General features: G+C 63.2%; 204 protein-coding genes, 2 tRNA genes, 1 other RNA gene, 26 pseudogenes and 1 riboswitch (1 of these 234 only partly in view). Of the genes and pseudogenes, 132 read left to right on the top strand and 101 right to left on the bottom strand.

All coding sequences use genetic code 11. The features are described 5' to 3' along the window. Nucleotides 1-439, bottom strand: partial view of a PLP-dependent aminotransferase family protein gene (locus HAP54_RS06085; RefSeq protein ID WP_166299089.1) — the 5' end (the start) only. It extends 1,070 nt beyond the left edge of the window; the window shows 439 of its 1,509 coding nt (coding positions 1-439); the start codon lies at nt 437-439; its stop codon lies off the left edge, out of view. A gap of 97 nt (nt 440-536) precedes the next feature. On the opposite strand from HAP54_RS06085, the gene HAP54_RS06080 reads away from it, so the two are divergent. Together HAP54_RS06080 and HAP54_RS06075 are read left to right on the top strand one after the other, a co-directional pair. Beyond that, nucleotides 537-1,163 carry an FMN-binding negative transcriptional regulator gene (locus tag HAP54_RS06080; protein WP_166299088.1) on the top strand — a complete coding sequence of 209 codons (627 nt, stop codon included), beginning with the start codon at nt 537-539 and terminating at the stop codon, nt 1,161-1,163. A 14-nt stretch (nt 1,164-1,177) separates the two neighbouring features. Beyond that, nucleotides 1,178-1,795, top strand: coding sequence for a LysE family translocator (locus HAP54_RS06075; RefSeq protein ID WP_166299087.1), 618 nt, complete (start codon nt 1,178-1,180; stop codon nt 1,793-1,795). Between the two features lie 8 nt (nt 1,796-1,803). On the opposite strand, the gene HAP54_RS06070 is transcribed toward HAP54_RS06075, so the two are convergent. Both HAP54_RS06070 and HAP54_RS06065 read right to left on the bottom strand, forming a co-directional pair. Continuing rightward, nucleotides 1,804-2,124: a DoxX family protein gene (locus tag HAP54_RS06070; protein ID WP_166299086.1), complete on the bottom strand. Its 321-nt coding sequence runs from the start codon at nt 2,122-2,124 to the stop codon at nt 1,804-1,806. 1 nt (nt 2,125) lies between these two features. Next, complete coding sequence (locus tag HAP54_RS06065) at nt 2,126-2,506, bottom strand: DUF4267 domain-containing protein (protein WP_166299085.1); 381 nt, start codon at nt 2,504-2,506, stop codon at nt 2,126-2,128. Between the two features lie 127 nt (nt 2,507-2,633). Between HAP54_RS06065 and HAP54_RS06060 the strand changes: the two genes are divergently transcribed. The 6 genes from HAP54_RS06060 (at nt 2,634) to HAP54_RS06035 (ending at nt 9,499) form a co-directional block, all read left to right on the top strand. Then, on the top strand, nt 2,634-3,254 hold the full coding sequence (locus tag HAP54_RS06060) for a TetR/AcrR family transcriptional regulator (protein ID WP_166299084.1): 621 nt from the start codon (nt 2,634-2,636) through the stop codon (nt 3,252-3,254). A gap of 1,080 nt (nt 3,255-4,334) precedes the next feature. After that, nucleotides 4,335-5,129 carry a crotonase/enoyl-CoA hydratase family protein gene (locus HAP54_RS06055; RefSeq protein WP_166299083.1) on the top strand — a complete coding sequence of 265 codons (795 nt, stop codon included), beginning with the start codon at nt 4,335-4,337 and terminating at the stop codon, nt 5,127-5,129. Next, complete coding sequence (locus HAP54_RS06050) at nt 5,126-6,994, top strand: feruloyl-CoA synthase (protein ID WP_166299082.1); 1,869 nt, start codon at nt 5,126-5,128, stop codon at nt 6,992-6,994. Before HAP54_RS06055 ends, HAP54_RS06050 begins: the two co-directional genes overlap by 4 nt. 20 nt (nt 6,995-7,014) lie before the next feature. Continuing rightward, the gene (locus HAP54_RS06045) at nt 7,015-7,776 is read left to right on the top strand and encodes an SDR family NAD(P)-dependent oxidoreductase (RefSeq protein ID WP_166299081.1); all 762 of its coding nucleotides are present in this window, start codon (nt 7,015-7,017) and stop codon (nt 7,774-7,776) included. A 63-nt stretch (nt 7,777-7,839) separates the two neighbouring features. Continuing rightward, a complete protein-coding gene (locus tag HAP54_RS06040) occupies nt 7,840-8,259 on the top strand; it encodes an acyl-CoA thioesterase (protein ID WP_166299080.1) in 420 nt (139 codons plus the stop codon). An 88-nt stretch (nt 8,260-8,347) separates the two neighbouring features. After that, a complete protein-coding gene (locus HAP54_RS06035; RefSeq protein ID WP_166299079.1) occupies nt 8,348-9,499 on the top strand; it encodes an ABC transporter substrate-binding protein in 1,152 nt (383 codons plus the stop codon). Nucleotides 9,500-9,558: 59 nt separating this feature from the next. On the opposite strand, the gene HAP54_RS06030 is transcribed toward HAP54_RS06035, so the two are convergent. Genes HAP54_RS06030 through HAP54_RS06020 form a run of 3 tightly spaced genes read right to left on the bottom strand, consistent with a single transcriptional unit; the run spans nt 9,559 to nt 13,102 of the window. Continuing rightward, entirely contained in the window at nt 9,559-10,290 is a 732-nt protein-coding gene (locus HAP54_RS06030; RefSeq protein ID WP_166299078.1) for an ABC transporter ATP-binding protein, read from the bottom strand. Next, entirely contained in the window at nt 10,287-12,056 is a 1,770-nt protein-coding gene (locus HAP54_RS06025; protein WP_166299077.1) for an ABC transporter permease subunit, read from the bottom strand. The genes HAP54_RS06030 and HAP54_RS06025 overlap by 4 nt, the downstream gene beginning before the upstream one ends. Nucleotides 12,057-12,061: 5 nt before the next feature. Beyond that, on the bottom strand, nt 12,062-13,102 hold the full coding sequence (locus tag HAP54_RS06020; protein ID WP_166299076.1) for a branched-chain amino acid ABC transporter permease: 1,041 nt from the start codon (nt 13,100-13,102) through the stop codon (nt 12,062-12,064). 178 nt (nt 13,103-13,280) lie between these two features. On the opposite strand from HAP54_RS06020, the gene HAP54_RS06015 reads away from it, so the two are divergent. Then, entirely contained in the window at nt 13,281-13,799 is a 519-nt protein-coding gene (locus HAP54_RS06015; protein WP_029077908.1) for a MarR family winged helix-turn-helix transcriptional regulator, read from the top strand. A 91-nt stretch (nt 13,800-13,890) separates the two neighbouring features. Here HAP54_RS06015 and HAP54_RS06010 read toward each other — a convergent pair whose 3' ends face one another. After that, nucleotides 13,891-14,376, bottom strand: coding sequence for an adenosine-specific kinase (locus HAP54_RS06010; RefSeq protein WP_166299075.1), 486 nt, complete (start codon nt 14,374-14,376; stop codon nt 13,891-13,893). A gap of 336 nt (nt 14,377-14,712) precedes the next feature. On the opposite strand from HAP54_RS06010, the gene HAP54_RS06005 reads away from it, so the two are divergent. Next, on the top strand, nt 14,713-15,882 hold the full coding sequence (locus HAP54_RS06005; RefSeq protein ID WP_166299074.1) for a saccharopine dehydrogenase family protein: 1,170 nt from the start codon (nt 14,713-14,715) through the stop codon (nt 15,880-15,882). 202 nt (nt 15,883-16,084) lie between these two features. On the opposite strand, the gene HAP54_RS06000 is transcribed toward HAP54_RS06005, so the two are convergent. The 12 genes and pseudogenes from HAP54_RS06000 to HAP54_RS05945 all read right to left on the bottom strand — a co-directional run bounded on the left by HAP54_RS06000 (nt 16,085) and on the right by HAP54_RS05945 (nt 30,111). Beyond that, the gene (locus tag HAP54_RS06000; protein WP_166299073.1) at nt 16,085-17,368 is read right to left on the bottom strand and encodes a glycerate kinase type-2 family protein; all 1,284 of its coding nucleotides are present in this window, start codon (nt 17,366-17,368) and stop codon (nt 16,085-16,087) included. An 81-nt stretch (nt 17,369-17,449) separates the two neighbouring features. Next, nucleotides 17,450-18,613 carry an IS4 family transposase gene (locus tag HAP54_RS05995; RefSeq protein ID WP_166298459.1) on the bottom strand — a complete coding sequence of 388 codons (1,164 nt, stop codon included), beginning with the start codon at nt 18,611-18,613 and terminating at the stop codon, nt 17,450-17,452. Nucleotides 18,614-18,872: 259 nt separating this feature from the next. Further along, entirely contained in the window at nt 18,873-20,099 is a 1,227-nt protein-coding gene (locus HAP54_RS05990; protein WP_414646185.1) for an ABC transporter substrate-binding protein, read from the bottom strand. A 206-nt stretch (nt 20,100-20,305) separates the two neighbouring features. Then, nucleotides 20,306-21,532: an ABC transporter substrate-binding protein gene (locus HAP54_RS05985; protein ID WP_166299071.1), complete on the bottom strand. Its 1,227-nt coding sequence runs from the start codon at nt 21,530-21,532 to the stop codon at nt 20,306-20,308. Between the two features lie 161 nt (nt 21,533-21,693). After that, a complete protein-coding gene (locus tag HAP54_RS05980; protein WP_166299070.1) occupies nt 21,694-22,923 on the bottom strand; it encodes an ABC transporter substrate-binding protein in 1,230 nt (409 codons plus the stop codon). A gap of 226 nt (nt 22,924-23,149) precedes the next feature. Further along, nucleotides 23,150-24,376, bottom strand: a complete 1,227-nt coding sequence (locus HAP54_RS05975; RefSeq protein WP_166299069.1) for an ABC transporter substrate-binding protein — start codon at nt 24,374-24,376, stop codon at nt 23,150-23,152. A 117-nt stretch (nt 24,377-24,493) separates the two neighbouring features. Continuing rightward, nucleotides 24,494-25,722 (bottom strand): annotated as a pseudogene (locus tag HAP54_RS05970) (ABC transporter substrate-binding protein). Nucleotides 25,723-25,751: 29 nt separating this feature from the next. Then, complete coding sequence (locus HAP54_RS05965) at nt 25,752-26,774, bottom strand: branched-chain amino acid ABC transporter permease (RefSeq protein WP_166299068.1); 1,023 nt, start codon at nt 26,772-26,774, stop codon at nt 25,752-25,754. A 2-nt stretch (nt 26,775-26,776) separates the two neighbouring features. After that, on the bottom strand, nt 26,777-27,655 hold the full coding sequence (locus HAP54_RS05960) for a branched-chain amino acid ABC transporter permease (RefSeq protein WP_029077898.1): 879 nt from the start codon (nt 27,653-27,655) through the stop codon (nt 26,777-26,779). A gap of 12 nt (nt 27,656-27,667) precedes the next feature. Beyond that, entirely contained in the window at nt 27,668-28,381 is a 714-nt protein-coding gene (locus tag HAP54_RS05955; protein WP_029077897.1) for an ABC transporter ATP-binding protein, read from the bottom strand. Then, nucleotides 28,378-29,175 carry an ABC transporter ATP-binding protein gene (locus tag HAP54_RS05950; RefSeq protein WP_166299067.1) on the bottom strand — a complete coding sequence of 266 codons (798 nt, stop codon included), beginning with the start codon at nt 29,173-29,175 and terminating at the stop codon, nt 28,378-28,380. The genes HAP54_RS05955 and HAP54_RS05950 overlap by 4 nt, the downstream gene beginning before the upstream one ends. A gap of 69 nt (nt 29,176-29,244) precedes the next feature. Further along, on the bottom strand, nt 29,245-30,111 hold the full coding sequence (locus tag HAP54_RS05945; RefSeq protein WP_166299066.1) for an IclR family transcriptional regulator: 867 nt from the start codon (nt 30,109-30,111) through the stop codon (nt 29,245-29,247). 161 nt (nt 30,112-30,272) lie between these two features. Here HAP54_RS05945 and HAP54_RS05940 point away from each other — a divergent pair, with 161 nt between their 5' ends. From HAP54_RS05940 to HAP54_RS05920, 5 genes are all read left to right on the top strand, one after another. Next, entirely contained in the window at nt 30,273-32,369 is a 2,097-nt protein-coding gene (locus HAP54_RS05940) for a 3-hydroxyacyl-CoA dehydrogenase NAD-binding domain-containing protein (RefSeq protein ID WP_166299065.1), read from the top strand. Between the two features lie 176 nt (nt 32,370-32,545). Continuing rightward, entirely contained in the window at nt 32,546-34,231 is a 1,686-nt protein-coding gene (gene pimA, locus HAP54_RS05935; protein WP_166299064.1) for a dicarboxylate--CoA ligase PimA, read from the top strand. 217 nt (nt 34,232-34,448) lie between these two features. Beyond that, a complete protein-coding gene (gene pimC, locus HAP54_RS05930; RefSeq protein WP_166211358.1) occupies nt 34,449-35,639 on the top strand; it encodes a pimeloyl-CoA dehydrogenase large subunit in 1,191 nt (396 codons plus the stop codon). Between the two features lie 194 nt (nt 35,640-35,833). After that, the gene (gene pimD / locus HAP54_RS05925; RefSeq protein WP_166299063.1) at nt 35,834-36,979 is read left to right on the top strand and encodes a pimeloyl-CoA dehydrogenase small subunit; all 1,146 of its coding nucleotides are present in this window, start codon (nt 35,834-35,836) and stop codon (nt 36,977-36,979) included. 136 nt (nt 36,980-37,115) lie between these two features. Further along, nucleotides 37,116-37,889, top strand: a complete 774-nt coding sequence (locus HAP54_RS05920; RefSeq protein ID WP_166299062.1) for an SDR family NAD(P)-dependent oxidoreductase — start codon at nt 37,116-37,118, stop codon at nt 37,887-37,889. A gap of 181 nt (nt 37,890-38,070) precedes the next feature. Here the strand turns inward: HAP54_RS05920 and HAP54_RS05915 are convergent. Together HAP54_RS05915 and HAP54_RS05910 are read right to left on the bottom strand one after the other, a co-directional pair. Next, nucleotides 38,071-39,201, bottom strand: a pseudogene (locus HAP54_RS05915) (IS4 family transposase); the annotation flags it as partial. Between the two features lie 148 nt (nt 39,202-39,349). Next, on the bottom strand, nt 39,350-40,543 hold the full coding sequence (locus HAP54_RS05910; protein WP_166299061.1) for an O-succinylhomoserine sulfhydrylase: 1,194 nt from the start codon (nt 40,541-40,543) through the stop codon (nt 39,350-39,352). A gap of 74 nt (nt 40,544-40,617) precedes the next feature. Further along, a riboswitch (SAM riboswitch) is annotated at nt 40,618-40,697 on the bottom strand. A gap of 122 nt (nt 40,698-40,819) precedes the next feature. On the opposite strand from HAP54_RS05910, the gene HAP54_RS05905 reads away from it, so the two are divergent. The 3 genes from HAP54_RS05905 to HAP54_RS05895 all read left to right on the top strand — a co-directional run bounded on the left by HAP54_RS05905 (nt 40,820) and on the right by HAP54_RS05895 (nt 44,678). Beyond that, entirely contained in the window at nt 40,820-41,926 is a 1,107-nt protein-coding gene (locus HAP54_RS05905) for a 2'-deoxycytidine 5'-triphosphate deaminase (RefSeq protein ID WP_166299060.1), read from the top strand. 141 nt (nt 41,927-42,067) lie between these two features. Continuing rightward, entirely contained in the window at nt 42,068-43,117 is a 1,050-nt protein-coding gene (locus HAP54_RS05900) for a hypothetical protein (RefSeq protein ID WP_166299059.1), read from the top strand. Nucleotides 43,118-43,235: 118 nt separating this feature from the next. Next, entirely contained in the window at nt 43,236-44,678 is a 1,443-nt protein-coding gene (locus HAP54_RS05895; protein ID WP_166299058.1) for an MATE family efflux transporter, read from the top strand. Between the two features lie 14 nt (nt 44,679-44,692). Here HAP54_RS05895 and HAP54_RS05890 read toward each other — a convergent pair whose 3' ends face one another. From HAP54_RS05890 to HAP54_RS05875, 4 genes are all read right to left on the bottom strand, one after another. Continuing rightward, complete coding sequence (locus HAP54_RS05890) at nt 44,693-45,148, bottom strand: SRPBCC family protein (protein WP_224741368.1); 456 nt, start codon at nt 45,146-45,148, stop codon at nt 44,693-44,695. A 130-nt stretch (nt 45,149-45,278) separates the two neighbouring features. Further along, nucleotides 45,279-45,638, bottom strand: coding sequence for a VOC family protein (locus HAP54_RS05885; RefSeq protein WP_166299057.1), 360 nt, complete (start codon nt 45,636-45,638; stop codon nt 45,279-45,281). A 57-nt stretch (nt 45,639-45,695) separates the two neighbouring features. Continuing rightward, a complete protein-coding gene (locus HAP54_RS05880; protein WP_166299056.1) occupies nt 45,696-46,535 on the bottom strand; it encodes a helix-turn-helix transcriptional regulator in 840 nt (279 codons plus the stop codon). 9 nt (nt 46,536-46,544) lie between these two features. After that, complete coding sequence (locus HAP54_RS05875) at nt 46,545-47,111, bottom strand: methylated-DNA--[protein]-cysteine S-methyltransferase (RefSeq protein ID WP_166299055.1); 567 nt, start codon at nt 47,109-47,111, stop codon at nt 46,545-46,547. A gap of 158 nt (nt 47,112-47,269) precedes the next feature. Here HAP54_RS05875 and HAP54_RS05870 point away from each other — a divergent pair, with 158 nt between their 5' ends. The 3 genes from HAP54_RS05870 (at nt 47,270) to HAP54_RS05860 (ending at nt 49,264) form a co-directional block, all read left to right on the top strand. Beyond that, nucleotides 47,270-48,817, top strand: coding sequence for a 4-amino-4-deoxy-L-arabinose transferase (locus HAP54_RS05870; protein WP_166299054.1), 1,548 nt, complete (start codon nt 47,270-47,272; stop codon nt 48,815-48,817). Between the two features lie 98 nt (nt 48,818-48,915). Continuing rightward, nucleotides 48,916-48,989 (top strand) — tRNA-Gly (locus HAP54_RS05865). A 32-nt stretch (nt 48,990-49,021) separates the two neighbouring features. Then, nucleotides 49,022-49,264 carry a DUF3551 domain-containing protein gene (locus HAP54_RS05860; protein ID WP_166299053.1) on the top strand — a complete coding sequence of 81 codons (243 nt, stop codon included), beginning with the start codon at nt 49,022-49,024 and terminating at the stop codon, nt 49,262-49,264. Between the two features lie 533 nt (nt 49,265-49,797). On the opposite strand, the gene HAP54_RS05855 is transcribed toward HAP54_RS05860, so the two are convergent. Further along, nucleotides 49,798-50,817 (bottom strand): LLM class flavin-dependent oxidoreductase, encoded by a 1,020-nt coding sequence (locus tag HAP54_RS05855; protein ID WP_166299052.1) that lies wholly within the window; start codon nt 50,815-50,817, stop codon nt 49,798-49,800. A 245-nt stretch (nt 50,818-51,062) separates the two neighbouring features. Here HAP54_RS05855 and HAP54_RS05850 point away from each other — a divergent pair, with 245 nt between their 5' ends. Both HAP54_RS05850 and HAP54_RS05845 read left to right on the top strand, forming a co-directional pair. After that, on the top strand, nt 51,063-52,229 hold the full coding sequence (locus tag HAP54_RS05850) for an NADH:flavin oxidoreductase/NADH oxidase (protein ID WP_166299051.1): 1,167 nt from the start codon (nt 51,063-51,065) through the stop codon (nt 52,227-52,229). Between the two features lie 25 nt (nt 52,230-52,254). After that, nucleotides 52,255-53,184: a dihydrodipicolinate synthase family protein gene (locus HAP54_RS05845; RefSeq protein WP_166299050.1), complete on the top strand. Its 930-nt coding sequence runs from the start codon at nt 52,255-52,257 to the stop codon at nt 53,182-53,184. A gap of 6 nt (nt 53,185-53,190) precedes the next feature. Here the strand turns inward: HAP54_RS05845 and HAP54_RS05840 are convergent. The 7 genes and pseudogenes from HAP54_RS05840 to HAP54_RS05810 form a co-directional block, all read right to left on the bottom strand. After that, a pseudogene (locus tag HAP54_RS05840) lies at nt 53,191-54,360 on the bottom strand (cytochrome P450). A gap of 108 nt (nt 54,361-54,468) precedes the next feature. Further along, nucleotides 54,469-55,284, bottom strand: a complete 816-nt coding sequence (locus HAP54_RS05835) for a helix-turn-helix transcriptional regulator (protein ID WP_166299049.1) — start codon at nt 55,282-55,284, stop codon at nt 54,469-54,471. 125 nt (nt 55,285-55,409) lie between these two features. Further along, nucleotides 55,410-55,771, bottom strand: a pseudogene (locus HAP54_RS05830) (nuclear transport factor 2 family protein). Nucleotides 55,772-55,863: 92 nt separating this feature from the next. Further along, nucleotides 55,864-56,184, bottom strand: a complete 321-nt coding sequence (locus HAP54_RS05825; RefSeq protein ID WP_175619370.1) for a cupredoxin domain-containing protein — start codon at nt 56,182-56,184, stop codon at nt 55,864-55,866. Between the two features lie 11 nt (nt 56,185-56,195). Then, nucleotides 56,196-56,717 (bottom strand): DUF4142 domain-containing protein, encoded by a 522-nt coding sequence (locus tag HAP54_RS05820; protein ID WP_166299048.1) that lies wholly within the window; start codon nt 56,715-56,717, stop codon nt 56,196-56,198. Between the two features lie 94 nt (nt 56,718-56,811). Next, on the bottom strand, nt 56,812-57,501 hold the full coding sequence (locus HAP54_RS05815) for an RNA polymerase sigma factor (protein ID WP_166299047.1): 690 nt from the start codon (nt 57,499-57,501) through the stop codon (nt 56,812-56,814). 104 nt (nt 57,502-57,605) lie between these two features. After that, nucleotides 57,606-58,514, bottom strand: a complete 909-nt coding sequence (locus tag HAP54_RS05810) for a LysR family transcriptional regulator (protein WP_166299046.1) — start codon at nt 58,512-58,514, stop codon at nt 57,606-57,608. 106 nt (nt 58,515-58,620) lie between these two features. On the opposite strand from HAP54_RS05810, the gene HAP54_RS05805 reads away from it, so the two are divergent. After that, nucleotides 58,621-59,688 carry an aromatic ring-hydroxylating dioxygenase subunit alpha gene (locus HAP54_RS05805; RefSeq protein ID WP_166299045.1) on the top strand — a complete coding sequence of 356 codons (1,068 nt, stop codon included), beginning with the start codon at nt 58,621-58,623 and terminating at the stop codon, nt 59,686-59,688. A 188-nt stretch (nt 59,689-59,876) separates the two neighbouring features. Next, nucleotides 59,877-61,031: an alpha/beta fold hydrolase gene (locus HAP54_RS05800; RefSeq protein WP_166299044.1), complete on the top strand. Its 1,155-nt coding sequence runs from the start codon at nt 59,877-59,879 to the stop codon at nt 61,029-61,031. Nucleotides 61,032-61,124: 93 nt separating this feature from the next. Here HAP54_RS05800 and HAP54_RS05795 read toward each other — a convergent pair whose 3' ends face one another. From HAP54_RS05795 to HAP54_RS05785, 3 genes are all read right to left on the bottom strand, one after another. Continuing rightward, nucleotides 61,125-61,475: a RidA family protein gene (locus HAP54_RS05795; protein WP_028339041.1), complete on the bottom strand. Its 351-nt coding sequence runs from the start codon at nt 61,473-61,475 to the stop codon at nt 61,125-61,127. Nucleotides 61,476-61,711: 236 nt separating this feature from the next. Beyond that, nucleotides 61,712-62,329, bottom strand: coding sequence for an alpha/beta hydrolase family esterase (locus tag HAP54_RS05790; protein ID WP_248114267.1), 618 nt, complete (start codon nt 62,327-62,329; stop codon nt 61,712-61,714). A 204-nt stretch (nt 62,330-62,533) separates the two neighbouring features. Further along, nucleotides 62,534-63,991 (bottom strand): CDGSH iron-sulfur domain-containing protein, encoded by a 1,458-nt coding sequence (locus HAP54_RS05785; protein ID WP_166299043.1) that lies wholly within the window; start codon nt 63,989-63,991, stop codon nt 62,534-62,536. Between the two features lie 104 nt (nt 63,992-64,095). Here HAP54_RS05785 and HAP54_RS05780 point away from each other — a divergent pair, with 104 nt between their 5' ends. Beyond that, nucleotides 64,096-64,464: a winged helix-turn-helix transcriptional regulator gene (locus HAP54_RS05780; RefSeq protein WP_166299042.1), complete on the top strand. Its 369-nt coding sequence runs from the start codon at nt 64,096-64,098 to the stop codon at nt 64,462-64,464. A 243-nt stretch (nt 64,465-64,707) separates the two neighbouring features. On the opposite strand, the gene HAP54_RS05775 is transcribed toward HAP54_RS05780, so the two are convergent. Then, entirely contained in the window at nt 64,708-66,366 is a 1,659-nt protein-coding gene (locus HAP54_RS05775) for an FAD-binding dehydrogenase (protein ID WP_166299041.1), read from the bottom strand. Nucleotides 66,367-66,641: 275 nt separating this feature from the next. Between HAP54_RS05775 and HAP54_RS05770 the strand changes: the two genes are divergently transcribed. The 5 genes and pseudogenes from HAP54_RS05770 to HAP54_RS05750 all read left to right on the top strand — a co-directional run. Beyond that, entirely contained in the window at nt 66,642-67,109 is a 468-nt protein-coding gene (locus HAP54_RS05770; protein WP_166299040.1) for a hypothetical protein, read from the top strand. A gap of 197 nt (nt 67,110-67,306) precedes the next feature. Next, nucleotides 67,307-67,441 carry a hypothetical protein gene (locus HAP54_RS05765; RefSeq protein ID WP_283843079.1) on the top strand — a complete coding sequence of 45 codons (135 nt, stop codon included), beginning with the start codon at nt 67,307-67,309 and terminating at the stop codon, nt 67,439-67,441. Nucleotides 67,442-67,457: 16 nt separating this feature from the next. Further along, entirely contained in the window at nt 67,458-68,048 is a 591-nt protein-coding gene (locus HAP54_RS05760; protein WP_166299038.1) for an SCO family protein, read from the top strand. Nucleotides 68,049-68,139: 91 nt separating this feature from the next. Next, entirely contained in the window at nt 68,140-69,183 is a 1,044-nt protein-coding gene (locus tag HAP54_RS05755; RefSeq protein ID WP_166299037.1) for a transporter substrate-binding domain-containing protein, read from the top strand. 249 nt (nt 69,184-69,432) lie between these two features. Further along, nucleotides 69,433-70,551 (top strand): annotated as a pseudogene (locus HAP54_RS05750) (IS4 family transposase); the annotation flags it as partial. 45 nt (nt 70,552-70,596) lie between these two features. Here HAP54_RS05750 and HAP54_RS05745 read toward each other — a convergent pair. Next, nucleotides 70,597-71,931, bottom strand: coding sequence for an IS1182 family transposase (locus HAP54_RS05745; protein ID WP_166299036.1), 1,335 nt, complete (start codon nt 71,929-71,931; stop codon nt 70,597-70,599). Nucleotides 71,932-72,310: 379 nt separating this feature from the next. On the opposite strand from HAP54_RS05745, the gene HAP54_RS05740 reads away from it, so the two are divergent. Then, on the top strand, nt 72,311-74,008 hold the full coding sequence (locus tag HAP54_RS05740) for a hypothetical protein (protein WP_029084876.1): 1,698 nt from the start codon (nt 72,311-72,313) through the stop codon (nt 74,006-74,008). 48 nt (nt 74,009-74,056) lie between these two features. Here HAP54_RS05740 and HAP54_RS05735 read toward each other — a convergent pair whose 3' ends face one another. From HAP54_RS05735 to HAP54_RS05720, 4 genes are all read right to left on the bottom strand, one after another. After that, on the bottom strand, nt 74,057-74,467 hold the full coding sequence (locus HAP54_RS05735) for a DUF2304 domain-containing protein (protein ID WP_051346788.1): 411 nt from the start codon (nt 74,465-74,467) through the stop codon (nt 74,057-74,059). After that, the gene (locus tag HAP54_RS05730; protein WP_035978298.1) at nt 74,464-75,153 is read right to left on the bottom strand and encodes a glycosyltransferase family 2 protein; all 690 of its coding nucleotides are present in this window, start codon (nt 75,151-75,153) and stop codon (nt 74,464-74,466) included. Before HAP54_RS05730 ends, HAP54_RS05735 begins: the two co-directional genes overlap by 4 nt. Before the next feature lie 43 nt (nt 75,154-75,196). Next, nucleotides 75,197-76,063 carry a class I SAM-dependent methyltransferase gene (locus HAP54_RS05725; protein WP_224741966.1) on the bottom strand — a complete coding sequence of 289 codons (867 nt, stop codon included), beginning with the start codon at nt 76,061-76,063 and terminating at the stop codon, nt 75,197-75,199. Between the two features lie 228 nt (nt 76,064-76,291). Beyond that, nucleotides 76,292-76,426 carry a hypothetical protein gene (locus tag HAP54_RS05720; protein WP_256375217.1) on the bottom strand — a complete coding sequence of 45 codons (135 nt, stop codon included), beginning with the start codon at nt 76,424-76,426 and terminating at the stop codon, nt 76,292-76,294. A gap of 295 nt (nt 76,427-76,721) precedes the next feature. Here HAP54_RS05720 and HAP54_RS05715 point away from each other — a divergent pair, with 295 nt between their 5' ends. Next, entirely contained in the window at nt 76,722-79,505 is a 2,784-nt protein-coding gene (locus HAP54_RS05715; protein ID WP_166299034.1) for a UPF0182 family protein, read from the top strand. Between the two features lie 738 nt (nt 79,506-80,243). After that, nucleotides 80,244-80,504, top strand: a pseudogene (locus tag HAP54_RS05710) (transposase); the annotation flags it as partial. 2 nt (nt 80,505-80,506) lie between these two features. On the opposite strand, the gene HAP54_RS05705 reads toward HAP54_RS05710, so the two are convergent. Continuing rightward, nucleotides 80,507-81,889, bottom strand: a complete 1,383-nt coding sequence (locus HAP54_RS05705; RefSeq protein WP_166298319.1) for an IS110 family transposase — start codon at nt 81,887-81,889, stop codon at nt 80,507-80,509. 302 nt (nt 81,890-82,191) lie between these two features. Here HAP54_RS05705 and HAP54_RS05700 point away from each other — a divergent pair, with 302 nt between their 5' ends. From HAP54_RS05700 to tnpC, 6 genes are all read left to right on the top strand, one after another. After that, a complete protein-coding gene (locus HAP54_RS05700) occupies nt 82,192-83,535 on the top strand; it encodes an IS1380 family transposase (protein ID WP_166299033.1) in 1,344 nt (447 codons plus the stop codon). A 277-nt stretch (nt 83,536-83,812) separates the two neighbouring features. Further along, nucleotides 83,813-84,211 (top strand): IS66-like element accessory protein TnpA, encoded by a 399-nt coding sequence (gene tnpA / locus HAP54_RS05695; protein WP_166294114.1) that lies wholly within the window; start codon nt 83,813-83,815, stop codon nt 84,209-84,211. Beyond that, nucleotides 84,208-84,426, top strand: coding sequence for an IS66 family insertion sequence element accessory protein TnpB (gene tnpB / locus HAP54_RS05690; protein WP_166298587.1), 219 nt, complete (start codon nt 84,208-84,210; stop codon nt 84,424-84,426). The genes tnpA (HAP54_RS05695) and tnpB (HAP54_RS05690) overlap by 4 nt, the downstream gene beginning before the upstream one ends. Nucleotides 84,427-84,987: 561 nt before the next feature. Continuing rightward, the gene (ltrA, locus tag HAP54_RS05685) at nt 84,988-86,214 is read left to right on the top strand and encodes a group II intron reverse transcriptase/maturase (RefSeq protein ID WP_166306448.1); all 1,227 of its coding nucleotides are present in this window, start codon (nt 84,988-84,990) and stop codon (nt 86,212-86,214) included. 33 nt (nt 86,215-86,247) lie between these two features. Further along, nucleotides 86,248-86,442 (top strand): IS66 family insertion sequence element accessory protein TnpB, encoded by a 195-nt coding sequence (gene tnpB, locus HAP54_RS05680; RefSeq protein WP_166294302.1) that lies wholly within the window; start codon nt 86,248-86,250, stop codon nt 86,440-86,442. A gap of 45 nt (nt 86,443-86,487) precedes the next feature. Beyond that, nucleotides 86,488-88,152 (top strand): IS66 family transposase, encoded by a 1,665-nt coding sequence (gene tnpC / locus HAP54_RS05675; RefSeq protein WP_166294112.1) that lies wholly within the window; start codon nt 86,488-86,490, stop codon nt 88,150-88,152. 192 nt (nt 88,153-88,344) lie between these two features. Here the strand turns inward: tnpC and HAP54_RS05670 are convergent, their stop codons facing one another. After that, entirely contained in the window at nt 88,345-88,635 is a 291-nt protein-coding gene (locus HAP54_RS05670) for a hypothetical protein (protein ID WP_029085208.1), read from the bottom strand. 27 nt (nt 88,636-88,662) lie between these two features. Between HAP54_RS05670 and HAP54_RS05665 the strand changes: the two genes are divergently transcribed. Then, nucleotides 88,663-88,827, top strand: a complete 165-nt coding sequence (locus HAP54_RS05665) for a hypothetical protein (protein WP_166298499.1) — start codon at nt 88,663-88,665, stop codon at nt 88,825-88,827. Nucleotides 88,828-89,064: 237 nt separating this feature from the next. After that, a complete protein-coding gene (locus HAP54_RS05660) occupies nt 89,065-89,481 on the top strand; it encodes a hypothetical protein (protein ID WP_166298500.1) in 417 nt (138 codons plus the stop codon). A gap of 158 nt (nt 89,482-89,639) precedes the next feature. On the opposite strand, the gene HAP54_RS05655 is transcribed toward HAP54_RS05660, so the two are convergent. Both HAP54_RS05655 and HAP54_RS05650 read right to left on the bottom strand, forming a co-directional pair. After that, nucleotides 89,640-90,212, bottom strand: a complete 573-nt coding sequence (locus HAP54_RS05655) for a hypothetical protein (RefSeq protein WP_156929135.1) — start codon at nt 90,210-90,212, stop codon at nt 89,640-89,642. A gap of 341 nt (nt 90,213-90,553) precedes the next feature. After that, nucleotides 90,554-91,899 (bottom strand): annotated as a pseudogene (locus HAP54_RS05650) (IS1380-like element ISBdi2 family transposase). 172 nt (nt 91,900-92,071) lie between these two features. Between HAP54_RS05650 and HAP54_RS05645 the strand changes: the two are divergent. The 5 genes and pseudogenes from HAP54_RS05645 to HAP54_RS05625 form a co-directional block, all read left to right on the top strand. After that, nucleotides 92,072-92,946 (top strand): annotated as a pseudogene (locus tag HAP54_RS05645) (IS3 family transposase); the annotation flags it as partial. 553 nt (nt 92,947-93,499) lie between these two features. Beyond that, on the top strand, nt 93,500-93,832 hold the full coding sequence (locus tag HAP54_RS05640) for a hypothetical protein (protein WP_166299032.1): 333 nt from the start codon (nt 93,500-93,502) through the stop codon (nt 93,830-93,832). 110 nt (nt 93,833-93,942) lie between these two features. Further along, on the top strand, nt 93,943-94,086 hold the full coding sequence (locus HAP54_RS05635) for a hypothetical protein (protein WP_166299031.1): 144 nt from the start codon (nt 93,943-93,945) through the stop codon (nt 94,084-94,086). A gap of 188 nt (nt 94,087-94,274) precedes the next feature. Next, nucleotides 94,275-94,463 (top strand): hypothetical protein, encoded by a 189-nt coding sequence (locus HAP54_RS05630; protein ID WP_166299030.1) that lies wholly within the window; start codon nt 94,275-94,277, stop codon nt 94,461-94,463. 589 nt (nt 94,464-95,052) lie between these two features. Beyond that, on the top strand, nt 95,053-95,187 hold the full coding sequence (locus HAP54_RS05625; RefSeq protein WP_283843081.1) for a hypothetical protein: 135 nt from the start codon (nt 95,053-95,055) through the stop codon (nt 95,185-95,187). Nucleotides 95,188-95,787: 600 nt separating this feature from the next. Here the strand turns inward: HAP54_RS05625 and HAP54_RS05620 are convergent. Continuing rightward, a complete protein-coding gene (locus HAP54_RS05620) occupies nt 95,788-96,468 on the bottom strand; it encodes a Crp/Fnr family transcriptional regulator (RefSeq protein ID WP_166299029.1) in 681 nt (226 codons plus the stop codon). A gap of 75 nt (nt 96,469-96,543) precedes the next feature. On the opposite strand from HAP54_RS05620, the gene HAP54_RS05615 reads away from it, so the two are divergent. Beyond that, the gene (locus HAP54_RS05615) at nt 96,544-97,608 is read left to right on the top strand and encodes an IS630 family transposase (protein WP_166204319.1); all 1,065 of its coding nucleotides are present in this window, start codon (nt 96,544-96,546) and stop codon (nt 97,606-97,608) included. A gap of 1,354 nt (nt 97,609-98,962) precedes the next feature. Here HAP54_RS05615 and HAP54_RS05610 read toward each other — a convergent pair. The 3 genes from HAP54_RS05610 to HAP54_RS05600 form a co-directional block, all read right to left on the bottom strand. Next, on the bottom strand, nt 98,963-99,490 hold the full coding sequence (locus HAP54_RS05610; protein WP_165127171.1) for a PRC-barrel domain-containing protein: 528 nt from the start codon (nt 99,488-99,490) through the stop codon (nt 98,963-98,965). Nucleotides 99,491-100,168: 678 nt separating this feature from the next. After that, a protein-coding gene (locus HAP54_RS05605; protein ID WP_166204126.1) for an IS3-like element ISRj2 family transposase occupies nt 100,169-101,298 on the bottom strand; the annotation gives its coding sequence in 2 pieces (ribosomal slippage) (nt 100,169-101,046 and nt 101,046-101,298; 1,131 coding nt in all). A 330-nt stretch (nt 101,299-101,628) separates the two neighbouring features. Then, a protein-coding gene (locus tag HAP54_RS05600) for an IS3 family transposase (RefSeq protein ID WP_166295259.1) occupies nt 101,629-102,782 on the bottom strand; the annotation gives its coding sequence in 2 pieces (ribosomal slippage) (nt 101,629-102,533 and nt 102,533-102,782; 1,155 coding nt in all). A 224-nt stretch (nt 102,783-103,006) separates the two neighbouring features. Between HAP54_RS05600 and HAP54_RS05595 the strand changes: the two are divergent. The 9 genes and pseudogenes from HAP54_RS05595 to tnpB (HAP54_RS05555) form a co-directional block, all read left to right on the top strand. Then, nucleotides 103,007-103,255 (top strand): annotated as a pseudogene (locus tag HAP54_RS05595) (IS110 family transposase); the annotation flags it as partial. 476 nt (nt 103,256-103,731) lie between these two features. Then, nucleotides 103,732-105,063 (top strand): group II intron reverse transcriptase/maturase, encoded by a 1,332-nt coding sequence (gene ltrA, locus HAP54_RS05590; RefSeq protein WP_224496640.1) that lies wholly within the window; start codon nt 103,732-103,734, stop codon nt 105,061-105,063. A gap of 56 nt (nt 105,064-105,119) precedes the next feature. Further along, nucleotides 105,120-105,398 (top strand): annotated as a pseudogene (locus HAP54_RS05585) (IS110 family transposase); the annotation flags it as partial. Nucleotides 105,399-105,492: 94 nt separating this feature from the next. After that, nucleotides 105,493-106,622 (top strand): IS3-like element ISRj2 family transposase gene (locus tag HAP54_RS05580; RefSeq protein WP_166204126.1). Its coding sequence is split into 2 segments (ribosomal slippage): nt 105,493-105,745 and nt 105,745-106,622, totalling 1,131 coding nucleotides; the frame shifts between segments, so codons are not numbered across the junction. A gap of 189 nt (nt 106,623-106,811) precedes the next feature. Further along, nucleotides 106,812-107,327 (top strand): annotated as a pseudogene (locus HAP54_RS05575) (IS110 family transposase); the annotation flags it as partial. A 189-nt stretch (nt 107,328-107,516) separates the two neighbouring features. Next, the gene (gene tnpA / locus HAP54_RS05570) at nt 107,517-107,918 is read left to right on the top strand and encodes an IS66-like element accessory protein TnpA (RefSeq protein ID WP_166205105.1); all 402 of its coding nucleotides are present in this window, start codon (nt 107,517-107,519) and stop codon (nt 107,916-107,918) included. Further along, nucleotides 107,915-108,133, top strand: a complete 219-nt coding sequence (gene tnpB, locus HAP54_RS05565; protein WP_166299027.1) for an IS66 family insertion sequence element accessory protein TnpB — start codon at nt 107,915-107,917, stop codon at nt 108,131-108,133. Before tnpA (HAP54_RS05570) ends, tnpB (HAP54_RS05565) begins: the two co-directional genes overlap by 4 nt. 561 nt (nt 108,134-108,694) lie before the next feature. Then, nucleotides 108,695-109,921, top strand: coding sequence for a group II intron reverse transcriptase/maturase (gene ltrA / locus HAP54_RS05560; protein WP_166306448.1), 1,227 nt, complete (start codon nt 108,695-108,697; stop codon nt 109,919-109,921). A gap of 33 nt (nt 109,922-109,954) precedes the next feature. Further along, nucleotides 109,955-110,149: an IS66 family insertion sequence element accessory protein TnpB gene (gene tnpB / locus HAP54_RS05555; RefSeq protein ID WP_166293650.1), complete on the top strand. Its 195-nt coding sequence runs from the start codon at nt 109,955-109,957 to the stop codon at nt 110,147-110,149. Between the two features lie 141 nt (nt 110,150-110,290). On the opposite strand, the gene HAP54_RS05550 is transcribed toward tnpB (HAP54_RS05555), so the two are convergent. Further along, complete coding sequence (locus tag HAP54_RS05550; RefSeq protein ID WP_166299026.1) at nt 110,291-111,847, bottom strand: ISL3 family transposase; 1,557 nt, start codon at nt 111,845-111,847, stop codon at nt 110,291-110,293. 230 nt (nt 111,848-112,077) lie between these two features. Continuing rightward, complete coding sequence (locus HAP54_RS05545) at nt 112,078-112,596, bottom strand: hypothetical protein (RefSeq protein ID WP_166299025.1); 519 nt, start codon at nt 112,594-112,596, stop codon at nt 112,078-112,080. A 640-nt stretch (nt 112,597-113,236) separates the two neighbouring features. On the opposite strand from HAP54_RS05545, the gene HAP54_RS05540 reads away from it, so the two are divergent. The 3 genes and pseudogenes from HAP54_RS05540 (at nt 113,237) to istB (HAP54_RS05530) (ending at nt 116,379) form a co-directional block, all read left to right on the top strand. After that, nucleotides 113,237-113,641 (top strand): hypothetical protein, encoded by a 405-nt coding sequence (locus HAP54_RS05540; RefSeq protein ID WP_166299024.1) that lies wholly within the window; start codon nt 113,237-113,239, stop codon nt 113,639-113,641. A 375-nt stretch (nt 113,642-114,016) separates the two neighbouring features. Then, a pseudogene (gene istA / locus HAP54_RS05535) lies at nt 114,017-115,507 on the top strand (IS21 family transposase); the annotation flags it as partial. A gap of 8 nt (nt 115,508-115,515) precedes the next feature. Beyond that, nucleotides 115,516-116,379: an IS21-like element helper ATPase IstB gene (gene istB / locus HAP54_RS05530; protein WP_166294386.1), complete on the top strand. Its 864-nt coding sequence runs from the start codon at nt 115,516-115,518 to the stop codon at nt 116,377-116,379. Between the two features lie 420 nt (nt 116,380-116,799). On the opposite strand, the gene HAP54_RS05525 is transcribed toward istB (HAP54_RS05530), so the two are convergent. Continuing rightward, entirely contained in the window at nt 116,800-117,360 is a 561-nt protein-coding gene (locus HAP54_RS05525) for a DNA ligase (protein WP_224741967.1), read from the bottom strand. A gap of 503 nt (nt 117,361-117,863) precedes the next feature. On the opposite strand from HAP54_RS05525, the gene HAP54_RS05520 reads away from it, so the two are divergent. Continuing rightward, entirely contained in the window at nt 117,864-118,298 is a 435-nt protein-coding gene (locus tag HAP54_RS05520) for a hypothetical protein (protein ID WP_166299023.1), read from the top strand. Between the two features lie 183 nt (nt 118,299-118,481). On the opposite strand, the gene HAP54_RS05515 is transcribed toward HAP54_RS05520, so the two are convergent. Together HAP54_RS05515 and HAP54_RS05510 are read right to left on the bottom strand one after the other, a co-directional pair. Next, nucleotides 118,482-119,462 (bottom strand): helix-turn-helix transcriptional regulator, encoded by a 981-nt coding sequence (locus HAP54_RS05515; RefSeq protein ID WP_166299022.1) that lies wholly within the window; start codon nt 119,460-119,462, stop codon nt 118,482-118,484. A gap of 518 nt (nt 119,463-119,980) precedes the next feature. Continuing rightward, nucleotides 119,981-120,697, bottom strand: coding sequence for a Crp/Fnr family transcriptional regulator (locus tag HAP54_RS05510; RefSeq protein ID WP_166299021.1), 717 nt, complete (start codon nt 120,695-120,697; stop codon nt 119,981-119,983). A 129-nt stretch (nt 120,698-120,826) separates the two neighbouring features. On the opposite strand from HAP54_RS05510, the gene HAP54_RS05505 reads away from it, so the two are divergent. Then, on the top strand, nt 120,827-121,072 hold the full coding sequence (locus HAP54_RS05505; RefSeq protein WP_166299020.1) for a DUF6894 family protein: 246 nt from the start codon (nt 120,827-120,829) through the stop codon (nt 121,070-121,072). 311 nt (nt 121,073-121,383) lie between these two features. Beyond that, on the top strand, nt 121,384-121,548 hold the full coding sequence (locus tag HAP54_RS05500) for a hypothetical protein (RefSeq protein WP_166299019.1): 165 nt from the start codon (nt 121,384-121,386) through the stop codon (nt 121,546-121,548). A 578-nt stretch (nt 121,549-122,126) separates the two neighbouring features. Here HAP54_RS05500 and HAP54_RS05495 read toward each other — a convergent pair. The 4 genes from HAP54_RS05495 to HAP54_RS05480 all read right to left on the bottom strand — a co-directional run bounded on the left by HAP54_RS05495 (nt 122,127) and on the right by HAP54_RS05480 (nt 123,620). After that, complete coding sequence (locus HAP54_RS05495) at nt 122,127-122,474, bottom strand: hypothetical protein (RefSeq protein ID WP_166299018.1); 348 nt, start codon at nt 122,472-122,474, stop codon at nt 122,127-122,129. A gap of 22 nt (nt 122,475-122,496) precedes the next feature. Continuing rightward, on the bottom strand, nt 122,497-122,685 hold the full coding sequence (locus HAP54_RS05490; RefSeq protein WP_166299017.1) for a hypothetical protein: 189 nt from the start codon (nt 122,683-122,685) through the stop codon (nt 122,497-122,499). A 284-nt stretch (nt 122,686-122,969) separates the two neighbouring features. Beyond that, a complete protein-coding gene (locus HAP54_RS05485) occupies nt 122,970-123,107 on the bottom strand; it encodes a hypothetical protein (protein ID WP_339156829.1) in 138 nt (45 codons plus the stop codon). 165 nt (nt 123,108-123,272) lie between these two features. Next, nucleotides 123,273-123,620 (bottom strand): hypothetical protein, encoded by a 348-nt coding sequence (locus HAP54_RS05480; RefSeq protein WP_166299015.1) that lies wholly within the window; start codon nt 123,618-123,620, stop codon nt 123,273-123,275. 323 nt (nt 123,621-123,943) lie between these two features. Between HAP54_RS05480 and HAP54_RS05475 the strand changes: the two genes are divergently transcribed. From HAP54_RS05475 to HAP54_RS05465, 3 genes are all read left to right on the top strand, one after another. Further along, nucleotides 123,944-125,287, top strand: coding sequence for an IS1380-like element ISBdi2 family transposase (locus tag HAP54_RS05475; protein ID WP_166204320.1), 1,344 nt, complete (start codon nt 123,944-123,946; stop codon nt 125,285-125,287). 371 nt (nt 125,288-125,658) lie between these two features. Further along, entirely contained in the window at nt 125,659-125,922 is a 264-nt protein-coding gene (locus HAP54_RS05470) for a hypothetical protein (RefSeq protein WP_166299014.1), read from the top strand. Between the two features lie 390 nt (nt 125,923-126,312). Beyond that, nucleotides 126,313-126,579 (top strand): hypothetical protein, encoded by a 267-nt coding sequence (locus HAP54_RS05465; RefSeq protein ID WP_063619006.1) that lies wholly within the window; start codon nt 126,313-126,315, stop codon nt 126,577-126,579. 462 nt (nt 126,580-127,041) lie between these two features. Here HAP54_RS05465 and HAP54_RS05460 read toward each other — a convergent pair. Further along, nucleotides 127,042-128,163: pseudogene (locus HAP54_RS05460) on the bottom strand (IS3 family transposase). A 66-nt stretch (nt 128,164-128,229) separates the two neighbouring features. Here HAP54_RS05460 and HAP54_RS05455 point away from each other — a divergent pair. The 6 genes and pseudogenes from HAP54_RS05455 to HAP54_RS05435 all read left to right on the top strand — a co-directional run bounded on the left by HAP54_RS05455 (nt 128,230) and on the right by HAP54_RS05435 (nt 131,849). Then, entirely contained in the window at nt 128,230-129,294 is a 1,065-nt protein-coding gene (locus HAP54_RS05455) for an IS630 family transposase (protein ID WP_166204319.1), read from the top strand. A gap of 40 nt (nt 129,295-129,334) precedes the next feature. Beyond that, a pseudogene (locus tag HAP54_RS05450) lies at nt 129,335-129,506 on the top strand (IS6 family transposase); the annotation flags it as partial. 67 nt (nt 129,507-129,573) lie between these two features. Continuing rightward, nucleotides 129,574-129,966 carry an SDR family oxidoreductase gene (locus tag HAP54_RS05445; protein ID WP_029085075.1) on the top strand — a complete coding sequence of 131 codons (393 nt, stop codon included), beginning with the start codon at nt 129,574-129,576 and terminating at the stop codon, nt 129,964-129,966. 44 nt (nt 129,967-130,010) lie between these two features. Next, nucleotides 130,011-130,346, top strand: a complete 336-nt coding sequence (locus tag HAP54_RS05440; protein ID WP_166299013.1) for an SDR family oxidoreductase — start codon at nt 130,011-130,013, stop codon at nt 130,344-130,346. Further along, a complete protein-coding gene (locus HAP54_RS52425) occupies nt 130,303-130,695 on the top strand; it encodes an SDR family oxidoreductase (RefSeq protein ID WP_156929098.1) in 393 nt (130 codons plus the stop codon). The genes HAP54_RS05440 and HAP54_RS52425 overlap by 44 nt, the downstream gene beginning before the upstream one ends. Before the next feature lie 431 nt (nt 130,696-131,126). After that, nucleotides 131,127-131,849: a 4'-phosphopantetheinyl transferase family protein gene (locus tag HAP54_RS05435; RefSeq protein WP_035978412.1), complete on the top strand. Its 723-nt coding sequence runs from the start codon at nt 131,127-131,129 to the stop codon at nt 131,847-131,849. 331 nt (nt 131,850-132,180) lie between these two features. Here HAP54_RS05435 and HAP54_RS05430 read toward each other — a convergent pair. Continuing rightward, nucleotides 132,181-133,532, bottom strand: a protein-coding gene (locus tag HAP54_RS05430) for an IS3 family transposase (protein ID WP_166299012.1) whose coding sequence is annotated in 2 segments (ribosomal slippage) — nt 132,181-133,196 and nt 133,196-133,532 — 1,353 coding nt in all. Because the reading frame shifts where the segments join, the coding sequence is not laid out codon by codon here. A 105-nt stretch (nt 133,533-133,637) separates the two neighbouring features. On the opposite strand from HAP54_RS05430, the pseudogene HAP54_RS05425 reads away from it, so the two are divergent. From HAP54_RS05425 to HAP54_RS05415, 3 genes and pseudogenes are all read left to right on the top strand, one after another. Then, a pseudogene (locus HAP54_RS05425) lies at nt 133,638-133,988 on the top strand (glutathione-dependent formaldehyde dehydrogenase); the annotation flags it as partial. 4 nt (nt 133,989-133,992) lie between these two features. Next, nucleotides 133,993-134,724 (top strand): DUF72 domain-containing protein, encoded by a 732-nt coding sequence (locus HAP54_RS05420; RefSeq protein ID WP_166299011.1) that lies wholly within the window; start codon nt 133,993-133,995, stop codon nt 134,722-134,724. Between the two features lie 104 nt (nt 134,725-134,828). Then, nucleotides 134,829-135,337: pseudogene (locus HAP54_RS05415) on the top strand (NUDIX domain-containing protein). A gap of 17 nt (nt 135,338-135,354) precedes the next feature. Here the strand turns inward: HAP54_RS05415 and HAP54_RS05410 are convergent. The 3 genes and pseudogenes from HAP54_RS05410 to HAP54_RS05400 form a co-directional block, all read right to left on the bottom strand. Next, the gene (locus tag HAP54_RS05410) at nt 135,355-135,912 is read right to left on the bottom strand and encodes an MOSC domain-containing protein (protein ID WP_166299010.1); all 558 of its coding nucleotides are present in this window, start codon (nt 135,910-135,912) and stop codon (nt 135,355-135,357) included. After that, nucleotides 135,909-136,139 (bottom strand): annotated as a pseudogene (locus HAP54_RS05405) (DNA polymerase/3'-5' exonuclease PolX); the annotation flags it as partial. The gene HAP54_RS05410 and the pseudogene HAP54_RS05405, both read right to left, overlap by 4 nt. 3 nt (nt 136,140-136,142) lie before the next feature. Next, nucleotides 136,143-137,207: an IS630 family transposase gene (locus HAP54_RS05400; RefSeq protein ID WP_166204319.1), complete on the bottom strand. Its 1,065-nt coding sequence runs from the start codon at nt 137,205-137,207 to the stop codon at nt 136,143-136,145. A 167-nt stretch (nt 137,208-137,374) separates the two neighbouring features. Here HAP54_RS05400 and HAP54_RS05395 point away from each other — a divergent pair, with 167 nt between their 5' ends. Continuing rightward, entirely contained in the window at nt 137,375-138,718 is a 1,344-nt protein-coding gene (locus HAP54_RS05395) for an IS1380-like element ISBdi2 family transposase (RefSeq protein ID WP_166204320.1), read from the top strand. 105 nt (nt 138,719-138,823) lie between these two features. On the opposite strand, the gene HAP54_RS05390 is transcribed toward HAP54_RS05395, so the two are convergent. From HAP54_RS05390 to HAP54_RS05375, 4 genes are all read right to left on the bottom strand, one after another. Then, nucleotides 138,824-140,353: a helix-hairpin-helix domain-containing protein gene (locus HAP54_RS05390; RefSeq protein WP_166299009.1), complete on the bottom strand. Its 1,530-nt coding sequence runs from the start codon at nt 140,351-140,353 to the stop codon at nt 138,824-138,826. 7 nt (nt 140,354-140,360) lie between these two features. Beyond that, nucleotides 140,361-140,876 carry an inorganic diphosphatase gene (locus HAP54_RS05385; protein ID WP_166299008.1) on the bottom strand — a complete coding sequence of 172 codons (516 nt, stop codon included), beginning with the start codon at nt 140,874-140,876 and terminating at the stop codon, nt 140,361-140,363. 1 nt (nt 140,877) lies between these two features. Next, on the bottom strand, nt 140,878-142,020 hold the full coding sequence (locus HAP54_RS05380) for a YihY/virulence factor BrkB family protein (RefSeq protein WP_166307457.1): 1,143 nt from the start codon (nt 142,018-142,020) through the stop codon (nt 140,878-140,880). 544 nt (nt 142,021-142,564) lie between these two features. After that, nucleotides 142,565-143,857: a DUF763 domain-containing protein gene (locus HAP54_RS05375; protein ID WP_175619368.1), complete on the bottom strand. Its 1,293-nt coding sequence runs from the start codon at nt 143,855-143,857 to the stop codon at nt 142,565-142,567. Nucleotides 143,858-143,925: 68 nt separating this feature from the next. On the opposite strand from HAP54_RS05375, the gene HAP54_RS05370 reads away from it, so the two are divergent. From HAP54_RS05370 to HAP54_RS05355, 4 genes and pseudogenes are all read left to right on the top strand, one after another. After that, nucleotides 143,926-146,445 (top strand): excinuclease ABC subunit UvrA, encoded by a 2,520-nt coding sequence (locus HAP54_RS05370; RefSeq protein ID WP_166299007.1) that lies wholly within the window; start codon nt 143,926-143,928, stop codon nt 146,443-146,445. A 345-nt stretch (nt 146,446-146,790) separates the two neighbouring features. After that, nucleotides 146,791-148,281: pseudogene (istA, locus tag HAP54_RS05365) on the top strand (IS21 family transposase); the annotation flags it as partial. 8 nt (nt 148,282-148,289) lie between these two features. After that, the gene (istB, locus tag HAP54_RS05360; protein WP_166294386.1) at nt 148,290-149,153 is read left to right on the top strand and encodes an IS21-like element helper ATPase IstB; all 864 of its coding nucleotides are present in this window, start codon (nt 148,290-148,292) and stop codon (nt 149,151-149,153) included. Nucleotides 149,154-149,163: 10 nt separating this feature from the next. Continuing rightward, entirely contained in the window at nt 149,164-149,856 is a 693-nt protein-coding gene (locus HAP54_RS05355) for an HAD family hydrolase (protein WP_166299006.1), read from the top strand. Between the two features lie 105 nt (nt 149,857-149,961). Here the strand turns inward: HAP54_RS05355 and HAP54_RS05350 are convergent, their stop codons facing one another. Beyond that, a complete protein-coding gene (locus tag HAP54_RS05350) occupies nt 149,962-150,465 on the bottom strand; it encodes a ferritin-like domain-containing protein (RefSeq protein WP_166299005.1) in 504 nt (167 codons plus the stop codon). 255 nt (nt 150,466-150,720) lie between these two features. Here HAP54_RS05350 and HAP54_RS05345 point away from each other — a divergent pair, with 255 nt between their 5' ends. The 3 genes from HAP54_RS05345 (at nt 150,721) to HAP54_RS05335 (ending at nt 153,273) form a co-directional block, all read left to right on the top strand. After that, nucleotides 150,721-151,017 carry a hypothetical protein gene (locus HAP54_RS05345; protein WP_166299004.1) on the top strand — a complete coding sequence of 99 codons (297 nt, stop codon included), beginning with the start codon at nt 150,721-150,723 and terminating at the stop codon, nt 151,015-151,017. Between the two features lie 10 nt (nt 151,018-151,027). After that, the gene (locus tag HAP54_RS05340) at nt 151,028-151,885 is read left to right on the top strand and encodes a glucose 1-dehydrogenase (protein WP_166299003.1); all 858 of its coding nucleotides are present in this window, start codon (nt 151,028-151,030) and stop codon (nt 151,883-151,885) included. A gap of 563 nt (nt 151,886-152,448) precedes the next feature. Then, nucleotides 152,449-153,273: a ribonuclease HII gene (locus tag HAP54_RS05335; protein ID WP_166299002.1), complete on the top strand. Its 825-nt coding sequence runs from the start codon at nt 152,449-152,451 to the stop codon at nt 153,271-153,273. Here the strand turns inward: HAP54_RS05335 and ligD are convergent. Continuing rightward, on the bottom strand, nt 153,210-154,250 hold the full coding sequence (gene ligD / locus HAP54_RS05330) for a non-homologous end-joining DNA ligase (RefSeq protein ID WP_166299001.1): 1,041 nt from the start codon (nt 154,248-154,250) through the stop codon (nt 153,210-153,212). The two genes, HAP54_RS05335 and ligD, sit on opposite strands and share 64 nt — an antisense overlap. After that, entirely contained in the window at nt 154,247-154,690 is a 444-nt protein-coding gene (locus tag HAP54_RS05325) for a hypothetical protein (protein ID WP_224742079.1), read from the bottom strand. The genes ligD and HAP54_RS05325 overlap by 4 nt, the downstream gene beginning before the upstream one ends. A 387-nt stretch (nt 154,691-155,077) precedes the next feature. Here HAP54_RS05325 and HAP54_RS05320 point away from each other — a divergent pair, with 387 nt between their 5' ends. The 3 genes and pseudogenes from HAP54_RS05320 to HAP54_RS05310 all read left to right on the top strand — a co-directional run. Continuing rightward, the gene (locus HAP54_RS05320) at nt 155,078-155,692 is read left to right on the top strand and encodes an AI-2E family transporter (protein ID WP_339156828.1); all 615 of its coding nucleotides are present in this window, start codon (nt 155,078-155,080) and stop codon (nt 155,690-155,692) included. After that, nucleotides 155,668-156,111, top strand: a complete 444-nt coding sequence (locus tag HAP54_RS05315; RefSeq protein ID WP_312022745.1) for an AI-2E family transporter — start codon at nt 155,668-155,670, stop codon at nt 156,109-156,111. The genes HAP54_RS05320 and HAP54_RS05315 overlap by 25 nt, the downstream gene beginning before the upstream one ends. 13 nt (nt 156,112-156,124) lie before the next feature. Beyond that, a pseudogene (locus tag HAP54_RS05310) lies at nt 156,125-156,386 on the top strand (cell envelope biogenesis protein TolA); the annotation flags it as partial. A 413-nt stretch (nt 156,387-156,799) separates the two neighbouring features. Here HAP54_RS05310 and HAP54_RS05305 read toward each other — a convergent pair. After that, nucleotides 156,800-156,884: transfer RNA gene (locus tag HAP54_RS05305), tRNA-Leu, on the bottom strand. A gap of 197 nt (nt 156,885-157,081) precedes the next feature. Between HAP54_RS05305 and HAP54_RS05300 the strand changes: the two genes are divergently transcribed. Further along, complete coding sequence (locus HAP54_RS05300) at nt 157,082-157,618, top strand: disulfide bond formation protein B (RefSeq protein WP_166299000.1); 537 nt, start codon at nt 157,082-157,084, stop codon at nt 157,616-157,618. Nucleotides 157,619-157,655: 37 nt separating this feature from the next. On the opposite strand, the gene HAP54_RS05295 is transcribed toward HAP54_RS05300, so the two are convergent. Then, complete coding sequence (locus tag HAP54_RS05295) at nt 157,656-157,787, bottom strand: hypothetical protein (protein ID WP_256434592.1); 132 nt, start codon at nt 157,785-157,787, stop codon at nt 157,656-157,658. Between the two features lie 522 nt (nt 157,788-158,309). Here HAP54_RS05295 and HAP54_RS05290 point away from each other — a divergent pair. From HAP54_RS05290 to HAP54_RS05265, 6 genes are all read left to right on the top strand, one after another. Further along, complete coding sequence (locus tag HAP54_RS05290; RefSeq protein ID WP_166307451.1) at nt 158,310-158,579, top strand: hypothetical protein; 270 nt, start codon at nt 158,310-158,312, stop codon at nt 158,577-158,579. Further along, nucleotides 158,572-158,868, top strand: coding sequence for a hypothetical protein (locus HAP54_RS05285; RefSeq protein WP_029077633.1), 297 nt, complete (start codon nt 158,572-158,574; stop codon nt 158,866-158,868). Before HAP54_RS05290 ends, HAP54_RS05285 begins: the two co-directional genes overlap by 8 nt. Nucleotides 158,869-158,905: 37 nt before the next feature. Beyond that, nucleotides 158,906-159,190 (top strand): DUF1488 family protein, encoded by a 285-nt coding sequence (locus HAP54_RS05280; RefSeq protein WP_029077632.1) that lies wholly within the window; start codon nt 158,906-158,908, stop codon nt 159,188-159,190. A gap of 96 nt (nt 159,191-159,286) precedes the next feature. Further along, nucleotides 159,287-159,667 (top strand): hypothetical protein, encoded by a 381-nt coding sequence (locus HAP54_RS05275; protein WP_166298999.1) that lies wholly within the window; start codon nt 159,287-159,289, stop codon nt 159,665-159,667. Between the two features lie 341 nt (nt 159,668-160,008). Next, the gene (locus HAP54_RS05270; protein ID WP_224741371.1) at nt 160,009-160,398 is read left to right on the top strand and encodes an IS110 family transposase; all 390 of its coding nucleotides are present in this window, start codon (nt 160,009-160,011) and stop codon (nt 160,396-160,398) included. Then, on the top strand, nt 160,383-160,973 hold the full coding sequence (locus tag HAP54_RS05265; RefSeq protein WP_224741372.1) for a transposase: 591 nt from the start codon (nt 160,383-160,385) through the stop codon (nt 160,971-160,973). The genes HAP54_RS05270 and HAP54_RS05265 overlap by 16 nt, the downstream gene beginning before the upstream one ends. Before the next feature lie 398 nt (nt 160,974-161,371). On the opposite strand, the gene HAP54_RS05260 is transcribed toward HAP54_RS05265, so the two are convergent. Both HAP54_RS05260 and HAP54_RS05255 read right to left on the bottom strand, forming a co-directional pair. Further along, nucleotides 161,372-162,457, bottom strand: a complete 1,086-nt coding sequence (locus tag HAP54_RS05260) for an AbrB family transcriptional regulator (protein ID WP_414646184.1) — start codon at nt 162,455-162,457, stop codon at nt 161,372-161,374. Nucleotides 162,458-162,603: 146 nt separating this feature from the next. After that, nucleotides 162,604-162,879, bottom strand: coding sequence for a PsiF family protein (locus tag HAP54_RS05255; protein ID WP_029077629.1), 276 nt, complete (start codon nt 162,877-162,879; stop codon nt 162,604-162,606). Between the two features lie 181 nt (nt 162,880-163,060). Between HAP54_RS05255 and HAP54_RS05250 the strand changes: the two genes are divergently transcribed. Next, entirely contained in the window at nt 163,061-163,552 is a 492-nt protein-coding gene (locus HAP54_RS05250; protein WP_166210739.1) for a hypothetical protein, read from the top strand. A gap of 126 nt (nt 163,553-163,678) precedes the next feature. On the opposite strand, the gene HAP54_RS05245 is transcribed toward HAP54_RS05250, so the two are convergent. Then, the gene (locus tag HAP54_RS05245; protein WP_166298998.1) at nt 163,679-164,236 is read right to left on the bottom strand and encodes a TetR/AcrR family transcriptional regulator; all 558 of its coding nucleotides are present in this window, start codon (nt 164,234-164,236) and stop codon (nt 163,679-163,681) included. A 205-nt stretch (nt 164,237-164,441) separates the two neighbouring features. Between HAP54_RS05245 and HAP54_RS05240 the strand changes: the two are divergent. The 6 genes and pseudogenes from HAP54_RS05240 (at nt 164,442) to HAP54_RS05215 (ending at nt 168,258) form a co-directional block, all read left to right on the top strand. Beyond that, nucleotides 164,442-164,877, top strand: a pseudogene (locus tag HAP54_RS05240) (acyl-CoA thioesterase). A 5-nt stretch (nt 164,878-164,882) separates the two neighbouring features. Next, nucleotides 164,883-165,329 (top strand): PaaI family thioesterase, encoded by a 447-nt coding sequence (locus HAP54_RS05235; protein ID WP_166298997.1) that lies wholly within the window; start codon nt 164,883-164,885, stop codon nt 165,327-165,329. 233 nt (nt 165,330-165,562) lie between these two features. Then, nucleotides 165,563-165,949 (top strand): CidA/LrgA family protein, encoded by a 387-nt coding sequence (locus HAP54_RS05230; protein ID WP_166298996.1) that lies wholly within the window; start codon nt 165,563-165,565, stop codon nt 165,947-165,949. After that, complete coding sequence (locus HAP54_RS05225) at nt 165,946-166,668, top strand: LrgB family protein (protein WP_166298995.1); 723 nt, start codon at nt 165,946-165,948, stop codon at nt 166,666-166,668. Before HAP54_RS05230 ends, HAP54_RS05225 begins: the two co-directional genes overlap by 4 nt. 93 nt (nt 166,669-166,761) lie before the next feature. Next, on the top strand, nt 166,762-167,541 hold the full coding sequence (locus HAP54_RS05220) for a sulfite exporter TauE/SafE family protein (RefSeq protein ID WP_166307445.1): 780 nt from the start codon (nt 166,762-166,764) through the stop codon (nt 167,539-167,541). Nucleotides 167,542-167,577: 36 nt separating this feature from the next. Beyond that, a complete protein-coding gene (locus HAP54_RS05215) occupies nt 167,578-168,258 on the top strand; it encodes a DsbA family protein (RefSeq protein ID WP_166298994.1) in 681 nt (226 codons plus the stop codon). 92 nt (nt 168,259-168,350) lie between these two features. Here HAP54_RS05215 and HAP54_RS05210 read toward each other — a convergent pair whose 3' ends face one another. Continuing rightward, nucleotides 168,351-168,557 carry a hypothetical protein gene (locus HAP54_RS05210; RefSeq protein WP_166298993.1) on the bottom strand — a complete coding sequence of 69 codons (207 nt, stop codon included), beginning with the start codon at nt 168,555-168,557 and terminating at the stop codon, nt 168,351-168,353. 153 nt (nt 168,558-168,710) lie between these two features. Here HAP54_RS05210 and HAP54_RS05205 point away from each other — a divergent pair, with 153 nt between their 5' ends. Together HAP54_RS05205 and HAP54_RS05200 are read left to right on the top strand one after the other, a co-directional pair. Continuing rightward, nucleotides 168,711-169,025 carry a hypothetical protein gene (locus tag HAP54_RS05205; protein WP_166298992.1) on the top strand — a complete coding sequence of 105 codons (315 nt, stop codon included), beginning with the start codon at nt 168,711-168,713 and terminating at the stop codon, nt 169,023-169,025. After that, the gene (locus tag HAP54_RS05200; protein WP_166298991.1) at nt 169,012-169,665 is read left to right on the top strand and encodes a nucleotidyl transferase AbiEii/AbiGii toxin family protein; all 654 of its coding nucleotides are present in this window, start codon (nt 169,012-169,014) and stop codon (nt 169,663-169,665) included. Before HAP54_RS05205 ends, HAP54_RS05200 begins: the two co-directional genes overlap by 14 nt. 18 nt (nt 169,666-169,683) lie before the next feature. Here the strand turns inward: HAP54_RS05200 and HAP54_RS05195 are convergent, their stop codons facing one another. Beyond that, nucleotides 169,684-170,571 (bottom strand): LysR family transcriptional regulator, encoded by an 888-nt coding sequence (locus HAP54_RS05195; protein WP_166298990.1) that lies wholly within the window; start codon nt 170,569-170,571, stop codon nt 169,684-169,686. A gap of 121 nt (nt 170,572-170,692) precedes the next feature. On the opposite strand from HAP54_RS05195, the pseudogene HAP54_RS05190 reads away from it, so the two are divergent. Together HAP54_RS05190 and HAP54_RS05185 are read left to right on the top strand one after the other, a co-directional pair. After that, a pseudogene (locus tag HAP54_RS05190) lies at nt 170,693-171,432 on the top strand (SDR family oxidoreductase). A gap of 55 nt (nt 171,433-171,487) precedes the next feature. After that, nucleotides 171,488-172,387 (top strand): SDR family oxidoreductase, encoded by a 900-nt coding sequence (locus HAP54_RS05185; protein WP_166298989.1) that lies wholly within the window; start codon nt 171,488-171,490, stop codon nt 172,385-172,387. A gap of 184 nt (nt 172,388-172,571) precedes the next feature. On the opposite strand, the gene HAP54_RS05180 is transcribed toward HAP54_RS05185, so the two are convergent. Beyond that, nucleotides 172,572-173,654 (bottom strand): phospholipase, encoded by a 1,083-nt coding sequence (locus HAP54_RS05180; RefSeq protein ID WP_166298988.1) that lies wholly within the window; start codon nt 173,652-173,654, stop codon nt 172,572-172,574. Between the two features lie 172 nt (nt 173,655-173,826). On the opposite strand from HAP54_RS05180, the pseudogene HAP54_RS05175 reads away from it, so the two are divergent. Continuing rightward, nucleotides 173,827-174,989, top strand: a pseudogene (locus HAP54_RS05175) (IS4 family transposase). Between the two features lie 179 nt (nt 174,990-175,168). Here the strand turns inward: HAP54_RS05175 and HAP54_RS05170 are convergent. The 3 genes from HAP54_RS05170 to HAP54_RS05160 all read right to left on the bottom strand — a co-directional run bounded on the left by HAP54_RS05170 (nt 175,169) and on the right by HAP54_RS05160 (nt 178,985). Then, nucleotides 175,169-176,140, bottom strand: coding sequence for a S1C family serine protease (locus tag HAP54_RS05170; protein WP_166298987.1), 972 nt, complete (start codon nt 176,138-176,140; stop codon nt 175,169-175,171). Nucleotides 176,141-176,300: 160 nt separating this feature from the next. Continuing rightward, nucleotides 176,301-177,374 (bottom strand): DUF2252 family protein, encoded by a 1,074-nt coding sequence (locus tag HAP54_RS05165; protein ID WP_166298986.1) that lies wholly within the window; start codon nt 177,372-177,374, stop codon nt 176,301-176,303. Nucleotides 177,375-177,467: 93 nt separating this feature from the next. Further along, nucleotides 177,468-178,985 carry an AMP-binding protein gene (locus HAP54_RS05160; RefSeq protein WP_166298985.1) on the bottom strand — a complete coding sequence of 506 codons (1,518 nt, stop codon included), beginning with the start codon at nt 178,983-178,985 and terminating at the stop codon, nt 177,468-177,470. 307 nt (nt 178,986-179,292) lie between these two features. On the opposite strand from HAP54_RS05160, the gene HAP54_RS05155 reads away from it, so the two are divergent. Further along, complete coding sequence (locus HAP54_RS05155; RefSeq protein WP_166298984.1) at nt 179,293-179,613, top strand: PilZ domain-containing protein; 321 nt, start codon at nt 179,293-179,295, stop codon at nt 179,611-179,613. A gap of 42 nt (nt 179,614-179,655) precedes the next feature. Further along, the gene (locus HAP54_RS05150) at nt 179,656-180,720 is read left to right on the top strand and encodes an IS630 family transposase (RefSeq protein WP_166204319.1); all 1,065 of its coding nucleotides are present in this window, start codon (nt 179,656-179,658) and stop codon (nt 180,718-180,720) included. Nucleotides 180,721-180,818: 98 nt separating this feature from the next. Here the strand turns inward: HAP54_RS05150 and HAP54_RS05145 are convergent, their stop codons facing one another. Both HAP54_RS05145 and HAP54_RS05140 read right to left on the bottom strand, forming a co-directional pair. After that, entirely contained in the window at nt 180,819-181,085 is a 267-nt protein-coding gene (locus HAP54_RS05145) for a hypothetical protein (RefSeq protein WP_166298983.1), read from the bottom strand. 197 nt (nt 181,086-181,282) lie between these two features. Continuing rightward, entirely contained in the window at nt 181,283-182,176 is an 894-nt protein-coding gene (locus HAP54_RS05140; RefSeq protein ID WP_166298982.1) for a LysR family transcriptional regulator, read from the bottom strand. A 109-nt stretch (nt 182,177-182,285) separates the two neighbouring features. On the opposite strand from HAP54_RS05140, the gene HAP54_RS05135 reads away from it, so the two are divergent. Both HAP54_RS05135 and HAP54_RS05130 read left to right on the top strand, forming a co-directional pair. Beyond that, on the top strand, nt 182,286-183,278 hold the full coding sequence (locus HAP54_RS05135) for an aldo/keto reductase (protein ID WP_166298981.1): 993 nt from the start codon (nt 182,286-182,288) through the stop codon (nt 183,276-183,278). A gap of 940 nt (nt 183,279-184,218) precedes the next feature. Then, nucleotides 184,219-185,205, top strand: a pseudogene (locus HAP54_RS05130) (IS30 family transposase); the annotation flags it as partial. A gap of 51 nt (nt 185,206-185,256) precedes the next feature. On the opposite strand, the gene HAP54_RS05125 reads toward HAP54_RS05130, so the two are convergent. From HAP54_RS05125 to HAP54_RS05110, 4 genes are all read right to left on the bottom strand, one after another. Then, a complete protein-coding gene (locus HAP54_RS05125; protein ID WP_166298980.1) occupies nt 185,257-185,706 on the bottom strand; it encodes a GNAT family N-acetyltransferase in 450 nt (149 codons plus the stop codon). Between the two features lie 120 nt (nt 185,707-185,826). After that, nucleotides 185,827-186,855, bottom strand: coding sequence for a peptidoglycan -binding protein (locus HAP54_RS05120; RefSeq protein WP_166298979.1), 1,029 nt, complete (start codon nt 186,853-186,855; stop codon nt 185,827-185,829). 126 nt (nt 186,856-186,981) lie between these two features. Continuing rightward, nucleotides 186,982-187,353 (bottom strand): VOC family protein, encoded by a 372-nt coding sequence (locus HAP54_RS05115; protein WP_166298978.1) that lies wholly within the window; start codon nt 187,351-187,353, stop codon nt 186,982-186,984. 15 nt (nt 187,354-187,368) lie between these two features. After that, a complete protein-coding gene (locus tag HAP54_RS05110) occupies nt 187,369-188,361 on the bottom strand; it encodes a flagellar motor protein MotA (RefSeq protein WP_166298977.1) in 993 nt (330 codons plus the stop codon). A gap of 531 nt (nt 188,362-188,892) precedes the next feature. Here HAP54_RS05110 and HAP54_RS05105 point away from each other — a divergent pair. The 3 genes from HAP54_RS05105 to HAP54_RS05095 all read left to right on the top strand — a co-directional run bounded on the left by HAP54_RS05105 (nt 188,893) and on the right by HAP54_RS05095 (nt 194,529). Then, nucleotides 188,893-190,098, top strand: a complete 1,206-nt coding sequence (locus HAP54_RS05105) for an efflux RND transporter periplasmic adaptor subunit (protein WP_175619367.1) — start codon at nt 188,893-188,895, stop codon at nt 190,096-190,098. A gap of 6 nt (nt 190,099-190,104) precedes the next feature. Then, the gene (locus tag HAP54_RS05100; protein WP_166298976.1) at nt 190,105-193,263 is read left to right on the top strand and encodes a multidrug efflux RND transporter permease subunit; all 3,159 of its coding nucleotides are present in this window, start codon (nt 190,105-190,107) and stop codon (nt 193,261-193,263) included. Nucleotides 193,264-193,395: 132 nt separating this feature from the next. Then, the gene (locus HAP54_RS05095; RefSeq protein ID WP_166307439.1) at nt 193,396-194,529 is read left to right on the top strand and encodes an AAA family ATPase; all 1,134 of its coding nucleotides are present in this window, start codon (nt 193,396-193,398) and stop codon (nt 194,527-194,529) included. A gap of 14 nt (nt 194,530-194,543) precedes the next feature. On the opposite strand, the gene HAP54_RS05090 is transcribed toward HAP54_RS05095, so the two are convergent. From HAP54_RS05090 to tkt, 8 genes are all read right to left on the bottom strand, one after another. After that, a complete protein-coding gene (locus HAP54_RS05090) occupies nt 194,544-195,338 on the bottom strand; it encodes an inositol monophosphatase family protein (RefSeq protein WP_166298975.1) in 795 nt (264 codons plus the stop codon). 219 nt (nt 195,339-195,557) lie between these two features. Beyond that, on the bottom strand, nt 195,558-196,631 hold the full coding sequence (locus tag HAP54_RS05085; protein WP_175619366.1) for a tetratricopeptide repeat protein: 1,074 nt from the start codon (nt 196,629-196,631) through the stop codon (nt 195,558-195,560). 7 nt (nt 196,632-196,638) lie between these two features. Continuing rightward, nucleotides 196,639-197,316, bottom strand: coding sequence for a thiamine phosphate synthase (locus HAP54_RS05080; protein WP_166298974.1), 678 nt, complete (start codon nt 197,314-197,316; stop codon nt 196,639-196,641). Next, nucleotides 197,317-198,357: a class I fructose-bisphosphate aldolase gene (locus HAP54_RS05075; RefSeq protein WP_166298973.1), complete on the bottom strand. Its 1,041-nt coding sequence runs from the start codon at nt 198,355-198,357 to the stop codon at nt 197,317-197,319. Between the two features lie 203 nt (nt 198,358-198,560). After that, the gene (fba, locus tag HAP54_RS05070) at nt 198,561-199,628 is read right to left on the bottom strand and encodes a class II fructose-bisphosphate aldolase (RefSeq protein ID WP_026192208.1); all 1,068 of its coding nucleotides are present in this window, start codon (nt 199,626-199,628) and stop codon (nt 198,561-198,563) included. A 138-nt stretch (nt 199,629-199,766) separates the two neighbouring features. Next, nucleotides 199,767-200,963, bottom strand: a complete 1,197-nt coding sequence (locus tag HAP54_RS05065; protein WP_166298972.1) for a phosphoglycerate kinase — start codon at nt 200,961-200,963, stop codon at nt 199,767-199,769. 159 nt (nt 200,964-201,122) lie between these two features. Further along, on the bottom strand, nt 201,123-202,130 hold the full coding sequence (gene gap / locus HAP54_RS05060) for a type I glyceraldehyde-3-phosphate dehydrogenase (RefSeq protein WP_029077598.1): 1,008 nt from the start codon (nt 202,128-202,130) through the stop codon (nt 201,123-201,125). A gap of 164 nt (nt 202,131-202,294) precedes the next feature. Beyond that, complete coding sequence (gene tkt, locus HAP54_RS05055; protein WP_166298971.1) at nt 202,295-204,277, bottom strand: transketolase; 1,983 nt, start codon at nt 204,275-204,277, stop codon at nt 202,295-202,297. A 334-nt stretch (nt 204,278-204,611) separates the two neighbouring features. Here tkt and HAP54_RS05050 point away from each other — a divergent pair, with 334 nt between their 5' ends. The 5 genes from HAP54_RS05050 (at nt 204,612) to HAP54_RS05030 (ending at nt 207,247) form a co-directional block, all read left to right on the top strand. Next, on the top strand, nt 204,612-204,932 hold the full coding sequence (locus HAP54_RS05050) for a DUF4164 domain-containing protein (RefSeq protein WP_166298970.1): 321 nt from the start codon (nt 204,612-204,614) through the stop codon (nt 204,930-204,932). Continuing rightward, nucleotides 204,929-205,312, top strand: a complete 384-nt coding sequence (locus HAP54_RS05045; protein WP_029077595.1) for a cell division protein ZapA — start codon at nt 204,929-204,931, stop codon at nt 205,310-205,312. The genes HAP54_RS05050 and HAP54_RS05045 overlap by 4 nt, the downstream gene beginning before the upstream one ends. Before the next feature lie 114 nt (nt 205,313-205,426). After that, nucleotides 205,427-205,587, top strand: a non-coding RNA gene (ssrS, locus tag HAP54_RS05040) — 6S RNA. 251 nt (nt 205,588-205,838) lie between these two features. Next, complete coding sequence (locus HAP54_RS05035; RefSeq protein ID WP_166298969.1) at nt 205,839-206,417, top strand: 5-formyltetrahydrofolate cyclo-ligase; 579 nt, start codon at nt 205,839-205,841, stop codon at nt 206,415-206,417. 2 nt (nt 206,418-206,419) lie between these two features. Next, a complete protein-coding gene (locus HAP54_RS05030) occupies nt 206,420-207,247 on the top strand; it encodes a TIGR00282 family metallophosphoesterase (RefSeq protein WP_166298968.1) in 828 nt (275 codons plus the stop codon). Nucleotides 207,248-207,332: 85 nt separating this feature from the next. On the opposite strand, the gene HAP54_RS05025 is transcribed toward HAP54_RS05030, so the two are convergent. Together HAP54_RS05025 and HAP54_RS05020 are read right to left on the bottom strand one after the other, a co-directional pair. Further along, on the bottom strand, nt 207,333-208,757 hold the full coding sequence (locus tag HAP54_RS05025) for a methyl-accepting chemotaxis protein (RefSeq protein ID WP_166298967.1): 1,425 nt from the start codon (nt 208,755-208,757) through the stop codon (nt 207,333-207,335). Between the two features lie 201 nt (nt 208,758-208,958). Then, nucleotides 208,959-210,731, bottom strand: coding sequence for a methyl-accepting chemotaxis protein (locus HAP54_RS05020; RefSeq protein ID WP_166298966.1), 1,773 nt, complete (start codon nt 210,729-210,731; stop codon nt 208,959-208,961). Between the two features lie 224 nt (nt 210,732-210,955). Between HAP54_RS05020 and HAP54_RS05015 the strand changes: the two genes are divergently transcribed. From HAP54_RS05015 to HAP54_RS04975, 9 genes are all read left to right on the top strand, one after another. Beyond that, nucleotides 210,956-211,702, top strand: a complete 747-nt coding sequence (locus HAP54_RS05015; RefSeq protein WP_166298965.1) for a YebC/PmpR family DNA-binding transcriptional regulator — start codon at nt 210,956-210,958, stop codon at nt 211,700-211,702. A gap of 198 nt (nt 211,703-211,900) precedes the next feature. Beyond that, nucleotides 211,901-212,428 carry a crossover junction endodeoxyribonuclease RuvC gene (gene ruvC / locus HAP54_RS05010; RefSeq protein ID WP_166298964.1) on the top strand — a complete coding sequence of 176 codons (528 nt, stop codon included), beginning with the start codon at nt 211,901-211,903 and terminating at the stop codon, nt 212,426-212,428. 310 nt (nt 212,429-212,738) lie between these two features. Continuing rightward, a complete protein-coding gene (gene ruvA / locus HAP54_RS05005) occupies nt 212,739-213,356 on the top strand; it encodes a Holliday junction branch migration protein RuvA (protein ID WP_166298963.1) in 618 nt (205 codons plus the stop codon). 193 nt (nt 213,357-213,549) lie between these two features. Then, nucleotides 213,550-214,599 carry a Holliday junction branch migration DNA helicase RuvB gene (ruvB, locus tag HAP54_RS05000; RefSeq protein WP_166298962.1) on the top strand — a complete coding sequence of 350 codons (1,050 nt, stop codon included), beginning with the start codon at nt 213,550-213,552 and terminating at the stop codon, nt 214,597-214,599. A 189-nt stretch (nt 214,600-214,788) separates the two neighbouring features. Further along, a complete protein-coding gene (locus tag HAP54_RS04995) occupies nt 214,789-215,706 on the top strand; it encodes a metallophosphoesterase (RefSeq protein ID WP_166298961.1) in 918 nt (305 codons plus the stop codon). A gap of 223 nt (nt 215,707-215,929) precedes the next feature. After that, nucleotides 215,930-217,822: an adenylate/guanylate cyclase domain-containing protein gene (locus HAP54_RS04990; protein ID WP_166298960.1), complete on the top strand. Its 1,893-nt coding sequence runs from the start codon at nt 215,930-215,932 to the stop codon at nt 217,820-217,822. 215 nt (nt 217,823-218,037) lie between these two features. Further along, a complete protein-coding gene (locus HAP54_RS04985; protein ID WP_166298959.1) occupies nt 218,038-219,645 on the top strand; it encodes an ABC transporter substrate-binding protein in 1,608 nt (535 codons plus the stop codon). 178 nt (nt 219,646-219,823) lie between these two features. Further along, nucleotides 219,824-220,273, top strand: coding sequence for a tol-pal system-associated acyl-CoA thioesterase (ybgC, locus tag HAP54_RS04980; RefSeq protein WP_166298958.1), 450 nt, complete (start codon nt 219,824-219,826; stop codon nt 220,271-220,273). 83 nt (nt 220,274-220,356) lie between these two features. Then, the gene (locus HAP54_RS04975) at nt 220,357-220,824 is read left to right on the top strand and encodes a DUF1348 family protein (protein WP_166298957.1); all 468 of its coding nucleotides are present in this window, start codon (nt 220,357-220,359) and stop codon (nt 220,822-220,824) included. A gap of 352 nt (nt 220,825-221,176) precedes the next feature. Here the strand turns inward: HAP54_RS04975 and HAP54_RS04970 are convergent. Beyond that, nucleotides 221,177-221,425: pseudogene (locus tag HAP54_RS04970) on the bottom strand (IS110 family transposase); the annotation flags it as partial. A 115-nt stretch (nt 221,426-221,540) separates the two neighbouring features. Here HAP54_RS04970 and istA (HAP54_RS04965) point away from each other — a divergent pair. Continuing rightward, nucleotides 221,541-223,031 (top strand): annotated as a pseudogene (istA, locus tag HAP54_RS04965) (IS21 family transposase); the annotation flags it as partial. Between the two features lie 8 nt (nt 223,032-223,039). Next, nucleotides 223,040-223,903 (top strand): IS21-like element helper ATPase IstB, encoded by an 864-nt coding sequence (gene istB / locus HAP54_RS04960; protein ID WP_166294386.1) that lies wholly within the window; start codon nt 223,040-223,042, stop codon nt 223,901-223,903. 1 nt (nt 223,904) lies between these two features. Here the strand turns inward: istB (HAP54_RS04960) and HAP54_RS04955 are convergent. Both HAP54_RS04955 and HAP54_RS04950 read right to left on the bottom strand, forming a co-directional pair. After that, nucleotides 223,905-224,696: pseudogene (locus tag HAP54_RS04955) on the bottom strand (IS110 family transposase); the annotation flags it as partial. A 317-nt stretch (nt 224,697-225,013) separates the two neighbouring features. Continuing rightward, nucleotides 225,014-225,658, bottom strand: a complete 645-nt coding sequence (locus HAP54_RS04950) for a glutathione binding-like protein (RefSeq protein WP_166298956.1) — start codon at nt 225,656-225,658, stop codon at nt 225,014-225,016. A gap of 98 nt (nt 225,659-225,756) precedes the next feature. Here HAP54_RS04950 and HAP54_RS04945 point away from each other — a divergent pair, with 98 nt between their 5' ends. The 4 genes from HAP54_RS04945 to HAP54_RS04930 all read left to right on the top strand — a co-directional run bounded on the left by HAP54_RS04945 (nt 225,757) and on the right by HAP54_RS04930 (nt 228,134). After that, a complete protein-coding gene (locus HAP54_RS04945) occupies nt 225,757-226,416 on the top strand; it encodes a TetR/AcrR family transcriptional regulator (RefSeq protein WP_029077580.1) in 660 nt (219 codons plus the stop codon). Nucleotides 226,417-226,508: 92 nt separating this feature from the next. Beyond that, complete coding sequence (locus HAP54_RS04940) at nt 226,509-227,159, top strand: dihydrofolate reductase family protein (RefSeq protein WP_166298955.1); 651 nt, start codon at nt 226,509-226,511, stop codon at nt 227,157-227,159. Nucleotides 227,160-227,257: 98 nt separating this feature from the next. Further along, complete coding sequence (locus HAP54_RS04935) at nt 227,258-227,662, top strand: ArsR/SmtB family transcription factor (protein WP_166298954.1); 405 nt, start codon at nt 227,258-227,260, stop codon at nt 227,660-227,662. Continuing rightward, nucleotides 227,643-228,134 carry an SRPBCC domain-containing protein gene (locus HAP54_RS04930; protein ID WP_210297577.1) on the top strand — a complete coding sequence of 164 codons (492 nt, stop codon included), beginning with the start codon at nt 227,643-227,645 and terminating at the stop codon, nt 228,132-228,134. The genes HAP54_RS04935 and HAP54_RS04930 overlap by 20 nt, the downstream gene beginning before the upstream one ends. Nucleotides 228,135-228,288: the final 154 nt, after the last annotated feature.

The following is a 228,288-nucleotide window of genomic DNA, read 5'->3' as shown; positions in this document are numbered from 1 at the left end:
CGGGGGCGACGGCGCCGCCCGGGACTGCGATCGCAAACGGCGCCTCCGGCATCGGCGTGAAGGCAGCCGCAACCTTGGCAAGCCGGATCGCGCGTGGCGGCAAGTGGATCGGCGCGGTCTTGTTCGAACTGCGGTTGACCGGAGGGCGGACGGGCCGTGCCTGTTCGGCAAGCGTCGGCGCGACGCTTGTGCCGGCACCGACATGCGACACCAGATAGCCCTCGGCCTGCAATTGCTCGAAGGCTTCCATGACCGTGCCGCGGGCAACGCCGAGCGAAGCCGACAGCGCGCGGGTCGAGGGCAGAAATTCACCGGCCTTCAATTCGCCGTTGGCGATGGCGGCGCGCAGAGCCTGCGCGATCTGCCGACCAACCTGTCCGGCGGTGCGGTCGACCGCCCGGAGCGGAGGGATGCTGATCGTGGTACGCAGGCGGGGCATAGTGGACCACTCAGTATGATCGAAAGTGGCTCTTATCATAGGCCACTTCGGCGCTATTGTGCGAGCAACAATTGATGAGGTCTCCCAGAGGTCTGCCATGTACCTGCCGCCGCATTTCAAGATGGATGAGCTCGGCCCGATCCACGCCGCGATGCGGGCCTCAAAGCTCGCGACGCTGGTCACCGTAACCGCCGACGGGCTGATCGGAACGCCGCTGCCGCTGATCCTCGATGCAGACGAGGGCGACTACGGCACGCTGTACGGCCATGTCGCGCGGCCCAATCCGCAGTGGAAGCTGCCTGCGGTCGGCGAGGCGATGGCGATCTTCACCGGGCCCGACGCCTATGTGACGCCGTCCTGGTATGTGACCAAGGCCGAGCACGGCAGGGTGGTGCCGACCTGGAATTACCTCGCCGTGCACGCCTACGGCGCGGCCGAATTCTTCGAGGATGCGGACCGCCTGCTCGATGTCGTCACGCGGCTGACCCGGTTGCACGAGAGCACGCGCAAGGAGGCCTGGCAGGTCAGCGATGCGCCTGATGATTTCATCAAGGCGCAGCTGCGCGGTATCGTCGGCTTCCGGATGCCGATCACGCGGATCGACGCCAAGAAGAAGATGAGTCAGAACCGCAAGCTCGAGGATCGCGCCGGTGTCATCGCGGGTCTTGATGCCCGCGACAATCCTGCTGACCGCGAGGTCGCGGCGATGATCCCGGCGAACTGAAACGAAAGCTCGCGATGGAATTGTACCTCGCGTTTGCGATCACGACTGCGACCTTCGCCCTGATCCCGGGGCCGGCCATGCTGTACGCCGCGGCCCGCACCTTGGCGGGCGGCCGGCGCGCCGGGCTGCTGGCCTCGCTCGGCCTGCATCTCGGCGGCTATGTCCATGTCGTCGCCGCGGCGGCCGGCCTCGCGCTGCTGTTTCACGCGGTGCCGCCGCTGTTCGTGGCGATGAAGCTGGCCGGAGCGGCCTATCTGGTCTGGCTCGGCCTGTCGCTGTTCCGCGATCGCGACAATACCAAGCGTCCCGAGCTTGCGCCGCTCTCCGCCGAGCGCGCCTTCGCGCAAAGCATCATCGTCGAGGTTTTGAATCCGAAGACCGCGATCTTCTTCCTGGCATTCCTGCCGCAGTTCGTCGATGCGTCCGCAAGCCTGCCGGTCTGGGCTCAGCTGTTTCTGCTCGGCACCATCGTCAATCTGACGTTCTCGGCGGTCGACATCGTCTGCGTGTTTTTCGCCAGCGCCGTGATGTCGAAGCTGCAGCGCTCGCAGAGGTCGCAGCGGATCATGCAGCGGATCGGCGGCAGCATCCTGGTCGGGCTCGGCGCACGGCTCGCGTTCCAGGACCGCTAGGTCAGCCCTCAAGACAAGGTCGCGGCAAGAGCAATCAAGGCGACAAAGACACCAAGTGGCGCAAGGTGCGAAAGATCGCGGTGGCGTAGAACGGTCATAACTGCAGCAGCGATGATTACCGCCCCAAGCGCCAGGCCAATACTGCGACTGGCGGGAAGCGCAATCAGAACGGCGCTCATGATCTCCAGTCCACCAGTAAAAAGGCTCCACCAGCGCGGGTAGCCCCACCGCGCGAAATCACTTTGCGTCCCGGGCGTGCCGATCGCGTTGAAGAGGCCTGCGCCAAAGAATCCGGCGACGAGGAGCCAGATTGGAAGAGCATGCACCATCTCAGGCCGCACCAATCACCATGGGGATGGCTGCCAGGACCATAAACACCGCCGTGAGGCCGTGCATGCCGAAGGCGCTTTTGGTGGAGCCTTTCGCCGCGAGAATGAGCAGCATGTCGCCCACGGGGATGATTGCTTCAACAAGCAGGATGATGCCGACCCCGCGCGGGGCGCCCCACGCCATGAACGCCAGTACGGCCAATCCCGATGCAATGTCGCGCACCCCCTTGAGGCGAAGCCACCAAACGATGTTGGTGCCGTTTTCAGGAAGCGGCAGGCCGAAACTGCGCGTCGCGGTCGTTGGGTTCACGACATATAGGGTGCCGATCACGATAATCGCGACAGCCACGAGCGATGCCATTCCGAGCGCAAGCCAATGCATCACATTGTCCTATTCTAGCCAAAGAAGGTAACCTAGCGTTGCTAGCTTGATAATCTAGCATTGCTAGATTATCAAGCATCGGCGTGATCACGAATATGTGGGCCTTCCGGATCTGGGAGATTGAGGATTGGGTATTGCCGAGCGGAAAGGGAGGGGTCGGGCTGAGCGCGAGCATCGCATTGTCGCTGCAGCGCGCGTGATCGCAGAGCGCGAAGGATGGGATGCCGTCACAGTCCGCCGCCTGGCCGAAGAGATCGAATATAGCCAGCCAGTCCTCTATTCGCATTTCGAGAACAGGGATGCGATTGTTGCGGCAGTTGCAGTCGAGGGTTTTAAGGAGCTCACAGTCGCGCTTCGGGAAGCGGCAAGCGGATCGACCAGAGGACGAAATGCGCTCAAGGATGTCGCGATCGCCTATCTCGCCTTTGCGCTACGTCATCCTGCACTCTACGAGGCGATGTTCATCCTTCCGACGGATTTGCGGTTCGCCGAAGCTGGAACCAGACCGGAACTAAGGGCCGGTTTCGAAGCCCTTGCGGCAGTTGTGGCGCCGTTTTGCGTCGATGTAGCTGGCGTCACCGAGACGTTTTGGGCAGCCCTTCATGGGCTCGCTGCACTCGAACGTTCAGGCCGAATAAGGCCCAGCGCGCACGGCGAACGCATCGCACTTGTCGTTCGGGCGATCGTAGCTTCCGGAAATAGCTCGCCTGGCAGGTTTGGCGCATCGACCTCCACCGCCCGGAGCTGAGTTTCAGGTTTCTCCTATCGAGGATCTCGACCCGCGCACCTCTCGCATGCACTGCGCTCGCCGGAACATTTTGAGCGCGCGCTGGTGTCGGTCTCGCATGCGTCATGCGATCTGCTCGCAACGGCAAGCCTGATGCGGCGGGTGCGACAAAACAGCCCGACGGGCAACTCAGCAAAACGCGTCAAGCTCCCTTCGCAAAAATATTTCGCTTTATCAGAAATGCAACTCGGTGTATGGTTCGCCCGTCTCACCCGATCGAGGGGCGCTGCGCATCGTCACGGGTGTTGCGGTGAGATGCGGTGGACGCCGAGCGTGGCACTGACGAGAACACGCAAGGCGGACGGTGAAGTCGTGTGGTCCTGACGCCCTAGCGGCCGGTGTCCCCTCGCGAAACGCGAAGCGTTTTGCGAAGGCGGTGACAAGTAAGCCCAGTCTCGCCGGGGAGAGCGCGTATAAGCCGTAACCCATCGCGCAGGGAAAGCCGGGATGTTTCCGGTTACACCTGTGGTCCTACCTCCCGTGCTTTTTGTTGCACGGGACCCATGGGTGCGATCGGCACCCGGCTTTCCCTGCGCCCTCTTCGAGGAGAGGGCGGATAGAAATGCAAAGCTCGGGCAAATTATGTCGCGAGAATGCGGATGTATGATCCACAAGTGGCGCAAAAAACTCAGTGTCGTCCCGGCGAAGGCCGGGACCTATAACCACCGACGGTGATTGTTGCGCGACGCTGGGGCCACAGCTTTCCTCACCAACCCAATCCTGTGGTTATGGGTCCCGGCCTTCGCCGGGACGACGGTGGTGTGTGTAGAGGCGGTCCTGTGACAAACGCGATGCTGCGTCCCCACTCGCATCTGTCATCGCCCGGCTCGACCGGGCGATCCAGTACGCCGCGGCCTCTCGGCTCAAACACGGACGCCTCTGGAATACTGGATCACCCGCATGCGCGGGTGATGACGCCGTGAATGGAATTGGGCCTTGCGCGCAATGACGAACGTTCCGCCGGTCTCCCAACATGCCCATATTGACTCTCTCGCCAATAGTTATAAAACATAACTATTCTGAACAGGAAGCAATAACGCCATGGGAAACGCTGCCGACGCGGGTGACGCCTCGCTGCTCAAGATCGAGACGCGGGGCGCGGTGCTGACCGTCGGGCTCAACCGGCCCGCCAAGCGCAATGCGCTGAACGACGGCATCATCCTGGCGCTGCGGGACTGCTTTTCGGCGATTCCCGATGACGTCGGCGCGGTCGTCATCCATGGCGTCGGCGATCACTTTTCGTCTGGCCTCGATCTCTCCGAACTGACCGAGCGTGACGCCACCGAGGGCCTGGTGCATTCCCAGATGTGGCACCGCGTGTTCGACCGCATCCAGTATTGCCGCGTGCCTGTGATCGCGGCGCTGAAGGGGGCGGTGATCGGCGGCGGGCTGGAGCTCGCCTGCGCGGCGCATATCCGCGTCGCAGAGCCGTCGGCCTATTTCGCGCTGCCCGAGGGCCAGCGCGGCATCTTCGTCGGCGGCGGCGGATCGGTGCGGCTGCCGCGCCTGATCGGCGTGCCGCGAATGGCGGACATGATGCTGACCGGCCGGGTCTATTCCGCGACCGAGGGCGCAGCCTACGGCTTCTCGCAATATCTCACTGAGGCCGACGACGCGCTGCCGAAAGCGCTGGAGCTTGCCGAGCGCGTCGCTGCCAACGCGCCGCTGACCAACTTCGCCGTGTTGCAGGCGCTGCCGATGATCGCCGAGGCCAATCCGCAGACCGGCCTATTAATGGAATCGCTGATGGCGACAGTGGCGCAGAGCGACAAGGAAGCCAAAAAGCGCATCCGCGCCTTCCTGGACCGCAAGACCGCCAAGGTGAAGCCGACATGAGCGTCACGCCGTCCGTATCAGCCGCGAGCGCGCATCCGCTGCGCCCGATCTCGTTCGGCAACCCCGACGTCAGCGTCGAGCGCCGCGACGACGGCACGATCTATCTTCGCCCGAAGATCGGTCTTACCGATTATCCCGCTCGTCTCACCGATCGCCTGCATCACTGGGCGGCCGCCGAGCCGAACCGCGTGTTCATGGCCGAACGCGCCGGCAGTGGTTGGAGGCAGATCACTTACGCGCAATTGCTGGAGACGACCCGGCGCATCGCCTCCGCGCTGATCGCGCGCGGGTTGTCGGCCGAGCGGCCGGTCGTGATCCTGTCCGGCAATTCGATTGATCATGCGCTGATCGCGCTCGGCGCGCTCTATGCCGGCATTCCGTTCTGCCCGGTGTCGCCGGCCTATTCGCTGGTGTCGCGCGACTACGGCAAACTCAGCTTTGTGATCAAGCTTCTGACGCCGGGCCTTGTCTTTGTCGACGACGCCGGCAAATTTGCCGATGCGCTGCGCGTCAATGTCGCGCCGGATGTCGAGATCGCGGCCAGCCGCGGAACGGTGCCCGGCCGCGAGGTGACCCGGCTCGCCGATCTCATGGCGACGCCGGAAGATCCGCACCTCGACGCGACCCATGGGGGAATCGGGCCGGACACGATCGCGAAATTCCTGCTGACGTCGGGTTCGACCGGTAACCCCAAGGCCGTGATCAACACCCAGCGCATGATCTGCGCTAACCAGGTGATGCTGCGCGAGACGCTGGCGTTCCTGAAGGACGAGCCGCCTGTGATCGTCGACTGGCTGCCGTGGAATCACACCTTCGGCGGCAACCACAATGTCGGGCTGACGCTCTTCAATGGCGGCTCGATGTATCTCGACGAGGGCAAGCCGATGCCCGGCGGCATCGAGGAGACCGTGCGAAATCTGCGCGAGATCTCGCCGACGGTCTATTTCAACGTGCCGAAGGGCTATGAATCGCTGCTGCCCTATCTGCGCGACGACGCCGGCCTGCGGGCGAAATTCTTCGCCCGGCTGCATGCGATGTTCTTCTCGGGCGCCGCGCTGTCGCCGTTCATCTGGAACAGCCTCGATGCGCTCGCCGTGCAGGAGAAGGGCTATCGCGTTCCGATGCTGACAGGGCTCGGCGCCACGGAGACCTCGCCGTTCTTCATGTCGGTGCGTCCCGATACCAGCCGTTCCGGCCATGTCGGCCTTCCGGTGTTGGGCAATGACGCGAAGCTGGTGCCGAACAACGGCAAGCTCGAGGTGCGTGCCAAAGGTCCGAACGTGACGCCGGGCTACTGGCGTCAGCCCGAGCTCACCGCCAAGGCATTCGACGAGGAAGGCTTCTACAAGTTCGGCGATGCGCTGAAGCCCGCCAACGCGAGCGATCTCGCTGCCGGTTTTGATTTCGATGGCCGCATCGCCGAGGATTTCAAGCTGGCGAGCGGCACCTGGGTCAGCGTCGGTCCGTTGCGGGCGCGCTTTGTCGGCACCTGTGCGCCGCTGGTGCGCGACGTCGTGATCGCGGGGCTCAACCGCGACGAACTCGCGGCGATCGTGATCCTCGATCTCGACGGCTGCCGCCTGATCAATCCAGAGCTTGTCGCGGGCGACATCGCGGCCGCGGCCAATGATCCGCTGGTGCGGGCTGCCTTCCGCGAACGCTTCGCGCGCGTGCTTGCCGGCGCTACCGGCTCGTCGAACCGGATCGCGCGGGCGATCCTGCTGGATACGCCGCTGTCGATCGATCGCGGCGAGGTCACCGACAAGGGCTCGATCAACCAGCGCGCGGTGCTGGAGCATCGCACTGACACCATCGAAGCGCTCTATGCGCCGGTGCCGCAGGCATCGGTGATCACGTCAGTCTGAAATTTGAAGAGGAGAATGCCATGCAGTTGAAGGGTCAGGCCGCCATCGTCACCGGCGGCGCATCGGGATTGGGCGCGGCGACCGCGCGCCGGCTGGCGGCGCAAGGCGCCAAGGTCGCGGTCTGCGACCTCAACGCCAAGCTTGCCGAGAGCGTCGCCGCCGAGATCGGTGGCATTCCTGTTGTCTGCGACGTGGCCGATGCGGCGGCCGCCGAGGCTGCGGTCGCTGCCGCCGCCAAGGCGCACGGCCCGGCGCGCGTGCTGGTGAACTGCGCCGGCATCGGCGTGGCAAAACGCGTGATCGGCCGCGAGGGACCGATGGCGCTGGCTGACTTCGACAAGGTGATCAAGGTCAATTTGATCGGCTCGTTCAACATGCTGCGGCTTGCGACCGCTGACATGGCGAAGCTCGAGCCGCTCGCGACCGGCGAGCGCGGCGTCGTGATCTCGACGGCCTCGGTCGCGGCCTATGACGGCCAGATCGGGCAGGCGGCGTATTCGGCCTCCAAAGGCGGCATCGTCGCGATGACCTTGCCGATCGCGCGCGAGCTCGCGCAATTCGGCATCCGCGTGCTGACCATCGCGCCCGGCCTGTTCATGACGCCCTTGCTGGCCGGCCTGCCGCAGGAGGCGCAGGATTCGCTTGCCGCCGCGATCCCGTTCCCGCGCCGGCTCGGGCAGGCCGACGAGTTCGCCTCGCTGGCGCTGCACATGATCGACAACCCCTACCTGAACGGCGAAGTGGTGCGGCTCGATGCCGCGCTCCGGATGGCGCCGCGCTGACGCATGATCCGGAAGAGCGGGAAACACTCTTCCGGATCGATCACGCTCAATCGAGGATAAATCATGTTCGTCCATCGGCGCGACGTGCAGATCCAGTGGGGCGATTGCGACCCCGCCAACATCGTCTACTACCCGCGCTATTTCGCGATGTTCGACGACTCGACCTCGATCATGTTCGAGGCCGCCGGCTGCTCGAAGCAGGACCTGATCCACAAATACGGCCTGGTCGGCATTCCCATGCTCGACACGCGGGCGAAATTCCACATCCCGTCGACCCATGGCGACTGGATTACCATCGAGAGCCGGATCGACCGCATCAAGCGCTCGAGCTTCGAGGTGGTGCACCGCGTGTTCAAGGGCGAGGCCTTGGCGATCGAGGCATTCGAGACAAGGGTGCTGGTCGGCCGTCATCCGGACGATCCCGCCAAGCTGAAATCGGCGCCATTTCCGCAGGAGATCATCGACCGCTTCATGAAGGGCTGACTCGCTGTCCCTCATGACCTAAAGAAGGGGCTGAATTGGCCCGCAAAACCGGCTTAAACCCAAAAGACTTACTTGCAGGGAGGAATGCATGAGGAAGGCCACTCTCGCCGCCGCGGCGCTCGCAGCTGTAATCGCGCTGCCGGGCGCGCCCGCACAGGCGCAGACCAATGAAATCACCATCGGCATCACGATCTCGACCACCGGGCCCGCCGCGGCGCTCGGCATCCCCGAGCGCAACGCGCTCGATTTCGTGCCGAAGGAGATCGCCGGCGTGCCGCTGAAGCTGATCGTGCTCGACGACGCCGGCGATCCGACGGCTGCGACCACCAATACAAGGCGCTTCGTCACCGAGTCCAAGGCCGACATCATCATGGGCTCCTGCATCACGCCGACGACGATCGCGGTGTCGACGGTCGCCAACGAGGCCGGCATCCCGCATCTCGGGCTCGCGCCATTCCCGATCAATGAGGCCCGCGCAAAATGGTCGGTGGACCTGCCGCAGTCGATCCCGATCATGGGCAAGGTGCTCTACGAGCACATGAAGGCGCACAACATCAAGACCGTCGGCTATATCGGCTATTCGGACTCCTACGGCGATCTCTGGGTCAACGACTTCAAGGCGCAGGCCGTGCCGATGGGTTTGACCATGATCGATGAGGAGCGCTTCGCGCGCCCGGATACATCGGTCGCGGGCCAGGTGCTGAAGCTCGTCGCCGCCAATCCCGACGCCATCCTGGTCGGCGCGTCCGGCACCGCCGCGGCACTGCCGCAGACCGCGCTGCGCGAGCGCGGCTACAAGGGCCTGATCTACCAGACCCACGGCGCCGCCACGATGGACTTCATCCGCATCGCGGGCGCGTCGGCGGAAGGCGTCATCATGTCGGCCGGCCCGATCATGTCGCCGGAAACGCAAGCGGACAGCGCGCTGACCAAGAAGCCGGGCCTGACGCTGAACGCCGCCTATGAAGCCAAATACGGTGCCAACAGCCGCAGCCAGTTCGCCGGCCATTCCTACGATGCCTTCGAGGTGCTGAAGCGCATCATCCCGACGGCGCTGAAGACCGCCAAGCCCGGCACGCCGGAATTCCGCGAGGCGATCCGCCAGGCGTTCATCTCCGAGAAGGAGATCGTCGCGAGCCAGGGCGTCTACAACTGGACCGAAAAGGACCGCTACGGCCTCGACGACCGCTCGCGCATCCTGCTGACGGTCAAGGACGGCAAATACGTCCCGGCGATGTGAGCCGCTTGCGATCTGCTGAGGTAACAAGCCGGCCTTCGAAAGAAGGCCGGCTTCGCTGTCTAAACCGCGCTCTCGCCTTCGTGCTGGAAGCCGAGATAGCTCGCGGCGACGCCCTTGTTGGCGGCGATCTCCTTGGCCGGGCCTGAGAGCACGAATTCGCCGAGCTCCATCACATAGGCGCGGTCGGCGATCTGCAGTGCGGCCTGGGCATTCTGTTCGACCAGCAGCACCGAGACGCCGGCCGAGCGGAGCTCGCCGACGATGCGGAAGATGTCGGCGACGATGATCGGGGCAAGCCCGAGGCTCGGCTCGTCCAGCATCAAGAGCTTCGGCGCGCCCATCAGCGCGCGGCCCATCGCCAGCATCTGCTGTTCGCCGCCGGACAGCGTGCCGGCGAGCTGCTTGCGCCGCTCCTTGAGCCGCGGAAACAGCGTGTAGACCCGCTCCAGCGAAACGGCTGCGGTTGCCTTCGCGATCCGGAAGGCGCCGAGCTCGAGATTGTCCTCGACGTTCATGGTGCCGAACAACTCGCGATGCTCGGGCACCAGGCTCAGGCCCGTGGCGACGCGGTCCTCGATGTCCAATGGTGCCATGTCGACGCCGGCGAAGGTGGTGCGGCCCTTCAGGGGCAGCACGCCCATGATGGCGTTGAGCAGGGTGGTCTTGCCGGCGCCGTTGGCGCCGATGATGGTGACGATCTCGTTTTCGGCGACGTCGAGTGAGACGCCGCGCACGGCCTCGACCTTGCCGTAGGCGATGTGGACGTCGGTAACCGACAGCAGCGCACTCATGCGGCGGCTCCGAGATAGGCCTTGATGACGTCGGGATTGCGCTTGATCGCGGCCGGCGTGCCTTCGGCGATCTTGGTACCGAAATCCAGCACCACGATGCGGTCGGCGAGATCCATCACGAACCCCATGTCGTGCTCGACCAGCAGCACCGACATGCCGCCGTCGCGCAATTGGCGCAGCAGCGCGGCGAGCCGCTGCTTCTCCATATGGCGCAGGCCGGCGGCCGGTTCGTCGAGCAACAGCAGCATCGGATCGACGCACAGCGCACGCGCAATCTCGACGATGCGCTGCTGGCCGAGCGACAGCGAGCCCGCGAGTTGGTCGATCTGGTCGGACAGGCCGACGCGCGCGATCTGCCGCGCGGCCTCCGCCAGCAGTTTTGCCTCATCCGCGCGGTCGAGCCGCAGCATGCTGGAGATCGCACCGGAATTCCCACGTAGATGCGCGCCGATCGCGACGTTCTCGAGTACGGTCATGTCGGGCACCAGCTTGACGTGCTGGAAGGTTCTGGAAACGCCGAGCTTGACCACTTCCTGGGGCGGTGCGTTCTCCACTTCCTTGCCGAGCACGGAGATCTTGCCGCCGGTTGCGGTCAGGACGCCGGTGATCAGGTTGAAGGTCGTGCTCTTGCCGGCGCCGTTCGGGCCGATCAGCGCGACGATCTCGCGGGCGTTGACGTCGAACGAAACGTCGTTCACCGCGACCACGCCGCCGAACTGCTTGCGCGCCTTGTCGATGTGCAACAGCACCGAAGACGAACCGGGCGCGCGCTCGCGATGCTCCAGCTTCAGCGATGTGTCCGGCGTCTTGCGGGCCGGCTTGAACGGCAGCCGCGACATCAGCCAGGGCCAGACGCCTGATGGCGCGAGCTGCAGCAGCAGCACCAGCATGATGCCGAACACGATGGTCTCGAGCTGGCTCTGCCCGCCGAAGATGTAGGGCAGGTAGCTCTGCAGCACCTCCTTAAGGATCACGACGATGCCGGCGCCGAGCACGGCGCCCCAGACGTAACCGGCGCCGCCGACGACGGCGATGAACAGATACTCGATGCCGGCCTGCGCGCCGAACGGCGTCGGGTTGGCGGCGCGCTGGAAATGCGCATAGAGCCAGCCGGACAGGCCGGCCAGCACCGCTGCATAGATGAACACCAGGAGCTTGGCGCGCGGTGTCTGCACGCCGAACGCTTCGGCTGCGACATGGCCGCGCCGCAAGGCGCGGATCGCGCGCCCGGTGCGGGAGTCCAGGAGGTTCATGGTCAGCAGCGCAGCGATCAGCACCGCGACCCAGATCGCGTAGTAGATCGTATCCGGGCTCAGCATCTTGAACGAGCCGATCGAGAGTGGCGGAATGCCTGAGATCCCGTCATTGCGGCCGAGGAATTCGAGCTTGCTGAACAGATAGAACAGGCCGATGCCCCAGGCGATGGTGCCGAGCGGCAGATAATGGCCCGACAGCCGCACCGTGACGATGCCGAGCAGAACCGCCGCAATGCCGCTGACCACGAGCGAAGCCGGCAGCGCCAGCCAGGGCGAGACGCCATAGGCGGTGGTCAGCACCGCCGTGGTGTAGGCACCGAAACCGCAGAACGCGGCCTGCCCGAACGAGGTGAGGCCGCCGACGCCGGTGAGCAGCACCAGCCCCATCGCGACCAGCGCGGCGAGCCCGATATTGTCGAGCAGCACGATCCAGAACGGCGGAATGCCCGGGAGAAGCGGGATCACCGCCAGCACGAGCGCGAAGATGATGAGAGGGAGCCGCTGCGTCATCGCGCTCAATCCTTCTCTTCTTCGACCGCGGGCGCTGCAAGCGAGCGCAACACGAGCACGGGGAGGATCAGCGTGAACACGATGACTTCCTTGAAATTGCTGGCGTAGAACGATGAGAAGGCCTCGACGATGCCGACCACGATGGCGGCGACCGCGGTCAGGGGATAGCTGACCAGGCCCCCGATGATGGCGGCGATGAAGCCCTTCAGGCCGATCAGGAAGCCGGTGTCGTAATAGAGCGTGGTGATCGGCACGATCAGGATGCCGGAGATGGCGCCGATCACGGAGGCGAGCAGGAATGCGATCTGGCCCGACAGCGTGGTGCGGATGCCGACCAGGCGGGCGCCGAGGCGGTTGACCGCGGTGGCGCGCAGCGCCTTGCCGGTCTTGGTGTAGCCGAAGAACAGCCACAGCGCGACGATGAAGCCGACCGTCAAGGCGTAGACGGCGAGGCTCTGGCCGGTGAAGCGCAGCGGGCCCGCGGTCAGCGCGGCATTCGACAGCGCCGGGGCGCGCAGGCCTTCGGCGCCGAAGAACACCAGGCCCAGGCCCTGCAGCGCAAGGTGGCAGCCGACCGAGGCAATCAGGAGCACCAGCACCGAGGTGTGCGCAATCGGCTGGAAAGCGATGCGGTAGAGGAAGACACCGATCGCCGCCACGATCAGGAGCGCCAGTGCAATGTTGACGGCGACCGGCGTGTTGGGACCAACCAGGGCGTAAACGAGGCCGAGCAGCGCGAAGGGGAAGACGATGTTGAGCGCGACGGAGCGCATCACCAGCCGCGCATGCAGCGCCTTGCGGGCGAAGAACAGGTCGAGGGCGAAGGCGACGAGGCCCATCGCGACGGCTAGCCGCACCGTGCCGGGCACCTGGCCGGTCGCCAGCATGGCGTAGCTCAGCGCGCCGTAGGTCACGAATTCGCCCTGCGGGATCAGGATGACCCGCGTGACCGCGAACACCAGCACCAGGGCCAGCCCGAGCAGTGCGTAGATCGCGCCATTGGTGATGCCGTCCTGCAGCAGGAACAGCATGATCGTTGTGTTCAAGGCCGAGCGCTCCCCTTAGGCGTCGGACCGCCGCAACCGGTTGTGCCGGTCGGGTCGGCCGATATCGGCTGTTGATAGGTGCCGATATTTGATATAGTGCATAACGATTATTAGATATAATCTCAAGGTCCCCGAGCGTCCCGCGGGGTTTTTGTACCGGGATTGCGAGCCTGGAGCGATGACTGTTTCCAAGACCGCCGCCGATGCCGTCCGATCACCGCGTGCCCTGCGCAGGGAACCGGTCGATCCTGCCGGGGACGACAGCATGCTGCAACTGGGCGAACTGTCCGGACTGCTCGGCTATTCGCTGAAGCGTGCGCAGCTCAAGGTCTTCGAGGACTTCCTGCGCTGCGTCGCGCCGCTGCAGCTGACGCCGGCGCAGTTCTCGGTGCTGCTGCTGCTCGACAAGAATCCGGGCCGCAACCAGACCGAGATCGCCAACACGCTCGGCATCCTCAGGCCGAATTTCGTCGCCATGCTCGACGCGCTGGAGAGCCGCGACCTTTGCGCACGGATGCGCTCCACCAACGACCGCCGCTCCCACATCCTGGTCCTGACCGACAGGGGCCGTGCCGTGCTGGCGCGCGCCAAGAAGCTAGTCGCCAACAAGCACGAGGCGCGGCTGATCGAGGTGCTCGGCCCCGCCAACCACGCCGCGTTGCTGGAGATGCTGGCGAAGCTCGCGCAGGAGTTTTGAGGGAGCGTGACGGCCCATCCGCTCGCAATGACGCTGGGTTGATACATATCCGACATGCGGGCGCCGCCAAGCGACGAACCCATCGCGGTCTCTAAAGCTTGTAGCCGATGTTTCGCAGCAGATCCTTCCGCCACGCTATGTCGGCGTCGGTCTCGACACCGAGCGGCGAGGCGCCATCCACCACGCCGAGCACGCCGCGCCCGAGCTCCGTCTGCGCGACGATCACCTGTGTAGGATTGGCCGTCGCGCAATAGATGTGGCAGACCTCCGGCACCGCGCGCACCGCCGCCAGCACGTTAACGGGAAAGAACCCGTCGCCGAGGAAAATCAGGAAGGTGTGACCGGCGCCGATCGCCAATGCGTTGTCGCGTGCCAGGGCGAACGAGGCGTCGTCGTTACCGGAGCAGCGCACCAACCGCTTGCCGGAGGCCTCGCAGAAAGCCACCCCGAAGCGGATGCGCGGTACCGCGCCCACCAGCGCTTCGTGAAGGTCTTCCACGGTCTTGATGAAATGCGACTGGCCGAAGATGAAGTTGGTCTCATCCGGCTTGACGATGGGCACCACGGTGAGTTCCATGGCTTCGCTCCTGCACGGTGAGCTCCCCAATTCATGGTAGGCCGTCGGAGGGCGTTTGCAAGCGGCCACAGGCGGTCAAATGTGCCGGCTGTCTGCTTCCGGCTCACGCCGACCAGACCCAGCATCCGTACTCACGACGGCTCTCAAGGGAAGGCCGGAAATCGCCGGGAGGGTTGCGCGCCCAAGGGCGGGAACTGTGGTATCCTCCGTCAAGCGCGACATGGTGCGCCCGAATGTTGCATGGCCCCTCGCCAAAGTGGCCGCGAAGCGTACCGAGCGTTTGCTAACGGATCTGAAGGGATCGCTTCCGGGGGGGGCTCGAGGAGGATCAACGCCGTGAAGCGGGACTTCGACCTCATCGTCTATGGCGCGACGGGTTACACCGGCCGTCTCATCGCCGAATATCTGGCGACATCCTATCGCGGGGACGATGCTCCGTCCTGGGCAATTGCGGGACGCTCGACCGACAAACTCCAGAAGATCCGTGCCGACATCGGCGCACCGGACGATTTGCCGTTGGTGAAGGCGGATGCGGCCGAGCCGGCCAGCCTGCGTTCGATGTGCGAGCGCGCGGCCGTGGTCGTCACCACGGTCGGGCCTTATCAGCTTCACGGTCCCGAGCTAGTGGCGGCCTGCGCGGCCACCGGCACGGCCTATGTTGATCTTTGCGGCGAACCGGGCTGGATGCGGCGCATGATCGACGTCCATCACGAAGAGGCGAAACGGACCGGCGCGCGCATCGTCTTCTCCTGTGGCTTCGATTCCATCCCGTTCGACCTCGGTGTGCTCACGTTGCAGGAGAAAGCGCGCGAGAAATTCGGACGCCCGGCGCGGCGGGTCAAGGCCCGTCTGCGCAAGGTGAAGGGCGGCATGTCCGGTGGGACCGCGGCGAGCGCTCAGGCGACGCTGGCCGCCGCGGCGCGCGACCCGGCCCTGATCCGGTTGCTGACCGATCCGTTCGCGTTGACGCCGGGCTTCACCGGGCCGTCTCAGCCGTCGGGTCTCGTCCCCGAATATGACACGAGCATGCACGCGTGGCTCGTGCCGTTCCCGATGGCGCCGATCAACACCAAGAACGTGCACCGCACGAACTTCCTGTTGGGACATCCCTACGGCAGGGACTTCGTTTATGACGAGATGATGGTGGCGCCGGGACTTGGGGACATCGCGAGCGTGACGACGGAGGCGTTCGCCACGGTGGTGTCCTTGTTCGGGACCGGCGGTCTCAAACGCGGCGCAGGCCCGACCCGAGAAGCGCGCGAGAGGGGCTTCTACGACATCTTCTTTCTGGGCGAGGTGCCGGATGGCGGACGGGTCGAGGCCGTCGTCACCGGCGACCGCGATCCGGGCTATGGCTCGACCAGCAAGATGATCGCCGAGAGCGCACTCTGCCTCGTGCGCGACGTGCAGGGCGAGGGCGGCATCTGGACGCCAGGCGCGCTGATGGGGCCGGCCTTGCGCGAGCGTCTGAAGGCGCGTGCCGGCCTCACTTTCAGCGCGCGTTGAGGTCGCACGCAGAATTGGGGCGGCGTGCTGGGTTGCTTGCGCCATCGCCAAGGTTTCGGCGGACAAGTCGCGGAGCCCGTCATGCAATGACTGGATGGTTACGCGCCATTCCGGGGCGCGCGTCAGCGCAAACCCCGAATCCACAGGTGGTCGAGTGAGATTCCGGGGTCGATGCTACGCATCCCCCCGGAATGACGATGGATCAATCCACCAGGATCACGCGCACATCGTTGACGTTGGTCAGCGTCGGCCCGGTCAGCAGCAAGTCCCCGGTCTGCGCGAAGAAGCCCGTGGCGTCATTGTTCTCGAGATAGGCCCTCGGATCGAGGCCGGTCGATTTCATCTTCGCGAATGTCGCCTGATCGATCACGGCCCCGGCGGGGTCGGTGGCGCTGCCGGCGCCGCCATCGGCGCCGTCGGTATCGGCGGCGAGCGCCGAGATGTCGGGCACATCCTTGAGCAGATCGGCGAGCGCCAGCGCGTATTCCTGGTTGGGCCCGCCGCGGCCGTTGCCGCGCACGGTCACCGTGAGCTCGCCTCCGGAGATGATTGCGACCCGCCTGCCTTCGCTGCGTGCCTTCAGCGCGAGCCGCGCGTGCTCGGCCGCGACGTCGCGGGCCTCGCCTTCGAGATCGGCGCCAAGCGCGATGGTCTCATAGCCGGCGTCCTGCGCGACCTTCACCGCGGCATCGATCGAGGCCTTCGGCTTCGCCAGCAGTTCGAACGTCGCCCGCGCAAAGGCGGGATCGCCGGGCTTGCAGCTCTCGTTCCTGGGATCGTCAAGCGCGTGGCGGACCGCATCATCGACGGAGAGATTGTATCTGGCGACCAGCGCGCGCGCATCCGCCAGCGTGGTCGGATCCGGTACCGTCGGGCCCGAGGCGATCGCGGAGGGATCGTCATGCGGCACGTCCGAGATCGCCAGCGTGACGATCTCGGCGGCGTGCTGGCCGGCGCGCGCCAGCCGTCCGCCCTTGATCCGCGACAGATGCTTGCGGACGATGTTCATCTCGCCGATCGGCGCGCCGGAGCGCAGCAGCGCGCGGTTGACCTGCTGCTTCTGGGCGAAGCTCACGCCCTCGACCGGCGCGATCCAGTTCGCCGAACCGCCGCCGGTCAGCAGCACCAGCAGGAGATCGTCCGCCGTCGCCTCGGCGGCGAGCCGCAGCGTATCGTCGGCCGCCCGCAGGCCGGCCTCATCCGGCACCGGGTGGCCGGCCTCGATCACCTTGATCCGGCGGGTCGGCACGCCATGGCCATGGCGGGTGGTGGCGATGCCGACCAGCCGCGATGGCGCAAGGCCGAGCGTGTCGAGATAGTGCCGTTCCGCCGCCGCGGCCATGGCGCCGGCGCCCTTGCCGGCGGCGAGGCAGATCACGCGTCCCTTCGGCGCCGGCCGCAGCCGCGATGCCAGCACGACATCGGGATGCGCAGCCGCCACCGCGGCATCAAAGATCGAACGCAGGAAAGGACGACGGTCGGTCATGGCTTTGCTTTCTTGAAAGGGGAGGCGCCACGATGGGACTGCCTTCCCTCTCCCGCTTGTGGCAGGGCTGTCCGGGGAAATTCAACCATAGCAGAGTTCCATCTGGTTGAGGGGCGTTCTGCATTTGCGGCGGCTAGGGTTGATTGGCGGAGGCTTGTCGATGCTGGCGAAGGCTCGCCGGGTGAACAGGAACTGGCTGACGAGTTCGGCGAGCCTGAGCGGCAGCATTTTGATGCAGTTGGTCCGCGCGGCAATGCGCAACAGTAGGTAGGCAATCATCGCAGCAAGCACTTGCAGGCGGATTGCATTGTCGTTGGTGCCGAGGAACTTGCGGATGTCGAGGTGCTGCTTGATCCAGCGGAACAGCAGTTCGATCTGCCACCGGCTCTTGTAGAGGGCGGCGATCTCGACGGCCGTTCGGGTCGTATCGTTGGTGAGAAGCGTGATCACGCCGCCGTTCTCCCGCCTGACCTTGATGCGCCGCAGCGGTATCGGCAAACGCGAGTCGCCCTTACTGGTGAGCTTCACCTCGTCGTCGACGATGATCCTGAAGCCGTCCCCCTTGCTGTTGCGGATGGTGCGATGCCTGACCGCGCGTAGCCGGATGCTCGTCTTCGGCCGGGTCACGAAGAAAGCCTTGCTATCATTGATCTTCTGCCACCAGTCGAAACGGCAATATCCCTTGTCGAACACGTAGGTTGTGCCGGCCTGGATCGGAGTCTGGCGACCGATCTCGATATCGTTGACGTTGGCAGCCGTCACCTCGACGCACTTCGGGATATCGCCCTTGGGATCGTAGACCACGTGCAGCTTCATGCCGCGGATGCGGCCGTTCCACACCGCCCAGGTGCAAACTTTGCCAAGCGGGATCGGACTGGCGTCGATCAGGCGCACCATCTCCTTGCCTTCGCCCCGCAACTGCCGGCTTGCCATCGCCGACAATCGTGCAAAGGTTTGCGCAAAAATGCTGGACGGGCGGCGGGTATTGGCATCCGACAGCGTCGAGCGGGACAACCTGCCGGTGCCCAGATGATAGTGATGCTGAGGATTGGCGTTGAAGCCGGTCACCACGGCGCGCAGGCTGTTGTTCCCGCTCAACTGCGCATAGATCAGCGCTACCAGGTGATCCCAGCTCTTGAACGACTTGTCGTAGGCATCCCCGTCCAGACGATCCACAGCCGTCTGAAACTGCCGCCGATTGATCGGTTCAAGCAGCCTACTAAAAATGCTATCGCGAAATCGCATGCTCGGCCTTCTGTGTCTCGACAACCAGAAAAGACCGATTTGCCTCGGTTTTGCCGAGCATGCACCGCGACACAGTGAATCATTCCCCGGACAGCCCTGCGCTTGTGGGGGAGGGTTAGGGTGGGGGTGTCTCCGCGAGTCATGTGGTGGAGAAAGCCCCCACCCGGATCGCATCTTTGATGCGATCCGACCTCCCCCGCAAGCGGGAGAGGTGAAGGAAGGTGCGTTGCCTCCAATCGAAACAAGCTCCGTTCCGTCTCTAGTTTCCGACGACTTCGCCGCTGATGACGTCGCCGAACAATTGCCAGCGCTCGCCCTTGAACTGCATCAGTTGCAGTTGCTCGATCGGCTGGAAGTCGTCGGGACTTGTACTCAGCGTGACGCCGGGCAGCAGGCCGCCCTGCGCAAACTGCTTCAGGCTTGCCGCCTGCTTCATCACGTTGTCGCGGGTGAGGTCGTCGCCGCAGCGGCGCAGCACCTCGACCATCGTGCTCGCCATGTTGTAGCCCGTCATCGCCGAGGCATCGACGCGGTTGGTGTCGGGCATGTATTTGGCGAGCAGATCGTCGAACGCCTTCATGCCGGCGTCGTCCTTCCATTGCGGATCGCTGGCGTCCTTGGCGTAGGCCGCCGAGATCACGCCCTGCGCATTTTCGAGCCCGGCCGGACGCATCACCGTCGCGGTGGAGGCCGAGACGTTGGACACGATCGTCACCGGCTTCCAGTTCATCTCGCCGAGCTTCTTGATCGCCTGGGCGCCGAATTTCGGCGTGGTGAAGAAGATGATGACATCAGGGTTGGAGGATTTCAGCCGCACCACATGGGAATCGATGGTCGGTTCGGCGACCTCGTAGCTCTCCTTGGCGGCGATCCGCACCGGATCGCTGGCGAAGCCGTCCTCGAGGCCCTTGAGGTAGTCCTTGCCCATGTCGTCGTTCTGGTAGAGCACCGCGACCTTGGCGGCCGGCTTCTCCTTGAGCAGATATTTCGCGTAGATGCGCGACTCGCTCTGGTAGCTGGGCAGCCAGCCCATGGTCCAGGGGAAGCTCTTCGGATCGTTCCACTTGGTGGCGCCGGTGGCGACGAACAGCTGCGGCACCTTCTTGGCGTTGAGATACTTCTGGATCGCGGTGTTGGAGGCGGTGCCGAGCGTGCCGAACAGGAACAGCACCTCGTCGCTCTCGACCAGCTTGCGGGCCTGCTCCACGGCCTTCGGCGGCGAATAGGCGTCGTCATAGGAAACGAAGTTGATCTTGCGCCCGTTGATGCCGCCGTCGTCGTTGACCTTCTTGAACACGGCGGCCATCGCCTTGCCGACCACGCCATAGGCCGACGCCGGGCCGCTATAGGGCACGATGTTGCCGATCTTGATCTCGGTATCGCTCGCGCCGGTGTCGTATTTCTTCTGCGCCCATGCGGCATTGCCGGCCGCGGTGGCGACGGCGAGGCCGAGCAGGGCGGTTGCGACACGGTGTCGGATCGGCATCGGCATTTCCCGAAAGCTCCTTGTTGTTGCCGCCGCGCGAGGGGCGGTTTCTTGCGGGATTTCCTAGCGCATTGCCGGGCAAAGTGTAAGCGGCATCGCCCGCGCCCGCGCCCGCGCCCGGGTCGGCGGGCGGGTGCCCCGGCTAATGAAAAGCCCCCTGCGACGGTATCGCAGGGGGCCATTCTCAGCCGGCAATTTGCGGGAAATCAGCCGCCGACGTCTGCGCTGATGACGTCACCGAACAGTTCCCATTTCCCGCCCTTGAACTTCATCAGCTGCAGCTGGCTGATCGGGGCGAAATCATTCGCGGCGGTGTTGATCTTGATGCCGGGCAGCAGCACCTCGGTGCGGAAGTCCTGCAGGTTCGCCGCCTGCTTCATGATGTTCTCGCGGGTGAGGTTGTCGCCGCACTGCTTGAGCACCTGAACCAGGGTCTGGGCCACGCCGAAGCCGACCACGGTGCCGCCGTCGAGCTTGTCGCCCTCGGGGAAGTCCTTGGCCATGAAGGCGTAGAATTCCTTCATGCCGGGATCATTGTCCCACTGCTTGTCGGAGGCGTCCTTCAGATAGGCGGCGGAGATGATGTCCTGCGCGTTCTCGAAGCCGGCCGGCTTGATCACGCTGCCGACCGAGGCCGACACGTTGTTGAGGAAGTGGGTCGGCTTCCAGCCGATCTCGGCAATCTTCTTGATCGCCTGCGCCGCGAATTTCGGCGTCGCGATGTCGATGAAGACGTCGGCGTTGCTGGACTTCAGCTTGACGATGTTGCTGTCGATCGTGGGCTGGGAAGTCTCGAAGCTCTCTTCGGCGACGATCATGCTGGCGGCCTTCTGGCCAAGGCCGTCCTTGAGACCCTTCAGATAGTCTTTGCCGTAATCGTCATTCTGGAACAGCACCGCGATCTTGGCGTTCGGCATGTTCTTCAGAATGTATTTTGCGTAGATCTGGGTCTCGCTCTGGTAGTTGGGCTGCCAGCCCATGGTCCAGGGGAAGTCCTTCGGGTCATTCCACTTGGTGGCGCCGGTGGCGACGAACAGCTGCGGCACCTTCTTGGAGTTCATGTATTTCTGGATCGCCGAGTTGGACGGCGTGCCGAGCGAGTTGAAGATCAGCAGCACCTCGTCGCTCTCGACCAGCTTGCGGGCCTGCTCCACGGCTTTCGGCGGCGAATAGGCGTCATCGTAGGAGATGAAGTTGATCTTGCGGCCGTTGATGCCGCCGGCGTCGTTAATCTTCTTGAAATAGGCGGCCTCGGTGCGGCCGATGATGCCGTAGGCGGATGCGGGTCCGCTGTAGGGCATGATATTGCCGATCTTGATTTCGGTGTCGCTGGCGCCGGTGTCGTATTTTTTCTGGGCAAACGCGGCGCTGCCGGACGTGGCGACGAGCGCGAGCGCGGCCCCGAGGACCGCAAGTCTAGTGGTAGCGGACATTGATGTCTCTCTCCCTGTTGTCAGACGGATGTGTCGCGGCCCCCTTGTTTCGAGGGCTCTCTTATTTGGCTGTAGTGATTAGCATTTTAGGCGGTCGGTCTCAATGAAAAGCCCCTGCGACAACGCCGCAGGGGCTCTCGTCTTTAGTCGACAATTTCGGGTTAGCCGCCGACGTCGCCGCTCAAAATTTCACCAAATCGCTCCCAGGTCTCGCCCTTGAACCGCATCAGTTGCAGTTGCGAAAGCGGCGCGAAGTCGGTCGCCGAGGTGTTGACCTTGACGCCCGGCAACAGGCCGCCGAGCTCGAGGTCGCGGATGCCGGCGGCCTGCTTCATGATGTTCTCGCGCGTCAGATTGTCGCCGCACGCCCGCAGCACGTGCTCGAGGCCCTGCGCGACGGTGTACGCGTACATCACGGACGCGTCGGCGCGGTTTGCTTCAGGGTAGTACTTATCCAGGAACTGGTTCCAGGCGATCATGCCCTTGTCGGTCTTCCACTGCGGATCGGTCGGATCCTTCAGATATTGCGACGAGATGATGTCCTGGGCGTTCTCGAAGCCCGCCGGCTTGATCACGCTGCCGATCGACGAGGAGACGTTGTTGAGGAAATGCAGCGGCTTCCAGCCGAGCTCGTTGTTCTTCTTGATGGCCTGCGCCGCGAATTTCGGCGTCGTGATGTTGAAGAATACGTCGGCGCCGGTGGCCTTGAGCCTGACGATGTGGGAATCGATGGTTGGCTCGGTCACCTCGTAGCTGTCCTCAGCGACGATCATCGAGGCGGCCTTGGCGCCGAGCCCGTCCTTGAATCCCTTCAGATAGTCCTTGCCGTAATCGTCGTTCTGGTAGAGCACCGCGATCCTGGCGTCCGGCTTGTTCTTCAGGATGTACTTCGCATAGATGATGGACTCGCTCTGGTAGTTGGGCTGCCAGCCCATGGTCCAGGGGAATTCCTTCGGGTCGTTCCACTTGGTGGCCCCGGTGGCGACGAACAGTTGCGGCACCTTCTTCTGGTTCATGTATTTCTGGATCGCCGAGTTCGGCGGCGTGCCGAGCGAATTGAAGATGATCAGCACCTCATCGCTCTCGACGAGCTTGCGCGCCTGCTCGACGGTCTTCGGCGGCGTGTAGGCGTCGTCGTAGCTGATGAAGGTGACCTTGCGGCCGTTGATGCCGCCCTCGGCGTTGACCTTGCGGAAATAGGCCTCCTCGGTCTTGCCGATCACGCCATAGGCGGAGGCTGCTCCGCTGTAGGGCATGATGTTGCCGATCTTGATCTCGGTGTCGCTGGCGCCGGTGTCGTATTTCTTCTGCGCGATGGCGGGGCTCGTGGCCGCCGCGAGCAGTGCGAGGGCAGCCGAAATGGCCCCCAATCGCAAGTGGATAGCAGGCATTTTGATCTCCCTTGGATCACGATGAATGTGTCACGATTTTTGGAATGGGAGCACTTCGCGGCCCCTCGCGACATTGAATACCTTTCGCCTGGTGCCAGCAACAGGAAGCCCCCCGCGGCGGTGCCGCGGAGGGCGTCATTTAGTCGAACGCGTTGCGAGGAAAACCTGCGTTGCTGAAGCGCCTCGCGATACACGCGAAGCATTTGCGTTGAGGTCGTGCGTCGTCCTAGTTGCTCAGATTGCTCGAAATGATGTCACCGAACAGCTCCCACCTCTCGCCCTTGAACCGCATCAGGCGCAGCTGCTTGATCGGCGCGAAGTCGGTGGCCGAGGTGTTGATGCTGATGCCCGGCAGCAGCGTGTCGGGGACATAATCCTTCAGGCTCGCGGCCTGCTTCATGATATTGGCGCGGGTGAGATCGTCACCGCACATCTCCAGCACCTTCACCATGGTCTGCGCGGCGGCGTAACCAAAGGAGGTGGCGCCGTCGAGCTTGTTGGCGTCGGGATAATCCTTCTTGAGGAAGGCAAGGAATTTCTCCATGCCGGGATCCTTGTCCCATTGTGGGTCGGCGCCGTCCTTGAGGTAGGACGCCGACAGGATGCCCTGCGAATTCTCGAAGCCCGCCGGCTGCATCACGCCGCCGACCGAAGCCGAAACGTTGGCGACGAACTGCAGCGGCGTCCACGCGATCTCGGCCGCCTTCTTGATGGCCTGCGCCGCGAATTTCGGCGTCGTGACGCTGACGAAGGTGTCGGCGCCGGCGGCCTTCAGCTTGATGATGCGATTGTCGATTGTGGGCTCCGACGTCTCGTAGGCCTCTTCGGCGACGATCATCGTGGCCTTGTCGCCGAAAGCGTCTTTCAGTCCCTTGAGGTAGTCCTTGCCGAAATCGTCATTCTGGTAGAGCACGGCGACCTTGGCGTCGGGCTTGTGCTTCATGATGTATTTTGCGTAGACCCGCGCCTCGTCCTGGTAGGACGGTTGCCAGCCCATGGTCCATGGATAGTTCTTGGGGTCGTTCCACTTGGAGGCGCCGGAGGCGATGAACAGCTGCGGCACCTGCTTCTCGTTCATGTACTTTCGGATCGCGGCGTTGCTTGAGGTGCCGACCGAGCCGAACACCAGCAGCACCGCGTCGTCCTCGACCAGCTTGCGCGCCTGCTCGACGGTCTTGGCCGGCGAGTAGCCGTCGTCATAGGAGATGAACGTGATCTTGCGGCCGCGGATGCCGCCGGACGCGTTGATCATCTTGAAGTAGGCCGCCTCGGTCCTGCCGATCACGCCATAGGCCGAGGCGGGTCCCGAGTACGGCACGGTGTTGCCGATCCTGATCTCGGTGTCGCTGGCGCCGGTGTCGTAGGCCTTCTGCGCCAAGGCGACATTGCAGCTCGTCAGGATCAGAGCGAATGCGGACAATAGCGCCGTCAGGGACGGGCGTACGGCAATCATGGTTTCCCCACCTCGTATTCTTGTGCCGTGTATTCAATACCATCGGCGCCGGGCGTCAACAAAAAGCCCCCGCGACGTTGATCGCGGAGGCTGTTGTTTTATTCCCGCAGTGCAGCGTTACTCGGAGGGAACGTCGCCGGAAATGATCTCGCCGAACAGTTCCCATTTCTGGCCCTTGAAGCGCTGCATCTGCAGCTGGGCGATCGGGGCGAAGTCGGTGGCCGAGGTGTTGATCTTGACGCCGGGCAGCAGGGTGTCCGGCGTAAAATCCTTCAGGCTCGCCGCCTGCTTCATGACGTTGGCGCGGGTCAGATCGTCGCCGCACATTTCGAGCACCTTGGCGAGCGTCTGCGCGGCGCCATAGCCGTAGACGACGCCGTTGTCGGTCTTGTCGACGCCCGGCATGTACTTGTCGAGGAATGCTTCCACTTCTTCATGCCGGGATCGTTGGCCCATTGCGGGTCGGAGCCGTCCTTGGCATAGGCGGCCGAGAGCACGCCCTGGGCGTTCTCGAAGCCGGCGGGCTGCATCACGCTGCCGACCGAGATCGCCACGTTGGTGATGATCTGCAGCGGCTTCCAGCCGAGCTCGGCGGTCTTCTTGATGGTCTGGGCGCCGAATTTCGGCGTGGTGTAGATCAGGAGCACGTCGGGATTGGCGGCCTTGATCTTGACGATATGGCCGTCGATCGACGGCTCGGAGACCTCATAGCTCTCCTCCATGATGATGCTGGAGGCCGCTTTGGCGCCGAAACCGTCCTTGGTGCCCTTGAGGTAGTCTTTGCCGAAATCGTCGTTCTGATAGAGGATCGCGACCTTGGCGTCGGGCTTCTCCCTCAACAGCCATTTGGCATAGATCTGCGCTTCGCTCTGGTAGCTGGGTTGCCAGCCGATGGTCCACGGGAAGTTCTTCGGGTCGTTCCACTTGGTGGCGCCGGTGGCGACGAACAGCTGCGGGATCTTCTTGGAGTTGAGGTACTTCTGGATCGCGGTGTTCGACGGCGTGCCGAGCGGGTTGAACACGACGAGCACCTCGTCGCTCTCGACCAGCTTGCGCACCTGCTCGACCGCCTTCGGCGGCGAATAGGCGTCGTCATAGCTGACGAAGCTGACCTTGCGGCCGTTGATGCCACCCTGATCGTTGATCATCTTGAAGTAGGCTTCTTCGGTCTTGCCGATCACGCCATAGGCGGAGGCCGGTCCCGAATACGGCATGATGTTGCCGACCTTGATCTCGGTATCGCTTGCGCCGGTGTCATATTTCTTTTGGGCGAATGCGGCAGTGGACGTCGCAGCAACAGCGACGATCGCCGCGGAAATCGCGGCGATCCGAACGGTAGAAAGCATAATATCTCCTGGTTTGCTTCGATAGGCTGTTAGTTTTTCTTGAGCTTTGCGGCCAGCTGGTGGGCAACGATCGCAACCTGCCTGGCGCCGTGCGGCACGAGGAAGATGACGAGGAACAGCAGCACGCCGAACACAGCGCCGGAGAGGCCCTTGGAAATCCCCTCCGCGATGTTGGGCACGAAGATGATGAAGGCGCTTCCGACGATCGAGCCGGGCAGCCAGCCGACGCCGCCGACCACCATACCGAGGAACAGCGAGATCGCGAGCTGGATGGTGTAGCCGTCGGGTGCCACGAACTGCACCGCGATGGCGCCGAGACCGCCGGCAACGCCGGTGATGCCGGCCGAGACGCCGAACGCCAGCGTCTTGTAAAGCGCGACGTCGACGCCCATCGCGGAAGCCGCGATCTCGTTGTCACGGATCGCCATGAAGGCGCGGCCCGAGCGCGAGCGCAACAGGTTCACCGAAGCGATATAGATCGCGATCGTGACCACCAGCGTGAAGTAATACAGCCACATGTCCTGCCCCATCGGCAGGCCGAACGGCGCATCCGGCTTGGTGACCACGAGACCCTGCACGCCGCCAGTCCAGTGCTCGAAATAGCCCAGCTTCAGAAGCTGCGGCATCGCGGTGGCGAGCGCAAAGGTGGCGAGCGCCAGATAGACACCGGAAAGCCGCAGCGCCGGCTGGCCGAACAGGAAGCCGAAGCCGAAGCAGACGATGCCGGCGATCGGCAGCGTGAGGGCATAGTTCATGCCCACATGCTCCATCAGGATCGCCGAGGTATAGGCGCCGACGGCGTAGAACGCGCTCTGACCGAGCGAGAACTGGCCGGAGCCGCCGGTCAGGATGTTGAGCGCCATCACCGCAAGGCCGTAGATCAGAAGCATCGTCATCTGGAAGATGATGAAGTTCTTCACGAACACCGGGATCAGGATCAGCGCGGCGAGCACGACGAGCGACGTGCCATAGCCCAGCGTCATGGCGCGCTTGGGAACGGCCTCGACGGCCTGGCCTTCGGTGACGACTTCGACTTCTTCAGCGGCGCTCATGATCAAACTCGCTTCACGATGGCGCGACCGAACAGGCCTGCCGGTTTGACGACCAGGACGACAATGATCAGCGCAAGCGCGATCGGAAGTTTCAGCTCATTGCCGACGCCGGGGATGTAGGTGCCGACGAGGTTCTCGAAGATGCCGACCAGGAAGCCGCCCATCACGGCACCGAACGGGCTGGTCAGGCCGCCGAGCACGGCGGCGGCAAATCCGTAGATCAGCACGCCCAGCATCATGTTCGGCTCGAGGAACACCACCGGCGCGATCATCATGCCGGCGATTGAGCCGATCGCCGCGGCCATGCCCCAGCCCAGCGCGATCATCCACGAGGTGTTGATGCCGACCAGCCGCGCCGATTCCGGCACCGATGCGGCGGCACGCATCGCAAGACCCACCCGGGTGAAGCGGAAGAAGAAGAACAGCAGGAGCAGCATCAAGAGCGTAATGCCGATCATGCCGGCCTGGTGGGTCGAGATCAGCTGGCTGCCGAGGAACGGGGAAGAGCCGAACGGCGTCGGATACTGCTTGATGGTGAAGTCCCAGATAAGGCCGGCGACGCTGTTGATGATCGCATACAGCGCGATAAAACCGGCGACGTTGGTCAGGATCGGCGCCTTCGCCAGCGGCTTGAACAAGAGCCGCTCGATCGCAATGCCGGCGGCGAAGGAAAACGCGACGGTGAGCACGAAAGCGCCCCAATATGGCACGCCCCATTGCATCAGCTGCCAGGACACGAAGGTCGAGAACATCGCCATTTCGCCCTGGGCGAAATTCAGATGGTCGATGGCCTGGTAGATCATGACCACCGCGAGCGCCATGCAGGCATAGATCGCGCCGGTGGCGATGCCGGCCAGGACCTGGTTGGCAAAAAGCTCCATTGTGCCAGCTCCTCAGTAGCCGAGATAGGATTTGCGGACGTCTTCGTTGTTCGCGATGTCCTTGGCATTGCCCGACATCACGATCCGTCCAGTTTCGATCACATAGGCCTGGTCGGCGAGCTCGAGCGCGAGCTGCGCGTTCTGCTCGACCACCAGGATGGTCACCTTTTCCTCGCGATTGATCTTGCCGAGGATGCGGAACAGGTCGCGCACGATCAGCGGGGCGAGGCCGAATGACGGCTCGTCGAGCAGCATCAGCCGCGGCCGCAGCATCAGCGCGCGCGCCACCGCGAGCATCTGCTGCTCGCCGCCTGACAGCGTGCCGGCCTGCTGGGTGTAGCGCTGCTTCAGCACCGGGAAATGTTCGTACATCCGCTCGATGTCGGAGCCGATCGCCTGCTTGTCCGAGCGGCTGATGGCGCCGAGCTGCAGGTTTTCCTCCACCGTCATGTTGGTGAAGGTGCCGCGGCCCTGCGGCACATGGGCAATGCCGAGGCGGACCACGTTTTCAGTAGAACGGGTGCCGATCGGCTTGCCCTCGAACTCGATCGCGCCGGTCGATCGCACCATGTTGCAGATCGCGCGCAGCGTGGTGGTCTTGCCGGCGCCGTTGGCGCCGAGCAGCGTGGTCAACGAACCCTCGTTGAGCGAGAAACTGAGGCCGTGCAGGGCCTGGACCTGACCGTAATAGGCGCGCAGGTCCTTGACGTTGAGCATCGCTGTCATTGGTCCTTGCTCCCCAGATAGGCCTTGATGACATCAGGGTCGGCCTGGACCTGGGCCGGCGTGCCTTCGGCAAGCTTGCGGCCGAAATTGAGCGCGACGACGTGGTCGGCGATCGACATCACGAGACCCATGTGATGCTCGACCAGCAACACCGTAATTTTACGGTCGTCGCGGATTTTGCGGATCAGGTCGCCGAGCACGTAGACTTCCTCGTGATTGAGGCCGCCGGCCGGCTCGTCGAGCAGCAGGATCTTCGGATCCGCGGCCAAAGCGCGCGCCAGCTCGACCCGCTTCTGGGTGCCGAAGGGAAGCCCCGAGACCACGGTGTGGGCGACGTCCTCGAGATCGAGATAGCCGAGGATGTCGTGCACCTTCTTGTTCATGTCGTGCTCGCCGCGGCGGACCCAGGCGAGGCGCAGCGAGTCGCTGACGATGTCGCTCGAGGTGCGCGCATGCGCGCCGACGCGCACATTGTCGAGCACGGACAGGTTGGGGAACAGCGCGACGTTCTGGAAGGTGCGGCCGATGCCGATCTCGGCGATCCGGTGCGGCGGGCGCGACAAGATGCTCTTGCCTTCCATCAGGATGTCGCCGGACGACGGCTGGTAGAGCCGCGACAGGCAGTTGAACAGCGTCGTCTTGCCGGCGCCGTTCGGCCCGATCAGGCCGAGGATCTGTCCATGACGCATGTCGAACGACACGCCGTTCAACGCGATGATGCCGCCGAACACGACGCTGACGTCGCGAACCGCGAGCAGAGGATCATTCCCCTGCGCGAGCTGTGCCTGCGTCATCTCGTCTCGCCCGCCGTCTTCGAGCGGTGCGAGCGGCCCTGCGATGTGCTTCGCCGGACGTGATGGAGGCTATCTGATCCCCTCGGCCAAACGTGCAACTTTCCCTCCTACTCTGGTCTTTTTGCTTGTTTCTTTTTTGGATTGCGGCGCCATTCCACCGAGCGCCTGCTCGATGTTCCTTACCATCGCGACAAGGCGAGGTCCAATGTCGTTGAGCAATCGATCTTCCGTGAAGCGGAATGCCGGCGCGCCGCAATTGAAAGCATAGGGGCCGGTTCCGTCGTTCAATTTCAATGCAACGCCGGCCGCGGCGACATCATCCTGCCAGTCGCCGGTGGACAAGGTGAAACCGTGCTTCGCCACCGTCTCGCCGGAGCGCTCGATGCCGTCGCGGATCTTGGCCCAGCGGCTGCCATAGTGATCTCGCAGCTCGCGTAATAAAGCCGCACGCTCCTCGGGTGGCAATGCCCAAATATAGGCACGTCCCATCGCCGTGGTTGCGATCGGCACCCGCGAGCCGACGTCGAGTTGCACGCCGAGCGCCAGGCCGTTCCGGCTCTGGCCGAAATAGATCATGCTGTGACGGTCGCGGCCGCCGACGGCGACTGCGCCGCCGGTCGCGCGCATTACTTCTTCCCGATAAGGTTCGGACAAATGCCGAACGCCGAGATTGGCGAGCGCGGCGTAGCCGAGTGCCATCGCCGACGGCGCGAGCTGGTACTTCTCGAACTTCGGTACAGGTGTAAGGTATCCCAGCTTGGTCAGCGTGTAGGTCAGCCGGGAAATCGTCGGCTTCGGTAACTTGGTGCGGGCCGCAATCTCCTGATTGCCGAGCAGCCCGTCATTGGGTTGAAATGCACGCAGGACGTCCAGTCCGCGGGAAAGCGCGACGACGAAATTGCGATCGGTCGCTGTTTTCTTCCCGGCGCGCTTCATTCCCTGACCTTGTCATGCTCGTTGACAAGGCTCGTGCTTCAAAATAACCCTCCGTGTCAAGATGTGGAATTAAATTTCGCAGTGCGAAATTGGTCTAATCGTAGCGGCTCAACGCAAGTCGTGCAGCTACTCAACACAAGAAGCATCCAGGGAGAGTCCCGGTGAGTGAAGTCGTCAAGCTCGAACGTCATGACAACATTGCAGTCGTCACGGTTAACAGTCCGCCTGTGAACGCGCTGAGCGCGGCCGTGCGCGGCGGCATCTTCGATGGCATCAAGGCCGCGATCGACGATCCGCAGGTCCAGGGCATCGTGCTGACCTGCGCCGGCCGCACCTTCATCGCCGGCGCCGACATCACCGAATTCGGCAAGCCGCCGAAGCCGCCCGGGCTCGCCGAAGTGCTGAGCCTGATGGAAAGCTCGCCGAAGCCGATCGTTGCCGCGATCCATGGCACGGCGCTCGGCGGCGGTCTCGAGGTCGCGCTGGCCTGCCACTATCGCGTCGCCACCAAGGACGCCAAGCTCGGCCTGCCCGAGGTGAAGCTCGGCCTGCTGCCGGGCGCCGGCGGCACCCAGCGGCTGCCGCGCGCGGTCGGTCCCGAGCTCGCGGTCAAGATGATCGTCGGCGGCGATCCGATCAGCGCCGAGGTGGCGCTCAAGAACGGCCTGATCGAGGAGATCGTGGAAGGCCCGGCGTCCGGCGGTGAGGCATTTGCGCGCAAGCTGGTCGCCGAGAAGCGTCCGCTGCGCAAGCTGCGTGATGACGACAGCAAGCTCGCCGCGGCCAGGGCCGATCGTTCGATCTTCACCAATGCGGTCGCCGCGCTGACCAAGAAGGCGCGCGGCCTCGAGGCGCCGTTCGCTGCCGCCGACGCCGTCGGTGCCGCAATCGACCTGCCGTTCGATGAAGGCCTGAAGAAGGAGCGCGAGGGCTTCCTGAAGCTGATGGACGGCGACCAGTCCAAGGCGCAGCGTTATGCCTTCTTCGCCGAGCGTGAAGCCGCCAAGATTTCCGGTGTCCCCGAGGGCACCAAGGGCCGCAACGTGGCGCGCGTCGCCATCCTCGGCGCTGGCACCATGGGCGGCGGCATCGCGATGTCGTTCGCCAATGCCGGCATCCCGGTCACCCTGGTCGAGACCGGCGAGGAGCAGCTGAAGCGCGGCCTGGCCATCATGCAGAAGAACTATGAGGCGACCGCCGCGCGCGGTGGCATCCCGGCGGACGCGCCCGCCAAGCGCATGGCCCTGATCAACGGCGTCGTCGGTATCGAGAACGTCGGGGATGCTGACCTGGTTATCGAGGCGGTGTTCGAGACCATGGCGGTCAAGAAGGAAGTGTTCGGCAAGCTCGATCAGTACGCCAAGCCGGGCGCGGTGCTGGCCTCCAACACCTCCTATCTCAACATCGACGAGATCGCGCAGTCGACCAAGCGTCCGCAGGACGTGCTCGGCATGCACTTCTTCTCGCCGGCCAACGTCATGAAGCTGTGCGAGATCGTGCGCGCCGACAAGACCGCGCCGGACGCGCTGGTCACCGCCGTCTCGATCGCCCGCAAGATCGCCAAGGTGCCGGCCGTGGTCGGCGTCTGCGACGGCTTCGTCGGCAACCGCATGCTGGCGCAGCGCGGCAAGCAGTCCGAGAAGCTGCTGTTCGAAGGCGCGCTGCCGCAGCAGGTCGACGCCGTGGTAACGAAGTTCGGCATGCCGATGGGCCCGTTCGCGATGGGCGATCTCGCCGGTCTCGATATCGGCTGGCGCTCGCGCAAGGACCGCGGCATCAAGTCGGAGATCGCGGACGCGCTCTGCGAAGCCGGCCGTTTCGGCCAGAAGACCGGCAAGGGCTACTACAAGTACGAGCCGGGTTCGCGCGCGGCGCTGCCCGATCCGGAGGTCGAGAAGCTGATCGACGAGACGCTGTTGCGCCTCGGCCGCAAGAAGCGCGTCGTCAGCGACGACGAGATCCTCGAGCGCATGATGTACCCGATGATCAACGAAGGCGCGAAGATCCTTGCCGAAGGCATCGCGGCGCGGCCGTCCGACATCGACGTGGTCTGGCTCTATGGCTATGGCTGGCCGATCTATCGCGGCGGCCCGATGTTCTGGGCCGACACCGTCGGCCTGAAGCACATCGCCGATCGGCTGGCCTTCTACGCCAAGGAGACCAACGATCCATCGCTCGAGCCGGCGCCGCTGCTCAAGAAGCTCGCCGATGAGGGCAAGACCTTCGCCTCGCTCGCCGCGGCATCGAAGGCGGCGTGATCGTCTTCGACGACGCGAAGGCGGTGACAGGGTTCCCTCCCCCCTTGCGGGGGAGGGTTAGGGAGAGGGGGGGCGGCATCGGGACTGCCCGAGGGGTACCCCTTCCCCCAACCCCTCCCCGCAAGGGGGAGGGGAGCCCGTGCGCCGGTGCTCACCTTACGAAAGCGAAGACGTTCATGACCTATCCCGGCGAACAATATTATCCCAACGGCGTGCAGTGGAGCGACGAGATCGCGCGCGGCACGCTGCCGGACCTGCTCTCGAATGCGGCCGCGGAGTTCGGCGCGCGTCCGGTGCTGGAATTCCGGGAACGCCAGATCAGCTACGGCGAACTGGAAACCCTGGTCGAGACCGCCGCCGCCGCCTTCATGCGGGCCGGCTACGGCAAGGGCACGTCGGTCGCATTGTTTCTCGGCAACTCGCCGGATCATCCGATCAATTTCTTCGGCGCGCTGAAGGCCGGCGCCCGTGTCGTGCATCTGTCGCCGCTCGACGGCGAGATCGCGCTGTCGCACAAGCTGTCCGATTCAGGCGCGCGCGTGCTGGTCACCAGCAACCTCTCGGCGCTGCTGCCGACCGCGCTGAAATTCCTCGCCAAGGGTCTGCTCGACCGTCTGATCGTTTGCGAGGATGACAATTGGGGCAAGGTCGGTACGCCGCAGACTGCGTTGCCGGACAATGCCGCCATCGTGACGCACCGGCAATTCATCGACGGCGCGACCAAACCGGCGCAATGGCCTGCGGTCAACGTCGAGGACGTTGCGCTGCTGCAATATACCGGCGGCACCACGGGCCTGCCCAAGGGCGCCATGCTCAGCCACGGCAATCTCACCGCGGCGGTGTCAATCTACGACGTCTGGGGCAAGCCTGGGCGGCTCGAACGCAATGCGATCGAGCGCCTGATCTGCGTGCTGCCGCTGTTTCATATCTATGCGCTGACTGTCGTGCTGCTGTCGACGATCCGGCGCGGCCATCTGATCTCGCTGCACCAGCGCTTCGACGTCGAAGCCGTGATGCGCGACATCGAGGTCAAGCGCGCGACGGTGTTTCCCGGCGTGCCGACGATGTGGATCGCGATCGCCTCGCTTCCCGATCTCGACAAGCGCGATCTCTCCTCGCTGGTGGTCGCCGGCTCCGGCGGCGCGCCGCTGCCGGTCGAAGTCGCAAAAGTCTTCGAGCGCCGCGTCGGCATGAAGCTGAAGAGCGGCTGGGGCATGACCGAGACCTGCTCGCCCGGCACCGGCCATCCCAAGGAAGGGCCGGAGAAGCCGGGCTCGATCGGGCTGATGCTGCCCGGCATCGAGATGGACGTGGTGTCGCTGGAGGATTCCACCAGGGTGATGCCGGTCGGCGAGGTCGGCGAAATCCGCATCCGCGGCCCGAACGTCACCAAGGGCTACTGGAACCGGCCCGCGGAAACCGCCGAGGCCTTTGTCGGCGACCGCTTCCTCACCGGCGACATCGGCTACATGGACGCCGACGGCTATTTCTATCTGGTCGACCGCAAGAAGGACATGATCATCTCCGGCGGCTTCAACGTCTATCCGCAGATGATCGAGCAGGCGATCTACACCCATCCCGCCGTGCAGGAAGTGATCGTGATCGGCATCGTTGACGACTACCGCGGCGAGGCGGCAAAAGCCTTCATCAAGCTGCGCGATGGGCAGCCAGCGTTCTCCGTCGACGAGCTGCGCGCGTTCCTCACCGGCAAATTGGGCAAGCATGAACTGCCGGCTGCGGTCGAGTTTGTCGCCGAGCTGCCGCGTACCCCGGTTGGCAAGTTGTCGCGTCACGAATTGCGCCAGCAACAGCCGAAGACATCGCAACCTCAACAACAGACTGCATCAGGACCCCGCTCATGACGGACGCAGTCATCGCGCCTGTTCGAGGTGTTGTAGTTATTTCGTCGTCCCGGCCAAGCGAAGCGCGAGCCGGGACCCATATGCCGCGGCCCTCGCAAGAGGCACAAGCGGCGGCCAGCTTTGCCAGTTGCGATGGCCGGTGGTTATGGGTCCCTGCTTTCGCAGGGACGACAGCGAGAGAGTTAGAAGGGTAATTCAACTTTCAAAGGAGGATCCGATGGATCTCGCTTTCACCAAGGAAGAGATAGCGTTTCGCGAGGAGGTACGGGAGTTCTTCAAGAACAACGTGCCGCCGGAGACAAGGCGCAAACTGCAGGAAGGCCGCCATCTGTCGAAGGACGAGATGGTCACCTGGTGGCGCATCCTCAACAAGAAGGGCTGGGGCGTCACCCATTGGCCGAAGGAATATGGCGGCACCGGCTGGACCACCGTGCAGCACTACATCTTCAACGAGGAGCTGCAGTCCTATCCGGCGCCGCAGCCGCTCGCCTTCGGCGTCAGCATGGTCGGCCCGGTGATCTACACCTTCGGCAACGAGAAGCAAAAGAAGGAATACCTGCCGCGCATTGCCAGTGTCGATGACTGGTGGTGCCAGGGCTTTTCGGAGCCGGGCTCGGGTTCGGACCTCGCGTCGCTGAAGACCAAGGCCGAGCGCAAGGGCGACAAGTGGATCATCAACGGCCAGAAGACCTGGACCACGCTGGCCCAGCATGCCGACATGATCTTCTGCCTTTGCCGCACCGACAACAATGCGAAGAAGCAGATGGGCATCTCCTTCATCGTGTTCAGCATGAAGTCGAAGGGCGTCACCGTGCGCCCGATCCAGACCATCGACGGCGGCGTTGAGGTCAACGAAGTGTTCTTTGACGACGTCGAGGTGCCTTACGAGAACCTGATCGGCGAGGAGAACAAGGGCTGGGATTACGCAAAATTCCTGCTCGGCAATGAGCGCACCGGCATCGCCCGGGTCGGCGTATCGAAGGAGCGGCTGCGCCGCATCCGCGCGCTGGCCTCCAAGGTCGAGGCCGGCGGCCGCCCGGTGATCGAGGATCCGGCGTTCCGCGAAAAGCTCACCGCGTGCGAGATCGAGCTGAAGGCGCTCGAGCTCACCCAGCTCCGCGTCGTCGCCGATGAGGGCAAGCACGGCAAGGGCAAGCCCAATCCGGCGTCTTCGGTGCTCAAGATCAAGGGCTCGGAAATCCAGCAGACCACCACCGAGCTCCTGATGGAGATCATCGGTCCGTTCGCCGCGCCCTATGATGAGCACGGCGATGCCGGCTCGAACGAGAGCATGGATTGGACCGCGCAGATCGCGCCGAGCTACTTCAACAACCGCAAGGTTTCGATCTACGGCGGCTCCAACGAGATCCAGCGCAACATCATCAGCAAGGCGGTGCTGGGGCTGTAGTTTCCTCTCCCTCTCCCCGCGCTTGCGGGGAGAGGGTTGGGGTGAGGGGCTTCTCTCCGAGCGATGACTGTCGAGAGACCTGTACCCCTCACCCGAAATTCAAGCTGTGCTTGAATTTCGACCTCTCCCCGCAAGCGGGGCGAGGTGAAGAGGGCTCCGGTTTCGGTAACGGCTATTAGTTTAAGGGAACGAACATGGATTTTGATCTGTCCGAGGAGCAGCGGCTTCTCAAGGAAAGCGTCGACGGGCTCCTCAGCGATGCCTACGACTTCGATGCGCGCAAGAAGTACATGAAGGAGAAGGGCGGCTGGAGCAAAGCCCTCTGGGGCAAGCTCGCCGAGCAGGGCCTGCTCGGTCTGCCGTTCGCGGAGACCGACGGTGGCTTCGGCGCCGGCGCGGTCGAGACCATGATCGTGATGGAGGCGCTCGGCAAGGCGCTGGTGGTCGAGCCCTATCTCGCCACCGTCGTGGTCGGCGGCGGCTTCCTGCGCCATGGCGGCTCGGCCGAGCAGAAGGCCAAGTTCATCCCCGGCATCATCGACGGCAGCAAGACCTTCGGCTTCGCGCAGCTCGAGAAGAACTCGCGCTACGACCTCTTTGACGTCGTGGCGACGGCAAAGAAGAAGGGCGCCGGCTGGGTGATCGACGGCGAGAAGTTCGTCGTGCTCAACGGCGAGAACGCCGACACGCTGATCGTGACCGCCCGCACCAAGGGCGGCCGGCGCGACAAGACCGGCATCGGCGTGTTTCTGGTTCCGGCGGACGCCAACGGAGTCACCCGGAAGGGTTATCCCACCCAGGACGGCCTGCACGCGGCCGACATCACCTTCACCAATGTCGAGGTCGGTGCGGACGCTGTGATCGGCGATCCCGAGAACGGCCTGCCCCTGATCGAGCGCGTGGCGGACGAAACCCGCATTGCGCTGTGCGCGGAAGCCGTCGGTGCGATGGACGAGTCGCTGAAGGAGACCGTCGAGTACATCAAGACCCGCAAGCAGTTCGGCGTTGCGATCGGCTCGTTCCAGAGCCTGCAGCACCGCGCCGCCGACATGTTCGTGGCGCTGGAGCAGGCCCGCAGCATGTCGATGTTCGCGACCATGGCGGCGGACTTCGACGATGCCAAGGAGCGTTCGTCCGCGGTCGCGGCCGCCAAGGTGCAGGTCGGCAAATCCTTGAAGTTCGTCGGCCAGCAGTCGATCCAGCTCCATGGCGGCATCGGCATGACCATGGAGGCCAAGATCGGTCACTACTTCAAGCGGCTGACCATGATCGAGAACACGCTCGGTGACACCGACTACCACCTCCGTCGCGTCAGCGAGGGTGGCGGGCTGCTGGGTTGATCGCACGGCATCTACATCAAGATCGTCATGCCCGGCCTTGTGCCGGGCATCCACGTCTTGGCTGCAAACATAAGACGTGGATGGCCGGGACAAGCCCGGCCATGACGGAGCAAGAACAAACAGGGAGGCAACAACAATGAAAAACACCCCGTTCGATCTCAGCGGCCAGGTCGCGGTCGTCACCGGCTCGAGCCGCGGCATCGGCCGCTCTTCGGCGGAGCTGCTGGCAAAGCTCGGCGCCAAGGTCGTGATCTCCTCGCGCAAGGCGGATGCCTGCGAGGAAGTTGCCGACGGCATCAAGAAGGCGGGCGGCGATGCGCTCGTCATCCCCTGCAACATTTCACGCCGCAACGAGGTCGAGGCGCTGGTCTCGGGCACGATCAAGCACTACGGCAAGATCGACATCCTGGTCTGCAACGCCGCGGTGAACCCCTATTACGGCCCGCTGCTCGACATCACCGACGAGGCCTTCGACAAGATCATGGGCTCCAACGTCAAGAGCAACATCTGGCTGTCCGCGCTGGCGATCCCGCAGATGGCCGAACGCGGCAAGGGCTCGGTCGTGATCATCTCCTCGATCGGCGGCCTGCGCGGCTCGACCGTGATCGGCGCCTACGGCATCTCCAAGGCAGCGGATTTTGCGCTGTGCCGCAGCCTCGCCGGCGAATGGGGCCCGAAGGGCGTGCGGGTCAATTGCGTGGCGCCGGGCCTGGTGAAGACCGATTTCGCCCGCGCGCTGTGGGAGGACCCGGACAATCTGAAGCGCCGCACCGCATCGACGCCGCTCCGCCGCATCGGCGAGCCCGACGAGATCGCGGGCGCGGTGGCCTATCTTGCCTCCGACGCGTCGACCTTCATGACCGGCCAGACCATTGTGGTCGATGGCGGCGTGACGACGGCGGCGACGTAGCAGCAGACTGGCTTCACCTCTCCCGCTTGCGGGGGAGGTCGCATCGCATCGGAGATGCGATGCGGGTGGGGGCTCTCTCCACGGAATGAATCGTGGAGAGAGCCCCCACCCCGACCCTCCCCCGCAAGCGCAGGGCTGTCCGGGGAAATTCAACCATAGCAGAGTTCCATCTGGTTGAGGGCGTTCTGCATTTGCGGCGGCTAGGGTTGATTGGCGGAGGCTTGTCGATGCTGGCGAAGGCTCGCCGGGTGAACAGGAACTGGCTGACGAGTTCGGCGAGCCTGAGCGGCAGCATTTTGATGCAGTTGGTCCGCGCGGCAATGCGCAACAGTAGGTAGGCAATCATCGCAGCAAGCACTTGCAGGCGGATTGCATTGTCGTTGGTGCCGAGGAACTTGCGGATGTCGAGGTGCTGCTTGATCCAGCGGAACAGCAGTTCGATCTGCCACCGGCTCTTGTAGAGGGCGGCGATCTCGACGGCCGTTCGGGTCGTATCGTTGGTGAGAAGCGTGATCACGCCGCCGTTCTCCCGCCTGACCTTGATGCGCCGCAGCGGTATCGGCAAACGCGAGTCGCCCTTACTGGTGAGCTTCACCTCGTCGTCGACGATGATCCTGAAGCCGTCCCCCTTGCTGTTGCGGATGGTGCGATGCCTGACCGCGCGTAGCCGGATGCTCGTCTTCGGCCGGGTCACGAAGAAAGCCTTGCTATCATTGATCTTCTGCCACCAGTCGAAACGGCAATATCCCTTGTCGAACACGTAGGTTGTGCCGGCCTGGATCGGAGTCTGGCGACCGATCTCGATATCGTTGACGTTGGCAGCCGTCACCTCGACGCACTTCGGGATATCGCCCTTGGGATCGTAGACCACGTGCAGCTTCATGCCGCGGATGCGGCCGTTCCACACCGCCCAGGTGCAAACTTTGCCAAGCGGGATCGGACTGGCGTCGATCAGGCGCACCATCTCCTTGCCTTCGCCCCGCAACTGCCGGCTTGCCATCGCCGACAATCGTGCAAAGGTTTGCGCAAAAATGCTGGACGGGCGGCGGGTATTGGCATCCGACAGCGTCGAGCGGGACAACCTGCCGGTGCCCAGATGATAGTGATGCTGAGGATTGGCGTTGAAGCCGGTCACCACGGCGCGCAGGCTGTTGTTCCCGCTCAACTGCGCATAGATCAGCGCTACCAGGTGATCCCAGCTCTTGAACGACTTGTCGTAGGCATCCCCGTCCAGACGATCCACAGCCGTCTGAAACTGCCGCCGATTGATCGGTTCAAGCAGCCTACTAAAAATGCTATCGCGAAATCGCATGCTCGGCCTTCTGTGTCTCGACAACCAGAAAAGACCGATTTGCCTCGGTTTTGCCGAGCATGCACCGCGACACAGTGAATCATTCCCCGGACAGCCCTGCCGCAAGCGGGAGAGGGAGCGCAGCCCACCTGGGGCTTCTACCTTGCCCTCAAACCTGCTCCAGCGCCCGCACAAAATCCTCGATCAGATCGTCGGGATGCTCCAGGCCCGCCGAGAAGCGAATAAATCCTTCGCTGATGCCGAGCTCGGCGCGGGCTTCCGGCGCCAGGCGCTGATGCGTCGTGGTCGCGGGATGCGTGACGAGGCTCTTGGCGTCGCCGAGATTGTTGGAGATGCGCGAGATCTTCAGCGCATTGAGGCAGCGGAAAGCACCGGCCTTGCCGTCCTTCACCTCGAAGCCGACCAGCGTCGAACCGGCGCCCATCTGCTTCTTCACCGTCTCGGCCTGCGGATGATCGGCGCGGCCGGGATAAACCAGTCGCGTGACCTTCGGATGCTTGGCCAGCGCGTCGGCGATCTTCGCCGCGTTTTCGGTCTGGGCGCGGACCCGGACGGGAAGCGTCTCGAGACCCTTCAGCAGCACCCAGGCGTTGAACGGCGACAGCGACGGACCGGTCTGGCGCATGAAATTATGGATATGCTCGGCGATGAAGGCTTCCGACGACAGGATGATGCCGCCGAGGCAGCGGCCCTGGCCGTCGATATGCTTGGTCGCGGAATAGACCACGACGTCGGCGCCGAGCGACAGTGGGCTCTGCCAGATCGGCGTGGCAAACACATTGTCGACGATCAGCCGGGCGCCGCCGCTATGCGCGATCTCAGCGATTGCCGCGATATCGAGCACGTCGAGCGTCGGATTGGTCGGGCTCTCCAGGAAGAAGGTTTTCGTATTCGGCCGCAACGCGCGCTGCCACTGGTCGAGATCGAGGCCGTCAACCAGCGTCGTCTCGATGCCGTAGCGCGGCAGCAGGTCCTGCACGACATAGAGGCACGAGCCGAACAGCGCCTTCGACGCCACCACGTGGTCGCCGGCCTTCAGCGGCGCGAGGATCGCGGTGGTTACCGCGGCCATGCCGGTCGCGGTCGAGCGCGCGGCTTCGGCGCCCTCGAGCTCGATCATGCGGCGCTCGAACATCGCAATGGTCGGATTAGAATAGCGCGAATAGATGAAGCCGGGGTCCTGGCCCTTGAAGCGCGCCTCGCATTGCTCGGCGCTGTCGTAGACATAGCCCTGGGTGAGAAACAGCCCTTCCGACGTCTCCCCGAATTGCGAGCGCAGCGTGCCGCCATGGACGAGGCGGGTTTCGGGACGAAAGCGGGCGGTAGCGTTGGATTCAGACATGTGACCTCCGAGGTGGCCATTCCAAAGAAAATGGCCACAAAAAAACCGGCCTGGAGAAACCTCCACAAGCCGGGATCACACTGTCCCCGGCCTGTTTAGCGACTTATTTAACGTGGCTGCAAGCCGGCCGGCTCAAATCACCACGGGATAAGTGCAGCTGATATTCCCTCGCGCCCTTTCCGTCAAGACGGTCATCGGATAACCCGTAAAAGCCCATATTTTGGGGCTTGATGGCCGCTCAGAGGTTGATTTTGGGCCATCCCGAGGGACCGCGCCGTGTCGTTCACGCTGGAAGAAGAATCGAACGGAATTCTGCCCGACCGCATGATCGCGGAGATGGCGGAGGCCGGCCTCATTCTGCCCGCCTACGACTTTGTCGAGAGCCAGATCCAGCCGGCGAGCCTCGATCTCCGCCTCGGCGACATCGCCTTTCGGGTGCGGGCAAGCTTCCTGCCGGGGCCCGACGCCACCGTCGCCGAGCGGATCGACCAGCTGAAGCTGCACGAGATCGATCTCTCCGACGGGGCGGTGCTGGAGACCAATTGCGTCTACATCGTCCCGCTGCTGGAAAGCCTGGCGTTGCCGCCGGAGATCGTGGCCGCGGCCAACCCGAAGAGCTCGACTGGACGGCTCGACGTCTTCACCCGCGTGATCGCCGACGGCACCCGCCGCTTCGACATGATCGGCGCCGGCTATCACGGCCCGCTCTATGCCGAGATCAGCCCGAAGACGTTTCCCGTGCTGCTGCGCGAGGGCTCCCGCCTCAGCCAGGTCCGTTTCCGGATCGGCGAGGCGACCTTGACGGCCGACGAGCTCGACGCGCTGCACGCCGCTGAGCGGCTGGTCGACGCCGACAATGCCGATCTCACCCACGGCGTCGCGCTGTCGGTCGATCTCTCCGGCGAGAGCTCGGGTGGCTTTGTCGGCTATCGCGCCAAGCGCCACACCGGCGTCGTCGATGTCGATCGCCGCGGCGGCTATGCGGTCGACGACTTCTGGGAGCCGATCAAGGCGCGCTCCGACGGCAGCCTCATTCTCGATCCCGGCGAGTTCTACATCCTGGCTTCGAAAGAGGCCGTGCAGGTGCCGCCGGACTACGCCGCGGAGATGGTGCCGTTCGATCCGCTGGTCGGCGAATTCCGCGTCCACTATGCCGGCTTCTTCGATCCCGGTTTCGGCTATGCCGGCGCCGGCGGCAAGGGGGCGCGCGCCGTGCTCGAAGTGCGCTCACGCGAGGTGCCGTTCATTCTCGAGCATGGCCAGATCGTCGGCCGTCTCGTCTATGAACGCATGCTCGAGCGCCCCGATGCGCTCTACGGCCAGCGCATCGGCTCAAATTATCAGGCGCAGGGCCTGAAGCTCTCAAAGCATTTTCGCGTGTAATTCCGTAGCCCGGATGAAGCGCAGCGAAATCCGGGGCCGCTGTATCCGCGGATAGATCAACCCGGATTGCGCTTCGCTGCATCCGGGCTACGATTGCGCGCGCGAGGCTTGATCTCGCCAACAAGAACAGCGGGAGCGAACATGACCGGAGAGCGGGATGCGCGCGAAGCGCAGTGGCGAAAGTGGCGCAGCGTCGCTGATCTCTATCATGCCTTCTTCACCGGGCTGATCCTCACCGTGGTGACGCGGCGCGGCACGGCTGATGCTGCCGAATTCGTCTTCCGCGTGTTTCGCCGCCAGCAGCAGGAGCGCTTCCTGCCCGGCTTGAAGAAGCTCGGCCTCGATGGCCTGCCGCCCGCGGTCGCGGCCGCGCAATATCACTATCTCTCGAACTGGATCGGCGGCGTGCACGTCGAATACATGTACGAAAGCGATCGCAAGGCCTGGATTCGCTATCCGCCGCCGCGCTGGATCTGGAAGGGAACCGCGATCTGCGGCGTGCCCGGCGAGGTCTCGCGCGCGATGCTGCGCGGCTGGCACGCCAACAATGGCGCAGCCCTCGGCGATCTCCGGCTCGGCTTCGTCTGCACCAAGCAGAGCGTCGACGGCCAGGACGGGCTCGAAGGTTACTATTGCGAGTACGATCATCCGCTCGAGCTCGACCAGCGCCTCATCTTCGCGCGCCATCTCGAGGCGCCGTTGTTTGATCCGAACACTGCACCGGCGCTGCCGGTCGATAGTTGGCCAAAGCCGCGGCTGGAAAAGGCCTATCGCAACTACGCGATGGAATATGTGAAGACGGCCGCGCCCGTCATGGTGCAGGTGTTCGGCCCGGAGGATGCCAGCTATCTGCTGCACCTGACCGGCAGACTGATTGGCATGCAGTATTATGACGAGGTCGCGCAGGCGCTCGGCGCGGGCAGGGGCGGCGCCAGCGAGTTCGTCAGCTTCCTGCGTATTCTGTTCGAGTCGCAGGACGATCTGGCCGAGATCAGCGAGTCCGAGGGGCAGTTCGAAATCCACCAGCAGGGTTGGAAGCTGATGGCCGACGTGGCCGATTATCACCCGGCCTGCGCCAGCGTCCTGACAGGTCTGTTCGAGGGGCTGGCCGCCGGCTGCGGGCGGCATATTCCGGTGCATCTGAAGCCGAATGGCGCCGCCGGCGCGCCGCTGATCTGGTCTGTCGGCTAGCGTCAGGGTTCACCTGCAATCACGCAGGCCCCCCTTGCGTCCTGCGCACGTGGAATCCGCGTTCGCCATGGTAGGGAAACACCATGGCGCGGCTCCCAGATCGCGCGTGGGAGTGGAAATGTCCGACCTCGGCCTCGCCGAAATACCGGTCGACGAACATGAGCGGCCGCTGCCGCCGCCGGTGACCAGGCCGGCGCGTAACGCGCTGCTTGATGGGCCGATCCTGAAGACGTTGTTGTGGCTCGCCTGGCCGAACGTGATCGCGCTCTCCGCCGGCACCTGCGTCGTGATCGCTGAAACCTCCTATATCGGCCGGCTCGGCGTCGAGTCGCTTGCGGCGATGGCGCTGCTGTTTCCCTGCGTGATCCTGACCATGACGATGTCCGGCGGCGCGATGGGCGGCGGCGTCGCATCCGCGATCGCACGCGCGCTCGGCGCCGGCGAGGTCGAGCGCGCTTCCACGCTGGCCATGCATGCGCTGCTGATCGGCCTGGCCTTTGGCCTGACCTTCATGCTCGGCATGCTGATCTTCGGTCCGCGCCTGCTCGAACTGCTCGGCGGCCGCGGCAATGTGCTGGCGCAGGCGATCGCCTATTCGCAGATATTCTTCGGCGGCGCGATCCTGCCCTGGCTGATGAACACGATGGCCGGCATCCTGCGCGGCACCGGCAACATGAAGCTGCCGTCGACCATGATCCTGTCGTCGGCGGTGTGGCAGATCATTCTGGGCGGCACGCTCGGGCTCGGCCTCGGTCCGGTACCGCAATTCGGCATGCGCGGCGTCGCCGCGGGCTCGCTGATCGCCTATTCGATCAGCATCAGCGTGATGGGCTGGTATCTGTTTTCGGGCCGCGCCCGCGTGAGGCCGAAGCTCAAGGGGTTGCGCGTGCAATGGGCGATGTTCATCGACATCCTCAGGGTCGGCGCCGTCTCCTGCTTCTCGCCGCTGCAGTCGGTTTTGACGATCTCGATCTTCACTCACATGCTGGCGCAGTTCGGCACCGCGGTGCTCGCCGGCTACGGCATCGGCGCGCGGCTCGAATTCATGCTGACCTCGGTCGCGTTCGCGGTCGGCATCGCCTCGGTGCCGATGATCGGCATGGCCGTCGGCGCCGAGCGCGTCGCGCGTGCGCGGCGCATTGCCTGGACCGCGGGCGCGCTGTCGTTCCTGTCGGTCGGCGCGGTCGGCAGCTTCATCGCCGTCTTCCCCGACCTCTGGGTCAATCTCTTCACCAGCGATCCGCATGTGCGGGCGACCAGCCACCAATATCTCTCGACCGCGGCGCCGATGTACGCCTTCATCGGCCTCGCGATGTCGATGTATTTCTCCTCGCAGGGTGCCGCGAAGGTGCTCGGCCCGGTGCTGGCGCAGACCGCGCGGCTGATCTTCATCGGCACTGGCGGCTGGTGGCTGTCGACGCATGAGGCGAGTGCGCAAAACTTCTTCACACTCGCCGCCGCCTCGATGGGCGTGCTCGGCGTGCTCTCGTGCCTCAGCGTGATCCTGACGCGCTGGGGCAAGTCCACGCCGGTCGTCGAGGCGCAGCCGGCGCTGTCGTAGGAGCATTAGATCCGTCATCCTGAGGTGCGAGCGAAGCGAGCCTCGAAGGATCGACGGCCCCGATGTTTCGGCGTGCGCTCGCGGAGACAGCTGGGCCGTCGACCCTTCGAGACGAGGTCCATCTGCGCGTCCATATAGGGCGCGACCTCGTGCGGCAGTACGTCCGCGATCCACACCATCCGGCAGCGCCCGTCGCCCTCGGCAAACACCTGCGCCGAGGCGGAGTGCTGCTTCAGCCGTTCGCTCGTGATCGCATAGACCAGCCGCTGCCGTTTGTCGTCGCAATCGACCAGCGTTTCGTGCGCCACGGTGCCGTTGGCGAAGGTGACGGTGCGGACGTCGCCATTGAGTTGCGTGTCGGTCACGAAGCCCGGCGCGAGCCGCGTATGCAGCGCGCCGAAATCGCGCAGCGCGTCCCAGACGTGGTCGGCTGGCGCGTCGATCGGGATGTCCTTGTAGATGGAAGCCATGGTGTTGATCCTTTCAAGAGGGGACGTCATTGCGAGGAGTGAAGCGACGAAGCAATCTATGCTTCCTCACATGCGGCGCAGTGGATTGCTTCGCTCCGCTCGCAATGACGGCGGAGCTTGTGGCGCGCGCTTACGTGGACACCGCCTCGACATTGTTGCCGTCGGGGTCGAGCAGGAATGCCGCGTAATAGGTCGGGCTGTAATCCTTGCGATGGCCTGCCGCGCCATTGTCCTTGCCGCCGGCCTTCAGGCCTTCGGTGTGGAATGTCTTGATCGCGTCATGGCTCGGCGCACGGAATGCGATGTGCGCGCCGCCTTGGGCCGTGCCCTTGTGCAGATGCAGCCAGAGCGCGGGTTCGCCTTTTGGCCCGAAGCCCGCGCCGCTGTCGTCGCGCGAGCAGAGCACAAAGCCGAGCGGCGCCAGTACGGCGGTGTAGAAGTGAACACTGGCGTCGAGGTCGGCAACGCGCAATCCGATATGGTCGTACATGATAGAGTCTCCAGTCGTTGAGCGCGCCATGAGACGCGCGGACCGGATGAACCCTAGCTATTGCAGTGCAAGGCGTTCTTGGAAAATCTTGCGGTCGCCGCGGGAGGCCTGGCGGAATTTCAGCGGCGAGGCGCCGGCGGCGCGGTGGAAGCTGCGCACGAAATTGGAGAGATCGCCGAACCCGACATCATAGGCGATGTCGGTGATCGGGCTGTCGTCGTCCGCCAGCCGTCGTGCCGCATGGCGCAGCCGCGAGCGCACCAGATATTGATGCGGGGTGACGCCGAGCACGGCAGAAAACAGCCGCAGGAAATGGAACGTGCTGAGCCTGGCCTGCTCGGCGGCATCGTCGAGATCGATCTGATGGTGCGAATTGGCGTCGATCCACAGCACGGCCTCGACAGCGCGGCGGCGATCGCGCAAGCCGGCGGTGAGGGGCTTTGCCTTGCGGTCGGACACCAGCTCGACAAGCCGGCTGGCGAGGAGGTGACCGATCTCGTCGAGACCGACGTCGCTGTTGCCACCTGCCGCCGTTTGGGCGAGCTCTCCGATCACCATCAATTCGGGCAGCGGCGGCACCGAGCCGATCTGCCAGACCGCTGCGCGGTCGCCGATCGTCTCGACCAGCTCCGGGTCCAGGAAGAACGACAGGCATTCGTCGCCGACCACATGGTCGTGCGTGCAGGTGTATTCGTCGCCGGGATGGCCGACCAGGATCGAGCCCGCCACCAGCTCATGGAAGCGGTCGCGGCAATGGCAGCCGAAGCTGCCGCTGCGCACATAGGACACCGAATGGCAGGCGAACTGCTCGACGAACGGCTTGTCGCCCGGCTCCGCCGTGCAGCGAAACTCGTTCACCGTGATGCGATCGCGCTGCAACAGCGTGGTCCGGGTCATACCCCAGATTTAGGCTTGCGGACGCGGCCGTGCAACGGGCAGCAGGGTCTTGCTGGTGGTCGGTTGGGCGCCTTCGATCGAGAGCAGCCGCCGCTTGGAGATGCTGCCGCCGCTCGGCGAGATCCGGTCGGGATAGTTGCCTGCCTCGAGCACGCGGTGGCAGGGCACAATGATCATGAAGGGATTGCGGCCGAGCGACTGCGCCACCGAATAGACCGCGCCGGATGCGCGCAGGCCGCCCGCCACCTCGTCATAGGTCCGGGTCTCGCCGCGAGGAATGCTGCGGACCGTCTCGTAGACGCGCTCGTTGAAGGCCGGGATGCCGGCCATGTCGAGCGTAACGCCTGCGAGATCGCCATCGCCGCCGCGCAAGGTCGCTGCGATGCCCTCGATCGCGACCGCGATCTCTTCGGGAGGCCGCATCTCGCGTGCATCGGGATAGTGCTGGAACAGCCGCTTGCGGGTTTCGATTTCGCGGAGCTCGGGAAGCTGGACGCCGACCACGCCCAGCTCGCCCCATGCGATGCCGCACCGGCCGATTGCCGTGTCGAAAATGCTGTATCCACGCCCCGCCACGACGCCACCAACCCCCACCGACGCGATCTTAGCATCGCCGCCGTCCGGCGCAGCTGGAATCTTGACGTTTAGTTAAGCATGTCGCGGCCGGCTCTGTGTGACCCCGCCAAATCCCAGTCACCCATCTTAAAGGCTTTGCCCGCTATCTGGTCGCCAACATGCTGCTCCACGATACGATCGGCGGAACGATGACGAGCACGAGCGCCGATACCGCGCCCGACAGCAAAGGCATGGTCGGGAGAGCGACCGGGCGGTTTCACCCGCTGATCGCATTGCTGTTGCTGGCGCTGGTCGTGCGCCTTGCGGCCGCCGTCTGGCCCAACGTGATGTATCCCGACGAGATCTTTCAGTATCTCGAGCCGGCGTGGCGGATGCTCGGCCATGACGGCATTTTGACGTGGGAATGGCGTGAAGGCATTCGCGGCTGGTTGCTGCCGACATTGCTGGCCGGCCCGGTCGCGCTGGGTGACGCGATTGCGCCTGATGGCCCGGGCGCCTTTCTGGTGCCGCGTCTGGTCGCTGCATCTGCGTCGCTATCGATCGTGGTGAGCGCCTGGTTCTTTGGCGCACGGATCTCGCGAACCCATGCCGTCGTCGCGGGTTTCGCTGCCGCGATCTGGTTTGAATTGATCCTGCTTGCGCCACACACATTGGGCGAGCCGTTGGCGACGGCGCTGATCGTACCGGCGGCGCTGCTGGTGACCGATCGCCCGTCGCAGCTTCGTCTCGCGATCGGCGGCGCGTTGCTCGCCTTCGCCTTTGTCTGCCGCTTCCAGTATGCGCCGGCCATCGCCGTGCTTGCGCTCGGCGCCTGCTGGACACACTGGCGCAACCTGATTCCGCTGGTCGCCGGCGGGCTTGCCGCGCTGTTGCTCGCCGGCGCGATCGATCTTGCGCATGGTGCCGTGCCGTTCGCCTGGCTGATCGGCAATATCAAGGAAAACCTGCTGCACGATCGCGCGACCGAGTTCGGCGTGACGCCGCCTTCGGCCTATCTCATCAACTTCCTGATCGTGTGGTCGGTGGCGATCGTGTTGCCACTCGCCGCAATCTGGCGCGGCGCGCGGCACGCGCCGCTGCTGCTGGCCGTCGCGGTCGCAAACCTCGTCTTCCATAGCCTGATCGCACACAAGGAATACCGCTTCGTGTTCCTGTCGGTGGTGCTGTTCGTCATCGTCGCGGCGCTTGGGTCGGCCGATTGGGTGCAATGGCTGCGCACAAAAGGCGGATGGCGCCGCGGGGCGTTGCCGATCGTCATGGGCGGTTGGGCCTTGCTCTCGGTGGCGCTCGCCGGCGCCAGCGAAGGAATGCGCGACTATTGGACGCGCGGCGTCGGCGCCGCGCAGCTCGCCGCCGAACTCCGCAGCGATCCGCAGATGTGCGGTCTCGCGCTTTACAACGTTCGTTTCCAGCTGTTGCCGGGACGGGAACGATTGGTCGGCCCGGTGCCGCTCTATGCGCTTGCGCCCGCCGATCCGCTTGCCGAGTTGATCCTGCCGCCGCTGTTGCAGGCGACCAAGCCGGCCTTCAACCGCATCCTTGCGCGGCCCGAGGCCGCCGGCGATCTGCCGGTGGATTTTTCACGGCAAAGCTGTGCCCGAGTCGGCACCGCCGATGCCTGCATCTACGCACGCAGCGGCGCCTGCAATGCTGCTGCCGCCGCGTCCTTTGTCATCGATGACGTGCTCGTGAGGATGGGCCACTAGCGGCGGCGGGCTTGAATGCACGCTTGATCCTCCGCCTCCGCCCGGGCTATGGTCCGGCAGGTCGCGCCCGACAGGGGCGACCTCAAGCAATTGAGATCGCGGGCGTAGTTCAATGGTAGAACGGCAGCTTCCCAAGCTGCATACGAGGGTTCGATTCCCTTCGCCCGCTCCAATGTATTTCGCGGTGATAGCAGGAGACCTGATGTGAAGTTGCTTGGAGCGCTGCTGCTTGCGCTAAGCGCGCTTTGCATGACAAAGTCGGCGTCTGCACAAATGTATGACCCACGCTATCCGGTCTGCATGCATGCTTACGGTTCGTTGATCGGCGACCGAATGGACTGCATCTTCGCGTCGCTGGATCAGTGCCAGGCGGCCGCCATGGGGCTTCCGGCGACCTGTCTGATCAACCCTTATTACGCGCCAAGATCGGTGCGCCCTTACAGGTGAACGGTAACTTTTTCCGCGCGTATTCGCGAGCACCATTTGAGATCAATGCATGGAATGGTGGCACTACGCGCTCTTTGCGATCGTTCTGATCGGGTGCGCATTTGTGGTTCGCGGCCGTCGCGGCAAGAATTCGAAAGAGGACCAGGAACTGAACCGGCGGATTGACGAGCGCGTCGATCGCCTCGATCTCACTCGCCGCAATCGCGACAGGGATTCCTGACCGAGATTCGCAGAGCCAATCCGCAGGCAGGCTTCCCGCGATGATCCCGGGATAATACGGCGATCTGTTCACGCAACGTGCGCGTCTAACGAACTGTACTCAACCTGTTCTTCTCACAGCGCGCACTTATGTTTCCGTAGTTCTCCGCGTTTGAGAACGAAGTTCCGCCGGAACGATCTCGCCGGTTCCCGCATTGGCCATATAGAACCGGCCATCCTCCGGCGAGAACGGTCGGTTCAAGCCCGCGGCGGATCGTCCCCCTCTCAACCACCCCTGGAAGACGGCCGCCGCGGGTCCTGATCCCGCGGCAAGCTCAGCGCCAGCCCAAGGCGGGTGCGATCTGAGTCAAGATCGTCTCGATCACATGCGCGTTGTAGGCGACGCCGAGTTGATTGGGCTCGGTCAGAAGCAGGGTGTCGGCCTCGGCGATCGCCTCGTCCGTCTTGAGCTGCTCGAGCAGTCTGTCCGGCTCGGCAGCATAGCCGCGGCCGAAGATCGCGCGCGTCCGCTCGTCGATAAAGCCGATCTGGTCTTCCTCCTGCCCGTTCCCGAAATAGGCGCGATCGCGATCGTCGACCAGCGCGAAGATGCTGCGGCTCACCGAGACGCGCGGCTCGCGGGTGTGGCCGGCCTCCTTCCAGGCGGCGCGATAGGCCCGGATCTGGGCGGCCTGCTGGATGTGGAAGGCTTCGCCGGTCTCGTCGCTCTTCAGCGTCGAGCTCTGCAGGTTCATTCCGAGTTTCGCGGCCCAGACCGCGGTGGCGTTCGAGCCGGCGCCCCACCAGATGCGCTCGCGCAGGCCCTCCGAGAGCGGTTCGAGCCGCAGCAGGCCGGGAGGATTGGGAAACATCGGCCGCGGATTCGGCTGCGCAAATCCCTGTCCGCGCAGCATGTCGAGGAAGATCTCGGCGTGACGCCGGCCCATGTCGGCGTCGGTCTGGCCTTCGCCCGGCTGATAGCCGAAATAGCGCCAGCCATCGATCACCTGCTCGGGCGAGCCGCGGCTGATGCCGAGTTGCAGGCGTCCGCCGGCGATGAGATCGGCCGCGCCGGCGTCCTCGATCATGTAGAGCGGATTTTCGTAGCGCATATCGATCACGGCGGTGCCGATTTCGATCCGGCTGGTCTTCGCGCCGACCGCCGCCAGAAGCGGGAAGGGCGAGGCCAGCTGGCGGGCGAAGTGATGGACGCGAAAATACGCGCCGTCCGCGCCCAGCTCTTCGGCGGCGACCGCGAGGTCGATGGATTGCAACAGCACATCGGCGGCTGAGCGGGCCTGCGATTGCGGCGAGGGCGTCCAGTGCCCGAACGAGAGGAATCCGATTTTTTTCATATCGGCAATGTAGGCATGCCCGGCATAAATTGCGATCGGTGGCGTGATACGACGGTGATCGAAAGTATTTACCAACCGGGGAAAATTTCTGCAGCCGGGGCTTCGGGTTTGGATGATTGCCCATCGCGCGCGCGGCGCATGCATCCAGGTCCTGCCGCCTGCGCCGTTGTGCAGCTTGCGATGATGCGGCGCGCCGCCTAGCTTTCGGCGGCCGTTGTCCCGCCACCACGCTCCCGCAGGTCCCGATGTCGCAGCCGCTTCTGTTTCAGCCGATCACGCTTCGCGGCGTGACCTCCCGAAACCGCATCCTGATTTCGCCGATGTGCCAGTATTCGGCGACCGACGGTATCGCCAATGACTGGCACCTTGTGCATCTCGGTAAATTCGCCCAAGGCGGTGCCGGGCTGGTGATGGTCGAGGCCGCGGCGGTTACGGCCGAGGGCCGCATCACCCATGGCGATGTCGGCATCTGGAACGACGAGCAGATCGCGCCGCTCGAGCGGATCGCAGCCTTCCTGAAGGATAACGGCGCCGTGCCCTCGATCCAGCTCGCGCATGCCGGCCGCAAGGCAAGCATGCAGCGTCCGTGGTACGGCAATGCCGCACTCGACGCGGCCGACCGCGCCCGCGGCGATCTGCCATGGCGGACGGTGGCGCCGAGCGCGATCCCGATGGAAGACGGTTGGCTGATGCCGCACGCGCTCGACGTCGCCGAGCTCGCAGCGCTGCGCGAGCAATGGCGGCGCGCCACCTTGCGCGCGGTGGAGGCCGGCTTCGAATTCGTCGAGGTGCATTGCGCGCATGGCTATCTGCTGCACGAATTCCTCTCGCCACTGTCGAACCGCCGCAGCGACGCCTATGGCGGCGATCGTGCCGGGCGGATGCGCTATCCGCTCGAGATCATCGAGACCGTGCGCGCCGCCTGGCCCGCGGAGCGGCCGCTGTCGGTACGGATCTCCTCGGTCGACGGCATCGACGGCGGTCTCGCGCTCGAGGACCAGATCGCATTCGCCCGGCAAGCCAGGGCGCGCGGCGCCGATCTGATCGATTGCTCGTCGGGCGGTCTGCTCGGCTCGGCGACGGCGGCGCGGATTCCGCGCGGCTACGGCTTTCAGGTGCCCTATGCCGCCGAAATCCGCCGCGCCGCCGATGTTGCCACCATCGCAGTCGGCCTCATCCTGCATCCGCAGCAGGCCGAGGATGTTCTGGCGGGCGGCCATGCCGATCTGGTTGCGATCGGCCGCGAAGCGCTGTTCGATCCGAACTGGCCGCTGCATGCCGAGCTTGCGCTTGGCGGCAGAAGCGGCGAGATTTTCGCGTCCTGGCCGAAGCAATATGGCTGGTGGCTGGAGCGGCGCGAGCCGGGCCTGCGCAGGCTCGAAGGCCCGTCGCTGCCGTTCCGCAAGATCTGACATGAAGCCCTGAGAGGTCGTCATCATGACATCAATCGCAAAGCGTCCCTATCGTGGCGTCTTCCCCGTGGCGCCGACCATCTTTGATGCCAACGGCAATCTCGACCTCGACGGCCAGCGGCGTTGCATCGACTTCATGATCGACGCCGGCTCCCACGGCATCTGCATCCTCGCCAATTTCTCCGAACAGTTCGTGCTGACCGATGCCGAGCGCGAAACCGTGATGCATTCGGTGCTCAAGCATGTTGCGGGGCGGATTCCCGTCATCGTCACGACGACGCATTTCTCCTCGGCGGTCTGTGCGGCGCGCAGCCGCGAGGCGGAAGCCGCCGGTGCCGCCATGGTCATGGTGATGCCGCCCTATCACGGCGCGACCTTCCGCGTGCCGGAGCCGGGCATCTATGAGTTCTATCGGGTGGTATCGGATGCCATCAAGATCCCGATCATGATCCAGGACGCGCCGGTCGCAGGCACGCCGCTCTCGGTGGATTTTCTGACGCGAATGGCGAAGGAGCTTGCCAATATCAGGTACTTCAAGATCGAGGTGCCGATGGCGGCGAACAAACTGCGCGGCCTGATCGAGAAGGGCGGCGCCGAGATCGAGGGGCCGTGGGACGGCGAGGAGGCGATCACCCTGATGGCCGATCTCGACGCCGGCGCCACCGGCGCGATGACCGGCGGCGGCTATCCCGACGGCATCCGCCAGATCATGGATCCGTTCTTTGCAGGCCAGCGCGACGAAGCGGTGCGGGCCTATGCGCGCTGGCTGCCGCTGATCAACTACGAGAACCGCCAATGCGGGTTGCAGGCCTGCAAGGTCCTGATGCGCGAAGGCGGCGTCATCAAGTCCGACATGGTGCGCCATCCACTACAGCCGCTGCACCCGGCTACGCGAGCGGGGCTGATCGAGATCGCGCGCGCGCTCGATCCGGTCGTGCTGCGTTGGGGACGGTAACAGCGCTTATGCGTCCCACGCCACCGGCAGATCCAGCAGGCCGCGGAACGCCCAGCCGCCGATCCGCGGCGGCTTGTCCTCGATCAGGCGCAGGTTTTTCAACCGGTTGAAGATCGCGGGCAGCGCGACGTCGGCGACCATGGCGCGCGAGGCCCAGGCGCCGGCGCAGAAATGCGGGCCGGCGCCGAACGCGATGCTCTTGCTGGCGTCGCGCCGCACGTCGAACGCGTCGGGCTTGTCGAAATGCTTCTCGTCGCGGTTCGCCGAGCCGAACATCAGGAACACGCGCTCATTGGTCTCGAACGCGATGTCCCGGATCGTCCAGGGCTTTGCGATCCGCCGCGGCGACATGCCGATCGGAGAGATTCAGCGCGCATATTCCTCGAACACCTGCAACCACGGGATCGCGCCGCTCGTCGCCAGCGCAAGCTGGTCCGGATGCGTCAGCAGCGCCCACACCGTGCCGGCGATCGCGTCGCGCGGCTCGTTCTGGCCGCCCGAGATCGCGAGCTTGATATTGGCGCGCACGCTTTCCATCGGCATGTCGGTTTGCAGCATCACGCCGAGCAGGCTGAGGTCGGGCGTCTTGCGCAGCACCGGCACCATGTCGTCGATCGCGGCGTCGATGCCCGAGGTCGCCGCATGGCAGCGTGCCTCGATCGCGGGGTCGCCGACATAATTGGCGATGCCGTCGATCATGCCCTGCGACCACGCGTTCATGTCTTGGAAGCGCATGTTGGTGAGGCCGGTGATCGACTTCAGGCATTCGGCCGAGAACGGCAGCGCGAAAGCCTGCACGAAATCGACCAGCCCGTCCGGCTTCAATTCGTCGAGGATGCGCGTGGCATGTCCCTCGAATTGCGTGGTCCAGTGTGATCTGACGGTCTTCGGCGAGATCGCCGGGAAGATCGCCTTGCGCTCGTTCATGTGCGCATCGCCGTCCTTGCGCATCATGTTGTGGCCCATCAGTTTGTTCATCAGCCCCTCGGGCTGGTGCGACGAGAACACGTCGATCTGCTTCTCGGAGACGAAGATGTCGTCGCGGTTGCAGAGGAGCGTGCTGCCGAGCTGCGGCACGAAGGCGATCGGCGCTTCCTTGCGCATCCGCGCGAGCGTCGGATAGGGGTCCTGCCAGAAGGCTGGCACATCGATGTCGAAATGGGGTGCGGTGCTCACGACTTGATCTCAGGTTGGCCTCAGGTTTCGGACCGAGCATAGGCCGGAAAGCACCACCGGTCTGTCCCCACCGTTGGGGACAGGCGGAAGCCACCGCTCAAGGCCCCCTCAGTTCAGGCTGCGGGTCGAGGCCATCAGGCGCAGCGCGATCGCGAACAGCTCGTTCTGCGAGGAGATGCCGAGCTTGTCATAGGCGCGCTTGCGATAGGTGAGGGCGGAATGCAGACCGATGCCGAGCTCGGCCGCGATTGCTTCCGAGCTGAGGCCCGACAGGATGCGCAGGCAGACCTCCCGCTCGCGCCCGGTCAGCCGGGCGAGCGGTGCTGCCGTCGCAAACAGGGTCTGCAGCCGCGCGATCGGATCGGCATCCGGCGCCATGTCGGGCTGGAAGTGCCGCGCCACCGCTGCCGTCAACGCGGGCGCGACCGCGGCCAGCCGCGCGATCTGTTCGCGGCTGAAACGGCCTTGCGCTGTGATCTGGTAGAAGTTGACATAGAAGCAGGTGTCGCCAGTCCAGATCGCCGAGGCGAACTTGTCGACGATGTCGGAATCGTCGAAGAAGATCTTGCGGTAGCCGTCGCTGTACATCCGGCGGGCAAAGGTCGGCAGCACGATTGGCGTGGCCTGCGCCTGCCCCTCGAACACGGCATCGCGGTTCGGGTCGGCTTGATGGAAATGTTCGGAATAGGCGATCCCAAGCTCACGCCCGGTCGGGATGTTGCCGACGTCGAGCAGGCACGCGGCGGACCGCGGGCCTGGGAACGAGAACACCATGCAGTGGCCGACGCCGGCGACGCGACGCGGCGAACCGATGCGGCGCAGCGAACCGATCAGGGCCTGCGGAAAGCTGTCGCGGCCGATCGCCAGCCGCGCCGGCGTGATGTCGCTGACGACAGAAGTCTTGAAGGCGAAATCTGCCTTCATGGCGTCCTCCCTGTGTTTCGGGAAGATTAGCAGCGACATCACCGGCTTGGAAGCGGACCATAGCGTTTTCGAGCGAAGTGGGGCCCGGTTTGCGTGAAGAAAACGCGTCGTACAAGAAGCTCGGGTCAGGCGCCCGGCACCTGATCGAGGAAGCCCGTGATGCTCCTGATCCGGCCGTCCTTCAGCATGGCGAAATCGGTGCCCTTGATCGGGCTGTCGACGCCGTCGGGTCCGAGCCCCCAGGAGAAGCGGACATGGTCGCCGAAGCCGTTCGGTTCGCCGATCAGCTTGAAGGTGAAGTCCGGAAATTTCTGCTGCACGCCGGCGATCAATGCATCGACGCCCTCACGGCCATCGCCGCTCATCAGCGGATCGACATAGCGCGCATCGGCGGTCCAGTTCTGGCTCAGCATCTCGCGGCGACGGCTCGGCGTCCGCTCGTTCCAGAGCTCGATATATTGCGGGCGATGGTGGCGTGGTCGGTCATGGTGCTCTCCTTCGATGGGCCGGACTGTCGGCTGTCCGGACTATCGAAGGTTCGCAGGCATCGATCGATTACCTCGGAGGTCATCGCGCGTGCTACGGCGCGATCGTCAGCACCGCCTTCATGTTGGGATGGTAGCGGCAGTAATAGTCGACCGTGCCGGCCTTGGTCAGAACCGACTTGACCGTTTTCTTCGGCGCAATCGTCACGTCGAAGTCGCCGTTCTTCGCGGTGGCGGTGTGCGCCAATACGTCCTTGTTGACCCATTCGATGGTGTCGCCGACCTTGGCCGATACCTCGGCCGGCGAGATCACCAAATTCTCCATCACGATCTGGATGGTGGCCGCATGCGCCGGGACAGCCGTCGCGCCGAACACGAGCAAGGCGAGCGTTGCGAGATTGCGTCCTGGCAACATCATGCGTCTCCTTATTTCAGGCTGGCCGCGACATGTTCGGCATGCTGCTGGTGGCCCTGGAAGATCTTCAGGCCGGTCTGCAGCAGGCCCTTCAGCTCGGGATTGGTGGCCGAAGGGATCAGCTGCGTCTCCAGCGCCGTGTTGACGGTCTTGTGGTAGGTGACCTCGTTGTCGATATAGGCCTTGTCATAGGCGGCGCCTGTCAGCTTGCCGAGCTCGGCGAGCTTGTCGGCCGCCTGTTTCGACAGCGCCTTGCTGGTGTCGTTGTCCTCGGGCGTCACCTTCAGCTTCTTGACGAGGTCGAGCGCCTGCTTGTTCACCGCCTCATGGTCGCGCGCCATGTCCTGGGCGAACGCCTTGACTTCCTTGTTGGAAGCCTTCGACTCGGCCTGCTTGGCGGCATCGATGTCGATCACGCCGGCGGTATAGGCGATGTGCGCGATCTGCGGATCGGTCGGCTTTGCGCCCTGCGCCAACGCTGCTCCGCTGAGAACGCTGAGCGCGGCGACCGCGATGCTCAATCGAACGAACATGGTTTGACACTCCTGTTGAGCCGGGCGTAGCGCACGGCACGTTGTTGGTTGCACAGGAGTTGGATGGTGCGGACGCGCCGAGGTTCCCGAAAATCTATGCGGTGGCGCCGAGCCGTTTCAGGACCGCCTCGGTCAATCGCTCGCAGCGTCTGCCCGCAAAGGGAAAGGCCTCCATTACGACGGGGCCGATCTTCCGCTCGACATTGTCGCGAAGCATGGTCCGGGCACGGTGCAGGCGGGTCTTCACGGTTTCCGGCTTCAGGGCGAGGATTTCAGCGGTCTCCTCGACATTCATGCCCTCGATCACCCGGGTGATGAAGACGAGGCGGAACGCCTCGGGCAGCTCATCGATCGCGCGCTCGACAACATGCTGGATTTCGCGTTGGGCCATGGATTTTTCCGGATCGTCCGCTGATGACAAGGGGAACTGGATGATCTGAGCCTCAAGGGCGCCTCTCGGTAGCTCGGACCATTCCACGCTTGTGTGCCTGCTACGCAGGCGGCCGAGCGCCTCGTTGATCGCGATCCGCGACAGCCAGGTCGAAAGGCTCGAGTTGCCGCGGAACTGGTCCAGATGGGTGAAGGCGCGCACATAGGCCTCCTGAACCACATCCTCGGCCTCGTTGTCGTTGCGCAGGATGCCGCGCGCCAGCCGGAACAGCCGGCGATTATTCGCCTGCATGATGGCGCGAACCGCGGCCTCGTCGCGGGCGAGCGCGCGTTGCACGAGCTCGGCTTCGACTGAGCGGATCGGCGGTGGTTGCTTTACCTGGGCCTGGCGCATGGCTGGATTGCCTCACTGTTCACTGATCATCGACATTAGATGCCACGGGGCCGGCCAGGTTCCCGAGAAAATCGTGATTGGCCAAAACAGCTCACAATCAGCGGTCACGGCTTGATATATGCCTCCGGATCGCCGCGCGCATGCGCCTCCATCGCATCGAGGAAGCAGCGCACCTTGGCAGGGACAAATTGCCGCGCGGGCAACAGCGCGTGCACGTTCAGCGGCTCGCAGGCGTGATCCGGTAACAGCCGCCGCAACTCGCCGGCGGCGACCGCGGCGCGGGTGTAGCTCGCGGTCACCCGCAGCACGCCATGGCCGGCAAGCGCAGCCTGCAGGCGGACATGGGCATTCGAGCTGGTGAGACGGGCGCGATCCACCGCAAGATGCTCGACCGCACCACCGGGAGCGGTGATCGCCCATGGCGGATCGCTCGGGCCGGTCAACAGCGGCAGCTTTCTCAGCTCAATCAGCGTGCGCGGCTCGCCCAACTTCTCCAGCAGCGCCGGCGCGGCGAACAGGCCGCGCTCGAGGGTGAAGACGCGGCGGATCACGATGCCGGCCGACGGCAGCGGCGCCTCCAGCATCGCGAACACGATGTCGTAGTTTTCGGCGATCGGGTTGACGATGTCGTGCTCGACATCGATCCGGATCGCGAGCTCGGGATAGCGGCCCATCACAGCGCAGGCGACCGGCCCGGCGTGATGCGCGCCGAATTCGTAGGGCGCCTTGATGCGCAGGGTGCCTGCGACCGCGCTGCTCATCGCGAGCGCCTCGCTGTGGGTGTCGTGCAGCGCGGTGAACAGCGGGCGCACCTTGCGATAGATGGTCTCGCCGGAATCGGTCAGCCGCAGGTGCCGCGTGGTCCGCTCGATCAGCCGCAGCCCGAGATTGGCTTCGAGACGCTGCACCGCAGCACTGAGGCTCGATTTGGGATGTCCGAGCACGCGCGCGGCCGCGGTGAAGCCGCCATGCTCGACAACCTCGCAAAACAGCTCCCAATCGCGCCACTCCATGGCCGATTGTCCATCCAGCGGTACAGTGTGTCCAGCCAAATCGGATTATCCCGGCGATCGCAATCACCTAACCTCGTCGTAACCAAATTTGCATCGGGAGGGCGAGATGGCCGACGACAACGGAATTTTCCTGCGCAACGCCTGGTATGTGGCGGCGCTGAATCACGAGCTGATCGACGGCAAGAAGCTGGCGCGCACCATCCTGGAGCGGCCGATCGTGCTCTATCGCGGCTCCAGCGGAAAGGTGGTCGCGCTCGATGACCGTTGCTGCCATCGCGCCGCGCCGCTCTCGATGGGACGCGTCGAGGGCGACGACATCAGGTGCATGTATCACGGCATGAAGTTCGCGGCCGACGGCAAGTGCATCCAGATTCCCGGCCAGGACGCGATCCCCGCCAAGCTCGGCGTGCGCAGCTATCCCGTGGTCGAGCGCTACAACATGATCTTCATCTGGACCGGCGATCCCGAGAAGGCCGATCCGAAGCTGATCCTGGATTATCCGCCGCTCGAAGATCCCAAATGGCGCGGCCTGCCCGGCTACATGCACTACAAGGCCAATTGGCTCCTGATCGTCGATAATCTCAGCGACTTCGCCCACCTCGCCTTCGTCCACACCAACACGCTCGGCGGCTCCGAGGAATACGCCTACAAGACCAAGCCGGTCGCGATCGAGAAGCTGGACGACGGCTTCCGCGTCGAGCGTTGGCACATGGGCGCCGATGCGCCGCCCTACCACAAGAAGGTGATTTCCAACCGGGCCGACAAGGTCGATCGTCGCAATATCGGCCGCATGATCGTTCCGGGCATCTTCACGCTCGATACCACGTTTGCGCCGGCCGGGCAGGGCGTGGAGAAAGGCGTTCAGGTTCCGGGCACGCGGCAATACCGCAACGCCCAGTTCATGACGCCGGAGACCCGCTCGTCGACGCACTTCTTCTGGAATTACCTGCACGATTTCGACATCGGCAACCCGAACATCGCGCTCTCGTTGCGGCATTCCCTCGAGGAGGCCTTCAACGAGGACAAGGACTTCATCGAGGCGCAGCAGAAGGTGCTCGACGTCGATCCGGACTATCAGCTGCTTGCGATCGGCGCCGATGCGCCGCTGACCTATTTCCGCTGGCTGTTCGCGCGCAAGCTCGAGGCGGAGAGGGGCACAGCACGCGTCGCATAGTCGCTGAAGCGATGGCCATCACCGCCTGGTCACAAGCTGCGCCGGGATCGCGAGATCGTGACGTGCTGGCGTGGCTGCGCTCCAGCGGGTTTGGCGTAAGGTGCTCAACGTGAATTCGTCGGTTTTTGATTAGGGTCAAGGCTTCGACCCGCGCCGGCCAGACCATTTCGGTGGCGATCAATCGGTGAATGAGCTTGCCCGACAAGGCGGACCCATCGGAAAGAGGCGCGAGCGCCAGCTGGGTGCAGGACGCCTGGCTGTGGCCGTTTGAAGCCACGCGTTTGGCGCTGGACATCTACTCGCAGTGGTACCCCAATCTCGCGCCGGAGCCGGCGGATGCGCCAGGCGAAGCGGCACTGCCCTGGACGACGGCCCACTCGGTCGCGCTTCAGCTGCCGTCGATGCGCCTGCTCGACTTTTCAAGCGCGGTCGAAGGCCCGCCGCTGCTGGTCTGCGCGCCCTATGCGCTGCACCGCGCGCAGATCGCGGATATTGCCCCCGGCCACAGCCTGATGGAGGCGTTACAGCAGGCGGGTCTAGCGCGTCTCTATCTCACGGATTGGCGCTCGGCGGCACCGGAGATGCGATATTTCTCGATCGACACCTATCTGTCTGATCTCAATGTGGCCGTCGACACGATCGGGCCGCCGGTCGACCTTGCAGGTCTCTGTCAAGGCGGCTGGCTGTCGTTGCTTTATGCGGCGCGTTTCCCCGGCAAGGTGCGGCGGCTCGTGCTTGCAGGCAGCCCGGTCGACGTCTCGGTGTCGTCGGAGCTTTCCAGGATGGTCGCCTCGCTGCCGCAGCAAGGCTTCGAGGCGATGGTGCGTCAGGGAGATGGGATCGTCAGTGGCAAGTACATGCTGCAGCTCTGGAGCATTCCGTTCAGCCTGCTTGACGTGGAGGCGGCGCTGCAGCGACGTCTCGACGGCAAGTCGGAGGACGCACAGGCGCTGCTCGATCGTTTCACGCGCTGGAACAGCGAGACGCTTGATCTGCCGGGCACCTACTACCTGGAAGTGACTGACTGGATCTTTCGTCAGAACCGGATCGCGGCGGGAGACTTCGTCGCGCTTGGCACCAAGATCGATCTTGCCGCGGTGAAGCTGCCGACCTTCCTGCTCGCCGCGGAGAACGACATCGTTGTTCCGCCCGACCAGGCATTTGCGACAATGCGGCTGTTGGGCACGCCGCCCGCGTGGCTGCGAAGCGAGACTGAGCCGTGTGGTCATCTCGGCCTGTTCATGGGCTGCAGGGCTCTGGCCGGTCCATGGCGCCGGATTGCCCGCTGGCTGCAGTCCGATCTCGGCGAGGCCGCGGGCGAGCGAGCACGGATCAGCGCGTGAGTGCAAAAAACGAAAATGCCCCGAATTGCAATTTTGCAATCCGGGGCATCCGATATCCGTCGCGACGACGTGCGTCGCGGTTGATTGTCGCGCTTACTTCGCCGCGACAACCATGATCTCGACATTGTACTGCGGCGCCGCGAGCTTGGCCTCGACGGTGGCGCGGGCCGGGGTGTTACCCTCCGAGACCCAGCCGTCCCACACCGCGTTCATCTCCGGGAACGTCTTCATGTCGGTGATGTAGATGGTCGCGCTGAGGAGTTTTGACTTGTCGGTGCCGGCCTTGGCCAAATGGCCATCGATGATCGACAGGATGTCCTTGGTCTGGTCGGTGACGCTGCCGCCCGCGGCCTTGCCGGCGACGACGCCGGCGAGATAGACGGTGTTGCCGTGCACGACGGCCTGGCTCATGCGCGGGCCGGTTTCGAAACGTTGAATGCTCATTTGGGTCTCCACTTGAATGGCGGCACTGTCTACCGCGCCGCGGGGTTCGCCGCCACTGCGCATTTTGCAAACGTACATCTCACGGAAAGCGCGTAAAGAACGCCCAAATCGTATCGGCGCCGTCGATATCGCCGTTTTGCGGTCCGAGCAGCGCGGCCGCCAGTTTCGTAAAATGCGCGTCCGGGAAGTGGCCGGGCATGCGGTGGCCTCCGCCATTCACCCGGTAGAGCACGACGTCACGTCCCTGCGGACAGGCTGAGTCGATCCGTGTGACAGTTTGATTGGTCGGAAGGGTTGCGATCGGGCAGATCGGTGGTTGCGGCGTCCTTGTTCTCGCAGCCATTGGTCCGCCGCCAGAATTGCAGGGGGCGTTCGGTCGACCAGAATCCGTCGACCGCAAAATAGCTGGTGCCGCGTCCACCCTGATAGGGGATCAGCGGGTCGACGGTGCCGTTCATCAGGAGCACCGGCACTGGACGCACAGGCCGGCAGGCGCCGGCGGATTCGTCGGTCAGGTTCATGACCACGCTGGCCGCCGCCGCGAACAGGTCGGCGCGTTCGCAGGCCAAGGTCATGGCCATCGCGCCGCCATTGGAGATGCCGGTGACATAGATGCGCTTCGGATCGGCGGTCCCGTCGCCGACGAGCTTCGCGATCAATTGCGCAATGAAGGCGACGTCGTCGGTGCCTTCCGGCGGCGGATCGGCGGCGCGCCGCGCGTTCGGCCGGGAGTCGGCCCAGGCGTGGTTCAACCCATCGGGATACGCCACCGCGAAGCCGTCGCGCCTGGCGATCAATGGCCACGACGTCCGTGTGATCATGTCGGCGCTGCTCTGGGTCTTGCCGTGCAGCACGATGACGAGCGGCGCGGGCCTGGTTGCAGGTGGCTGCAGCGTGAATGTTCGCGTCGCGCGCCGGCACGATGCTCAAGGCGATCGCGCCGGCCAAAACCAGCATACCGATTGGATGCCGTCGCATCGCTGAGGTTTCCTGTCCTCGCGATGGCGATATCAGCATGACGACACAGCCGGTTCAACCGGTCCGGCCGAACACGGCTTTCACGATCCGGTCGGCGGCTTCAGCGCATCGGCCCAGCGTGCGAACAGCGCCACTTGTTCAGCCGGCCAGGCCCCGTCGCAGGGCATGGTGCCGGCTTCCAGACGGGCCAGGATCTGCCGGCGGTGCTTGATCACGTCCTCCTCCTTCCAGAGGTCGAAGGCGAACAGCATCGAGTTGCGATCCATCGGCCGGAACAGCGGCCGGATGTGTGCTTCGAACTGCACCGCCTCGCCCGGACTGGGCAGCGCTACGCTGGTCTCGGTTGCGGCTTGCGCGTCGCCTTCAATTGCGGACAGCCGCGCCGCGGGCGTTGCGTTGCAGACCCACCACCATCGCGGCACCGGCATGTTCGGCGGCGGTTTCGCACCGGCCCCCGAATTCTCCACCGCGATCCGTGAGCCCCATTCGATATAGGCGACGAACGCGGCGCGGAATTCCGGATCGGACGGCAGCCCGGCATCGTCGGCGCTCTGCACCATATAGGTGGCCCACAGCGCGCGTTGCTCCGGCCGGATCTCCTTGCCGATATGCTGCGACACCATCCGCCGATAACCGCCATAACGTTCGGTGTAGAAGCGCGGGCCGCCGAACACCTCGCTCAGCCACGCCGCCACCCGTTCGGGATGGTCCGGCGACATTTCGGCGAACAGCGGGCCGAGCAGCGGATCTTCCGGCACATAGCGGCCGTAGAAGATGCGGGTCATGTCGAGCAGCGCCGGATAGCCGCCGGCCCATTCGAACAGCGTCGGCTCGCGCAAGGGATCGGGGACCGGATCGCGAAATGCGACGTTCCAGTGCATGCCGCTGCAGAACGGCTTGTTCAGCGAAGAGCCGCAGCGGCACAGACTGACATGTTCCTGCGACGCGCCCGCGTTCCGTGCGACCGGCGTGCCATCCTCATCGACCAGATCGACATGGCCGGTGACGCGATAGGGGCCGTCCTTCGACACTTCTATCTGCGGCGGCCGGCTGACGTCGGACAGGTTGGCGTCGCGCGCGGGGCCAATGCCGATCCCGAGCGCGCCCGATGGGCACCTGCGTACGGCGTTGAGGAGATCGTCGAAGCGCGCGCCGCTCGGCGCGATGAACGGCTCCTCACCGAGATGAAACACGGAGCTGAGCCGGTCGGTGCACAAGCCGGAATGTGCGCAGGTCCCGCGATTGTCGAACACATACGCCTGCTGCCCCGCATAGACGTCAAGCTTGTCCGGCACCCGCCGCGCATCCCTGGAGTCGGTGAAGCCGCACGCAACGTGGCTGTCGTCGCAGAACGGCTTTGTCTGCGATTGTCCGCAGCGGCAGAGCCGCACCGGCGCCTCGGCTGCGATCGGCACACCGAGATGATCGACGATCGGAATGCCGGGCTCGGGTTCGTAGGGCCCGTTGCGTCTGACGATGATGCGCTTGTGCGCCGCTTGCTTGTCGTTTGCGTCTCGGGCGGAATTGTCTTCTGTCATGCCTTGCAATGATCCCTGAACTCGCCCAACCCGCGCAAAGCGTGCTTAGATGGATCGATGGCGGCTCTCAACGAACCAGATGGAAAGTGCCGCGGGAGAACGGGATGATCCGCAAGACCAAGCGCAAATATGGTTGCCCGGTCGAGTTCTCGATCGATCAGCTCAGCGGCAAATGGAAGACCGTGATCCTGAGCCGGCTGAAGGTTCGGCCGATGCGCTATGGCGAACTGCGCCACGACATCCCGCAACTCAGCGACAAGGTTTTGACCGAGCGCCTGCGCGATCTCTGCAATTCAGGCTTCGTCAGGCAGGAGCGCGGCGGCGGCTCCTCGCGCTACTGCCTGACCAAGCGCGGCGAGATGCTGAAGCCGATGCTGCAGGCGCTCTACGATTGGGGCGAGGCCAATGCCGACACGTTCGGCGTCCGCTTCCTCAGCGCGGAGGCGGATTGGAGGCGAGCGGGTGATAATTGAAATTAGGTTGGATCGGTCGGGCCGCGGCCTCGATGCACCTCTCCCGCTTGCGCCGTCGCAGCGGCTCGTTGCCAAAATATCGAAAACAACCCCATGCAAAGTAGCCGGCGGCGGCAGGCGTTCGACCAGGCAACTTGACACGTCGGGCAACTCAGCGATATTCTTCTAATATTCCGAAATCGTGCAGGCGCCCACCGCAAGCGGGAGAGGGCCTCCAGCCCTTTCGCGGTTGCTATTCGACCTCTAGCTCACCGCCTTCGCCGCCGCGCGTCCGGCATTGCGGCCCGAAAACAGGCAGCCGCCGAGGAACGTGCCTTCCAGCGAGCGATAGCCGTGCACGCCGCCGCCGCCGAAGCCGGCGGCTTCGCCGGCCGCGTAGAGACCGCGGATGATCTGGTGATCATTGCCGAACACGCGCGAATCCAGATCGGTCTCGAAGCCGCCGAGGGTCTTGCGGGTGAGGCTGTTGAGCTTCACCGCGATCAGCGGGCCGTGCTCGGGATCGAGGATCCGATGCGGCTTCGCGGTGCGGATCAGCCTGTCGCCGATATAGCGGCGCGCATTGTGCAGGTTCATCACCTGCGCATCCTTGACGTAGGGATTGGTGATCTCGCGGTCGCGCGCCTCGATCTGCGTCTTGATGGCATCGAGCTGCAACAGGTCGTTGCCGGCGAGCTTGTTCATGGCACCGACGAGATCGCCGAGATTGTCGCGCACGATGAAGTCGGCGCCGTGCTGCTTGAAGGCTTCGACCGGCGCCGGCGCGCCCTTGTTGGTGGCGCGCTTGATCGTCATGCGCCAGCTCTTGCCCGTGAGGTCGGGGTTCTGCTCGGAGCCCGACAGCGCGAATTCCTTCTTGATGATGCTCTGGGTCAGGATGAACCACGAATAATCGTAGCCCGTGCCCATGATGTAGTGCAGCTGCCCGAGCGTGTCGGAGCCCGGGAACAGCGGCGCCGGCAGCCGTTTGCCTGACGCGTCGAACCACATCGATGACGGTCCTGGCAGAATCCGGATGCCATGACGCGGCCAGATCGGGTTCCAGTTCTGGATGCCCTCGACATAGTGCCACATCCGGTCGCGGTTGATCAGACGGCCGCCGGCCGCCTCGGTGATCCCGATCATGCGGCCGTCGACATGTTCGGGCACGCCGGAGATCATGAATTTCGGCGGTTCGCCGAGCCGCTTCGGCCAGTTCTGCCGCACCAGATCATGATTGCCGCCGATGCCGCCGGAGGCGACGATCACCGCCTGGGCGCGAAGTGCGAAATCGCCGACGACATTGCGCGAGGAACTCTTGCCGCGCTCGACGCCTGTCGGTTCCAGGATCGCGCCGCGCACGCCGTCGACCGCGCCGTTGCTGACATCGAGCGCGTCGACCCGATGGCGGAATTTGAACACCAGCCGTCCGCTTTTCGCGGCCTCGCGTGCGCGACGCTCGAACGGCTCGACGATGCCGGGACCGGTGCCCCAGGTGACGTGAAAGCGCGGCACCGAATTGCCATGGCCCATCGCGTCGTAGCCGCCGCGTTCGGCCCAGCCGACCACCGGGAAGATGCGATGGCCCATCGCGCGCAGCCAGTCGCGTTTCTCGCCCGCCGCGAACGCCACATAAGCCTCAGCCCATTTGCGCGGCCAGTGATCCTCCTCACGATCGAAACCGGCGGTGCCCATCCAGTCCTGCAGTGCGAGGTCTGCGGAATCCTTGATGCCGAGCCGGCGCTGCTCCGGCGAATCGACCAGAAACAATCCGCCGAACGACCAGAAGGCCTGGCCGCCGATGCTCTGTTCCCCTTCCTGGTCGAGCACGATGACGCGCTTGCCTGCGTCGGCGATCTCGGTTGCGGCGACCAAGCCTGCCAGCCCGGCGCCAATCACGATCACATCCGCATCGTCAGCCATGTTTGATTCCCCCCGTCCCGCTGCGATTGAAGACCGCGTGATTGCGCGCGGTCAACGCCGAATGGACCTTGCCTGTGGCGGCCGGGCACCAAGTAGTTGCGGCAGGCTGTTCCAGTTTGGGACCTTTTCCACGCTCCACTGCAGCGCGCGCGCAACACCCAATTTGAATTTGTTTTGTCCGGCTTCGCTCGTCTGGACAAAAATCCGCAGCCGCAACACGCTCACGACATCTTGCATCACAAGACCAACAGATTCGGTTTCGACTGGGGCTGGCCATGAAGTTGATGACGGGGTTGCTCGCTGCGGTTCTCCTGCTGGCGGGAATGGGGGCGTCACAGGCAGTGGTCAGAATCGCCGACGATCGCGGCGGCAAGATCGGGATTTATGTCGACAAATATCAGGACCTGCGCACGTCGGGCGAGACCGTCATCATCGACGGGTTGTGCGCCTCGGCCTGCACCATCGTGCTCGGCAAGGTTCCTCATGACCGGATCTGTGTGACGTCACACGCCAGTCTCGGCTTCCATGCGGCCTGGGATTACGGTGACGACGGCCGCCCGGTCCCCAATCCCGAAGCCACCCATATGCTGTACCTGATGTACCCGCCGGCCGTCCGCAGATGGATCACGGACCGCGGCGGCCTGACCCGCCGGATGATCTTCCTGCGCGGCAAGCAGCTGCAGGCGCTGTACAAGCCGTGCTACCTCAACGCCCAGGCCTCGGCGTCGAAGCCCGAGCACTGAGCTCCGGCTGATCTCTGCATTTAATCCTCGTCTGCCATCGCCGGCGTGATCCGGCCGCTGCCGGGAGTAGCCTCGCTATCATTTGACGGCCTGCGGCCGCCGTTGCGCTTGCTGCCTGCCGGAACCCGGCTTATCTCAACCGTATGGTTCAGCCGATCTCCACCCGATCCGAGCTCGTGACGGCTCCGCAGGGCCGGGTGGCATCTGCGATCCTGTGGGGCGCCGCCGGCATCGGCGGGGTGGTCCTGCTTGCCGCCGCGGCGCTCTGGTTCCACTACGGGACCGCGGTGTTTTTCGAAACGATCACGGCCGGCATCTCCGCCTGCTTCTGACAAGGATGTCCCGCCCATGCCTCGGACCACTCGCCCGCTGGTGATCTTCGCCGCCTTCGCCGGCAGCCTCGCGGTCGGCCTGTTCCTTATGCTGTGGGCGGTCGGGGGCCTCCGCACTGTCGCCGCCCCGGCCGCGATCGGCGGCCCGTTCCAGCTCACCGACCAAGCCGGCCAGACCGTCACCGACAAGAACCTCCAGGGCAAGCCGACGCTGATCTTCTTCGGCTTCACCCATTGCCCGGACGTCTGCCCGACCTCGCTGTTCGAGATTTCCGAGGTCCTGAAGGCGATGGGCAAGGACGCCGATCGCGTGAATGCCTATTTCGTCTCGGTCGATCCGGAACGCGACACCGCCACCGCGATGAAGGATTATCTTTCGAGCTTCGATCCGCACCTCAAGGGCCTGACCGGCGACCCCGCCGCGATCGCCAAGGTGCTGTCGAGCTATCGTGTCTACGCCAAGAAGGTGCCGCTGAAGGATGGCGACTACACGATGGATCACACCGCGCTGATCTATCTGATGGATCGCGACGGCCGTTTCGTTTCGCCGTTCAATCTGAAACGGACGCCGGAAGAGGCCGCGGCCGATCTCAAACGGTATCTCTGATTGCCATTTCCGCTTCAGAATTAACCCAATCGGCGCTCGCATCACGCGCCGGATGGTCTATAAGCCGTTCAATTCCCTAAAATTGCCGGTTATGCCAGATTTGTCCGCCCAGCCCTTTGCCGTCCGCTCGCGCCAGCTTTGCCTGGCCGCGGGGGTGATGGCGGCTGGCTTGCTGGCGCTGGCAGGCCCGGCGATCGCGCAGACACCCCCCACCCAGGCACAGCAGGCGCCCGCGGCCAAGACGGCTCCCGCTCCAACTCCGGCTCCTTCTGCCAGACCGGCCCCTGCACCGACGGCGCCTGCGCCGCCCCCGGCCGCTGCCGTGCCACCGACTCCAACCCTGCCGCCCAAGGCCGCTGCCGAGGCTGCGCCGCAGGCGGTGCCGGGCTTCTGGGACCCGCGGCGCCGCCCGGATAGGCCGGACCTCTCGCGCCTCACCGTGATCCGCTTCCTGACCGAGACCGACTATCCGCCGTTCAACTTCACCGGGCCGGACGGCAATCCGGCCGGTTTCAACGTCGACCTGGCGCGTTCGCTCTGCGACGAGATCAAGGTCACCTGCACCATCCAGATGCGCCGCTTCGAGACCCTGATCGATGCGCTGGCCACCAACCGGGGCGATGCCATCATCGCGTCGATGGCGGTGACGCCGCAGCTGCGCGCCAAGGTCGATTTCACCGATCCCTATTACCGCGCGCCGGCACGCTTCGTGTCGCGCCGCGACAACGTGATGCCGGAAATCCGCCCGGAATTTCTCGAGGGCAAGAAGGTCGGCGTGATCGCCGGCACCTCGCACGAGGCCTACCTCAAGGCGATGTTCACCGACGCCGAGATCCATTCCTATCCGGATAACGATGCGCTGCGCGCGGCGCTGCGCCGCGGCGAGGTCGATTTCATCTTTGGCGATGCGATCTCGCTCGCGTTCTGGATCAACGGCACCGATTCCGGCGAATGCTGCGCGTTCTCCGGCGGCCCCTTCGTCGAAAGCCGCTTTTTCGGTGAGGGCGTCGGCATCGCCGTCCGCAAGGGCAACGATCTGCTCCGGCAGTCGCTGAATTGGGCGCTGTTCCGGATTTGGGAAAAAGGCCGCTTCACCGATCTGTGGCTGCGCTATTTCTCGATCAGCCCGTTTTGACACTGTGGTCTTCACCTCGCCCCGCTTGCGGGGAGAGGTCGGAATTCAAGCGCAGCTTGAATTCCGGGTGAGGGGGAGCCTCCGCGAATCCGTCTCTTGCCATTTGATGCGGATAGAGCCCCTCACCCCAACCCTCTCCCCGCAAGAGCGCAGGGCTGTCCGGGGAATGATTCACTGTGTCGCGGTGCATGCTCGGCAAAACCGAGGCAAATCGGTCTTTTCTGGTTGTCGAGACACAGAAGGCCGAGCATGCGATTTCGCGATAGCATTTTTAGTAGGCTGCTTGAACCGATCAATCGGCGGCAGTTTCAGACGGCTGTGGATCGTCTGGACGGGGATGCCTACGACAAGTCGTTCAAGAGCTGGGATCACCTGGTAGCGCTGATCTATGCGCAGTTGAGCGGGAACAACAGCCTGCGCGCCGTGGTGACCGGCTTCAACGCCAATCCTCAGCATCACTATCATCTGGGCACCGGCAGGTTGTCCCGCTCGACGCTGTCGGATGCCAATACCCGCCGCCCGTCCAGCATTTTTGCGCAAACCTTTGCACGATTGTCGGCGATGGCAAGCCGGCAGTTGCGGGGCGAAGGCAAGGAGATGGTGCGCCTGATCGACGCCAGTCCGATCCCGCTTGGCAAAGTTTGCACCTGGGCGGTGTGGAACGGCCGCATCCGCGGCATGAAGCTGCACGTGGTCTACGATCCCAAGGGCGATATCCCGAAGTGCGTCGAGGTGACGGCTGCCAACGTCAACGATATCGAGATCGGTCGCCAGACTCCGATCCAGGCCGGCACAACCTACGTGTTCGACAAGGGATATTGCCGTTTCGACTGGTGGCAGAAGATCAATGATAGCAAGGCTTTCTTCGTGACCCGGCCGAAGACGAGCATCCGGCTACGCGCGGTCAGGCATCGCACCATCCGCAACAGCAAGGGGGACGGCTTCAGGATCATCGTCGACGACGAGGTGAAGCTCACCAGTAAGGGCGACTCGCGTTTGCCGATACCGCTGCGGCGCATCAAGGTCAGGCGGGAGAACGGCGGCGTGATCACGCTTCTCACCAACGATACGACCCGAACGGCCGTCGAGATCGCCGCCCTCTACAAGAGCCGGTGGCAGATCGAACTGCTGTTCCGCTGGATCAAGCAGCACCTCGACATCCGCAAGTTCCTCGGCACCAACGACAATGCAATCCGCCTGCAAGTGCTTGCTGCGATGATTGCCTACCTACTGTTGCGCATTGCCGCGCGGACCAACTGCATCAAAATGCTGCCGCTCAGGCTCGCCGAACTCGTCAGCCAGTTCCTGTTCACCCGGCGAGCCTTCGCCAGCATCGACAAGCCTCCGCCAATCAACCCTAGGAGCCCGTCCAGATATGTTTTCGTGACGGGCATTTGTTGTAGAGTAGCAGGCTCAGGCTGCGTTTGCGAGGTTGAACAGCTTGAGGAGGTTATGGACGGTGCAGATCATTGTCCACTCGGCGTGCACTTTCTCGATGCCCCGCAACAGGAACTGGCGGAAGCCTCTTGCCTGTTTGATCTGCCCGAACACCGGCTCCACCACTTGCTTTCGCAATCGGTAGGGTGTTTCGAAGCCGCCATCGTCGATCTTCTTTCGCATGGCCTGTGTCAGCGGGCCGCCGACTTTTCCGTTCGCTACTGTCGGGTGCTTGGCGCGTCCGGGCGCGACATAGCCATCGATGCTGCGTGTGTCGAGCGCTTCGAGATTGGCTTCGCTGCAGTAGCCGGAATCCGCTGAGGCCTGCCGCGGCTTGCGGCCAAGATTGCTCTCGATGGCCTCGATCAGGGGCACCAACTGGCCCTGATCGCTGCCGTGCTGGGTCAGTTCTTGCGCGACAATGATCTGGGCATGTGCATCGACGGCCGCCTGGGCATTATAGGCCTGAACGAAGCCATCCTTCGACTTCATGATGCGGCTTTCCGGATCGGTGAAGTTGCGTTGCGCCTTGGGATTGGGTTCCTCCGATGGCAGCGCCGCCGGTTTGCCCGGCTTCTTGCGGCCTTCGGCCTGGCGCTGCTGTTCCTTTTCGGCCTCGATGCGGCGCTCTTCCTCCGCCGCCAGTTTGGCGTCCGCTTCCAGCGCCGCCATCGCTTGCTGGATCTTCGCCAGCCGTTTCTGCTTGTCGACGGTCCAGTCCGGCAGTTCGTCGCTGTTGCCGAAAGTCTCATCCTCCGAGGCATCCGCCGCCTCGGCGGCCGCCAGCATGCGAGCGACCTCGGCCTTCAATTCCGCCTCGCGCTTCTTCATGCGCTCATAACTCATCGCCTTGTGTTTCGACGCGTTCGCCTTGATCTTCGTACCATCCAGCGCGACATGACCGAGCTTGACCAGCCCGGCCGTCTCGCACAACTTCAGAACCTGCACGAATAGCGCGCCGAGCGCCTTCAAATGTCGCTTGCGAAAGTCGCTGATCGTCCGAAAATCCGGCGCATCCAGCGCCACGATCATCACAAAATCGTTCCGCTCCCGGCAGGCCTTGGCAATCCGACGCGACGAATACAGCCCACTCGCATAGCTATGCAGCAGCAGCGCCACCATCATCCGCGGATCAAACGGCGGCTGCCCAAGCCCGCTCACATAGCTGCCCATGATCTCCCTGAGATCGAGGCTCTCCCGCACCAGATCAACCATAAACCGCGAGACATGGCCTTTCGGCACGAAGTCCTGCACATTCGGCGGCAGAAGCAGCGTCTGATCGATGTTCCAAGGCCGAAAATACTTGCTCATCGCCCAATGTTGAATCAGACCCGACCAGATTTGAACAGCGACTATCCAGACAAGCTCCTAGGGAGCGCCAAGCTGCGACATTCCGCGATGTTCTGCGACATTCTACGATGCCGCCCCCGTCAGGTAGCGCTATGTCGCGCGCTAACTGATTGCTCACCGCGGAAACGCCCGCGAGCTGATTTGAACTTTCGGAACAAAGTTCCCTTCAGGCATGTTATCGAAGCCCGCGGACAACACTTGAGGTGCGCTGGGGGGGCGCTCGCGACTAGGCAGTTGAGCGAGGTGTCGCCCGATGTGATGCAGGCGGCGGGGTAGAACCGTTTACGGCTTGATCCGGCACTTGAACCCCTCGCGCAGCCGCTCGATCGCAGGATAATGCATGGCGCTTGAACGGGTGGATGACGACAGCTCTGGGTTTGCGAGGCCGAAACTCGGCCTCGCATTTGCTGCTCGCTATGCTGAGACGTCGGTCGTGCTCCTGGTGCTGGGCGTGGCCTTGGTCATCGGGCTTGCGACCGCCGCGGATTACGGGCTGTCCACCGACGAATTCAACACCGACGAGTACGGCCCCAAGGCGCTTGCCTGGTACACGAGCGCCTTTGCGGACCGGTCTCAGTTCGAGGCGGTCGAAGAGTATCTGTGGATGTATGGACCGTGGTTTCAGATGCTTGTTGCGGCCGTGCAGTCGCTTGAGCTCGCGAACCCGATCACGGTCCGGCACGCAATGACCTTCCTGTTGGGCCTCGCCGGGCTCGCCGCCGTCGTGCCGATGGCACGGCTCACGGTCGGATACTGGGCTGGATTGACGGCACTCACCCTGTGCCTGCTGACCGGCTACCTGTACGGCAACCTGTTCTTCGCCCCGATCGACGTGCCGTTCCTGTTCGCCATGAGCTGGTCGACGCTCGCGATCGTCCTGATGGTGCGGCAGGAGGTGCCGAGCTGGCCTCTGACTCTTGCGACAGGCCTTGCCACTGGCCTCGCCATCGCGACGCGCACCGGCGGGGTGATTACGCACGCCTACCTCGTCGGCGGCATGAGCCTGTGCGCGCTCGAGGCGCTGCTGCGCCATGGCCGCGCGGGCTATGGCCAATTGCGCCAGATCGCGTTGCATACGTTGCTTGTCATCCTCATCGCCTGGCTGACGGCGATTGCGCTCTGGCCCTGGTTGCAGATTGGAAATCCGCTCACGCAATTCCTCGAGGCCTATCGGCACTTTGGTACGCTCGACACCTCGTTCGAATTCCAGAACTGGAGCCGGCTCACATTCACCGATAACGTGCCCGCCTGGTACATCCCCGGACAGCTCCTGGCGCGCCTGCCGGAGGGCTTTTTGGCGTTGCTGTTGATCGGCATGGCGGTCTGGATCGGTGCAGCAGCGTGGTGGAGCCGCGCCGCCCTCGGCGCCCTGCGTCGGTCCGGCGTCGCGGGCCTGCGACCAGTCGCGGCCGAGCTCGCAGGATCGCGCGCGGTGCTCGTCGTCGGTGTGGCGGCGTTCGGGCCTATCGTGGTGCTCATCCTGCAGGGCTCGACGCTCTATGACGGTGTCCGCCATGTATTGTTCGTGATCCCAATGCTCGCCGTCGTGGCCGCGCGCGGGCTTGCGAGCCTCTTGCCCTTCTTCCGACGCCTCCCGATTGTGCCCGCGGCCCTCGGGGTCGCGCACACGGCCGCCATCGTGGCGACGCTCATCATCCTGCATCCGCTCGAGTATATCGCGATGAACAGTCTGGCAGGCGGCGTTGCCGGCGCTTACGGCCGCTTCGACCTCGATTATTGGAGCATGGCGGCTCCCGAGGCGCTGCGCCGCCTCGAGGATCGAATTGACGCCGAAGGCCGGTTCGCGGGCGATCCGCCGCGCGTGCTGATCTGCCTGGCCTGGCGCGAGCAACTGGCAGGCGTGATGTTCCGTCGCAACTGGATTGCCGAAACGCATCCGGAAGAGGCCGACTACCTGATCACCACCGAGCGCTGGCCCTGTGCCGACGGCACGACGGCCGTATTGGTTGATGAGGTCACGCGATTCGGTCGCCCGTTCGCCAAGATCTACGCGAATCGTCGCGGGCTCGGTGAGTGACGCCAAGTCAGCCGCGACTTGAAGTCAGGCGCGACTCGGCAATGGCATCTACTTCTTCGCCCGCGATTCAATCGGGGGCGCGCCAGCCTTTCGGCCCAACGTGACCGGGCGACGTTTTCGCGGGGGGACTGCCTCACGCCGGCTCTCCTTGGCGCGATCGATCGCCACGGCGCGCGCTAGCCGCGTGATCATGTCGAGCTGGAGCCGCAGCTTCAGATGCAAGTTGAGCATGATGAGCAGGCTGATCACGACCCAGATATAGACGATGAGGTCGGAGCCGCGCCCGATTCCCACGAGGGCCGCAAGTGCTGTGGCGTGCTCTTGCATCCAGACGAAGTAGAGGCCGGCGAGCGCCGCGCTGCTCGCGAGCAGGCCGATGATGGGCACCGTTCGATGCGCCGACCAGGCGTAGACCAGAACCAACGTCAGAAGGGCCGTCAGCAACAGCTGCGCGATCATCGGTAGAGCCTCCGCTCAAACAGATCGATTAGGATGGTCAGCGCATCGGTGATGCGTTGACCCTTGCCCAGTGAATAGGCGCTGTACTCGATATTCACCGGCACTTCGACAAAGCGCAGGCGGCTGAGCGCGATCTGGTGCAGGATCTCGGACGCGTGCGCCATTCGGTTCTGTCGCAAGGAGATCGCGCGGGCGCCGCGCGAGGTCATCGCCCGTAGGCCATTGTGGGTATCGGTGACCGGCAGTCCGGTGCTTGCGCGCGTGAACCAGAGCGCGGCGCTGAGCAGGATGCGGCGCGCCATCGGCAGATTTGCGGTCGCGCCGGTGAGAAAGCGGCTGCCGAGCGCGAAATCGATGCCGGGCTGCTCGATCGCCGCGAGCAGCGCCGCGATGGCCGCGGGGGAATGCTGGCCGTCGGCGTCGAACGTGACAAGCGCATCCGCACGCTGCTCGAGGGCGTAGTCGATGCCGGTCTGCAGCGCGGCGCCCTGTCCGAGGTTGATCGGATGCCGGACGACGACCGCGCCTGCGAGCAACGCGACGTCGCCGGTGCGGTCGACGGAGCCGTCATCGACCACGACGACGGCGTATCCGGCGCGGCAAATGCCGGACACGACGCTGCCGACCGCCGGCGCTTCATCGTACGCCGCGACAACGACCCAGGGATTGCGAATCCGGCCGGTCATGTCTGATCCATCCGCAACAAGAACAACCCGTGGGAGGCTCGTATCATGGCGACGCCTTGCTCAAGACCACGCGCATCGCGTCGAACAAGTTCACCGGAATGGCGAACCGGTTGCCGGTCGGGCCGGCCGCGATCTTGCGGCCGAGCATGCGACCGACCTGGAAGGCGATCAGCGAGAGCGGCACGAATTTCCAGGGGTGATCGGAACTCTCGACGCGAAGGCCGACCGAATGGGCCAGAGACGCGATGCTGTCGCGGTTGAAGAACCACAGGTGCTGCGGAGGCGTCATCAGGCGCCAGTGCGCGCCGGTCGACCGCGCCGCCAAGGAACCGAAGTCTCCGGTCGTCAGCACGATGATTCCGTCTGACCGGAGATGGTTCGCGAACAGCGCGAGGGCTTCCTGCGGGTCGGGCAGATGCTCGATGACGTCGAGGAGGACGATGACATCCAGGGTGCCAAGCGACTTGAGAGTCGCTTCGCTCAGCAGGCCGCAGACGACGTTCAAGCCGAGATCGCCAGCGTGGGCGGCAGCCGCCTCCACCGGCTCGATGCCGCTCACCTCAAATCCGGCGCGGCGGGCTTCATCGAGAAAGAAGCCGTAGGCGCAACCGATCTCGAGCAGGCGGCCCTCTGGCTTGCGGCGCTGGATGAATTCGACCGAGCGGGCGAACTCGTGCCGTAACACGGGCTCGGCGCCGTGATAGTCGGCGTAGCCGTCGGACTGACGGCCGGAAAAGTAGCCATCGTCGTAATAGGCGAGGGGATCGAAGCTCGATGCCTCGGTGCGTCCCAGTCCGCAGTCACGACATTGAAAGATGTCGCAACCGTTCTTGGTGTAAAGCAACCGATGCGGCGTCGCCCGGCTGCACGCGGGACACTCAAGCGTCGGCGCAGCTCGGTCGTTTCGCATCAGCACATGCGTCCCTCCAATGGCGCTTCTTCAGTGCGAAAAAACGCCTTCAACGCCGAACTGTTCCGCTCGGCGAACCGCCACGGGGTCGCAGGCTGCCTGGCTGGCCGCTGCGAAATAGATCGAGGATGGTCCACACTCTCGCTGGTGCAGCGCGGTGAAACGGCGGTCGTCCGAGGGGACGACGCCGAAGCTACCGGGCGCTAGCGTCGTCACGCTGGCGCAACGTCAGCTGAGGCTGATCTTGAGCTGCTTGGGCGCGTTGTCGCCCAGGATGCTGGCGGGCTGCTCGTCCGTGAGCTCCAGCGTCTTCATGACGTATTCGATAGGAGGGCACGGAGTGCTGCCGGCTTCCACCCGCACTTAATGCTTCTAAAATTATACAGCAATCTCAATTACATAAGAGTTTTCGGCTTTGTTCTGGCTTCCCGCGCCAAGTCCGCGCTGTTCCACGATATTGTACGATGCGACTCCGTTCGGGAGCCATCCTGCTCGACAACTGATTGATCGCGCCGGTCTGCATCAGCAGAGTTTGCCGCCCTGTGCTCGTTCGCTATCCCGGCGACGGAGCTTCAAGCACCCGCGTCGCCCGCCTTGGCGGGGCAATCCGACCACGAATCAAGCGGCGAGCGCCCCTCATTTCCGCTATGATCAAGCCATGACGATCGGGATTACCGGACCCGGCCGGAAGGCACCACGGCAAAGTGGCGTGGTCAGGCTGATCGTTGCGGCCGTCGTCATCACGATTGGCCTGATCCTGCTCTCGCTCGCGAGCAATTTCCTGGTCGATTGGCTGTGGTTTTCCTCGATTGGCTACTTGCAGGTTTTCTTGACGGCGATCGGCGCCAAGGCAACCGTGTTTTTTGCCGTCTTGACGGCGACCACCGTCGTCCTCTGGTTGAACGGAGTGTTGGCGGCGCGGTTTGCCATGCAGCAGCCGCTACAGATCGCAGTCGACCCGTGGAAGGTGGCGGGTATTACGCCGCCGCCCGATCCGTCCGCAATACTGTGCGATCGATTAACCCGGCCTCGCTTTATCGTTCTCGGCGCGGGTTTGCTCGGCGTGCTGGTTGCCGCAGGCGAAGCCGGCAATTGGGGCATGTTCCTGCAATTTCTCTACCAGGTGCCCTATGGCGAGGAGGATCCGCTCTACAACGGGGACATCGGCTTCTATCTCTTTTCGCTACCCGCCTATATCGCGATCAAGAACTGGATGCTGCTCGCAATCGTCCTGAGCGCGGTGTTTGCCGGAGCGATCTACTGGGCGCGCGGCGACATCGAGTACGACGTCCACAACCGATCAATCTCGCCGACGGTGATCGCGCATGGTTCGGCGCTGGTTGGCCTTCTGTTCGCGGTGAAGGCCTGGTCCTATGGGCTCGACCGCTATCTGCTGCTCTACGGCGACAATGGTGTCGTGGTCGGGGCGAGCTACACCGATGTCCATCTGGGGCTGCCGGCTCTGTGGCTGATGATCGGGCTTTCGATCATCGCGGCGTTCATCGCATGGGCCAATTTGTGGGCGTGCACCTACCGGCTTCTTGCCGCCGGGTTCATCCTCGTCGGCGCCGGCTCTGTCGTGCTGTCGAGCCTCGTCCCTTCGCTGTTCCGGCACTTCGTCGTCAAACCGACGGAGTTGGAGCTGGAGAAGCCCTACATCGAACGCAACATCGCGCTCACGAGGCAGGCCTACAATCTCGACCGGATCGCAGCCAAGCCGTTTGCCGCCGAACAGAGGCTGACCTTCAAGACCCTGGAAGCGAACAAGGCGACCATCGACAATATCCGGCTCTGGGACTGGCTGCCGCTGTCGAATACCTACGCGCAGCTGCAGGAGATCCGTACCTACTACAAATTCCACGATCTTGACGTCGATCGCTATTGGCTCGACGGCTCGTACCAGAGCGTGATGCTTTCGGCTCGCGAACTGCGGGCCTCCCTGCTGCCGGCGAACGCCCAGACCTGGGTCAACCGCCACGTGCTGTTTACGCACGGCAACGGCGCGGTGATGAGCCCAGTCACCCGCAAGAGCACAGAAGGACTGCCGTTCTTCTATTTGCGCGATATTCCGCCCGTTGCCGACGGCGGTCCCAAGATCGACGAACCGCGCATCTATTTCGGCGAAGAGAGCGACGACTACGTCATCGTCAAGGCCAGCATCCCGGAGTTCGATTACCCGAAGGGGAAAGACAACGCCTACGCGGCCTATGACGGCATTGGCGGTATGCCGATTGGAGCATTGGGATGGAGAACGCTGTTCGCCTACTACTTCAACGACGCGAACCTGGTCCTTTCAAGCTACATCACGGCCGACAGCCGGATCATGATCCGGCGCAATATTACAGAACGGGTGCGCACGATCGCTCCATTTCTCAGGCTCGATCATGATCCCTATCTGGTCATCAGCAACGGGCGGATGTTCTGGATGCAGGATGCCTACACCACGAGCTCCTATTTCCCCTCCGCGCAGCCCGTGCCGGAGCTCGATCTCAACTACATCAGGAATTCGGTGAAAATTGTTGTCGATGCCTATAACGGGACGGTCGATTTTTATCTGATCGACCCACGCGACCCCATTGCAGCGACCTACCAGCGTATCTTTCCGAGCCTGTTCAAGCCGTTCACGACCATGCCGGCGGATTTGCAGACGCACATTCGCTATCCGGAGGATCTGTTCCTGATTCAGGCGCGGCTGTATCAGACCTACCACATGGAGCAGGCCGAAATTTTCTACAACCGCGAGGACTTCTGGCAGTTTCCGCGACAGCCGGGCGGCGACGGCACCTCGGTGATGACCCCCTATTACATCATCATGCGGCTGCCCGGCGAGCCGCAGGCCGAGTTTTTCCTGATGCTTCCCATGGTGCCGAGCCGCCGCGACAACATGATCGCGTGGCTCGCCGCGCGCTGCGACGCGCCCGACTACGGCAAGCTGATCGTCTATGAATTCCCCAAGGAAAAGCTCGTCTACGGGCCGTTCCAGATCGAGGCGCGGATCAATCAGACTACCGAGATCTCGCAACAGCTCACGCTATGGAACCAGATGGGCTCGCGGGTGATCCGCGGCGCGAATTTGCTTGTGATCCCGATCGACAACTCGATCCTTTATGTATCGCCACTCTATTTGCGAGCGGAGCACGGACATCTGCCGGAGCTGAAGCGCGTGATCGCAGCCTACGGTGAGCATGTCGTGATGAAGGAGACGCTCGCTGATGCCCTGGCCGCGTTGTTCGCAGAGCCCGGTGCGGTGCCGGAGGATTCAAACGCAACGGAAACGGTGTCCCGTGCGGGCGGGGCGGCGAGCCCGGCGCAGCAGGCGCTCGATCGTTACAACCAGGCGGTAGAGCGATTGAAGGCCGGAGACTGGAAAGGGTTCGGCACGCAGTTCGATGCCCTGCGCGAGCCCCTGGAGGAAATGAACCGACGCTCCGCCGGCCACTAATGGCCCTGGGAAATTGTGAGCGCGGACGCGCGCCTCAACCGGGTATTGTTAAAAATTACATTGCAATTTCAATCACATAAGAGTTCGCAGTTTTGTTCTGGGTGGCGCGCCAGCAAACTCAGGCACTTAGTTGGCCATCAGCCGCGTTCGTTGAATAATGGTTGAATAAGACGCTGGTGAACAGCGGCGAACGCTTGGGGAATTTGCTGCCGACATTCGCAGACTAGCCCCGGCGCGATGCCTCACTGTGACTGGCGCATTCGCGAAAAATTTCGTCGTCGCCCTTGGTGTCCGGAAATACTCAAACCGCCGCTAGCGTGCGCTGCCGTACGCGAGCGCCCTCGGATGCTCGCATTGACGTTGCTCGTCGCACAATCGACCCTTGTCCTGTCGAGCTTTATGCGAACAGGAGGGCCACGTGAGATACTATCGACGAGAGAAAACTGGCGGACAACAGTCACACGTCAGTCTATCCGCTCCGAAAGCCGCAGAATTGAGCACGGTGGCCATTCGCCCAGCGGCTCACCTGCACGATTGACGATGCATGCGAAGTTACCGGCTTGGGACGCACGAAGCTTTACGAGTTGATAGGAGCTGGGCGTATCGTCACGACAACGATCGGACGTCGGCGACTAGTAGTGGTGCGCTCACAGAGCCGGCCCCGGAATTCTGCACAGGGCGATAAGTGGAGTTTCTGGCTGACAGCGGGCACGCTGTGCCTGCGAATCAGGAGCGACAATGAGCAGAAGAACACGCCGGAACCACACACCGGCCTTCAAGGCGAAGGTGGCGCTCGCCGCCGTGAAGGGCGATCGAACGCTGGCTCAGCTTGCCGAGCAGTTCGACGTCCACCCCAATCAGATCACGGCGTGGAAGGCTCAGCTTGAAAGCAAGGCCGCCGATGCGTTCGGTCCCGGCGGCGGCTCCGGAGCGGAGCAAGCAGCCATCGACGTGAAGTCGCTGCACGCCAAGATCGGCGAACTGACGCTGGAGAACGATTCCTAAGAAACGGCAGCATCTACTTTCGGCTCCAAGGGATGGAGAACAAAGCCGAATGCCTTGGCACGCCGATGCAAATTGTTGACCACTCGCGTCCGGTAACGCGTCTCGTAGGACGAGGCCCCGGGATCGACATAGTCCATTCCGTATCGCACAGCATTGTAGAACAGAACTGCGATCTTCCGGGCCGTGGCGGTCACGGCCTTGGCCTTGCCGATGCGCGCTGAGAGCCGTCTATAAAAGGCGCCGAGCGCAGTGTCTGTACGACCCACGGTCACGGCAGCAAGGCGCAGAAGTGCCGCCGCTCGGCCGCCGGATCGGCGCGTTCGGGACGAGAGCATTTTGCCGCCGGAGACCTTGTTGCTCGGCGCCAGTCCCAGCCAGGAGGTAAAATGCTTTGCACTTGGCCACGAGGAGAGGTCGTCGCCGCATTCAGCGATCAGCTTCAGCGAGAGGTAAGGACCGAGGCCGTCGATCGCGGTGAGGTCCTTTCCGAGCAACGCGAACAGCGCCTCGCGGACATCGAAAGCTGGAGCGTTCGCCTGATCGGTTCGATTCCGACGCCGCGAGACCCGCGGCGCTGATCCGTGGCCATGCCCCCGATGGAAGCTCAGTTCCTTCAACACGGCTTCAATTCGGGCGTCGCAGGCAGATGCCTTCTCGTGGTAGGCGTCGTAAAGCGCAAGTGCCTGCTCGAGCGCAAACAGATGCTCGGCGCGGTAGCTTCCGGTGAGCGCCTTCGCGATCGTCTCGGCGCTGGAGCGGCAACTATAATGGCGCAAGCACGCCAGCGCCTCAGGATCGCGCTCGCCGGCAAGGATCGCCCGTATGATACGCAGGCCGGTCACGCCGGTGATGTCGGTGACGACGTGGTGCAGCTGAAGATTCATCTCCGTCAAGGCCTTCTGCATATGCTGGATGTGTGAGGCCGCGTACTCCAGCAGACGCTCGCGCTGACGCACGTAGGCTCGCAGCTCGGCAATCTGCCCTTTGGGCCGAAAGCTGGCCCGCAGCAACCCGAATGAATGGAGCCGCTGCAGCCATTGCGCATCGCTGACATCGGTCTTGCGCCCCGGCACGTGCTTGGCATCGCGCGCGTTGACAAGAAACACGTTAAATCCCCGGGCATCGAGAAGCTCGAAGATCGGAATCCAGTAGACGCTGGTCGATTCCATGACGACAGTCTCGACGCCGCATTCAGTAAACCAGTCGACTAGCCGATGCAGATCAGCCGTGAAGGTACCGAAGCTGCGGACTGGCTCCGGTGCGCGATCTGCCCTCACGGCAGCCATGTGCATAGTCGCTCCGACGTCGATGGCAGCCGCGTCCGGGTGCACCATCTGCATCTTACCTCCGTTCCTCGACTTCGATCTTTTGGGGTTCATCTCTAATCCTCCTGCTGACGGCGGCGGAAGGGCTGGGCTGCGCTATACGTCAGATTCCTAAACGGGATCGCCGGATGGCGTCACCACTCTCAAGTGCGCGACAACCCATGGACCAGGTTTTTTAACGGGGTCACGTGCCACCAAAATCGTATCGGCCGCTCCCTCCCGGTCGGCAATCTAGCCCGTCTTATTCGTCAGAGTGCGCCTGAGAGGCTGGCGAGCGTGGTGTAAAGCGCTGATGCGGCGTAGGATTCGGTTGCAAAGCCAACCCCATCACCTCAACCGCGAACGCCAGGCCCGCCATGACCGATGATACGATTCTGCCCTTCTCGTTTCCAGCCGTTCACGCCAAGAAAGTCACAGCTGCCTTCGATGGCGGTCGGCTGACCTCGAACGGGGGCGTGATGCTTCTGGCGCTGGCCGAGCGGCGTCTCGGCTTGGCCGACAATTTGGCCCGGGTGTTCCCGGATCGGCGCGATCCGACGCGGGTCGTGCACAGCCTTGTCGATATGTTCCGCGCGCGCATGTTCGCGATCTGCTGCGGCTACGAGGACGCCGACGACCTCGATCATCTGCGGTCCGATCCCGCATTCAAGCTGGCCTGCGGACGGCTGCCGGACACGGGTCGCGATCTGTGTTCCCAACCGACGCTGTCGCGGCTGGAGAATGCTCCGCGCCTGCGCGACGTGATCCGACTGACCTACACTTTGGTCGACGCATGGATGGATAGCTACCCGCGCGAGCCGGCATCCGTCACGCTTGACATCGATGATACCTGCGATGTCGTCCACGGCCATCAGCAGCTCTCGCTGTTCAACGCTCATTATGACGAACGCTGCTTCCTGCCGATCCACGTCTACGACACGGAGAAGAGCCGGCCCGTGGCGGTCGTGTTGCGGCCCGGCAAGACGCCGGGCGGCGTCGAGGTGCGTGCCCATCTGCGCCGCCTGATACGGCATATCCGGACGCGGTGGCACAACACGCGAATTACGTTCCGTGGCGACGGGCACTATGCCCGGCCGGAGGCCATGGCGTGGTGCGAGACCAACGGCATCGACTACATCTTCGGTCTGTCCGGCACCAAGCCGCTCGCCAGAAAACTCGACGAGGCCGCCGACGACATCCGCACGCGACGCGCCATCGAGAACCTGCCGGTTCTGCGTGGCTATACCGAGACGCGCCACAAGGCCAAGTCCTGGGATCGCGAACGGCGTACCGTCGCCCGTATTGAGGCGACGATGCTCGGCCTCGACATCCGTTTCGTCGTCACCAGCCTCGATGTCGGCTCGGCCGAGTGGATCTACGACAGCCTGTATTGCGCGCGCGGCCAAGCCGAGAATCTGATCAAGCTGCATAAGACACAGCTCGCCTCCGATCGCACCAGCTGCCGTTCGGCGCTCGCCAATCAAGTCCGCCTCGTTCTCCACACCGCCGCTTATTGGCTGATGCTGACCGTGCGCGACGCGATTCCCAAAGCCCGGGAATTGGCCACAGCCGAGTTCGCGACGCTGCGTCTTCGTCTCTTGAAACTCGCTGCCCGTGTGCTCGAGACCACGAGCCGCATTCGCCTTGCGTTTGCCGCGGCATGTCCCGAAGCCGACCTGATCCGCGGCTTGCCAGGCGCGCTGCTGCCGCTCGGTCCTTGACCGGCGGGGCGTCCGCCCCCCGTTCGCCCAACCTACACCTCAAGCGCGTTGCAAAGTACGGGTCGGTCAGGCGGTGAAAAGCCGAAGGCAATCCCGCGCGCCTCGTCAGAGCAGATGTGCGGCCACATCAAGCGGACTAAAAAACGCACTCTCACGAATAGGACGGGTTAGAAAAACCGTGTGGCTATCCCGGTAGAGAGTATTCCTCCGCTAAGGGCCGCCTTGTTTGATGGGCGCGAGCGCTGCAGGTCCTAGGGGTAATCCTAGGAGAAGCGCTATGACGATTTCGAGGGCGGAGGTGATCACAACGGTCGAGCGGCGGCGCCGGTGGTCGCAGGATGAGAAGGAACGGCTCGTCGCAGCGTCGCTCGAGCCCGGCGCCAATGTTTCCGAGGTGGCTCGCGTGGCCGGGCTTCATGTGAGCCAGCTGTTCAGGTGGCGTAAGGAGCTTTGCAGGCACGGCGAAGCGAGCATAGCGCCGTTTGTTCCGGTCGAGATTGGGCCGTCTGCGCTACCGCGGGAGGTGGCCGAAGCGGCGTTGACGCCAACGGCGCGTCGACGCAAGAGCCAGGGCATCATCGAGATTGATCTTGGTAGCGGGCACCGCATCCGGGTCGATGGCGACGTTGATGGAGATGCGCTACGTCGCGTTCTCGATGCTTTGGTCCGCCGATGATCCCGGTTCCGACGGGCGCGCGAGTGTGGCTCGCGACAGGCTACACGGACATGCGCCGAGGCTTTCCGTCGTTGGCGCTCCAAGTGCAGGAGGTGCTGCACAAAGACCCGCTCAGCGGTCATTTGTTTGTCTTCCGCGGTCGCCGCAGCGATCTTGTGAAGCTGATCTGGCACGGTGTGCTGCAGAGCATGAAGGAGGTGAATAACCGAATTTAATGCGTACAGCTTTATGAGAGATGGAGGATGGCCCTCCTGCATCGGCGTTTCAGGCGCAGATGCAAAACCACGACACTGTGGCTTCGCTTAAAAGGCGCGGTCATGAGCAAGTGTTGCAAAAGTCCCGGGTGTACGGGGCAGGTAAGTATCCAGAAGGCGAGCGAAAGCGAATCTTCCGATGACGCGTCGAAAATTACTAAGGCGTCGCCAAAATCAGGGGCGCGTGCCATCCCTGAGATCAATCCGTGAGGCGCCTGGATTACTGCGCGGATGGCGACCGGCGTTTAGGGGACGCGATCTGGATACAGGCTCTTGTAGAGAACTGCAGGAACCAGTCGTTGTGATGCCAAGGGAGAAGTTCAAGCGGCGCACACCGCGAGACGAGAGTACCGAAGCACAACACTGGGGCGGATCGGCTCGTAGTAGTGATGAAGGTGCTGTAATGGGACTGGAGCGAAGGGGCCGAAACAAGTGGGTTGCTCCCATATGCAACTGTGATGAGCAGGAGGACATGTGAGTGTAACCGGACGTAAGCAGTACGATATCGACAAGCAGACAGTGATGAAGGCCTACCGATTGGTCAAAGCCAATGCGGGCTCGGCCGGCGTGGATAAGGTGTCGCTCGAAGCTTTTGAGAAGGACTTGAAGGGCAACCTTTACAAGGTCTGGAATCGAATGTCTTCTGGCAGCTACTTTCCACCTGCCGTTCGGGCTGTCTCCATTCCCAAGAAGAACGGCGGGCAACGCATTCTAGGTGTGCCGACAGTAGCAGATCGCGTGGCGCAAACGGTCGTCAAGCTGCAGATTGAACAAGCACTCGAGGAAATCTTCCTTCCCGATTCCTACGGCTACCGGCCCGGAAAATCCGCGCTGGACGCCGTCGGCGTCACCCGGCAACGGTGCTGGAGGATGGACTGGGTGCTGGAGTTCGACATCAAAGGCCTGTTCGACAATATCAGCCACAAGTTGCTTATGAAGGCCGTCAGGAAGCATGTGCAAGACGAATGGGCTCTGCTCTACATCGAACGCTGGCTAACAGCGCCGATGCAAGACAGAGACGGAGCGATCACCGCTCGCGACCGGGGCACACCCCAAGGCGGCGTGATCAGTCCCGTCCTTGCCAATTTGTTCTTGCATTATGCGTTCGATACATGGATGGCGCGGAACTTCCCGCAGTCGCCGTGGTGTCGATACGCGGACGACGGGCTCGTTCATTGCCGAACCAAGGCTGAAGCGGAAGCCATCAAGGCGGCGCTGCAAGCAAGGTTTAAGGAATGCGAACTCGAAATGCATCCCGACAAGACCAAGATCGTCTACTGCAAAGACAGCAATCGCCCGGGTAGCCATGCCAGTCAGTCATTTGACTTTCTGGGATTTACCTTTCGACCGCGCAGGGCAAGAAACCATCAGAAGAAAGAAAACTTCTGTACGTTCTCGCCAGCGGTCAGCAGGGCGGCGATGACGTCTATGCGTATGACGATCCGGCAGCTCCGCCTCAGGCTTCGCTCGCAGACGGAAGTCGACGCAATTGCCTTGGAACTGAACCCCGTCCTTCGTGGATGGAGGCAGTACTACGGCAGATATGGGCGGTCAGAAATGCACAACCTGTATCGATATGTCGACGAATCTCTTAACCGCTGGGCGCGACGCAAATACAAAGGGCTGAAGAATGGAAAAGTCAGAGCCTCCACCTGGCTCAGATTGATCCGCTGCCGCAGGCCGAAGCTGTTCGCTCATTGGGCGATGTTGAGTTCTGCCTCGTTACTTGTTGAGAGCCGTATGACGTGAGAGCGTCACGTACGGTTCGGAGAGCGGCTCCGGGTGCAACCCCCGGGGCCGACTCACCATGGCCAGGGCGCCTGCTTGTTCACCAAAAGACTCGAGAGAGGCAGGTTCATCTGGCCATCGGTTGGCGGTGAAACGGTAACGATCTCGCCGGCGCAGTTGAGTTATCTGTTGTCCGGAATCGATTGGCGCACCCCGCAAGAAACCCAGCGTCCGACGCGGGTCGGATAACCGTTTTGGGTTTGAATCTGCTGCTCGATCTGATTCAATGGCTTCATGAGCTCGAAGCCAGACGATCTTCCTGCGGATCTTGCGAGCGCCTACATGGCGCTGCTGGCCGAGCGCAAGGCGTTGCAAGTTGAGCGCGATATCGCAGTCGCGGATGCCGCCAGCGCGCGGGCGGAGCTGTCGGACAACGAAGCGTTGATCGCACATCTCGAACTGCGGATCGAGAAGCTCAAACGCGAACTGTACGGGCCGCGGTCCGAGCGCACGGCGCGGCTGATCGAGCAATTGGAATTGGAGCTCGAAGAACTCATCACCATGGCGAGTGAGGATGAGCTCGCCGCGCGTGCCGCGGCTGCAAAGGTACAGAACGTTCGGGCCTTCACGCGCAAGCGGCCGGTGCGCAAGCCTTGGCCGGACGACATCGAACGCGAGCGGGTCGTCATTGAGGCGCCAACGAGCTGCGCCTGCTGCGGCGGATCGCGCCTGGCGAAGCTGGGCGAGGATGTGACCGAGACGTTGGAGGAGATCCCGCGCCGGTTCAAGCTGATCGAGACGGTGCGGGAAAAGTTCACCTGCCGCGATTGTGAGAAGATCAGCCAGCCGCCCGCGCCGTTCCATGCCACACCGCGTGGCTTCATCGGTCCGCAACTGCTGGCGACAATCCTGTTCGACAAGTTCGGCATGCATATCCCGCTCAACCGTCAGAGCGTGCGCTTTAAGGCCGAGAGGATCGATCTGCCGCTGTCGACGCTGGCCGACCAGGTCGGCCACGGAACCTTCGCCGTTATGCCGCTGTTCCAGCTGATCGAGCACCATGTGCTCGCGGCCGAGCGCCTACATGGCGACGACACCACCATCCGCATCCTGGCGAAGGGCAAGTGCACGACTGGGCGGATCTGGACGTATGTGCGGGATGACCAGCCGTTCGCCGGGCCTGCGCCGCCGGCGGCGGTCTATTACGCCTCGAGCGACCGACGGGGCGAACATCCCCAGAAGCATCTGGCCGCCTTCGCCGGTATCTTGCAGGCGGATTGCTATAGCGGCTTCGAGCCGTTGTTCGATCCGAAAAGAAAAGCGATGCCGATCACGCCCGCATTTTGCCTGGCCCATGCGCGGCGGGGATTCTTCGAGCTGGCCGACATCGAGAAAACGGCCAGGGAAGGCCGCAAGGGCAAACCGGTCTCCCCGATCGCGCTGGAGGCGGTCAGGCGTCTTGACGCTCTGTTCGAGATCGAGCGCGCCATCAACGGCCGCAATGCCGACGAGCGGCGTGCCGTACGCCAGGAGAGGAGCAAGCCGCTTCTCGATGACTTGCACGACTGGCTGCTCCGCGAGCGAGAAGCCCTGTCGCGCTCCTCCGAGGTCCTGAAGCCCATGAACTACATGCTCAGGCGCTGGGACGACTTCTCCCGCTTCCTCGATGATGGCAGGATCTGCCTCAGCAATAATGCCGCTGAAAGAGCGTTGCGCGGCATCGCGTTGGGCAGGCGCAACTGGACCTTCGCCGGCAGCCTGCGCGGCGCCGACCGCGCTGCCATCATGCTGACGATGATCACGACCTGCCGCCTGAACAACGTCGATCCCAAAGCCTGGCTCGCCGACGTCCTCGCCCGGATCGCCGATCTTCCCACTTCGCGTCTGCGCGAACTGCTGCCCTGGGAATGGAAGCTCCTGCGGCAAGCCAACAACCCCACCGATCAGCAGGCCGCCTGACCTTCACCCAACGCTATCTTACAGATCGCCACGCCCACGCGCATGCGTCAATCAGGCGGCCTTCGTCGTATGCGTACGGTAGAGACCGGGATGCGGATCTCCGACCGAGCCCGACCGGCGATCGCTCTCGCAACGTCTCGAGCGCGAAATCGACGATGTCCTGCATCGCCAGATAGCGGAAAACGATGCGCATCAGCCATCGACCGAGACGATCTCATCATTCGGCCCGGTCACGATCTCCTCGACCTCTGTCGGAATCCAATCGTTGAGCGCGTGGTCCGCCTGCTCTTGCTCGATCCGGTCGAGCATCTTTTTGCGCGCCTTCATCAGCGCGCGCTCTTTTGCTTCCTGGAACGCCTTCCGCGCGTTGAGGCCGGCCAGGTCGCCCGTGATGACGAAACGGGCCTCCTCACTGGTCGAGATCCCATTGCGCGCGGCGTCGAGCTTGCGCTCATAATCAGCCCCGTCGAACACCTTGCCCATTAGCCGCGGACCTGCAGCTCGAATGCGATGATCTGCCCCCGGATTCGCCTGGTCGCGTCGTCGACGCCCATGATGTTGACCTCGGCGCCGGCGATCGCGGCCGACGCCGGCGCGCATTTCCTCCTGGTGACGATCGAGCGCGGCCTCGAATTCGGCCGGCGGCATCGCGGCCAGGCGCGGCGCCTTCGATGACAGTTTGCGGTCGATCGCGTTTATCTGCGCCACGCTCGGGGACCGCATCAGGGATCAGCGTTTTGAACGGTAGAGCTGCTAAGCCCGTTCCCTGGCATCAAATCGCGATCCGTCAGCGGCAGCATGGTCGACAAGGCAACCTTGCCGGCCGGCACCGGCGCCGAGGGATCATTCAACAGGATGACGTGCCGGTCGCCCTGGCGGATCTCCCCGACGATCTCCGCCGGCTGATAGCCCTTGACCTTCGCCAGGACAGCCGCCTCTTTCGCGACGGCCCGCGCGCAGCTTCTTTTCCTCGGCCGAGATCTGCTTGTCGAGCTCGGCGACCTCGGCCTCGAGCGCGTCGACCTTGGTCTCGAGCTCGCCGATCTGCGCGGTCTCGGCCTCGGTCGGATTGGCGTTGCCCTGCAGCGCGTTGAGCTGCTCGAGCGCGGTTTTGCCGTCCTTTGCCTTGTTGGCGCGGGCCTGGCGCAGCTGCTTGATGGTTTCGAGCTGGGTCGTCTCGCCGAGATCCGCAGCATTCCTGACGTCGACAATCTGCTCGAGTTCGGAGAGCTGCGATCGTGGCTCAACGCGACCGAGATGCAGCTGCTGCGCGACATTGTCAAAATCGAGAACATGCTGCCGTCACGGCGCCGATGGGCACTTACTTGATAATTTGCATCTCCCGCGCAGCCGCGGAATCAATCGGGCATGCCCTGGCGCCGAAACCCGCATATTTCCTCCGCTACTGGTCCGGCCCCGTCGATCGAAACGCCGGCTTCAAGACGGTGCTGGTCTTCTGCGTCGGCAGCAAGAACGGTTCCTCGCCGTTATGGATATTGCAACGGAAGCCCGGTCATGGACCGCGAGAATCCGTCGAGCATTTTGATCTCCTCCGGGTCTATGTTGCCATCCGCCTCCATCACTTTTGCGCATGCCGATAGCGTGGCGACCATGTGACCTGAATTGCCTCGTGCGAGATGTTCGACTGCGCGATCTATCGATTCTGTGGTCGGCCGAAGCCGGCGAATGTAGAGACGCAAACGATCCTCATCCTTTCCGTTCAACTCAAACTGCGAACGAGCACAGCACGTCCCCATAAAATCAAGTATAACTCCGACCTCATCTGGAATGAGTTCTCCGTCAGCCAAACCAACGGCGGTTAAGAGCAACCCGCCGCTTTCGCGGCACATGGCCCTCAATCGAGTCCACTTCATCTTAAATTCGTTGGCCGCTTCAATCTCCGCGTCAGATGGCGGCCAGATCACGCCAAACGTTTCGCTAAGGAATTTGCTGGTTGGCTCGATCACAACTCCATCAAAATCCGCGACAGCATCGATGCGATCAACTCGGAAGTAGCGCGTTGCTTTGCGAAGATGACACCTTGCGACCAGGACTGGCACTCCAAAATCCGTGTGACGGATACTCCAAACGCGAATCGCGCGAACGCTAAGGTTTCCGCCTACATCTCGATAGTGCAGTACGAAGGATTGCCCTTCTGCATGCTCGATTGTGCCGGGCACCTTCTGAGGCGTGACGTGAACTTCGTCACTATGGTCCGCGTAAGGAACCACTAGCCCGTCCTATTCGTGAGAGTGCGTTTTTTAGTCCGATTGATGTGGCCGCACATCTGCTCTGACGAGGCGCGCGGGATTGCCTTCGGCTTTTCACCGCCTGACCGACCCGTACTTTGCAACGCGCTTGAGGTGTAGGTTGGGCGAACGGGGGGCGGACGCCCCGCCGGTCAAGGACCGAGCGGCAGCAGCGCGCCTGGCAAGCCGCGGATCAGGTCGGCTTCGGGACAGGCCGCGGCAAACGCAAGGCGAATGCGGCTCGTGGTCTCGACGACACGGGCAGCGAGTTTCAAGAGACGAAGACGCAGCGTCGCGAACTCGGCTGTGGCCAATTCCCGGGCTTTGGGAATCGCGTCGCGCACGGTCAGCATCAGCCAATAAGCGGCGGTGTGGAGAACGAGGCGGACTTGATTGGCGAGCGCCGAACGGCAGCTGGTGCGATCGGAGGCGAGCTGTGTCTTATGCAGCTTGATCAGATTCTCGGCTTGGCCGCGCGCGCAATACAGGCTGTCGTAGATCCACTCGGCCGAGCCGACATCGAGGCTGGTGACGACGAAACGGATGTCGAGGCCGAGCATCGTCGCCTCAATACGGGCGACGGTACGCCGTTCGCGATCCCAGGACTTGGCCTTGTGGCGCGTCTCGGTATAGCCACGCAGAACCGGCAGGTTCTCGATGGCGCGTCGCGTGCGGATGTCGTCGGCGGCCTCGTCGAGTTTTCTGGCGAGCGGCTTGGTGCCGGACAGACCGAAGATGTAGTCGATGCCGTTGGTCTCGCACCACGCCATTGCCTCCGGCCGAGCATAGTGCGCCCGTCGCCACGGAACGTAATTCGCGTGTTGTGCCACCGCGTCCGGATATGCCGTATCAGGCGGCGCAGATGGGCACGCACCTCGACGCCGCCCGGCGTCTTGCCGGGCCGCAACACGACCGCCACGGGCCGGCTCTTCTCCGTGTCGTAGACGTGGATCGGCAGGAAGCAGCGTTCGTCATAATGAGCGTTGAACAGCGAGAGCTGCTGATGGCCGTGGACGACATCGCAGGTATCATCGATGTCAAGCGTGACGGATGCCGGCTCGCGCGGGTAGCTATCCATCCATGCGTCGACCAAAGTGTAGGTCAGTCGGATCACGTCGCGCAGGCGCGGAGCATTCTCCAGCCGCGACAGCGTCGGTTGGGAACACAGATCGCGACCCGTGTCCGGCAGCCGTCCGCAGGCCAGCTTGAATGCGGGATCGGACCGCAGATGATCGAGGTCGTCGGCGTCCTCGTAGCCGCAGCAGATCGCGAACATGCGCGCGCGGAACATATCGACAAGGCTGTGCACGACCCGCGTCGGATCGCGCCGATCCGGGAACACCCGGGCCAAATTGTCGGCCAAGCCGAGACGCCGCTCGGCCATCGCCAGAAGCATCACGCCCCCGTTCGAGGTCAGCCGACCGCCATCGAAGGCAGCTGTGACTTTCTTGGCGTGAACGGCTGGAAACGAGAAGGGCAGAATCGTATCATCGGTCATGGCGGGCCTGGCGTTCGCGGTTGAGGTGATGGGGTTGGCTTTGCAACCGAATCCTACGCCGCATCAGCGCTTTACACCACGCTCGCCAGCCTCTCAGGCGCACTCTGACGAATAAGACGGGCTAGCGCCGGTCCGTTTCTATCCCACAGGGGGAGCGCATCGCCGCGCATAGTTTTTTAGAAGGAGCGCTCACCAAGGCGGGATTGCTGAGCGCAAAGCGATGATCGACCGTGAGCACGAGCTGTCGATCACCAGGCAGGCGGAGGCTTTGAACATCAGCCGCGGCAGCGTGTACTACCTGCCGCGGCCGGTGCCGGACGCCGACCTTGCGATCATGCAGCGCCTCGACCGGCTGCATCTGGAGTTCCCTTTTGCCGGCTCTCGCATGTTGCGAGGGCTGCTGGCTGCCGATGGGTGCAAGATCGGCCGTCGGCATGTGAAGACGTTGATGCGGCGGATGGGGATAGAAGCGCTCTATCGCCGTCCACGCACGACAAAGCCCGAGCCGGGCCACAAGATCTACCCGTACCTGCTGCGCGGGATGGAGATCACGCGGCCGAACCAGGTGTGGGCGATGGACATCACCTACATCCCGATGGCGCGAGGCTTCGTCTATCTGGCGGTTGTGCTCGACTGGTTCAGCCGCCGCGTGCTGTCGTGGCGCGTATCGATCACCATGGAGGCGGCGTTCTGTGTCGCGACGCTTCAGGATGCCCTGGCTCGTCACGGCAAGCCGGACGTCTTCAATACGGATCAGGGCTCGCAGTTCACCGGACAGGCTTTTACCGGCGTGCTCGCCGACAACGGCATTGCGATCAGCATGGACGGCAAGGGAGCCTGGCGGGACAACGTGTTTGTCGAACGGCTATGGCGCAGCGTCAAATACGAGGAGGTGTATCTGCGGGCCTATGACAGCGTCAGCGAGGCCCTCGCGTCGATCGGCCGATACCTCGACTTCTACAACGGTCGGCGCCCGCATTCGAGCCTTGACGGCGTCACCCCCGATCAAGCCTACTTAACCCGCTGCCACTCCGCTTGGCAGCCTAACCATGGCAGAGGCTCCACTTATCGACGCGGAAAATCTGTTCAGACAACCGGAGCCAGCTCAGTGACGCGCTGATTGGTTTGCGCGTTGATCCAGCCACAAAAGATGCGACGGCAAGCAAACACTAATGCATGCAGGGAGTCGCGTTCTACCACCGCTAGCTCAAGTTCGCGATCAAACGGCGCGGTCGAAATGTCCTCCCGCACTGACGGATCACGCCTCGGATTGATCTCGCGGATTGCGGACTACCTGCAAGCCTCAACGGGACAACGCGATAAGCGACTTGAAAAACGACTATCACTGGTAGGGGCACCGGGTGCTTGCGAAAGATCAACTGCGTCGGATTACCTCATGGAGGCCAGCGGTCAAATTGCGCGACCTCGCTTGAGCGCAGCAGAACCGCTGTTCCTTTCGAAAGAATCCGCAATGTCCGGAACCAGACACAATAGCCCGCGTTTAGCTTACTTGATCTTGCGAGCCGATCTCAACGGCCTCTGTTCGGACCCGGGGAACTGATCAGAAAACTCAAAAACTGAATCTCCTTTGGAGGCTATCATGGATGGCACTCGAAACGAACGCGCATGCGCGCGTGCACAGCACCTCTTGGCACAAATCGCACCCTTGCTCGATGACGCTGAAGTCCAGCGCTTGCGTGAACTATCTATGGATTACATTCGCGAAGCCGAAAGAATTGAAGAAGGCGTCACAACTGTGGAGTCCAGCGAACAAATCACGACGCGCTTAGATGCGGTAGCCCGCGACTTTTTTGCTCGTGCTCTTCGCGAAATGAATCAACAAAAGGGTCGTCGTCCACCGCGAAGTAAGGTCGCTGTCAACGGACATCGCAAAGGCCGGGCGCGCGCCTGGCTAGTTGACGAGGCTTCATAACGAGGCGCGGGCCCGATGTTGGACTGTTTTGACTAGCCGACATTTGACTCGCTATTTGCTTTTCCGAGGTGCAGCATAAATCGAAGCTGGCTCCATCGAAGGAGTGAGCCATGTCGGATTTTATCTTCAAAAGCACTCTTGGCCATCGAGACCATGCGCGGAAGGTCGCCACGCTCCGCGAGTTACTGGCCGAAGAAGATGCCAATCAAGCTGAGTTCCACACCAAGAGGCTAAGACCGAACGTGGCGCAGTGAGGTCGTCGCAGCCCAGTTGAGCTGAAAAAGCTTTGCTTGCCGTCGGAAACCATCATCGTCAGGAGTTAAACATGGCCCTCCTAAGACGCGAGTTGTACCGTCAAGTTAGAGGCCCTGAGGTCACCCACGCGGATCGGTGCGCGCTGGTCTTCGATACGGACACCAAAAGCTTGTATGTCGAGCGCGAGGTGGCGGATTTCGACGCACGCGTCAGCGGTACGATTGACATGCAAACCGCCGCAATGGATATCGCGGACTATCTCAAGCAAGGTGGCCAAACAGCCGGGCACCGCGAATTGTGGCGGCTGCTGAGGACACTCTTCAAAGACACTGATGATACCGAAGAGATGATCGGTTACGTGCGCGCGCTCCGATAACCTCTCTGCTCGCTAGTCCAATCTGGCCACACGCAAAAGCCGCCAAGGTTTCCCTCAGCGGCTTGTGCCGTTGCGTTGCGTTTGCGTGGAGGTTTGCTGCGCCGAGCGGTGCTCGAACGTAGCCCAAGCCTGCCACCCACAGGACGCACAACCTTCATTGAATGAGCAGTGGATGCGTCATCGCATGAGGCAGTCGATGCTTGCCTGTATGTCGGGGCCGACGTATCCCGGATTTGGCTTCCCTTGTCACAACCTCCACGGACACCGCAGCCGACGACAACGAATACACAATCCGCTTCATCTCCCGATGGGGTATGATGTGGCACCGGCGACGGTGCTGATCAAGTGAGTGCCGCTGTCCTATAGATGAAATCCTTCACTAGTCGGGAGTTCCGTATCTAACATCTCTGGCTGACATCAGACTTACGACAGTCCTCTGAGGGAACGGGAAGAATGGGCCGACACCCAAGTTACGGGGCAACCAGGTAATCGGTTGCGCGAGCCAATGGCGGAACTAACTCAAATTGAATTGGGTTTTCGTTATTGGTGTCAGTTCGGAAGTCCGGTTATGTGTAACAAGTGCGCGGAGTTGGATGAGAAGATCGCGCACTACCGTTCGCTCAGGATGCGGATCACGGATCAACTGACCCTAGACGGCCTCGCGCTTTTGATTGAGCAGTACGAAGCCGAGAAGCGCAAGCTACATCCCGAACCGAAAGAGTAAGGCCGAGTGACGAACGCGAAGAGGTTTCATCTGCGGCGCTTTCTCGACCGCTCGACCAACAGCTGCCAGCTGGCAAGCGGTACAACGGTGCGCTTACGGTCCGCGCTCGCACGCCTCAAGGCCGCCGGTTCAATTCGGCGGTTTTTCTTTGGGTTTTGAAGGAAGCGGCGAGGGGCTGATCCGGCTTTTTAGATTGATGCCTTTCGGGCCGGCGCGCTTCCACTGGCCGCGCAAATCTAGCGGCCCACCGCCGTTCGAACTTTCTTTGAATATCCCGAGGAACGTAGCTCATAATCCACCTTCCGGTTCAGCCCTCGATGGAGCCTCAACGCGCAAGGTGCTCTAAAGGATCCTCATTTGCGTGACGCGGTCCTTTTTCTTTTCAGGCGAACAGGTCGTTTCCGGCCGGGAGAATCTTCACGTACGTCCCGCTCTCGAGATCTCCAGCCAGCCTTGCGCGATGGTGTGCTTGAGGGCGGCGCCATATTCAGCAGGTGTGCCCTTGTCCAGGTACGGGAAGGGCCGGTGCGATGTCCGGCGCGAAGAGTTTAGTCGCCGCTAACGACGCGACGGTTGGCGTTGAGGCGCAATTTTATCGTTTTACAATTCGCGCTTGATCTCGGGCTTGTCGTACAAGACCGCGTTCAGCAATGAGCTGTTGACCTCGATTCTTCCGTTGTAGCTGATGAAGCCGAGCTTGCGGAATCTGTTCATGAAGAAGCTGACGCGGGATCGCGTCGTTCCAATCATTTCGGCCAATGTCTCCTGGCTGATATTCGGACTGATCGGTTGAGGGTTGCCCTCCTTGCCGAAATTCGCCAGCAGGAGCAGCAGGCGCACCAATCGTTTTTCACTGGAGTTGAAGAGCTGATCGATCAGGTCCTCTTCAATCCGGCTGTTGCGGGTCAGCAGATAGGCTATGAACACCTCCGAAAACTTGGGTTCATCGTGCAATGCCGCGACCATGGCGGTCTTCGTTATCGCGGTCACCAGGCATTCCTCCATCGCTGTCGTCGTCGCGATACGCAGCGAATGGCCGTTCATGCAGCCTTCGCCAAAGAACTGGCCGGCCTCCAGAATGCCGACCGCGGCTTCCTTGCCTTGCTCTGATATGACAACAACCTTGACCCGGCCTTTCTGGATATAAAAAACCGTATCTGCCACGTCGCCCTGCGCAAAGACGATCTCATCCTTGCGAAACGCGAGGATGGTCTTCCCTTCGCCTAACTTGGCGAGAAACTCCTTAGGATCAAATATTGCGTGGTTGGTATTTTCTGGCATGTCCCGTTTCGTCCCGCGCGGTGGGACACCTAGTACCTACTGTTCTTAAAGCGTGAGTCGTGATTCAAGGTCGGGATGATACCCGAAGCAAGAGAAGTCCACCTTTCGAGGAAAGATCGCAAGGTGCTTGAGGCGTGTTGCCGCTCCCCGGTGACGTTGCAGCGCGATTTGAAGCGGGCGCGGATAGTTCTGTTGGCGGCGGATGGACGCAGCACTCGGTCGATCGCCAAGGAAGTTGGGGTCCAGCCGCGGATTGTCAGCCTTTGGCGGCATCGCTATGCCGACCAAGGCCTTGAAGGGCTGCAAGACAAGCCGCGACCGGGCAAGCAGCCAATCTATACGAAGGCCACCGACAAGCGGATTCTGAAGCTGCTGGACAAGCCGCCGCCGGACGGGTTCGCACGCTGGACCGGGCCCCTGCTGGCCGGGGCGCTGGGCGATGTTGACGTCCAATATGTCTGGCGGTTCCTGCGCAGCCACAAGATTGACCTCGCGGCTCGTAAGTCCTGGTGTGAGAGCAACGACCCGAACTTTACGGCCAAAGCCGCCGATGTTGTCGGCCTCTATGTCGCCCCGCCCGCGAAGGCCATTGTGCTGTGCGTGGACGAGAAGCCCTCGATCCAGGCTTTGGAGCGAGCGCAGGGTTATCTGAAGTTGCCCAATGGCCGCGCCTTGACCGGCCAGAGCCACGATTACAAGCGGCATGGCACCACAACATTGTTTGCGGCGCTCGAAGTCGCCACCGGAAAGATCATCGCGGCGCATTCAAAACGCCGACGCCGCGTCGAGTTTCTCGACTTCATGAACAGCGTCACCGCGGCTTTTCCGAACCGGAAGCTTCACGTCATCCTCGACAACCTCAACACCCACAAGAAGAACGAGCATTGGCTCAAGGCCCACCCCAACGTGCAATTTCATTTCACGCCGACAAGTGCGTCTTGGCTCAATCAGGTCGAGGTATGGTTTTCGATCTTGCAGGGGCAGTCGCTCAGCGGCACCTCCTTCACAAGCCTCACGCAGCTTCAGGAGCACATCGATGCCTACGTCAACGCATACAACGACAGAGCCGAGCCCTTCGTCTGGACCAAGAAAAAGGTCCGTCAACGCCGTTTCAAAGGCCGCCGTATCACTCAGCTCTGATTCTGGGTACTAGCTTACCATTCAGCCGCCGACGTTCGAAGTAAAAGTGCCGTACCATGGCAGCTTTTCGCAGCCAGGATGGGAGTACCCGGCTGCCGATAAGCTAATCGAGCGGTCAGCAGACCAAGCCCGAGCCGGACCCAACAGGTCGCAGACACCGCCTAGAGTGGCGGCTAGATCGCAACTGCAAAGCTTCCAGTCGTCTTGCATTCCGGGCACTCGAAGGTACGGACTTCATGACCGGGTTGAGCAGGCTCGATGCAAGCCAACCGCATAGGCTTGCCACACCTGGAGCACGGAAGAATTCCGATCTCCGCGCGGCTGTATAGTGGATTTGGCTGGATAGATGACATCATGCATCCCCCGTATTTGGCGGGAGCATTGCTGATCTCTCTGTCGCCGATAACTGCCTATTGCGGACGGCGATGGAGCTAGTCTTGCCCGACGCAACAATTCGGGCTGGTCAATATTGACCACTATTGAAAATTTCGTTCAGCAAGACGGCCCCAATGTAGGGACACTGAAGCCGTCTAAGCAGGACGCCGTGGGCAGGAAGGCGATCCAAGCAGCGTTAAGACTCCCGAACAACACTTGTTCCGGGTCATTATATTGTGGGTACCGAACCGCGGACTTCCGGTTCACCTCGAAGAGCCGACATTCCAGTGGTCATACCTACCTATGGGCCACAACTCGGACTCATGAAGTGCGGCAAACGACATCCATGAACTGCAGTGACTCAATCACCTCGTCGGCGCGGCTCACTCGACCAGCGCCCATCTCGCTCCGTTAATAAACGCCACGCCGCACGGCGCGACGCGTATGGCGGTACACGCGACGGTCGACACGACGCGCAGTCACGCGAGCACGCCGGTACGTGTAGGCCTGCGCTTGATCAACGCTTAACTCCAAGCCGCGCGGTGTCACCTGCGGCGAGACCGGAACCGTCGCCAACACCACTGCTGCAAACAGCAGTCCGACAATTGAGAAAGCTCTCATTGCATCTACTCTATGTTGTCACACACCAAGTCGACTCACTCATCTGCAAAAGCCCGACGGACCGCGTCGGGCTGATTGCTAATATGCGTCGTGACCGGCAATCGGCCATTAAGTGCAGGATAGATCGGCGCCGTCTGTATAAAATTGATCATCGCCAGAAAAAGTTTATTGGTTGCTGCGCTCGCCCAAAGGACTCCTTCATATTGGTCAGAATGTCGCACAGACAATCCGGTCAAAACCAATGGCTCCGATGGTGGCGAAAAGAGAGGGCGCCCCCTAGCAACGGACGCGTCATCGATCCGGCCACTCAAACAAAAAGCCGCCCCGGTGGGGGGCGGCTTCGGATCGCAGGCGAGAGTTAGTACTTAAACTCCGGCATGGCCTTCAATTCATCCTTAGTGGCGTTAAGCACTGCGTGATCAGGGTACCAACTCTTACTGGCGCTAGTGGTGGTGGTTGTCGTGGTCGTAGTTGCGGCACCGGTCGTGGTTCGCGTGGTGCTGTCTGGAGCGGAAGTCGCTGCAGGAGCATTCGCTGGGGCGGACGTTGTCGACGCAGTTGTCGAGGTCACCGGTTGGTCAACCCACTTCAGCTTATCGAAGGTGACTGCCACGTAGTGTTCGCCCAAGCCGAGAACGCCACCCACACCCAGAATGACATTGGCCACCTTGCCTGACCTATCCAAGATCACCTCGTTGATATCACCGATCTTCTCGTTTGCTTCATTGTACACATTCACGCCGGCGAGCTTAGACGCGCGCCATTCACCCACCTTGTGCGTGGTGGCAGTGGTAGTCGAATCCACCTGGTTCGTGGCTTGCGCCGACGCCGCGCCGGTCATCGACGCAGTAGCAAGGAATGCGATTGCAAGGCATTTCGAAATCATGATGTTCCTCCATTGGTTAGGGGAACAACAGGGCGCGGAAAGTTTGGTTCCAGTGATGGAACGGAAGTTATCCGTGCTGGTGAGGTCTCTGAACTGACGTTGTTCCGTGACACAATCGCGCTCGACCCAAGGCGGCGCGATTGCGGACACGGGACGATCCCGCCAACAGCAATACCGTTCAGTTAGGGACGGCAGCCCGCGCCGCATGACTCGGCAAAACGGCAGCGGAGCCGGCGAACGCAACCTAGAAAATTTGAAGTCTTCGGCTTTCAAGAAACTGATGGGGACCGCCTAGCAGTTCCCAAGCCCGCCTAAGACGAAGGCGCGCTCCGAACGCATGAGAGAGCCACGATGCTTGCGTGGAGCCCCTGCCGCTGAAGGGCTAGTTTTGAGCTTTGCCCAGCTTGCGTCGGTAGTAACCGTGTTTTTGCACGGTCAACTTGATCTCGTCGCTTACTGGCTTTCTTCTTCCGCCATCGGCCCGGGTTTTCGTGGATCGGGATCGGTTTCCCCCTCGGGACCACGAGCAGATAGAGCTGGCGCCGGTTGTTTGGACAGCGCCCCGCGGGATTTAAGTGGATTCCTGCCGGGTTATGCTGAACGCGGGGCCTTACGATTTTGTCGTTGCGTCGGGAGGGCGTAGCCCGACCAGAGCGACGACAAAATCGTCGGCGACGGTCATGCGGCCATCACCATAGCTTGCGTGCCGAAGTAAGCCTCGTCGGGCGTGCGCCCGTCAAGGCTCGAGTGAGGGCGTCCCTGATTGTAGAAGGCCAGATACTTGGCAATTGACGCTCGCGCCTCGGACACGCTGTCGTAGGCGCGGAGATAAACTTCTTCGTATTTGACCGTGCGCCAGAGCCGCTCGACAAACACGTTGTCGCGCCAGGCGCCCTTGCCGTCCATGCTGATGGCGATCTTCGCGTCCAGCAGCACATCGGTGAACTCGAGGCTGGTGAACTGGCTGCCCTGGTCCGTGTTGAAAATCTCGGGCCTGCCGTGCTTCGCCAACGCCTCCTGGACCGCTTCGACGCAGAAGGCCGCCTCCATTGTGATCGAGACGCGATGGGCCAGGACCCGTCGGCTGAACACATCGACGACCGCCGCGAGATAGACGAAGCCACGCCGCATCGGAATGTAGGTGATGTCCATTGCCCACGCCTGGTCGGGCCGCTCGATCTTCAATCCGCGCAACAGGTACGGGTAGATCTTGTGACCCGGTGCCGGCTTACTCGTGTTCGGGCGACGATAGACCGCCTCGATCCCCATGCGCTTCATCAGCGTCGCGATGTGGCGGCGACCGGCGTATACGCCCTCCCGCCGCAGCAACGATCGCTGCATACGCGCTCCCGCGAAGGGATAATCGAGATGCAGCTCATCGAGCCGACGCATCAAGGCAAGGTCCTCGGCCGAAACTGGCCGAGGTTCATAGTAGACCGTGCTGCGAGCCAGCTTCAGGACCTTCGCCTGGCGCACGATAGAAAGATCATGACCGCGGTCGATCATCGCTTTGCGCTCAGCAGGCCCGCCTTGGTGAGCGCGCCGGACAAAAAATCGTTTTCCAACGCCAGCTCGCCGATCTTGGCATGTAACGCCTTCAAATCGACCGGCGTCTCGGCCGACGCCTTGTCATGCCCAAACACGCCGGCGGCGCCTTCCAGGAGCTGGTTTTTCCAGATCGTGATCTGGTTCGGATGAACATCAAACAGTTGCGCCAGCTCCGCCAGCGTCTTGTCGCCTTTGACCGCAGCCAAAGCAACCTTCGCCTTGAATGCCGGAGAATGCATCCGGCGGCTCTTCTTCGTCATCTTCGCTCCTGATTCGCGGCAAGAATCCTCGCCGCTGTCAGGCAGAAAATCCACTCAAGCTACTGTCCGAATTTGCGGAGCCAGCTCTGATAGTCGCGTTTATAATTTAGATACACATCAAACATGCCGTCACTTCCAGCGCCCAGCTGAACTTTTACAGCCTCTTGGACTGGAATGGAGTTACTGAAGTGCAACAGATCTATGAGGATTGAGCACACGAATTGCTGGGGTGAGCTCATCGCCGCATAGCTAGTCGGTTCGGCGCGACCTTGGTACCACCGAGGTATTGGGCCGCGACCTTGAGCTGCTGCCGGTTTGATGGACACCCGCTTAAGCTAATCCCACCTTGCGCTCGAACTCAACCGGGCTGAGATAGCCGATGGTCGAGTGCCTGCGGGTCGTGTTGTAAAATCGTTCGATGTAGTCGAACACATCGGCGCGTGCCTCATCTCTGGTTTGATAAATCTTGTTGGCCGTACGCTCGGTCTTGAGCGAGGAGAAGAAGCTCTCCATCGCCGCGTTGTCCCAGACGTTGCCGGAGCGGCTCATGCTGCAAACGATGCCGTGGTCGGCCATCAGGCGCTGGAACTGCTCGCTGGTGTACTGGCTGCCCTGGTCGGAGTGATGCAACAGCGCATCCGGCTTGCCGCGCCGCCAGACGGCCATCAACAATGCGTCCGTCACGAGCTGTGCCGTCATGGAGGCACTCATCGACCAGCCCACCACGCGGCGTGAGAACAGGTCGATCACCGCTGCGACATAGAGCCAGCCTTCGGCCGTCCAGAGATAGGTGAAGTCGGCGATCCACTTCTGGTTCGGCCGCTCGGCGGCGAACTGCCGGTCAAGGAGGTTCGCCGGTACGGTCTCGAGCTGTCGATCGCCGCTGTCCTTCGGTAAGCGCCGACGTCGCGGCCGCGCCCGCAAGCCTTGCAGGCGCATCAGCCGCTCAATCCGGTGCAGGCCGCAATCCGCCCCGTCGGCGAGCAGGTCACGCCACACCCGGCGTGCGCCATAGGTGCGGTCGCTGGCGGCGAAGCTGGCCTTGACCTTGCCGCCGAGCTCCTCGTCGCTGCGGGATCTGGCGCTGGGAGAGCGGTTCAGCCAGGCATGGAAGCCCGACCGCGACACTCCCAGCGCATCGCATAGCCATGCCACCGGCCAGATCGTCCGGTGCTTCGCGACGAAGGCGAACTTCATGTCGCTTCCTTCGCGAAGTAGGCTGCGGCCTTTTTTAGGATATCCCGCTCGGCCTTCAGCTTGGCGACCTCACGGCGCAGCCGCTCGATCTCCTGCTGCTCCGGCTTCATCTGCCCGTGGCCGGGAAAGGCTTGCGCCGGGTCGGAGCCCAACTCCTTCACCCATTTGCGGAGAACATTCTCATGAACATCCAGGTCACGGCCAGCTTGCGCCACCGACACCCCACGTTCCCGCACCAGCTTGACCGCCTCGACCTTGAACTCGCGGCTGAACTTCCGTCTTTTCATCGCCACCTCCGGCTTCATGAAACACCTAATCTCGGTGTCCATCAAACCGGCAGCAGCTCACTCCGAAACGAAACGGGTCACAAGGCGCCATCCCTGCGGTCGGACCGCGTGTCCGCTTTACCTCTCGAAAGCGGACATCCGGATTTATGATGGGGTGGACGCCCCGCCCGACGGCATCGATGTGCCAAAGTGGAGGTGTTGAGCACCACTTAAGGGAGGCGTCCGTGTCAGAGGTTATCATAATCGGTCTGGATATCGCCAAGCATGTTTTCCACGCTCATGGAGCAGACGGGAAAGGGCGAGCTATATTCAGCAAACGGATCAGCCGAGGAAAGCTGCTGGATTTCTTCGCAGCCCACCCGAGTTGCACGGTAGCTCTGGAGGCATGTGGCGGAGCCCATCACTGGGCCCGTCAACTCGCCCAGCTTGGCCATGAAGTTCGGCTGATCCCTCCCGCCTACGTAAAGCCGTTTGGTGCGCCCCGACGGCGCGCATTACCAGTGGAGGAAGGATCCACCCAGAGAATTGTCGATTGATCTGGTAGCTGACGAGCGGTTTGGACGAGCAATCGGACGGATCGAAGCCTCGTGACAAAGGTCGCTTTTGGCGGCCGAGCAATCCAGCGGGCCGTAACGTGAGTGAAGCCTGAGCACGCCTCGAAAGTTACGATGTGAATGCCGACCCGATCGTATGGCGGGGAAGGCCGCGCTGACAGGGAAGCAATCGACGCATGCACCTGTCCGGTTCACCGGGGTAATGGGCACGGCACGCCGGAAAGGTAGTGCGGGTAATCGGGGGAGACCCGTCTTGGTCGAAGGTCGCGCCTTCAGCATCGAGTAGTCGATGGACCGGACGGGAGTCGGACAGGGTCGTAGTACTGATGAAACCGGGTAATTCCGGCGGAGGAAAGGACCCTGACTTCAGGTGCGCTTTTGAAGATGGCGAGGGAATGGGTCGATTGGCGATGAGCCTACAAACGCCCGATAAGATCAGGAGCCTTCAGAGAAAGCTTTATTGCAAGGCGAAGGCGGAGCCTGCCTTCCGTTTCTATGTGCTGTACGACAAGATCTGCCGCGAGGACATTCTGAGCCATGCCTACAAGCTGGCCCGCGCCAACGCGGGTGCGCCAGGAGTGGACGGAACAACTTTCGAGCAAATCGACGCGTCGGGACTCGAAGCATGGTTGGCCGGCCTGCGCGATGAACTCGTCACGAAGACTTACCGGCCCGATCCGGTGCGGCGGGTGATGATCCCGAAGCCCGGCGGCGGCGAACGTCCACTCGGTATCCCAACAATCCGGGACCGGGTCGTCCAAGCTGCCGCAAAGATCGTGCTGGAACCGATCTTCGAGGCGGATTTTGAGGACGGTGCTTATGGATATCGCCCGCGTCGTAACGCGGTCGATGCAGTCAAGGAAGTGCACCGGCTTGTGTGCCGGGGCTACACGGACGTTGTTGACGCCGATCTGTCGAAATACTTCGACACGATCCCGCATTCGGACCTCCTCAAATCGGTGGCCCGACGCATCGTTGACCGGAATGTGCTGCGGCTGATTAAGTTATGGCTGCGAGTACCGGTCGAGGAGCGGGATAGCGACGGGAAACGGTGCATGAGCGGCGGTAAGAGCAACAAGCGTGGCACGCCACAGGGCGGTGTCATCAGTCCGCTGCTCTCCGTCATCTACATGAACCGGTTCCTGAAGCATTGGCGTCTCAGCGGTCGGCGTGAAGCATTCCATGCCCAGGTTATCTCCTATGCCGACGACTTCGTCATTCTCAGCCGCGGCCACGCGGAGGAGGCATTGACGTGGACGAAAGCGGTGATGACCAAGCTTGGGTTGACGCTCAACGAGACTAAAACCTCGGTGAAGAATGCCCGATTGGAAAGCTTTGACTTCCTTGGGTACACGCTCGGACCCCGCCGCTTCCGCAATGGGGGACGGTGGTATCTTGGCGCGGCTCCGTCCAAGAAAAGCGTGCTGCGGATCAAGAGGAAGGTCAGCGTACTGCTGACGCCGGGCAACAAGGGCGCTTGGCCCGAAGTACAAGCACGACTGAACCGCCTTCTGCGCGGCTGGTCCGCTTACTTCAGCTATGGCTCTCTTGCTACGGCTCATCAGGCCGTTGATCGACACGTCTTCGACCGCGTGCTCGCCTTTCTGCGCAGACGACATAAGACGCCAGGACGTGGCGTCAGACGGTTCTCTGATCGGATCCATGGGAACCCTGGCGTACTTGTGCTGAACCGCGTGCGCAAAGTGTCGCCGACGTGCGCCTTGTGACAAAACCTGTCGGAAAGCCGGATGCGGGAAAACTGCACGTCCGGTTTGATGAGCGGGGAGAGGAAACGGAACGCGCACCAAGCGCATCACCGCGCCTCTCCTCGACTCTACTGAAGCGGCAAAAGAATGACGCGATCGATGCCGAGGCGATCTGCGAAGCAGCGCAGCGGCCGAGCATGCGGTTTGTGGCCGTGAAGAGCGAACAGCAACAGGCGGCGGGTCTGGTGTTTCGGACCCGTGACCTGTTAGTGCGGCAGCGAACGCAGCTCATCAACGCGATCCGGGGACACCTCACTGAATATGGTTGGGTCGCACCTAAGGGGCCGTCGCACGTGGCGATGAGAGCTGGCTCCGCAAATTCGGACAGTAGCTTGAGTGGATTTTCTGCCTGACAGCGGCGAGGATTCTTGCCGCGAATCAGGAGCGAAGATGACGAAGAAGAGCCGCCGGATGCATTCTCCGGCATTCAAGGCGAAGGTTGCTTTGGCTGCGGTCAAAGGCGACAAGACGCTGGCGGAGCTGGCGCAACTGTTTGATGTTCATCCGAACCAGATCACGATCTGGAAAAACCAGCTCCTGGAAGGCGCCGCCGGCGTGTTTGGGCATGACAAGGCGTCGGCCGAGACGCCGGTCGATTTGAAGGCGTTACATGCCAAGATCGGCGAGCTGGCGTTGGAAAACGATTTTTTGTCCGGCGCGCTCACCAAGGCGGGCCTGCTGAGCGCAAAGCGATGATCGACCGCGGTCATGATCTTTCTATCGTGCGCCAGGCGAAGGTCCTGAAGCTGGCTCGCAGCACGGTCTACTATGAACCTCGGCCAGTTTCGGCCGAGGACCTTGCCTTGATGCGTCGGCTCGATGAGCTGCATCTCGATTATCCCTTCGCGGGAGCGCGTATGCAGCGATCGTTGCTGCGGCGGGAGGGCGTATACGCCGGTCGCCGCCACATCGCGACGCTGATGAAGCGCATGGGGATCGAGGCGGTCTATCGTCGCCCGAACACGAGTAAGCCGGCACCGGGTCACAAGATCTACCCGTACCTGTTGCGCGGATTGAAGATCGAGCGGCCCGACCAGGCGTGGGCAATGGACATCACCTACATTCCGATGCGGCGTGGCTTCGTCTATCTCGCGGCGGTCGTCGATGTGTTCAGCCGACGGGTCCTGGCCCATCGCGTCTCGATCACAATGGAGGCGGCCTTCTGCGTCGAAGCGGTCCAGGAGGCGTTGGCGAAGCACGGCAGGCCCGAGATTTTCAACACGGACCAGGGCAGCCAGTTCACCAGCCTCGAGTTCACCGATGTGCTGCTGGACGCGAAGATCGCCATCAGCATGGACGGCAAGGGCGCCTGGCGCGACAACGTGTTTGTCGAGCGGCTCTGGCGCACGGTCAAATACGAAGAAGTTTATCTCCGCGCCTACGACAGCGTGTCCGAGGCGCGAGCGTCAATTGCCAAGTATCTGGCCTTCTACAATCAGGGACGCCCTCACTCGAGCCTTGACGGGCGCACGCCCGACGAGGCTTACTTCGGCACGCAAGCTATGGTGATGGCCGCATGACCGTCGCCGACGATTTTGTCGTCGCTCTGGTCGGGCTACGCCCTCCCGACGCAACGACAAAATCGTAAGGCCCCGCGTTCAGCATAACCCGGCAGGAATCCACTTAAATCCCGCGGGGCGCTGTCCAAACAACCGGCGCCAGCTCTATGCTTACCGACCTGATCGAGGAAGAAGAGATGGCCAGTTCGCCTTCCCAAAGCGGCCCACGCCATGTTCCGATTGATGTTGGACCTGCTGACCGATCTCAATGGCAAGGTCGCGGACCTCGACCAGGAAATCGCGCGACGTGCTCGCGAGGACGAAGTATCGCGCCGGCTAATGACCGTTCCCGGCATTGGCCCAATCTCCGCCACCGCGATCGCCGCTCTAGCACCGCCGGCCGAGACCTTTGCCAAAGGGCGTGACTTCGCCGCTTGGTTGGGTCTCACGCCTCTTCAAAGATCGACAGGCGGCAAGCAGAAGCTCGGTGCGACATCCAAGATGGGCGAACGCACGCTCAGGCGCCTCCTCATCATCGGCAGCAGCGCGGTCGTGCAACAGGCGAGCAAACGCGGTGCGCCAAGGGGTTCATGGCTCGAATAGATGCTGGCTCGTAAACCGCGGATGCTGGTAACCGTCGCGCTCGCTAACAAGATGGCGCGGATCGTCTGGGCGCTACTCGTCAAGTGCGAAAACTACAGAGCTCCGGTTGCCGCCAAGGCGTGATCTTGGCGGGCCAGAGGTCGTCAGAGGTGTAGTCGGTCGAAGGAGGGTATGGCGCAACAGTCGGCGAGACGGGGCCGGAAGAACCAGATGTACTCATCGTGCCTGGAGCGTATCCCTCCATTGAGGGCCGCCTTGTTTGACGGACGCGAGCGCTGCAGGTCCTAGGGGTAATCCTAGGAGAAGAGCGCTATGACGATTTCGCGGGCAGAGGTGATCACATCGGTCGAGCGGCGGCGTCGGTGGTCACAGGATGAGAAGGAACGGCTAGTTGCAGCATCGTTCGAGCCCGGAGCCACTGTTTCCGAGGTGGCTCGCATGGCCGGCCTTCATGTGAGCCAGCTGTTCAGGTGGCGCAAAGAGCTTTGCAAGCACGGTGAAACGAGTGTAGCGCCGTTGGTGCCGGTCGAGATTGGGCCGTCTGTGCCGCCGCGGGATGTGGCCGAAGCGCCATTGACGACGGCGCCGGCGCGTCGACGGAGGAGCCAGGGCATCATCGAGATTGATCTCGGTAGCGGACACCGCATCCGGGTCGACGGTGACGTTGATGGAGACGCGCTGCGGCGAGTTCTCGATGCCCTGGTGCGCCGATGATCCCGGTTCCGACAGGCGCGCGAGTGTGGCTCGCGACAGGCTACACGGATATGCGCAGAGGCCTTCCGTCGTTGGCACTCCAAGTGCAGGAGGTGTTGCGCAAAGACCCGCTCAGCGGTCATCTGTTCGTCTTCCGCGGTCGCCGCAGCGATCTTGTGAAGATGATCTGGCACGGTGTGCTGCAGAGCATGAAGGAGGTGAATAACCGAATTTAATGCGTACAGCTTTATTAGAGATGGAGGATGGCCCTCCTGCATCGGCGTTTCAGGCGCAGATGCAAAACCACGACACTGTGGCTTCGCTTAAAAGGCGCGGTCATGAGCAAGTGTTGCAAAAGTCCCGGGTGTACGGGGCAGGTAAGTATCCAGAAGGCGAGCGAAAGCGAATCTTCCGATGACGCGTCGAAAATTACTAAGGCGTCGCCAAAATCAGGGGCGCGTGCCATCCCTGAGATCAATCCGTGAGGCGCCTGGATTACTGCGCGGATGGCGACCGGCGTTTAGGGGACGCGATCTGGATACAGGCTCTTGTAGAGAACTGCAGGAACCAGTCGTTGTGATGCCAAGGGAGAAGTTCAAGCGGCGCACACCGCGAGACGAGAGTACCGAAGCACAACACTGGGGCGGATCGGCTCGTAGTAGTGATGAAGGTGCTGTAATGGGACTGGAGCGAAGGGGCCGAAACAAGTGGGTTGCTCCCATATGCAACTGTGATGAGCAGGAGGACATGTGAGTGTAACCGGACGTAAGCAGTACGATATCGACAAGCAGACAGTGATGAAGGCCTACCGATTGGTCAAAGCCAATGCGGGCTCGGCCGGCGTGGATAAGGTGTCGCTCGAAGCTTTTGAGAAGGACTTGAAGGGCAACCTTTACAAGGTCTGGAATCGAATGTCTTCTGGCAGCTACTTTCCACCTGCCGTTCGGGCTGTCTCCATTCCCAAGAAGAACGGCGGGCAACGCATTCTAGGTGTGCCGACAGTAGCAGATCGCGTGGCGCAAACGGTCGTCAAGCTGCAGATTGAACAAGCACTCGAGGAAATCTTCCTTCCCGATTCCTACGGCTACCGGCCCGGAAAATCCGCGCTGGACGCCGTCGGCGTCACCCGGCAACGGTGCTGGAGGATGGACTGGGTGCTGGAGTTCGACATCAAAGGCCTGTTCGACAATATCAGCCACAAGTTGCTTATGAAGGCCGTCAGGAAGCATGTGCAAGACGAATGGGCTCTGCTCTACATCGAACGCTGGCTAACAGCGCCGATGCAAGACAGAGACGGAGCGATCACCGCTCGCGACCGGGGCACACCCCAAGGCGGCGTGATCAGTCCCGTCCTTGCCAATTTGTTCTTGCATTATGCGTTCGATACATGGATGGCGCGGAACTTCCCGCAGTCGCCGTGGTGTCGATACGCGGACGACGGGCTCGTTCATTGCCGAACCAAGGCTGAAGCGGAAGCCATCAAGGCGGCGCTGCAAGCAAGGTTTAAGGAATGCGAACTCGAAATGCATCCCGACAAGACCAAGATCGTCTACTGCAAAGACAGCAATCGCCCGGGTAGCCATGCCAGTCAGTCATTTGACTTTCTGGGATTTACCTTTCGACCGCGCAGGGCAAGAAACCATCAGAAGAAAGAAAACTTCTGTACGTTCTCGCCAGCGGTCAGCAGGGCGGCGATGACGTCTATGCGTATGACGATCCGGCAGCTCCGCCTCAGGCTTCGCTCGCAGACGGAAGTCGACGCAATTGCCTTGGAACTGAACCCCGTCCTTCGTGGATGGAGGCAGTACTACGGCAGATATGGGCGGTCAGAAATGCACAACCTGTATCGATATGTCGACGAATCTCTTAACCGCTGGGCGCGACGCAAATACAAAGGGCTGAAGAATGGAAAAGTCAGAGCCTCCACCTGGCTCAGATTGATCCGCTGCCGCAGGCCGAAGCTGTTCGCTCATTGGGCGATGTTGAGTTCTGCCTCGTTACTTGTTGAGAGCCGTATGACGTGAGAGCGTCACGTACGGTTCGGAGAGCGGCTCCGGGTGCAACCCCCGGGGCCGACTCACCATGGCCAGGGAGCATGCTTGTTTACCAAAAGACTCGAGAGAGGAAGGTTCATCTGGCCATCGGTTGCCGGTGAATCGGTAACGATCTCTCCGGCGCAATTGAGCTATCTGTTGTCCGGGATCGATTGGCGCAACCCTCAAGAAACCCAGCGTCCGACGCGGGTCGGTTAGTCGTTTTGCAGGTTTGAATCTGCTGCTTGATCTGATTCAATGGCTTCGTGATATCAAAGCCGGACGATCTTCCATCGGACCTTGTCAGTGTGTCATTCGGCCTGCAATATTGGCTCTGTCGCAGTTTTGGTGCAGCTGCGTTTATTCTGCGCCGATTAGTCTGGCTTGAAGCAGATCGATTTTGCCACGGCCGTACATTTGGCGTCTGACGAGCTTGAGGCGCGTAATCTGACCCTCAGTCTGTCCGTTCGACCAAGGCGAGGTGATCGCCGCCCGAACCGCCGCTTCATCGTTCGTTACGCCGCGGGCGAACGATGCGACAAGACTGGCGCGAGCGCGCTCGATCCATTGTGACAACTCGCCGGCGGCTCGGCGCCGAATCATCAAGTGGAATTCGGCGATGATTTCGCGTGCCTCGACCAGGGGTGGCACGCCAGCTTCTACCGCCGCGACCGTCACCGTCTCTGCCTTCGATAGCGTATCCCGTCCGACGGTCATGAGGCGAGCGATCGTTCTGGCCGATGGAATCCGATGAAGAGTTTCGACATCAGTCTTTTCGGCCCGCCGTCTACGAGTCGTCCATTCGCCGACAACACGAAGGGAGCCTCGGAAACCGCGCGCCCGTAAGTGGCGCCAAAGTTCAGCGCCGTTTCGGCAACCGGCTGCCCATTGATCGTCGAGCCATGGCAGGTGCTGATCGAGAGAACTCTCCCGGGTCCGGAAGAAATCATGGCGTTCGCCGCGGATAACCTGTCGCACCAGCCCCCTGCTGTGGCCCGTCTGGCGCACGATCTGCTTGATCGGCATCCCACCTTTCGACAGGCTCAAGATGGTCGCGTTGGCCTCCTCGCGCCGGAGATAGCCCTCATATTGGAGACGCTCCGCAGCTGTTAGCAGCTCGGGATCGATCGTCGTTGCTCCGATTGCGCTGCGGATCTGGCGCATCGATTTTCGGACGGCATCGAGGAAGGCCCGACTGGCGTTCTCCATCAGATGCCAACGATCTGCGACCTGTACCGCGTGCGGCAGGGCTTTTGCCGCGGCTTCGCCATATGCTCCACCGCGGTCACGGGCGACGATCGCGATCGTGGGATGAGCAGCGAGCCAGGCCTGGGCGGTCGCGGGCTCACGGTCCGGCAGCAGGGTGACCACCCGGCGCCTTTCCAGGTTGCAGATGATGCTGGCGTATCGGTGATTGCGCCGCCATGCCCAATCATCAATGCCGATAACCCTGAGCGGGTCAGCTGGTGGACGGCTACGGCGTCGAACCACGCGAAGGAGCGTATCCTTGCTCACCGGCAGCATCAGCCGTTTTGCGAAGCCTGCCGCCGGTCGTCCGCCAAGCGCCAGACCGAGGTGATGGACTATGGAGTCCAGCCTCGCTGTGCGCCGGGCTGATGGAGCCAGCACCCCTTCGGCGAAGCGCTCAGTAAAGATTTGGCGCCCGCACAGAACGGCGTCGCAGCGGAAGCGGCGGGCGACCACCAGGAGCTGTACGATCCGCCCCGAAAGCGGGAGGTCAGTTACGCGTCGCCGATACCGGCTATGGACACGTCGGGAAACTGTTCCGCACAAGGGACACAGACCGACGCTTCCGGACGCCCGGATCTCAATAATGGCCTTATCACCTTCGTAGTACGCACTCTCTACAACAAACCCACGCGGCACCAGACTGGAGCGGTGGAGTGCTTGCTGCATGGCGTTGATTCTCCTCCAATCAAAGCGCCACGCATCCCCCAAACTGCATCAAAAGTGAGTCAGAGCCAAATTTGAACGCCGATTGACAGGCACTCTTCAGAAAAGTACGCCCAAGGGCAGGAACGAGTGGCTTTTGAGCGATAGACGAAATGCTCCCGGCCCCCTCGGCCGGGAGTTAGAATGGCGACCTCGGCGCGCCGCCCGCGTCAGGGGCGTTCTTCAAATAGCTCTTATGTAGCGCATCGAGATTTTAGATTGATTGACCGCAGGAAGGTGTCCAATCCGCTCTGGCTGCAGTCTTTCTTCTCGCTGGCCTGTTGAGGCGTTTCGGGCCGTACTGGCGGTGAGCTGTTTTCGGCACCCGCTTTTCGCTTCGTCAATTTGTATTTGGTGTCTGCGGGATCATGCCAGTGTCGAGAAATGATCTTTAACGGCTCCTTCTTCCGCTGTTCGGTCGGACGGGGCGTGACAGCGATTTGGACGGGCGGCGTGGGCGCGGCTGTCGTTACCGCGGGTGCATCCATTAAAACCGGGAGAGCCTCGTCGTCCGCCTGCTCGGGCCTCGCGACGATGACCCCAAATGTGTCGGCCTCGGCCTTCAATGGAAGTCGGTCGCCCTTGGTCGACGTCTCCGCCACGGGGTAGGAGGCCGTCGTGAGCGCTGCGGGCGCGGGATTCCTACCCAACGCTGCAACCGCACCCATTCCGGCCAGGCCAAATATTCCAACCGCCAAAATCCGGATCCACATTGAATGGCTCCTGAACCAACGCAGCGAACCGTAGACTTCCGAAAAACCGCACGCTTCCGCCGAAATTTGCCCAGAATAAGGCGGCTAAGTTATTGGCCGATATCATAGAATGAGGATGCCAGGGACAGTCGGTTAAATTCCCAATCCCAATGCTGTCCCAGTGCCCTTGAGAGTCGGTCGCCACATGTTTGTGGGTATCGATTTAGAAAAATCATTGTTTATCAAATAGATACGAATTTCATAAGCGGCTGATGCCGTTAATCGGAACGCAGCGACCGGCCCCATTTTGCTGCCGGCCTACTGCAGAGCGTAGGTAGGTTTTGGGCTTCAGGGGCGCGGGCGCCATCAACTACTTGGGGCGGCAGCCCTTCGCCAGGGCTGTAGCGCCTTTCTTCAAGCCTCGACCCACCGGCGCTTGATTGTATTGACGAGCGCCGGGGAATTTCTAATTGCTTCTCGCGATGTTTCCCAATCGCTTCCCAATTCTGAAATCTGGGAAACAAGAATGATCAGAACTAACGATAACTTGCTGTCTTTGCTTGGTGAGCGCGGAGGGGACTCGAACCTTCGACCCCATAATTAAAAGAAATGGGCGATGACATTTGGACAATGAACGGAGCTTGTTTGCTCGTTTATGGGAGTGGATGAGCAGAAGCCACATCCTGATATCGCGAAGTTCTTTTCGAGTAAGTCCCACTACTTCACCAAGCTCGGAGATGCTCTCAACAGAGTTCGGCCGCAAGAGTTCTCGGACATCATGATTGAGCAGACGTGGTTTGAGCCGCCGCGCCGCTACGTCGAGATTTCAGAAGCCATCGAAAAGCTACTCGCTCAGGTCTGGTACAATCGACATCAGGTCTGGAACGAGAAATTGAGGAGCGGCGAAGCAACGCTGATCGATAGCGACGCCGAGCGCGGGAAAGACCCGTTCGGCCTCCGCATCCATCGCCGAATATGGGAGGGAGCCGAGAGAATGCGCGCAGGGTCGAGCAGAAATATGGATTGGAGCAGCTCGGCCCTTGGGACGATTTCGAATGGGGCATGATCAAACGGCAAGCTGTCGGCGCTACGATGGGTGCTCAGCGATGACTGGGACATGCTTGACACTTGAGCCGAACCATCACCTGCGAGGCAGGCAACTTTCGAATACGAATGGGCTAAGCACGACGACGATGCGATGCACAACCTCATCCCAAATCGTCGCAAGTGGGTCGATCACCTCAAGAGCGGACTCCGGAAGGAGTTTTCGAACAGCCGCGCGGGTGAGCGGCGGATAGACCGGCTTGAACGGGACTTGGGCTTGTGCTGTCATTCGGCCTGCAATATTGACCCCCTAAGCCGGGGGATCGGCGTCCAAAATTGACCCCCTACAGATTGATCTGTTGCGCTGCCTGCTTTGGAACGAAGCAGGTGGTGGGGGATGCTGATCGTGGAGACAATTGCCCGGATCCGGCGCGAGCACTTCATCAAGGGCAAGACGATCAAGGAGATCGCCCGTGACCTGAAGGTGTCGCGGAACACGGTCCGGAAGGTGCTGAGGTCGGGAGAGACCTCCTTCGAGTACGAGCGGCAGGTGCAGCCGCGGCCAAAGCTGGGACGATGGGCAGTAGAGCTTGACGGATTGCTGGCGGCGAACGCGGCCAAATCGGCTCGTGAACAGCTGACGTTGATCCGGATCTTCGAAGAGCTGCGCGGCCGCGGCTACGACGGCGGTTACGATGCCGTGCGGCGTTACGCCAGGCGGTGGAGCAAAGAACGCGGGCAATCGACCGCGGCGGCTTATGTCCCGCTGAGCTTTGCCCCAGGCGAAGCCTACCAGTTCGACTGGAGCCACGAGGTGGTCTTGCTGAGCGGGACCACGGTGATGGTGAAGGCCGCCCATGTCCGGCTCTGTCACAGCCGCATGCTGTTCGTGCGGGCCTATCCGCGGGAGACGCAGGAGATGGTGTTCGACGCCCACGACCGGGCGTTCGCTCTGTTCAAAGGCACCTGCACCCGCGGCATCTACGACAACATGAAGACCGCCGTAGAGACGATCTTCGTCGGTAAAGGGCGTCTCTACAATCGCCGCTTCCTGCAGATGTGCAGCCACTATCTGGTCGATCCGGTCGCCTGCACGCCGGCGTCGGGCTGGGAGAAGGGGCAGGTCGAGAACCAGGTCGGGCTGGTCCGGGAGCGCTTCTTCACGCCGCGGCTGCGGTTCAAAAACCTCGACGAGTTAAACGCCTGGCTGCTCGACAAATGCATCGCCTACGCCAAGGCTCATCGCCACCCGGAGCTGGTCGATCAGACGATCTGGGAAGTGTTCGAAGCCGAGCGTCCCAAGCTCGTTCCCTATGCCGGCCGCTTCGACGGCTTCCATGCGGTGACGGCATCGGTCTCGAAGACCTGCCTGGTGCGCTTCGACAACAACAAGTACTCGGTCGCAGCCAGCGCAGTCGGACGGCCGGTCGAAGTCCAGGCTTATGCCGACCGCATCGTGATCCGTCAGGATGGACGCATCGTTGCCGAGCACCCGCGATCCTTTGGCCGCGGCGAGACGACCTATGATCCCTGGCACTATGTGCCGGTGCTGGCTCGCAAACCCGGTGCCTTGCGCAACGGCGCTCCCTTCAAAGACTGGGTGCTGCCGGCCGCGATCGAGCGGATCCGGCGCAAGCTTGCCAGCACCGACGATGGCAATCGGCAGATGGTCGACATCCTCACCGCGGTGCTGACTGACGGTCTGTCCGCGGTGGAAGCGGCCTGTGCCGAAGCGCTCGGTCATGGCGTCCATTCCGCCGATGTCGTGCTCAACATCCTGGCCCGTCAACGTGAACCCGCCCCACCGGCCAACATCATGACGCCGGCCGCACTGACGCTCCGTCATGCACCGATCGCCGATTGTGCCCGCTACGACAACCTCCGGAGGACCATCTGATGGAACGAACCCAAATCTTCGACCTCATGGGCGAGCTCAAGCTCTACGGCATGAAGGCTGCCTTCGACGAGATCATGGCAACTGCCGTCAAGCGCCAGCACGAACCTCAGCGCATTGTCGGCGACCTGCTTAACGCCGAGATCAACGAGAAGCAGGCCCGCTCGATCAAATACCAGCTGACCATTGCCAAGCTGCCGCTTGCCAAGGACATCGCCGACTTCCAGTTCGACGGCACGCCGATCAATCAGACTCTCGTCAATGATCTCGCCAGCGGCGGCTTCATCGCCCAGCAACGCAATGTCGTGCTGGTTGGCGGCACCGGCACAGGCAAGACCCACCTGGCCATTGCCATCGCCAGAAGCTGCATCCGATCCGGTGCCCGCGGCCGCTTCTTCAACGTAGTCGACCTCGTCAATCGCCTCGAGACCGAGACCCGCAACGGACGGCAAGGACGGCTCGCCGAGCATCTGACCCGGATGGACTTCATCGTGCTGGATGAACTCGGCTATTTGCCCTTCGCCCAGTCCGGTGGCCAGCTCCTCTTCCACCTCGTCAGCCGGCTCTATGAGCGCGCCTCCGTCATCGTGACGACCAATCTCGCCTTCGGCGAATGGCCGAGCGTGTTCGGCGACGCCAAAATGACCACAGCGCTGCTCGACCGATTGACCCATCACTGCGACATTGTCGAGACCGGCAACGATAGCTGGCGGTTCAAGAGCCGAGACGACGATCACGCCACCCGCGCTCGTCTCGCCTCCGCTATCCCGGCCAGCTCCGACGAGACGAGCGCTACCAGCAAAGCCCGCCGCACGAAGGGGTCAAAATTGGACGCCGATGAGGGGTCAAATTTGCAGGCCGATTGACAGGCTTGTGCACCTGACGACTCGGTGAGGAAGTCATGATGATGAGGCAATCGATGCGGACGGCGACAAGCGGCTGTCATATTTTTCGACTGGCGATGGAAAGACAACCAGAACGCAGGTCGCAGGAACTGGAAAATACGAAGGCATGGTCATGGCGGGCACGGTCGAGCCGCTGGGGTCTTTTCCGGTCATCAAGGACGGAATGTTCCAGAGCTGCAATCATCAAACTGGCACGTACAAGCTGAAGTAACACCAGCAGCGAGAATGGCCGTCGCTCAGCAAATTTGAGCGGCGGCTTCTTCCTTCCCGCCTTGTCAGCGCGACGCGCATTCACCGGTCAGAGCCGTCGTGCCGGGCGAGGTTTTTTGCTGATGCATGGCCTCGCCCGCCCGGAAGTCGACGCACCGCCAACGCTGGCAGTCAGCGCCAATCCTCCTCGCGCTCACGTCGCACCGCTTCGCTCTCTGGGTTATTCACCTTGACCCACGACTTTGACAGTCCACTGCAATATGGCGCATCCGTCCGTTTCGACACAATGCCCTCTAGGCCCATGTTGCAGACGTGCCTGAACACGGTCGGCCCGTCGCCGGTCAGATGCTCCACGAACCGGATGGCGCTCCCCTTGGCCCTCCCAAGCAGGTTCTTGAGCCGCTTCTTGCGCTTGATGAGCGGCAGGTCGCGCAGGTCCTCGCCGTTATGCTCAATCAGGTCGAACGCGAACAGCACCGCCTCATGTCCCCGACGCTTGCTCCGCAGCGCATGAAAGTCCGGCGTCCCGTCGTCGCGGGCGATCACTGCCTCGCCGTCAATCAGGAATGACGATGCCAGGATTTTGCTGGCGGCATCGACGATGGCCGGGAAGCGGTCGGCCCAGTCATAGCCGCCCTTGGTGAAGCAGCGGACGCGCAGGCCATCCCGGCGCACCATCAGCCGGTAGCCATCGTGCTTGATCTCATGAACCCAGAGCGGGCCGGGCGAAATTCGACGGCAGACACGGTTCGAAGAAGCCGGAGGGACGCCGCCGCTTGACCATGGTCGGAGGAGTTGCGGGGTGGATCAACCAGCTAACGGCGCGCGCAAGATGGCTGGCGACCGTCGCGGTGGAGGTAGTTAGGCAATCCTCACTGCGATAGGTTCGCATACGTTGGACCCTGTGGCCTTCCCGTCAAGCGAGGCATTCATCCCCACGCAGCGGAAAGTACTCTTGTCAAACATGCCTCCGGGTGGATTGCTGCGGAGGGTGCCCGTCAATTCAAAACTGGATCCGGTGTGGGTCTTGGAGAACGTGATCGTGCTGTTAACGCCCGACCAGCATGCGGTGTAGTCGTAGCTGCCCTCTTTTGGAAGCTCAGCCGCGAATGCAGAGAACGGAGACGCAACGATGGGTAAGGCTAATACAAACCTATGCATGATATTCTCCTCCTGAAAATCGCTTCAAAATGTCTGCCCCATGCGCCATTTTCTTCCGAAGTCGAGCGGCGGCTTTGATCTGGATCATTCCGTTCCGCATCCGGGATCACCGCTGCGTCGGCCACGAGTATCCCGGCGTCGTTCCGGGCATTTCGTTTGCGCGCGGTGCCGCGACCAGCCGCATGCCAAGCAGCGCGAGCGGCGAGATGTCGGTTCGATGCTCGATGGGCAAGCCTTGCGCCTGCACTGACCACGCAAACCAGCTTTCATCGGGCTCGACGCTCAACAGGTCAGCCATCGTCTCGGCTTCGGCTTTCTGGCGCGCTTCGTGCGTCGAGGCGGCCTTGTCATCCGCTTCGCTGGCGGTCGCGCGCGGCGATCGCCTGCTCAATGCCGTGGGTGGAAAGGTTCACCTCCTCAGCGCAGTTACCGCGCACGAGGCGTCCTATTCCTTCTCGCATATCGACGTGAGTGTGGCGCGGCAGCACAATCTTGCCGCCTTGCCTTAGCGCGGCCCAGACCTACTCGTCGTCGGCAAAGGCGGGACCGGCCAAGATCGCCAGCAAACACACCAAACGAAGGAGGCGCGCAGCTACCCGACTGTTGAAGACTGTAAGCATGGGTAGGGATGCTCGGGTTCAACAAGAAGGGCCTAAGAGAAATCATGATTGCGCGAGTTGGAAGTCGCAAGATCACTTCTGCTCCCGCATTGTTGCTGCGGCGCGCACGCCTGATGGCGTCTCGCCGAAGTACCGGCGGAACATGCGATTGAAGTGAGAAACATCACCAAAGCCGACCCCAAACGCAATATCGATGATCGCCAAGCGCCGATGGTGCGGGTCAGTCAACATCGCGAAGGCACGCTCAAGCCGGCGTCCTGAAAGGTGCTCGGTGAACGACTTTCCGGTCCCCTCGTCGAGCAGTTTTTGCACGTATCTCCGCGACATGCCGAGCACCCCGGCGACACTGTCCAGATCGAAATTGGGATCGTTGAAGCGTCGCGCGACCACCGCCAGGATCGCCTGCAGCCTGGCTGCTTTCACGCCGCGGTCCGTAACAATGTTTGCAGCTTCGTCGGTCGGCCCGAGCGTCGCGGCCACGAGATCAAGGAGATGTACGCCGATGGTGGAGGCCAGTTCTGATGACGGAGGTTCCTTGAGGGTTGCGAGCGATCGCAGGTAGCAGCCCAGGAGTCTAAGCGCCGGTCCGGGACGCACCGGCCGACCTGATAGATCTTCCGGCTGCGCAACCAGAGACTTAAGGGCGGCAGCCTGCACGGTCACGTATCTGACTCTGGCACCACGCGGCCCAAATACTCGCAGCGGCCTTCCCCGGTCAATCAAACAAGCGGATCCGGCATCATAGACATGTTCCTGGCCAGCATTTGCAAATTTGACCGGTCCGGTCTCGACGATGTTCAGTCCGAATTGGTCACGGCTATCCTTGAGGTGGTGTTTGTGACGGATGAACTCCACCGGCGTGGCGACAACGCCACAAACGCCGACCGCGCCAAGCGGCAAGTAGGTGACGTCGATACGCGGGCGGCCGCCGCTGTGATCTATCACGTCCAATGCGAGGTTCAGCCGCGCAAACTCCTCACGGAACGTGGAGAACCTCGCGCGCTCCGGCAGCATCTCGGTCGACCATCGCAAAAGGTGAGATGATGTTGGCATCTCGACCTCCCACTTCGGGGCCCCCGCAAGAAATCATATCGGACGCGTTTCGCTGCATGTGTGAAATGGATTACAAAGGAGAGGTAGCCTGCGCGACATGATCGAGCGCGACGCGTTGCTCGCTGCACGCGATGAGTTGGCGCGCACCGCGCGCAGATTGTGGCGGCCAACGAGACCGCAGCTTCCTTCACTTGCGAGAACAACCAGCCTTTAGCCGCAATCGTCGCAAATGGCGGTGTCGGCTTGTTGCGCGCATAAATCGATCAGCGGCTGGAAGCAGCATAGTCGGCATTTGGCCCAAAGCGGACACGGCCCTAGTCAGGGCTCATGTCCGCTATTTGACCCGAAACGGGCATTGGTGGCGCACCGGAAACTTCCTGCCGTTCATTCCTCCGGCACCCCCGCCATGCGCATGCCCTCATACACACGCTCGCGGCCGGCGAGATAAGCCATATAGTCGCTCGACGCGCGGGCTCGGTAGCCCAGCGATTGCAGCGGACGGCCCCCAAACCCAAGAGCTACTTTGCGCCAACGTTGTCCTCCAAGGTGTCAAATCCGCCAAGTTCAAGGATCTTTTCGAAGTCGCGAAGTGTGACGACTTGCCGCTTCAAATCAAGGATGCCTTGTTTTCGAAACGCCTGGAGGACCCGATTGACATGCACAACGCTTAACCCAAGCGCATCCGCCAGCTTTGATTGGGTAATCGGAAAGTCAAACTGATCGTTGGCGACCAACCCTACCGCTGCAAGTCGCTGGCGCAATTCCGCTATCAAATAGGCCATGCGTCCCGCTGCCGATCGCGTGCCAAGGTTCACGATCCACTTCCGGAACAGTGCAGCGTCCAAAAGCGTCTCACGCCAGAGTGCTCGCGTTAACATCGGGCGCGTATGAATAGTTCGCTCAAGCGACCCGTGATTGATAAAACCAATCCTCGCTTCCGAGAGCGTCGTCAAATCATGATCCATCCGCTTTATTGGCAGGCCCTGAAGGTCTGGCATGTCACCTGCGACGTGGAACGACAGGATTTGGCGCTTGCCAGTTTCGGAGACTTTGGACCGATACGCGAAGCCGCTCATAATCACGCAGCATTGTGTGCTAAGATCCCCCTCGCGAACGATAGGTGAATCTTCCGGCAGGGTTTTCGTTGGCGCCACGATGGACAACAAAGCCGCGACGTCTTCGTCCGGCAACTCGGAGTGCAGCCGCAACTTGCGTACCATCATCTCGAGGGGCATCTGAGGCTCCTTGTCAACCTTTCGGGACGGGGAGCCGTGGGGCCCCAATCATAGGACTAGGAACGAGCGTTGGTGACAATAATTATCCCCCGAGCTTCAGCGCAATAGTTCCAATCACGATCGTCTGAAATGCCGCGGTATTTTTTTCACATCCAGCATCGGAAGCGGAATCCCGACGAAATCGGTATGGACCTTCCCGACATTGACGCCGCTTGGAAGGAAGCCACCGTCACTGCCGGAAAATACCTCCAGGACCTAGATGGTACGCTTAAGCCCAGCCATGAATGGCGGATGGAAATAACTGACGAGGCGGGAAATCTGAATTGGGTTCTCCGCCTGTTGGCCGAACGGCACCGCCAAGGAATCAAAGCATAGGCCTATGCGCACCGTCTGGGTTGTCGCGGTGCCTATGCACGGTACCAATCACATGCGGTCCATTCGCGTGGTTGCCGCTAGGGGCGCATCACGCGCGCCCGACATTCAAGTCTAAACTCGGCCCCAGCTTGTGGTCCCCTCGCTGGGGCCGTTTCTTTGAGCAAAACGGAATCGGATTGCCGTCTTGAAGGTCGCGATGTTGGCGGAGGCATCGTTTCAGGCGGCGCAGGCGATGCTCACGGAACGGCGGTAAGGCCGCGACTCTCATCGTTCCGGCTCCATCGGTGAGGGCGAACTAAAGGGAGGATCGGATGAAGATCGAATCCTGGCATCGACGGCATGCCGTCCAGCTGGCGGCGCAACTGCCGGACAAGGCTGAGGACAGCCTCATAATCCTCCGGCTGGCAACGGAGCTTGTGACGGACTTCCTCGCCGTTGATGAGCAGGGTAGGAAGTCGGCCCCGTGGTCGCTCTGATTGGGTGCAACGACGACTGCGCCTGATCGCGGTCCCGGCCGCTGTCTCAAGAAAATACGCCGCCGGTGTCAAAAATACACGCCCGGCGGCGTTTCCTTCCTGAACTGGGACGCTGAAATCCCCAGCACGGTCTCAATTGCAGCGCCTATGCCAGATCGGCTCAAGCTGGCGGCGCCTGACGGCAATTGGTTAAGACGAAGCCGGACTTGCTACATTGCCACTCGCTGCCGAGCGCATTGCTCGAGACAGAATGGGGAGCGGCCATTGCTAGCAAGATGACGACACAGGACAGTGAGACCGCGGTTGCCGCGAAACGTGCCTTGCGCATCCACACTGAATTCATCATGGCCGTCGCTCCCTTCTGGTGCTGAACGACAGGCTGCGCGCGGTTTGTTTCTCGCTCGCTTCGAGACAACCGAAATGGTGTTTCGTTCACGCGGAGGCGTTTGGAGACGCCATTCGGCACATCATCGAAAAGTACGCCGCCGGGCCCGAAATGGTTTGTCCCAGCGGCGTTCATTCCTAAAACCTGGGCCCTGAAAATTCCCCCGGCGCCTTAACCGGCGTCGGGCTTTTTGTCATTCGAGGCGGTATTTTCGGCCGTTCGTGTTTGGGTCGGTATTGTCGCTAGACGAGAACATCAAGACTGATCCGAAATAGTTGGCTTCGTCTCGATAGAGCCAAAAGCGCCCAGCTCCTTTGTCGATGATTTCTTGCTGAGGAGTGTTCGCCGGTCCGAGCAAGCGGTCGTCTTCATAGAGATTGGCATTCTTAAGCGGGCTATCGAAGTGTTTGAAGGGCACCAAATACGCGTGCCCCTGATAATGACGCATCATGCCGCGGATACGGTGGTGCTCGATCGGGGTCGGAGGAATGAGGTAAAGGAGAGCACTCGACGCCAATGCAAAAAACGTCGATCCGATCACGACCCGATTGCTTGCAGATATCTTACGCCCCAACTTTTTCGGGCTCTTTATTGCGGGGCTTGCCTTCTGGGCCAAGTCCCTTGACCCCATAAAGCCGGTAGGAGTCGGTCAAGCCTTGTTCGCGTCCGTCCCGATACCCGGCTTGGTAAGCCCAGCGCGCGGAAAGACCGGCCAGCGCAACCAGCACGAGGAAGACAAAAGCGGTCAGCATGGGGGCGGGCCGACGATGCTAAAGGTTGAATCTGCGATCCAATATAACCGGTTGGGGGAAAGTATCCATCCCTAGAAACGCCGCAGGAGGACGATTAGTGTAAGCTTGAACACTTATCGGGCCTCCGCCAAAGCTACACGATGCATCGCCGGATGCGTCCTGTTCTTCACCTTAATCCAGTGTGTGCACCGGCCGCCTCGATAGGGCCGATCCGATCGCTTGGACACCAGCCCCTAAAAACCGAACTCGCAGGTCTTGCGGAAAAGTTCCGGGCCGATCTCCCCTTACTCATAGTCCGACAGGAAGATGCCCTCTGCCGGCGCGCAAGGAGCCGCTGCAGGGTTCGTCTTGCGCATCGACAGCGGCAGATCCCGGAGGTCGTCACCGTCCAACACCAGGATGTCGAAGGCGATCATCTCCACGGCCGCATTGTGCTTGCCGGAATGCAAGGCGTTGAAGTCTGAATAGCCGTCACACCACGGACGATGGCCTCTTCGTCGATCACGAACTGCTTCTGGCGGCCGAAGCCGGTGGCGATCGATGCGATCGCGATCCCGGCGTAACCCCACCATGGCATTTCTGAAGTCTCAAGCGAGCCGCAGCGTGAGCTGACGCCGACCGCCGGTATGTCGATCCACGAAGGCCTCGAGCGCAGCCGGGATCTCGATCTGCTGCAGGTCGCATCGGCGCTGGATCTCGTGTGCGATGTCCTCGGAGACGTCCTCGCTCCAGCGCTCGGCGGTGTTGAAGCCGATCACCCGGATCGGGCTCGCATACTCGCCGGCCAGCATGCCCCGGATCACGGTCTCGAGGTCGGTCGTCTTGAGGTTGGCCTCGCGCCAGGCTTTGCCGATCGGGCCGAAGTCGTCGGCGACCAGGTAGACGATCTGATCCGTCGAGGGAACGATCGAGGGTGTCCAAGCGGACCGACGCATGACGCAACTCCACGCAACTAACCCCCTTCGCTGGGGTCGCTGGTTAGCTGTTCCGGAGCGAATTCGGAACTTTCAGTCGTCAATCTCGCTTAATGACCAGGAGATCGTAGATCGAGCCTGTAAGATTTTTGAGCGGTATCCGATATCCGTCTTCGCCTTCGTGGTGGACAGTGTCTTGAGCCACGCGCTGGAAAGCACCTAGCCCGTCTTATTCGTCAGAGTGCGCCTGAGAGGCTGGCGAGCGTGGTGTAAAGCGCTGATGCGGCGTAGGATTCGGTTGCAAAGCCAACCCCATCACCTCAACCGCGAACGCCAGGCCCGCCATGACCGATGATACGATTCTGCCCTTCTCGTTTCCAGCCGTTCACGCCAAGAAAGTCACAGCTGCCTTCGATGGCGGTCGGCTGACCTCGAACGGGGGCGTGATGCTTCTGGCGATGGCCGAGCGGCGTCTCGGCTTGGCCGACAATTTGGCCCGGGTGTTCCCGGATCGGCGCGATCCGACGCGGGTCGTGCACAGCCTTGTCGATATGTTCCGCGCGCGCATGTTCGCGATCTGCTGCGGCTACGAGGACGCCGACGACCTCGATCATCTGCGGTCCGATCCCGCATTCAAGCTGGCCTGCGGACGGCTGCCGGACACGGGTCGCGATCTGTGTTCCCAACCGACGCTGTCGCGGCTGGAGAATGCTCCGCGCCTGCGCGACGTGATCCGACTGACCTACACTTTGGTCGACGCATGGATGGATAGCTACCCGCGCGAGCCGGCATCCGTCACGCTCGACATCGATGATACCTGCGATGTCGTCCACGGCCATCAGCAGCTCTCGCTGTTCAACGCTCATTATGACGAACGCTGCTTCCTGCCGATCCACGTCTACGACACGGAGAAGAGCCGGCCCGTGGCGGTCGTGTTGCGGCCCGGCAAGACGCCGGGCGGCGTCGAGGTGCGTGCCCATCTGCGCCGCCTGATACGGCATATCCGGACGCGGTGGCACAACACGCGAATTACGTTCCGTGGCGACGGGCACTATGCCCGGCCGGAGGCAATGGCGTGGTGCGAGACCAACGGCATCGACTACATCTTCGGTCTGTCCGGCACCAAGCCGCTCGCCAGAAAACTCGACGAGGCCGCCGACGACATCCGCACGCGACGCGCCATCGAGAACCTGCCGGTTCTGCGTGGCTATACCGAGACGCGCCACAAGGCCAAGTCCTGGGATCGCGAACGGCGTACCGTCGCCCGTATTGAGGCGACGATGCTCGGCCTCGACATCCGTTTCGTCGTCACCAGCCTCGATGTCGGCTCGGCCGAGTGGATCTACGACAGCCTGTATTGCGCGCGCGGCCAAGCCGAGAATCTGATCAAGCTGCATAAGACACAGCTCGCCTCCGATCGCACCAGCTGCCGTTCGGCGCTCGCCAATCAAGTCCGCCTCGTTCTCCACACCGCCGCTTATTGGCTGATGCTGACCGTGCGCGACGCGATTCCCAAAGCCCGGGAATTGGCCACAGCCGAGTTCGCGACGCTGCGTCTTCGTCTCTTGAAACTCGCTGCCCGTGTCGTCGAGACCACGAGCCGCATTCGCCTTGCGTTTGCCGCGGCATGTCCCGAAGCCGACCTGATCCGCGGCTTGCCAGGCGCGCTGCTGCCTCTCGGTCCTTGACCGGCGGGGCGTCCGCCCCCCGTTCGCCCAACCTACACCTCAAGCGCGTTGCAAAGTACGGGTCGGTCAGGCGGTGAAAAGCCGAAGGCAATCCCGCGCGCCTCGTCAGAGCAGATGTGCGGCCACATCAATCGGACTAAAAAAAGCACTCTCACGAATAGGACGGGCTAGGGTCGCGCTGCCATCCTCCGGATATCGAGCAGGAGTACACCGAAGTATTCGAAGAGCGCGAGATCGCTGCATATCACGAGGCGGGGCATGCAGTGATTGCTCGCGCACTAGACATAGAGGTCGCGTGTGTTGCCATCATTCCTTTTATGGGTCGCATTGGGCACGTGTGGCACGAGAAGGCCAGCCCCAAGACTGAAATCTTGATCACGATGGCAGGGCCATTCGCGGAAGCTCGCTTCACCGGCCGGCTGCTTTGTGCTGGCGATGACGAAGCCAACATCACCAGCGCAATGACGCAATTGCCGGAGCCGCGCGAGCACTATGAGGCGAAAGCAAAGACGCTCGTGGCGGAAAGCTGGCGCGCTATCGAAATTGTCGCGGAAGAACTATTGATCGGAGCTGACAGGCTCTACGGCCCGATGCTTGATTTGGCTATTTGCTGCGCTGCCCCCGGCGTCCCCTAGCGATCGATGATCCCGGCGAGGATGGCTTTGGCGCGCACGGAGACGGCCATGTAGTGCTGTGCCGCTTTGATAGACTTGAGCCTTCCCGGGTCATTCTGTGCGATGTTGGGATCAGATAGGAGGCGCTGGAGCCGCGCCTGCGCCACGCCTGCACACGGCGGAGGCATGGCAGGATGGCCGGCCGCGCGACAGTGTCGATCCGCTCAAACTTGCTCGCCACTGCGGCTTTCCTCCAAGTCGCAGTCCAGCGCAGCTCGCGCTACGCATGGAAGAGGGTCCCGTGATCTTGCGGACTGGGCCGCCACGGATTTGCAATCCTGCCATTATTGGGAGGTGGCTGCTAGGGGTGAATGCGTAGAGTAACCGCCTGTCTTGAATATCGGAGGACTGATGGCAGCAGGATGGATGGTTACGATCGGCGTCCCCCAAGACGACGGCAAGCTTCGATATGTAACCTATGCGGTCGCAATCGCCGATGCGGCAGAAGCAGTAAAGGCTTCATTGGCGGCCAGCGCGGGCGAAGCAGCGATCTCGAATTCCGAACTCCGCGAAGCCGACTTGAAGGGCCTTGGCATAAGAGCCGGCGAGCTTGTGACCATATACGATGATCGGATTGATCCGCTGATCTCGCGGACGTGGCGTCCTGATACCGGCTAGGATCGAGCCGCCCCAATCCTCAAGGCACGGCTGACCAGAGCCTTTTCGGGCCGCGTGCGATTGTTTGGCACGCTAGTTGCTGGGCTTGGTTGCTTGGCCCCGATGTCGCGGGACACTAACGTCAAAGTCAGAACTAGCGCGGGCGGTCCGCTCCAACCCGCCCGCGTATCGTGTTGCCAGCGACCCAGCATAGGTTTCTCTCGGCTCAGAGATCGCATGGTCTAAGGTACACATCCGGGGAGAAAGTGCATGACCAAACACCGGAGGCTTTTCAAGCTAACAAAGCCCCTTACTGACCGCCTGTTGGAAGAGGCGGCGCGCTTAAGGAGCCGCGCTGACCAAATGCCGGCATGCGCAAAGCGCGACGCGATATTGCGCAAAGCGCGCGAGTATCAAGTGACCGCTCACCTGGCAGATTGGATTAGATCGTCCGGTGATCTTCCCCCAAATAAGTAGACAGGGTTAAGCTGCTTTTAGCTCCATGTCGATCGGCGCGATATAGCCGATGGCGGAATGGAGACGGGTTCGATTGTAGAAGCCCTCGATGTAGGCGAAGATATCGCGCTGGGCCTCAGCTCTGGTCTTGTATTGACGATGGTGAACGAGCTCGGTCTTCAGGGTATGGAAGAAGCTCTCCATTGGGGCACTGTCGTAGCAGTTGGCTTTGCGGCTCATTGATCCGACGATCCCGGCCGCCGACAAGGCGGCGCGATAGTCGTGCGAGGCGTATTGCACGCCGCGATCGGAGTGATGGATCAATCCAGCCTTCGGCTTCTGCTGCTGGATGTATCGTCAATGCCGACGAGGCGAGGTCGACCTGCATGTGATCGCGCATCGCCCAGCCGACGATCTTGCGGCTGAAGAGGTCGATGATGGCCGCCAGATACAGCCAACCCTCAGCAGTCGGAATGTAGGTGATATCGGCGAGCCAGATCCGGTTCGACGCTGCGGCGGTAAAGTTGCGATCGACGAGGTTCGGCGCGATCGGCAAGCCATGACGGCTGTCGGTGGTCCGAACCCGGCGCGGCGGAGCCATGATGGCGCGGACACCGTGCCGATGCATCAGGCGTTCGATCCGGCCACGGCTGGCGCCACGTCCCCGCATCCGCAGTACGGCGTGGACCCGTGGGCTGCCATAGCGCCCGCCGCTATCCTGGTGGACCTGTCGGATATCAGCCAGAAGCGCGGCATTGGTGGCCGTACGTGTGCTCTCCGGACGCTCGCGCCAGGCATAATAGCCGGCCGGCGAGACCTCGAGCACGGCGCACATCAGCCGCACCGGGTAGGTATCGCGATGGTCCTCGATGAAGCGGAAACTCATGGCCGTGTTCCGGCAAAGATCGCGATCGACTTTTTTAAAAATGTCCCGCTCCATGCGCAGCCGCTCGTTTTCCTCACGCAAACGGGCGATCTCGGCAGCCTGGTCCGCCGGAGCTTCTCAACCCAGCGCCGCAGCACCGAGTCGCGCAAACCGAGTTCCTTGCCAACGGCCGTGATCGACCGGCCACTCGACACCACAAGCTCAGCTGCCTGCCGCTTGTACTCCTCGGTAAACGACCGACGTTGACGTCCTCCATTCGACACCTCCTGGCTCAATAAGCCTACTACTACCTACTGTTCTTAAAGCGTGAGTCGTGATTCAAGGTCGGGATGATACCCGAAGCAAGAGAAGTCCACCTTTCGAGGAAAGATCGCAAGGTGCTTGAGGCGTGTTGCCGCTCCCCGGTGACGTTGCAGCGCGATTTGAAGCGGGCGCGGATAGTTCTGTTGGCGGCGGATGGACGCAGCACTCGGTCGATCGCCAAGGAAGTTGGGGTCCAGCCGCGGATTGTCAGCCTTTGGCGGCATCGCTATGCCGACCAAGGCCTTGAAGGGCTGCAAGACAAGCCGCGACCGGGCAAGCAGCCAATCTATACGAAGGCCACCGACAAGCGGATTCTGAAGCTGCTGGACAAGCCGCCGCCGGACGGGTTCGCACGCTGGACCGGGCCCCTGCTGGCCGGGGCGCTGGGCGATGTTGACGTCCAATATGTCTGGCGGTTCCTGCGCAGCCACAAGATTGACCTCGCGGCTCGTAAGTCCTGGTGTGAGAGCAACGACCCGAACTTTACGGCCAAAGCCGCCGATGTTGTCGGCCTCTATGTCGCCCCGCCCGCGAAGGCCATTGTGCTGTGCGTGGACGAGAAGCCCTCGATCCAGGCTTTGGAGCGAGCGCAGGGTTATCTGAAGTTGCCCAATGGCCGCGCCTTGACCGGCCAGAGCCACGATTACAAGCGGCATGGCACCACAACATTGTTTGCGGCGCTCGAAGTCGCCACCGGAAAGATCATCGCGGCGCATTCAAAACGCCGACGCCGCGTCGAGTTTCTCGACTTCATGAACAGCGTCACCGCGGCTTTTCCGAACCGGAAGCTTCACGTCATCCTCGACAACCTCAACACCCACAAGAAGAACGAGCATTGGCTCAAGGCCCACCCCAACGTGCAATTTCATTTCACGCCGACAAGTGCGTCTTGGCTCAATCAGGTCGAGGTATGGTTTTCGATCTTGCAGGGGCAGTCGCTCAGCGGCACCTCCTTCACAAGCCTCACGCAGCTTCAGGAGCACATCGATGCCTACGTCAACGCATACAACGACAGAGCCGAGCCCTTCGTCTGGACCAAGAAAAAGGTCCGTCAACGCCGTTTCAAAGGCCGCCGTATCACTCAGCTCTGATTCTGGGTACTACAGGTGTCCACTCGTTCGGAGGAGGTTCAATCAGGATGCGAACCCTTTCCACATCCCCTATCCCGGAGCCGTCACTGCCGACTTCCGTCGTGCTTCACGCGAACGAGCCTTTGCGACTTGGCGCGAGATCTCCACGACAAGCGCTATCGCAGAATCTCGAACCTTTGAGAATCGCCTCCTTCAGCTCGGCGGTCGATTAAGTTGACGATGCCTCGCCGACATCTGGGCTGAAGTCCTCGGGGTGGACCGTGGGTGGACCGGGTGGGGATGAACGACAGCTTCTTCGACCTCGGAGGACATTCCACCACCCAGCTCATCTATCGGCTGCCTGAGGCGCTGCATGTGGACGTGCCGCTACGCACGCTGTTCGAGAGGCCGACCGTTGCCCGGGTGAGTCACGTGATCGAGACGAAGAAGCGGACCGGCTCGATCGACACGATGCCGCAGGCCGATTTTCGCGCCGAGGCAGTACTCGAGTCTTCCATCAGACGCGCCTTGTCCGTCTCATCCCGGCCGTCGACGTCGCCGCGTGCCATCTTGCTCACTGGCGCCAGCGGATTTCTCGGGGCCTTTCTACTCCGCGAACTCCTTGGCCAGACCGACGCGAAAATCTATTGCTTGGTGCGCGCCGGTGATGGTAGAAGGCCCTCGTCCGGCTGAGCGGCAATCTCACATCCCTCCACATTGCGGAGGGACAGTTCGCAGTGCGGGTGGTGCCTCTGGCCGGGGATACGGCGCGGCCGCTACTGGGCCTCTCCAGTGCCGACTTCGAAATGCTGACGGATACGGTCGATAGCATCTGTCACTGCGGTTCGACGGTAAATTCTATCTGGCCGTATGAGGGGCTCAAGGCCGCCAATGTCCTCGGCATGCAGGAACTCCTCCGGCTTGCCAGCCGCGGGTGCGTGAAGCGGGTGCATCTCGTGTCCACCCTGCACGTATTCTCGTCGCGCGAAGCGGTGGCGGGGCGAGAACTCCGCGAGGAAGATTCCCCGGATGACCCCGAGGGATTGTCACTGGGTTACACACAGAGCAAGTAGGTCGCTGAGCAGTTGGCGATCGAGGCGCGCCGCAGAGGCATTTCGGTTGACATCTTTCGGCCAGGCGCATCTGGGGGACAGCCACAGCGGTGCCTGCCAGAGGCATGATTTCCTGTGGTTACTGCTCAAAGCTTGCATCGAAACGGGGTTCGCGCCGCAGTTCGACGGCCCGGTGAACGTTATTCCCGTCGACTATGCGAGCAAAGCCATCGTCACCTGTCGCTTGGCAGCGTTTGTCCGGACAGACATTCCACTTGCCAACGGCGCGTCTGTCGCTGGATCGAGATCCTCGAGGTGCTCGGTAGCTACGGGTATCAGTTTCAGTTGTCCCTTTCGCAACGTGGTGTGACGCCATTGTCCGTCATGCCGAGGCTGAGCCGACGAGCGCGGCCTTTTTTGGATCGCGCCGTTGCTCGGAGTACCCCCAAGGTGCGGATCTTCCGGTCACCATCAGCTGCCAGAATACGTTGACCGGCCTCTTTGGCAGTGATATCTCGTGTCCGTCAATCGATCGAGGTTTGCTCTCAACCTGCGTATCGCATTTCATCGACAATGAATTTCTTCCTCGGGTCAGATCCTTCCATTGAGCCGCCAATACGACAGTTTCTCCTGGCTCGGCATTCGGGCTTGACCGGATTTCCGAAAATGACGTTTTGCTGTTATCGACGTATCTGACCGGTTGCCGGGATTCGCACTTGAACGGCGGGCACCTCCAGACGCCTGCGGCCGGAAGTGCGGCGTGATCGTGGCGGGCCGGTCCCGCTCGCGTCAGGTGAAGTAATGATCTGCACCTCGAGATCGACCGAAGTCGCGGTGTGGTGGATGAGGCTGGGCTCTCCTTCGGCCGCAGCTGTTAAGCAATGGCGTGCTTGTCTGGACCCTTCTGAGCAGGCACAGGCGGACAAGTTCTATGTCCAGGACGATCGATCGACATACGTCGCAGCACATTGGCTGGTTCGTAGCGCGCTTGCATCGGTAGGCAACTTGCCGCCCGCGAACTGGCGTTTCATCGTCGAAGAGCATGGCAAGCCCCAGATCGATCGGGCCCTCGGCCGGTCCGAACTTCGGTTCAATCTGTCGCATACCAGGGGCTTCGTTGCCTGTGCGGTCAGCGTGGGCGTCGACGTCGGGATCGACGTTGAGACGCTCACGCCGAGCCGGGCGAGCCTCGATATCGCCGAACGCTATTTCAGCCCGTCGGAGGTCGCCATTTTGCGCGGCGCACCGCCAGACGAGCAAGCCGAATGCTTCTTCCGTCTCTGGACCCTGAAGGAGGCTTTCATCAAGGCGACCGGCGAGGGATTGAGTCGCCCACTCGACAGTTTTTCCTTCTCGCTGAATCCGGCTTCCATCTCGTTTAGCCAGGGCGAGGCCGATGATGCGACTCAATGGCAGTTCATCGAGCAGCGGCCGAGTCCGCAGCATGTGCTGGCCCTCGCGGTCCGAAAGCCAGCATCTTGTCCGGTGACCCTATCTGTTTGTCAAGTACGCTCACCCGAATGAGCGTAAGCCCGCATGTCCGCCTCCGCCGATGAGGTGGCTCGCCCTACGCTGCGCGTCCGAGGGTTGCTCGGGCGGTCCGAGCCAATCCTCATCACAGGATGAGAGCCCAGCCAACGAGGCCGGCCATTGCCGGGTCCTTGAACAAGAGCGCGTAGCAACCGAGGAAGATGAAAGCGCTGATCAAATGCAGCATCTGATTAATTCTGCTCCGGTGATAGTAACGGTAGTCATCCCACCGCAGGTTTCGCAGCATGTCTTGTCCGTCGTCAGATAATTTGAGACTAATCAGGCTTTTCGAGAAGGGAGGCTCTGGCTCATCTGTTGTTGGAGTTTAAGCGACCTGCAGTTGGTGCTGCAAGCGGCGGTTTGCGATGGTCTCACGCTTGATGCGCTGTCGTTCGGTTAGGATGGTCTCGGCTCTGCCGAAGTAGACGTCAGCCGGGGTCAGGTTTTTGATGCTCTCATGATAGCGGACGTGGTTGTAATGCTCGACGAAGGCGCCGATCCGCCGTTCGAGGTGGTGAGGTAGATAATAGTTCTCGAGCAGAATGCGGTTCTTCAGGGTCTGATGCCAGCGCTCGATCTTTCCCTGGGTTTGGGGATGATACGGAGCGCCGCGCACGTGCTGCATGCCCTTGTGTTCGAGCCACCTGGCCAGATCGTCCGCGACGTAACTCGAACCATTGTCGCTGAGAAGCCTCGGCCGGTGCGCGACGGTGATGTGGTCAAGGCCGGAGGCCGCGAGTGCCTGGTCGAGTGTGGCCGTGACGTCGGAGGCACACATCGTGGGACCAAGCCTCCAGGCGACGATGTAACGCGAGAAGTCATCGAGCACGGTCGACAGGTAGTACCAGCCCCAGCCGGTGATCTTGAGGTAGGTAAAGTCGGTCTGCCAGAGCTGGTTGATGGCGGTGGTCTTGTCCTTGAACTCGTTCGCCGCCTTGATCACCACATAGGCGGGGCTGGTGATGAGGTCATGCGCCTTCAGCAGCCGATAGACCGATGCCTCGGAGACAAAATACTTCCGTTCGTCGGTGAACCGCACGGCCAGCTCGCGCGGCGACAGCTCGGGCAGCTCCAGCGCCAGGTCGATGATCTGGCCCCGCACATCGTCGGGGATGCGATTCCATATCCGGTCAGGTCGAGACCGGTGGTCAGCCAGCGCCTCGACGCCGCCATCACGATAGCGATCATACCATCTATAAAACGTGGCGCGTGGGACCCCGAGCTTGTCCAGCGTGCGCTTGGCCGGCAGGTGCGACTGCTCGACCAACTGGATGATCTCGGCCTTCTCGGACGCAGGATATCTCATGCCTCGTCCTCCCCATCCCCGTTCATGCTTTTTTTGAGTAGGCGGTTCTCAAGGGTGAGGTCGGCCACGACTTCCTTCAATGCGGCCGTCTCACGACGGAGATCCGTCACCTCGCCGGAGGTCGCCGCACGCGCCGTATCGCCCGCCAGGCGGCGCTTACCGGCTTCGAGGAACTCCTTCGACCAGCCGTAATACATTGAGGCGGCAATGCCCTCACGCCGGCAGAGCTCGGAGATGTTCTCCTCGCCCCGCAGTCCTTCCAGCACGATGCGGATCTTCTCTTCCGCCGAATACTGCCGGCGGGTCTGGCGCCGAATGTCCCTTAGTACCTGTTCTGCCGGCGCTTTGCCCGGTCCGGATTTCTGCTTCATCTTCGCTCCTGGTGGCTACGATGAACCAGAAATCCTCCCTCCGCAAAATCCTTCAATTTGTCTCACACGCCCTGACGGCAAACAATCGGCTCCGGCTTCGATGCCGTGGTCGATCGGGTCAAGGTCGCGACCTTCATGGGCACGGACCGCCCGCATGTGCTTCGACAGGCAATTCATTGCTGCCGTAATTTCGGCACCGTCTCGATCGTCGGTGTGTATGGAGGCCTTCTCGATAAGATCCCGATGGGATCCGCGATCAACCGCGGCCTGACGTTCCGCATGGCCCAGACACCCGTGCAGCACTATCTTCCCAACCTACTCGAACGGATTGAGAAAGGCGAAATCGACCCGTCGTTCGTAATTACGCATCGCGCCACGCTTGAGGAGGGGCCGGAACTTTATAAGACCTTCCGCGCCAAGAGAGACGGCTGCATCAAGGTTGTCATGAAGCCGTAGAGCGATGGCTCGCGTTCTGATCGGCACGTCGGGCTGGCATTATGATTCATGGCGAGGACCTTTTTTCCCGAAGGGGCTCCCGCTCAAGTCGCAGCTTCAATTCTATGCGAGTCAGTTTCAGACGGCAGAACTAAATGGGGTGTTCTACAGGACGCCGACGCCGGAAGCCGTCAAGACCTGGCGCGAGCAGACGGGGAGAGATTTCGTCTTCGCGTTGAAGGCATCGAAGTTCATCACCCACTGGAAGCGCTTGTCAGAGAATTCCGTCAATAGTCTTGAATTGCTGGAACACCGACTGTCTCTTTTGGGAAACAAGGTTGGTCCGGTCCTATTCCAGCTTCCACCGAACTTCAAAGCCGACGCGGACCGGCTGAGAACTTTTTTCAAGTTATTGCCGGATAAGCGGCGGTACAGTTTTGAATTTCGTGATCCAAGTTGGTACGCGCCCAAGATCCTGAAATTGCTGGCGGACCAAAATATCTCGCTTTGCCTGTCAGACCATCACGACGCGCCGGCGCCGTGGAAGCGTACCGCCGACTTTGTCTACGTTCGCGGACACGGGCCAGGAGGTCGCTACAAAGGACATTACCCAGAGAGTACGTTAAAGGAATGGGCCAAACGAATCCGCTCCTGGAAAAAATGCGGCATCGACGTCTACGTCTATTTTGATAACGATCAAAAAAGCGCGGCGCCAGCTGATGCTCTGAAACTTCGACAAATCTTCGCGGGCTTCTGATGAGTCGTCGCGGCGCCAGCCGAACGGCCGTCCTTCCGTGGCTGCCTGCAGTGAATTACGCGATGAGAGCGTTGAGCCCGCTTGTGGTGCTGCCCGAGATGACTATGTCGAAACCTGAACGGTCGAGCTCAAAGATCAGCGCGGGCATCTTGGCCTATCGCGAACGTGCGGATGGCCTGGAAGTGCTCCTTGTCCATCCCGGAGGCCCATACTGGCGGAACAAGGACGTAGGCGCCTGGTCGATCCCGAAGGCGAGATCAACGTCGACGAAGATCCAGAGCGCGCAGCCCGGCGGGAGTTCGCGGAAGAACTCGGACGGCATGCCTCGGTCGGCACGTTGGGGCCGCTGGGCGAGATCCGCCAGCGAGGGGGGAAGCGAGTGATCGCATTTTTGGGAAAAAGTGACTTCGACCCCACGAACCTGATCAGCAATTCGTTTGAGATCGAATGGCCGCCCAGGAGCGGACGCCGCCAGGCATTTCCAGAGGTAGACCGCGCCGAATGGTTTGCTATCAACGCCGCAAAGGAGAAAATTCTGCCCGCGCAAGCCACTTTTCTGGAGCGCATGTTTGCCAACAAGCAGAGTTCCACTCGTGACCTCGAAACCGGCTGAACCGCACCGGTGGTGCGTCAGAGCGGCGGTAGCAGCAAGCGGGGTGCCGCAGGTAGATCGATCTGGATGACGTCACCAGCCGAGACATCGCCGCTTTCGATCACTATTCCCATGACTCCGGCTCTGAAGAGCGGCCCAGGGTCGTCACTCACAAGCCGTCCCTTCAAGCCGGAGCGAAAGCGATCTATCAGCACGCAAGGAGTTCTCAAGCCGGTGAGACGAATGCGGGCCGATGCTCCGATCTGCAGTTCGGAGTTCAAAGCCAGGCTTTCGAGATCGAGACCGGCGGTGGTGATGTTCTCGCCGAGCCCGCCGGGTCGGATGTCGTAGCCGGCGGCGCGCAGGGCGACGAGCGTTTCGTTCGGCATGAGATGCACCTGACGCAGGTTGGGTGATCGCGGATTTCGCCGCGCCAAATATCGATGCTTTACGAACGGGCCGTAGTGCGCGTCCCCCTCGACGCCATGGCTGGCGACGAGCGTCACTGATGGCCGCGGCACCTTGCTGAACCGATGCTTGCGGTCGATCGAAACGGCGACGACTTCGCCGCGAGGCGCCCCGCCGTCCGGCGTCATGCGGCGTGCGCCGCGAAATGGCGCTTCCGCTTCAGGTGCCGCATGAATTCGCCGAGCGGCATTGCGTTCAGGACGCGGTCTGCAGGGACGCCGCCTTTGCGGGCCATCTTCACGCCCCAATGCATGTGGTCGAGCTCCGGAATGGAATGGGCGTCGGGGTTGATGCTCAACATGCAACCGAGATCGAGCGCGGCCTGATGCCAGCGCCAATCCAGGTCTAGTACCCAGAATCAGAGCTGAGTGATACGGCGGCCTTTGAAACGGCGTTGACGGACCTTTTTCTTGGTCCAGACGAAGGGCTCGGCTCTGTCGTTGTATGCGTTGACGTAGGCATCGATGTGCTCCTGAAGCTGCGTGAGGCTTGTGAAGGAGGTGCCGCTGAGCGACTGCCCCTGCAAGATCGAAAACCATACCTCGACCTGATTGAGCCAAGACGCACTTGTCGGCGTGAAATGAAATTGCACGTTGGGGTGGGCCTTGAGCCAATGCTCGTTCTTCTTGTGGGTGTTGAGGTTGTCGAGGATGACGTGAAGCTTCCGGTTCGGAAAAGCCGCGGTGACGCTGTTCATGAAGTCGAGAAACTCGACGCGGCGTCGGCGTTTTGAATGCGCCGCGATGATCTTTCCGGTGGCGACTTCGAGCGCCGCAAACAATGTTGTGGTGCCATGCCGCTTGTAATCGTGGCTCTGGCCGGTCAAGGCGCGGCCATTGGGCAACTTCAGATAACCCTGCGCTCGCTCCAAAGCCTGGATCGAGGGCTTCTCGTCCACGCACAGCACAATGGCCTTCGCGGGCGGGGCGACATAGAGGCCGACAACATCGGCGGCTTTGGCCGTAAAGTTCGGGTCGTTGCTCTCACACCAGGACTTACGAGCCGCGAGGTCAATCTTGTGGCTGCGCAGGAACCGCCAGACATATTGGACGTCAACATCGCCCAGCGCCCCGGCCAGCAGGGGCCCGGTCCAGCGTGCGAACCCGTCCGGCGGCGGCTTGTCCAGCAGCTTCAGAATCCGCTTGTCGGTGGCCTTCGTATAGATTGGCTGCTTGCCCGGTCGCGGCTTGTCTTGCAGCCCTTCAAGGCCTTGGTCGGCATAGCGATGCCGCCAAAGGCTGACAATCCGCGGCTGGACCCCAACTTCCTTGGCGATCGACCGAGTGCTGCGTCCATCCGCCGCCAACAGAACTATCCGCGCCCGCTTCAAATCGCGCTGCAACGTCACCGGGGAGCGGCAACACGCCTCAAGCACCTTGCGATCTTTCCTCGAAAGGTGGACTTCTCTTGCTTCGGGTATCATCCCGACCTTGAATCACGACTCACGCTTTAAGAACAGTAGGTACTAGCCCGTCTTATTCGTCAGAGTGCGCCTGAGAGGCTGGCGAGCGTGGTGTAAAGCGCTGATGCGGCGTAGGATTCGGTTGCAAAGCCAACCCCATCACCTCAACCGCGAACGCCAGGCCCGCCATGACCGATGATACGATTCTGCCCTTCTCGTTTCCAGCCGTTCACGCCAAGAAAGTCACAGCTGCCTTCGATGGCGGTCGGCTGACCTCGAACGGGGGCGTGATGCTTCTGGCGATGGCCGAGCGGCGTCTCGGCTTGGCCGACAATTTGGCCCGGGTGTTCCCGGATCGGCGCGATCCGACGCGGGTCGTGCACAGCCTTGTCGATATGTTCCGCGCGCGCATGTTCGCGATCTGCTGCGGCTACGAGGACGCCGACGACCTCGATCATCTGCGGTCCGATCCCGCATTCAAGCTGGCCTGCGGACGGCTGCCGGACACGGGTCGCGATCTGTGTTCCCAACCGACGCTGTCGCGGCTGGAGAATGCTCCGCGCCTGCGCGACGTGATCCGACTGACCTACACTTTGGTCGACGCATGGATGGATAGCTACCCGCGCGAGCCGGCATCCGTCACGCTCGACATCGATGATACCTGCGATGTCGTCCACGGCCATCAGCAGCTCTCGCTGTTCAACGCTCATTATGACGAACGCTGCTTCCTGCCGATCCACGTCTACGACACGGAGAAGAGCCGGCCCGTGGCGGTCGTGTTGCGGCCCGGCAAGACGCCGGGCGGCGTCGAGGTGCGTGCCCATCTGCGCCGCCTAATACGGCATATCCGGACGCGGTGGCACAACACGCGAATTACGTTCCGTGGCGACGGGCACTATGCCCGGCCGGAGGCAATGGCGTGGTGCGAGACCAACGGCATCGACTACATCTTCGGTCTGTCCGGCACCAAGCCGCTCGCCAGAAAACTCGACGAGGCCGCCGACGACATCCGCACGCGACGCGCCATCGAGAACCTGCCGGTTCTGCGTGGCTATACCGAGACGCGCCACAAGGCCAAGTCCTGGGATCGCGAACGGCGTACCGTCGCCCGTATTGAGGCGACGATGCTCGGCCTCGACATCCGTTTCGTCGTCACCAGCCTCGATGTCGGCTCGGCCGAGTGGATCTACGACAGCCTGTATTGCGCGCGCGGCCAAGCCGAGAATCTGATCAAGCTGCATAAGACACAGCTCGCCTCCGATCGCACCAGCTGCCGTTCGGCGCTCGCCAATCAAGTCCGCCTCGTTCTCCACACCGCCGCTTATTGGCTGATGCTGACCGTGCGCGACGCGATTCCCAAAGCCCGGGAATTGGCCACAGCCGAGTTCGCGACGCTGCGTCTTCGTCTCTTGAAACTCGCTGCCCGTGTCGTCGAGACCACGAGCCGCATTCGCCTTGCGTTTGCCGCGGCATGTCCCGAAGCCGACCTGATCCGCGGCTTGCCAGGCGCGCTGCTGCCTCTCGGTCCTTGACCGGCGGGGCGTCCGCCCCCCGTTCGCCCAACCTACACCTCAAGCGCGTTGCAAAGTACGGGTCGGTCAGGCGGTGAAAAGCCGAAGGCAATCCCGCGCGCCTCGTCAGAGCAGATGTGCGGCCACATCAATCGGACTAAAAAAAGCACTCTCACGAATAGGACGGGCTAGACGCCACGGATGCGCGTTAATCTCGACGGCAACATCGTGCCGGGCGCAGGCCCGAAGCATCGTCTCGACGTCGATTTCGTAGCCAGGGCGGCGCTGCAGTTGGCGGCCCGTCATGTGGCCGATGATGGTAGTGTAAGGGTTCGCAACCGCCCGCAGGAGGCGCTCTGTCTGCGCCTTTCGGTCGAGCTTGAAGCGGCCGTGGATGCTGGCGACGACGAAGTCGAACCGTTCCAAGACGTCCTCCGGATAGTCGAGCGAGCCGTCGGCGAGAATGTCGGACTCGATCCCCTTCAATATTCGGAAGTCCCGGCCGTAGCGCTTGTTGAGCCGGTCGGCCTCTTTGTGCTGAAGGTCGATCTCCTCGACGGATAGACCGCCTGCGTAGTGCGCCGATTTGGAGTGGTCGGCGACCCCGAAATACTGAACCCCTCGGTCCAGCGTCGCCTTCGCCATCGTCTCAAGCGTCTCGGTGCCGTCCGAGGCGTCGGTGTGGCAATGGAGGATGCCCTTCAGGTCGGCGTCGGCGATGATTTCCGGCAGCTCGTTCTTCAACGCCCGTTCGATCTCGCCTCGGCCCTCCCGGAGTTCCGGTTCGATATAGGGCAGACCGAGCGCGCGGTAGATATCCTTCTCCTCGGCGGCGACCGCGCCGAGGCCTTTGTGCAGCCCTTCCGAATCTAGCCGCAAACCCTTGGCGGCCGCAATAGCTCGCAGGCCTTCCAGATGCGCGGCGGATCCGGTCGCAAAGAGCAGCGCGGCACCGAAGCGCTTGCGCTCGACGATTCGGACCTTGAGGCCTTCTGTGGTCGCGTCCTCGTCGCTTTCTTCGGAGACAGACCTTTCGGCTACGATCGACATATCCCCGACGAGCTCGCAGCCTCGGCGAAAGTCACCGGCGATGGTGATGCGCTTGAGTTTCGGATGCGCGGCCTTCAGAGATGCGGCTCCGTTCTGCAGCAATGCCGCTGCGCGATGGATATGCAGCCTGCCGGCGCCGCTTCTCGCGATCGCGAGGTTCTGCAGGATCTTCGTTTGCAACGCCGCCCCGAGGCCTTTGGCCTTCCTGATGCGATCGTCCTTGGCTGCGGCTTCGAGTTCGGCGATCGAGGAGATGCCGAGGTCGTTGTGGAGGCGTAGCGCCTTCTCCGGCTTCAGTCCCGGTACGGAAAGTAGTTCAAGCACGCCGTCCGGCACCTCCTTGCGGAGTTTTTCCAGGCTCGGATGGGTGCCCGTTCGATGCAGCTTGGCGACGATGTCGGCGATGGCCTCCCCGATCCCCGGGACATCTGTCAGCCTGTCCTCGGCGACGATCCTATCCAGCGGCTCGACGAGCGCGGTGACGCTGTCCGCGGCCCGCGCATAGGCCTTCGCGCGGTAGGGATTGCCACCGCGCAACGCGGTGCGCCGCGCGTACTCCCTGAGAAGCTTTGCGACCTGCTGCGCGCCCGTCTTGGCCACCGGCATGCTTCCTCTACTTCTCCAGCCGGCGGATGGTCTTAATGGCATGCTTTGGGCCCCGCCAGCCCAGGAACCTGAGTGCCTTGTTCTCGAGCGCATTGGTCGCGCGGAAGAACTCCTCGAGCTCTTCGCGCGCACGCGATGGCAAATCGCGAACGTCCTTGAGGTCGGTCTCCAGCGGTGACCGATCTGGGACCGCGAACACGCGGTCGTTCCGCTCGGTCTTGCCTCCGGATTTCTGTTCGACTTCGAGGACGCCGACGGGCCGGCAGATGAGTACAACCCCCGGATAAGTCTTGGCCTCGTGAACGATCAGCACGTCGAGCGGGTCGCCGTCCGGCGCCTTTGTGGAAGGAATGAAGCCCCAGTCGTACGGATAGCTCAGGCCCGCCATCAGCGGCTTTGCGAGCATGAAGACCCCGAGCTTCGTATCGAGATCGAGCTTGCACGTGCTTCCGCGCTGCGTCTCCACGACGGCATGGATGTACTCGCCATCGGCCCAGGTCGGCAAATTCAGAAGATCGGCCATGTCATGCCCCCTGTGCCGCGCCGATCGTATCGGCCATCCGAGCGCCTCTCGCCCCGAGCGGCTTCGGCGATCCGGTCGTCGTGTCCCGCGCGGTCTGATGCTCCATCTCGGCGTCGATCTCCGCTCCCAAGAGCACGACGATGGCCGAGATCCAAAGCCAGGTCATGAAGCCAATCACGGCGCCGAGCGAACCGTAGGTCTCGTTGAACTTCCCAAAGTTCGCGGCGTAGAACGAGAACAGGCCGGAGACGGCCAGCCACAGCAGGGCGGCGATGGCGCTGCCCCAGGTAACCCATCGCCACCGCGCGGTCTCGCGGTCGGGTCCGTAACGGTAGATCACGGCGAGCGCGAAGGCGAGCAGGAGGTACATCGCCGGCCACCGGCCGATGCGCAGCAGCAAGTCGCCGGCGTCGGAAAGCCCGACGTATTGCAGCGCGACCGGCACGACGACGATCGAGCCGAGGGCGGCTAGGATGAACGCGACGCCGCCGATCGTGAAGCCGAGCGAGATGGCATTGAGTTTGAAGAATCCACGACTATCTTCCTCGCCGTGTACGATATTGAGCGTGTCGAAAAGGGATTTCATCGCGGCATTGGCGCTCCAGAGCGATGTCGCAAGTCCGATGAGGAACGTCACGCCCAAGGTCTGCGACCCTTTCGAAGTTACCCGGGTGAGCTGCTCCCGCGCGATGTCGATGGCGCCGCTGGGCAGAAACCCTGCGGCCTGATCGAGATGCTTCGCGATTGTCGCGGGGTCGGAGAAAAGGCCGTACAGAGCGACGAGGGCCGCGATCGCCGGAAAGATGGCGAGGATGCTGTAATAGGTCATGCCGGCCGCGAGTGCGAGCACCCGGTGCTTCGAAATGTTGTCGTAAACCCGCAGCAGAATGTCCTTCCAACCGCGCAGCGGAATCTCCGACGGCGTCGTCGCCCCGCGGCCTCGATCGGCGACGCTGTCCGCTGCCGCGGACACACGGTCGTCCGGCTCGGCTCCTTCGAACGGAACGGCCTGACTGTGCTTGGATGGCGGGAATAGATAGTCGATTGCGACGGCAACGGCCAGCAGCGCTGCCAAGGAAAAAATAGGCCATCCGGCATCCGACGACCGGACGGGCGGCTTCGGTGTTCTGGATCTATCGATCATCGATCTGAAAGGATGATTCCGGTTTCCAAAACAAGCCGCGGCAGGGTAGATCGTTCCTTCGGTGTCCTCGCAGGAACGAACCCGATTGTCGATGCCGACCGCAAAGGCGGTGCCGGCATTCATGCGCAGGGGGCGGCCGATGTCGATCGCCGATTTCAAGAATGAGGTTTCCGCCTTTCTGCCGGAGAAGTTCTTTGGCGGGCGATTGGAAGGGTAGGCCGTCTTCGAGCGCTCCTCGTTGCGCATCTGGATGTGGACGAAGTACCCGTCGACTTGGTTTCGTAAGCCACCCGATCGGGACGGCACTTCTCGTCGGCGTCACTAGAGCAGGCTCTACGAAATCGGGGAAGATCGCTTTGACGTCGAGCTCGGACTTCCGACGCGCGAACGTCACGCAACAACTCCACGCAACATACCTTGGGCTTACCGCTTCGGCATGGGACGTCTATCCTCAGCTGAAGGCCGAAAAAGGAGCTGTCTCAATGCATCATGGACAAAGTAAAGCAGATGGCCGCACGCAACGTTCTGGACATCATCGCGCTGCCTAGCCGGTCCGATTCTTGGCGCGTTCCGCCGGGTCGTTCTCCCAACCGAATACCGAGCGTCCACCCAGCTCGGGCGATATTGCGCGCTCGCCTGCGATGAATGAACTTAGCGACGGTCCTTCGACAAATCCTTCGAGCCGCCGCGCCTGGGTGTCCAGGTGCTTCAGCGCCTGCATCTCCTCGTCGCGCCCGAGCTTCGCCTTATGGACCGCCGACTTCATCACGCGGATGGTTTCGTCGTACACCTTGATCGGGACAGGGAAGGGATGACGGTCCTTGCCGCCATGCGCCAGCGAGAAGCGAGCCGGATCCTGGAAGCGATAGGGTGCGCCGTGCACGACTTCGGCGACCATGGCGAGCGACTGAACCGTGCGCGCGCCGACCCCCGGCGTCAGAAGCAGTTCGGAGAAGTCCGCGGGACCTCGTTCCGCGGCAGCCGCGAGCGTACCGTGTAGACGCCGGACGAAGACGTCGCCAGGGCGGACGTCGTGGTGCGCTGGCATGACGAGGTGAGGAAGCGTCGCCTGCAGTGGCTCTTCGCCCGACAAGGACCGAAGTTCGGAAACAATGCCGTCCGGACCGCAGTCTGCAAGTAGTTGCAATTGGGCCGAGCGCGACATCGCGGCGCGCTTGTCAGTGAGATTGACGATCTCGCCCTGAAAGGGGCCGTCGATCGCGCTGTGCGGCTGCTCGACGAAGCTCGTCAGGTCCTCGGAATGCCAATGATAGCGGCGAGCGCACTTGCTGCCGCCGTTCATGCCCTGCTGCACGACCGTCCATTTGCCGTCGTCGGTCACGATGAACCCATGTAGGTACAGGTCAAAGCCGTCCTGGACTGCAGCGCTGTCCACCTTTGCCACTAGCCGGCTGGCGCGGGTCAGGCGATCGCCGTCGAAACCGGTCCTTTCGCTGAGGCGCCGCAATTCATCCGGCGTTTTCCGTGAATGATGACCGCGGCCGCCGCAGACGTGGATGCCGAGCTCGCCGGACAGGGGGCCCAGCCCGCGCTTGAGCGCGCCGATCACGCTCGTCGTGATGCCGGAAGAGTGCCAGTCCATGCCCATAATGGCCCCGAAGGACTGGAACCAAAACGGGTGGGACAGGCGACGCAAGAACTCGTCGCGGCCGTAATGGAGCACTATCGCCTGCGCGATAACCGCGCCCAGCGAGGACATGCGCGTCGCCAACCACGGCGGCACGCGGCCACCATGAAGCGGAAGGATTGCCGTGCCGGAGCGGTTTCGAATCGAAACCCTAATTGTTGCCAGTATAGCAGGCCAAGCCCGCTCCATCCGTCGGCTAAACGGTTCCCTATCGCACGACTTGGGAACCGAGCCACCCGGCTGGGCTTCTAACCCGGATGGATGCGAAAGCCAGAAAGAGGAGAGAACCACCGTCCGCTTCGCGTGACGGCTTCGTCCAGGTCAGAGGAGCACGGGAGCACAATCTCAAGAATGTCTCGCTCGACATTCCCCGCAACGAACTCGTGGTTTTCACCGGGGTCTCCGGATTTGGCAAGTCGTCGCTGGCGTTCGGAACGTTGTACGCGGAGGCGCAGCGGCGTTATCTCGAATCCGTATCGCCCTACGCGCGCCGGCTATTCCATCAGATGCAGGTTCCCGATGTCGACGTCGTCGAAGGACTGCCGCCGGCCGTCGCGCTGCAGCAGCAACGGGGATCGCCCACGACCAGGTCCTCGGTGGGAAGTGTCACCACGTTGTCGAATCTGCTGCGGATGCTCTACTCGCGCGCCGGCGACTATCCGCGCGGCCAGCCGTTGCTTTATGCGGAATCCTTCTCGCCCAACACGCCGGAAGGCGCCTGCCCCAATTGTCACGGCATCGGGCGGGTCTATCGGGTCGACGAACTTAGCCTGGTGCCCGACGATACGTTGACCATCCGGGACCGGGCGGTCGCGGCCTGGCCGACGGCCTGGCAGGGTCAGAACCTGAGGGACATCCTGGTGACGCTGGGATACGACGTGGACAAGCCGTGGCGGGAGCTGCCGAAGAAGGATCGCGACTGGATCCTCTTCACGGAGGAGCAGCCGACCGTGCCGGTCTATGCCGGATACACTCCCGCCGAAACGCGCCGGGCCCTGAAGAGAAAGGAAGAGCCGAGCTACATGGGCACCTTCACGGGAGCCCGGAAGTACGTTCTCCAAACTTATGCCACCACGCCGAGCGCGATGATGAAGCGGCGCGTGGCGCAGTTCCTGTCGAGCGCCGACTGCCCGGTCTGCAAGGGCAAACGGCTCAAGCCGGAAGCGCTCACCGTCAAATTCGCAGGCTTGGACATCGCCGAGACGTCGCGCCTGCCGCTGAAGAAGCTGGACGCGCTCGTCAAGCCGTACATCGACCGAGCCGAGCAGGACGAGGCTCATCCCGAGAAGGCGCTCGTCGTGCAAAGGATCGCCGAGGATCTCGCGGGACGTCTCGAGGTCCTGCTGGATCTCGGCCTGGGGTACCTCACGCTCGAGCGAAGCACTCCGACGTTGTCTCCGGGCGAACTACAGCGGCTTCGGCTCGCGACGCAGGTCCGATCCAACCTGTTCGGCGTCGTCTACGTTTTGGACGAGCCATCTGCCGGCCTGCACCCGGCGGACACTGAGGCGTTGATGCGAGCGCTGAATCGTCTGAAGGCCACGGGCAACTCGCTGTTCGTCGTCGAACACGAACTCGACGTGGTGCGCAGGGCAGACTGGATCGTCGATGTCGGACCCGCCGCGGGAGCGCAGGGCGGCGAGATACTCTACAGCGGTCGGCTCGCCGGTCTGGCCGAAGTGGAGGCATCGCAGACTCGACGCTTCCTGTTCGGCGACATCGCGGAGCCGACGCGAAAGGTTCGGGAGCCGACCGGCTGGCTGAAGCTGCGGGGCGTGACGCGGAACAACCTCGACGGCCTGGATACCGATCTTCCTCTCGGCGTCCTTACCTGCGTGACCGGCGTCTCGGGATCGGGGAAGTCCTCTCTCGTGAGCCAGTTTCTCGTCGAGGCGGTCGCGGAGCGGCTGGGTCATCGTCGGGAGGCGGATCCGGACGAAGGCGAACTGGAGGAGACGGTGCGGACAATGGGCGGCGAGATCGCCGCAGGCCTGGATCGGGTCAAGCGGCTCGTCGTCGTCGACCAGAAACCGATCGGACGGACGCCGCGGTCCAATCTGGCAACCTACACCGGGCTGCTCGATCACGTACGCAAGCTGTTCGCCGCGACGAAGCAGGCGCGCGCAAGGCGATACGACGCTGGGCGGTTCTCGTTCAACGTCGCCAAGGGCCGCTGCGAGACCTGCGAGGGCGAGGGCTACGTTTGCGTTGAGCTTCTTTTTCTTCCCAGCGTCTATACGCCATGCCCGACCTGCAAGGGAGCGCGCTACAATGCGAAGACGCTCGAGATCAAGATCCGCGACAAGTCGATCGCGGACGTGCTGGCGATGACTGTCGATGCGGCCTTCGAGTTCTTTGAAGGCGATGACGCGCTTTCCCGGTCGCTGGGCGTGCTGCGTGAGGTCGGGCTGGGCTACATCCGGCTCGGGCAGTCGGCGACCGAGCTCTCCGGAGGCGAGGCGCAGCGCGTCAAGCTCGCCACCGAGCTGCAGCGAGCGCAGCGCGGCGGGACGCTCTACGTTCTTGACGAACCGACGACCGGTCTCCACCCGTCCGACGTCCGGAAGCTGGACAGGCAGCTTCAAGGGCTTGTCGACGCCGGCAACACCATCGTCCTGGTCGAGCACGACATGTCGGTCGCTGCGAACAGCGATTGGATCGTCGATGTGGGCCCTGCAGCAGGCGATGAAGGTGGCCGCATCGTGGCGTCGGGGCCGCCGAAGCAGGTCGCACTATCCGGAAGTCCGACAGCGACGTATCTGGCGAAGGCACTCTAACTGCAAGTCGAACTCCGTGCCAGCGACAACGTGGCGTGGCCTTGGGAGCGGATCGTAGGCGACATCAGGCGATGATGGCGACGCGAAAAGTCATTGCAGGTTGTTCGCGTCCCGTTTGCGGGCACCTCCCTGGTGACCGAAACGATTGATCTGGAACACGCTCGCGTGCCACCATGGAACCCGCCGCCGTCGCAGGCTTTAGCTCATTGGGCACCACGACCGAGGCCATCCTGTCATTCGGCCTGCAATATTGACCCCCTAAGCCGGGGGATCGGCGTCCAAAATTGACCCCCTACAGATTGATCTGTTGCGCTGCCTGCTTTGGAACGAAGCAGGTGGTGGGGGATGCTGATCGTGGAGACAATTGCCCGGATCCGGCGCGAGCACTTCATCAAGGGCAAGACGATCAAGGAGATCGCCCGTGACCTGAAGGTGTCGCGGAACACGGTCCGGAAGGTGCTGAGGTCGGGAGAGACCTCCTTCGAGTACGAGCGGCAGGTGCAGCCGCGGCCAAAGCTGGGACGATGGGCAGTAGAGCTTGACGGATTGCTGGCGGCGAACGCGGCCAAATCGGCTCGTGAACAGCTGACGTTGATCCGGATCTTCGAAGAGCTGCGCGGCCGCGGCTACGACGGCGGTTACGATGCCGTGCGGCGTTACGCCAGGCGGTGGAGCAAAGAACGCGGGCAATCGACCGCGGCGGCTTATGTCCCGCTGAGCTTTGCCCCAGGCGAAGCCTACCAGTTCGACTGGAGCCACGAGGTGGTCTTGCTGAGCGGGACCACGGTGATGGTGAAGGCCGCCCATGTCCGGCTCTGTCACAGCCGCATGCTGTTCGTGCGGGCCTATCCGCGGGAGACGCAGGAGATGGTGTTCGACGCCCACGACCGGGCGTTCGCTCTGTTCAAAGGCACCTGCACCCGCGGCATCTACGACAACATGAAGACCGCCGTAGAGACGATCTTCGTCGGTAAAGGGCGTCTCTACAATCGCCGCTTCCTGCAGATGTGCAGCCACTATCTGGTCGATCCGGTCGCCTGCACGCCGGCGTCGGGCTGGGAGAAGGGGCAGGTCGAGAACCAGGTCGGGCTGGTCCGGGAGCGCTTCTTCACGCCGCGGCTGCGGTTCAAAAACCTCGACGAGTTAAACGCCTGGCTGCTCGACAAATGCATCGCCTACGCCAAGGCTCATCGCCACCCGGAGCTGGTCGATCAGACGATCTGGGAAGTGTTCGAAGCCGAGCGTCCCAAGCTCGTTCCCTATGCCGGCCGCTTCGACGGCTTCCATGCGGTGACGGCATCGGTCTCGAAGACCTGCCTGGTGCGCTTCGACAACAACAAGTACTCGGTCGCAGCCAGCGCAGTCGGACGGCCGGTCGAAGTCCAGGCTTATGCCGACCGCATCGTGATCCGTCAGGATGGACGCATCGTTGCCGAGCACCCGCGATCCTTTGGCCGCGGCGAGACGACCTATGATCCCTGGCACTATGTGCCGGTGCTGGCTCGCAAACCCGGTGCCTTGCGCAACGGCGCTCCCTTCAAAGACTGGGTGCTGCCGGCCGCGATCGAGCGGATCCGGCGCAAGCTTGCCAGCACCGACGATGGCAATCGGCAGATGGTCGACATCCTCACCGCGGTGCTGACTGACGGTCTGTCCGCGGTGGAAGCGGCCTGTGCCGAAGCGCTCGGTCATGGCGTCCATTCCGCCGATGTCGTGCTCAACATCCTGGCCCGTCAACGTGAACCCGCCCCACCGGCCAACATCATGACGCCGGCCGCACTGACGCTCCGTCATGCACCGATCGCCGATTGTGCCCGCTACGACAACCTCCGGAGGACCATCTGATGGAACGAACCCAAATCTTCGACCTCATGGGCGAGCTCAAGCTCTACGGCATGAAGGCTGCCTTCGACGAGATCATGGCAACTGCCGTCAAGCGCCAGCACGAACCTCAGCGCATTGTCGGCGACCTGCTTAACGCCGAGATCAACGAGAAGCAGGCCCGCTCGATCAAATACCAGCTGACCATTGCCAAGCTGCCGCTTGCCAAGGACATCGCCGACTTCCAGTTCGACGGCACGCCGATCAATCAGACTCTCGTCAATGATCTCGCCAGCGGCGGCTTCATCGCCCAGCAACGCAATGTCGTGCTGGTTGGCGGCACCGGCACAGGCAAGACCCACCTGGCCATTGCCATCGCCAGAAGCTGCATCCGATCCGGTGCCCGCGGCCGCTTCTTCAACGTAGTCGACCTCGTCAATCGCCTCGAGACCGAGACCCGCAACGGACGGCAAGGACGGCTCGCCGAGCATCTGACCCGGATGGACTTCATCGTGCTGGATGAACTCGGCTATTTGCCCTTCGCCCAGTCCGGTGGCCAGCTCCTCTTCCACCTCGTCAGCCGGCTCTATGAGCGCGCCTCCGTCATCGTGACGACCAATCTCGCCTTCGGCGAATGGCCGAGCGTGTTCGGCGACGCCAAAATGACCACAGCGCTGCTCGACCGATTGACCCATCACTGCGACATTGTCGAGACCGGCAACGATAGCTGGCGGTTCAAGAGCCGAGACGACGATCACGCCACCCGCGCTCGTCTCGCCTCCGCTATCCCGGCCAGCTCCGACGAGACGAGCGCTACCAGCAAAGCCCGCCGCACGAAGGGGTCAAAATTGGACGCCGATGAGGGGTCAAATTTGCAGGCCGATTGACAGCCATCCGATGTTTCAAGGATTCATATTCGATGTGGAGGGAACGCTCGTCGACAGCGTGCCGCAGAACCTCCGCAGCCTACAGGACGCGCTCGATAGGTCGGGATATCGCGTCCCGATTCAGACGCTTCAGCTCTATTCGGGGCTCGACGGCGACCAGACGCTGCAGCTAGCGGTTCCCGAAGCATCTCCGGATGAGCGCCGAGCGATCTTGAAGGACCAGGGCTCGATCTATGAACGTAACTATCTGCCGAGCGTGAAGCCGTTCGAAAGCGTCCGCGATGTATTCAGGATCCTGACCGAGCAGGGCAGCCGCGTCGCGCTTGCTACCGACTGCAAAGGTATCGCTTTCAAGCGCTACATGGCGCTCGTGAACGCCGACGACTTCATCGCCGCGACCGCTTGCGGCGACGACGTGGAGTACGGAAAGCCCGACCCGCGCCTGGTCGGGATGGCCTTGCGTAAGCTCGGCATTCAGGGCCCGCAGGCAGTCATGGTCGGAGATACGCCGTACGACGCCGGAGCCGGGCTTGAGGCCGGTACGAAAGTCGCCGCCGTTCTGACCGGGGGATTCGCCGAGAAGGTGCTCAACCAAGCCGGCTGCTTCGCCGTGGCGCGCGATCTGAAAGCGCTCCTGCCGAGCCTGCTTTTCGGAGACAGCGGCCCGAAATTGCGCCAATCGGATTGGCTGCGCAGCGCCTAGAAATCCCGGTCTTCGCCGTTGATACGTCCCAGGACGCGCGCGAATTCCCTCGCGTAGGTTTTGCCGGCCGCCCACGCGGGCGACCGGCGTCCGTGCCCGCACTCATCATGCGGCGCGCTGGTTCACGCTCTTGATGGCCATGTCATTGAGCTTCTTGTCCGTCGCCTTTTCCTCGTCCAGATTTTCCTGGAGGACGAATGCGCAGTCGTCGCGGCCAAGCTTCTTGGCCCATGCGATCAGCGAGCCGTAGCGTGTGATCTCGTAGTGCTCGACGGCCTGGGCGGCCGCGATAAGGGCCGCATCGAGGACCGTCTTGTCGTCCACGTCGCCCGCCACGTCGCTCGCTTCCTCGAGGATGCCGTCGATGGCGGGGCAGTTCACGCCCTTGGCTTCGACGCCGTGCATCTTGAACACCTTTTCCAGCCGGGTGATCTGGTTCTTGGTCTCCGCGAGATGGGTCTCGAAGCCGTTCTTCAAGGATTGGTCGCTCGCCTTCTCGATCATGTCCGGCAGGTTCTTCGCGATCTGCTGTTCGGCGTAGTAGATGTCCCGCAGGGTGTGCACGAAGAGGTCGTTCAGCGTCTTGATGTCTTTGGTGAAAAAACCCATGGATGTCTCCCATCATTGAATGGCCGCACGGCAAACCACGGGGAATGGGAAGTGTTCCTAATCGGGCGCTCCGTGTCCGCGGCGAGCGGCTCTCTTGGTCATTCTCGGTCGGTTCCGCTTTTGCCAAATTCCGGAAGAAGCGAACCAGTGCTTGCCCCGGTCGTTGTTGGGGGCGTCGCGAAGTCGCGCTCCCGCTATAGGAACCGTCGCGGCTCTGAACGGGTTGTCGGCGGTCGCATGCCGAAAGGAGCCGTCATGGAAAGTACCCTCATCGTCGAATTCGACAGCTGCCGGGCCGCGGAGCTCGCGGTCGAGCACGTGGTGCAGGAATGCGGCGTGCCGAGAAGCGATGTGTTCGTGCAGCCGACCGGGGCCGACAATACCGCCGGCAAACGTCCGGCCGGCGCCGATGTGAAGTCCTCGCCGGAGCCCGGGGAGGGCGGCAAGCTCGAAGGTACGATCGAGGTGTCGGTCGACTTCCATGATGAAGACACGAAGCAGGTGACCGAGGCGCTCAAATCCGCCGGCGCCAAGACCGTGCGGATGAGGTGAGACGCGGCCCATGCCCGACTATCCCAAGCCGCCATATCCCAATCAGCGCCAGCCGATGCCGGGCTCGACCGCGAAGATGGATCCGCGTCCGGACCACGGCGAGACCAGCTACAAGGGTTCTGGGCGTCTTCAAGGCAAGCGCGCCATCGTCACCGGTGGCGATAGCGGCATCGGTCGGGCGGTCGCCATCGCTTTCGCTCGCGAGGGCGCGGACATCCTGATCGCCTATCTCGATGAGACGGAAGACGCCAGGGAAGTCGCCGACCTCATTGAGAAGGAGGGACGCAACGCCGTCCTGGTGGACGGCGACCTTCGCTCGGCCGACCATTGCCGTGCGGTCGTCGACCGCGCCGTCAGGGAGCTCGGCGGCGTAGACATCCTCGTCAACAACGCCGCGCACCAGGCGACCTTCGCCGACATCGGCGACATCAGCGATGAGGAATGGCGCATGACGTTCGAGGTGAACATCCACGCGATGTTCTTTCTCGCAAAGGCGGCCGTTCCGCATATGAAGCCCGGCGGCGCCATCATCAATACGGCTTCGGTGAACTCCGACATGCCGAACCCACTCCTCCTGGCCTACGCGACGACGAAAGGGGCCATCCAGAACTTCACCGGCGGACTGGCGCAGATGCTGGCGGAGAGGGGCATCCGCGTAAACGCGGTCGCTCCCGGCCCGATCTGGACGCCGCTCATTCCTTCGACGATGCCTGAGGAAGCCGTGAAGAACTTCGGCAAGCAGGTGCCGCTCAAACGGGCCGGCCAGCCGGCGGAGCTCGCCACAGCGTACGTGATGCTGGCCGATCCTTTATCGAGCTATACCTCGGGCACCACTGTCGCGGTGACCGGAGGCAAGCCCTTCATCTAGGAATGGCGGGGATCAGGCATCCAGTGACGCCGGACGAGCGCTACTTCGTCGTGAAGGAAAGCTTTGGCGCCTCAGCGATCCCGGTATCGAAGCGGGGGCGTCTTCTCCGAACCCTCATGGAAGCGCGCCATGCTGTGAAGGACGCCAAGAGCGCCGGGACCGCAATGCAGAGCTGGAAGGTCACCGACGGGTCGACGAAGCGAAGCGCGCCCTCGGCGAGCGTGGCCCCGTTTGGTGGGACGACGGCGCGCCCGACTTCAACCGCCACGCCGTGAAGAACACGCCATACGCCGGTTGGTACTCGAAGCAGCGATCGGATTGATCCGCGGCGCGCTAAGCCCCCGGGATTCGTCTGCGTAGCGGCGCCATTGTCGGAAATAGAGAGCCCCGCATCGTCATAGGAGCATTTCGACGATCATCGGCGCGCCGCACGGCAACGATGGGTGTTCGAGAACGCGGCCAAAAGCCAGAGGGCGCGCTGCGACGGAGGCGCACAGCGAAATTCAGATATTCGCCACAAATGTTGCCCACATCCCAGCCAAGCCAAGGACAAGGGCCGCTGCATGATCCGACATTCACTCGATGTACTGCGTCAACGCTATGTCGTTGAAAAAAGACCCCTTGAGGCGAACGTCGAGCAGGTCTTGCGCGCCGACAGCCGCGCTGGAGCGCGCGCTATCCTGGCCTTGATCGACAAGCGGCGTTTCGAGAACCGATCGGAGGGACAACGCCTTCGCAAAATGCTTCGCTTCGAGACGTCCCTCTGGGAGAGCGGTCACCATGCCGTCGCTGGGGTAGACGAGGCCGGAATGAGCCCGCTCGCCGGGCCGGTCTCGGCTGCCGCCGTGATCTTGAAGCCCGGCACGCGGATAATCGGTATCGACGATTCGAAGAAGCTCGACGCTGCGGCCCGTGAGCAACTTGCGAAGGAGATCAAGGAGAAGGCTGCAAGTTGGAACGTGGCATTCGTCGAAGTCGAGGAGATTGATTCGATCAACATCTATTGGGCAGGTTTGCAGGCGATGCAGCGGGCGGTCCAAGGGCTGGGTTCGACGCCGCAGCATTTGCTGATCGACGCGAAGCGGTTGAAGGAGATAGCCATCCCCCAGCAGGCGATCATCAGAGGCGACGCCAAATCTGCCAGCATCGCAGCCGCTTCCATCCTTGCGAAAGTCGAGCGCGATGCGGTGATGCGGATACTCGACGCGCGTCATCCCGGCTATGGCTTCGCCGAGCACAAGGGCTACCCTGTGCAGGCGCACTACGAGGCGCTTGCCAGGCTTGGCGCATGCGCAGTCCATCGACGGTCGTTCGGGCCCGTACGTCAGGCTCTCGGCTTGCCGCCCCTTCCGCCGTGGCCCTCGGCTCCCGAGCGCGCTGCCGGCTGAATCGTGGTCCGGACGGGTCGTCCAGCAGCCTGGTTTCGCGACCGTTTCCTTTCCCGGACGATGTCCTCCGCCTTCTTATCGGTCCGAAGTCCGAGATAGACGGGTTGGCGCAATTCCCCCTTGCTGGTCCATTCCGCGAACTTCACTTCGGCTACCAGCGACGGCCTGATCCAAGTCGTGGCCGCCTCGTCCTTCACCTTGTCCCGAAAGGGCGATTTCGCCGCTATCAGCCTCACCATTTTCGCATGTAGTTCTCTGAGCGTCTCATGGCTGAAGCCGGTACCGACATGACCGATGTAACGCCAGGCGCCAGCTTCCCTCACGGCTAGAACCAGCGCACCGAAGTGCGGTCTTGTCCGCTTCGGCGCGGTAAAGCCCGCGATCACGACCTCCTGCCGCTGCGCGGTCTTGATCTTCAGCCAATCGGATGTTCGGCCTCCCGACGCATAGGGGCTGTCGGAACGCTTCGCCATGATGCCTTCGAGGCCTTTGCGCTCGGCCTCAGCGAAGAACTTCTTGCCGGTTGCTTTGCGATGTCGACTGAAGGCAATCAGCCTGTGCCGTGGCAGGATAGCCTGGAGGCGCTTCTTGCGTTCGAGCAGAGGCAAGTTTCGCAGATCCTCTCCGTTCGCGAACATGAGATCGAAGGCGCAGTACAGGAGCTTCGCCTCATGACGCAATGCGTTCTGGAGCAGCTGGAAGTGCGACACGCCGTCCTTTCCGATGGCGACGAGCTCCCCATCGATCACGGCGTCGCCCTTGACGCCTTCGAGGGCCTCGGCGACCTCGGTGTAGGAGCGGCTGATGATCTTTCCGTTGCGGCTGTAGAGCGCGACGCTCCCGCGCCGGATCTCCGCGACCATCCGGAAGCCGTCGTACTTATCCTCGAAGACCCAGTCCGGATCGTCGAAGGCGCCATCCGTGAGGGTGGCGAGCATCGGCTGCAAGCGCTTGGGCAGTGTGGACTTGCGGCTCATCTCCGGGCAGAGCGCGGATCGAAGAGCGGAGCGGCGGGTGGGCCCGCGCGCTTCGGTCGCGAGGACGAAGCGGACGGCTTTGGATCGTGGCAAAGCCCGATCCAAGACGCGAGAATGTTCAATACGCGCGTCCGGACGGACACGAATCCTTTCCAGAGCTTCGCGAACCAAGGGATCATCAAGAGTTTCGGCTTCACGACGACGAAAAGCCGCTCCACGACCAGAAGGCTGAAAGCGTAGCAGGCGACGATCATCGCCGTCCCCGTTATCCAATGCCCCTTGCCGGCCACCGCCACGGCAACGAGCTTCAGTGGCTCAACGGTCGCGGTCGGGAGCGCCAGGAGAAACAGCGATGGGTAGGGACCCAGTCCTTCGATCGTGCGTCGTAAGCTCATCTGCTGAACGCTCCTTCTCCAGGGGATGTTCCGAAGCTGGAACATCCTCCATCTGCAGCCGTTTAAGCGTGAGGCGTCCGAAGGGTACTGCGTATGCACGTGAACAAGGAAGACCGCAGCGAGAATACCCTGGAGTCCTTGCGCTTGGAGGCCGAGGTCAAGGCTTGGCGGAAAAGGCGGGCGCTGCAACCACTTTCCACGAGTGGCAACGTAGCCGTTGTCCGGATCCGCCGGCGCGGGCGGTCGGCGTCATGGTCCGGTCCGTCGGTGGACCGTCCGCTCGTCGCCGCGCAGCGTTAGCGTCCGACCCGAGCGCCGCAGATGACAGCATCGGTAAAAGCAGGTGCGAAAAGACCGAACTCGCACAAGCCGCGCGTCGTTGTCCCTCCCGCGGGCGAGCAGAAGCCGCTTCCGCTGGGACCGAGCGCCCGCATGAACGCCAGGGTCGTGTTCGCGCTCATTCTGGTAGTCTTGGCATTGTGGACGGCCTGGAGCTTCCTGCCGCCGCTGATTTGGGCCACCATCCTGGCCGTCGCGCTGTGGCCCCTGTATCTGACGTTCGCTGGGCGATTTATGTCGGGTCCATCCGCGGCGGCGGCGTTCGTCTTTACGGTTCTCGTCGCACTGATCCTGATCACCCCGATTTCGCTCGCCATCTATACTATTGCCCAGCAGAGCGACCTCCTGATCGATTGGATGAAGAGAGCCCGCGAAGGCGGAATCGAGGTACCGGACTGGGTCGCGCGCCTGCCCTTCGCCGCCGAAAGCACGCAGCAGTGGTGGCGCGCCAACCTATCGGACCCGAAGGCTGCGACGGCCTGGCTGAAGTCGCTCAACGCCGACAACGTGTCCGATCTTTTCACGACGTTCGGCGGTCAGCTGATCCACCGCCTCTTTATGCTGTTCTTTTCGCTGCTGGCCTTGTTCGCCCTGCTGAGCCATGGCCGAGCGGTTGCCAGCCGTGTCCTCGAGACTTGCGACCGTCTTTCGGTGAAGCGGGAGAAGGCCTCGTCGAGAAGATGGTGGACGCGACGCGTGCGACCGTGAACGGAACGGTGCTGGTGGCCGTCGGCGAGGGGCTGGCGATCGGCGCCGCCTATTTCGTGGCCGGGGTGCCGAGCGCGCTGACGTTCCTGATATTTACGATTGCGTTCGCGATGATCCCGTTCGGCGCGTGGCTGGCGTTTACGGTGGCGGCGATCGTGACGATATCGGGAGGCGGCAGCGGCATCGCGGCCGCGGGCGTGTTTCTCTGGGGCTCGATCATCATGCTTGCGGGCGATCATTTCGTCTGGCCGACCTTGGTCAGCGGTTCTTCGAGGCTTCCGTTTCTGCTCGCCTTCGTCGGAATCTTCGGCGGTCTGGCCGGCTTCGGCCTGATCGGTTTGTTCGTCGGACCGGTCATCATGGCGGCGCTTTTGGCAATGTGGCGGGAGTGGATATTCCGCCCTACGCCGCAAGCCTGAGGACGTGAGAGGGATGGCCAGTAAGCCGAAGACATACGTGGCCTCGCCCGGGTTCTACGACCAGGCGATCGCCGCGCCATCGATGAAAGCGGCCTTGGAAGCGTGGGGAGCCGACAGCAATCTCTTCCATCAGGGCGTCGCCAAGGAGACCTACGATCCGGAGATCGTCGCGGCGACCATGGCTCAATCCGGCGTCATTCTGAAGCGCCCTGTCGGCTCCAACGCGGCGTTCGGTGACTTCCGCCCTTCCTACCGATCTGGGTCGTCGCGAGAGCGGAAGCTGCGCGCTTCGATCGGTCAAATGTCCGTGGCGGGGTCGCCGCCGGTGACTTTCGAGACCGGGAACAAGAGCGTTCACGGTGATGTTGTGCTCGCCGAGTTCGATCGCGGCCGACTTCATCAGACCAAGAATGCCCCATCTCGCGGCGTCTTCAGAGGAGCAGGCGCTCGGACCATCTGATGCCCAGCATCGAAATCGTCTGGACAGGGCAGCCGGCCGTGCGCTGAGCTTCTTATAGTATCCGCCTATGCGAAAACAGAACGCCATATTGATACCAGCAAAAATACCAGCAAAATGGACAGCTGAAGTGAATTTTTACGTGTGTTTTCAGCTGCGTCCTGAAAATTTTTCGAAAATCCGGAATCGAACCAGGAGCTTAAGTGATTGTTATTATTACAAATTTTCACGTGGTGCCCCTGGCCGGAATCGAACCAGCACTCCTTGCGGAACTCGATTTTGAGTCGAGCGCGTCTACCAGTTCCGCCACAGGGGCATTCGCCAGCTCCCGGCCAGGAAAACGGCCGGGGGTCGCGAAGCGCCGCGGACTATAGCGGCCGGCCCGTCACGGTCAACCCGCGCGGATGTGATTGTCCCGCGCCTCGACAGCGGTATTTTCGCGCGATACGACCTCGGTTGAACCATGGAGCAGGGGGCTTGGCCCTTCCGAATGATGCTCGCAGGAGGAATGCCGTGACGCTCGCCACCGCCCACCCGTCGCATGCTTCCGCCACCGGCAATCCGGCGCTGAGCTCGGCCCTGGCGATTGCCGTGATTGCGGCGGCGACGCTGGCCGGCGCATGGTTCTTCCAGCTGGTGCTGGAGATCATGCCCTGTCCGCTCTGCCTCGAGCAGCGCTATGCCTATTACCTCGCGCTCCCGCTCGGCGCCGTGGTCGCGTTGGCCGCCGCCCGCGGTGCGCCGCGGTGGCTGCTGCTTGCAGGGCTCGTGATCCTCGGGCTCACCGCGCTCGCCAATGCCGGGCTCGGCGCCTATCACGCCGGCGTCGAATGGGGTTTTTGGCCGGGGCCGACCGATTGCACCGGACCGCTGGTGGATTTCGGCAAGGCCGGCTCGCTGCTGGATCAGCTCGACAAGGTCAAGGTGATCCGCTGCGATGAGGTGCAGTGGCGCTTCCTCGGCATCTCGCTTGCCGGCTACAACGTGCTGATCTCGCTGCTGATGGCCGCGATCGCCGGCTGGGGCGTAGCGAAGGCGGCCAAGGTCTGACGTGAAGGCCTGACAGAACAGGCCTGACTCAACCGACCTATTTCTTCTTTCCCGGTGCGAAGCTCGGTTGTCCGCCGCCCTTCAGGCTGGGAGCCGCGGCGATCACCTTGACCTTCTCCTTCTTGGGCTTCTTGGCTTCCCGGTTGCTGCGTCGCTCGCCTTTGGACATGACGGTCTCCATTGTGCTTCTCGAGAGGATCGGATCGATCCGCCAAAGCTTGGCCGTGGCGGCAGGCTCTGACGTCGATGTGGATTTGCCTGCGCGAAGCAATGGCGGCTTCGCGAAAACGCGTTAGGTGTGGAGGAGAGCCGCTGCGATCACACCAAAGCAGGCAACAGCGCAACGACGATGGATGCCACGACCCATTCGGCCAGCCGAAATTGCCGCAAGAGATGCTTCCTGTTCATTGCGGCGACGGGGCGCGCGGCCCTCAGTCACCGGCCGATGCCGTGGGACACGCGATGATCGTCGAGCGTAGGCCGATGTCCCCCAAATAGCGAGCGCGAAAGTGTCCGGCAGTGCTGCGGCAACGACGCACAGCATGCAAAGGGCAAGCGGGGCGTCGTTCCGGTCTCGGCAATAGAGCCAGGAAAGCCCAAAAAGCCCAGAAAGCTGTGGCTATTGCGGCCGAAGCGGCGCATGCTGGCCGCGGGGCCGCACCGCCGCAAAACGTTTCGCAAAGGCTGGCCCATGACCATCCGCTCACAACGTGAAGTCGTCACCTTCCGGCATCCATTCCGGATCAGAGGCATCGATCGTGAATTGCCCGCAGGCGCCTATGAGGTCATTACCGACGAAGAGGCGATCGAGGGGCTCTCGTTCGCGGCGTTCCGCCGTGTCGCCACGATGATCATCGTCCCGGCACAGGGCTCGCGCGGACTGGCTACGGAGATGGTGTCGATCGGCTCGGTCGATCTCGCGAACGCCCAGCGTATCGACGCAAGCGCATCCCATGACTGACGAGCCGCTCGACCTCGATCGCCACCGCGGCATGGCGGCGCAGAAGGCCACAGATATTCGTCGCGCGCTGGCGGAAATCGAGACCCACGCGAGGGATCTGCGGGAACGGCAGGCCGCGCTGGAAACCGGCCTGCTGGCAGCACCCGCGACGTCGTGGCCGGAGGTCGCCGCCAAGGCGCGCTACGTCCTGAATCTGTACGCAGCGAGCCTGCCTCCGGAGGACACAAGGCATCGCGATCTGGTGACGGCAATTCTCGAGGATTTTGTCCGGCTCACCGAGCCGCGATGAGCCAGGACCACTGCGCGGCTTTGAAGGAACCGGTCACATGACGCTTAGGCAGGGTCGCTTCATCAGCTACGAGTACGACAGGATGGTCGTGCTGTTTTCGATGCATGACGACCAGAAGGAGATCCATTGCGCGATCTCGACCTCTGCCATGGATGAATTGGAAGGTGGGGCGCTCGGGCGCGCGGGCCACCGCGAGACCCAGTTCATGCGCCTGCGCGAGCGCATCGAAGCCTGCGCCGACGGCAAGTACCAGGCGAAGGAGTTCGAGGGCGCGCCGCCCGGGATCGTCCTGCGCAGCATCGATTTCCGGAAGCAAAGATAGCGGCTTCCCGTGCGAAGGCCCTGACGCATGTCAGGTGTTTCAAGGTGGAGGCTATCCCGCCGTCACCGTCCCCGACTTTGCGCAACAGACGAGCCTATGCTGATCATCGTGCGCCGCGTCCCCGTTGAGCTGTTGCTGTTGGCCAATGAGACGCTGATGCGTCTCAAGAGCCGGCGCAACCTCATCGCCACGTTGATGAGCGAGCAGCGCCCGAGATACGCGATCGCCGAGATACATGGCGCGAGCTGCCGGCTGACCGCGTTGTGGCGCGCAGTCGCCAGGGAGCGGCTCGAGGAATGGAACGAAGCACAGCCCGATTCGGTCTATGCCCGGATCACCGGGCCCTTGTGGCGCGCTGCAGCGGTCGCGAAACTGCATACCGACCGGGACGAAGAGCTGTGGTTCGATCCCGTGGAACTGACAGCGTTGGCGCGATCGTTCCGCGATCAGCCGAACCAGTCGACGGCCGAGGCATGATCGGGATTGGCGCTGCAGGTGGGTAGAGCCAACGGGTCCGAGCAAAGCGCGGCCGATGACAGGCTCCGCGAAACCCGCCATCTCGCTATCGGCGGAACGAGAGCGATGGGTTTCGCTGGCTCTACCCATCCTTGTATTAGCGCGCTGGATTAGACTGGCCTCGTTCCGTGAGGAATGGCCCAGCTCGGGTGGCCGCCCGGGCTGGGCCGCTGATCGATCGGATCGATACCCATCGAAGCCTTGAAGGCTGTTATTCGTAGCAAGATCGCGATCGGCACTTCATCGGGACCCGCATGGTTGAACGAACTTTAGGTTCGCATCACAAGGGAGGGTCGAGGAAGATGGCCAAGCGTATCACAATCTGTGCCGGAATCGATATTGGCAAACGGAAGCTCGACGTGGCGCTCGATGACGGCTCGGAGCAGCTGCAGGTGGAGAACACGGCGGAAGGTTACAAGACGCTGTTGGAGTGGCTTGGGCGCCATAAGGTCAGGCGAATTGGGATCGAGGCGAGCGGTGGCTATGAGCAGCCGGTCGTCGTCGAGCTGCGGCGCAAGCGGTTTGTCGTCGTGGTGTTCCAGCCGGCGCAGGTGCGTGCCTATGCCAAATACCGCGGGCAGCGTGCCAAGAACGATCGGATCGATGCCGCGCTGGTCGCCGCATGCACCGCTGCGGTCAAGAAGATCCAACGGCACCCGATGCAAGATTGCCGCCCTTGGCCGGGCATCTGACGCTGATCGATCAGATCGGAGAAGATATCGCGCGGTTCAAGAACCGGCTCGAGAGCTGCCGCGACGCGCGTATCCAAAAGCTCTGGAAGGACGACATCGCCCGTCTGGCCAAGCGCGAACGCGTCGAGTTCAAGGCTCTGGTGGCAGCGATCCGCAAGCAGCACGATCTCGCCGCTCGGCTCGACCTGATCTACAGCGTCGGTGGGGCCGGGCTGCCGACTGCGGTCTCCGTCCTGGTCCGGATGCCCGAGATCGGCCAGGTCAGCCGCGAGCAGGCCGCAGCACTTGCGGGCCTTGCGCCTTATGACGACGACAGCGGCGAACACATCGGCGCTCGTCACATCATCGGTGGACGCAAGCGCCTGCGAGAGGCGCTCTATGCTGCAGCGCTGGCGGCGTCGTTCCGCTGGAATCCGCAGCTCATGGCCCTGTACAAACGATTGATCGCCGCCGGCAAAGGCCACAAGCGTGCCCTGATCGCCTGCGCCAGGAAGTTGCTCATCTTCATCAACACCGTGGTGGCCCGAGCGACCCCTTGGCAAGCTCACTTGCCAGTCGTCGCCCCGGCGACCTGAAGCGTTTCTTTGTTCGATCGGGGCACCGTTTCTTCGTCCCGACCTGCCGTCACAAGGACGCCGCGCACAGCGGCCGTCAAGGATGGCCGTCGCTCAAATGCTGCCACATTCCACCCTCGACAGGCCACGCCTTGATGGCCGCGAGCACGGCGTCAGTCTCAACGGCGATCGGGCAATTCAATCGCACACAACCGAAAGAGCTAATGGTTGCTACGCTTCCACGGTTAAAGCCCGTCTGCCTCTCAATCCGTCATGCTGAGGAGGCTGCGAAGCAGCCGTCTCGAAGCATGCACGGGCACCGGCGGGGCCGTTCATCCTTCGAGACGCGCTACGCGCTCCTCCAGCGACAACGGCAAAGCCGTTGCGCGGGGATGACGGGATCGACACGTGCGCCAAGCCTAGTCGTCGACGTCGTCCTGCGGCCGTCCGAACAGATGGATGATGCCCGGCGTCGAGATGGTGACGAACAGGAAGCGCGACAGATGGTGCGCGCCGACGAAGATCGGGTCGATGTGCAGCGTCAGCGCCAGCGCCAGCATCGCGTCCATCGCGCCGGGCGCGAACGCGACCACGACGTCGGAGAGCCGGACATGGGTGGTGAAGCCGATCACCGCGACGAACACGGCGGAGATGAGAATCGCGATCGCGAACGAGCCGAGTCCGGCATTGACGTGGCTCAGCAGGGTCGAGGTCTTCATCCGCGCGAAGCGGGTGCCGATCAGCGCGCCGATGCCGACCAGCGCGACGTTGCGGATCCAGGGCGGCAGGCCGCCATCGACCAGCCCGGAGCCATGCAGCAGGCTGGAGGCGAGCATCGCGCCGAACATCCAGCTCGCCGGAAACTTGACCCAGCGCAGCAGCAGCGAGACGCCGATCGATCCGGCGACCAGCGCGGCAAGTCCGAGCGGTGAGGCGACCGAGGTCGGCAATGCCGGCGGCGCGCCGTGCGTCACCCCGGTCAGCGCCAGCACCAGCGGCAGCGCCGCGGTCAGGATGATCACGCGGATGGTCTGCACCACGGCAATCGCCGCGACGTCGGCGCCCTTTTCCGCGGCCAGGATCGTGATCTGCGACAGCGCGCCGGGGCTGCCGGCGAGGAAGGCCGAGGTCTGGTCCCAGCCGTGGACGCGCTGCAGATACAGGCTTGAGCCGAAGGTCGAGCAGAACGTGGCCAGCGCCAGCAGGCCGATGGTGAGCGGATAGGAGCTCATATGCTGCAGCAATTGCTGCGACATCAGCGAGCCCAGGGAGATGCCGAGCAGCAGCAGCACCGACTGCGTCAGCACCGGCGGCACCGCGAGCGGCCGCCCCATCAGCGCGGCGATCGCAACCGCAGCCATTGCCCCCGAGATCAGGCCGCCCGGCAATTCTGCCCACAAAAACAGCAAGCCGCCGCCAGCGCCGATGACGAGTGTCTCGAGCCCGTTCAGAACTTTGCTGCGGTCGGGAATGGCCGTTGCCATCGAAGCGCGGATCAGGGTCACGCCGCCTTATGGCAAATTCGCAACCACGGGACAAATGCATCTCGCGATTGCAGCATTGCGCCGGAAAACGCTGGCGACTTGCCTGGCGCACAGATTTTCACCCTCCCCCGCGGGGGAGGGTGAAGGGCATCAAAGATGCCTCAGCGTTACTTCGTCGCCGCGGGCGCAGCGGCAGCACCGCCCGCCTTCTTGCACTCGGAGCGGAATTTCTTGCGCTCCTTGCCATGCAGGCCCTTGGCGTCGGCCTGCTTCGAGCATTCCAGCGACTCGGCGGTGCGCGGCTTGGCTTCCTTCGGCGCCTTGGTGTCCGCCTTCGGAGCGGCGTCCTTGGCGGCAGGCGCAGCAGTTTGCGCGAAGGCGCCGCCCATCAGCAGCAGGGAGGCAAGGGCGGTTGCGGTCGCGAACGTGGAAATCTTCGTCATGAAGGCACCTCGTGAGGAAAGGAGGCCGAAACGTTGCGCGGCGATGCTGAACCGTGGATGAACGTGCGGCGGTCCCGCCGCCACAATATTTTGACGGGGAGGCGCGTCCGCGCGTTGTCGCAAGTCCGGGTTGCGCTAGGATAATGGTCTTATGCCAATGCCCCCCAAAGGGAGACCAGGGATGACCATTCAAACCAGATTGTTGTGTGTGATTGCGGTGTCGGGCTTTGCAGCCTTTGCGGCGAGCGCACCGGCGCAGGCCCTGACCGCGCAGGAATGCAGCGCCAAGTACCAGGCGGCCAAGACAGCCGGCACCCTCGCCGGCCAGAAGTGGAATGATTTCCGCAAGGCTCAATGCGGCGCCGACGCGACCCCGGCCGCGGCGCCCGCCGCTCCGCCGCCTGCTGCAGCTGCGCCCCCTCCGGCCGCGCCGAAGGAGGCCAAGAAGGAAGCCGCTCCGGCCGCAGCCCCGGCGCTGCCGGCAGGGCCCGCCGTGTTTCCGAACGCCATCGATCCCAAATATGCCAAGGAGTCCGAAGGCAAGGGACGCATGCATACCTGCGTCGACCAGTACAACGCCAACAAGACCACGGGCGGCAATGGCGGCCTGAAGTGGATCCAGAAGGGCGGCGGCTATTACAGCGAATGCAACAAGCGCCTGAAGGGCGCCTGAGCCCTTCCGATACGCGTTTTCGACGAGAGCGGCCGGCGCAAGCCGGCCGCTTTTCGATTGGCTCCGGATTCTTGTTCTGACGCGTTTTCTTCACGCGAACCGGCATCCACTTCGCTCGAAAACGCTCTATTGGCTGTCCGTGAGCAGCTTGTCCGCGGACTGCGCCAGCAGTTGCGCGCGCTTGCGCGGGCCGCGCTCGAGAAACAGCAGGCTCTGGCCGAAGATGAAGCAGTAGAACAGGAAGGCCTGCGCATCGGCCTCCTCGGCTGACAGCCCGGTGGCGCGATAGAGCTGGCCGACATTCTTCAGCCGCGCGGCGTCGACGCTCGCGGCGGCAGTGGCCGCCGCCTCGTCGGTGCGCGCCCATTGCCGGATCGCGAGCTCGACCGCCATCGCCTCGGTGTTCATGCGCTCCGAATAGAGCGTGATGATCGCCTTCAGCCGCTCGCGCGCGCTCGCGCCGTCGAGTGCGGTCTGCTTTTCGATCGCGGCGATGCGGCCGTCGCGCCAGCGCGTCAGCATGGCCTCGAGCAGCGCGGCGCGATCCCGAAAGCGGCGGTAGAAGCCGCCCTTGGTGACGCCGAGATTCTTGGCCAGCACCTCGACCCGCACGCCGTCGACGCCGCTATGGGCGAGCTCGGCAAAGCCGGCCGCGACCCAGACATCGCCCTTGCTTTCAGTCATGTGATCTCCGCGCACCCTCATGTGCGATGGGAGCGTCATCGCGCACTAATCTCTTGTTTGAGCATGATCTCCGCGCAAACGCGTTGCGTTTGTCGCGAGGGAAAACCGCTTCGCACTTTTCCGGATCATGCTTTGATACGGTACCGTATTGCTAGCCCGCTTTGTCCCTGATACGCTACCGTATCACAAATCGAGGAGGCGTACGATGGAGGGCGAGGCGACCTACCGCGGCACGGTCTATCCGTGGCACTGTGACCACATCGGCCACATGAACGTGATGTGGTATGTCGGCAAGTTCGACGAGGCGAACTGGAACATGTTCGCGCGGATCGGGCTGACGCCGACCTATCTCCGCGAATCCGGCTGCGGCATGGCCGCCGTGCAACAGACCATCCTCCTACAAGCGCGAGCTGCTCGCCGGCGATATCATCGAGGTCAAGAGCCGGCTGGTCGAATTCCGCGACAAGTCGATCCGCTTCCTGCATGAGATGCGCAACGCGGAGACCGGCGAGGTCGCCGCGACCTGTGAGATCGCGGCCGTGCATATCGACCGCGCGGCGCGCAAGTCGGTGCCGTTCGCGCCGGCGATCCGCTACGCCGCGATGCCGCACCTCGTGCCGTCAGAACCTGTGATCGCGTGACCGCCATGCCGCGTTTCGAACCGAAGAATCCCGACTATCGCGCGGTCGCGACCGCGACATTCGCGCGCCAGCGCGCGATGCAGACGCTCGGCATCTCGATCGCGCGCATCGAGCCCGGCGAGGTCGATCTCGCAATGCCCTATGCGCCGGAGTTCTGCCAGCAGAACGGCTTTGTGCATGCCGGCATCATCACCGCGGGGCTCGACAATGCCTGCGGGATCGCCGCCTTCACGCTGATGCCCAACGGCTCCGACATCCTCACCGTGGAGTTCAAGACCAATCTCTTGGCACCGGCCCGCGGCGAGCGGTTCGTGTTCCGCGGCGTCGTGGTCAAGCCCGGCCGCACGCTGACCGTCTGCGACGGCCGCGCCTATGCAGTACAGGACGGCGTCGAAACGCTGATCGCGACCATGAGCGGCACGCTGATGGCGTTGCAGCGGCGGGGGCAATAGATTGTGACGAGGAATCTATCCCCGTCATGCTGAGGAGCCGCGAAGCGGCGTCTCGAAGCATGCACGGCCCGGTCAGTGGCCGTGCATCCTTCGAGGCTCGCTTTGCTCGCACCTCAGGATGACGGGTTTGTGAGCGGCGCGCCCAGCATTTGCGCACGCGCTTGAGCCCGCCGCATTGACAACCCACCAGCGCGACGACCTGATACGCGGATGCTTCACGTGAGCGTCTCGTCATGATCGCCAGCCTCAGCCTGATCCTGCTCTGTCAGCTGGTCGGCGAGGTCGGCGTGCGGGCGCTTGGCGTGCCGGTGCCGGGGCCGGTGGTCGGGCTGGTGCTCCTGCTGTTGCTGCTCTTGGCGCGCGACCGCTTTCCGGCGCTGGCGCGCGGGCCGCTCGGCGATGACGGTGTCGAGAGCGCGAGCCGCGCCATGCTGGCCAATCTTTCGCTGCTGTTCATTCCGGCCGGCGTTGGCCTGGTGCAGAAGCTCGATCTGCTCGCCGAGCACGGCATCGCGATCCTGGTGATCCTCGCGGTTTCGGTCATCGTGACGCTGCTGGCGACGGTCGCGACCTTCGTTGCGGCGAGCAGTCTGCTTCCGCGCGAGGAGGACAGGCCGTGAGCGATAATCCGTTCTCGCTCTGGGTCTATCTCTCGCAGTCGCCGCTGCTCTGGCTGACAGTGACGCTGCTGACCTATGCCGCAACCGATGCGGTGTCGCTGAAGACAAGGCGGCATCCGCTCGCCAATCCCGTGCTGCATTCGCTGTGGATCATCGGCGCATTCCTGCTCGTGACGAAAACCTCCTACACCACCTATTTTGCCGGCGCGCAGTTCGTGCACTTCCTGCTCGGACCTGCGACGGTTGCGCTGGCCGTGCCGCTCTATGAGAACCGCAGGCGGGTCGCGGCTGCGATCCTGCCGATGCTGGTTGCGCTCGCGGTCGGCTCGCTCACCGCGATCGTCTCGGTGGTGCTGCTGGCGCAGGCGTTCGGGCTGCCGCGCGACATCATCCTGTCGCTGGCGCCGAAATCGGTGACCGCCGGCGTCGCGATGGGAATCAGCGAATCCCTGCATGCCGATCCGTCGCTGACGGCGGTGTCGGTGATCCTCACCGGCATCATGGGGGCGATCATCGTCACGCCGCTGATGAACTTCACCGGGATTACCGACTTCCGCGGCCGCGGCTTTGCCGCCGGCATCGCCGCCCATGGCATCGGCACCGCACGCGCCTTCCAGGTCGACGAGGTTGCCGGCGTGTTTGCCGGGATCGCGATGAGCCTGAACGCGCTGGTCACCTCGCTGCTGGTGCCGCTCGCAGTGACCTATCTGGTGCGCTGACTCCGGCTGCAGGGCAGTTTTGTGCTGTTGGTGTGGCGTTCTGCAGCAAATCCTTCTAGGGTCGCGGCCTCAAACGTGAGTCTGTTCCCCTTGGTGTTTTCCGCAACTCAAAGCGTGCTTGGGCTGGCATCGGGCATGCTGGTCGGCTTTTCGCTGGGCCTGGTCGGCGGCGGCGGGTCGATCCTTGCCGTGCCGCTGATGGTCTATCTGGTCGGCGTGCCCGAGCCGCATGTCGCAATCGGCACCTCGGCGATCGCGGTCGCGGCCAATGCCGCGATCAACCTCTCCAACCACGCCCGCGGCGGCACCGTGATCTGGTCCTGCGCGCTGGTGTTCGCGCTGTCAGGCATTTGCGGGGCCTTCGGCGGCTCGATTCTCGGCAAGATGCTGGAGGGGCAGAAGCTGCTCGCGCTGTTCTCGCTGGTGATGCTGGCGATTGCGGGCCTGATGCTGAAGACCCGCGCGCGGGTCGGGGTGACCGACGTCAAGATGTCGATGTCCAACATGCCCGCGATCATCGGCCTCGGGCTTGCGACCGGAACCATGTCCGGCTTCTTCGGCATCGGCGGCGGCTTCCTGATCGTGCCGGCCTTGATGCTGGCGACCGGCATGCCGATCATGAACGCGGTCAGTTCCTCGCTGGTCGCCGTCACCGCCTTCGGCATGACCACGGCGTTGAGCTATGCGTGGTCCGGGCTGGTGTCGTGGGGGCTGGCGGGGCTATTCGTCGCCGGCGGCGTCGCAGGCGGCCTGATGGGCACACGCAGCGCCCGGCACCTGTCGGAACGGCGCGGCGCGCTCAATATTGTGTTTGCGACTGTGATTATCGTGGTGGCGATCTATATGCTGCTGCGTAACATCAATGTGTCCTGAACGTAGAAGGGCGAAGTGCCCTTGCGAAAGCTAGCCATGAACCATCTGACGAAATCGCTTCTGACCAACGCCGGCGCGACCCGCCGCGGCGCGCTCGGCCTGCTCGGTGCCGGCATCGCGCTGCTGGCCGCAGGCGGCGCGCGCGCCGAGGACGATAACGTTCTGACCGAGGCGCAGGTGCTGCGCGATCCGGATATTCCGGTGATCGGCAATCCCAAGGGCGACATCACCATCGTCGAATGGTTCGATTACAACTGCCCGTATTGCCGCAAGCTCGCGCCGGAACTGCGCCAGGTGGTGCAGGACGACGGCAAGGTCCGCCTCGTGCTGAAGGATTGGCCGATCCTCGGGCCGGTCTCCAAGGTCGCGTCGCGGATGGCGCTGGCGGCAAAATACCAGGACAAGTTCGAGGCCGCGCATGAGGCGATGATCTCGGTCAATTCGCGCATCACCGAGCCGCGCATCGCCGAATTGCTCTCGGGCGCCGGCCTCGACATGGACCGGCTCAAGAAGGATCTCGACGCCAACGCCAAGGCGATCGACGCGATCCTGGCGCGCAACAACGAGCAGGCGCTGGCGTTCGGCTTCAACGGCACGCCCTCGTTCATCGTCGGCAAATATCGTGTGCCGGGTGTGCTCAGCATGGATCAGTTCGAGCAGGTGATCGCCGACGCCCGCAAGGCCAATATGGGCCGCAACAACGAGAAGAACTTGTAACGCCTCATCCGGTAAGACGTTCGCTAGAAACAATCACGGCCTCTCCGGCGCCGGAGAGGCCATTTGCTTTTGTCTCAGCTTGAAACCGACCGTTACTTCTCGGCGACCTTGGTCCACTGCTCGCGGGCGCGCTCCTTCAACAGGTTCCAGTCATGCGCCGCGACGTCCCAATTGACGATGGTGCGCGTGTCCCGCGCGACATCACCATTGGCCACGCTCGACGTCCGCATCGAATCGTAGACATAGACGCCGCAAACCAGCAGCAGCGCACCCAAAATCATGCCGAAAAACGTCCGCATCGCTTAATCCCTCCGGTGTCGGCGGGATAACGCCGTGAGGCTCGGTGTGGTTCCGGATGCCGGCGCGGCAGATCATCAACCTCATCTCCGTTGCGGTACGCCACAAAGGCCGTTCTGCGTGGAAAATGGCGCCTGAATCAGCTATGATAGGCCATGACGGCAACAGGCTTACCGAGCGATCTGTTGGAGCAATTTCGCCGCAAATATTTGTGGTGGAGTCCGGTGGACGGACGGCCATTTTCCGAAGAACGCGTCATCGCCCAGACGATGAATCTCGGAACATACGACGACATTCTTTTGCTTGAGGAGGCAGTCGGCCAGGCCCGTCTCGTCGAGATCATGCGCCACGCCGAGCCGGGCTGGATCAATGATCGTTCGTGGGAATTCTGGCGGGGCCGGCTGACATTTGCCACCCGCTCGGCAATTCCGGACAGGGCTCCCCGCAGGGGATTCCATGCCGCAGTTTGAGCCGCGACTTGATATCCTTCCGGCCGCGCAACGCGAGATATGGCCGGACCTCACTTCGGCGCAACGAATGAAGTTCGTTCTGTATGGGGGGACGGCCGTTGCACTCCAGCTTGGTCATCGTGAATCGCTCGACTTCGATTTCTTCTGCACCGAGCACCTCGACAAAGGACGACTTCGCGCCGAATTCGCGTTCGTCGCCGGCGCTGCGATCCTGCAGGATGCGCCGGACACGTTGGTCGTGCTGGCCGAGACGCCTTCAGGCCCGGTCAAGGTTTCGTTCTTTGGCGGCCTAAAGCTCGGCCGAATCAACGACCCGCTTCAGACCTCCGATGGCGTGCTGCTCGTTGCGTCGCTCGACGATCTGATGGCGACCAAGCTCAAGGCGACGCTGGACCGCGCCGAGGCCAAGGATTACCGGGATATTGCTGCAATGTTGTCCGCGGGCGCTTCGTTGCCGACAGCCTTGAGCGGGTTCAAGAAGATGTTTCACGGCGAGCCCGCGCAGGTGTTGCGGGCAATCGGATTCTTTGGCGATGGAGATCTGAACTCATTGACCGTTGCCGACCGCAATATCCTTTCGAACGCGCGAGATCGCGTAGGCGAGTTGCCCGAACTCCATCTGAAGACCGGGCTCTGTTAACCGGCGTGTGGCTCCCCATCAGCCCCGCGCGAACACCCGCATCACATAATCGATGAACACGCGAACCCGCGGCGAGAGCTGGCGGTTGCGCGGATAGAGCAGGGATACCGGCACCGAGGGCGGCGGGCATTGCTGCAGCACCGGCACCAGCGTGCCGTTGGCGAGATCGGTCTCGGCGTGGAAGCGCGGCACCTGCACGAGGCCGAGGCCGAGCCTGGCGCTAGCGAGATAACTTTCGGGGCCGGTCACCGACATCGGCGCGGCCAGCGGAAATTGCTTGAGCGCGCCGTCGATCAGAAACTCCATCGGCCGCACGCGTCCCGTCGTCAGCGAGCGGATGCCGATCATGCGATGGCCGTCGAGTGCGAACGGATCGGTCGGCATGCCGAAGCGCGCGAAGTAATCCGGCGTGGCGCAGGTCAGCCGCTCCAGCATCGTCACCTGCCGCGCGATCATGTCGCTGTCGGGCAATTGGCCGAAGCGCAGCACGCAGTCGACGCCCTCGCGGATCAGATCGACCCAGCGGTCGCTCTCGCTCATGTTGATTTCGATATCGGGATATTCGGCGAGGAAGCCCGGCAGGTTCGGCAGCAGGAAGTGCCGCGCCAGCGTGCCCTGCACTTCGAGCCGCAGCAGCCCCTTCGGCCGCGCGCCGCCGAACGCGCCCTCGGCATCCTCGAGGTCCGAGATCAGCGACAGGCAGCGGCGGTAATGCGCCTCGCCATCGAGCGTCGGGCGCACCGTGCGCGTGGTGCGTTCGAGCAGGCGGACGCCGAGCCGCGCCTCCAGCCCCTTCACCGCGTCCGTCACCGTCGAGCGCGGTAGCCCGAGATCGTCGGCGGCCAGCGAAAAGCTGCGCCGCTCCACCACCCGGGTGAACACGCGCATGGCGTCGAAGCGGTCCATGTTATTGTCCGAAGTTTACGAATAGTGATGCCGAAAGATGCATGATTATCCGCTGAGTGCCAATACGTAGCGTCCTCCCATCGAACGCGGCCCGGCCGCACAACCTAATGGGAGACTGAAAATGACCAACCAAACCAACAAGGTAGCTCTGGTGACGGGTGCCTCGCGCGGGATCGGCGCTGCGGTTGCCGAACGCCTCGCCAGGGACGGCTTCACCGTCGTCATCAACTACTCCGGCGATGCCAAGCCCGCCCAGGCGGTGGCCGACAGGATCGAAGCCGCCGGCGGCCGGGCGCTGACGGCGAAGGCCGATGTCAGCGATGCCAATGCGGTGCGCGGCATGTTCGACGCGGCAGAGGCGGCGTTCGGCGGCGTCGACGTGCTGGTCAACAATGCCGGCATCATGAAGCTCGGCAAGATCGCCGACAGCGACGATGCTGCGTTCGACCAGCAGGTCGCGGTGAACCTGAAGGGCAGCTTCAACACCATGCGCGAGGCGGCGCGCCGAGTGCGCGACGGCGGGCGCATCGTCAACTTCTCGACCAGCGTCGTCGGCACCAGGCTCGAGCCTACGGCATCTATGTCGCGACCAAGGCGGCGATCGAGTCACTGACCGCGATCCTGTCGAAGGAATTGCGCGGCCGCGGCATCACTGTGAATGCGGTCGCGCCTGGCCCGACCGCGACCGATCTGTTCCTGCACGGCAAGTCGGACGAGTTGATCGACCGCTTCGCCAAGATGGTGCCGTTGGAGCGGCTCGGCACGCCCGACGACATCGCCAACGCCGTGTCGTTCCTCGTCGGTCCCGACGGCTCCTGGATCAACGGCCAGACGCTGCGCGCCAATGGCGGCCTGGTCTGACGCTCTCACACCTTCACCTAACTCGCACTCAATCGACTTCGCAGGGATAAGTGTCATGAAACAGGTCATCGTCATCACCGGCGCATCGAGCGGCTTCGGCCGCCTCACCGCCAACGCGCTCGCCAAGGCCGGCCACATTGTCTACGCCTCGATGCGCCACACCACCGGCCGCAACGCCGCTGCGGTCGCCGATATCGAGGAGTTCGCCAGGGACAATAATGTCGATCTGCGCGCGCTCGAGCTCGATGTCGGCTCGCAGGCCTCGGTCGATGCGGCGATCGCCCAGATCGTCGCCGAGGAGGGCCGGCTCGACGTCATCGTCCACAACGCCGGCCACATGGTGTTCGGCCCGGCGGAGGCGTTCACGCCCGAGCAGCTCGCCGAGCTCTACGACGTCAACGTGCTCTCGACCCAGCGCGTCAACCGCGCGGCGCTGCCGCAGTTGCGCAAGCAGGGCAGGGGAGTTGTGGTCTGGGTGTCGAGCAGCAGCTCGGCCGGCGGCACGCCGCCCTATCTGGCGCCGTACTTCGCGGCCAAGGCCGGTATGGATGCGATGGCCGTGATCTATGCCCGTGAGCTGTCGCGCTGGGGTATCGAGACCTCGATCATCGTGCCCGGCGCCTTCACCGGCGGCACCAACCACTTCGCGCATTCCGGCCGTCCCGCCGATCAGGCGCGTGTGGCCGAATACGAAGCGGGTCCCTATGCCGGCTTCGGCGAGGAGATCATGAAGGCGTTTTCGGCGATCGTGCCCGAGGATGCCGACGCGTCGTCCGTCGCGGACGCGATCGTCGAGGTCGTCGACACACCGTTCGGCAAGCGGCCGTTCCGCGTCCACATCGATCCGACCCAGGACGGTGCCGAGGTCGCCTTCGGTGTGATCGACCGCGTCCGCAACGAGATGCTGCACCGGGTCGGCTTCTCCGACCTGCTCAAGCCGCGAGATAACCAGTGACGTTGTCCGCGCTGAATCCAGGATAGCGCCCGCGCGGCTCCGTCCATCACCGTCATCCTGAGGAGCGCGCTCTTGCGCGCGTCTCGAAGGATGCACGGCCCCGATGGAGCCGCGCAGCCGCAGCCGGGCCGTGCACCCTTCGAGACGCGCTTCGCGCTCCTCAGGGTGACGGGGAAAGAGTCCCTCAAGCGCCGTCGGTGCGCTCGCCGTTCAGCCACCGGAAGACCTCCGCATTGATCTCGCGCGGATAGGTGTGGCTGAGATCGTCGATCTCGCGATAGACGACCTTGGCGCCGGCGGCCGACAGCAAGCCCTGGGTCTGCCGCGCGGTCTGCACCGGGAACATCCAGTCAAGCCGGCCATGGGTGATGAAGATCGGCAAGCCGCGCAACCTGTCAGCATCGGCCATCTCAGCCATCAGCGGATGGAAGGTCGCCGCAACCGGCGCAAGATGCGTGAAGCGCGACGCGCCGTCGAGCCCGCTGACATAGCTGAAGGTGCCGCCGTCGCTCATCCCGGTCAAAAGCATGCGCGTCTCGTCGATACGCCAGCGTTCGCGCACCTGGTCGATGATGCGGTTGAGGTTCGGCGTGTCGGTGTCGTCGCCCATCAGCGCCCAGGTCTGGCCGGTCGCGGTCGGCGCCACCAGGATGGCGCCGCGGCTGCGCGCGTCGCGCAGCCAGCTCCACAGGAAGCCGCGGCCGTTGCCGCTGCCGCCATGCAGCGCCATCACCAGCGGCCAGGCGCGATCGGGCGTGTAATATTCCGGCACATACATCGAGAAGCCGCCGCGGCTGCCCGGCTCGTTGCGTTCATGGAAAATGCCGGTGTTCTCGTTTGGCGTGGCCGCGAGCCTGGCCTGCAGCCCGGCATCCTCGCGCAAGTCGGGCGCGAGGAAGAAGTGGCTTACCGGCGGCAACTCGGTCAAGGGATAGAGCGCCTCCTGCGCCCGCGGCAGATAGCGCAGCGCGCGGAACACGCTGACCAGATCGCCTTCGCCGTTCTGCACCGCGCGCAGGCCCGCATAGCCGGCGAGCGCCGCATCGATCGCAGCTTCAAGCGCGGTCTTGATGTGGTCGAATTTCTCCGGCCATCCGGCGAGAAGCGGCCGCACCGCCTGCAAGGTCTCATCGGGCTCGCCCGCGATCTGCATCACGCGATCGAAGTCCGGCGGGTTGAGATTGCGCGCGACAAAGGACAGCGATTCCAGCGTCTGCAACAGCGGCGGCAGCACGGCCACGATGTTATCAACCACGGCCTCGCTCATCGCCGATGTCCTTCTTGGTTGCTAGATCAGATTCCGTCGCCGCGCGGGAGCTGCGCCCCCTCTCCCGCCTGCGCAGGGCTGTCCGGGGAATGATTCACTGTGTCGCGGTGCATGCTCGGCAAAACCGAGGCAAATCGGTCTTTTCTGGTTGTCGAGACACAGAAGGCCGAGCATGCGATTTCGCGATAGCATTTTTAGTAGGCTGCTTGAACCGATCAATCGGCGGCAGTTTCAGACGGCTGTGGATCGTCTGGACGGGGATGCCTACGACAAGTCGTTCAAGAGCTGGGATCACCTGGTAGCGCTGATCTATGCGCAGTTGAGCGGGAACAACAGCCTGCGCGCCGTGGTGACCGGCTTCAACGCCAATCCTCAGCATCACTATCATCTGGGCACCGGCAGGTTGTCCCGCTCGACGCGGTCGGATGCCAATACCCGCCGCCCGTCCAGCATTTTTGCGCAAACCTTTGCACGATTGTCGGCGATGGCAAGCCGGCAGTTGCGGGGCGAAGGCAAGGAGATGGTGCGCCTGATCGACGCCAGTCCGATCCCGCTTGGCAAAGTTTGCACCTGGGCGGTGTGGAACGGCCGCATCCGCGGCATGAAGCTGCACGTGGTCTACGATCCCAAGGGCGATATCCCGAAGTGCGTCGAGGTGACGGCTGCCAACGTCAACGATATCGAGATCGGTCGCCAGACTCCGATCCAGGCCGGCACAACCTACGTGTTCGACAAGGGATATTGCCGTTTCGACTGGTGGCAGAAGATCAATGATAGCAAGGCTTTCTTCGTGACCCGGCCGAAGACGAGCATCCGGCTACGCGCGGTCAGGCATCGCACCATCCGCAACAGCAAGGGGGGCGGCTTCAGGATCATCGTCGACGACGAGGTGAAGCTCACCAGTAAGGGCGACTCGCGTTTGCCGATACCGCTGCGGCGCATCAAGGTCAGGCGGGAGAACGGCGGCGTGATCACGCTTCTCACCAACGATACGACCCGAACGGCCGTCGAGATCGCCGCCCTCTACAAGAGCCGGTGGCAGATCGAACTGCTGTTCCGCTGGATCAAGCAGCACCTCGACATCCGCAAGTTCCTCGGACCAACGACAATGCAATCCGCCTGCAAGTGCTTGCTGCGATGATTGCCTACCTACTGTTGCGCATTGCCGCGCGGACCAACTGCATCAAAATGCTGCCGCTCAGGCTCGCCGAACTCGTCAGCCAGTTCCTGTTCACCCGGCGAGCCTTCGCCAGCATCGACAAGCCTCCGCCAATCAACCCTAGCCGCCGCAAATGCAGAACGCCCCTCAACCAGATGGAACTCTGCTATGGTTGAATTTCCCCGGACAGCCCTGCGCCTGCGGGGGAGGGTTGGGGTGGGGGTATCGCCGCGGGCGAGAGCCTTTGAGTGGATAGAGCCCCCACCCACATCGCATCTTCGATGCGATGTGACCTCCCCCGCAAGCGGGAGAGGTGGATCGAGCCCGCGGTGATAATGATGCAGGCCTCATTGCTCTAGTGCAGCCGTGGCGCCTTCAACAGCTTCATGCGGTCGATCGAGGTCAGCGTCACGTCGAAGGTGACGCCTTCGTGGTAGACGGTCAGCGGCACGTCGACGCCGGCCGTGCCGAGCGACCAGAGCTTGCGATAGAACGCGGTCTGGCTCGTCACGTTCTCGCCGTCGACCGCGATGATGACATCGCCGGTCTTCAGCTCGGCGCGCGCCGCCGGACCCTTGCTGGCGATGCCGACCACCACCAGGCGGTTGTCGATCTCGGTCGTGTACATGCCGAGCCACGGCCGTGCCGGCTTGTTGACGCGGCCGAACTTGCGCAAATCGTCGAGCACCGGATTGAGCAGGTCGATCGGCACGATCATGTTGACATGCTCGGCGCGGCCCGAGCGCTCGCGTTCGAGCTGCAGCGAGCCGATGCCGATCAGCTCGCCGGAGTTGTTGATCAGTCCGGTGCCGCCCCAGTTCGGATGCGACGGGTAGGTGAAGAGCGCCTCGTCAAGCAGGTACTCCCAATAGCCCGCGAATTCCTGCTTCGCCGCGATCTGGCTCGCGACCGAGCGGGTGCGGCCGCCGGCGCCGCCGACCACGACACTGTCGCCGACCCGCGTTGCCGCGGACCGGCCGATCGGCAGCGGAGCAAGATCGAGCCGGCCGAGCGCCTGCACCAGACCGAAGCCGGATTCGAAATCGAAACCGAGCGCGTGGCCCTCAACGACCCGGCCGTCGCCGAGATGCAGCCACACCGTTGCGGCCTCGGTGATCAGGTAACCGATCGTCAGCACCAGCCCGTCGTCGATCAGCACGCCGTTGCCGGCGCGCTCGGTGCCGAGCGTCTCGGCGCTGAAGGCGTCAGGCGGAATGATCGAATGCAGGCCGACCACACTCATCAGCGCGCGATCGAGATCGAAGCGGTAATCTTCGGGGCGAGGCTGAAAGGCCGGTGGCACTTTCCATTCGGTGGTGGAGGGCATGGAGGTCTCCGCAGGGTCGCAAATGCGTCGTCGATAACGCCGTGCGAGGCGAAAAGATCACGGTCCGGACTGTCGTCCGCTTCCGTGATTTATAACAGTCAATTGGCGGATGATCGAGACGCCAGATGGGCACGCGGCTGCCCGCGCGTTCAGCATCGGCTCAGCCGCGCCACTCCCGGAAATCGCGTTGCACCTTGGCCTCGGCGATTTCGGCGGCGGCATCGAGCCAGTTGCGCTGTTTCCGCTGCCGCCGCTTGAGGTCTTCCTGCAACCGGATGACCCGGGATGTGCAGGCTGCATGGATCGATGCAAGATCATAGGCCATCGCCTTGATCAGCTTGCGTTGCAGCTTCCGTCCGGCATCCTCGCCGAGCTCGATCTTGCGGGAATCGGCGGCGATGCGGCGCAGGATGAAGCCGTGACGAGGATGCAGGAACGGATCCGGCGCCCGGTACCGTCCGGTTGCCAGCGCCATGAAGTGAGGCGCGCTGCGGGCGCGGCTGCCATGCGCCCAACTCCATGCCGACGGCACCAGCGCCTTCGCCTCGCGAACGATCTGGCCGCCGCGCCAATAGGCAATCGCCGCATAGCGCGGCCGTCCGAGGCCGCCGCCGCCCTTGCGCAGGATACGGCACAGCCGGATGCTGTTGCGCGCGACATCGCGCGGCAGGCTCGCGCGCAGCGCTGCAGCGATCTTCGGCGGCGGCGCTGCGGTCGGATAATCTGCGACGTCTTTCCAGAATTTCTTCACCTTCGCCTCATCCGGTTCGGCGTAGGGCCTGAGCCAGGTCTGGCCTTCGAACAACAGCGCTGGTTGCGGATCGTCGAGCCCTTCGCGGTAGCCGTCGAGCAGCGCGGCAGCCGCCTCACTTGCGCTGATCGCCGGGCGCGGCGCGAGCCGGATGCTGGTCGCAAGCCGCACCAGGTCGAGCACATAGGGCATCACGGCGGCCTCGTCGAAATCGTTGACGCCCCACACCAGCCGTCCGTCGGCATCGCGCCAGGTGCCGAAATTCTCCAGATGCAGATCGCCGACCGAGAGCACCGCGGGCCCATCCATCAGCTCCGGGCACCAGTCGCCGATCTTGCGCGCCCAGCGGAAATAGGTCGCACGCAGGAAGATGAACGCGCTCTTGCGCATCCGGTCGTGCTTGTAGGCGATGTCGGATCTGACGACATCGCACTGTCCGGCGAGCCAGGCCTCGAACGCCTTGTTGTCGCTGCGAAACGACATGGGACTACCTGCCACGGTTAGCGGCGCCTGCCGATCCTCATTCTACCTCAGAATGTATTTCTGCGATATATCTCTGGTGTCGAGAACCGGCGTCTACTCCGTTTTCGCCGATGCGCGCGCCGGCATGATGCGGAAGGCGCGGTTCTCCTTGATCCAGGCGGCGCGCTCGTCGCGCAGCATGGTGCGGCGGACCTTGCCGGAATCGTCGCGCGGCGCAGTGCCGACGCGCTCGAAACTCTCCGGATGCTTGTAGCGGCTGAGCCGGTCCTTGAGGAAATCGGCCATGCCGTCGGCGATCTGCTGCGCGTCGGCGCTGTCGGCGAGTTCGAGGATCGCATGCACGCGCTGGCCGAATTCCGGATCGGGCAGGCCGACCACGACGCAGGAGCGCACCTCGGGATGTTCGCTGACCGCGGCCTCGACCTCGGCCGGATAGATGTTGGCGCCGCCGCGCAGCACCATGTCCGCGAGCCGGTCGCCGAGATAAAGATAGCCCTCTTCGTCGAGCCGGCCGATATCGCCGAGCGATTCCCAGCCGTCCGGCCGCCGCTTCGGCGCCGCACCGAGATAGTGATAGGTCGAGCCGGCGCCGTCATTGGGCAGGAAGTAGATTTCGCCGGTCTCGCCGGGCGCGACGTCATTGCCGTCCTCGCCGATGATGCGGAGCTTCGCGGTCTCGCCGATCTTGCCGACCGAACCCTTGTGCGCCATCCACTCGACGCCGGAGATCACGCAGGCGCCCTGCCGCTCGGTGCCGCCATAGAGCTCCCAGACCCGCTCCGGGCCGAGCCACTCGATCCACTTCTCCTTCAGCCAGGGCGGCATCGGCGCTGCCATGTGAAACACGATCTGCAGGCTGGAGACGTCGTAGCGCTTGCGTACCTCCTCGGGCAGCGCCCAGATCCGGTGCATCATGGTCGGCACGAAGTTGACCCATTGCACGCGCTCGCGCTCGATCAGCCGCAGCGTCTCCTCGGCGTCGAACTTCACCATGCCGGTCAGCCGCCCGCCGCCGAACAGCGCGGAATGCGACAGGATGAACGGCGCGTTGTGATAGAGCGGCCCCGGATTGAGCAGCGACGCCTCAAACGGAATCCCGAGCAGCGGTGGCGTCGTGGTGTCGATCACGGCGGGGTTGTGATCGAGGATCACCTTCGGCCGTCCGGTCGAGCCGCCGCTCGTCATCGCTTTCCAGTAGCGCGCAACCGGCGCATCGAGTGGTTCCCCGGAAAATCCCTCCGGCACGAAATTCACCGGCAGCGAATTCGGCGCATTCCAGTCGGCCTCGCCGCCGACCACCAATGACGGTTTCAGGATCTCGAGCACCGCGGCCGCCTCGCCGCGCGGCAGCCGCCATGACAGCGAGGTCGGCGTCGCGCCGCATTTCCACACCGCAAAAGAGGTCTCGAAGAATGCGTTGCTGTTGGGCAGCCCGATCGCGACGAAGTCGCCGGGCTTGACGCCCTTGGCGGCGAACGCCCGCGCCCGCGCATTGGCGCGGCGCTCGAGCTCGCGCCAGGTCAGCGCTTCAGCGCCGTGACTGACGGCGATCGCATCTGCAGGTTTGCGTTCGGCATACCAGCGCGGCACGTCGGCTAAGGGGATCAGCATGGGTGTGTCCGTCAGAAAGGGGGGCGGCTTGAAGCGCTCTTGTTGCAGGGATGTGGCCAAAGCCACGGCCGCCACTTGACCAACTATGCGGTCGTCGTGTCAAGCCGACGGTCGCCGATACGGCCGGTATCATGCTGAGGGAATTGCAGAATCCCGGTTGCCTAAAAGCCACGTCAAGATTCCGGTAAAGTTCAAGCGATCGCGCTAAGCCGGACTTTACGGGGGGACGGCATGGTGGCCCGTGCGGTTGCGTGCCGGGCGCGTCGATCGACGCGCGCGGTCCCCAATGTCTTCGAGGACGACGACGATGGCGAGCAATGGAGCACGGATCAAGGTCAGTCGCGAGCCGCGGCGCCAGCTCAACAATCGTGCGGCCTGGATCACGGTCGATGACGGCGCGACCGAAAGCGCCTGCGCCGTGGTCGACATCTCGCCCGGCGGCGCCAAGATCACGACCGAGGTCGAGTTCGAGGTGAAGGACCGCCTCGCGCTGACATTGCTCGCCGATCACGCCAAGCGCTATCCATGCGAGGTGGTGTGGCGACGCGGCAAGACCTACGGGCTCAAATTCGTAACGGCGGAGCCTGAGCTGGCCGAACCGGCTGCGGAGCCGGCCGGCGTTATCTAGTACCTACTGTTCTTAAAGCGTGAGTCGTGATTCAAGGTCGGGATGATACCCGAAGCAAGAGAAGTCCACCTTTCGAGGAAAGATCGCAAGGTGCTTGAGGCGTGTTGCCGCTCCCCGGTGACGTTGCAGCGCGATTTGAAGCGGGCGCGGATAGTTCTGTTGGCGGCGGATGGACGCAGCACTCGGTCGATCGCCAAGGAAGTTGGGGTCCAGCCGCGGATTGTCAGCCTTTGGCGGCATCGCTATGCCGACCAAGGCCTTGAAGGGCTGCAAGACAAGCCGCGACCGGGCAAGCAGCCAATCTATACGAAGGCCACCGACAAGCGGATTCTGAAGCTGCTGGACAAGCCGCCGCCGGACGGGTTCGCACGCTGGACCGGGCCCCTGCTGGCCGGGGCGCTGGGCGATGTTGACGTCCAATATGTCTGGCGGTTCCTGCGCAGCCACAAGATTGACCTCGCGGCTCGTAAGTCCTGGTGTGAGAGCAACGACCCGAACTTTACGGCCAAAGCCGCCGATGTTGTCGGCCTCTATGTCGCCCCGCCCGCGAAGGCCATTGTGCTGTGCGTGGACGAGAAGCCCTCGATCCAGGCTTTGGAGCGAGCGCAGGGTTATCTGAAGTTGCCCAATGGCCGCGCCTTGACCGGCCAGAGCCACGATTACAAGCGGCATGGCACCACAACATTGTTTGCGGCGCTCGAAGTCGCCACCGGAAAGATCATCGCGGCGCATTCAAAACGCCGACGCCGCGTCGAGTTTCTCGACTTCATGAACAGCGTCACCGCGGCTTTTCCGAACCGGAAGCTTCACGTCATCCTCGACAACCTCAACACCCACAAGAAGAACGAGCATTGGCTCAAGGCCCACCCCAACGTGCAATTTCATTTCACGCCGACAAGTGCGTCTTGGCTCAATCAGGTCGAGGTATGGTTTTCGATCTTGCAGGGGCAGTCGCTCAGCGGCACCTCCTTCACAAGCCTCACGCAGCTTCAGGAGCACATCGATGCCTACGTCAACGCATACAACGACAGAGCCGAGCCCTTCGTCTGGACCAAGAAAAAGGTCCGTCAACGCCGTTTCAAAGGCCGCCGTATCACTCAGCTCTGATTCTGGGTACTAGCATTCATCGATCAGTATTCGACCGGCTCAGCGAAGCAAATCGCCGATCGTATCGCCGCGACCTCGGCGGCTCGCGCAAGCGCGCCTCAGCGTCCCGTTGATGCGTTGCCGGTCGTGCCCATCGAGCCTCCCGGAACGGCCGGTGCCGCACTGCCGGCGCTGCTGCCGGACGACGGTGCAACGCGCTGGCCGGTCTGGGTCGGAAGCGCGCTCCCACCGACACCGCCCGACGGCGCGGCCCGGTCGCCGGGCCTGGGCGGCAGCGGGCTGCCGCCCGCGCTCTGCGCGAGAAGCTGGGCCGGCGCGAGCACGAGGCCGGCGGCGATGATGATGGCGAATTTGTTCCTGAGCATGCGCTACTCCGAGATCAGGCGGTGAGGCTGCACTGTATATAGAGGTGTGACGGAGACGAGACATCCGCCAAGCCGTCAAGCAGGCTCTCAAGATTGCGTGTCAATAACGTCGGCCATGCTGGTTGCGTTCCCGGCAGCCGCGTCAACTGCGAAGAAACTATCCGTGTCGAGCGCACTCGGCGCGCTGCAATTCACGATCAACCCCGATAGCGCAGCGCGTCGACCAGCAGCGCGAAGGCCGGTGAGGATTGCCGGCGGCTCGGATAATAGAGGTGATAGCCGGGGAATGGCGCGCACCAGTCGTCGAGCACCTGGACCAGTTGCCCCTTGGCCAATTGCGCCTGCACCTGATCCTCGGCGATATAGGCAAGCCCCAGCCCGGCCAGCGCCGCCTTGATCCGCAGTGCGGTGCTGTTGAAGACCAATTGTCCGTCGACGCGGACCTTGATCGGGCGTCCGCGTTTCTCGAATTCCCAGGCATAGATGCCGCCATGGGTCGGCAGGCGAATGTTGATGCAGGCGTGCTGGGTCAGGTCCTGCGGCCGCTTCGGTCGCTCCCGCCGCTTGAAGTAAGTGGGCGCACCGACCACGACCATGCGGAAGTCCGGCGCGATCCGCACCGCGATCATGTCCTTGGCCAGCTGTTCGCCGAGGCGGACGCCGGCGTCAAAACGCTCGGCTACGATGTTGGCGAGCCCGTTGTCGACGGTCAGCTCGACCTTGATGTCGGGATAGCGCGGCAGAAACTTTTCCAGCGCCGGCCACAGGATGGTCTCGGCCGCGTGCTCGCCGGCGTTGATGCGGATGGTGCCGGCCGGTTTCTCGCGCAGTGCGTTGAGCGCGGCGAGTTCGGCCTCGATCTCCTCGAAGCGCGAACCGACGCCCTGCAGCAGCCGCTCGCCGGCCTCGGTCGGCGCGACGTTGCGCGTGGTGCGGGTCAGAAGCCGCACGCCGAGCCGTTCCTCCAGCGCGCGCATGGTGTGGCTGAGCGCCGATTGCGATACGCCGAGCCTTGCCGCGGCGCGGGTGAAGCTGCGGTCGCGCGCGACCGCGAGGAAGGCGATCAGGTCGTTGACGTCATGCCGCGGCATTGATGAATCCGGCTCATAAGTCCATCCCGATTTTTACGTCTAATGGCGCGCGCGTGCACGCCCTAAATGCCGCAGCGGCAGGTTCCAGTCCTTGATGCGGAGAGACGACATGCAGAAACGTAAACTCGGTAACTGCAATCTGGAGGTATCGGCGATCGGGCTCGGCTGCATGGGCCTCAGCTTCGCCTATGGTCCAGCGGTCGACCACGCAGCCGGCATCGCGCTGCTCCGTGGCGCCGTCGAGCGCGGCGTCACCTTGTTCGATACCGCGGAGGTCTACGGCCCCTTCGTCAACGAGGAACTGGTCGGCGAGGCGCTGGCGCCGTTCCGCAACGATGTCGTGATCGCGACCAAGTTCGGATTCGATATCGGCTCCATGGCGGAGCGGCACCGTTCGCTGAACAGCCGGCCCGCGCACATCAGGGCCGTCGCGGACGCCTCGCTGAAACGGCTGAAGACCGATGTCATCGATCTGTTCTATCAGCATCGGGTCGATCCCGCGGTACCGATCGAGGATGTCGCCGGCACCGTCAAGGACCTGATCGCCGCCGGCAAGGTCCGGCATTTCGGCCTCTCGGAGGCCGGCGCACAGACCATCCGCCGCGCCCATGCGGTGCAGAAGGTCACGGCGCTGCAGAGCGAATATTCGCTGTGGGAGCGCGGGCCGGAAGCGGAGATCCTGCCGGTGCTGGAGGAGCTCGGCATCGGCTTCGTGCCCTACAGCCCGCTCGGCCGAGGTTTTCTCACCGGCGCGATCAGCGCGTCCACCACGTTCGCAAGCGACGACTTCCGCAACCTCGTGCCGCGCTTTTCGCCGGAAGCCCGCCGCGCCAACCAGGCGCTGGTCGATCAGCTCGGCCGGATCGCCGCCGGCAAGGGCGCCACGCCGGCCCAGATCGCGCTGGCCTGGCTGCTCGCGCAAAAGCCGTGGATCGTGCCGATCCCGGGCACCACCAAGCTTAATCGCCTCGGCGAGAACATCGGCGCCGCGCGGATCGAGCTGACGCCCGCCGATCTCGCCGAGATCGGCACGGCGCTGGCCGCGATCGAGGTGCAGGGCGCGCGATATCCGGAGCATCTGCAACAGATGGTTGGACGCTAAGGGGGAGTTCGTCTGTCAGTCCGAGGCCACGCTTCGCATGTCGCGGAGTGAAAGTGAGGTGAGCACTGTCTCAGGCTCCCTCTCCCCTTGCGGGAGAGGGTGGGGAGAGGGGGGCCCCGGGCGAGATGATCGATGAGTGCATCGCTCTCGCAACTTGTTCCGCTTGTCGCCGCGACGATACGGAGAGAACTCGTCGTGTGGCACCCCTCTCCCTAACCCTCTCCCGCAAGGGGAGAGGAAACCCTGCCGCCCGTGCGTCCCTCACGCGCGCGTGCCACTGAGTTGCCCGACGGCGCAAGACCCTTCAGCGAAAATATTTCGCTTTATCAGAAATGAAACTCGGTCTATGGTTCGCCGGTCTCACCCGATCGAGGGGCGCTTCGCGATCGTCACGAACGCGGTGTGGGATGCGGTGGACGCTGATCATGCGAGCGACGAACGCATGTGAAGCGGACGGTGAAGTCGTGTGGTCCTGACGCCCTAGTGGCCGGTGTCCCCTTGTAAGACGCAATTGCGTCTTGTGAAGGCGGTGACAAACAAGCCCAGTCTCGCCGGGGAGAGCACGAAGTAAGCCGTAACCCATCGCGCAGGGAAAGCCGGAGTGTTTCCGGTTACACCTGTGGTCCTACCCCCGAGCTTTCTACCCTTTGCTCGGGGCCCATGGGTGCGATCGGCACCCGGCTTTCCCTGCGCCCTCTGTTCAAGAGAGGGCGGAACGAGATCCAAAACTCGGGCGAAGCGCGCCGCGAGGATGCGAGTGCATGACTCACAAGTCGCGCAACATTCTCGGTGTCGTCCTGGCGAAAGCCAGGACCCATTACCCCAAATCTCAATTGTTGCGCGACGCTGGGGCCGCGATCCCGTTCATCACCGAAGGCGGTGGTTATGGGTCCCCTGAGTTCACAAACGAAGTGCAACACTTCCTTGAGGAGGTGTTGCGATGGGGCGGAGTTACGAGCAGCTATCCCTGGACGAGCGATGCGAGATTGCCCGGCTTTCGGCCAATGGCAGCTCGGTCCGGCAAATCGCGGCAGCTCTGGATCGCTCGCCATCAACGATCTCTCGGGAGCTGACCCGCAATCGAGGCGTCCAGGTCGGCTACAAACCCAGCTATGCCCAGCAACAGATGCGAGCACGGCGCTGGACGGGCGTACGCCTCGAACGGGAGCCCGGCCTGCGCCGTGCGGTGTTGGAACGCCTGGGTCGGGGCTGGTCGCCCGAGCAGGTCGCCGGCCGGCTGGCCCGCGAACACGGCCGCAAGGTGATCTCCCACGAGACCATCTACCGCTTCATCTACGCCCAGATCCGACGCACCTCGGACTTCAGCTGGCGGCGTTATCTGCCACGCGGCAAGAGCAAGCGCGGTTACCGCGGCAAGAAGGGCGGCAGCCCCGCAAGCTTCATCGAAGGCCGTGTTTCCTTGGATCAACGGCCTATCGAGGCCGCCGATCGCAGCACTCCCGGTCATTGGGAAGCCGACCTGATGATGTTCTCCAAATACGGTCAGGCCGTCCTGACTGTGCATGAGCGCACCTCGCGCCTGCTGCTCGGCATCCGCCTCGCCAGCAAGGTTGCGCGCGGGGTCGCCCGTCATCTCGTTCGCTTGTTCGCATCCCTGCCACAGGACCTGTGCCAGACCGTCACCTTCGACAATGGCACCGAGTTCGCCTGCCACACGGCGCTGCACCGCCTCGCGATCGAGACCTTCTTCTGCGATCCGCACGCGCCCTGGCAGAAGGGCGGCATCGAGAATGCGATCGGTCGAATGCGGCGCTTCATCCCGCGCAAAACCGACCTCGCAACCCTCCCGACCCGCCGCTTCCATCAGTCCTTCAACGCCTACAACAACACCCCGCGCAAATCTCTTGACTTCCAAACTCCCGCCGAGGCCTTCTCCCAAGTGTTGCACTTCGAGTGTGAATCCACCTCCTGGCTTTCGCCAGGACGACGGATGGATCAGCGATGCGCGCAGGATTTTTTACGATCTCCACGCCATCTTCAGCTCCGGCCGCCCCGAGGTCGGGTTGACGTCCTCGCCGGCATGCACAAAGCCGTTGTGTTCATAGAAGCGGATGGCGCGGGCGTTGTCCTTGTTGACCAGCAGCGTGATGCCTTCAGGCGCAAGGCGCTTGGCTGCGTCGAGCAGCGCCCTCGCCAGCGGCGAGCCCCAGTGCGCGGGATCGACCACCAGCTGGTCGAGATAGCCGGTTTTGTCGATGGTAACGAAGCCGGCCAGCGCGCCGCTCGCTTCCGCGACGACGATCGCGGCATCGCGCACCAATTCGTTGCGCCAGCGCTCGCGCCACCATGCCACGCGTGCGTCGAAGTCGATCGACGGATAGGCCTGCTGCCAGGTCTGCCGCCACAGCTCGATGGCGGCGTCTTCATCCGCGGCGCGATAGGAGCGGAGATGGAAAGAAGGGCTCATCGAAACACGAACGTCATGCCCGGGCTTGACCCGGGCATCCAGCTACTTCGAACGACTCTTTTCCGATGGGTTGCCGGGTCAAGCCCGGCAATGACGACTGATTGGCCAGGCGCCAGCAAACTACCTCTCCGTCAGCTTCAGCTCGATGCGGCGGTTGCGCTTGTGGGCGTCTTCGGTCTGCGCGGCGTCGAGCGGCTGGAATTCGGCGAAGCCGGCGGCGACCAGGCGCTGCGCGGGCACGCCGAGCGAGACCAGATATTGCACCACCGAGATCGCGCGTGCCGACGACAGCTCCCAGTTCGACTTGAACAGCGGGCTGTTGATCGGCCGCACGTCCGTATGGCCGTCGACCCGCAGCACCCAGGCGATCTCGGCAGGGATCTGCTTGTCCAGATCGATCAGCGCATTGGCCACGGTGTCGAGCTCGGTCTTGCCCTCCGGCAGCAGCAGCGCCTGGCCGGTGTCGAAGAACACTTCCGACTGGAACACGAAGCGGTCGCCGACGATGCGGATGTCCGGGCGGTTGCCGAGGATCGCGCGCAGCCGGCCGAAGAACTCCGAGCGGTATTTCGACAGTTCCTGCACCCGCTGCGCCAGCGCGACGTTGAGGCGCGAGCCGAGATCGGCGATCCGGCTCTGCGATTCCTTGTCGCGCTTCTCGGAGGCGTCGAGCGCTTCCTCGAGCGCGGCGAGCTGGCGGCGCAGCGCGCTGATCTGCTGGTTCAGCACCTCGATCTGCGCCAGCGCGCGCGACGACACGCTCTTCTCGGACTCCAGCGCCTTGTTGAGCTCGTTGGCGCGGCCCTGCGCGTCGGTGCCGGAACTGGCGAGCCCCTCATAGAGCCCCTTCATGCGGTCGCGCTCGCCTTCGGCGGAGGCGAGCCCGGCGCGGAGCTGCGACACCTGGTCGTCCAGCGTCAGCTTGGAGAGCTTCTCCAGCGACAACAGCTCGTTGAGCTGGGCGATCTTGGCGGTGAGCTGCTCCAGCGCCTTGTCCTTGCCGGTGACCTCCTGCGACAGGAAGAACTGCACCACGAGGAACACCGACAGCAGGAACACGATCGACAGCACCAGCGTCGACAGCGCGTCGACAAAGCCGGGCCAGTAGTTGAAGCCGGATTCGCTGCGGCGCGAGCGGGCGAGGGCCATTCGGTTTCCCTTTATCTAGAGCGTTTTCAAGCGAAGTGGATACCGGTTCGCGTGAAGAAAACGCGTCAAAACAAGAATCCAGAGCCCCGTTCCGACTTCATCGGAACGGAACAGGCTCTGACGCGGTCAGTCCTGCGGTGCATGACAGACGGCCTCGATGTTGTGGCCGTCGGGATCGAGCACGAAGGCGCCGTAGTAGTTTGCATGATAGTGCGGTCGAATGCCGGGCCGTCCATTGTCCCTGCCACCGGCCCTGATCGCGTCCTCGTAGAAGCGATCGACAGTGGCGCGATCGCTTGCGGTGAAGGCGATGTGGGCGCCGGTCTGCGGCGTGTCGCGCCGGCCGATCCAGAAGAACGCCTTCGGACCAACGCCATAACCCGCGAACTCCGTTCCTTCGGCGTACAGGCGGCTGATGCCGAGCGAACGCAAGGCTGCGTCATAGAACGCCTTGGATCGCTCGATATCGCTGATGCCGATGGTCACGTGGTCCAGCACACAGGCCTCCGCGCCTCAACTCTTCTCGGGCTGGCGGGCGAGGCGCTCGAGCAGCCGCTTGATCTCGCGGTTCTGCTCGCCCTGGCCGTCGGCCCATTCGCGGATCATCTGCTGCTCGGTGCGCATATGCGCAACCAGCCCCTGGATCGCCTCGGCGAGATTGGCCATCGCGGCCGTGGTGTTGCGGCCGCCGCCGCCGCCACCTTCCTCCAGCGCAGTGCGGAGACGGTCGATCGCGCCCTGCATGTCGCCGGTGACGCCGGTCTCGTCGCCGGAAATGCCGCGCACCGTGGTGGCGAGCCAATCCTCGAGGTCGGTGTAGAAGCGGTTCTGGGCCTGGCTCGATTGCAAATCGAGGAAGCCGAGGATCAGGGAGCCCGCGAGGCCGAACAGCGACGACGAGAACGAGATGCCCATGCCGCCGAGCGGGGCGGCCAGCCCCTCCTTCAGCGTATCGAACAATGCGCCGGAATCGCCGCCGACCTTGAGCCCGTCGATCACCTTGCCGACCGAGCCCACCGTCTCGATCAGGCCCCAGAAGGTGCCGAGCAGGCCGAGGAACACCAAAAGGCCGGTCATGTAGCGCGAGATATCGCGGGCTTCATCGAGCCGGGTCGCGATCGAATCCAGCAGATGCCGCATGGTCTGCTGCGAGATCGACATCCGGCCCGAGCGCTCGCCGCCGAGGATGGCGGCCATGGGGGCAAGGAGCTTCGGGCGGCGGTCGATCGCAAGCCCGGGATCGGCGATGCGGAAATTATTGACCCAGGCGACCTCGGGATAGAGCCGGATCACCTGGCGGAACGCCAGGATGATGCCGATCAAGAGCACCGCGCCGATCAGGGCGTTCAGCCCGGGATTGGCGAAGAAGGCGGTGACGATCTGCTTGTACAGCACGACCCCGACCAGGCCGCAGAGCACCAGGAACACCAGCATCCGCACCAGGAAGATCCGGGGCGAGGACAGTTTGCTCAGTTCGATCTCCATATCGGAGCGGGAAGGGGGCATTGCCGGATCATCCGTTCGCGAAGGCCGCATCTGCCAGCAATATGGCACAGCGGCGGAGTGAGGAAAGCCGAATCCAAAGCGGGCGCGCAGAACCTTGGGTTGAAACCGGGCGGGTTGCTGCCGCTTCGCCCAGCTTTCAGCCCAGTCCGCGCATCACCATTGGCGCCCGAGCCGGTCCGGTCAGCAGATCGCGTGCGGGCTGCACGCACCATCGGGTGAGGCAAGTGCCGTGACCGGTGATTCGTTCGCTGCGCCTCATGATGTTGCGATGTGCGGCATTCCTGCGCAGGCAATTGACCTATTCCCGCTCACGCAGTCGTTAATGCATTCCCACAGCCTGCGATGGAACCCGCTCACAATCCGGTGACTCGCTAAAAGGTGCCGCGAAATCAGTGCGATAGGTTTGTGTGACATTGAGCCGCCTGACAAACGCTTTGCATCGCAGCAAGCGGGTTTTACTTTCAGCAACAGAAGCGGTGTCGGTGTGACGCCGCCGTTTGTTTATTCCAACCCACAGGGGCGATCATCTCAATGTCTGGACTTCGCGCGCAATCGGCATGCATTGCTCTGATGCTGGCCGTGACGGCGCCACTGCTTGCTGGCTGCGACGAGCCGAGTACTGCAACCGCCGCCGTACAAGCAACACCCGAGCCGGACGTCAGCGTCGTCACTGTGAAGCCGCAGGTGCGCGCGATGGTGCGCGAGCTGCCGGGCCGCATCGCGCCGACCCGCGTTTCCGAGGTGCGCCCGCGCGTCTCGGGCATCGTCGTGAACCGCATGTTCCATCAGGGCAGCGAGGTGAAGGTCGGCGATCCCTTGTACCAGATCGATCCGCGCCCGTTCGAAGTCGAGTTGCAGTCGACCGAGGCGGCGCTGGCGCGCGCCAAGGCCGTGCAGGAGCAGGCTACGCTGCAGGCCCGCCGCATCGCCACCCTAACCAGCCAGCGCGCGGCGCCGGAAGCTGAGAACGAAAAGGCGATCGCAACCCTGAAGGGGGCCGAAGCCGACGTGCAGGGCCGCGAGGCAGATGTCGCGCGTGCCAAGCTCAATCTGGATTATGCAACGATCCGCGCGCCGATCGACGGCACCATCGGTGCCGCGCTGGTCAGCGAGGGCGCGCTCGTGGTGCAGAACGACGCCGCGAGCCTTGCGACCATCCAGCAGCTCGATCCGATCTATGCCGACTTCCAGCAGTCGGTCACCGAGATGAATCAGCTGCGCCGCGCCTTCGAGAGCGGTGACCTCGACCGCATTGCGTCGGACGCGATGAAGGTCCGCCTCGTGCTCGACGACGGCTCGATCTATCCGATACCGGGCAAGCTGCTGTTCTCCGACGCCAAGGTCGACGCCCATACCGGGCAGGTGACCCTGCGCGGCGAGTTCCCGAATCCCGATCGCATCCTGCTGCCGGGCATGTATGTCCGCGTGCTGATCGAGCAGGGCATCGACTCGGACGCGATCGCCGTGCCGCAGCAGGCGATCCAGCGCAACGGTGGCGGCGGCAGCGAGGTGTTCGTCGTCAAGGACGACAACCTCGTCGCGGTGCAGCCGGTGCGTACCGGCTCGCTGCAGGGTGGCCACTGGTTCGTGACCGAAGGCCTCAAGGCCGGCGACATGGTCGTGGTCGAGGGGTTCCAGAAATTCGCCGCCGGCGACAAGGTGCGGCCGCAGGCCTGGCGTGATGTCGACGCTGCTGCAATGACGGATTCGCAGCAGACCGCGCACGCGGTGCGGTGATCCGACATGCCCGGCTTCTTCATCGACAGGCCGATCTTCGCCTGGGTCGTCGCGCTGTTCATCTGTCTGGTCGGCGCGATCTCGATTCCGCTGCTCGCGGTCGCGCAATATCCGATCATCGCGCCGCCCTCGATCTCGATCTCGACGAGCTATCCCGGCGCGTCGCCTGAAAACCTCTACAACAGCGTGACGCGGCTGATCGAGGAGGAACTCAACGGCGCCGCCAACATCCTGAACTTCGAATCGACCTCCGACTCGCTCGGCCAGGTCGATATCATCGCCAACTTCAAGCCGGGGACCGACACCAGCCAGGCCTCGGTCGAGGTGCAGAACCGCCTCAAGCGCGTCGAGGCGCGGCTGCCGCGTGCCGTGATCCAGCAGGGTATCCTGGTCGAGGAAGCATCCTCCGCCGTGCTGCAGATCATCACGCTGAACTCGACCGACGGCTCGCTGGACGAAGTGGGCCTCGGCGACTTCATGATCCGCAACGTGCTGGGCGAGGTGCGCCGCATTCCCGGCGTCGGCCGCGCCACGCTGTATTCGACCGAGCGCAGCCTGCGCATCTGGATCGATCCGGCCAAGCTGGTCGGCTACGGCCTGTCCGCGGACGACGTCAACAAGGCGATCACGGCGCAGAACGCCCAGGTCGCCTCCGGCAGCATCGGCGCCGAGCCGAGCACCGACACGCAGAAGATCTCCGCCCAGGTGCTGGTAAAGGGGCAGCTCTCCTCGCCCGATGAGTTCGGTGCGATCATCCTGCGCGCCAACCCGGACGGCTCGACGGTCCGCCTGCGCGACGTCGCGCGGATCGAGATCGGCGGCCTCAGCTATCAGTTCAACACCCGCCTCAACGGCAAGCCGACCGCGGGTCTCTCGGTGCTGCTGTCGCCGAAAGGCAATGCGCTGGCGACCGCGAGCGCGGTCGAGGCCAAGATGAAGGAGCTGTCGCGCTTCTTCCCGGCCAATATCGGTTACGAGATCCCCTACAACATCACCCCCGTCGTCAAGGCCTCGATCGAGAAGGTTTTGATGACGCTGGTCGAGGCGGTGGTGCTGGTCTTCATCGTGATGTTCCTGTTCCTGCAGAACATCCGCTACACCATCATTCCGACCATCGTGGTTCCGGTGGCGCTGCTCGGGACTTGCGCCACGCTGATGGTCGTGGGCTTCTCGATCAACATGCTGACCATGTTCGGCATGGTGCTGGCGGTCGGCATCCTGGTCGACGACGCCATCGTCGTGGTCGAGAACGTCGAGCGCATCATGGCCGAGGAGGGCCTGCCGCCGAAGGAGGCGACCAAGAAGGCGATGTCGCAGATCACCAGCGCCATCATCGGCATCACGCTGGTGCTGATGGCGGTGTTCGTGCCGATGGCGTTCTTCCCCGGCTCGGTCGGCATCATCTATCGCCAGTTCTCGGTCACCATGGTGGCGGCGATCGCGTTCTCGGCGCTGCTTGCGCTGTCGCTGACGCCGGCGTTGTGCGCGACCTTGCTCAAGCCGGTCGAGAAGGGCCACGGCCATGCCCGCAGGGGTGTGTTCGGCTGGTTCAACCGTGTGCTCGACTCCAGCCGCGCCGGCTATGTCAGCACGGTGCAGGCCGGACTGAAGCGCACCGGCCGCCTGATGGCGATCTACCTCGTGCTGTTCGCAGGCGTCGCCTATGGCTTCGTGCGGCTGCCCGGCGGCTTCCTGCCGGTCGACGACCAGGGCTTCATTACCACCGACGTACAGACGCCGTCGGAATCGTCCTATGCGCGCACCGAGGCTGCGGTCGAGCAGGTTGAAAAATACCTGAAGACCCGCGCCGGGATCGAGAACGTCACCTTCCTCACCGGCTTCAGCTTCCTCGGCCAGGGCATGAACACCGCACAGGCCTTCATCACGCTGAAGGACTGGTCGGAGCGCGGCCCGAAGGATTCCGCGGCCGCGATCGTTGCCGACATCAACCGCGACCTGTCGTCGTCGATCCGCGACGCCAGGATTTCGGCGCTGCAGCCGCCGCCGATCGACAATCTCGGCAACTCCTCGGGCTTCTCGTTCCGCCTGCAGGACCGCGGCCAGAAGGGCTATGCGGCGCTGATCGCCGCGTCCGACCGCCTGATCGCGGAGGCCAACGCCAGCCCGATCCTGCAGAAGGTCTATGTCGAAGGCCTGCCGCCGGCGCCGCAGGTCAATCTGATGATCGACCGCGAGAAGGCGGGCGCGTTCGGGCTCACCTTCGAAGACATCAACAACACGATCTCGACCAATCTCGGCTCGAACTACATCAACGACTTCCCGAACCGCGGGCGCATGCAGCGCGTCATCGTGCAGGCCGACAAGACCAGCCGCATGAACGCGGACGACATTCTGAATTACAACGTCAAGAACAGCCGCGGTCAGCTGGTGCCGTTCTCGGCCTTCGCCACTATCGAATGGTCGAAGGGGCCCACTCAAATCGCGGGCTTCAACTACTATCCGGCGGTGCGCGTCTCCGGCGAGGCGCGGCCCGGCTTCACCTCGGGTGATGCGATCGCCGAGATGGAGCGGCTTGCCGACAAGCTGCCGCGCGGCTTCGGCTATGAGTGGACCGGCCAGTCGCTGCAGGAAAAACTGTCGGGCTCGCAGGCGCCGTTCCTGCTCGCGTTGTCGGTGCTGGTGGTGTTCCTGCTGCTCGCCGCGCTGTATGAGAGCTGGACCATTCCGCTCGCGGTGCTGCTCACGATTCCGCTCGGCATTCTCGGCGCGGTGGTGGCCGCAACGATGCGCGGCCTGTCCAACGACGTCTATTTCACCGTCGGCCTGATCACCATCATCGGTCTCGCCGCCAAGGACGCGATCCTGATCATCGAGTTCGCCAAGGATCTGCGCGCGCAGGGCAAGCCGCTGGTCGAGGCGACCATCGAGGCGTGCAGCCTCAGATTCCGCCCGATCCTGATGACCGGCCTCGCCTTCGTCTGCGGCGTGCTGCCGATGGCGATCGCGACCGGCGCCGGCGGCGCCAGCCAGCAGGCGCTCGGCACGTCGGTGATGGGCGGCATGATCGCGGTCGTGATCCTGGCGCTGTTGCTGGTGCCGGTGTTCTTCGTCAGCGTGCAGCGCGTGCTGGCGGGAGACCGCGAGAAGGTCGCCGACAAAGCCGAGGCGTATCGGCCGCCTGCGCCGGCAAGGGGCGGCCACTAATGTCCGAGATCGGCGCCGATCTCATCAGGGCTTGGCGCCGCCTCCGGCTTGCTTTCACAGGCCGACCAATCCAGATTGCATCTCTGGATTGAACGGGGAGCTTGCAGGCAACCCGTGGATTGAGGGCATGTGATGCGGCCGACCGATATTGCGATCTCGAATTATCGCTCCATTCGGCGGCTCCTCATGCCCATCGAACCGCTGTCGGTATTCGTCGGCGAGAATGGTGTCGGCAAATCCAATCTCTACAAGTCCCTGTCGCTGCTGCGCGACGCGGCGACGGGCCGGATCACGCGCACGATCGCCGATGAAGGCGGATTGAACTCCGTCTGCTGGTCCGGCGTCCGCAGGCGGGGCGAGGATGGACGACTGCGATTGGCGGCCAGATTCGACGACATCAGATACGCCATCGAGCTCGGATTTCCCGGCCCGCTCGAGGCGGCATTTTCCGGCGAGCCGATGATCAAGTCCGAGCGCATCGAGGTGGCCCACGGCAAGCGCAAAGTCCTGCTGATGGAGCGGACGAATTCACATGTCAGCGTGCGCGGCGAGAGCGGAGCCTGGAGCGAGCACAAGGATGCGGTGCTGCCGTCGGAAACCGCGCTCGCCGGATTCCTCGACGGCAAGACGTGCCCCGAAGTCGACCTGATCAGAAACGCAATGCAGAGCTGGCGATTCTATCACGATTTTCGCACCGATCCGGCGTCGCCGATCCGAAAGCCTTGTCTCGCGATCACGACGCCCGCGCTCGGTGCCGATGGCAGCGATCTGGCTGCCGCCCTGGCAACCCTCTACGCGGTCAGGGAAGACGCCGCCGACCTGCAGGATGCGATCGAGGATGCGTTCCCGGGCGCCGAGCTTCGGGCATGGGAAGAGAACGGGCGGTGCGAATTCGAGCTGCAACTGGCGGACATGCCGCGTCCGTTCAAGGCGCACGAACTATCCGATGGGACGCTGAAATATATCTGCCTGCTCGCCGTGTTCATGGGCTATCGGCTGCCGCCGTTCATCGCACTGAACGAACCCGAGGCCAGCCTGCATCCATCGCTGCTGGCACCGCTGGCCCGGCTGATCGCCAAGGCGTCGCGCCGCGCCGGCATCTGGATCGTCACCCATTCGGAACAGTTGATGGAGGCGTTGCAGAGCGAGAGTTCGGTCCCGCTTCGCCGGGTGATCAAGGCGAAGGGCGCCACGGCCATCGAGGGCCTGACCCTCGGCGGTGAATTTCGTGACGGGGAAGACGACGGCGATGACGATGACGATTAGATCGCGCCGTCGCGCTACTGCCCGAGCGGCTTCAAAATCTTGATCAGCTCGCCGTGCACGAACTCGTTGCCGCACACGACGTGGCCGGTCTGCAGCGGGTCGTCATTGCCCTGGATACCGGAGACGGTGCCGCCGGCTTCCCTGACCATGATCTGGCCCGCCGCGATGTCCCAGGGCTGCAGATTGCGCTCCCAAAAGCCGTCGAGCCTGCCTGCGGCGACGAAGGCGAGGTCGAGCGAGGCGGCGCCGAAGCGGCGGAAGCCCGCGACCTTGGTCTGCAGCCCGGCCATTTCCTGCAGCGCCAGCTGGTGATTGCCGCGGCCGATATGCGGCAGGCCGCAGGCGACCACGCATTCGTTGAGCTGGCGGCGGCCGGCGACGCGCAGCCGCTGGTCGTTGAGGAACGCGCCCTTGCCGCGCTCGGCGATGTAGAGCTCGTCATTGGCGGGATTGTAGATCACGCCGGCGATGATCGTGTCCTCGCGCTTCAGCCCGATCGAGATCGCGAATTGCGGGATGCCGTGCAGGAAGTTGGTGGTTCCGTCCAGCGGATCGACGATCCAGGTGTGGCTCTTGTCCGAACCTTCGCGATTGCCGCCTTCCTCGCCGAGGAACCCGTAACCGGGCCGGGCCTTTTCGAGGTCGGTGTAGAGCATCTCCTCGGCGCGCTTGTCGGCGAGCGAGACGAAGTTCGCCGGCCCCTTCAGCGACACCTGGAGATGTTCGATCTCGCCGAGGTCGCGCTTGAGGCTGCGGCCGGCGCGGCGCGCAGCCTTGACCATGACATTGATGAGGGCGGAGTAGAGCATGATGGCGGCTTCTTCGGTGCGATTGAGCTGACGGCGGGTTCAAAGTGGTCCCGTCATCCTGAGGAGCGCGGAACGCGCGTCTCGAAGGATCAACGGCCACCAGCCGGGCCGCGCATCCTTCGAGGCTCGCTCCGCTCGCACCTCAGGATGACGGGGAACGGCTTGCGGCGTCGGAGATTGCTGGACTGGGTGCCCTCTGGAGGCCGCCCCGTCAAGGCGTCATTTGACGTTGTTTCCGATCCATTTCCGGGCAGCTGCCTCGCCCTTGGCGCGGTCTTCCGGGCTCATATCGGCGAGGATGTCGTCGAGATCGGGGTCGCCCTTGCCGGCGGTCTTGGCGACGGTGTGCCATTTCAGCGCCTCGACCTTGTCCACCGGGGCGCCGGCGCCGGTCGCCAGTACATGGGCGAGGCGGTTTTGCGCGATCGCGCTGTTCTGCCGGGCCGCCTTGCGCAGCATAGCCACCGCCGCCGGCACGTTCCGCGGCGTGCCGGAGCCGTTATAGAGCGCGATGGCATATTCGACCTCGGCATCGACGTTGTCGGCCAGCGAGGCGGCCTGCAGCAGCCGCGCCGCCTTTTCGAGGTCCTTCGGCACCCCGGTGCCTTCCTTGTAGAAGGTCGCGAGCGCGTATTGCGCCTCCGGACTGCCGGCGTCGGCGGCCATCCGCAACAGCTCGGCGGAGCGCTTGAGGTCCTGTGGCAGGGTCTGGCCGTCGAGATAGAGCAGCGCGAGATTATAGGCCGCCTTGGGTTCGCCGAGCTTGGCCGACGATGCCAAAAGCTTGACCGCGGAATCCTTGTCCACCGTGCCGCCGCGGCCCGCGATCCGCATCATCGCGAGCGCGAACATCGCCTCACGGTCGCCGGCATCGGAGGCGCGCTTGTACCATTCGTCGGCCTTGACGTAGTCGCGCTTGACGCCGAGCCCGTTGGCATAGAGCTCGCCCAGCATCGTCATCGCCTTGGCATCGTTGTTGTTCTGCGCGCGCGCCGTCGCGAGGTCGAACGCGGTCTTGTACATGCCGCGCTGATAGGCGCCGTAGACGAGGTCGACATTGGGATCGTCCGGCGTCGGGGTCGGCGAGGGCGTCGGGCTGGGCGTCGCCGAGGCAGCCGGCTTCGGCACGGGCTTCTTCGCAACCGGCGCATGCACCTTCGGCTTCTCTTTCGGCGCCTCTTTCTTCGCAGGCGGCGGCGTCTGGGCCGGCGGCGTGATCGAGAGCTGCGCCATCGCGCCGCTCGCCAGCATCGTGCAGCCGAGCGCAACACCTATCGGACGCAGCCATTTCATTCCGGCGTCATCCCTCGGCCCTGGCCGCGCCGAATGTGCTGGCATGGGCCTGCGCAATCGCCTCGCCGACCTCGACGAGCGCCGCCTTGGCGCCACGCGGATCGGACCAGATAACATCTCCGACCAGCACGAAATCTGCGCCGGCGGACGCGAACGCCTCGGCCTCCTCGCGCGAGGTCGCAAAGCCGACACAGGGCGGCTCGAACAATTCGTCCCACCATCCCAGCCGCTCGGCGATCGCCTCGGTCGAGGGCCGCTGTCCCCGGGGATCGGGCTCGCCGAACAGCACATAGTCGGCGCCAGCCTCGCCCGCGGCCATGGAATCGTGGCGCGTCGCGAGCCCGCCGACGCCGACGATGCGGTCGGGCTTCAGCGACGGCATCGCCTCTTCCATCGCGGCGACGCCGGTCAGATGCGCGCCGTCGGCGCCGGCGCGGGCAACGATATCGGGATGGCCGTCGATCAATAGCGCTGCGCCCGCGTTCTGGACCGTCGGCGCCAGCGCCTTGACGTAAGAGATCATACTGCGCGGGTCGCTCTCGCGCAGCCGCACCAGAACGGCCGCGACGTCGGCGGCGGCGAGCAGCTCGGCAAGCTCGGCCGCAAGCGGCGCGGGCTCGTCGAGCGGCTGTGTTGCCAGATAGAGGCGCGGCGCCGGCCGCGGCGGAACGGGCTTGGTGGCCAACTATGCCGCCTGCTTTTCGAGGCCGGCTTCCCAATTGCCGGTGCTTGCCAGCCCGTTCATCCGGGCGCGATGCGAGAAGGCGTGCTGGCCCGCAGGGACGTTGTCGGGCTTGCCGGACCACGCCTTCTGCGGCGCTGCCTGCAGCGCGCGGCCATAGGAGAAGGTCAGCCGCCAGGGCAAATGGCCGATCTTGTTCATGGCGTCGAGATGCGCGGTCGCTTCCTCGTCGCTCTGCCCGCCGGAGAGGAAGGCGATGCCGGGCACTGCGGCCGGGACGCAACTCTTGAGCAGGCGGATGGTCTTCTCGGCGACTTCCTGCACCGACGCCTGCTTCGGGCACTTCTTGCCCGAGATCGCCATGTTCGGTTTCAGGATCATGCCTTCGAGCGCCACGCGCTGCACCCGCAATTCCTGGAAGGTGCGGTTCAGCACGCGCTGCGTCACCTCGTAGCAGCGGTCGATGTCGTGATCGCCGTCCATCAGCACTTCCGGCTCGACGATCGGCACGATCTGCGCGGCCTGGCACAGCGCGGCGTAGCGCGCCAGCGCATGCGCATTGACGCGGATCGCGGTCATGGTCGGGATGCCGCGGCTGCCGGCGCCCGAGCCGATATCGATCACCGCGCGCCATTTCGCAAAGCGCGCACCGCGCTCGTAATATTTCTTCAGCCGCTCGGCGAGCTTGTCGAGGCCGACGGTGACGAGTTCGCCCGGGCAGTTCGGCAGGGCTTGGGTGCCTTCGTCGACCTTGATGCCTGGAATGCTGCCGGCCTGCTCGATCAGCTTGACCAGCGGCGTGCCGTCCTTGGCATTCTGCCAGATCGTCTCGTCGTAGAGGATCACGCCCGAGATGTACTTGCTCATCGCCTCCTGCGAGCGGAACAGCATCTCGCGATAGTCGCGGCGATTGTCCTCGGTCGAATCGACCTTGATGGCATCGAACCGCTTCTTGATGGTGCCGGAGGATTCGTCCGCGGCAAGGATGCCCTTGCCCGGGGTGACCATGGCGAGGGCAATCTTGTTGAGGTCAGCGAGGTTCATGGAAACGTTCTCCAGAGCGCATTGCCTTTGCAAACCAAAATAGGCGGTTCTCGGGCAAATGCCTAGAAAACGTTCGTCGCGGCCGCTGTTTGTCGCAGCCGGCGATCAAGCCCCGGGACACCGTTTCCAACTGCGTCGGAGCCGGTGTCCCGCCTTAATGTTTCGGGCAATATGGTGTCAGGCAATCTCTTCGGGCAACTTCTTTAGGCGACCTTGGGGTCGAGCTGGCCCGCAGCGTAGCGCTTGGCCATCTCAGCCGTGGTCAACACCTTCTTGATCTTGCTGGCCTGGCCCGCGGTGTTGAATTCCTGCAGGCGCTGCTTGCACAGCTTGGTCATCGCCTCCATCGCGGGCTTCAGGTACTTGCGCGGATCGAACTCTTCCGGATTGTCCTTCAGCACCTTGCGGATCTGGCCGGTCATCGCCATGCGGTTGTCGGTGTCGATGTTGATCTTGCGCACGCCGTTCTTGATGCCGCGCTGGATCTCGGCGACCGGCACGCCCCAGGTCGGCTTCATCTTGCCGCCATTGGCGTTGATGATCTCCTGCAGCTCCTGCGGCACCGACGAGGAGCCGTGCATCACGAGATGCGTGTTCGGCAGCTTGCGATGGATCTCCTCGATCACGTTCATGGCGAGGATGTCGCCGTCGGGCTTGCGGGTGAACTTGTAAGCGCCGTGCGAGGTGCCCATCGCGATCGCCAGCGCGTCGACCTTGGTCTCCTGGACGAACTTCACGGCCTCGTCCGGGTTGGTCAGCAGCTGGTCATGCGACAGCTTGCCCTCGGCGCCATGGCCATCTTCCTTGTCGCCCATGCCGGTCTCGAGCGAGCCGAGCACGCCGAGCTCGCCCTCGACCGAAATGCCGCCGAGATGGGCCATACCGGTCACAGTCCGGGTGACGCCGACATTGTAGTCCCAATCGCCCGGGGTCTTGCCGTCGGCCTTCAGCGAGCCGTCCATCATCACCGAGGTGAAGCCGGCCTGGATCGCGGTCATGCAGGTGGCGGGCTCGTTGCCATGGTCGAGATGCACGCAGACCGGGATCTGCGGGTAGATCTCGGTGACGGCGTCCATCATGTGCTTGAGCATGACGTCGTTGGCGTAGGATCGCGCGCCGCGCGAGGCCTGGATGATGACGGGCGCGTCGACCTCGGAGGCCGCCGCCATGATCGACAGCGCCTGCTCCATGTTGTTGATATTGAAGGCAGGTACGCCGTAATCGTGCTCGGCCGCGTGATCGAGCAGTTGCCGCAACGTTATGCGAGCCATTCCATTTCTCCCTGTAAAGCGCGTTCGCGGGTTTGAAGCGCGATGAGCTTAGGTTGAATCGTCATCGCGCTTTAACTCTCTGTTTGAGCATGATCTTTTCGGAAAACCGCTTCACACTTTTCCGGATCATGCTCTAAATCAGCCGTGTTTCAGAACTTCGACGCCCGGCAGCGGCTTGCCTTCCATCCATTCAAGAAACGCGCCGCCCGCGGTCGAGACGTAGGAAAAATCGCCCGCCACGCCGGCCTGGTTCAGCGCCGCGACGGTATCGCCGCCGCCGGCGACCGAGACCAGTTTCTTGCTCTTGGTGCGCTCGGCGGCATGCCTGGCCGACACCACGGTGCCGCGGTCGAACGGCGTCAGCTCGAAGGCGCCGAGCGGCCCGTTCCAGACCAGCGTCGCCGCGTCGTCGATCGCGGAATGGATCCGCGCGATCGACTGCGGACCGACGTCGAGGATCATGCCGTCGGCCGGGATCGCATCGAGGCCATAGGCATGCGACGGCGCATTGGCGGCAAACTGGTTGGCGACGACGGCGTCGACGGGGAGGATGATCGCGCAGTTCGCGGCGTTGGCCTTCTCCATGATCCGCAGCGCGGTCGCGGCGAGGTCCTTTTCGGCGAGCGACTTGCCGACGTTGATGCCTTGCGCGTGCAGGAAGGTGTTGGCCATGCCGCCGCCGATCACCAGCGCATCGACCTTGCTCACGAGATTTTCCAGAAGGTCGATCTTGGTCGAGACCTTGGCGCCGCCGATGATCGCGATCACAGGCTTGGTCGGTGCTTCCAGCGCCTTGCCGAGCGCATCGAGCTCGGCCTGCATGGTGCGGCCGGCATAGGCCGGCAGCTTGTGGCCGAGGCCTTCGGTCGAGGCGTGGGCGCGATGCGCGGCGGAGAAGGCGTCGTTGACCCAGATGTCGCCGAGCTTGGCCAGTTCAGCGACGAAGCCGGCGTCGTTCTTCTCTTCTTCCTTATGGAAGCGGGTGTTTTCCAGACAGAGGATGTCGCCGTCCTTGAGGGCGGCGACTGCCTTGGCCGCGGGATCGCCGATGCAGTCCTCGGCGAAGGCGACCGGGCGCTTGATCACCTTCGACAGCGCGTCAGCAACCGGCTTCAGCGACTCCTTGGGGTCGCGTCCCTTGGGCCGGCCGAAATGTGCGAGCAGGATCACCCTGCCGCCCTTGTCGGAAATCTCGATGATGGTCGGGGCGACGCGCTCGAGCCTTGTGGCGTCGGTGACGCGGCCGCCTTCCATGGGGACGTTGAGGTCGACGCGCAGCAGCACGCGCTTGCCCTTCACGTCGACGTCGTCGAGGGTGCGGAATGATTTTGTCATGGACGTTTCCTGTGCGGGCGTTTCCTGTGCGACGGCCGGACATGGCCGTCCGAAGGACGGCGTCGCTTTCGCTTGCCTATGTCGCAGCCATTCACGTCGCGAATGCGGGGCAAAGACGCGGATGCCCGGCGCGGGGCCGGGCATCACGAACAGTCGAACTTAAATCAGCTTGCCGATGGCGACGGCCGTGTCGGCCATGCGGTTCGAGAAGCCCCACTCATTGTCGTACCACGCCATCACCCGCACCAGCGTGCCGTTCTGCACCTTCGTCTGGTCCATGTGGAAGGTGGCCGAGTGCGGATCGTGGTTGAAGTCGATCGAGACGTTCGGCGCGGTGGTAAAGCCCAGAATGCCCTTGAGCTGCTGCTCGGCGGCGCGCTTCATCGCCTCGTTGATTTCCTTGGCGTCGGTGGCGCGCTTGGCGACGATCTTCAGATCGATCACCGAGACGTTCGGGGTCGGCACGCGGATCGAGACGCCGTCGAGCTTGCCCTTCAGTTCCGGCAGCACCAGGCCGATCGCCTTCGCGGCACCGGTCGAGGTCGGGATCATCGACATCGCCGCAGCGCGGCCGCGATAGAGATCCTTGTGCAGGGTGTCGAGCGTCGGCTGGTCGCCGGTATAGGCGTGGATCGTGGTCATGAAGCCGGTCTCGATGCCGACCGTCTCGTTCAACACCTTGGCAACCGGCGCGAGGCAGTTGGTGGTGCAGGAGCCGTTGGAGACGACGAGCTGATCCTTGGTCAGCGTGTCGTGGTTGACGCCGTAGACGATGGTGGCGTCAGCGCCGTCGGCGGGCGCCGAGACCAGCACGCGCTTGGCGCCGGCGGTGAGGTGCGCCGAGGCCTTGTCCTTGGCGGTGAAGATGCCGGTGCATTCCAGCGCGATGTCGACGCCGAGGGCCTTCCACGGCAGCTTGGAGGGATCGCGCTCGGCCGAGACCTTGATCTTGTTGTCGCCGAGGCTGATCGAGTCGCCGTCGACGGTCACGGTGCCGGGAAAGCGGCCGTGCACAGAATCGAAGCGCAGCAGATGCGCGTTGGTCTCGACCGGACCGAGGTCGTTGATGCCGACCACTTCGATGTCCTTGCGGCCGGACTCGGCGATGGCGCGCAACACATTGCGGCCGATACGCCCAAACCCGTTGATCGCGACGCGGATTGCCATGCTGTTGTCTCCTCTAAAAGCTGCTGCCAGCCCCGCGGGAGGGCTCCCACGAAGCTTTTACGGCGGAACGCCCGGTTCAGCCGGACGCGAGCGGAAAAGATGGAGCTTTGGTAATCCTTTTTTGCGGCAAGCTCAACCTTTGACCGGCGGGTGTCAGGCCAGCGTCAGACGCGCTTCAGGGCAGCGTTAACGACGGCCTCCGCGGTAATGCCGAAATGCGGGAAAAGGTCCTTCGCCGGGGCGCTTGCGCCGAAACCGTGCATGCCGATGAATTCGCCATCGTGCCCGATCACGGCATCCCAGCCCCAGCGCACCGCGGCCTCGATCGCGATCTTGACCGGGGCGTTGCCGATAATGGCATTTTGCCGCTCGGCGGGCTGTGCCAGCAGCAACTCCAGCGACGGCACCGAGACCACCCGCGTAGCGATGCCGCGTCCGGCGAGCTGCTTCTGCGCCTCGACCGCGATCTGGACCTCGGAACCGGACGCGAACAATGACACTTTTGCGTCACCCTGCGCCGCGACCAGTTCGTAGGCGCCGTGGCTGCACGGGCTGTCGTTCGGCACCGTGGTGCGGAGCTGCGGCAGGTTCTGGCGGGTCAGCGCCAGCACCGTCGGACCGTCGATGCGGTTGAGCGCCAGTTCCCAGCACTCGGCGGTCTCGACCGCGTCGCAGGGACGGAATACGCGCATGTTGGGCATCGCGCGCAGCGCGGAGAGGTGCTCGACCGGCTGGTGCGTCGGACCGTCCTCGCCGAGGCCGATCGAGTCATGGGTCATGACATAGACCACGCCGGTGCCCATCAGCGCCGACAGCCGCATCGCGCCCCGCGCATAGTCGGTGAACACCAGGAAGGTGGCGCCGTTCGGCGCGAAGCCGCCATGCAGGAAGATGCCGTTGAGGCACGCCGCCATGCCGTGCTCGCGGATGCCGTAATGGATGAAGCGGCCCTTCGGCGTCTTGGCGGCAAACCCCACCGCCGACTTCGCCTTGTTGTTGTTGGAGCCGGTGAGGTCGGCGGAGCCCGCGACGAACTCCATCGGCATCGCAGCCGCGATCACCTCGATCGCAGCTTCCGACGATTTGCGGGTCGCGACGTTGAGCGGATTTTCCAGGAGCCCCTTCTTGAAGGCGCGCAGGCCCTTGGCGAGCGAGGCTGGCCGCTCGTGACGCAGCCGGCGCTCGAACTCGGCGCGCTTGCGGTTGCCGAGCTGTGCGAACTGCTCGTCCCAGGCCTTGTGCTCGGCGGCGCCGCGAGCACCCGCCTCGCGCCAGGCCTTCAGCACGTCATCGGGCACCGAGAACGGCTCGAGCGAGATGCCGAGCTTCTCCTTGGCGCCCTTGAGCTCCTCGGCGCCGAGCGCTTCGCCGTGTACCTTCGCGGTGCCGGCCTTGGTCGGTGCGCCGAAGCCGATCGTGGTCTTGCAGGCGATCAGCGAGGGCTTGCTGGATTTCTGCGCGCGGGTGATCGCGGCCGCAATCGCCTTCGGATCGTGACCGTCGATCAGTTCTGCGGCCCAGCCGGCGGACTTGAAGCGCTTCACCTGGTCGACGGAATCGGAGAGCGAGGTCGGGCCGTCGATCGAGATGCCGTTGTCGTCGTAAAGCACGATCATCTTGTTGAGGCGCCAGTGGCCGGCGAGCGCGATCGCTTCCTGCGAGATGCCTTCCATCAGGTCGCCGTCGGAGGCGAGCACATAGGTGTGGTGGCTGACGATCTTCTTGCCGAACTCGGCGGCGAGCATCTTCTCGGCGAGCGCCATGCCGACCGCAGTCGCAATGCCCTGGCCGAGCGGGCCGGTGGTGGTCTCGATGCCCTTGGTGTGGAAATTCTCCGGATGTCCCGGCGTCAGCGATCCGAGCTGGCGGAAATGCTTGATCTGGTCGAGCGTCATCTCCTTGTTGCCGGTGAGGTACAGCAACGAATAGAGCAGCATCGAGCCGTGGCCCGCCGACAGCACGAAGCGGTCGCGGTCGGGCCAGGCCGGATCGGCGGCGTCGAATTTCAGGAACTGGGTGAACAGCACGGTCGCGATATCGGCGGCGCCCATCGGCAGGCCGGGATGACCGGATTTCGCCTTCTCGACGGCGTCCATGGCAAGGCCACGGATCGCATTGGCCATACGGGTGTGATCGACCTGCGACATGATGAAAAGTCCGCCTGAAATGAGGAGCTGATTGCTGGACGCATCGGGGCGGGCAGCCGCGATACGCGCGTGGATGGCCTTACGGGTTGGAGGGTGGATTAGCACCTCAATTCCGCAAGTCCAAGGCGATGAAACGCCCCAAAACGGGGAAAAGTTGCCCGAAATGGCCCAATTTCATTCAACGGTGCATAGTTCTGCGCCGCCGTTGCGCTCGGCTCGCTTGCCACGTAAATTTCGTCCCGTAAGCGCTTGCCGAACCGCCAGTTTTGCCGTGCGGCAGGCTTATCTCCAGCAGGCTACCCAGCCAACCCAAGAAGGGTCCACGCCGCGTGTCATGAGTGATCGTCTCGCCAACGGGTCTGGCAATACCGAGGCACCGCTTGCCGATATCGATGCTGCGACAAAGCGGCTGATGGCTGCGCTCGATGCGCTGGAAAGCTCGGTGGAGCGGCGCCGCGAGGCCGACCGCGACGAAAACGAATTGGCGAGCCGGATCCAGGCGCTCGGCGCAGATCGCTCCAGACTTGCCGACGAACTCGACGGATCGCTGGTCAAGACGCGCAAGCTCGAGCGCGTCAATCGCGACATCGCGGAAAAGCTTGACGCGGCGATCGGCACCATTCGCGCCGTGCTCGAGGGCGGAGACAAGAGATGAGCCACATCAACGTCACCATCAATGGCCGGCAATACCGGATGGCCTGCGAGGAGGGCCAGGAGGTGCGGCTGCTGAAGCTCGCGGAAAACCTCGAGCAGCGCGTCGAATCGCTGCGCGGCAAGTTCGGCGAGATCGGCGATGCGCGGCTCACGGTGATGGCGGCGCTGACTGCCTGCGACGAGTTGGCCGATGCCAGCGCACGCCTCCGCAGCCTTGAGGAAGAGGTCGAGCAGTTGCGCAATGCACGCGTCGCCGCCACCGACCGCGCCCGCGCGACCCAGACCGCGGTCTCCAATGCGCTTAACGCCGCCGCCGAGCGGATCGAGCGCACCACCCAGGTGCTCAACCGCACCATCGGCGGCGGCATCGCGATCGGGTGATGTGATCCCCTGCGAGATTTCGTCAAGCCCGGCCATGACGGCGGAGAGAGCCCGAGCCTTGATCGCGGTTTCTTGCCGCTAGCGGAACCGGCACTTCGTCGCTACATTGACCCTGCGAAGCTGCGTCGTGCGTCAGGAGCCATATATCCCCGGGGCCTTATCGATCCTTTAGGGAACTGTCCCTGGCCGGGTCCGTGGACCCGGACATATGGTGCCCACCTACTTTCGTAGGGAACTCCGGGATCGAGCGCTCCAACGGCCTCTGCGGCTTCGCACTGTATTTTGCTGTTGCCTTGTCGTCGCGCGGCGGCGGTTCGATTGTGGTGCAGCGCTGTCCCCTGCGAAGCGGGGCGTCCAGTGCGCCGCGGCCTGGCCATACGGTGCTGAAGCATGATCCGGAAAAGTGTGAAGCGGTTTTCCGAAAAGATCATGCTCAAACAAGAACGCTAAAGCGCTCATCGCGCTTCAGCATCACTGGAATGATGGATCGTCCGTTGTCGCGGACGACGACAGCGGAAGATGGATCATGCACGCAGCTCCATCGAAGGCCGAGCTTCGGGCGCTTGCCCTCGCCAAGCGTGATGCGCTGAGCGACGAGCAGCGCGCGACGGCGGCCGAAGCGCTCGCCAAGCGCGGCGCGCCGTTCGAGATCACACAGGGCATGATCGTCTCCGGCTATGCGCCGATCCGCAGCGAGTTCGACCCGGCGCCGTTGATGAAGAAGCTGGCCGAGAAGGGCGCGCGGCTCGCGCTGCCCTGCATCAATGCGCGCGGCCAGTCGCTGACCTTCCGCAGCTGGTCGCCGCAGGACCGGCTGATGCTCGGGCCGCTCGGCATTCCCGAGCCGTCGCCGGCGTCACCCGAGGTGCATCCCGACGTGATGCTGGTGCCGCTCGCGGCGTTCGACCGGCTCGGCCACCGCATCGGCTATGGCGCCGGCTATTACGACTATACCTTTGCGCATCTGCGAAAGGCCAAGCATGTGATCGGGGTCGGGATTGCCTTCGCTGCACAGGAAAGCAAGGCTATTCCGGCGTTGTCGCACGACGTCCCGCTGGATTATGTGCTAACCGAGCGCAAGACGTTCGATTTCCGGAGCCCCTAGCATTGCGTATTCTGTTCGTTGGTGACGTCGTCGGCAGGACCGGCCGCACCGCCATCGCCGACCACCTTCCCGGCATGATCAGGGACTGGTCACTCGATCTCGTCATCGTCAATGGCGAGAATTCCGCCGGCGGTTTCGGCATCACCGAGGCGATCTATCAGGAGCTGCTCGACGCCGGCGCCGATGCGATCACGCTCGGCAACCACGCCTGGAATCAGAAGGAGGCGCTGGTCTTCATCGAGCGCGCGCCGCGGCTGATCCGCCCCTTGAATTTCCCGCGCCATTCGCCCGGCCGCGGCTCGACCCTGATCGACACCAAGAACGGCAAGCGCGCGCTGGTCATCAACGCGATCGGCCGCGTGTTCATGGAGCCGTCGTCCAACGATCCGTTCGCCGCGATCGACCGCGAGCTCGAGGCCTGCCCGTTGCGCGAAGGCGCCGACGCCATCGTGCTGGACTTCCATGCCGAGGCGACCAGCGAGAAGCAGGGCATCGGCTTCTTCTGCGACGGCCGCGTCAGCCTCGTGGTCGGCACCCATACCCATGTGCCGACCTCCGATCACCAGGTGCTGCCGGGCGGCACCGCCTATATGAGCGATGCCGGCATGACCGGCGATTATGATTCGGTGATCGGCATGCAGAAGGAGGAGCCGCTGCAGCGTTTCCTCACCGGCATTCCCTCCGGCCGTTTCGAGCCGGCCGCGGGCACAGCCACGCTGAGCGGCATCGCGGTCGAGACCGACGACACGACCGGGCTTGCGGTGAAGGTCGCCCCGGTCCGCGCCGGCGGACGGCTCGAGCCCGCGGTGCCGGGGTTTTGGACGTTGTAGCCCGGATAAAGCGCAGCGAAATCCGGGGGCTCACGGGTTGAGGGGCTGATCCCGGATTGCGCTGCGCTGCATCCGGGCTACGGATTTACGACTGCCGGAAGCCCATCCGGAACGCGCCCCAGTGGCGGCCGTGCACGACGATCGGCGACGACACATCCTTCATCAGCACGAAATTGCCGCCGCCCATGTCGCGGCGGTAGGTCTGCAGCAGGAACGGCTTTGTATTGGCTGCGACCTTGCTCACCGCGCGGTCGTTGAACAGGCGGCGGTTGCGGCAATTGGCGTTGTTCCAGACCGGGTCGGGCCCCTGCGGCAGCCGGTAGTTCGGATTGTGGGTCGGCAGATAGCCGCCGCGCGCCCAGGCGACGCAGAACACGATGCGCGGATCGGTCTTCTGGATCGGGTCCTGGATCGCCGGCAGCACGCGGTCGGTGAAGCTGACATAGTTGGTGAGATATTGCTTCGGATTGGAACCCGCGATCTCGCGGTAGTTCTCGTCCATCAACTGCGCAAGCGTGATCTCGCCGCGCGCGACGGCATTCTCGAACAGCTCGGAAATCTGCTTCGCGGTGTCGATCACGACGCGGATCAGCGGCGCGTCACTGGTCTCCACGCCGCTGTCGGCGATGGTCACGATCAGGCTCTCGGACAGCTCGAGCAGCTTCGCGACGCGGCCGTCGGCGTGCTTGAGGTCGCGCGACGAGAGATCGACGCCCTTGGCGAGCTCGTTCAGCTCCGCGATCACGGTGTCGCAATGACCGAGATTGGAGGTCGCGGCGCGCGCGACGTTGTCGATCTCGGCACCAACAGATGAAAAGCCTTCCTGCACGCGCATGATGATGCCGGATATCTGCTGGGCGCCTTCGCCGGCGCTCTTGGCGCGCAGCGAGGCGTCGCTGCTCTCGCCGATCAGGCTGCCGATCTGGCCGTCGAGATCGCGCACGGTGTCGGAGATCTGATGCGTCGCCTGGCGGGTCGCCTCCGCGAGGCTCTTCACCTCACTCGCGACCACGGCAAAGCCGCGGCCGGCGGTGCCGGCGCGCGCGGCCTCGATCGTGGCGTTGAGCGCCAGCAGATTGGTCTGCTTGGCGATCGCCTCGATCGAACCGGAAACCTTGGCGACCTGGCTCAGCGCGGAGCCGACCGCGGCAAGCCGCGCCTCGATCCGCGCGACCGCGGCGACGAGCTCGGAGATGTGGCTGACCGCAGTGTCCACCGCATGGCGCGACTCCGCGATCTGGCCGACCGCGGCGGACGCGGTCGATTGCACCGCCTGCGATGCGTTGGCGATGTCGTGATTGGCCGAGACCATCGTCTCGGCCGTCGCCTGCAAATGATGGAACCGCTCCGACTGGTTGGTGACGCGGTTGGCGACCTCCTGGACGTTGCCGGCGATGTCGGCGAGTTCCACTCCGAGGCCGCCGATGCGGTCGGCAAGCTGGTCAACGAGCCGTTCGGCCAGCGTCCGGTTCGATGAGGTGTCCAGAACTGCAAGCTGCACGGCCGACATATCAGCGCTTCCTCCATCACAGCGGTCGGTTGAGCCGCCGCAGCATTCCCCATTTCAATCTAAAGCGTGATTCGCGCCGCCAGTCTTGCCTGAGCGCGCACTACGTCGCCCGGATGCAGCGCAGCGAAATCCGGGTTTCCCGCCCGTGGGCACGCTCGTCCCGGATTACGCTTCGCTCCATCCGGGCTACAAAAATTCCAGTCAAAGCTTGTAGGCGGTGCGGAAGCCGCCCCAATGCCGGCCGCGGACGCGAATCGGCACGTCGATCTCGCGCATCATCACGGTTGTGCCGTTGCCCATGTCGCGCGCATAGCTCTGCACCAGATAGGCGCGCTGGTTCTGTGCGGCGGCGAGGCCCGCGGGATCGTTGAAGATGCGGCGATTGCGGCAATTGGCGGTGTTGTAGGCGACATCGCCCGGCCGCTGCGGATGCGAGTAGATCTTGTTGTGGACCGGCAGATAGCCGTTCCGGTCGACCGTCGCGCAGAACGCCAGCCGCTTGTCCTTGGCGAGGAACGCCTCGAGCAGAGCGGGCAGCGCGCGATCCGCCCAATCCAGCATCCTGGTGCGGTATTGCACCGGATTGGTGCCGGTTATTTCGGCATAGTCGGTGTCGAACATGTCGTCGATCGTGATCGCGCCGCTCGCGAGGCCGCTCTCGAAAACCTTGGTCAGCGCGCTGCCTGCTTCCATCGCGCGGGTGATCAGCTCGGCGTTCTCCTCGTGGATCGCCCACATCCGGTCTTCGATCTGCTCGCGCAGCGCGGCGGTCTCGCCCTCGAAGCGGGCCTGTGCACCGGCCTTGGTGCGGTCGCCGATTCTGATCCGGCACGCGCCGATATCCTGCAAGGTCGCACTCAGGGTCTCGTGGGCCGCGAGCTTCTCGGCATCCGGCCCGCCGATCAGGATGCCGTCCATCGCGATCTCGTAGACCGGCGCGGTGACGACGCCGCGCGCGGTCGTGATCTCGATCTTGAGGCTGCAGGGCAGGCGCTCGTTCTTGCGCGGGTCGCCGCGCTCGTCCTGGCGCAGCAGCACCGCGCAGCGCGCCTTCAGCTTCTGGGCGAAGGCTGTCACGGCCTTCCCGGCCTTCGCGACATTGTCGCCATGCGCGGCGGCTTCGCGCGTGGCAGAGTCGATCTCGCCGGCGCTGGTGCCGACCGAGACGATGAAGCTGGAGGCGGAGGCGGCGTTCTGGCCCATCTCGCCGGTGATCGCATTCTGCTCGGCGACCGCGCCGTTGACGTTCTCGAACACCGGGCGGATCGCTTCGATCGCCTGCGAGATGCGGTGCACCGCGTCGGCCGATCCGGTGGCGTCCTTCTGCAACGCCTCGATCTTCCGCGTGATCTCTTCGGTGGCGCTCTGGGTCTGCACCGCCAGCGCCTTGACCTCGGTGGCAACCACCGCAAAGCCCTTGCCGGCGGCGCCGGCGCGCGCCGCCTCGATGGTCGAGTTGAGCGCCAGCAGCGTGGTCTGCCGCGCGATCTGCGCGATCAGATTGACGACGTTGCCGATCGCAGCCGAGGATTCGCGCAAGCGATCGACATTGGCGGTGGCCTCGCGCGCCGCGGCCGCGGCATCGTCGGCGAGCTGGCTCGCGCTGCGCACCTGCTGGCCGATGCCTTCAGCGGAATGGGTGAATCGGCCGGCGGCTTCCGAGAACGTCGTCGCGGTGCTCTGCGCATCGCTGCTGCGGCCGCTCAGCGCGTCGGTGCGGGCGCGGATGGTCGCAAGCTTGGCCGCCGTCGCTTCGGCGCCGTCGGCGACCGAGCCTGCGGCCCGCTCGAGCTGGCGGATCATCGCGCCGAGCTCGAGTTCCAGCAGCTCCAGGATCTCCTTCGCCGAATCCTTGGCCGAATCAGTCTCGGTCGAGGAGGGGCTGTCGGGCGCAGCTGCCGTGGCCGGAACCTTCGGCGCGACGCCGGGCGCAGCCGGCTCCGGCACTTGCTTTCGAAACAAACCGAACGCCATGTGGGCTCTGTGGGGCTGTTGGAAGTTGCCTTGGAAAGTTGCGGCGGGACGGGGCGATCCTCGCATCCGGGCGTGAAGTCATGGTTAACAAGTGCCTCATATTCCGGGATGCGGTAGTATTCCGGGACCGGACGGCCCCCGCCGATCTTTGATTTTGACCGCCAGGGGCCTATAAGGCCGCGTTTTCCACCCGTTCAGACCCTACGCTTTCGAAGAGACGTCGCATGGCCGGCCATTCCCAATTCAAGAACATCATGCACCGCAAGGGCCGGCAGGATGCCCAGAGGTCGAAGCTTTTCGGCAAATTGGCCCGCGAAATCACCGTGGCGGCCAAGCTCGGCACCCCGGACCCTGCGATGAACCCGCGCCTGCGCGCCGCCGTGGTTGCGGCCCGCGCCGAGAACATGCCCAAGGACAACATCGATCGTGCGATCAAGAAGGCCGCGGGCAATGAGGGCGAGAACTATGACGAGATCCGCTACGAGGGCTATGGCCCCGGCGGCGTCGCCGTCATCGTCGAGGCGCTGACCGACAACCGCAACCGTGCCGCCTCCGACATCCGCTCCTTCTTCACCAAGTCGGGCGGCAATCTCGGCGAAACTGGCTCGGTCGCCTTCATGTTCGACCGCACCGGTATCATCGAATACGACGCCAAGGTCGCCTCCGACGACGCCATGCTGGACGCCGCGATCGAGGCCGGCGCCGACGATGTGGTTTCCAGCGAGGCCAGTCACGAGGTCTACGCCTCGCAGGACACCTTCCGTGAAGTGGCAAAGGCGCTGGAAGCGAAGTTCGGCGAGCCGCGCAAGGCCGCGCTGACCTGGAAGCCGCAAAACACCGTCTCGGTCGACGACGAGACCGGCGAAAAGCTGTTGAAGCTGATGGACCTGCTCAACGAGCACGACGACGTGCAGAACGTGTTCGCCAATTTCGAGGTGTCCGACGCGCTGATCGCGAAGATGGGCGGCTGATCTACTTGTTGCGCTGTCATCGCCCGACTTGATCGGGCGATCCAGTATCCCAGAGACCCGAGTTTGATCCGAGAAGCCGCGGCGTACTGGATCCCCGCCTTCGCGGGATGACGAGCGAGGCTCGCTGCTACGACCGCGGCAGGGGATGACCCGTCCGTTTGTGTTTCGTTCTCCCGGCGCAGGCGGTATCACTACCCCATGACATCGCAGCCGATTCGCTCTCCCGTCCGCATCATCGGTATCGATCCGGGTCTCCGCCGCACCGGTTGGGGAGTGATCGAGACCGAAGGCAATCGTCTCGTCTATATCGCCTGCGGCTCGGTCGAGCCGCCGGATGATGTGCCGCTGGCGAACCGGCTGCTCGCAATCCATGAGGGGCTGGCCGCCGTGCTCGGCGACTACAGGCCGGCGGAGGCGGCGGTCGAGCAGACCTTCGTCAACAAGGACGGTGTCGCCACGCTGAAGCTCGGGCAGGCCCGCGGGGTCGCCATGCTGGCGCCCGCAATGTTTGGTATCTCGGTCGCCGAATACGCACCGAACCAGGTCAAGAAGACCGTGGTCGGCGCCGGACACGCCGAGAAGAACCAGATCCAGGTGATGCTGAAGATCCTGTTGCCGAAAGCCGAGCCGCGGTCCGCCGACGCCGCCGACGCGCTCGCGGTCGCGATCACCCACGCCCATCACCGCCAGAGCACCGCGCTGCGGCTCAGGGTGGCGAGCCTATGAGGGACTCTTCTGACGTATCGCGAAGTGAGGAGAGCACACTGGTTGGGCTCCCTCCCCCCTTGCGGGGGAGGGTTGGGGAGAGGGGTAAGCCCCGGGCGACGGTGCGCGATGTGCGACGACGAGGCATCAACGAAGCGCGCGAGACAAGTGAGTGCGGTGCGAGCGTTGTTATGCGTCAGCCAACTGAGCAAGCGGCACCCCTCTCCCTAACCCTCCCCCGCAAGGGGGGAGGGAACCCTTCCGCTGGTGCCTCCCTCACCGAAGTCGAAACGATCGTGCGAGCCACGAGCGCCGAACTTGGGGGGGCGCGATGATCGGCAAGCTCAAGGGCCTGATCGACTCCTACGGCGAGGACTATGTGATCCTCGACGTCGGCGGCGTAGGCTATCAGGTGCATTGCGCGAGCCGCACATTGCAGGCGCTGCCGTCGCCGGGGAGCGCGGCCGTGCTCTCGATCGAGACCTATGTCCGCGAGGATCAAATAAAACTGTTCGGCTTCCGCTCGGATCTTGAGCGCGAATGGTTTCGCCTGTTGCAGACCGTGCAGGGCGTCGGCGCCAAGGTCGCGCTCGCGGTGCTCGGCACGCTGCCGCCGACCGATCTGGCCAACGCGATCGCGCTGCGCGACAAGGCGGCGGTTGCGCGCACGCCGGGGGTCGGGCCGAAGGTCGCCGAGCGCATCGTCAGCGAACTGAAGGACAAGGCGCCGGGCTTCGCCGATGTCGATCCCGCAGTGGTGCAGCTGTCAGGCGCGATCGACAACAACCGCGCGCCGCGTCCGGTGACGGACGCGATCTCCGCGCTGGTCAATCTCGGCTACGGCCAGCCGCAGGCCGCCGCCGCCATCGCCGCCGCCTCCCGCAGCGCCGGTGAGCAGGCCGAGACCGCGCAGCTGATCCGGCTGGGCCTGAAGGAATTGTCGAAGTGAGTGGTGGATACTCGCGCGAGCCGTTCCTAACCTCGCCCCGCTTGCGGGGAGAGGTCGGATCGCGCAGCGATCCGGGTGAGGGGGTACAGGTCTCTCCATGCGCATCGCCGGGCCGAGAGAGCCCCTCACCCCGACCCTCTCCCCGCAAGAGCGGGGCGAGGGGGAACTACCAGCCTCGTGTTAGTCTCGCATCATGAACACGCCGTCGCGCATGGTCTCGCCCGAACGCCGCTCCGATGATGTCGGCGACACTGCGATGCGTCCGCAGTCGCTGACGGAATTCGTCGGCCAGGCCCAGGCGCGCAAGAATCTCTCGATCTTCATCGAGGCCGCGAAGAAGCGCGGCGAGGCGCTCGATCACGTGCTGTTCGTCGGTCCCCCCGGCCTCGGCAAGACCACGCTGGCGCAGATCGTCGCGCGCGAGCTCGGCGTCGGCTTTCGTGCCACCTCGGGTCCGGTGATCGCGAAGGCCGGCGATCTCGCGGCGCTGCTCACCAATCTGGAAGAGCGCGACGTGCTGTTCATCGACGAGATCCATCGCCTGAGTCCGGCGGTGGAAGAAGTGCTCTATCCCGCCATGGAGGATTTTCAGCTCGACCTGATCATCGGTGAGGGCCCGGCGGCGCGCTCGGTGAAGATCGAGCTGTCGAAATTCACTTTGGTCGGCGCGACGACGCGCGCGGGCCTGCTCACCAATCCCTTGCGCGACCGCTTCGGGATTCCGATCCGGCTGAATTTCTACACCGAGGACGAGCTGGAGAAGATCGTCACCCGCGGCGCCCGCGTGCTCAACATCGGCATGAGCCCCGACGGCGCCAACGAGATCGCGCGCCGCGCCCGCGGCACGCCGCGCATCGCCGGCCGCCTGCTGCGCCGCGTGCGCGACTTTGCCTCCGCGGCGGACGCCGACGCCATCGACCGCGGCATCGCCGACCGCGCGCTGAGCGCGCTCGAGGTCGACAGTGCCGGGCTCGATGCGATGGACCGGCGCTATCTCACCACCATCGCCCTGAACTATTGCGGCGGGCCGGTTGGCGTCGAGACCATGGCGGCGGCACTGTCGGAGCCGCGCGATGCGATCGAGGACATCATCGAGCCCTATCTGATCCAGTGCGGTTATCTGCAGCGTACGCCGCGCGGAAGGCTGCTGACCTCGCATGCCTTCCGTCATCTCGGCCTCGCCGAGCCGAACCGCGATCCCTCGCAGTTCGGCCTGTTCGGCAACAATGGCGACGAGGACTGAGCTGCTCCCGAAGTCGTGAAAAGACGTGTTGATGCAGTGCATCGCGCTGCCGGGTAACCTTGCCCGCTAACCCTTGCAAGGTCTCTGCAGGCCGTCTGCACAAACGCGGCCCAATTCCGCTCCAATCAAAGGGCTTATGATTGGTCGGAGCGTTTCCAGGAAGCGTCAGGCATCACCGATCAAACGTCCATGATTTCACGTCGTCATTTGCTTCGCGGGTTCGGCGGATTGACCGCCGTCACCGCCTCGACCGCGGCCTACGGCCTGAGCGAGCCGGTCGTCCGGCTCACCCTCACGCGTTACGATCTGTCGCCGCGGCAATGGCCGGCGGACTTTCCGCTCAAGATTGCCGTGCTCGCCGACATCCACGCCTGCGATCCCTGGATGTCGCTCAATCGTATCGAGACAATCGTCGAGCACACCAATGCGTTGAACGCCGACATCATCGTTTTGCTTGGCGACTATGTCGCGGGGCTGCGTCACGTCACGCGCTTCATTCCGGCCTCCGAATGGGCTGCGGTGCTAAAGGGCCTGAAGGCGCCGCTCGGCGTGCATGCCGTGCTCGGCAATCACGACTATTGGGAAGACAAGGCGGTACAGCGTCTGGGGCAGGGCACACCGGTCGCGCGCCGTGCGCTGGAGCGGGCCGGCATCCCGGTCTATGAGAACGACGTGGTGCGGCTCGTCAAGGACGGCCGTGCGTTCTGGCTCGCCGGCCTTGGCGACCAGCTCGCCTATCTGCCGGCGCGGCGCTATCGCGAGGTCCGGCGCATCGGCGTCGACGATCTCAACGCGACGCTTGCAAAGGTCACCGACGACGCGCCGGTGATCCTGCTCGCGCATGAGCCCGACGTTGCGCTTCGCGTGCCCTCGCGCGTCGCGTTGCAACTGTCGGGCCACACCCATGGCGGCCAGATCCGGCTGCTCGGCTGGTCGCCGGCGGTGCCGGTCAAGCATGGCATGCGGCTCGCCTATGGCCATCTGAAGCTGAAATGCGACGTCGTCGTCTCCGGCGGCCTCGGCTGCAGCATCATGCCGTTCCGCCTCGGCGTGCCGCCCGAGATCGTGCAGGTGACGCTCGGCGCCAAGGGGCCGGTGGTGTCCTGACGAGCCCGGCCGTGCACTCACAAAGGCGCGGACGTCGGCGTTTGGAGATCAGGGTGCATGGGAAGTTCCTTGAAACGCGGCATCCTTTAGCGAGGTACGCACGTTCGTCACCCAAACGGGTGTTGTGCACCCACGCCGACCTCGGCGCGTGACAACAGCAGCCCGCTCCTGTAAAAACATTAAGCCCGATGCCGCGGGAAGGAGGTGCCCTGTGAAACGCAGGATGACAGCCGTCCTGCTGGCGGACGTCGTTGGCTACAGTCGGCTCATGTCGACCGACGAGGACGCCACACACGTGATGCTGGCCGAATGTTTCGGCGGCCTGATCGAACCCAAAGTTTCCGAGCATGGTGGTCGCCTTATTCGATCCAGCGGCGATGGATTGCTTGTCGAATTTGGCAGCGCTCTGGATGCCGTACGTTGCGGTATCGAAATTCAGCAGGAATTGAGCAAGCGCAATGCCGGTGCCGCCCCCGAGCGCCGCTTCCAAATGCGCATCGGCGTAAATGCCGGCGACGTCATTTTCGACGAGCGCGATATCTACGGAAACAGCGTCAATATTGCAGCACGGCTGGAAACTCTCGCCGAGCCGGGCGAGCTATTTGTTACCAATACCGTTCGGGATCAGCTCCTGGGTCATCCGAATCTCGCATTTGAGGACAGGGGCCGTCACCGGGTCAAGAACATTGACCCTCCGATTCAGGTCTTTCGGGTCACCCAGGCCCAGGAGCAAGACAAATCTCTCCTGGGGCGAATGCGTCTCGCCGCGCGCCGAGTTATCGCGCTTCCTCCGATGCGTCGTCCGGTGGTCGCTGCATTTGCTGTCTTACTAGCCATCGCGACGATTGTGGGCACAGTGCCGCTTTGGCATGGCCAAAAAGCGCAGTCTGCTCAAGCTTCCATCATGGTCATGCCGTTTCGCAGCATGAGCAATGATCCGCAGGAGGGCTATTTCGCCGACGCGGTCACCGATGATCTAACCACGCACCTTTCCCGCTTGGCTGATACCGTGGTGATTGCGCGTGCAACGGCTTTCACTTACAAAGGGAAAGATATCGACCCTCGACAAATCGGACAGGACTGCGACGTTCGATATCTCTTGGAAGGCAGCATCCGGAAAGTCGGTACCAAGGTGCAAGCTAACGCGCACCTGGTAGATGCGCGTTCCGCCACGGCTATTTGGGCGGATCAATTTGATACGGATGTTACAGACCTTTTCGAATTGCAGGAAGTTGTAACTGGTCGAATCGCATCGTCACTCGGACTTCAACTGGTCAAGGCCGAGAGCCGTCGACGTAATCGATCGGGAGATTCCAATGCGATTGATATGAGGTTACGCGCCATGGCTATTCTCATTGAATCGATTACTCCGCAGCACAATCTTATCGCACGCAAGTATCTTCAGGATTCTCTGCAGCTCAGCCCGCAATCGGCCATCGCCTGGAGCCAACTGGCAGATGTCTTGATGCGTGACTATTTGAATCGCTGGAACGAAGCTGCTGGAACGGATTCCAACGCACGAATTGAGCTGCTGAGCCAGGCCGAGCACGCGCTGCAACAGGCATTCAGTCTCGACCCGACCATTGCTCTGAGCCACATGGATGATGGCTTTATTCGCCGTGCGAAGGGGGATCATCAAGGAGCCCTGGACGCTTTCGAACGGGCGCTTGCCCTCGATCCCAATCTTGCCCTCGCATATGCTCAAAAGGCCAATCAACTTGTCCTGACGGGGCGTCCCAAGGAAGCGCCTCCGCTGGTGTTGAAGGCGATCAGACTCAGTCCTCGCGATCCTGCCAGGAGTGTATTTTCCTGGGTCCTGGGGCGCGCGTACTTCGCGATGGGAAACTACGACGATGCAATTGTCTGGCTTCGTAGAGCGGTTGAGGAGAGACGCACGGTTTGGTTCAGTCGCGCGCATTTGGTGAGCGCCTTTGCGCTGGCCGGAAAGCAAACCGAAGCGGTCGACGAGCTGAATGATTTCAACAGCGCGCTGCCGGGTTACACACTGGCGCGTATCCGCGACATCTATTCCCAGGAAATTCCAAATCAGCATCTGGCGTTTCAGAGTACCTTGAATGAACTCTTCAAGGGATTGCAGCAGGCGGGAATGAAATAATCGCAGTCGATCGACAAGGTCGGCTCATCGGTACTCATTTCGCTCGCGGCGCAACGAGCGCCGTCCAGCGCAGCACCCGAGGGATGATTGCGGGTAGGGTGCCGGGCGGACATCTCTGCATGTGGTCGCTGGTGCGGTGCTCCGCCATATCAAGCCTGCACGCTCAGCTAAGCCCGAATTTGAGGATTTGACCAGCCGATATCAGGAGACATCCAATGCTTCAGATATCATGTCGGAAACTTTGCACTGTGGTGTCAGTTGGCGCCTTGTCGGCAGTGTTCGCTTCGGCGCAACCAATCTCGTCGCCGGTGCATGCGAAGACTCTCATTGCGCTGATGCATTCCGATCTGCGCATCCTCGACCCGGGCTTCACCGGGGCGTATATCACGCGCGATCACGGCTACATGATCTTTGACACTTTGCTCGCCACCGACTCCAGCTTCAAGATCCAGCCTCAGATGGCGGATTGGAAGGTCTCCGACGACAAGCTCACCTACACCTTCACCCTCCGCGACGGACTTAAATGGCATGACGGCAGCCCGGTCACCGCGGAAGACTGCGTTGCGTCGCTCAAGCGCTGGAGCAAGAACGAGACCATGGGCCAGACGCTCATGGACTTCACAGCCAGCATTGAGGCCACTGACGACAGAACCATCACGCTGAAACTGAAAGAGCCTTACGGGTTGGTGCTGGAATCGATTGGAAAACCTTCATCGATTGTTCCGTTTATGATGCCCAAGCGTCTGGCCGAAACGCCGCCGGGCCAGCAAATCAAGGAGCAGATCGGCTCCGGTCCCTTCAAGTTCGTTCAGTCTGAATTCCAGCCTGGCGTAAAGGCCGTCTATGAGAAAAACACGGACTACGTGCCGCGCAAGGAGCCGCCGAACTGGACGTCGGGCGGCAAGGTCGTGAAGGTCGATCGGGTCGAATGGATCAGGATGCCAGATGCACAGACCGCCGTGAACGCGCTGCAATCCGGCGACATCGACTTCGTGGAGAATATTCCCTTCGATCTCGTGACGAAGTTGGCGGCCAACAAGGACTTGAAGCTTGAGACCCTGGACAAGCATGGCTTCCAGATCGTCGGACGCATGAATTTTCTTTACCCGCCGTTCGATAACGTGCTGGTGCGCCGCGCGGCGTTGCTGGCGCTGAACCAGAAGGACGTGCTGGACGCATTGGTTGGCAATTCAGAATACTACCGGGTATGTGGCGCGGTTTTCGGTTGTGACACGCCGCTGGCCACCGACGCCGGCTCGGATTCGCTGGTGAAAGGCAATGGCATCGCACACGCGACGAAGCTCCTTGCCGAGTCCGGCTACGACGGCACGCCTGTTGTGATCATGGCGCCCGGTGACGTCCTGGTTTTCAAGGCACAGCCGATCGTCGCGGCGCAACTGCTGCGTAGGGCTGGGTTCAACGTGGACCTCCAGGCGACCGATTGGCAAACAGTGGTCTCCCGTCGCGCTAGCCAGAAGCCGCCCAAAGAGGGCGGTTGGAACTTGTTTTTCACCAACTTCATCATTGCCGATGTGGTGGACCCCGTCGTCAACATATTGGTCAACGGTCGAGGCAGGAACGGTGGTTGGTTTGGTTGGCCGGAATCGGCCCGGCTCGAAGCGCTGAAAGACCAGTTCGCGCGTGCATCCACGCCGGCCGAGCGGAAGAAGATCGCCGCAGATATCCAGGCGGTCGTCTATGACCAGGTGATCTATGTCCCCCTCGGGCAATGGCGCGGGGTCGGCGCGTGGCGAAAATCGCTCTCAGGCGTGCTTGACGGCCCTGCCACGCCGATCTTCTGGAACGTCGACAAGTCGGAGTGAAGCACGGATATTATGGTTCCGTGTTCGTTTCACGATGAGGCAATCGAAGTTGGTTGCGGCCGTCGTTACGTGGGCCGTTGATCAAGGGCTACATTGCATTCTATTTGGTAGAGACGGATCGGATCGTGATCGTTCGCGTTCTCGACGGTCGCGGAGATATTGAGCGAGAGTTTTCCAGATGACCTTACCCCATATCGACGGCGCGATCCGCGATGGCCGCCACCATATGCAGGTCCGCGTCTATTACGAGGACACCGACTTTTCCGGGATCGTCTACCACGCCAATTATTTGCGCTTCATGGAGCGCGGGCGCACTAATCATCTCCGGTTGATGGGCGCCGAGCAGAACGCGCTGTTCGAGGAGGCCGAGGCGGAGACCGGCGGCTTTGCCTTTGTCGTGCGCTCGATGACGCTCGACTTCCTCAAGCCCGCGCGGATGGACGACATGCTCGACATCGTGACCTGGCCGATCGCGGTGAAGGGCGCCTCGATCATGCTCGCGCAGGAGGTCAGGCGCGGCGATGACGTGCTTGTGAAGGCACAGGTGCGTGTTGCCTTCGTCAGTCAGGGCAGGGCACAGCCTATACCGAAGAGCATCCGCACACTGATGAAGGCCGATATGGCCTAACTATTGACCGATCGGAAATGCCCCATCGACTCTGCGCGGCGGGGCGATAGATTTGCGCGACAAACAACCGCGAGGGATCGCCGATGTCACGTCCGCCGCTGCCGCCTTTCACCCGCGAGACCGCCGCGCAGAAGGCGCGCATGGCGGAGGATGCCTGGAATTCGCGCGACCCCGTTCGGGTTGCCGGCGCCTATACAGAGGACAGCCGCTGGCGTAACCGCTCCGAGGTGTTCGGGGGGCGCGAGGCGATCGTGGCATTCCTGACCCGCAAATGGGAGAAGGAGCTGGAGTATCGCCTGATCAAGGATCTCTGGGCGTTCGACAACAACCGCATCGCGGTGCGCTTCCAATACGAATGGCACGATGCGGGCGGCAACTGGTTTCGCTCCTACGGCAACGAGCAGTGGGAGTTCGACGAGCACGGCCTGATGCGCCGCCGCGAGGCCTCGATCAACGACATCGCGATTGCGGAGAAAGACCGCCGCTTCCACTGGCCGGCGCCCGGCCCGCGTCCGGCCGATGTGCCGGGGTTGGCGCAGGAGCCGTTTTGATCGGCTCTTCGTAGCCCGGATGAAGCGAAGCGAAATCCGGGGAAGGGCTCGCCCGGTTGCAAGACCGTCCCGGATTTCGCTTGCGCTGCATCCGGGCTTCTGTAACGGGCCTTTGTAAGTCAATCCCTTTTTGCGTGATCCACTCGCCGGGCACTTGCTTCTGTACGGGATCGGCGCGAAGGCCGTCGCCTGATGGGGTGCATTGAGGAGCCGGCCGGCCAATCTACGGAAGCGTGGTTGTGAGCCACTTCCCGGATGGCGGCCTGACCGGATCCATCGTCCCGGCGCAGGGACCTTCGCTCAGGGAGAGCCTGGTGTCGTGGCCCGCCCAGAACCGATTGCTGCTCCTTGCTTAGGTTGCCGAGGCCTTGGCCATCGGGTTGAACGGTTTGGCGTCGGCGAGCATGCGATGCAGAACGACGGCGAGCTTGCGTGCGAGCGCCACCTTGGCCTTGCGCAGGCCTGCGCGCCGGGCGATCCGCATCGCCCAGCCTTTCAGCGCCGAGCAGTTCCTGACCGGCTTGGTCAGCATGACGTGAGCCGCTTGATAGAGCGCCTCGCGCACGGAGGCATCGCCGATCTTGCTGATGCGGCCGGTATAGTGTCATTCGGCCTGCAATATTGACCCCCTAAGCCGGGGGATCGGCGTCCAAAATTGACCCCCTACAGATTGATCTGTTGCGCTGCCTGCTTTGGAACGAAGCAGGTGGTGGGGGATGCTGATCGTGGAGACAATTGCCCGGATCCGGCGCGAGCACTTCATCAAGGGCAAGACGATCAAGGAGATCGCCCGTGACCTGAAGGTGTCGCGGAACACGGTCCGGAAGGTGCTGAGGTCGGGAGAGACCTCCTTCGAGTACGAGCGGCAGGTGCAGCCGCGGCCAAAGCTGGGACGATGGGCAGTAGAGCTTGACGGATTGCTGGCGGCGAACGCGGCCAAATCGGCTCGTGAACAGCTGACGTTGATCCGGATCTTCGAAGAGCTGCGCGGCCGCGGCTACGACGGCGGTTACGATGCCGTGCGGCGTTACGCCAGGCGGTGGAGCAAAGAACGCGGGCAATCGACCGCGGCGGCTTATGTCCCGCTGAGCTTTGCCCCAGGCGAAGCCTACCAGTTCGACTGGAGCCACGAGGTGGTCTTGCTGAGCGGGACCACGGTGATGGTGAAGGCCGCCCATGTCCGGCTCTGTCACAGCCGCATGCTGTTCGTGCGGGCCTATCCGCGGGAGACGCAGGAGATGGTGTTCGACGCCCACGACCGGGCGTTCGCTCTGTTCAAAGGCACCTGCACCCGCGGCATCTACGACAACATGAAGACCGCCGTAGAGACGATCTTCGTCGGTAAAGGGCGTCTCTACAATCGCCGCTTCCTGCAGATGTGCAGCCACTATCTGGTCGATCCGGTCGCCTGCACGCCGGCGTCGGGCTGGGAGAAGGGGCAGGTCGAGAACCAGGTCGGGCTGGTCCGGGAGCGCTTCTTCACGCCGCGGCTGCGGTTCAAAAACCTCGACGAGTTAAACGCCTGGCTGCTCGACAAATGCATCGCCTACGCCAAGGCTCATCGCCACCCGGAGCTGGTCGATCAGACGATCTGGGAAGTGTTCGAAGCCGAGCGTCCCAAGCTCGTTCCCTATGCCGGCCGCTTCGACGGCTTCCATGCGGTGACGGCATCGGTCTCGAAGACCTGCCTGGTGCGCTTCGACAACAACAAGTACTCGGTCGCAGCCAGCGCAGTCGGACGGCCGGTCGAAGTCCAGGCTTATGCCGACCGCATCGTGATCCGTCAGGATGGACGCATCGTTGCCGAGCACCCGCGATCCTTTGGCCGCGGCGAGACGACCTATGATCCCTGGCACTATGTGCCGGTGCTGGCTCGCAAACCCGGTGCCTTGCGCAACGGCGCTCCCTTCAAAGACTGGGTGCTGCCGGCCGCGATCGAGCGGATCCGGCGCAAGCTTGCCAGCACCGACGATGGCAATCGGCAGATGGTCGACATCCTCACCGCGGTGCTGACTGACGGTCTGTCCGCGGTGGAAGCGGCCTGTGCCGAAGCGCTCGGTCATGGCGTCCATTCCGCCGATGTCGTGCTCAACATCCTGGCCCGTCAACGTGAACCCGCCCCACCGGCCAACATCATGACGCCGGCCGCACTGACGCTCCGTCATGCACCGATCGCCGATTGTGCCCGCTACGACAACCTCCGGAGGACCATCTGATGGAACGAACCCAAATCTTCGACCTCATGGGCGAGCTCAAGCTCTACGGCATGAAGGCTGCCTTCGACGAGATCATGGCAACTGCCGTCAAGCGCCAGCACGAACCTCAGCGCATTGTCGGCGACCTGCTTAACGCCGAGATCAACGAGAAGCAGGCCCGCTCGATCAAATACCAGCTGACCATTGCCAAGCTGCCGCTTGCCAAGGACATCGCCGACTTCCAGTTCGACGGCACGCCGATCAATCAGACTCTCGTCAATGATCTCGCCAGCGGCGGCTTCATCGCCCAGCAACGCAATGTCGTGCTGGTTGGCGGCACCGGCACAGGCAAGACCCACCTGGCCATTGCCATCGCCAGAAGCTGCATCCGATCCGGTGCCCGCGGCCGCTTCTTCAACGTAGTCGACCTCGTCAATCGCCTCGAGACCGAGACCCGCAACGGACGGCAAGGACGGCTCGCCGAGCATCTGACCCGGATGGACTTCATCGTGCTGGATGAACTCGGCTATTTGCCCTTCGCCCAGTCCGGTGGCCAGCTCCTCTTCCACCTCGTCAGCCGGCTCTATGAGCGCGCCTCCGTCATCGTGACGACCAATCTCGCCTTCGGCGAATGGCCGAGCGTGTTCGGCGACGCCAAAATGACCACAGCGCTGCTCGACCGATTGACCCATCACTGCGACATTGTCGAGACCGGCAACGATAGCTGGCGGTTCAAGAGCCGAGACGACGATCACGCCACCCGCGCTCGTCTCGCCTCCGCTATCCCGGCCAGCTCCGACGAGACGAGCGCTACCAGCAAAGCCCGCCGCACGAAGGGGTCAAAATTGGACGCCGATGAGGGGTCAAATTTGCAGGCCGATTGACAGTATAGTCGGTTTCGCCCGATTGGTACTTCTTCGGGGTGAGGCCAAAATGCGCTCCCGTCGCCTTCGAGGACCGGAAGCGCTTCGGGTCGTCGACCGCCGAGGCGTAGGTAAGCGCCACGATCGGGCCGACGGACGGTGTCGTCATCAGGAGGCGGGCTTGAGGGTGCGACCTGGCGAGCTTTTGGGTGTGCTTATCCAGGCCATTGAACTCGCGCCGCAGCACGGCGTGGGCTTCGAGCAGCGCCTGTGCCACGATCTCAAGTCCGGGATGGCCCGCTACGAGCTCCCGGATGCGTTCGGCGAACGTGCGCTCGGTGGTCGTGCCGACCTTCAGACCGAAGCCGCGGAGCACGCCGCGCAGGCTGTTCTCGATGTCGCGCAGCTTGGACTGCAGCAGCTTGCGTGCCGTCAGAACCGCCCGCGTCTCTTGCGCTTCGATCGACTTGCAGTGCACCGGCCGGAACCAGCCCAGCCGCATCAGTTGCGCGATCCCGCGGGCATCGTTGCGGTCCGACTTCACCGGCATCGCCTTGAAGGCATCGCGGACGTGCCGTGTCTCCAACAGTTCGACTGCCAGGCCCGCATCCCGCATCGCTGCGTAGAGCCATTGCGACAGCGGACCAGCCTCCAGCCCGATCCGTTCCAGCACCAACCCCAGCGACCGCAACCAGGTGATCAAGGCCTCCGGCTCACTCGCAACCCTCGCCTCGCGCAAAATCTTACCTGTCCCATCGACAAGGCAGACGCTCGAGCATTCCAAAGACACGTCGATTCCTGCATAGTGGTACATGGTCGTCCCTTAATGATGCTTGGAGCGGGCTTGCCCGACTCCGTTTATTGACACCATCAGTTTGAGGGACGACCGCCTTCCAACCAACAGGCCGCTCGCGAGCGCGCTTCCAAATCGCGCCGTAGCGAGCGGGCGGCCGGCCCGTTACCCCATCTACTTACTTCACCTCGCCCCGCTTGCGGGGAGAGGTCGGATCGCATCGCAAGATGCGAGCCGGGTGAGGGGGTACAGGTCTAACCTCGTTCACAACATGTGGAAGCAGCCCCTCACCCCAACCCTCTCCCCGTGAAGAACGGGGAGAGGGCGCGCAGTGTGCCCTACGCTGCCGCCTTGTGCCGCGCGATCTCGGCCTTGTAGAGCTCGAACTCCTCCGCGACCGCCTTTGCGACTGATGGCCGGGTCCGCAGCCGCTCGTAATAGGCCTTCAGCGCCGGCCATTTTGCCAGTTCGATCGGCGGCGTCGCCATCGTCCAGTTGATGACCGTGACGAGATAGGCGTCAGCGACGCTGAAATGATCGAGCAAATAGTCGCGGCCCTTCAGATGGTTCTCGACATAATCGAGCCGCGAGACGTATTTCTCCAGAGCGTAGCTCTTGGCGTCCGGCGGCGCCTTCTTGTCGAGCAGCGGCAGGAACAGGCCCTTGTGCAGCTCGGTGCCGATGAAGCACAGCCATTGATGCAGCCGTGACCGCTCGGCATTCGATGCGGTGCCGAGGCCGGCGCGCGGGAACTGGTCGGCGACATATTGCAGGATCGCGGCGTTCTCGGTCAGCACCACGCCTTCATCGGTGCGCAGCGTCGGCACCAGGCCGAGCGGATTGACCTTGTTGAAGTCGGAGCCGTCGTTGCGCACCTGCTTGGTCTTCGGATCGACCTCGAGATAGTTGGCCGGCTGGCCGGCCTCATAGAGCGCGACGCGGGTCGCCATCGAGCAGGCAAGCGGCGAGAAATAAAGGTCCATTGGTGCCTCCTTGGGGCGTCTGGCGCGGGTGTCCCGGCCGTTGTTGATTTTTGTACTGTCTTGGATAATAATTGCTGCGTCAAGGAATTTAATGCGAAATGGTACAAAAAAGTAAGAAGCCGCCATCTGCTGCCAAAATCGAGGCGCCGGTCGCACCGAAGCGCCGCGGACGGCCGCGCGCCTATGAGCCGGATGTCGCGCTCGGCAAGGCGCTCGATCTGTTCCGGCGCGACGGCTTTGCCGCGACCTCGCTCGACGATCTCAGTGCTGCGACCGGCATGAACCGGCCGAGCCTCTATGGCGCGTTCGGCGACAAGCGCGAGCTCTACATCAAGAGCTACCAGCGCTATCGCGACGACGCGCGCGCCGCGATGGTCGACATCTTCCGCGCCGAGGCACCGCTGCGCGAGCGGCTCGAGCGCATCTACCGCATCGCGCTCGACATCTATCTCTCCGGCGAGTCCGGCCCGCGCGGCTGCTTCACGGTGATGACCGCGGCGTCTGAGGCGGTGTCGGATCCGGGCATCCGCAGCATGGTGGTGGAGGGCCTGACCGAGCTCGACAAGGCGTTCGGCATCTGCTTCCGCCATGCCAAGGAGCGCGGCGAGCTGGCTGACGGCGCCGATCCGGCCGCGCTGGCGCACCTCGCTTCCGCCACCATCCACACGATTGCGATTCGTGCCCGCGCCCGGGTGCCGCGCAAGGAGCTCGAGGCGATCGTGAAGGGCGCCGTCGACGTGATGTGCGGGCCGAAATAGCGGCTCGCGAAATTTCCTCCGCAGCAAATGTCGGGCGCTGGTTTTCCCGCCCGTCCTCCGTAAGGTGCCCTCACTCACGGAAGCGGAATCTCATGGGAAAAGTCAGGACTTCAACATTCACGGTCTCGATCGACGGATTTGGCGCGGCGCTGCGCCAAAGCCTCGAACATCCATTCGGCGAGGGCGGGCTGGCGCTGCCCGCCGCCTGGCTGTTCGAGACGCGGGCCTTTCGCGCGATGACCGGCCAGGATGGCGGGACGACCGGGCTCGACGACGAGATCGCGCGCAAGTCGATGGAGAATATCGGCGCCTGGATCCTCGGCCGCAACATGTTCGGCCCGATCCGCGGGCCATGGCCGGATCATTCCTGGAAGGGCTGGTGGGGCGACAATCCGCCGTACCACACGCCGGTGTTCGTGCTGACCCATCATGCGCGGCCCGACATCGAGATGGAAGGCGACACCACGTTCCATTTCGTGACCGACGGCATGCTTGCCGCATTGGAGCGGGCGCGCGCGGTTGCGGGGGACAAGGACATCCGCGTCGGTGGTGGTGTCTCGGTGGTGCGGCAATTCCTGCAGGCGCGTCTGCTCGACGAATTGCAGCTGGTGCTGCCGCCGGTCGTGCTCGGCGCCGGCGAGAGCCTGTTCGCGGGCCTCGATCTGCCCGCTCTCGGCTATGCCGTCGTCTCGCATGTCGCGAGCCCGTACGCCACGCACGTCACCTTCGCGCGCAAGTCCTGAACCGCTCACGCCTGCGTCAGCCGCACGAATCCGCCGTTGACGTGGGCGCCGTTTGGTCGTACTTAACCCAAAGGTTATTTAACCAATGAGCTAAGTAGATGCTGCCCGACCCCCTCAGTTCGACATTCGCGGCGCTGGCCGATCCGACCCGGCGCGCGATCCTGGCGCGGCTCGCGCTCGGCGAGACCTCGGTGATGGAGCTGGCAAAGCCGTTCGACATGAGCCTGCCGGCGATCTCCAAGCATCTGAAGGTGCTCGAGCATGCCGGCTTGATCGCGCGCGGGCGCGAGGCGCAGTGGCGGCCGTGCCGCATCGCGCCCGACTCGTTCAGGAAGGTCGATTTCTGGCTCGGGAATTTCCGCCGCTTCTGGGACGAGAGCTTCAACCGCCTCGACGGCCTGCTCGAGGAGATGAAGGCGGAGGAGGCCGCGAAGGCCGCTCCGCGCGCCATCCGTGAAGTCAGAGTAAAAAAGGAGAAGCAACGTGGACGCACGCGTGGATAAGACGCTGAGGATCACCACCCCGTCGGATCTCGAGTTCGCCATGACGCGCCAATTCGACGCGCCGCGGCACCTGGTGTTCGATGCGATGACCAGGCCGGAATATCTGGTTCGCTGGCTCGGCTGCGAGGAGATGGCGATGCCGGTCTGCGAGGTCGATTTGCGGGTCGGCGGCCGCTATCGCTACGTGTTCCGTTCGTCCGATGGTATCGAGCACGTCCTCACCGGCACATTCCGCGAGGTCGTGCGCCCGGATCGCATCGCCTTCGGAGAGACCTTCTCGATGCCAGGCTTCACCAGCGACGAGTACCTAGTCACCTCGACCTTCGTCGAGGCAGCCGGCACGACCACGCTGACCACCACCATTCGCCATCCCACCAAGGAGGCGCGCGACGGCCACCTCAATTCCGGCATCGAGAAGGGCGTCGAGCCTGCCTACGATCGGCTCGCCGAGATCGTCGCCGGGATGGGGTGAGAAGCAGCCTGGGCAGCGGCGAAGGCTGCCCTATCAACCTCGTCGTCCCAGCGAAAGCAGGGACCCATAACCACAGGATTGAGTTGTTGAAGCACGCTGCGGCCACAGCGTAGCGCGCGCAACTGCCATTCGTGGTTATGGGTCCCGGGTCGCG

Origin of the sequence: Bradyrhizobium sp. 2S1 (genome assembly GCF_011516625.5) — a bacterium.
GTDB classification, from domain to species: domain Bacteria; phylum Pseudomonadota; class Alphaproteobacteria; order Rhizobiales; family Xanthobacteraceae; genus Bradyrhizobium; species Bradyrhizobium septentrionale.
This window is presented reverse-complemented; position numbering and strand designations above follow the sequence as displayed.

Coding starts and splice junctions, on each gene's coding strand:
- HAP54_RS06080 (WP_166299088.1), top strand. CDS start 537: ATGTACCTGCCGCCGCATTTCAAGATGGATGAGCTCGGCCCGATCCAC.
- HAP54_RS06075 (WP_166299087.1), top strand. CDS start 1,178: ATGGAATTGTACCTCGCGTTTGCGATCACGACTGCGACCTTCGCCCTG.
- HAP54_RS06070 (WP_166299086.1), bottom strand. CDS start 2,124: ATGGTGCATGCTCTTCCAATCTGGCTCCTCGTCGCCGGATTCTTTGGC.
- HAP54_RS06065 (WP_166299085.1), bottom strand. CDS start 2,506: ATGCATTGGCTTGCGCTCGGAATGGCATCGCTCGTGGCTGTCGCGATT.
- HAP54_RS06055 (WP_166299083.1), top strand. CDS start 4,335: ATGGGAAACGCTGCCGACGCGGGTGACGCCTCGCTGCTCAAGATCGAG.
- HAP54_RS06050 (WP_166299082.1), top strand. CDS start 5,126: ATGAGCGTCACGCCGTCCGTATCAGCCGCGAGCGCGCATCCGCTGCGC.
- HAP54_RS06045 (WP_166299081.1), top strand. CDS start 7,015: ATGCAGTTGAAGGGTCAGGCCGCCATCGTCACCGGCGGCGCATCGGGA.
- HAP54_RS06040 (WP_166299080.1), top strand. CDS start 7,840: ATGTTCGTCCATCGGCGCGACGTGCAGATCCAGTGGGGCGATTGCGAC.
- HAP54_RS06035 (WP_166299079.1), top strand. CDS start 8,348: ATGAGGAAGGCCACTCTCGCCGCCGCGGCGCTCGCAGCTGTAATCGCG.
- HAP54_RS06030 (WP_166299078.1), bottom strand. CDS start 10,290: ATGAGTGCGCTGCTGTCGGTTACCGACGTCCACATCGCCTACGGCAAG.
- HAP54_RS06025 (WP_166299077.1), bottom strand. CDS start 12,056: ATGACGCAGCGGCTCCCTCTCATCATCTTCGCGCTCGTGCTGGCGGTG.
- HAP54_RS06015 (WP_029077908.1), top strand. CDS start 13,281: ATGACTGTTTCCAAGACCGCCGCCGATGCCGTCCGATCACCGCGTGCC.
- HAP54_RS06010 (WP_166299075.1), bottom strand. CDS start 14,376: ATGGAACTCACCGTGGTGCCCATCGTCAAGCCGGATGAGACCAACTTC.
- HAP54_RS06000 (WP_166299073.1), bottom strand. CDS start 17,368: ATGACCGACCGTCGTCCTTTCCTGCGTTCGATCTTTGATGCCGCGGTG.
- HAP54_RS05995 (WP_166298459.1), bottom strand. CDS start 18,613: ATGCGATTTCGCGATAGCATTTTTAGTAGGCTGCTTGAACCGATCAAT.
- HAP54_RS05990 (WP_414646185.1), bottom strand. CDS start 20,099: ATGCCGATCCGACACCGTGTCGCAACCGCCCTGCTCGGCCTCGCCGTC.
- HAP54_RS05985 (WP_166299071.1), bottom strand. CDS start 21,532: ATGTCCGCTACCACTAGACTTGCGGTCCTCGGGGCCGCGCTCGCGCTC.
- HAP54_RS05980 (WP_166299070.1), bottom strand. CDS start 22,923: ATGCCTGCTATCCACTTGCGATTGGGGGCCATTTCGGCTGCCCTCGCA.
- HAP54_RS05975 (WP_166299069.1), bottom strand. CDS start 24,376: ATGATTGCCGTACGCCCGTCCCTGACGGCGCTATTGTCCGCATTCGCT.
- HAP54_RS05965 (WP_166299068.1), bottom strand. CDS start 26,774: ATGAGCGCCGCTGAAGAAGTCGAAGTCGTCACCGAAGGCCAGGCCGTC.
- HAP54_RS05960 (WP_029077898.1), bottom strand. CDS start 27,655: ATGGAGCTTTTTGCCAACCAGGTCCTGGCCGGCATCGCCACCGGCGCG.
- HAP54_RS05955 (WP_029077897.1), bottom strand. CDS start 28,381: ATGACAGCGATGCTCAACGTCAAGGACCTGCGCGCCTATTACGGTCAG.
- HAP54_RS05950 (WP_166299067.1), bottom strand. CDS start 29,175: ATGACGCAGGCACAGCTCGCGCAGGGGAATGATCCTCTGCTCGCGGTT.
- HAP54_RS05945 (WP_166299066.1), bottom strand. CDS start 30,111: ATGAAGCGCGCCGGGAAGAAAACAGCGACCGATCGCAATTTCGTCGTC.
- pimA (WP_166299064.1), top strand. CDS start 32,546: ATGACCTATCCCGGCGAACAATATTATCCCAACGGCGTGCAGTGGAGC.
- pimC (WP_166211358.1), top strand. CDS start 34,449: ATGGATCTCGCTTTCACCAAGGAAGAGATAGCGTTTCGCGAGGAGGTA.
- pimD (WP_166299063.1), top strand. CDS start 35,834: ATGGATTTTGATCTGTCCGAGGAGCAGCGGCTTCTCAAGGAAAGCGTC.
- HAP54_RS05920 (WP_166299062.1), top strand. CDS start 37,116: ATGAAAAACACCCCGTTCGATCTCAGCGGCCAGGTCGCGGTCGTCACC.
- HAP54_RS05910 (WP_166299061.1), bottom strand. CDS start 40,543: ATGTCTGAATCCAACGCTACCGCCCGCTTTCGTCCCGAAACCCGCCTC.
- HAP54_RS05900 (WP_166299059.1), top strand. CDS start 42,068: ATGACCGGAGAGCGGGATGCGCGCGAAGCGCAGTGGCGAAAGTGGCGC.
- HAP54_RS05895 (WP_166299058.1), top strand. CDS start 43,236: ATGTCCGACCTCGGCCTCGCCGAAATACCGGTCGACGAACATGAGCGG.
- HAP54_RS05890 (WP_224741368.1), bottom strand. CDS start 45,148: ATGGCTTCCATCTACAAGGACATCCCGATCGACGCGCCAGCCGACCAC.
- HAP54_RS05885 (WP_166299057.1), bottom strand. CDS start 45,638: ATGTACGACCATATCGGATTGCGCGTTGCCGACCTCGACGCCAGTGTT.
- HAP54_RS05880 (WP_166299056.1), bottom strand. CDS start 46,535: ATGACCCGGACCACGCTGTTGCAGCGCGATCGCATCACGGTGAACGAG.
- HAP54_RS05870 (WP_166299054.1), top strand. CDS start 47,270: ATGCTGCTCCACGATACGATCGGCGGAACGATGACGAGCACGAGCGCC.
- HAP54_RS05855 (WP_166299052.1), bottom strand. CDS start 50,817: ATGAAAAAAATCGGATTCCTCTCGTTCGGGCACTGGACGCCCTCGCCG.
- HAP54_RS05850 (WP_166299051.1), top strand. CDS start 51,063: ATGTCGCAGCCGCTTCTGTTTCAGCCGATCACGCTTCGCGGCGTGACC.
- HAP54_RS05845 (WP_166299050.1), top strand. CDS start 52,255: ATGACATCAATCGCAAAGCGTCCCTATCGTGGCGTCTTCCCCGTGGCG.
- HAP54_RS05835 (WP_166299049.1), bottom strand. CDS start 55,284: ATGAAGGCAGATTTCGCCTTCAAGACTTCTGTCGTCAGCGACATCACG.
- HAP54_RS05825 (WP_175619370.1), bottom strand. CDS start 56,184: ATGTTGCCAGGACGCAATCTCGCAACGCTCGCCTTGCTCGTGTTCGGC.
- HAP54_RS05820 (WP_166299048.1), bottom strand. CDS start 56,717: ATGTTCGTTCGATTGAGCATCGCGGTCGCCGCGCTCAGCGTTCTCAGC.
- HAP54_RS05815 (WP_166299047.1), bottom strand. CDS start 57,501: ATGCGCCAGGCCCAGGTAAAGCAACCACCGCCGATCCGCTCAGTCGAA.
- HAP54_RS05810 (WP_166299046.1), bottom strand. CDS start 58,514: ATGGAGTGGCGCGATTGGGAGCTGTTTTGCGAGGTTGTCGAGCATGGC.
- HAP54_RS05805 (WP_166299045.1), top strand. CDS start 58,621: ATGGCCGACGACAACGGAATTTTCCTGCGCAACGCCTGGTATGTGGCG.
- HAP54_RS05800 (WP_166299044.1), top strand. CDS start 59,877: ATGAGCTTGCCCGACAAGGCGGACCCATCGGAAAGAGGCGCGAGCGCC.
- HAP54_RS05795 (WP_028339041.1), bottom strand. CDS start 61,475: ATGAGCATTCAACGTTTCGAAACCGGCCCGCGCATGAGCCAGGCCGTC.
- HAP54_RS05785 (WP_166299043.1), bottom strand. CDS start 63,991: ATGACAGAAGACAATTCCGCCCGAGACGCAAACGACAAGCAAGCGGCG.
- HAP54_RS05780 (WP_166299042.1), top strand. CDS start 64,096: ATGATCCGCAAGACCAAGCGCAAATATGGTTGCCCGGTCGAGTTCTCG.
- HAP54_RS05775 (WP_166299041.1), bottom strand. CDS start 66,366: ATGGCTGACGATGCGGATGTGATCGTGATTGGCGCCGGGCTGGCAGGC.
- HAP54_RS05770 (WP_166299040.1), top strand. CDS start 66,642: ATGAAGTTGATGACGGGGTTGCTCGCTGCGGTTCTCCTGCTGGCGGGA.
- HAP54_RS05760 (WP_166299038.1), top strand. CDS start 67,458: ATGCCTCGGACCACTCGCCCGCTGGTGATCTTCGCCGCCTTCGCCGGC.
- HAP54_RS05755 (WP_166299037.1), top strand. CDS start 68,140: ATGCCAGATTTGTCCGCCCAGCCCTTTGCCGTCCGCTCGCGCCAGCTT.
- HAP54_RS05745 (WP_166299036.1), bottom strand. CDS start 71,931: ATGAGCAAGTATTTTCGGCCTTGGAACATCGATCAGACGCTGCTTCTG.
- HAP54_RS05740 (WP_029084876.1), top strand. CDS start 72,311: ATGGCGCTTGAACGGGTGGATGACGACAGCTCTGGGTTTGCGAGGCCG.
- HAP54_RS05735 (WP_051346788.1), bottom strand. CDS start 74,467: ATGATCGCGCAGCTGTTGCTGACGGCCCTTCTGACGTTGGTTCTGGTC.
- HAP54_RS05730 (WP_035978298.1), bottom strand. CDS start 75,153: ATGACCGGCCGGATTCGCAATCCCTGGGTCGTTGTCGCGGCGTACGAT.
- HAP54_RS05725 (WP_224741966.1), bottom strand. CDS start 76,063: ATGCGAAACGACCGAGCTGCGCCGACGCTTGAGTGTCCCGCGTGCAGC.
- HAP54_RS05715 (WP_166299034.1), top strand. CDS start 76,722: ATGACGATCGGGATTACCGGACCCGGCCGGAAGGCACCACGGCAAAGT.
- HAP54_RS05705 (WP_166298319.1), bottom strand. CDS start 81,889: ATGAACCCCAAAAGATCGAAGTCGAGGAACGGAGGTAAGATGCAGATG.
- HAP54_RS05700 (WP_166299033.1), top strand. CDS start 82,192: ATGACCGATGATACGATTCTGCCCTTCTCGTTTCCAGCCGTTCACGCC.
- tnpA (WP_166294114.1), top strand. CDS start 83,813: ATGACGATTTCGAGGGCGGAGGTGATCACAACGGTCGAGCGGCGGCGC.
- tnpB (WP_166298587.1), top strand. CDS start 84,208: ATGATCCCGGTTCCGACGGGCGCGCGAGTGTGGCTCGCGACAGGCTAC.
- ltrA (WP_166306448.1), top strand. CDS start 84,988: ATGAAGGCCTACCGATTGGTCAAAGCCAATGCGGGCTCGGCCGGCGTG.
- tnpC (WP_166294112.1), top strand. CDS start 86,488: ATGAGCTCGAAGCCAGACGATCTTCCTGCGGATCTTGCGAGCGCCTAC.
- HAP54_RS05670 (WP_029085208.1), bottom strand. CDS start 88,635: ATGGGCAAGGTGTTCGACGGGGCTGATTATGAGCGCAAGCTCGACGCC.
- HAP54_RS05665 (WP_166298499.1), top strand. CDS start 88,663: ATGATCTGCCCCCGGATTCGCCTGGTCGCGTCGTCGACGCCCATGATG.
- HAP54_RS05640 (WP_166299032.1), top strand. CDS start 93,500: ATGGATGGCACTCGAAACGAACGCGCATGCGCGCGTGCACAGCACCTC.
- HAP54_RS05635 (WP_166299031.1), top strand. CDS start 93,943: ATGTCGGATTTTATCTTCAAAAGCACTCTTGGCCATCGAGACCATGCG.
- HAP54_RS05620 (WP_166299029.1), bottom strand. CDS start 96,468: ATGCCAGAAAATACCAACCACGCAATATTTGATCCTAAGGAGTTTCTC.
- HAP54_RS05615 (WP_166204319.1), top strand. CDS start 96,544: ATGATACCCGAAGCAAGAGAAGTCCACCTTTCGAGGAAAGATCGCAAG.
- HAP54_RS05610 (WP_165127171.1), bottom strand. CDS start 99,490: ATGATTTCGAAATGCCTTGCAATCGCATTCCTTGCTACTGCGTCGATG.
- ltrA (WP_224496640.1), top strand. CDS start 103,732: ATGGGTCGATTGGCGATGAGCCTACAAACGCCCGATAAGATCAGGAGC.
- tnpA (WP_166205105.1), top strand. CDS start 107,517: ATGACGATTTCGCGGGCAGAGGTGATCACATCGGTCGAGCGGCGGCGT.
- tnpB (WP_166299027.1), top strand. CDS start 107,915: ATGATCCCGGTTCCGACAGGCGCGCGAGTGTGGCTCGCGACAGGCTAC.
- ltrA (WP_166306448.1), top strand. CDS start 108,695: ATGAAGGCCTACCGATTGGTCAAAGCCAATGCGGGCTCGGCCGGCGTG.
- HAP54_RS05550 (WP_166299026.1), bottom strand. CDS start 111,847: ATGCAGCAAGCACTCCACCGCTCCAGTCTGGTGCCGCGTGGGTTTGTT.
- HAP54_RS05545 (WP_166299025.1), bottom strand. CDS start 112,596: ATGTGGATCCGGATTTTGGCGGTTGGAATATTTGGCCTGGCCGGAATG.
- istB (WP_166294386.1), top strand. CDS start 115,516: ATGGAACGAACCCAAATCTTCGACCTCATGGGCGAGCTCAAGCTCTAC.
- HAP54_RS05515 (WP_166299022.1), bottom strand. CDS start 119,462: ATGCCAACATCATCTCACCTTTTGCGATGGTCGACCGAGATGCTGCCG.
- HAP54_RS05510 (WP_166299021.1), bottom strand. CDS start 120,697: ATGCCCCTCGAGATGATGGTACGCAAGTTGCGGCTGCACTCCGAGTTG.
- HAP54_RS05505 (WP_166299020.1), top strand. CDS start 120,827: ATGCCGCGGTATTTTTTTCACATCCAGCATCGGAAGCGGAATCCCGAC.
- HAP54_RS05500 (WP_166299019.1), top strand. CDS start 121,384: ATGAAGATCGAATCCTGGCATCGACGGCATGCCGTCCAGCTGGCGGCG.
- HAP54_RS05490 (WP_166299017.1), bottom strand. CDS start 122,685: ATGCTGACCGCTTTTGTCTTCCTCGTGCTGGTTGCGCTGGCCGGTCTT.
- HAP54_RS05480 (WP_166299015.1), bottom strand. CDS start 123,620: ATGCGTCGGTCCGCTTGGACACCCTCGATCGTTCCCTCGACGGATCAG.
- HAP54_RS05475 (WP_166204320.1), top strand. CDS start 123,944: ATGACCGATGATACGATTCTGCCCTTCTCGTTTCCAGCCGTTCACGCC.
- HAP54_RS05465 (WP_063619006.1), top strand. CDS start 126,313: ATGGCAGCAGGATGGATGGTTACGATCGGCGTCCCCCAAGACGACGGC.
- HAP54_RS05455 (WP_166204319.1), top strand. CDS start 128,230: ATGATACCCGAAGCAAGAGAAGTCCACCTTTCGAGGAAAGATCGCAAG.
- HAP54_RS05445 (WP_029085075.1), top strand. CDS start 129,574: ATGAACGACAGCTTCTTCGACCTCGGAGGACATTCCACCACCCAGCTC.
- HAP54_RS52425 (WP_156929098.1), top strand. CDS start 130,303: ATGACCCCGAGGGATTGTCACTGGGTTACACACAGAGCAAGTAGGTCG.
- HAP54_RS05435 (WP_035978412.1), top strand. CDS start 131,127: ATGATCTGCACCTCGAGATCGACCGAAGTCGCGGTGTGGTGGATGAGG.
- HAP54_RS05420 (WP_166299011.1), top strand. CDS start 133,993: ATGGCTCGCGTTCTGATCGGCACGTCGGGCTGGCATTATGATTCATGG.
- HAP54_RS05410 (WP_166299010.1), bottom strand. CDS start 135,912: ATGACGCCGGACGGCGGGGCGCCTCGCGGCGAAGTCGTCGCCGTTTCG.
- HAP54_RS05400 (WP_166204319.1), bottom strand. CDS start 137,207: ATGATACCCGAAGCAAGAGAAGTCCACCTTTCGAGGAAAGATCGCAAG.
- HAP54_RS05395 (WP_166204320.1), top strand. CDS start 137,375: ATGACCGATGATACGATTCTGCCCTTCTCGTTTCCAGCCGTTCACGCC.
- HAP54_RS05390 (WP_166299009.1), bottom strand. CDS start 140,353: ATGCCGGTGGCCAAGACGGGCGCGCAGCAGGTCGCAAAGCTTCTCAGG.
- HAP54_RS05385 (WP_166299008.1), bottom strand. CDS start 140,876: ATGGCCGATCTTCTGAATTTGCCGACCTGGGCCGATGGCGAGTACATC.
- HAP54_RS05380 (WP_166307457.1), bottom strand. CDS start 142,020: ATGATCGATAGATCCAGAACACCGAAGCCGCCCGTCCGGTCGTCGGAT.
- HAP54_RS05375 (WP_175619368.1), bottom strand. CDS start 143,857: ATGGAGCGGGCTTGGCCTGCTATACTGGCAACAATTAGGGTTTCGATT.
- HAP54_RS05370 (WP_166299007.1), top strand. CDS start 143,926: ATGGATGCGAAAGCCAGAAAGAGGAGAGAACCACCGTCCGCTTCGCGT.
- istB (WP_166294386.1), top strand. CDS start 148,290: ATGGAACGAACCCAAATCTTCGACCTCATGGGCGAGCTCAAGCTCTAC.
- HAP54_RS05355 (WP_166299006.1), top strand. CDS start 149,164: ATGTTTCAAGGATTCATATTCGATGTGGAGGGAACGCTCGTCGACAGC.
- HAP54_RS05350 (WP_166299005.1), bottom strand. CDS start 150,465: ATGGGTTTTTTCACCAAAGACATCAAGACGCTGAACGACCTCTTCGTG.
- HAP54_RS05345 (WP_166299004.1), top strand. CDS start 150,721: ATGGAAAGTACCCTCATCGTCGAATTCGACAGCTGCCGGGCCGCGGAG.
- HAP54_RS05340 (WP_166299003.1), top strand. CDS start 151,028: ATGCCCGACTATCCCAAGCCGCCATATCCCAATCAGCGCCAGCCGATG.
- HAP54_RS05335 (WP_166299002.1), top strand. CDS start 152,449: ATGATCCGACATTCACTCGATGTACTGCGTCAACGCTATGTCGTTGAA.
- ligD (WP_166299001.1), bottom strand. CDS start 154,250: ATGAGCCGCAAGTCCACACTGCCCAAGCGCTTGCAGCCGATGCTCGCC.
- HAP54_RS05325 (WP_224742079.1), bottom strand. CDS start 154,690: ATGTTCCAGCTTCGGAACATCCCCTGGAGAAGGAGCGTTCAGCAGATG.
- HAP54_RS05320 (WP_339156828.1), top strand. CDS start 155,078: ATGAACGCCAGGGTCGTGTTCGCGCTCATTCTGGTAGTCTTGGCATTG.
- HAP54_RS05295 (WP_256434592.1), bottom strand. CDS start 157,787: ATGTCCAAAGGCGAGCGACGCAGCAACCGGGAAGCCAAGAAGCCCAAG.
- HAP54_RS05290 (WP_166307451.1), top strand. CDS start 158,310: ATGACCATCCGCTCACAACGTGAAGTCGTCACCTTCCGGCATCCATTC.
- HAP54_RS05285 (WP_029077633.1), top strand. CDS start 158,572: ATGACTGACGAGCCGCTCGACCTCGATCGCCACCGCGGCATGGCGGCG.
- HAP54_RS05280 (WP_029077632.1), top strand. CDS start 158,906: ATGACGCTTAGGCAGGGTCGCTTCATCAGCTACGAGTACGACAGGATG.
- HAP54_RS05275 (WP_166298999.1), top strand. CDS start 159,287: ATGCTGATCATCGTGCGCCGCGTCCCCGTTGAGCTGTTGCTGTTGGCC.
- HAP54_RS05270 (WP_224741371.1), top strand. CDS start 160,009: ATGGCCAAGCGTATCACAATCTGTGCCGGAATCGATATTGGCAAACGG.
- HAP54_RS05255 (WP_029077629.1), bottom strand. CDS start 162,879: ATGACGAAGATTTCCACGTTCGCGACCGCAACCGCCCTTGCCTCCCTG.
- HAP54_RS05250 (WP_166210739.1), top strand. CDS start 163,061: ATGACCATTCAAACCAGATTGTTGTGTGTGATTGCGGTGTCGGGCTTT.
- HAP54_RS05245 (WP_166298998.1), bottom strand. CDS start 164,236: ATGACTGAAAGCAAGGGCGATGTCTGGGTCGCGGCCGGCTTTGCCGAG.
- HAP54_RS05235 (WP_166298997.1), top strand. CDS start 164,883: ATGCCGCGTTTCGAACCGAAGAATCCCGACTATCGCGCGGTCGCGACC.
- HAP54_RS05230 (WP_166298996.1), top strand. CDS start 165,563: ATGATCGCCAGCCTCAGCCTGATCCTGCTCTGTCAGCTGGTCGGCGAG.
- HAP54_RS05215 (WP_166298994.1), top strand. CDS start 167,578: ATGAACCATCTGACGAAATCGCTTCTGACCAACGCCGGCGCGACCCGC.
- HAP54_RS05210 (WP_166298993.1), bottom strand. CDS start 168,557: ATGCGGACGTTTTTCGGCATGATTTTGGGTGCGCTGCTGCTGGTTTGC.
- HAP54_RS05205 (WP_166298992.1), top strand. CDS start 168,711: ATGACGGCAACAGGCTTACCGAGCGATCTGTTGGAGCAATTTCGCCGC.
- HAP54_RS05200 (WP_166298991.1), top strand. CDS start 169,012: ATGCCGCAGTTTGAGCCGCGACTTGATATCCTTCCGGCCGCGCAACGC.
- HAP54_RS05195 (WP_166298990.1), bottom strand. CDS start 170,571: ATGGACCGCTTCGACGCCATGCGCGTGTTCACCCGGGTGGTGGAGCGG.
- HAP54_RS05185 (WP_166298989.1), top strand. CDS start 171,488: ATGAAACAGGTCATCGTCATCACCGGCGCATCGAGCGGCTTCGGCCGC.
- HAP54_RS05180 (WP_166298988.1), bottom strand. CDS start 173,654: ATGAGCGAGGCCGTGGTTGATAACATCGTGGCCGTGCTGCCGCCGCTG.
- HAP54_RS05170 (WP_166298987.1), bottom strand. CDS start 176,140: ATGCCCTCCACCACCGAATGGAAAGTGCCACCGGCCTTTCAGCCTCGC.
- HAP54_RS05165 (WP_166298986.1), bottom strand. CDS start 177,374: ATGTCGTTTCGCAGCGACAACAAGGCGTTCGAGGCCTGGCTCGCCGGA.
- HAP54_RS05160 (WP_166298985.1), bottom strand. CDS start 178,985: ATGCTGATCCCCTTAGCCGACGTGCCGCGCTGGTATGCCGAACGCAAA.
- HAP54_RS05155 (WP_166298984.1), top strand. CDS start 179,293: ATGGCGAGCAATGGAGCACGGATCAAGGTCAGTCGCGAGCCGCGGCGC.
- HAP54_RS05150 (WP_166204319.1), top strand. CDS start 179,656: ATGATACCCGAAGCAAGAGAAGTCCACCTTTCGAGGAAAGATCGCAAG.
- HAP54_RS05145 (WP_166298983.1), bottom strand. CDS start 181,085: ATGCTCAGGAACAAATTCGCCATCATCATCGCCGCCGGCCTCGTGCTC.
- HAP54_RS05140 (WP_166298982.1), bottom strand. CDS start 182,176: ATGCCGCGGCATGACGTCAACGACCTGATCGCCTTCCTCGCGGTCGCG.
- HAP54_RS05135 (WP_166298981.1), top strand. CDS start 182,286: ATGCAGAAACGTAAACTCGGTAACTGCAATCTGGAGGTATCGGCGATC.
- HAP54_RS05125 (WP_166298980.1), bottom strand. CDS start 185,706: ATGAGCCCTTCTTTCCATCTCCGCTCCTATCGCGCCGCGGATGAAGAC.
- HAP54_RS05120 (WP_166298979.1), bottom strand. CDS start 186,855: ATGGCCCTCGCCCGCTCGCGCCGCAGCGAATCCGGCTTCAACTACTGG.
- HAP54_RS05110 (WP_166298977.1), bottom strand. CDS start 188,361: ATGCCCCCTTCCCGCTCCGATATGGAGATCGAACTGAGCAAACTGTCC.
- HAP54_RS05105 (WP_175619367.1), top strand. CDS start 188,893: ATGTCTGGACTTCGCGCGCAATCGGCATGCATTGCTCTGATGCTGGCC.
- HAP54_RS05100 (WP_166298976.1), top strand. CDS start 190,105: ATGCCCGGCTTCTTCATCGACAGGCCGATCTTCGCCTGGGTCGTCGCG.
- HAP54_RS05095 (WP_166307439.1), top strand. CDS start 193,396: ATGCGGCCGACCGATATTGCGATCTCGAATTATCGCTCCATTCGGCGG.
- HAP54_RS05090 (WP_166298975.1), bottom strand. CDS start 195,338: ATGCTCTACTCCGCCCTCATCAATGTCATGGTCAAGGCTGCGCGCCGC.
- HAP54_RS05085 (WP_175619366.1), bottom strand. CDS start 196,631: ATGAAATGGCTGCGTCCGATAGGTGTTGCGCTCGGCTGCACGATGCTG.
- HAP54_RS05075 (WP_166298973.1), bottom strand. CDS start 198,357: ATGAACCTCGCTGACCTCAACAAGATTGCCCTCGCCATGGTCACCCCG.
- fba (WP_026192208.1), bottom strand. CDS start 199,628: ATGGCTCGCATAACGTTGCGGCAACTGCTCGATCACGCGGCCGAGCAC.
- HAP54_RS05065 (WP_166298972.1), bottom strand. CDS start 200,963: ATGACAAAATCATTCCGCACCCTCGACGACGTCGACGTGAAGGGCAAG.
- gap (WP_029077598.1), bottom strand. CDS start 202,130: ATGGCAATCCGCGTCGCGATCAACGGGTTTGGGCGTATCGGCCGCAAT.
- tkt (WP_166298971.1), bottom strand. CDS start 204,277: ATGTCGCAGGTCGATCACACCCGTATGGCCAATGCGATCCGTGGCCTT.
- HAP54_RS05050 (WP_166298970.1), top strand. CDS start 204,612: ATGAGTGATCGTCTCGCCAACGGGTCTGGCAATACCGAGGCACCGCTT.
- HAP54_RS05045 (WP_029077595.1), top strand. CDS start 204,929: ATGAGCCACATCAACGTCACCATCAATGGCCGGCAATACCGGATGGCC.
- HAP54_RS05035 (WP_166298969.1), top strand. CDS start 205,839: ATGCACGCAGCTCCATCGAAGGCCGAGCTTCGGGCGCTTGCCCTCGCC.
- HAP54_RS05025 (WP_166298967.1), bottom strand. CDS start 208,757: ATGTCGGCCGTGCAGCTTGCAGTTCTGGACACCTCATCGAACCGGACG.
- HAP54_RS05020 (WP_166298966.1), bottom strand. CDS start 210,731: ATGGCGTTCGGTTTGTTTCGAAAGCAAGTGCCGGAGCCGGCTGCGCCC.
- HAP54_RS05015 (WP_166298965.1), top strand. CDS start 210,956: ATGGCCGGCCATTCCCAATTCAAGAACATCATGCACCGCAAGGGCCGG.
- ruvC (WP_166298964.1), top strand. CDS start 211,901: ATGACATCGCAGCCGATTCGCTCTCCCGTCCGCATCATCGGTATCGAT.
- ruvA (WP_166298963.1), top strand. CDS start 212,739: ATGATCGGCAAGCTCAAGGGCCTGATCGACTCCTACGGCGAGGACTAT.
- ruvB (WP_166298962.1), top strand. CDS start 213,550: ATGAACACGCCGTCGCGCATGGTCTCGCCCGAACGCCGCTCCGATGAT.
- HAP54_RS04995 (WP_166298961.1), top strand. CDS start 214,789: ATGATTTCACGTCGTCATTTGCTTCGCGGGTTCGGCGGATTGACCGCC.
- HAP54_RS04990 (WP_166298960.1), top strand. CDS start 215,930: ATGACAGCCGTCCTGCTGGCGGACGTCGTTGGCTACAGTCGGCTCATG.
- HAP54_RS04985 (WP_166298959.1), top strand. CDS start 218,038: ATGCTTCAGATATCATGTCGGAAACTTTGCACTGTGGTGTCAGTTGGC.
- ybgC (WP_166298958.1), top strand. CDS start 219,824: ATGACCTTACCCCATATCGACGGCGCGATCCGCGATGGCCGCCACCAT.
- HAP54_RS04975 (WP_166298957.1), top strand. CDS start 220,357: ATGTCACGTCCGCCGCTGCCGCCTTTCACCCGCGAGACCGCCGCGCAG.
- istB (WP_166294386.1), top strand. CDS start 223,040: ATGGAACGAACCCAAATCTTCGACCTCATGGGCGAGCTCAAGCTCTAC.
- HAP54_RS04950 (WP_166298956.1), bottom strand. CDS start 225,658: ATGGACCTTTATTTCTCGCCGCTTGCCTGCTCGATGGCGACCCGCGTC.
- HAP54_RS04945 (WP_029077580.1), top strand. CDS start 225,757: ATGGTACAAAAAAGTAAGAAGCCGCCATCTGCTGCCAAAATCGAGGCG.
- HAP54_RS04940 (WP_166298955.1), top strand. CDS start 226,509: ATGGGAAAAGTCAGGACTTCAACATTCACGGTCTCGATCGACGGATTT.
- HAP54_RS04935 (WP_166298954.1), top strand. CDS start 227,258: ATGCTGCCCGACCCCCTCAGTTCGACATTCGCGGCGCTGGCCGATCCG.